At 72.2% G+C, this 228759-nt stretch carries 197 protein-coding genes, 2 tRNA genes, 7 pseudogenes and 1 riboswitch (1 of these 207 cut by a window edge); of the genes and pseudogenes, 118 read left to right on the top strand and 88 right to left on the bottom strand.

The window, feature by feature from the left end; all coding sequences use genetic code 11:
• Positions 1 to 36: 36 nt before the first annotated feature.
• From OIE51_RS03840 to OIE51_RS03825, 4 genes are read right to left on the bottom strand one after another with little or no spacing between them, the layout of a single operon-like run.
• A complete protein-coding gene (locus tag OIE51_RS03840) occupies positions 37 to 840 on the bottom strand; it encodes an SDR family oxidoreductase (protein WP_326595508.1) in 804 nt (267 codons plus the stop codon).
• A gap of 2 nt (positions 841 to 842) precedes the next feature.
• Positions 843 to 1034 carry a DUF2795 domain-containing protein gene (locus OIE51_RS03835; protein ID WP_326595507.1) on the bottom strand — a complete coding sequence of 64 codons (192 nt, stop codon included), beginning with the start codon at positions 1032 to 1034 and terminating at the stop codon, positions 843 to 845.
• A complete protein-coding gene (locus OIE51_RS03830; protein WP_326595506.1) occupies positions 995 to 2140 on the bottom strand; it encodes a hemolysin family protein in 1146 nt (381 codons plus the stop codon). Before OIE51_RS03830 ends, OIE51_RS03835 begins: the two co-directional genes overlap by 40 nt.
• The gene (locus OIE51_RS03825; protein ID WP_326595505.1) at positions 2137 to 3609 is read right to left on the bottom strand and encodes a hemolysin family protein; all 1473 of its coding nucleotides are present in this window, start codon (positions 3607 to 3609) and stop codon (positions 2137 to 2139) included. Before OIE51_RS03825 ends, OIE51_RS03830 begins: the two co-directional genes overlap by 4 nt.
• A gap of 321 nt (positions 3610 to 3930) precedes the next feature.
• Between OIE51_RS03825 and OIE51_RS03820 the strand changes: the two genes are divergently transcribed.
• Positions 3931 to 5955, top strand: coding sequence for a glycoside hydrolase family 31 protein (locus tag OIE51_RS03820; RefSeq protein ID WP_326595504.1), 2025 nt, complete (start codon positions 3931 to 3933; stop codon positions 5953 to 5955).
• Here the strand turns inward: OIE51_RS03820 and OIE51_RS03815 are convergent.
• The gene (locus OIE51_RS03815) at positions 5952 to 6956 is read right to left on the bottom strand and encodes a nucleoside/nucleotide kinase family protein (RefSeq protein WP_326595503.1); all 1005 of its coding nucleotides are present in this window, start codon (positions 6954 to 6956) and stop codon (positions 5952 to 5954) included. The two genes, OIE51_RS03820 and OIE51_RS03815, sit on opposite strands and share 4 nt — an antisense overlap.
• Before the next feature lie 9 nt (positions 6957 to 6965).
• Positions 6966 to 7949 carry a non-homologous end-joining DNA ligase gene (gene ligD / locus OIE51_RS03810; protein WP_326595502.1) on the bottom strand — a complete coding sequence of 328 codons (984 nt, stop codon included), beginning with the start codon at positions 7947 to 7949 and terminating at the stop codon, positions 6966 to 6968.
• Between ligD and OIE51_RS26835 the strand changes: the two genes are divergently transcribed.
• Together OIE51_RS26835 and OIE51_RS03800 are read left to right on the top strand one after the other, a co-directional pair.
• A complete protein-coding gene (locus tag OIE51_RS26835) occupies positions 7948 to 8700 on the top strand; it encodes an ATP-binding protein (RefSeq protein WP_442811855.1) in 753 nt (250 codons plus the stop codon). The two genes, ligD and OIE51_RS26835, sit on opposite strands and share 2 nt — an antisense overlap.
• Positions 8667 to 9173, top strand: coding sequence for a hypothetical protein (locus OIE51_RS03800; protein WP_326595500.1), 507 nt, complete (start codon positions 8667 to 8669; stop codon positions 9171 to 9173). Before OIE51_RS26835 ends, OIE51_RS03800 begins: the two co-directional genes overlap by 34 nt.
• Positions 9174 to 9195: 22 nt before the next feature.
• Here the strand turns inward: OIE51_RS03800 and OIE51_RS03795 are convergent, their stop codons facing one another.
• On the bottom strand, positions 9196 to 10128 hold the full coding sequence (locus OIE51_RS03795; protein WP_326595499.1) for a S1 family peptidase: 933 nt from the start codon (positions 10126 to 10128) through the stop codon (positions 9196 to 9198).
• Between the two features lie 582 nt (positions 10129 to 10710).
• On the opposite strand from OIE51_RS03795, the gene lanKC reads away from it, so the two are divergent.
• The 4 genes and pseudogenes from lanKC to OIE51_RS03775 all read left to right on the top strand — a co-directional run.
• Entirely contained in the window at positions 10711 to 13341 is a 2631-nt protein-coding gene (gene lanKC / locus OIE51_RS03790; protein ID WP_326595498.1) for a class III lanthionine synthetase LanKC, read from the top strand.
• A gap of 65 nt (positions 13342 to 13406) precedes the next feature.
• Positions 13407 to 13541, top strand: a complete 135-nt coding sequence (locus OIE51_RS03785; RefSeq protein WP_326595497.1) for a SapB/AmfS family lanthipeptide — start codon at positions 13407 to 13409, stop codon at positions 13539 to 13541.
• Between the two features lie 151 nt (positions 13542 to 13692).
• Positions 13693 to 15435, top strand: coding sequence for an ABC transporter ATP-binding protein (locus OIE51_RS03780; protein ID WP_326595496.1), 1743 nt, complete (start codon positions 13693 to 13695; stop codon positions 15433 to 15435).
• Positions 15428 to 16954: pseudogene (locus OIE51_RS03775) on the top strand (ATP-binding cassette domain-containing protein); the annotation flags it as partial. The gene OIE51_RS03780 and the pseudogene OIE51_RS03775, both read left to right, overlap by 8 nt.
• Positions 16955 to 17233: 279 nt before the next feature.
• Here OIE51_RS03775 and OIE51_RS03770 read toward each other — a convergent pair.
• The gene (locus OIE51_RS03770) at positions 17234 to 17842 is read right to left on the bottom strand and encodes a response regulator transcription factor (protein ID WP_442811854.1); all 609 of its coding nucleotides are present in this window, start codon (positions 17840 to 17842) and stop codon (positions 17234 to 17236) included.
• Between the two features lie 550 nt (positions 17843 to 18392).
• On the opposite strand from OIE51_RS03770, the gene OIE51_RS03765 reads away from it, so the two are divergent.
• Positions 18393 to 18764 (top strand): immunity 51 family protein, encoded by a 372-nt coding sequence (locus tag OIE51_RS03765; RefSeq protein ID WP_326595494.1) that lies wholly within the window; start codon positions 18393 to 18395, stop codon positions 18762 to 18764.
• A 7-nt stretch (positions 18765 to 18771) separates the two neighbouring features.
• Here OIE51_RS03765 and OIE51_RS03760 read toward each other — a convergent pair whose 3' ends face one another.
• From OIE51_RS03760 to OIE51_RS03745, 4 genes are all read right to left on the bottom strand, one after another.
• On the bottom strand, positions 18772 to 19284 hold the full coding sequence (locus tag OIE51_RS03760; protein ID WP_326595493.1) for a methylated-DNA--[protein]-cysteine S-methyltransferase: 513 nt from the start codon (positions 19282 to 19284) through the stop codon (positions 18772 to 18774).
• 65 nt (positions 19285 to 19349) lie between these two features.
• The gene (locus OIE51_RS03755; RefSeq protein ID WP_326595492.1) at positions 19350 to 19517 is read right to left on the bottom strand and encodes a trypsin-like serine protease; all 168 of its coding nucleotides are present in this window, start codon (positions 19515 to 19517) and stop codon (positions 19350 to 19352) included.
• Positions 19518 to 19926: 409 nt separating this feature from the next.
• Positions 19927 to 20088 carry a hypothetical protein gene (locus OIE51_RS03750; RefSeq protein WP_326595491.1) on the bottom strand — a complete coding sequence of 54 codons (162 nt, stop codon included), beginning with the start codon at positions 20086 to 20088 and terminating at the stop codon, positions 19927 to 19929.
• Positions 20089 to 20186: 98 nt separating this feature from the next.
• Positions 20187 to 20259, bottom strand: a tRNA-Leu gene (locus OIE51_RS03745).
• Here OIE51_RS03745 and OIE51_RS03740 point away from each other — a divergent pair.
• Entirely contained in the window at positions 20245 to 21801 is a 1557-nt protein-coding gene (locus OIE51_RS03740) for a helix-turn-helix domain-containing protein (RefSeq protein ID WP_326595489.1), read from the top strand. The two genes, OIE51_RS03745 and OIE51_RS03740, sit on opposite strands and share 15 nt — an antisense overlap.
• Before the next feature lie 495 nt (positions 21802 to 22296).
• Here OIE51_RS03740 and OIE51_RS03735 read toward each other — a convergent pair whose 3' ends face one another.
• The 3 genes from OIE51_RS03735 to OIE51_RS03725 all read right to left on the bottom strand — a co-directional run bounded on the left by OIE51_RS03735 (position 22297) and on the right by OIE51_RS03725 (position 24551).
• Entirely contained in the window at positions 22297 to 23337 is a 1041-nt protein-coding gene (locus OIE51_RS03735) for a glycerophosphodiester phosphodiesterase (protein ID WP_326595487.1), read from the bottom strand.
• A gap of 186 nt (positions 23338 to 23523) precedes the next feature.
• Complete coding sequence (locus OIE51_RS03730) at positions 23524 to 23703, bottom strand: hypothetical protein (protein ID WP_326595485.1); 180 nt, start codon at positions 23701 to 23703, stop codon at positions 23524 to 23526.
• Complete coding sequence (locus tag OIE51_RS03725) at positions 23700 to 24551, bottom strand: methyltransferase domain-containing protein (protein ID WP_326595483.1); 852 nt, start codon at positions 24549 to 24551, stop codon at positions 23700 to 23702. The genes OIE51_RS03730 and OIE51_RS03725 overlap by 4 nt, the downstream gene beginning before the upstream one ends.
• A 28-nt stretch (positions 24552 to 24579) precedes the next feature.
• Between OIE51_RS03725 and pdxR the strand changes: the two genes are divergently transcribed.
• Entirely contained in the window at positions 24580 to 26112 is a 1533-nt protein-coding gene (gene pdxR / locus OIE51_RS03720; RefSeq protein ID WP_326595481.1) for a MocR-like pyridoxine biosynthesis transcription factor PdxR, read from the top strand.
• Here the strand turns inward: pdxR and OIE51_RS03715 are convergent.
• The 4 genes from OIE51_RS03715 to OIE51_RS03700 all read right to left on the bottom strand — a co-directional run bounded on the left by OIE51_RS03715 (position 26090) and on the right by OIE51_RS03700 (position 27716).
• The gene (locus tag OIE51_RS03715; protein WP_326595479.1) at positions 26090 to 26581 is read right to left on the bottom strand and encodes a hypothetical protein; all 492 of its coding nucleotides are present in this window, start codon (positions 26579 to 26581) and stop codon (positions 26090 to 26092) included. The two genes, pdxR and OIE51_RS03715, sit on opposite strands and share 23 nt — an antisense overlap.
• 55 nt (positions 26582 to 26636) lie before the next feature.
• On the bottom strand, positions 26637 to 26807 hold the full coding sequence (locus OIE51_RS03710) for a hypothetical protein (RefSeq protein WP_326595478.1): 171 nt from the start codon (positions 26805 to 26807) through the stop codon (positions 26637 to 26639).
• A 76-nt stretch (positions 26808 to 26883) separates the two neighbouring features.
• Positions 26884 to 27342 carry an OsmC family protein gene (locus tag OIE51_RS03705; RefSeq protein WP_326595476.1) on the bottom strand — a complete coding sequence of 153 codons (459 nt, stop codon included), beginning with the start codon at positions 27340 to 27342 and terminating at the stop codon, positions 26884 to 26886.
• A 17-nt stretch (positions 27343 to 27359) separates the two neighbouring features.
• Positions 27360 to 27716 (bottom strand): GNAT family N-acetyltransferase, encoded by a 357-nt coding sequence (locus OIE51_RS03700; RefSeq protein ID WP_326595475.1) that lies wholly within the window; start codon positions 27714 to 27716, stop codon positions 27360 to 27362.
• 123 nt (positions 27717 to 27839) lie between these two features.
• Here OIE51_RS03700 and wrbA point away from each other — a divergent pair, with 123 nt between their 5' ends.
• Both wrbA and OIE51_RS03690 read left to right on the top strand, forming a co-directional pair.
• Entirely contained in the window at positions 27840 to 28460 is a 621-nt protein-coding gene (wrbA, locus tag OIE51_RS03695) for an NAD(P)H:quinone oxidoreductase (protein WP_326595474.1), read from the top strand.
• A gap of 35 nt (positions 28461 to 28495) precedes the next feature.
• Positions 28496 to 28930, top strand: a complete 435-nt coding sequence (locus OIE51_RS03690; RefSeq protein WP_326595472.1) for a tetratricopeptide repeat protein — start codon at positions 28496 to 28498, stop codon at positions 28928 to 28930.
• A gap of 33 nt (positions 28931 to 28963) precedes the next feature.
• Here OIE51_RS03690 and OIE51_RS03685 read toward each other — a convergent pair whose 3' ends face one another.
• Positions 28964 to 29779: an SDR family NAD(P)-dependent oxidoreductase gene (locus OIE51_RS03685; protein ID WP_326595471.1), complete on the bottom strand. Its 816-nt coding sequence runs from the start codon at positions 29777 to 29779 to the stop codon at positions 28964 to 28966.
• Between the two features lie 349 nt (positions 29780 to 30128).
• Between OIE51_RS03685 and OIE51_RS03680 the strand changes: the two genes are divergently transcribed.
• From OIE51_RS03680 to OIE51_RS03630, 11 genes are all read left to right on the top strand, one after another.
• Complete coding sequence (locus OIE51_RS03680; protein WP_326595469.1) at positions 30129 to 31601, top strand: ABC transporter substrate-binding protein; 1473 nt, start codon at positions 30129 to 30131, stop codon at positions 31599 to 31601.
• Positions 31602 to 31642: 41 nt separating this feature from the next.
• The gene (locus OIE51_RS03675) at positions 31643 to 32311 is read left to right on the top strand and encodes a haloacid dehalogenase type II (protein ID WP_326595468.1); all 669 of its coding nucleotides are present in this window, start codon (positions 31643 to 31645) and stop codon (positions 32309 to 32311) included.
• 75 nt (positions 32312 to 32386) lie between these two features.
• On the top strand, positions 32387 to 33667 hold the full coding sequence (locus OIE51_RS03670) for an NAD(P)/FAD-dependent oxidoreductase (RefSeq protein WP_326595466.1): 1281 nt from the start codon (positions 32387 to 32389) through the stop codon (positions 33665 to 33667).
• 103 nt (positions 33668 to 33770) lie between these two features.
• Complete coding sequence (locus OIE51_RS03665; RefSeq protein ID WP_326595465.1) at positions 33771 to 34718, top strand: ABC transporter permease; 948 nt, start codon at positions 33771 to 33773, stop codon at positions 34716 to 34718.
• Positions 34705 to 35607, top strand: a complete 903-nt coding sequence (locus OIE51_RS03660) for an ABC transporter permease (protein ID WP_326595464.1) — start codon at positions 34705 to 34707, stop codon at positions 35605 to 35607. Before OIE51_RS03665 ends, OIE51_RS03660 begins: the two co-directional genes overlap by 14 nt.
• Positions 35604 to 36341 (top strand): GntR family transcriptional regulator, encoded by a 738-nt coding sequence (locus tag OIE51_RS03655; protein WP_326595463.1) that lies wholly within the window; start codon positions 35604 to 35606, stop codon positions 36339 to 36341. The genes OIE51_RS03660 and OIE51_RS03655 overlap by 4 nt, the downstream gene beginning before the upstream one ends.
• A 27-nt stretch (positions 36342 to 36368) precedes the next feature.
• Complete coding sequence (locus OIE51_RS03650) at positions 36369 to 37412, top strand: ABC transporter ATP-binding protein (RefSeq protein ID WP_326595461.1); 1044 nt, start codon at positions 36369 to 36371, stop codon at positions 37410 to 37412.
• The gene (locus tag OIE51_RS03645; protein WP_326595459.1) at positions 37409 to 38476 is read left to right on the top strand and encodes an ABC transporter ATP-binding protein; all 1068 of its coding nucleotides are present in this window, start codon (positions 37409 to 37411) and stop codon (positions 38474 to 38476) included. Before OIE51_RS03650 ends, OIE51_RS03645 begins: the two co-directional genes overlap by 4 nt.
• A gap of 11 nt (positions 38477 to 38487) precedes the next feature.
• Positions 38488 to 39780 (top strand): cation diffusion facilitator family transporter, encoded by a 1293-nt coding sequence (locus OIE51_RS03640; protein WP_326595458.1) that lies wholly within the window; start codon positions 38488 to 38490, stop codon positions 39778 to 39780.
• Positions 39780 to 41273, top strand: a complete 1494-nt coding sequence (locus OIE51_RS03635; RefSeq protein WP_326595457.1) for an aldehyde dehydrogenase family protein — start codon at positions 39780 to 39782, stop codon at positions 41271 to 41273. The genes OIE51_RS03640 and OIE51_RS03635 overlap by 1 nt, the downstream gene beginning before the upstream one ends.
• A 135-nt stretch (positions 41274 to 41408) precedes the next feature.
• A complete protein-coding gene (locus OIE51_RS03630) occupies positions 41409 to 42071 on the top strand; it encodes a GntR family transcriptional regulator (protein ID WP_326595456.1) in 663 nt (220 codons plus the stop codon).
• A gap of 334 nt (positions 42072 to 42405) precedes the next feature.
• On the opposite strand, the gene OIE51_RS03625 is transcribed toward OIE51_RS03630, so the two are convergent.
• Positions 42406 to 42759, bottom strand: coding sequence for an ArsR/SmtB family transcription factor (locus tag OIE51_RS03625; RefSeq protein ID WP_326595455.1), 354 nt, complete (start codon positions 42757 to 42759; stop codon positions 42406 to 42408).
• 115 nt (positions 42760 to 42874) lie between these two features.
• Positions 42875 to 44884, bottom strand: a complete 2010-nt coding sequence (locus OIE51_RS03620; protein WP_326600485.1) for a heavy metal translocating P-type ATPase — start codon at positions 44882 to 44884, stop codon at positions 42875 to 42877.
• Positions 44885 to 45145: 261 nt separating this feature from the next.
• Between OIE51_RS03620 and OIE51_RS03615 the strand changes: the two genes are divergently transcribed.
• Positions 45146 to 45940 carry an SAM-dependent methyltransferase gene (locus tag OIE51_RS03615; protein WP_326595453.1) on the top strand — a complete coding sequence of 265 codons (795 nt, stop codon included), beginning with the start codon at positions 45146 to 45148 and terminating at the stop codon, positions 45938 to 45940.
• Between the two features lie 15 nt (positions 45941 to 45955).
• Here OIE51_RS03615 and OIE51_RS03610 read toward each other — a convergent pair whose 3' ends face one another.
• The 8 genes from OIE51_RS03610 to OIE51_RS03575 all read right to left on the bottom strand — a co-directional run bounded on the left by OIE51_RS03610 (position 45956) and on the right by OIE51_RS03575 (position 58609).
• Complete coding sequence (locus OIE51_RS03610) at positions 45956 to 47320, bottom strand: glutamine synthetase family protein (protein ID WP_326595452.1); 1365 nt, start codon at positions 47318 to 47320, stop codon at positions 45956 to 45958.
• Complete coding sequence (locus tag OIE51_RS03605) at positions 47317 to 49146, bottom strand: IucA/IucC family protein (protein WP_326595450.1); 1830 nt, start codon at positions 49144 to 49146, stop codon at positions 47317 to 47319. Before OIE51_RS03605 ends, OIE51_RS03610 begins: the two co-directional genes overlap by 4 nt.
• Positions 49143 to 50882 carry an MFS transporter gene (locus OIE51_RS03600; RefSeq protein ID WP_326595449.1) on the bottom strand — a complete coding sequence of 580 codons (1740 nt, stop codon included), beginning with the start codon at positions 50880 to 50882 and terminating at the stop codon, positions 49143 to 49145. Before OIE51_RS03600 ends, OIE51_RS03605 begins: the two co-directional genes overlap by 4 nt.
• Positions 50879 to 52273: a lysine N(6)-hydroxylase/L-ornithine N(5)-oxygenase family protein gene (locus tag OIE51_RS03595; RefSeq protein WP_326595448.1), complete on the bottom strand. Its 1395-nt coding sequence runs from the start codon at positions 52271 to 52273 to the stop codon at positions 50879 to 50881. Before OIE51_RS03595 ends, OIE51_RS03600 begins: the two co-directional genes overlap by 4 nt.
• The gene (locus tag OIE51_RS03590) at positions 52270 to 54003 is read right to left on the bottom strand and encodes an IucA/IucC family protein (RefSeq protein WP_326595446.1); all 1734 of its coding nucleotides are present in this window, start codon (positions 54001 to 54003) and stop codon (positions 52270 to 52272) included. The genes OIE51_RS03595 and OIE51_RS03590 overlap by 4 nt, the downstream gene beginning before the upstream one ends.
• A gap of 308 nt (positions 54004 to 54311) precedes the next feature.
• Positions 54312 to 55916: a pyridoxal phosphate-dependent decarboxylase family protein gene (locus OIE51_RS03585; protein WP_326595444.1), complete on the bottom strand. Its 1605-nt coding sequence runs from the start codon at positions 55914 to 55916 to the stop codon at positions 54312 to 54314.
• Positions 55913 to 57310 (bottom strand): diaminobutyrate--2-oxoglutarate transaminase, encoded by a 1398-nt coding sequence (locus OIE51_RS03580; RefSeq protein WP_442811853.1) that lies wholly within the window; start codon positions 57308 to 57310, stop codon positions 55913 to 55915. The genes OIE51_RS03585 and OIE51_RS03580 overlap by 4 nt, the downstream gene beginning before the upstream one ends.
• Positions 57311 to 57379: 69 nt before the next feature.
• On the bottom strand, positions 57380 to 58609 hold the full coding sequence (locus tag OIE51_RS03575) for an alanine racemase (protein ID WP_326595443.1): 1230 nt from the start codon (positions 58607 to 58609) through the stop codon (positions 57380 to 57382).
• 485 nt (positions 58610 to 59094) lie between these two features.
• On the opposite strand from OIE51_RS03575, the gene OIE51_RS03570 reads away from it, so the two are divergent.
• The 7 genes and pseudogenes from OIE51_RS03570 (at position 59095) to OIE51_RS03540 (ending at position 69236) form a co-directional block, all read left to right on the top strand.
• On the top strand, positions 59095 to 59610 hold the full coding sequence (locus tag OIE51_RS03570; protein ID WP_326595441.1) for a GtrA family protein: 516 nt from the start codon (positions 59095 to 59097) through the stop codon (positions 59608 to 59610).
• A gap of 74 nt (positions 59611 to 59684) precedes the next feature.
• Positions 59685 to 61781, top strand: a complete 2097-nt coding sequence (locus tag OIE51_RS03565; protein ID WP_326595440.1) for an ArnT family glycosyltransferase — start codon at positions 59685 to 59687, stop codon at positions 61779 to 61781.
• A 60-nt stretch (positions 61782 to 61841) separates the two neighbouring features.
• Positions 61842 to 62522: pseudogene (locus OIE51_RS03560) on the top strand (polyprenol monophosphomannose synthase); the annotation flags it as partial.
• Between the two features lie 425 nt (positions 62523 to 62947).
• Positions 62948 to 63190, top strand: coding sequence for a hypothetical protein (locus OIE51_RS03555; RefSeq protein WP_326595439.1), 243 nt, complete (start codon positions 62948 to 62950; stop codon positions 63188 to 63190).
• Between the two features lie 130 nt (positions 63191 to 63320).
• Positions 63321 to 64127 (top strand): HlyD family efflux transporter periplasmic adaptor subunit, encoded by an 807-nt coding sequence (locus OIE51_RS03550; protein WP_326595438.1) that lies wholly within the window; start codon positions 63321 to 63323, stop codon positions 64125 to 64127.
• A complete protein-coding gene (locus OIE51_RS03545; protein WP_442811852.1) occupies positions 64124 to 66406 on the top strand; it encodes an NHLP family bacteriocin export ABC transporter peptidase/permease/ATPase subunit in 2283 nt (760 codons plus the stop codon). The genes OIE51_RS03550 and OIE51_RS03545 overlap by 4 nt, the downstream gene beginning before the upstream one ends.
• A gap of 19 nt (positions 66407 to 66425) precedes the next feature.
• Complete coding sequence (locus OIE51_RS03540) at positions 66426 to 69236, top strand: NHLP bacteriocin export ABC transporter permease/ATPase subunit (RefSeq protein ID WP_326600479.1); 2811 nt, start codon at positions 66426 to 66428, stop codon at positions 69234 to 69236.
• Positions 69237 to 69261: 25 nt separating this feature from the next.
• Here OIE51_RS03540 and OIE51_RS03535 read toward each other — a convergent pair whose 3' ends face one another.
• Complete coding sequence (locus tag OIE51_RS03535; protein WP_326595437.1) at positions 69262 to 69861, bottom strand: TetR/AcrR family transcriptional regulator; 600 nt, start codon at positions 69859 to 69861, stop codon at positions 69262 to 69264.
• Positions 69862 to 69967: 106 nt separating this feature from the next.
• Between OIE51_RS03535 and OIE51_RS03530 the strand changes: the two genes are divergently transcribed.
• Positions 69968 to 70843: an alpha/beta fold hydrolase gene (locus OIE51_RS03530; protein ID WP_326595436.1), complete on the top strand. Its 876-nt coding sequence runs from the start codon at positions 69968 to 69970 to the stop codon at positions 70841 to 70843.
• A gap of 107 nt (positions 70844 to 70950) precedes the next feature.
• Here the strand turns inward: OIE51_RS03530 and OIE51_RS03525 are convergent, their stop codons facing one another.
• Both OIE51_RS03525 and OIE51_RS03520 read right to left on the bottom strand, forming a co-directional pair.
• Positions 70951 to 72396 carry an amino acid permease gene (locus OIE51_RS03525; RefSeq protein WP_326595435.1) on the bottom strand — a complete coding sequence of 482 codons (1446 nt, stop codon included), beginning with the start codon at positions 72394 to 72396 and terminating at the stop codon, positions 70951 to 70953.
• A 184-nt stretch (positions 72397 to 72580) separates the two neighbouring features.
• Entirely contained in the window at positions 72581 to 73603 is a 1023-nt protein-coding gene (locus OIE51_RS03520) for a TRM11 family SAM-dependent methyltransferase (RefSeq protein ID WP_326595434.1), read from the bottom strand.
• 136 nt (positions 73604 to 73739) lie between these two features.
• On the opposite strand from OIE51_RS03520, the gene OIE51_RS03515 reads away from it, so the two are divergent.
• The 5 genes from OIE51_RS03515 (at position 73740) to OIE51_RS03495 (ending at position 77029) form a co-directional block, all read left to right on the top strand.
• Positions 73740 to 73967 (top strand): hypothetical protein, encoded by a 228-nt coding sequence (locus OIE51_RS03515; protein WP_326595432.1) that lies wholly within the window; start codon positions 73740 to 73742, stop codon positions 73965 to 73967.
• Between the two features lie 183 nt (positions 73968 to 74150).
• Complete coding sequence (locus tag OIE51_RS03510) at positions 74151 to 74540, top strand: hypothetical protein (RefSeq protein ID WP_326595431.1); 390 nt, start codon at positions 74151 to 74153, stop codon at positions 74538 to 74540.
• A 395-nt stretch (positions 74541 to 74935) separates the two neighbouring features.
• Entirely contained in the window at positions 74936 to 75274 is a 339-nt protein-coding gene (locus tag OIE51_RS03505) for a histone-like nucleoid-structuring protein Lsr2 (protein WP_326595430.1), read from the top strand.
• Positions 75275 to 76074: 800 nt separating this feature from the next.
• Entirely contained in the window at positions 76075 to 76335 is a 261-nt protein-coding gene (locus tag OIE51_RS03500; RefSeq protein WP_326595428.1) for a hypothetical protein, read from the top strand.
• A 316-nt stretch (positions 76336 to 76651) separates the two neighbouring features.
• Complete coding sequence (locus OIE51_RS03495) at positions 76652 to 77029, top strand: nuclear transport factor 2 family protein (RefSeq protein WP_326595427.1); 378 nt, start codon at positions 76652 to 76654, stop codon at positions 77027 to 77029.
• A gap of 72 nt (positions 77030 to 77101) precedes the next feature.
• Here OIE51_RS03495 and OIE51_RS03490 read toward each other — a convergent pair whose 3' ends face one another.
• The 4 genes from OIE51_RS03490 to OIE51_RS03480 all read right to left on the bottom strand — a co-directional run bounded on the left by OIE51_RS03490 (position 77102) and on the right by OIE51_RS03480 (position 79511).
• Positions 77102 to 78223 (bottom strand): IS630 family transposase, encoded by a 1122-nt coding sequence (locus OIE51_RS03490; RefSeq protein WP_326595425.1) that lies wholly within the window; start codon positions 78221 to 78223, stop codon positions 77102 to 77104.
• Positions 78224 to 78571: 348 nt separating this feature from the next.
• A complete protein-coding gene (locus tag OIE51_RS03485; RefSeq protein ID WP_326595423.1) occupies positions 78572 to 78775 on the bottom strand; it encodes a transposase in 204 nt (67 codons plus the stop codon).
• Complete coding sequence (locus tag OIE51_RS26830; RefSeq protein WP_442811851.1) at positions 78751 to 79227, bottom strand: DUF7848 domain-containing protein; 477 nt, start codon at positions 79225 to 79227, stop codon at positions 78751 to 78753. The genes OIE51_RS03485 and OIE51_RS26830 overlap by 25 nt, the downstream gene beginning before the upstream one ends.
• Positions 79224 to 79511 (bottom strand): hypothetical protein, encoded by a 288-nt coding sequence (locus OIE51_RS03480; RefSeq protein ID WP_326595422.1) that lies wholly within the window; start codon positions 79509 to 79511, stop codon positions 79224 to 79226. Before OIE51_RS03480 ends, OIE51_RS26830 begins: the two co-directional genes overlap by 4 nt.
• Positions 79512 to 79730: 219 nt before the next feature.
• Between OIE51_RS03480 and OIE51_RS03475 the strand changes: the two genes are divergently transcribed.
• The 5 genes from OIE51_RS03475 (at position 79731) to OIE51_RS03455 (ending at position 87776) form a co-directional block, all read left to right on the top strand.
• Positions 79731 to 80666, top strand: a complete 936-nt coding sequence (locus OIE51_RS03475; protein WP_326595420.1) for a helix-turn-helix domain-containing protein — start codon at positions 79731 to 79733, stop codon at positions 80664 to 80666.
• A 976-nt stretch (positions 80667 to 81642) separates the two neighbouring features.
• A complete protein-coding gene (locus OIE51_RS03470) occupies positions 81643 to 82689 on the top strand; it encodes a chorismate-binding protein (protein ID WP_326595419.1) in 1047 nt (348 codons plus the stop codon).
• Between the two features lie 700 nt (positions 82690 to 83389).
• Positions 83390 to 84247: a dihydropteroate synthase gene (gene folP, locus OIE51_RS03465; protein ID WP_326595418.1), complete on the top strand. Its 858-nt coding sequence runs from the start codon at positions 83390 to 83392 to the stop codon at positions 84245 to 84247.
• Positions 84248 to 84267: 20 nt separating this feature from the next.
• Positions 84268 to 85389 carry an aromatic ring-hydroxylating oxygenase subunit alpha gene (locus OIE51_RS03460; RefSeq protein ID WP_326595416.1) on the top strand — a complete coding sequence of 374 codons (1122 nt, stop codon included), beginning with the start codon at positions 84268 to 84270 and terminating at the stop codon, positions 85387 to 85389.
• Positions 85390 to 85427: 38 nt separating this feature from the next.
• Positions 85428 to 87776 carry an FdhF/YdeP family oxidoreductase gene (locus OIE51_RS03455; protein WP_326595415.1) on the top strand — a complete coding sequence of 783 codons (2349 nt, stop codon included), beginning with the start codon at positions 85428 to 85430 and terminating at the stop codon, positions 87774 to 87776.
• Here OIE51_RS03455 and OIE51_RS03450 read toward each other — a convergent pair.
• Both OIE51_RS03450 and purU read right to left on the bottom strand, forming a co-directional pair.
• Complete coding sequence (locus tag OIE51_RS03450) at positions 87764 to 88561, bottom strand: IclR family transcriptional regulator (protein WP_326595414.1); 798 nt, start codon at positions 88559 to 88561, stop codon at positions 87764 to 87766. The two genes, OIE51_RS03455 and OIE51_RS03450, sit on opposite strands and share 13 nt — an antisense overlap.
• A 147-nt stretch (positions 88562 to 88708) precedes the next feature.
• Positions 88709 to 89581 carry a formyltetrahydrofolate deformylase gene (gene purU / locus OIE51_RS03445; protein WP_326595413.1) on the bottom strand — a complete coding sequence of 291 codons (873 nt, stop codon included), beginning with the start codon at positions 89579 to 89581 and terminating at the stop codon, positions 88709 to 88711.
• A 499-nt stretch (positions 89582 to 90080) separates the two neighbouring features.
• Here purU and OIE51_RS03440 point away from each other — a divergent pair, with 499 nt between their 5' ends.
• The 5 genes and pseudogenes from OIE51_RS03440 to OIE51_RS03420 all read left to right on the top strand — a co-directional run bounded on the left by OIE51_RS03440 (position 90081) and on the right by OIE51_RS03420 (position 98523).
• Positions 90081 to 92519, top strand: a complete 2439-nt coding sequence (locus tag OIE51_RS03440) for a GcvT family protein (protein WP_326595411.1) — start codon at positions 90081 to 90083, stop codon at positions 92517 to 92519.
• A gap of 14 nt (positions 92520 to 92533) precedes the next feature.
• A complete protein-coding gene (locus tag OIE51_RS03435) occupies positions 92534 to 93445 on the top strand; it encodes a bifunctional methylenetetrahydrofolate dehydrogenase/methenyltetrahydrofolate cyclohydrolase (protein WP_326595410.1) in 912 nt (303 codons plus the stop codon).
• A gap of 73 nt (positions 93446 to 93518) precedes the next feature.
• Entirely contained in the window at positions 93519 to 94751 is a 1233-nt protein-coding gene (locus OIE51_RS03430) for a sarcosine oxidase subunit beta family protein (RefSeq protein ID WP_326595408.1), read from the top strand.
• A 10-nt stretch (positions 94752 to 94761) separates the two neighbouring features.
• Positions 94762 to 97862 (top strand): annotated as a pseudogene (locus OIE51_RS03425) (sarcosine oxidase subunit delta family protein).
• Positions 97855 to 98523 carry a sarcosine oxidase subunit gamma gene (locus OIE51_RS03420; protein ID WP_326595406.1) on the top strand — a complete coding sequence of 223 codons (669 nt, stop codon included), beginning with the start codon at positions 97855 to 97857 and terminating at the stop codon, positions 98521 to 98523. Before OIE51_RS03425 ends, OIE51_RS03420 begins: the two are co-directional and overlap by 8 nt.
• A gap of 146 nt (positions 98524 to 98669) precedes the next feature.
• On the opposite strand, the gene OIE51_RS03415 is transcribed toward OIE51_RS03420, so the two are convergent.
• On the bottom strand, positions 98670 to 99431 hold the full coding sequence (locus tag OIE51_RS03415) for an IclR family transcriptional regulator (protein WP_326600477.1): 762 nt from the start codon (positions 99429 to 99431) through the stop codon (positions 98670 to 98672).
• Positions 99432 to 100185: 754 nt separating this feature from the next.
• On the opposite strand from OIE51_RS03415, the gene OIE51_RS03410 reads away from it, so the two are divergent.
• From OIE51_RS03410 to fdhD, 10 genes and pseudogenes are all read left to right on the top strand, one after another.
• On the top strand, positions 100186 to 101271 hold the full coding sequence (locus OIE51_RS03410) for an S-(hydroxymethyl)mycothiol dehydrogenase (RefSeq protein ID WP_326595404.1): 1086 nt from the start codon (positions 100186 to 100188) through the stop codon (positions 101269 to 101271).
• The gene (locus tag OIE51_RS03405; RefSeq protein ID WP_326595402.1) at positions 101268 to 101897 is read left to right on the top strand and encodes an MBL fold metallo-hydrolase; all 630 of its coding nucleotides are present in this window, start codon (positions 101268 to 101270) and stop codon (positions 101895 to 101897) included. Before OIE51_RS03410 ends, OIE51_RS03405 begins: the two co-directional genes overlap by 4 nt.
• Positions 101898 to 101989: 92 nt before the next feature.
• On the top strand, positions 101990 to 103138 hold the full coding sequence (gene solA, locus OIE51_RS03400) for an N-methyl-L-tryptophan oxidase (protein WP_326595400.1): 1149 nt from the start codon (positions 101990 to 101992) through the stop codon (positions 103136 to 103138).
• Between the two features lie 20 nt (positions 103139 to 103158).
• Entirely contained in the window at positions 103159 to 104280 is a 1122-nt protein-coding gene (locus tag OIE51_RS03395) for an aromatic ring-hydroxylating oxygenase subunit alpha (RefSeq protein ID WP_326595398.1), read from the top strand.
• Between the two features lie 143 nt (positions 104281 to 104423).
• Entirely contained in the window at positions 104424 to 106160 is a 1737-nt protein-coding gene (locus OIE51_RS03390) for a BCCT family transporter (protein WP_326595397.1), read from the top strand.
• A 369-nt stretch (positions 106161 to 106529) separates the two neighbouring features.
• Entirely contained in the window at positions 106530 to 106850 is a 321-nt protein-coding gene (locus tag OIE51_RS03385) for a bifunctional 3-phenylpropionate/cinnamic acid dioxygenase ferredoxin subunit (RefSeq protein WP_326595395.1), read from the top strand.
• Entirely contained in the window at positions 106847 to 108049 is a 1203-nt protein-coding gene (locus tag OIE51_RS03380; RefSeq protein WP_326595394.1) for an NAD(P)/FAD-dependent oxidoreductase, read from the top strand. The genes OIE51_RS03385 and OIE51_RS03380 overlap by 4 nt, the downstream gene beginning before the upstream one ends.
• On the top strand, positions 108049 to 109308 hold the full coding sequence (gene glyA, locus OIE51_RS03375; RefSeq protein ID WP_326595393.1) for a serine hydroxymethyltransferase: 1260 nt from the start codon (positions 108049 to 108051) through the stop codon (positions 109306 to 109308). The genes OIE51_RS03380 and glyA overlap by 1 nt, the downstream gene beginning before the upstream one ends.
• A 72-nt stretch (positions 109309 to 109380) precedes the next feature.
• Entirely contained in the window at positions 109381 to 110763 is a 1383-nt protein-coding gene (locus tag OIE51_RS03370; protein ID WP_326595392.1) for an L-serine ammonia-lyase, read from the top strand.
• A gap of 148 nt (positions 110764 to 110911) precedes the next feature.
• A pseudogene (gene fdhD, locus OIE51_RS03365) lies at positions 110912 to 111748 on the top strand (formate dehydrogenase accessory sulfurtransferase FdhD); the annotation flags it as partial.
• A 285-nt stretch (positions 111749 to 112033) separates the two neighbouring features.
• On the opposite strand, the gene OIE51_RS03360 reads toward fdhD, so the two are convergent.
• From OIE51_RS03360 to OIE51_RS03330, 7 genes are all read right to left on the bottom strand, one after another.
• Positions 112034 to 113362, bottom strand: coding sequence for a glycoside hydrolase family 36 protein (locus OIE51_RS03360; RefSeq protein ID WP_326595391.1), 1329 nt, complete (start codon positions 113360 to 113362; stop codon positions 112034 to 112036).
• Between the two features lie 19 nt (positions 113363 to 113381).
• Entirely contained in the window at positions 113382 to 115004 is a 1623-nt protein-coding gene (locus OIE51_RS03355; protein ID WP_326595389.1) for a glycoside hydrolase family 13 protein, read from the bottom strand.
• Positions 115001 to 116194 carry an ABC transporter substrate-binding protein gene (locus OIE51_RS03350; protein ID WP_326595387.1) on the bottom strand — a complete coding sequence of 398 codons (1194 nt, stop codon included), beginning with the start codon at positions 116192 to 116194 and terminating at the stop codon, positions 115001 to 115003. Before OIE51_RS03350 ends, OIE51_RS03355 begins: the two co-directional genes overlap by 4 nt.
• Positions 116195 to 116260: 66 nt before the next feature.
• Positions 116261 to 117106 carry an ABC transporter permease gene (locus tag OIE51_RS03345; protein ID WP_326595385.1) on the bottom strand — a complete coding sequence of 282 codons (846 nt, stop codon included), beginning with the start codon at positions 117104 to 117106 and terminating at the stop codon, positions 116261 to 116263.
• Positions 117099 to 118169: an ABC transporter permease gene (locus OIE51_RS03340; protein WP_326595384.1), complete on the bottom strand. Its 1071-nt coding sequence runs from the start codon at positions 118167 to 118169 to the stop codon at positions 117099 to 117101. Before OIE51_RS03340 ends, OIE51_RS03345 begins: the two co-directional genes overlap by 8 nt.
• Positions 118170 to 118194: 25 nt before the next feature.
• Positions 118195 to 119334 (bottom strand): ABC transporter ATP-binding protein, encoded by a 1140-nt coding sequence (locus tag OIE51_RS03335; RefSeq protein ID WP_326595383.1) that lies wholly within the window; start codon positions 119332 to 119334, stop codon positions 118195 to 118197.
• A 611-nt stretch (positions 119335 to 119945) separates the two neighbouring features.
• On the bottom strand, positions 119946 to 121481 hold the full coding sequence (locus tag OIE51_RS03330; protein WP_326595381.1) for a GMC family oxidoreductase: 1536 nt from the start codon (positions 121479 to 121481) through the stop codon (positions 119946 to 119948).
• A gap of 416 nt (positions 121482 to 121897) precedes the next feature.
• Here OIE51_RS03330 and OIE51_RS03325 point away from each other — a divergent pair, with 416 nt between their 5' ends.
• Positions 121898 to 122143, top strand: coding sequence for a (4Fe-4S)-binding protein (locus tag OIE51_RS03325; protein ID WP_326595380.1), 246 nt, complete (start codon positions 121898 to 121900; stop codon positions 122141 to 122143).
• 257 nt (positions 122144 to 122400) lie between these two features.
• On the opposite strand, the gene glgB is transcribed toward OIE51_RS03325, so the two are convergent.
• The 8 genes from glgB to OIE51_RS03285 all read right to left on the bottom strand — a co-directional run bounded on the left by glgB (position 122401) and on the right by OIE51_RS03285 (position 136124).
• A complete protein-coding gene (glgB, locus tag OIE51_RS03320; protein ID WP_326595379.1) occupies positions 122401 to 124596 on the bottom strand; it encodes a 1,4-alpha-glucan branching protein GlgB in 2196 nt (731 codons plus the stop codon).
• Positions 124593 to 126608 carry an alpha-1,4-glucan--maltose-1-phosphate maltosyltransferase gene (locus OIE51_RS03315; protein WP_326595377.1) on the bottom strand — a complete coding sequence of 672 codons (2016 nt, stop codon included), beginning with the start codon at positions 126606 to 126608 and terminating at the stop codon, positions 124593 to 124595. The genes glgB and OIE51_RS03315 overlap by 4 nt, the downstream gene beginning before the upstream one ends.
• Before the next feature lie 23 nt (positions 126609 to 126631).
• Positions 126632 to 127798, bottom strand: coding sequence for a glycogen synthase (glgA, locus tag OIE51_RS03310; protein ID WP_326595375.1), 1167 nt, complete (start codon positions 127796 to 127798; stop codon positions 126632 to 126634).
• The gene (gene glgP / locus OIE51_RS03305) at positions 127798 to 130260 is read right to left on the bottom strand and encodes an alpha-glucan family phosphorylase (protein ID WP_326595373.1); all 2463 of its coding nucleotides are present in this window, start codon (positions 130258 to 130260) and stop codon (positions 127798 to 127800) included. Before glgP ends, glgA begins: the two co-directional genes overlap by 1 nt.
• A 5-nt stretch (positions 130261 to 130265) precedes the next feature.
• The gene (gene pgm, locus OIE51_RS03300) at positions 130266 to 131909 is read right to left on the bottom strand and encodes a phosphoglucomutase (alpha-D-glucose-1,6-bisphosphate-dependent) (RefSeq protein WP_326595372.1); all 1644 of its coding nucleotides are present in this window, start codon (positions 131907 to 131909) and stop codon (positions 130266 to 130268) included.
• An 18-nt stretch (positions 131910 to 131927) separates the two neighbouring features.
• Positions 131928 to 133166 carry a glucose-1-phosphate adenylyltransferase gene (glgC, locus tag OIE51_RS03295; protein ID WP_326595370.1) on the bottom strand — a complete coding sequence of 413 codons (1239 nt, stop codon included), beginning with the start codon at positions 133164 to 133166 and terminating at the stop codon, positions 131928 to 131930.
• Between the two features lie 306 nt (positions 133167 to 133472).
• Positions 133473 to 134465 carry a LacI family DNA-binding transcriptional regulator gene (locus OIE51_RS03290; RefSeq protein ID WP_326595369.1) on the bottom strand — a complete coding sequence of 331 codons (993 nt, stop codon included), beginning with the start codon at positions 134463 to 134465 and terminating at the stop codon, positions 133473 to 133475.
• A gap of 609 nt (positions 134466 to 135074) precedes the next feature.
• On the bottom strand, positions 135075 to 136124 hold the full coding sequence (locus OIE51_RS03285; protein ID WP_326595367.1) for a LacI family DNA-binding transcriptional regulator: 1050 nt from the start codon (positions 136122 to 136124) through the stop codon (positions 135075 to 135077).
• A 203-nt stretch (positions 136125 to 136327) separates the two neighbouring features.
• Here OIE51_RS03285 and OIE51_RS03280 point away from each other — a divergent pair, with 203 nt between their 5' ends.
• Genes OIE51_RS03280 through hydA form a run of 9 tightly spaced genes read left to right on the top strand, consistent with a single transcriptional unit; the run spans position 136328 to position 144524 of the window.
• Entirely contained in the window at positions 136328 to 137272 is a 945-nt protein-coding gene (locus OIE51_RS03280) for a dihydrodipicolinate synthase family protein (RefSeq protein ID WP_326595365.1), read from the top strand.
• A gap of 54 nt (positions 137273 to 137326) precedes the next feature.
• Positions 137327 to 138193 carry an ABC transporter substrate-binding protein gene (locus tag OIE51_RS03275; protein ID WP_326595364.1) on the top strand — a complete coding sequence of 289 codons (867 nt, stop codon included), beginning with the start codon at positions 137327 to 137329 and terminating at the stop codon, positions 138191 to 138193.
• A 27-nt stretch (positions 138194 to 138220) separates the two neighbouring features.
• A complete protein-coding gene (locus OIE51_RS03270) occupies positions 138221 to 138970 on the top strand; it encodes an amino acid ABC transporter permease (protein ID WP_326595363.1) in 750 nt (249 codons plus the stop codon).
• The gene (locus tag OIE51_RS03265) at positions 138967 to 139749 is read left to right on the top strand and encodes an amino acid ABC transporter ATP-binding protein (protein ID WP_326595362.1); all 783 of its coding nucleotides are present in this window, start codon (positions 138967 to 138969) and stop codon (positions 139747 to 139749) included. The genes OIE51_RS03270 and OIE51_RS03265 overlap by 4 nt, the downstream gene beginning before the upstream one ends.
• An 8-nt stretch (positions 139750 to 139757) precedes the next feature.
• Positions 139758 to 140066, top strand: coding sequence for a (2Fe-2S)-binding protein (locus tag OIE51_RS03260; protein WP_326595361.1), 309 nt, complete (start codon positions 139758 to 139760; stop codon positions 140064 to 140066).
• Positions 140059 to 141504 (top strand): NAD(P)/FAD-dependent oxidoreductase, encoded by a 1446-nt coding sequence (locus OIE51_RS03255; RefSeq protein WP_326595360.1) that lies wholly within the window; start codon positions 140059 to 140061, stop codon positions 141502 to 141504. The genes OIE51_RS03260 and OIE51_RS03255 overlap by 8 nt, the downstream gene beginning before the upstream one ends.
• Positions 141497 to 142690, top strand: a complete 1194-nt coding sequence (locus OIE51_RS03250) for an NAD(P)/FAD-dependent oxidoreductase (RefSeq protein ID WP_326595359.1) — start codon at positions 141497 to 141499, stop codon at positions 142688 to 142690. The genes OIE51_RS03255 and OIE51_RS03250 overlap by 8 nt, the downstream gene beginning before the upstream one ends.
• Positions 142687 to 143073, top strand: coding sequence for an allophanate hydrolase-related protein (locus OIE51_RS03245; protein WP_326595358.1), 387 nt, complete (start codon positions 142687 to 142689; stop codon positions 143071 to 143073). The genes OIE51_RS03250 and OIE51_RS03245 overlap by 4 nt, the downstream gene beginning before the upstream one ends.
• A gap of 32 nt (positions 143074 to 143105) precedes the next feature.
• Complete coding sequence (gene hydA / locus OIE51_RS03240) at positions 143106 to 144524, top strand: dihydropyrimidinase (RefSeq protein WP_326595357.1); 1419 nt, start codon at positions 143106 to 143108, stop codon at positions 144522 to 144524.
• Between the two features lie 8 nt (positions 144525 to 144532).
• Here hydA and OIE51_RS03235 read toward each other — a convergent pair.
• The 4 genes and pseudogenes from OIE51_RS03235 to OIE51_RS03220 form a co-directional block, all read right to left on the bottom strand.
• A pseudogene (locus OIE51_RS03235) lies at positions 144533 to 144655 on the bottom strand (IS5/IS1182 family transposase); the annotation flags it as partial.
• 214 nt (positions 144656 to 144869) lie between these two features.
• Positions 144870 to 144954: transfer RNA gene (locus OIE51_RS03230), tRNA-Leu, on the bottom strand.
• A 112-nt stretch (positions 144955 to 145066) separates the two neighbouring features.
• Positions 145067 to 145530 (bottom strand): annotated as a pseudogene (locus OIE51_RS03225) (carboxymuconolactone decarboxylase family protein).
• A gap of 391 nt (positions 145531 to 145921) precedes the next feature.
• On the bottom strand, positions 145922 to 146560 hold the full coding sequence (locus OIE51_RS03220) for an ATP-binding protein (RefSeq protein WP_326595356.1): 639 nt from the start codon (positions 146558 to 146560) through the stop codon (positions 145922 to 145924).
• Positions 146561 to 146775: 215 nt separating this feature from the next.
• Here OIE51_RS03220 and OIE51_RS03215 point away from each other — a divergent pair, with 215 nt between their 5' ends.
• Positions 146776 to 147018 carry a DUF397 domain-containing protein gene (locus OIE51_RS03215; RefSeq protein WP_326595354.1) on the top strand — a complete coding sequence of 81 codons (243 nt, stop codon included), beginning with the start codon at positions 146776 to 146778 and terminating at the stop codon, positions 147016 to 147018.
• Between the two features lie 92 nt (positions 147019 to 147110).
• Positions 147111 to 148037, top strand: coding sequence for a helix-turn-helix domain-containing protein (locus OIE51_RS03210; RefSeq protein WP_326595353.1), 927 nt, complete (start codon positions 147111 to 147113; stop codon positions 148035 to 148037).
• 150 nt (positions 148038 to 148187) lie between these two features.
• On the opposite strand, the gene OIE51_RS03205 is transcribed toward OIE51_RS03210, so the two are convergent.
• Entirely contained in the window at positions 148188 to 149003 is an 816-nt protein-coding gene (locus tag OIE51_RS03205; RefSeq protein WP_326595352.1) for an SAM-dependent methyltransferase, read from the bottom strand.
• Positions 149004 to 149254: 251 nt separating this feature from the next.
• Between OIE51_RS03205 and OIE51_RS03200 the strand changes: the two are divergent.
• From OIE51_RS03200 to OIE51_RS03155, 10 genes and pseudogenes are all read left to right on the top strand, one after another.
• Positions 149255 to 149461 (top strand): annotated as a pseudogene (locus OIE51_RS03200) (transcriptional regulator); the annotation flags it as partial.
• Between the two features lie 234 nt (positions 149462 to 149695).
• A complete protein-coding gene (locus OIE51_RS03195) occupies positions 149696 to 150733 on the top strand; it encodes a LacI family DNA-binding transcriptional regulator (RefSeq protein ID WP_326595351.1) in 1038 nt (345 codons plus the stop codon).
• A 149-nt stretch (positions 150734 to 150882) separates the two neighbouring features.
• Positions 150883 to 151800 carry a carbohydrate kinase family protein gene (locus tag OIE51_RS03190; RefSeq protein WP_326595350.1) on the top strand — a complete coding sequence of 306 codons (918 nt, stop codon included), beginning with the start codon at positions 150883 to 150885 and terminating at the stop codon, positions 151798 to 151800.
• Positions 151801 to 152186: 386 nt separating this feature from the next.
• Complete coding sequence (locus OIE51_RS03185; RefSeq protein ID WP_326595349.1) at positions 152187 to 153308, top strand: ATP-binding protein; 1122 nt, start codon at positions 152187 to 152189, stop codon at positions 153306 to 153308.
• Positions 153305 to 153706: a roadblock/LC7 domain-containing protein gene (locus tag OIE51_RS03180; RefSeq protein WP_326595348.1), complete on the top strand. Its 402-nt coding sequence runs from the start codon at positions 153305 to 153307 to the stop codon at positions 153704 to 153706. Before OIE51_RS03185 ends, OIE51_RS03180 begins: the two co-directional genes overlap by 4 nt.
• Entirely contained in the window at positions 153703 to 154080 is a 378-nt protein-coding gene (locus tag OIE51_RS03175; protein WP_326595347.1) for a DUF742 domain-containing protein, read from the top strand. The genes OIE51_RS03180 and OIE51_RS03175 overlap by 4 nt, the downstream gene beginning before the upstream one ends.
• A complete protein-coding gene (locus tag OIE51_RS03170) occupies positions 154055 to 154645 on the top strand; it encodes a GTP-binding protein (RefSeq protein WP_326595345.1) in 591 nt (196 codons plus the stop codon). Before OIE51_RS03175 ends, OIE51_RS03170 begins: the two co-directional genes overlap by 26 nt.
• 9 nt (positions 154646 to 154654) lie before the next feature.
• Positions 154655 to 156049, top strand: coding sequence for a cytochrome P450 (locus tag OIE51_RS03165; RefSeq protein ID WP_326595343.1), 1395 nt, complete (start codon positions 154655 to 154657; stop codon positions 156047 to 156049).
• Positions 156050 to 156386: 337 nt separating this feature from the next.
• Positions 156387 to 157466, top strand: a complete 1080-nt coding sequence (locus OIE51_RS03160; RefSeq protein WP_326595342.1) for a cytochrome P450 — start codon at positions 156387 to 156389, stop codon at positions 157464 to 157466.
• Between the two features lie 19 nt (positions 157467 to 157485).
• A complete protein-coding gene (locus OIE51_RS03155) occupies positions 157486 to 158259 on the top strand; it encodes an enoyl-CoA hydratase/isomerase family protein (protein WP_326595340.1) in 774 nt (257 codons plus the stop codon).
• Positions 158260 to 158269: 10 nt separating this feature from the next.
• Here OIE51_RS03155 and OIE51_RS03150 read toward each other — a convergent pair whose 3' ends face one another.
• Positions 158270 to 158491 (bottom strand): dodecin, encoded by a 222-nt coding sequence (locus tag OIE51_RS03150; RefSeq protein ID WP_326595339.1) that lies wholly within the window; start codon positions 158489 to 158491, stop codon positions 158270 to 158272.
• Between the two features lie 114 nt (positions 158492 to 158605).
• Positions 158606 to 158700: riboswitch (ZMP/ZTP riboswitch) on the top strand.
• 23 nt (positions 158701 to 158723) lie between these two features.
• Here OIE51_RS03150 and OIE51_RS03145 point away from each other — a divergent pair.
• Positions 158724 to 160175 carry a glycine hydroxymethyltransferase gene (locus OIE51_RS03145; protein WP_326595338.1) on the top strand — a complete coding sequence of 484 codons (1452 nt, stop codon included), beginning with the start codon at positions 158724 to 158726 and terminating at the stop codon, positions 160173 to 160175.
• Between the two features lie 23 nt (positions 160176 to 160198).
• Here the strand turns inward: OIE51_RS03145 and OIE51_RS03140 are convergent, their stop codons facing one another.
• A complete protein-coding gene (locus tag OIE51_RS03140) occupies positions 160199 to 161320 on the bottom strand; it encodes an aminotransferase class V-fold PLP-dependent enzyme (RefSeq protein ID WP_326595337.1) in 1122 nt (373 codons plus the stop codon).
• Between the two features lie 132 nt (positions 161321 to 161452).
• On the opposite strand from OIE51_RS03140, the gene OIE51_RS03135 reads away from it, so the two are divergent.
• The 7 genes from OIE51_RS03135 (at position 161453) to OIE51_RS03105 (ending at position 170191) form a co-directional block, all read left to right on the top strand.
• Positions 161453 to 163633 carry a bifunctional serine/threonine-protein kinase/ABC transporter substrate-binding protein gene (locus tag OIE51_RS03135; protein ID WP_326595336.1) on the top strand — a complete coding sequence of 727 codons (2181 nt, stop codon included), beginning with the start codon at positions 161453 to 161455 and terminating at the stop codon, positions 163631 to 163633.
• 180 nt (positions 163634 to 163813) lie between these two features.
• Positions 163814 to 164092 carry a hypothetical protein gene (locus OIE51_RS03130; protein WP_326595335.1) on the top strand — a complete coding sequence of 93 codons (279 nt, stop codon included), beginning with the start codon at positions 163814 to 163816 and terminating at the stop codon, positions 164090 to 164092.
• Positions 164089 to 164337, top strand: a complete 249-nt coding sequence (locus OIE51_RS03125; protein WP_326595334.1) for a hypothetical protein — start codon at positions 164089 to 164091, stop codon at positions 164335 to 164337. The genes OIE51_RS03130 and OIE51_RS03125 overlap by 4 nt, the downstream gene beginning before the upstream one ends.
• Positions 164338 to 164456: 119 nt before the next feature.
• The gene (locus OIE51_RS03120) at positions 164457 to 165584 is read left to right on the top strand and encodes a CaiB/BaiF CoA transferase family protein (protein ID WP_326595332.1); all 1128 of its coding nucleotides are present in this window, start codon (positions 164457 to 164459) and stop codon (positions 165582 to 165584) included.
• A 14-nt stretch (positions 165585 to 165598) separates the two neighbouring features.
• A complete protein-coding gene (locus OIE51_RS03115; protein ID WP_326595331.1) occupies positions 165599 to 166741 on the top strand; it encodes an acyl-CoA dehydrogenase family protein in 1143 nt (380 codons plus the stop codon).
• 20 nt (positions 166742 to 166761) lie between these two features.
• Positions 166762 to 167973 (top strand): acetyl-CoA C-acetyltransferase, encoded by a 1212-nt coding sequence (locus tag OIE51_RS03110; RefSeq protein ID WP_326595330.1) that lies wholly within the window; start codon positions 166762 to 166764, stop codon positions 167971 to 167973.
• Between the two features lie 31 nt (positions 167974 to 168004).
• Positions 168005 to 170191 carry a 3-hydroxyacyl-CoA dehydrogenase NAD-binding domain-containing protein gene (locus tag OIE51_RS03105; protein WP_326595329.1) on the top strand — a complete coding sequence of 729 codons (2187 nt, stop codon included), beginning with the start codon at positions 168005 to 168007 and terminating at the stop codon, positions 170189 to 170191.
• Positions 170192 to 170280: 89 nt separating this feature from the next.
• On the opposite strand, the gene OIE51_RS03100 is transcribed toward OIE51_RS03105, so the two are convergent.
• A complete protein-coding gene (locus tag OIE51_RS03100) occupies positions 170281 to 170703 on the bottom strand; it encodes an ATP-binding protein (protein ID WP_326595327.1) in 423 nt (140 codons plus the stop codon).
• 248 nt (positions 170704 to 170951) lie between these two features.
• Positions 170952 to 171593, bottom strand: coding sequence for a TetR/AcrR family transcriptional regulator (locus OIE51_RS03095; protein WP_326595325.1), 642 nt, complete (start codon positions 171591 to 171593; stop codon positions 170952 to 170954).
• A gap of 189 nt (positions 171594 to 171782) precedes the next feature.
• Here OIE51_RS03095 and OIE51_RS03090 point away from each other — a divergent pair, with 189 nt between their 5' ends.
• From OIE51_RS03090 to OIE51_RS03080, 3 genes are all read left to right on the top strand, one after another.
• Positions 171783 to 174233, top strand: coding sequence for a Tex family protein (locus OIE51_RS03090; protein ID WP_326595324.1), 2451 nt, complete (start codon positions 171783 to 171785; stop codon positions 174231 to 174233).
• Between the two features lie 199 nt (positions 174234 to 174432).
• Positions 174433 to 175416, top strand: coding sequence for an acyl-ACP desaturase (locus OIE51_RS03085; RefSeq protein ID WP_326595323.1), 984 nt, complete (start codon positions 174433 to 174435; stop codon positions 175414 to 175416).
• 276 nt (positions 175417 to 175692) lie between these two features.
• Positions 175693 to 177303 (top strand): ABC-F family ATP-binding cassette domain-containing protein, encoded by a 1611-nt coding sequence (locus tag OIE51_RS03080; protein ID WP_326595322.1) that lies wholly within the window; start codon positions 175693 to 175695, stop codon positions 177301 to 177303.
• 62 nt (positions 177304 to 177365) lie between these two features.
• Here OIE51_RS03080 and OIE51_RS03075 read toward each other — a convergent pair whose 3' ends face one another.
• Positions 177366 to 179132: an ABC transporter ATP-binding protein gene (locus OIE51_RS03075; RefSeq protein WP_326595320.1), complete on the bottom strand. Its 1767-nt coding sequence runs from the start codon at positions 179130 to 179132 to the stop codon at positions 177366 to 177368.
• Between the two features lie 546 nt (positions 179133 to 179678).
• On the opposite strand from OIE51_RS03075, the gene OIE51_RS03070 reads away from it, so the two are divergent.
• On the top strand, positions 179679 to 180128 hold the full coding sequence (locus tag OIE51_RS03070) for an ATP-binding protein (protein ID WP_326595319.1): 450 nt from the start codon (positions 179679 to 179681) through the stop codon (positions 180126 to 180128).
• 37 nt (positions 180129 to 180165) lie between these two features.
• On the opposite strand, the gene idi is transcribed toward OIE51_RS03070, so the two are convergent.
• The 3 genes from idi to galE form a co-directional block, all read right to left on the bottom strand.
• On the bottom strand, positions 180166 to 180735 hold the full coding sequence (idi, locus tag OIE51_RS03065; protein WP_326595317.1) for an isopentenyl-diphosphate Delta-isomerase: 570 nt from the start codon (positions 180733 to 180735) through the stop codon (positions 180166 to 180168).
• 51 nt (positions 180736 to 180786) lie between these two features.
• The gene (locus OIE51_RS03060) at positions 180787 to 181785 is read right to left on the bottom strand and encodes a cation diffusion facilitator family transporter (RefSeq protein WP_326595316.1); all 999 of its coding nucleotides are present in this window, start codon (positions 181783 to 181785) and stop codon (positions 180787 to 180789) included.
• A 165-nt stretch (positions 181786 to 181950) separates the two neighbouring features.
• A complete protein-coding gene (gene galE / locus OIE51_RS03055; protein ID WP_326595315.1) occupies positions 181951 to 182943 on the bottom strand; it encodes a UDP-glucose 4-epimerase GalE in 993 nt (330 codons plus the stop codon).
• Positions 182944 to 183167: 224 nt separating this feature from the next.
• Here galE and OIE51_RS03050 point away from each other — a divergent pair, with 224 nt between their 5' ends.
• From OIE51_RS03050 to OIE51_RS03000, 11 genes are all read left to right on the top strand, one after another.
• On the top strand, positions 183168 to 185018 hold the full coding sequence (locus tag OIE51_RS03050) for a DUF5941 domain-containing protein (protein WP_326600475.1): 1851 nt from the start codon (positions 183168 to 183170) through the stop codon (positions 185016 to 185018).
• The gene (locus OIE51_RS03045; RefSeq protein WP_326595314.1) at positions 185015 to 185764 is read left to right on the top strand and encodes a phosphocholine cytidylyltransferase family protein; all 750 of its coding nucleotides are present in this window, start codon (positions 185015 to 185017) and stop codon (positions 185762 to 185764) included. The genes OIE51_RS03050 and OIE51_RS03045 overlap by 4 nt, the downstream gene beginning before the upstream one ends.
• Complete coding sequence (locus OIE51_RS03040; protein WP_326595312.1) at positions 185752 to 186813, top strand: iron-containing alcohol dehydrogenase family protein; 1062 nt, start codon at positions 185752 to 185754, stop codon at positions 186811 to 186813. The genes OIE51_RS03045 and OIE51_RS03040 overlap by 13 nt, the downstream gene beginning before the upstream one ends.
• The gene (locus tag OIE51_RS03035; protein ID WP_326595310.1) at positions 186791 to 187576 is read left to right on the top strand and encodes a CDP-alcohol phosphatidyltransferase family protein; all 786 of its coding nucleotides are present in this window, start codon (positions 186791 to 186793) and stop codon (positions 187574 to 187576) included. Before OIE51_RS03040 ends, OIE51_RS03035 begins: the two co-directional genes overlap by 23 nt.
• A gap of 47 nt (positions 187577 to 187623) precedes the next feature.
• On the top strand, positions 187624 to 188469 hold the full coding sequence (locus OIE51_RS03030; RefSeq protein WP_326600473.1) for a glycosyltransferase family 2 protein: 846 nt from the start codon (positions 187624 to 187626) through the stop codon (positions 188467 to 188469).
• A gap of 80 nt (positions 188470 to 188549) precedes the next feature.
• A complete protein-coding gene (locus tag OIE51_RS03025) occupies positions 188550 to 189464 on the top strand; it encodes an ABC transporter permease (protein ID WP_326595308.1) in 915 nt (304 codons plus the stop codon).
• A complete protein-coding gene (locus tag OIE51_RS03020; protein ID WP_326595306.1) occupies positions 189457 to 190251 on the top strand; it encodes an ABC transporter ATP-binding protein in 795 nt (264 codons plus the stop codon). Before OIE51_RS03025 ends, OIE51_RS03020 begins: the two co-directional genes overlap by 8 nt.
• Before the next feature lie 107 nt (positions 190252 to 190358).
• Positions 190359 to 191273, top strand: coding sequence for a squalene synthase HpnC (hpnC, locus tag OIE51_RS03015; RefSeq protein WP_326595304.1), 915 nt, complete (start codon positions 190359 to 190361; stop codon positions 191271 to 191273).
• Positions 191274 to 191283: 10 nt separating this feature from the next.
• Complete coding sequence (hpnD, locus tag OIE51_RS03010; protein WP_326595302.1) at positions 191284 to 192213, top strand: presqualene diphosphate synthase HpnD; 930 nt, start codon at positions 191284 to 191286, stop codon at positions 192211 to 192213.
• Positions 192210 to 193640 (top strand): hydroxysqualene dehydroxylase HpnE, encoded by a 1431-nt coding sequence (gene hpnE / locus OIE51_RS03005; RefSeq protein WP_326595300.1) that lies wholly within the window; start codon positions 192210 to 192212, stop codon positions 193638 to 193640. Before hpnD ends, hpnE begins: the two co-directional genes overlap by 4 nt.
• On the top strand, positions 193637 to 194698 hold the full coding sequence (locus OIE51_RS03000; protein ID WP_326595299.1) for a polyprenyl synthetase family protein: 1062 nt from the start codon (positions 193637 to 193639) through the stop codon (positions 194696 to 194698). Before hpnE ends, OIE51_RS03000 begins: the two co-directional genes overlap by 4 nt.
• Before the next feature lie 34 nt (positions 194699 to 194732).
• On the opposite strand, the gene OIE51_RS02995 is transcribed toward OIE51_RS03000, so the two are convergent.
• On the bottom strand, positions 194733 to 195542 hold the full coding sequence (locus OIE51_RS02995; RefSeq protein ID WP_326595298.1) for a tyrosine-protein phosphatase: 810 nt from the start codon (positions 195540 to 195542) through the stop codon (positions 194733 to 194735).
• An 85-nt stretch (positions 195543 to 195627) separates the two neighbouring features.
• Positions 195628 to 197043 carry a cytochrome P450 gene (locus tag OIE51_RS02990; RefSeq protein ID WP_326595297.1) on the bottom strand — a complete coding sequence of 472 codons (1416 nt, stop codon included), beginning with the start codon at positions 197041 to 197043 and terminating at the stop codon, positions 195628 to 195630.
• A gap of 89 nt (positions 197044 to 197132) precedes the next feature.
• Here OIE51_RS02990 and OIE51_RS02985 point away from each other — a divergent pair, with 89 nt between their 5' ends.
• The 6 genes from OIE51_RS02985 to OIE51_RS02960 all read left to right on the top strand — a co-directional run bounded on the left by OIE51_RS02985 (position 197133) and on the right by OIE51_RS02960 (position 201207).
• Complete coding sequence (locus OIE51_RS02985; RefSeq protein WP_326595295.1) at positions 197133 to 197741, top strand: TetR/AcrR family transcriptional regulator; 609 nt, start codon at positions 197133 to 197135, stop codon at positions 197739 to 197741.
• Positions 197742 to 197853: 112 nt separating this feature from the next.
• A complete protein-coding gene (locus tag OIE51_RS02980) occupies positions 197854 to 198027 on the top strand; it encodes a hypothetical protein (RefSeq protein ID WP_442811850.1) in 174 nt (57 codons plus the stop codon).
• A 181-nt stretch (positions 198028 to 198208) separates the two neighbouring features.
• Complete coding sequence (locus tag OIE51_RS02975; RefSeq protein WP_326595294.1) at positions 198209 to 199756, top strand: sensor histidine kinase; 1548 nt, start codon at positions 198209 to 198211, stop codon at positions 199754 to 199756.
• Complete coding sequence (locus tag OIE51_RS02970; RefSeq protein WP_326595293.1) at positions 199750 to 200166, top strand: roadblock/LC7 domain-containing protein; 417 nt, start codon at positions 199750 to 199752, stop codon at positions 200164 to 200166. The genes OIE51_RS02975 and OIE51_RS02970 overlap by 7 nt, the downstream gene beginning before the upstream one ends.
• Before the next feature lie 4 nt (positions 200167 to 200170).
• On the top strand, positions 200171 to 200548 hold the full coding sequence (locus OIE51_RS02965; RefSeq protein ID WP_326595292.1) for a DUF742 domain-containing protein: 378 nt from the start codon (positions 200171 to 200173) through the stop codon (positions 200546 to 200548).
• A 101-nt stretch (positions 200549 to 200649) separates the two neighbouring features.
• Positions 200650 to 201207, top strand: a complete 558-nt coding sequence (locus OIE51_RS02960) for a GAF domain-containing protein (protein ID WP_326595291.1) — start codon at positions 200650 to 200652, stop codon at positions 201205 to 201207.
• A gap of 18 nt (positions 201208 to 201225) precedes the next feature.
• Here the strand turns inward: OIE51_RS02960 and metG are convergent, their stop codons facing one another.
• From metG to OIE51_RS02940, 4 genes are all read right to left on the bottom strand, one after another.
• Positions 201226 to 202947: a methionine--tRNA ligase gene (metG, locus tag OIE51_RS02955; RefSeq protein WP_326595289.1), complete on the bottom strand. Its 1722-nt coding sequence runs from the start codon at positions 202945 to 202947 to the stop codon at positions 201226 to 201228.
• Between the two features lie 300 nt (positions 202948 to 203247).
• On the bottom strand, positions 203248 to 205371 hold the full coding sequence (locus tag OIE51_RS02950) for a putative bifunctional diguanylate cyclase/phosphodiesterase (RefSeq protein WP_326595287.1): 2124 nt from the start codon (positions 205369 to 205371) through the stop codon (positions 203248 to 203250).
• Positions 205368 to 206180: an SAM-dependent methyltransferase gene (locus OIE51_RS02945; RefSeq protein WP_326595286.1), complete on the bottom strand. Its 813-nt coding sequence runs from the start codon at positions 206178 to 206180 to the stop codon at positions 205368 to 205370. The genes OIE51_RS02950 and OIE51_RS02945 overlap by 4 nt, the downstream gene beginning before the upstream one ends.
• A 181-nt stretch (positions 206181 to 206361) precedes the next feature.
• Positions 206362 to 207756: a transglycosylase family protein gene (locus OIE51_RS02940; protein ID WP_326595285.1), complete on the bottom strand. Its 1395-nt coding sequence runs from the start codon at positions 207754 to 207756 to the stop codon at positions 206362 to 206364.
• A gap of 196 nt (positions 207757 to 207952) precedes the next feature.
• On the opposite strand from OIE51_RS02940, the gene OIE51_RS02935 reads away from it, so the two are divergent.
• Positions 207953 to 208129: a hypothetical protein gene (locus OIE51_RS02935; RefSeq protein WP_326595284.1), complete on the top strand. Its 177-nt coding sequence runs from the start codon at positions 207953 to 207955 to the stop codon at positions 208127 to 208129.
• 8 nt (positions 208130 to 208137) lie between these two features.
• A complete protein-coding gene (locus OIE51_RS02930; RefSeq protein WP_326595282.1) occupies positions 208138 to 210771 on the top strand; it encodes a class III lanthionine synthetase LanKC N-terminal domain-containing protein in 2634 nt (877 codons plus the stop codon).
• On the opposite strand, the gene OIE51_RS02925 is transcribed toward OIE51_RS02930, so the two are convergent.
• Positions 210656 to 211534 (bottom strand): phosphatase PAP2 family protein, encoded by an 879-nt coding sequence (locus OIE51_RS02925; RefSeq protein ID WP_326595280.1) that lies wholly within the window; start codon positions 211532 to 211534, stop codon positions 210656 to 210658. The genes OIE51_RS02930 and OIE51_RS02925 overlap by 116 nt on opposite strands.
• Positions 211535 to 212099: 565 nt before the next feature.
• Between OIE51_RS02925 and OIE51_RS02920 the strand changes: the two genes are divergently transcribed.
• Positions 212100 to 213284, top strand: a complete 1185-nt coding sequence (locus OIE51_RS02920) for an MBL fold metallo-hydrolase (RefSeq protein ID WP_326595279.1) — start codon at positions 212100 to 212102, stop codon at positions 213282 to 213284.
• 75 nt (positions 213285 to 213359) lie between these two features.
• Here OIE51_RS02920 and OIE51_RS02915 read toward each other — a convergent pair whose 3' ends face one another.
• The 6 genes from OIE51_RS02915 to OIE51_RS02890 form a co-directional block, all read right to left on the bottom strand.
• Entirely contained in the window at positions 213360 to 213716 is a 357-nt protein-coding gene (locus OIE51_RS02915) for a DUF3140 domain-containing protein (protein ID WP_326595277.1), read from the bottom strand.
• A 75-nt stretch (positions 213717 to 213791) separates the two neighbouring features.
• Positions 213792 to 214451: an endonuclease gene (locus tag OIE51_RS02910; protein WP_326595275.1), complete on the bottom strand. Its 660-nt coding sequence runs from the start codon at positions 214449 to 214451 to the stop codon at positions 213792 to 213794.
• A gap of 17 nt (positions 214452 to 214468) precedes the next feature.
• Complete coding sequence (locus OIE51_RS02905) at positions 214469 to 214666, bottom strand: hypothetical protein (RefSeq protein WP_326595273.1); 198 nt, start codon at positions 214664 to 214666, stop codon at positions 214469 to 214471.
• Between the two features lie 73 nt (positions 214667 to 214739).
• Positions 214740 to 215273, bottom strand: a complete 534-nt coding sequence (locus OIE51_RS02900; RefSeq protein ID WP_326595271.1) for an NADase-type glycan-binding domain-containing protein — start codon at positions 215271 to 215273, stop codon at positions 214740 to 214742.
• Between the two features lie 566 nt (positions 215274 to 215839).
• Positions 215840 to 216409, bottom strand: a complete 570-nt coding sequence (locus tag OIE51_RS02895) for a phage tail protein (protein ID WP_326595269.1) — start codon at positions 216407 to 216409, stop codon at positions 215840 to 215842.
• Position 216410: 1 nt separating this feature from the next.
• Positions 216411 to 217475: a putative baseplate assembly protein gene (locus OIE51_RS02890; RefSeq protein WP_326595268.1), complete on the bottom strand. Its 1065-nt coding sequence runs from the start codon at positions 217473 to 217475 to the stop codon at positions 216411 to 216413.
• A 9-nt stretch (positions 217476 to 217484) separates the two neighbouring features.
• Here OIE51_RS02890 and OIE51_RS02885 point away from each other — a divergent pair, with 9 nt between their 5' ends.
• Complete coding sequence (locus OIE51_RS02885; RefSeq protein WP_442811849.1) at positions 217485 to 217850, top strand: hypothetical protein; 366 nt, start codon at positions 217485 to 217487, stop codon at positions 217848 to 217850.
• Between the two features lie 133 nt (positions 217851 to 217983).
• Here the strand turns inward: OIE51_RS02885 and OIE51_RS02880 are convergent, their stop codons facing one another.
• Both OIE51_RS02880 and OIE51_RS02875 read right to left on the bottom strand, forming a co-directional pair.
• Positions 217984 to 218211, bottom strand: a complete 228-nt coding sequence (locus OIE51_RS02880) for a DUF397 domain-containing protein (protein ID WP_326595266.1) — start codon at positions 218209 to 218211, stop codon at positions 217984 to 217986.
• A gap of 1 nt (position 218212) precedes the next feature.
• Complete coding sequence (locus tag OIE51_RS02875) at positions 218213 to 219085, bottom strand: helix-turn-helix domain-containing protein (RefSeq protein ID WP_326595264.1); 873 nt, start codon at positions 219083 to 219085, stop codon at positions 218213 to 218215.
• A gap of 214 nt (positions 219086 to 219299) precedes the next feature.
• Here OIE51_RS02875 and OIE51_RS02870 point away from each other — a divergent pair, with 214 nt between their 5' ends.
• Positions 219300 to 219803, top strand: coding sequence for an ATP-binding protein (locus OIE51_RS02870; protein ID WP_326595262.1), 504 nt, complete (start codon positions 219300 to 219302; stop codon positions 219801 to 219803).
• Positions 219800 to 220042, top strand: a complete 243-nt coding sequence (locus tag OIE51_RS02865; RefSeq protein WP_326595260.1) for a hypothetical protein — start codon at positions 219800 to 219802, stop codon at positions 220040 to 220042. The genes OIE51_RS02870 and OIE51_RS02865 overlap by 4 nt, the downstream gene beginning before the upstream one ends.
• Before the next feature lie 389 nt (positions 220043 to 220431).
• Here the strand turns inward: OIE51_RS02865 and OIE51_RS02860 are convergent, their stop codons facing one another.
• From OIE51_RS02860 to OIE51_RS02840, 5 genes are all read right to left on the bottom strand, one after another.
• The gene (locus tag OIE51_RS02860; RefSeq protein ID WP_326595259.1) at positions 220432 to 220755 is read right to left on the bottom strand and encodes a hypothetical protein; all 324 of its coding nucleotides are present in this window, start codon (positions 220753 to 220755) and stop codon (positions 220432 to 220434) included.
• Positions 220756 to 221183: 428 nt separating this feature from the next.
• Positions 221184 to 221507: a cytotoxic translational repressor of toxin-antitoxin stability system gene (locus tag OIE51_RS02855; protein ID WP_326595257.1), complete on the bottom strand. Its 324-nt coding sequence runs from the start codon at positions 221505 to 221507 to the stop codon at positions 221184 to 221186.
• A 98-nt stretch (positions 221508 to 221605) separates the two neighbouring features.
• Positions 221606 to 222022, bottom strand: a complete 417-nt coding sequence (locus tag OIE51_RS02850) for a prevent-host-death protein (RefSeq protein ID WP_326595255.1) — start codon at positions 222020 to 222022, stop codon at positions 221606 to 221608.
• 107 nt (positions 222023 to 222129) lie between these two features.
• On the bottom strand, positions 222130 to 222519 hold the full coding sequence (locus OIE51_RS02845) for a cupin domain-containing protein (protein ID WP_326595254.1): 390 nt from the start codon (positions 222517 to 222519) through the stop codon (positions 222130 to 222132).
• A gap of 187 nt (positions 222520 to 222706) precedes the next feature.
• The gene (locus OIE51_RS02840) at positions 222707 to 223909 is read right to left on the bottom strand and encodes an IS110 family transposase (protein WP_326594512.1); all 1203 of its coding nucleotides are present in this window, start codon (positions 223907 to 223909) and stop codon (positions 222707 to 222709) included.
• Between the two features lie 442 nt (positions 223910 to 224351).
• Between OIE51_RS02840 and OIE51_RS02835 the strand changes: the two genes are divergently transcribed.
• The 4 genes from OIE51_RS02835 to OIE51_RS02820 all read left to right on the top strand — a co-directional run.
• On the top strand, positions 224352 to 224543 hold the full coding sequence (locus OIE51_RS02835) for a hypothetical protein (RefSeq protein WP_326595252.1): 192 nt from the start codon (positions 224352 to 224354) through the stop codon (positions 224541 to 224543).
• Between the two features lie 284 nt (positions 224544 to 224827).
• The gene (locus OIE51_RS02830; RefSeq protein WP_326595251.1) at positions 224828 to 227086 is read left to right on the top strand and encodes a hypothetical protein; all 2259 of its coding nucleotides are present in this window, start codon (positions 224828 to 224830) and stop codon (positions 227084 to 227086) included.
• Positions 227087 to 227088: 2 nt separating this feature from the next.
• Positions 227089 to 228375, top strand: a complete 1287-nt coding sequence (locus tag OIE51_RS02825; RefSeq protein WP_326595250.1) for a TRAFAC clade GTPase domain-containing protein — start codon at positions 227089 to 227091, stop codon at positions 228373 to 228375.
• Positions 228372 to 228759, top strand: partial view of a GTPase-associated protein 1-related protein gene (locus OIE51_RS02820; protein WP_326595248.1) — the start only. Its footprint extends 2096 nt past the window's final position; only the first 388 of its 2484 coding nucleotides appear in the window; the start codon lies at positions 228372 to 228374; its stop codon lies beyond the right edge, outside the window. The genes OIE51_RS02825 and OIE51_RS02820 overlap by 4 nt, the downstream gene beginning before the upstream one ends.

Raw genomic sequence — 228759 nt, 5'->3', positions numbered from 1 at the left:
CGGCCGGGGCGTTGGCCCAGCGCTCGCGGCGGAGCCCTAGACGCGGCGCCAGGAGTCGTCGCGCAGGCCGGAGCCGGCCATCGGGCCCATGCGGGTCATGCCGCCGTCCACCGTCCAGGACGCGCCGGTGACGTACGAGCCGGTGTCGCCGGCCAGGAAGGCGATCACCTCCGCGACCTCCCGGGCGTCGCCCGGCCGGCCCAGCGGGACGCCGGGGCGGGGTTCGGTCCGCACGTCGGTGTCCTCCTGGCCCGTCATCGGAGTGGCGATCTCGCCGGGGGCCACCGAGTTCACCAGGATGCCGTGCTCCGCCAGCTCCAGGGCCATGACCTGGGTGAGCAGTCCGAGGCCGCCCTTGGCCGCGCAGTACGGCGCGGCGCCCACCTTCGGCTGGTGCTCGTGGACGCTGGTCACGTTGATGATCCGCCCGCCCCGGCCCTGGGCGATCATGCGCCGGGCCGCCCGCTGCCCGCACAGGAACGGGCCGATCAGGTCGACGTCCAGCACGTGCCGGAGCGTGTCCGGGGCGATCTCGGTGAACGGCGTCGCGGTGCCCGTGCCGGCGTTGTTGACCAGCGCGTCGATGCCGCCGAGGCGGTCGGCGAGCCGGTCCACGACATCGGCCGCCGCCGGCGGCCCGGTCAGGTCCAGGTGTTCGGTCTCGGCGCGCCGGCCCTCCTTCGCCACCTCGGCGGCGGTCTCCTCGGCGCCCGCCCGGTCCGTGTGCCAGGTGATGCCGACATCCATGCCCAGCCGGGCCAGCCGCACGGCGGTGGCCCGGCCGATTCCGGAATCCGCTCCCGTCACGACGGCGACGGGCGCGCTGGGTGTCGTCGTCATGGCTAGGACCTGAAGATCGCCTTCTCGACGTCATCGGGCCCGTCGAAGCGGTCCTTCTTCAGGTCGGAGAACTTGTCCACCAGCTCCTTGTCCGCGCCGTTCTTCTTGGCCTGCTTCACCACCGACTTCTTGTCGGTGGGGTAGTTGATGTCCTTCAGGGCCTTCTGCACGTCGATGGGGTTGGGCTTACCCATGGTCGTCCTCCGGTCGTTCGTCGATCCTTCGTATCTTCCGGTCCCGCGTACCCGACGACCGGCGGAGATAATCGGGATGTATGGGATGAATCGGGCGCGGAGCGGCCGACCAGCTCCGCCAGGACGTCCTCCATCGCCACGAACCCGAGCAGCGTCCCCCTGCCGCTCGTCACGGCGGCCAGATGCGTCTGGGCGCCGCGCATGGCGGTCAGCGCGTCATCCAGCAGGGTCTCCGGTCGCACCCGCACCACCGGGTGCAGGGCCTCCCGGGGAAACGGCCGGTCGCGGGCCGCCGCGCCCAGCGCGTCCTTGACGTGCAGGAAGCCCAGCACCGCCGAGCCGGGCGCGGTGACCGGGAAGCGGGAGTACCCGGAGAGCGCCGAGACCCGCTCCAACCGCCGGGGCGTGACCCGGTGGTCCACGGTCACCATCCGGCTCACCGGCACCACGATCTCCGCCACCGTCCGGGTGCCCAGCTCCAGCGCGTCCCGCAGCCGTTCGCTCTCGTCGGCCTCCAGCAGCCCCGCGTCGCTGGAGTCCTGCACCAGCCGCACCAACTCGTCGTCGGTGAAGACCGACGCCACCTCGTCCCTGGGCTCCACGCGCAGCAGCCGCAGCAGACCGTTGGCCAGGGCGTTGATGCCGAAGACGACGGGCCGCAGCGCGCGGGTCACCGCCACCAGCGCCGGGCCCAGCAGCAGCGCCGAGCGCTCGGGGGCCGCCAGCGCGACGTTCTTCGGCACCATCTCGCCGACCAGCATGTGCAGATAGGTGGCCAGCGAGAGGGCGACGGCGAACGCGATCGGATGCACCAGCGCCCCCGGCATCCCGGCGCGGTGCAGCACGGGCTCCAGCAGGTGGGCGATGGCGGGCTCCGCGACCGCGCCCAGCACCAGGGACGAGACGGTGATGCCGAGTTGGGCGGTGGCCATCATGGGCGAGAGGTGGCGCAGGGCCCACAGCACGGTGCGGGCCCGCCGTTCACCGGCCTCGGCGCGCGGTTCGATCTGGTCGCGGCGCACCGAGATGAGGGCGAACTCGCCCCCGACGAAAAGCGCGTTGGTGACCAGGGTCAGCGCCCCCAGCGCGAGCTGCGCGACGGTCATGACACGCCCTCCCGGCCCTTCCCCCCGGCCGAGCCCTCCCGGCCCTTCCCCCCGACCGAGCCGGTCGAGCCGTTCTGACTGGTCGCGCCGGTCGCGCCGGTCGCGCCGGTCGCCCCGTTGGGGCCGTTCGGGCCGTCCCCGGCGTTCTGGCCGTTCTGGCCGGTCGGGCCGTTCCCGGCGGGCGCGGGTGCCGTGATCCGTACCCGCTCCGCCCGGTGCCGGGCGGTCAGCAGCACCGTCAGCCGCCAGCCCGCCACGGTGATCCGGTCCCCGTCGGCCGGGATGCGCGCCAGCTCGGTCGCCATCAGCCCGGCCACCGTCTCGTACGGGCCCTCCGGCACCGGCAGGCCGATCGCGGCGAGCTGGTCGACGCGCAGGCTGCCGTCCGCCTCCCAGGTGCGCGGCCCGGTCCTGGCCAGACCCGGCTGCTCGGCGGGGTCGTGCTCGTCGCGGACCTCTCCGACGACCTCCTCGACGATGTCCTCCAGGGTGACCACCCCGGCGGTGCCGCCGTACTCGTCCACGACCACCGCCAGCGATCCGGTGCCGCGCAGCCGTTCCAGCAACCGGTCCACCGGCAGGCTGTCCGGCACCAGCAGCGGCTCGGACGCCAGCGCCGCCACCCGGGTGTCGGGGCGCGCCGACTCGTCGATGGCGAGGACGGCCTTGATGTGGACGACGCCCACCACGTCGTCCAGGCCGCCGTCATACACCGGGAACCGGGACAGGCCGGTGGCCAGCGTCAGATGGGCCGCGTCGGTGGCCGTGGCGTCCGCCGCCAGCGCGTGCACGTCGACGCGCGGCGTCATCACGTTCTCCGCCGTCAGCTCGCCCAGATGCAGCGTCCGCACGAACAGCTCGGCCGAGTCCGGTGGCAGCACGCCCTCGGCCGCCGAGTGCTGCGCCAGGGCCATCAGCTCCTGCGGGGTGCGGGCGGACGCCAGCTCCTCGGTCGGTTCGAGGTCGAGGAGGCGCACCAGCCGGTTGGCCGTCTCGTTGAGGTGGCGGATGAACGGCGCGAAGGCGGCGGTGAACGTCCGCAGCGGCCCCGCGACCGTCCGCGCCACGATCAGCGGCCGGGAGATCGCCCAGTTCTTCGGGACCAGCTCGCCCACCACCATCAGCACCACCGTGGACACCGCGACACCCAGCGCCACCGCCAGCGTGCCGGCCACCCCTGCCGACAGCCCCGCCGCGCCCAGCGGTCCGCGCAGCAGCTCCGCCAGTGACGGCTCGGCCAGCATGCCGATCACCAGCGAGGTCACGGTGATCCCCAGCTGCGCGCCGGAGAGCTGGAACGTCAGCGCGCGCACGCCTTCCAGCGCTCCCGCGGCGCCCTTGTCGCCGGCCGCGGCGGCCCGTTCCAGCTCGCCGCGCTCCACGGTCGTCAGCGAGAACTCGGCCGCGACGAAGACGGCGCAGGCCAGCGTCAGCAAGATCGCCAGCAGCAGAAGCAGCACTTCGGTCACGATGTCACCCCTATCCCGGCGTTCGATCGGCATGCGTACGGTCGTGCGAGGACGGTCCCGCCAGCCCCGAGTGCTCAGCGCGCGGGCGGCCACACCACGCGGGGGAGTCCGATCACGTCCGCCCCAGTCATCGGCGGCGGGCCCCCGCCCCTTGAGATCGCCCGGCCCGGGCGTGTCGGGCACCCGGCCCGGGCGGGCTCGGCACCCGGGTGTGGGCACCCGGCCCGGCGTGCCCGGCACCGGCTCCGTTTTCGCGCCGGACTCACGGGTACCCGGCCCGGGTTCGGAACGGGGCGACAGGTGGTGGACAGGGAGAATCCGATGGGGTCGGACATCGATCCGTACGTGGCGGCGGAGCCCGAGGGCGACAGCGAACACCTGCGGGTGACGCTCGCCTCCGGCCGGACCATCCGGGTGTCGTGCACCGTGCCGGTGGAGGGCGTGCTGCGACTGCGCCAGGAATCCCCGGCGGGCACGCCGGACGACGGCTCGCCCATGCTGCTCGACCTGGAACACCGGCCCGCCCGGCTCGCCCGGGTGCCCGGCGGGACGGAGATCAGCGGGCCCGGCGTGCGGGCGGTGTGGGACTCGGACGGCGCCAAGGGCAACGGTCAGGGGCTGCGCTTCGGCACGTACCGCCGCTTCGCGGAGCCGGAGGCCGATACCGTCCCGTTCCGCGCGGGCTTCCGGGCGCCCTCGCCCGACCACCCCGGCGGCTGCTGGGTGGAGACGATCCACCTGGCCCCCGACGCGGCCGTCTACGGCGGCGGCGAGAGCTATCAGGGCATCAACCTGCGCGGGCGGCGCCGCAGGCTGCGCAACACCGAGGAGAGCCGGGCCGCCGGGCGTGACTCCGCCTACCTCAACGTGCCGCTGCTGTGGTCGGACGCCGGCTGGGGGATCTTCGCGCACACGGGCGGCACGGTCGTGGCCGACCTGGGCGCCACCCATTCCGAGGCCGCGTGCGTCCAGATCGGCGGCGAGAGCCTGGACCTGTTCCTCATCGCGGGCGACGCCCTGACCATCCAGCACCGCTACCAGGCGCTCACCGGCCGCCCGGGCACCCTGCCCGAGTGGGCCTACGGCGTGTGGATGAGCCGCTCGTCCTACTTCACCGCCGACGAGGTGGTGCGGACCGTGGACGAGCTCCAGGCGGCCGGTTGCCCGGTCGACGTCATCCATGTGGACGAGTGGATGGACGAATCCGTCCTGGACGACGCGGCGTGGACGGCCGGCCCGGACCGGGCCCGGTTCCCCGAGGGATGGACCCGCGCGCTCACCGAGCGCGGGGTGCGGGCCAGCCTGTGGATCAACCCGTACATCACGGCCGGCACCCCGCTCGCCGACGAACTGGCGGCCCGGGGCTACCTGGTGCGCGACCCCGACGGCGGACCCATCGCCACCGCCGACAGCCCCGACACGTACGTCCTGGACTTCACCAACCCCCAGGCCAGGGCGTGGTGGAACCACCGGCTGACCCGCACCCTGCGCGAGGAGGGGAACGCGGCGGTGCTGGCCGACTTCGGCGAGGAGATCCCGGACCACGCCGTCTTCGCGGACGGCAGCCGGGGCATCGAACGCCGCAACAGCTACGGGCTCATCTACCAGGACGCGGTGCGCGAGGCCGGCCTGCGCGCCCGCGAGGGCGACTTCGTCTCCATCTCGCGCTCCGGCACGGCCGGCTCCCAGCGCGACCCGGCCCACTGGGCCGGCGATCTGCCCTCCACCTGGAGCGGCATGGTCTCCACCCTGCGCGGCGTGCTGTCCATGTCGCTCAGTGGCGTCTCCATCGTCACGCACGACGCCGGGGGCTACTGGACGCCGGAGTCCTACGAGCTGGCCACCAAACTCCGCTCGGCCATGACGCCGGACGCCGTGTTCGCGGACGTGGAGCCGGAGTTGTACGCCCGGTGGGCGCAGTGGGCGGCGTTCACCCCGATCATGCGGTTCCACGGCGTCGGCCGCCGCGAACCCACCGCCTACCCCGAGCCCGCGCGTGGCGCCGCGATCGCGGCCTGCCGGCTGCGCGCCCGGATGCGGGGATACATCGCGGAGGCCGCCGCCGGGGGCATGCCGCTGATGCGGCCGATGCCACTGGCCTTCCCCGACGACCGGGCGGCGCGGGACGCCGACCTCCAGTACATGTTCGGCGACGACGTGCTCGTCGCCCCGGTCATCGAGCCGGACGGCCGCCGGTTGCTCTACGTCCCGGCGGGGGAGTGGACCCCGTTGGTCGGCTGCCCCCCACTCAGCGGCCCCGGCTGGCGCGAAGTCCAGTGCGCCCCCGACGAGTTCCCCGCGTTCGTCCGCGCGGAGCGAGGCGTCGGGGCGGTGTCGCGGGATTAGTTCGGCGGGGGTGGGCTTTCGCGCAGGCGTGCTGTCAGGTCGTCCCAGGTCGGGGAGAACCAGACGTGGGTGCCCCGGTCCGCCTCGCGGACGTAGTCGCGCAGGGCCGAACTCTTCGCCGTGTGGCGGGAGATGTCGCCGACGATCGCCAGCCGCAGGTGGTAGTCCGTGAACTTCTGGGCGATCTCCCCGGCGACGCCGGTACGCAGCGAGAAGAACGTGTCCGCCACCCGCTCGGCGGGGACCGCGACCAGGCGGGCGCCGCGGCCGAGGGCGTCCCCGATCAGGCCCAGCGCGCTCGCGTAGCCGTCCAGCGGCGGGCCGTCCGGCGCGCAGGGCAGCACCGGCACGCCGTGCGTCGCGACCACGGGGGTGATCACCCGGTCGCAGCGGTCCCTGGACGCCGCCACCAGGGCGGCGTTGGGCCCGTCGTTCGCGTCGATCCACGACCGGGCCGCCGCACGCGTCCGGCCGAAGCCCGTGTGGCGGCTCATCAGCCGCGCGTCGCGCACCGCCGCCGGGGCGTCGACATACCAGACGGCGTCCATCAGCGCCCTGGCCTCCCGCCAGCCCGGCAGGTCCACGGCCAGGTAGTTCCCCTCGGTGACGATCAGCCGGGTCTCCGGTGGCACTCGGTGGCGGGCGGCGACGGGCTCGTCCAGCGCGCGGTCGAAGTCCGGCACGTACACCTCGCGGGTCGTGTCCGCCACGAGCCGCCGTAGCAGCGCCGCGTACCCCCACACGTCGAAGCCGGGCTCCGAGCCCTTCCGCTCGCGCAGGCCCAGCCGGTCGAGCTGGGCGTTGGAGAGGTGGAAGCCGTCCAGCGGAACGTACGCCGCCGCGCCGCCCAGCGCCGCGGTCATCGCGCGGGCCAGCGTGGACTTCCCGGCCCCCGGCGGCCCGGTGATGCCGAGCACGGCCGGCCGGTCCTCGCGCGTCAACTCCCCCGCGTCGGCGGCCAGCACGGTGAGGTCGGCGTCGAGTGCCACGGCGAAGTCCATGGCCGCACCCTATGACCCGGTAGGCAGCAGGATGTCCGCTGGGTCCTTGTCCGGGCGCAGGCCGCGCCACGACGGCTGCCGCAGGCGGCGGTCCCGGGTCCAGGCGCGGAACGCGATCTCGCCGACCAGGCGCGGCTCCACCCAGCGGGCCGTACGGGCGTGTTCGCGCGGGACGGGTTCGTCGAAGGGGCTGCCGCGCCGGGCCAGCGGCGTCAGCCGGTCGAGGAGGCCAGTGAGCGCGGCCTCGGTGAAGCCGCTGCCGACGTGCCCGATGAAGCGCAGCCGGCCGCGTTCGTCGTGGGCACCGAGCAGCAGCGAGCCGACCGTGCCGGACCGGCGGCCGTCGCCCGGCTGCCAGCCGCCGATGATCGCCTCCTGGGTCCGCACCAGCGGCTTCTTGATCCACATGCGGGATCTGCGGCCCGGCTGGTAGGGGGAGTCCAGCCGTTTGGCGACCAGCCCCTCCAGGCCGTTCCGCTCGGCCACGCCCAGCAGTTCGCCCGGGCCCAGGCCCGCGTCGCCCGTGTAGTGGCGGGGCACGGCGAGCCCGTCCGCCGCTCCGTCGAACTCCGCGAGCGCCGCTCGCCGCCGTTCGTAGGGCTCGGCGATCAGCCAGTCCCCGTCCAGCAGCAGGAGGTCGAACGCGAAAAAGATCACCGGGGTCGCGGCCAGCACCCCGGGGCCGGGGCGGCGGCGCTGGTGGCGGCGCTGGAGGAGCCCGAAGTCGGGTCTGCCGCGCTCGTCGGGCGCGACGATCTCGCCGTCCAGGACGGCCGTCCGGCCGCCCAGCGCCGCGCGGGCGGCGTCGCCCAGCTCGGGGTAGGTGGCGGTGATGTCGATGCCGTTGCGGCTGGTCAGCCGGGTCCCGTGGCCTGGGGCGGACCGCAGACAGCAACGGTAACCGTCCCACTTGAACTCGTACGCCCAGGGGCCGGTGGGCAGTTCGCCCTCCACGGCGAGTATCGGCGAGACCGCGTCCGGGAGCTCCTCCATGGCCCCCAGTAGACGCCCTCCCCGCTGCCCGGCCGGGCAGCGTCACCGGAACGGCCGACGTCAGCGCGTCACCGCCCGCCGCCGCTCCGCATATGGCGCTCTGCGAATTTCAGGTTATCTGTTGCGACATGAACTTGGCAGTGACATAGTGCAGTTGACACCCTGTCCAGCACGCTGGGGCACCGCCGCGGCATCGGCAGACGAAAGGCGGCATGCCATGGCCTTCCCCGTCACCGCGCCTGGCACGACGCGCCCGCCGACGTCGGCGCGCGCTCCGGAGACGGCGCGCGCTCGCGAGAGCCGAGAGGCTGGGGAAACGGAAACGGAGACGGCGCGGGCGACGTGGTCGGGGCATTCCGGCGGCGCCTTCGAACTGCCCGCCCGGCCGTGTTCGGTGCGCGAGGCGCGCGTCCGGGTGCGGCAGACCCTGACCCGCTGGGACGTGCCCGCCGAGGCCGTCGCGGACGCCGTGCTGGTCGTCTCCGAGCTGGTCACCAACGCCATCGTGCACACCGGCACCGAGACAGTCGTCTGCGCGCTGCGGCACGACGCCGGATGGGTGCGCGTCGAGGTGTCCGGCCGGCGATCCGGCCCCACGATCCCCCAGCCGCACGCCGCCTGCCCCGAGGACGAGAACGGCCGTGGCCTGGCCCTGATCCAGGCGCTGTGCACGGCCTGGGGCGTCTTTGACGCCGCCGACGGCCGGAGCCGAGCGGTATGGGCGGCACTGGCGACGGGGCCGAGGTCCTGAACGGAAGCGCCGCCCCGATGGACCCGGTTCACCCCTCCCACCCCGCCTCCGCCGGTGCCGCCGCTCGTCGGCGCCGCAATCCCCTCTACCTGCCGGTGACCGGACCGGACGGCATCGAGTGCGACGCCGTGGGGGTCTCCGAGGAGCACGGCCGCCGGCTCATGACGTCGCTGCCGCGCGCGGGCGCGGTCTTCGCCGTCGGCCGCCGCTGGTGGTGGGTGGTGCCCACGGAGTCACAGGTCGGGCTGGAGTGGCCGGCCACCGCCCACTACTGGGCCGGGGCGAATCGGCCGCGCGCCGTCCGCCGCGACCGCTTCGCCCACCCCGGGCGGCAGGGGGCACCGCCCAGGCCCCCGCGGAGCCCGGGAGAGCCGCGCCTGATCCACTGGCCCAGCGACGCGGCGCCGTACACCCACCCGCTCCTGCTCTACATCGCCGTCTGCCGGCTCTCCGGGGTCCCGCCCGCGCTGTGACGGCGCGGGGGGACGCGCGGCTTCAGGTGAGCGTGGCGCCGTAGGCGGCGAGGATCTCCCCGATCGGCTGGACGAACGTCGTCCCGCCCGTCGAGCAGGTGCCGCTGCCGCCGGAGACGATGCCGACGGCGTACTGGCCGGAGAAGACCGGGCCGCCGCTGTCGCCCGGCTCGGCGCACAGGCTGGTGCGGATCAGGCCGTAGACGATGTCGCCGCTGCCGTAGTTGACGGTGTAGTTGAGACCGGTGACCGTGCCGGAGTGGCAGCCGGTGGTGCTGCCGACCCGCTTGACCGGCATGCCGACGTAGGCGTTGGCGACCCCGATGATGTCGATGATCTCGCCGTCGCAGTTGATCGTGCCGGGCCGCGGCACGCCCGGATTGGTGTACTGGGCAAGGCCGTAGTCGTTGGTCGGGAAGCTGGAGCCGACGGTGGGGCCGATGGAGACGGAGAAGGTCGGGGTCGTGTACCAGTGGGGAAGGCCCTCGGTGCAGTGCCCGGCGGTGATGAAGGCATCGGCGGTGCCCACCCGCACGTTGAAGCCGAGCGAGCAACGCCGGCCCGCGCTCGCGTAGATGGGGTCGCCGCCCTGGAGCCGGGGAGTGAGCCGGCCGGGCGCGCGGTCGATGACCAGGGCGCCGGCCAGGTCGCCCGCGCCGCGCCGCAGGCGGGCGATCTCCCGGGCGGAGACCGTCTCGTCGGCCGTGACGCGGACCGTGCCGGACGCCGGATCGACGGCCCACGCGGTGCCGCGGACGTCCGCCGCGCGCACGGTGCCGCTCACGGAGGCGAGTTGGGAGGCGCTGAACGTCCCGGCCCGCCCGGCCTGTTCGGCGTGCGCGCCGCCGGGGGTGAGGAAGGCGGCGACGGCCAGCAGGCCGGCGGCCGTGGCGATCGCCCTGGCCCACCGGCGCGCAGCGTGCCTGCGGGGGATGGTGGTGCGCTCGGTGCTCACGGTGAGACCCTCCGGGTTTTCTGGCGTGCCCCTGACAATCCGGGCTCCTGGCAATGCCGCTGTCGTCCGGATCATCCCACCCCGACCGGGCCCGGCCAAGGAACGTTTCGGTCTGCTTGAGCCGGTCCGGTGGAAGGGGGCCGCCGCTCAGTTCAGCGTCGGCCACGGCCTGGTCGCGCACCTGCCGCTGGGACCGCTGGACCCGCTGGACCCGCTGGGACCGCTGGACCCGCTGGGACCGCTGGGACCGCTGGGACCGCTGTGCCCACGGGGCCACCGGGGCTGGGCGACCGCGACGCTGTCCGTTCCCGGCCTGTGCGCCGCCGCGGCCACCGGGCTGCGCCGCCCCGTCGAGTACGCCGAACTGCTCCGCCTGGCCGGGGTCAGCGACCCGCCGTCCGCGCCGCTGATCACGGCGGCCGGGGGCGCGCTGGGTCGGCTGATCGCCGCCGTCGCCAACCTCCCTGGCCACCACCGTCGTCTGTCGCGACATGTGAGTTCCGCACGGCCGTCTCATGACACGCGTGACTGTCCGGGCGGCCGTGGACGTGGAAACCTCTTGTCACTTGCCGAAGGAGGGCGATGGACAAGCGGTACGAGGTTTTCTGTCTGGTCGACAAGCATTTCTACGAAACCCCGGACCGGGCGGCCGAAAAAGCCACCGGCCAGGACCCGGCGCGAGGACTGTACGAGACCGCGCGACGCCCGGTTCCCCAGGGCTGGTCCACCCAAAGGGTCGGCGACTGGCTGCACATGCAGCCGATTGCCGGTGAAATGCCTCTCCAGGGCTGGAAAATCCACGTCTCCGCCGCACTCGCGAACGCCGACAAGACGGCCGCGAAAGTCTGGGAATACTGCGTGCCCCGCCGTATTCCCTTCAAATTCGTCCCCGGTCAGCAGCAGCTCTTCCTGCGCAACTCGAAATACGCCGGACGCGACAACAGCGGCAAGTTCGCGACGATCTACCCGGCGGACGAGGAGCGGGCGCACACCGTGCTCACCGAACTGGGCGAGCTGCTGGCCGGCGAGCCGGGCCCGTACATCCTCACCGACCTGCGCTGGCACGAGGGCCCGCTGTACGTCCGCTACGGCGCGTTCGCCCCGCGCTACTGCGACAACGGCTCCGGCGCCCTGGTACCCGCCGTCGAGAACGCCGAGGGCCGGCTTGTCCCGGACCGCAGGACCCCCACCTTCAGCGTCCCCGACTGGGTCACCCTGCCCGCCTTCCTCGCACCGCACCTCGCCGCCCGCGACGGCGTCACCATCCGCGACCTGCCCTACCGCATCGAGGCCGCCCTGCACTTCTCCAACGGCGGCGGCGTCTACCGGGGCACCGATCTGCGCGGTGGCGATCCGGTCGTCCTCAAGGAGGCGCGCCCGTACGCCGGGCTGGCGGCCGACGGCGCGGACGCCGTCACCCGTCTGGAGCGCGAGAAGGCCGCCCTCGAACGGCTGACCGGCCTGTCCGTGGCGCCGGAGGTGCGCGACTGGTTCACCCTCGGCGACCACCGCTTCCTGGTGATGGACTTCCTCCCGGGCCGGACCCTCAACTCCTTCTTCGCGGAACGCCATCCGCTGCTCACCGTGCACCCGGAGCCCGAGGCCCTGGCCGACTACACGCGGTGGGCGCTGACGGTCCTCGCGGGCGTCGAACGGGCGCTGGCGATCCTGCACGGGCGCGGGCTCGTCTTCAACGACCTGCACATGTTCAACGTCATGATCGCGCCGGACGGCGAGTCGGTGTCCCTGCTGGACTTCGAGGCCGCCGCCCCGGCCGCCGACAACGGCCGGCAGATCGTCGCCCACCCCGGCTTCATGGCCCCCCGCGACCGGACCGGCCACGCCGTCGACCGCTACGCGCTGGCCTGCCTGCGGCTGGCCATGTTCATGCCGATGACCTCGCTTTTCGCCGTCGACCGCGGCAAGGCCGCGCACCTGGCGGCGGTCGCCGCCCGCGAATTCCCCGACCTGCCCGCCGGGTTCCTCGACAAGGCCGTCGCCGAGATCGAGGGCCGCCCAACGGCGCCCGCCGTCCGGGCGAAGGCGCCGATCCCCGTGCCGCTGCCGTCCGGCGACTGGGAGCGCTGCCGCGCCTCCATGGTCCGCGCCATCCTCGCCTCGGCCACGCCCGAGCGCGACGACCGCCTCTTCCCGGGCGACATCACCCAGTTCGCCACCGGCGGCGGACTCGGCCTGGCCAACGGCGCGGCCGGGGTGCTCCACGCCCTCGCCGAGACCGGCGCCGAGCCGTACGAGGAGGGCGAACGCTGGCTGCTGCGGCAGGCCGCCGCCCCGCCCGAGGGCAGCCGACTCGGCCTGTACGACGGGCTGTTCGGCGTCGCCCACACCCTGCACCGGCTCGGCCACACGCAGCCCGCGCTGGACCTGGCCGCCCTGGCGCTCGGCGAACGCTGGGAGCGCCTGCCCGCCGATCTCCACGGCGGACTGGCCGGCGTCGGCCTCGTGCTGGACGAGCTGGCCGCCGCGACCGGCGACGACGGCCTGGCCGCCCGCGCGGCCGTCGCCACCGAGCTGGCCGCCGCGTCCCTCACCGCACCGCCCGAGCCGCGCGGGCGCAGGCGCGCCGGGCTGCTGTACGGCGCCTCGGGAGCCGCTCTGCTCTTCCTGCGGCGCTACGAGCGGACCGGTGACCGCGCCCTGCTGGACCTCGCGGCCACGGCGCTGCGGCGCGATCTGGATCACCACTGTGTCCTCGACAGCCGCGGCACGCTTGTGGTCGACGAGGGGGACCGCATCCTGCCGTATCTGGGTGAGGGCAGCGTGGGCATCGCGGCGGTCCTCGACGACTACCTCGCGCACGACGCCGACGAGGCGTTCGAGCGGGCCCGGGCGGAGATCCTGCCGGGCGCGATGCTGCGCTACTACGCCCAGCCGGGCCTGTTCCGGGGCCGGGCGGGCATGGTCTGGCACCTGGGGCGCACCACCACCCCCGGCGCCGACGCCCCGGCCGGGCTCACCGCCCAGCGCGCCGCCATGGACTGGTACGCCATGGACTATCAGGGCGAACTCGCCTTCCCCGGCGAGCAGATGATGCGCCTGTCGATGGACCTGGCGACTGGCACCGCCGGCTGTCTGCTGGCGCTGGGCGTGGCCCGGCACCGCACCACGGGAGGCGGCGGGCCCGGCCCCCGGCTGCCCTTCCTGCCGCCACCCGCGCGGCCCATGGACCGGTCCTCCGACGGGGGACCGTGACGAAAGGCTTCTCCGCCGCGCTCCGCGGTGGAGGAGACACCGGTACCGACGAAAGGAAGTGCCCCATGTCCCTGCTCGACCTGCAGACGATGGAGCCCGAGAACGCGACCACCGGCGGTGGCGGCGGTGGCGACCAGAGCAGCCTCAGCCTCCTCGCCTGCGACAAGCACAGCTCGAACAGCTTCCTGCTCTGTCTCTGAGCTGTCCGGGCACCACACCGGCGGCCCTGCGCGGTACTTCGCGCGGGGCCGCCCGCGTTCCGTCGCCGTTCCGTTCCCCGTCCTCGCCCACCCCCACGCTCAAACCCCCGCGCTCACCACCCCCGCGACCCTCCGAGGAGGCCGGACGCGCATGCAGCGGCCCAGTCAGACGCGGCCTGGTGACCGCGCACGGCCCCTGACCGCCCGACGCGGCGGGGCGCGTGTCGCCGCCCTGACCCTGCTCTCGCTGGCCGACACCGCCGCCGCGCTGCTGCTGCCGGCCGCGCTGGGCCACACCCTGGACCTGCTGCTCGACGGCACGGACGCCGGCTCCGCCGCCGGCCGCCGCTGGAGCCTGCTGTGCGCGGCCCTCGTCGGCGCCCAGATCGTCCTGGACGCCGCCACCACCGTGCTGACCGCCACCACCGACGCCCGCGAGGCGGCCCGGCTGCGCGGCCGACTGCTGCGCCACGTCCTGGCCGTCGGCCCCCGCGCCGCCGACCGTTTCCCGGCGGGGGACCTGGTCACCCGCGGCACCGTCAACGCGGCCCACGCGGGCGCCGAGCCCGCCGCCCTGGCCGCCGCCGTCTCCGGTGTCGCCGCCCCGGCCGGCGGCATCGTCGCGCTCGCCCTCGTGGACTGGCGGCTGGCCGTGGCGTTCGCCGCCGGAGTGCCGCCGCTGGCGGTGCTGCTGCGGACGTTCACCCGCTCGACCGCCGACGTCGTCGCCCGCTACCAGGAGATCCAGGCCGACATCGCCGGCCGGCTGGTCGAGGCGCTGGGCGGCGCCCGCACCATCGCCGCCGCGGGCACCGAGCCGCGCGAACGGGACCGCGTGCTCGCCCCGCTGCCCGAACTGAGCGCCCAGGGCCACCGGATGTGGCACGTCAGCGCCCGGGCCGTCGCCCGGGCCGCCGCGCTCGCCCCGCTGCTCCAGCTCGTCGTCGTCGCGGTCGCGGGGCTCCTGCTGGCGGTCGGCGACCTGACCGTGGGCGGCCTGCTGGCGGCGGCCCGGTACGTGGTGATGGCCACCGGGATCGGCGTGTTCGTCGGTCACCTCAACCGGCTCGTCCGGGCCCGGGGCGCCGCCCGGCGGCTCGGCGAGGTGTTCGCCGAACCGCCCGTCCGGCACGGCGACGCGACGCTGCCGCCCGGCGGGCCCGGCCGCCTGGAGCTCCGCCGGGTGACGGCCCGGCGCGACGGGCGCGACGTGCTGCGCGGCCTCGATCTCGTGCTTCCCGGCGGCGCCACGGTCGCCGTCGTCGGCCGCTCCGGCGCGGGCAAATCGCTGCTGGCCGCGCTCGCCGGACGGCTGGCCGACCCGGACGACGGCGACATCCTGCTCGACGGCGTCCCGCTGGCCGCCCTGCCGCGCGCCACCCTGCGCGCCGAGATCGGCTACGCCTTCGAACGGCCCGCGCTGCTCGGCTCCACCCTGGCCGGCACCATCGGCTTCGGCCCGGCCCCGCCGCCCGCCGACCGGATCGCCGCCGCCGCCCGCTCGGCCAGCGCCGACACGTTCATCCGGAGGTTGCCGGACGGCTACGCGACCCGCTGCGCCGACGCGCCGCTGTCCGGCGGGGAGCTGCAACGGCTCGGCCTGGCACGGGCGTTCACCCACACCGGGCGGCTGCTGATCCTGGACGACGCCACCTCCAGCCTGGACACGGTGACCGAGCTGCGCGTCGGCCGGGCGCTGCTCGCCGACGCGCACGCCCGTACCCGGCTGATCGTCGCGCACCGGGCGGCCTCGGCCGCCCGCGCCGACCTCGTGGCCTGGCTCGACGGCGGCCGGATCCGCGCCCTGGGCCCGCACCGCGACCTGTGGCGGTGGGCGGAGTACCGGGCGGTGTGGGAGGCCGGGGACGACGCCGGGGAGGCGCGCGATGACTGATCCAGGGACCGTGGGTGGCGAGGCCGTGGTGGGTGGCGAGGCCGGGGCGGGCGGGGGCGAACGGGGCCTGGTCCGTCAGGGCGTGCGGTTCCTGCGTGCGCGCCCGCGTGCGCTGAGAGCGCTCTTCTGGTGGTCGATGCTCCAATGCGCACAGACCTTCCTCATCGGATACGGAATCGCTCGCGCCCTTGACGAGGGCTTCCTCGCCGGACACACGACCACCGGACTGTGGTGGCTCTGCGTCACCGGAGTCGGTGTCGCGGCGGGCGCGCTCAGCGCCGGCCGCGTCTACCGGGCGGTCGCGGCCCTGGTCGAGCCGCTGCGCGACACGCTCGTGCGGGGCGTGGTGGCGCGCGGACTGCGCCGGGCCGTGCGGGACGGGCGGGCGGACGGCGCCTCGGCCGTCTCCCGTCTGGGCCACCAGACGGAGATCGCCCGCGACAGCTTCGCCGGCCTGGTGCTGGTGGCCCAGACGTTCGTCTTCACCACCGCCGGGGCGCTGGCCGGACTGCTGCTGCTGGCCCCGGTGCTGCTGCTGGTCGTGCTGCCGCCGCTGCTGGCGGGCCTCGCCGTCTTCGCCTGGTCGCTGCGCCCGCTGGCGCGGCGGCAGCGGGACGTGCTGATCGCCGACGAGGGGCTCGCGGACGCGCTGGGGGAGGCGTTCGGCGGGCTGCGCGACGTCGTGGCCTGCGGCGCCGAGGACCGGACGGCGGCCGAGGCGGGCGCCCGCGTGGAGGACGAGCTGCGGGCGGCGCGTTCGCTGGCCCGGTGGGGGGTGTGCCGGGTGCTGGCGCTCGGGCTCGGCGGCCATCTCCCGGTGCCGCTGCTGCTGTTCCTCGCGCCCTGGCTGCTCGACCGGGGGGTGGGCGCGGGCGCGCTGGTCGGGGCCCTGACCTTCGTCACCCAGGCGCTGATGCCCGCCCTGTCGAGTCTGGTCAACGGCATCGGCGGGGCCGGTGCGCGGCTATCGGTCGTGGTCGGCCGCCTCCGCGAGGACCCCCCGGTCCCGGCCGACCCGCACGCCGCGCCCCGGCTCCGGTCCCGGCCCCTGCTTCTGTCGTCGGCCCGGGGCGCGGATCAACCGGCCGTGCTGCTGCGGGGCGTCACCTTCGCGTACGGCGGCCGGGCCGACCCGGTGCTGACCGGCGTCGACCTGACCGTTCCGGCCGGCGGCCACCTGGCCGTCGTCGGGCCGAGCGGTACCGGCAAGTCCACGCTCGCCGCCCTGGCGGCGGGCCTGCTGGCGCCCGGTGCCGGGGACGTCCTCCTGTGCGGCGAGCCCGTCACCGGCCGCCGCGCCGCCGACCTGGCGCGGCTGCGGGTGCTGATCCCGCAGGAGGCATACGTGTTCTCCGGCACCGTCGCGGCGAACCTCGGCTACCTGCGCCCCGATCCGGTGCCGGAGAAGGAGCTGCTGGCCGCCGCCGACGCCGTGGGCGCGGACGGCCTCGTGGCCCGGCTCGGCGGCCCGGACGGCCGCGTGGCACCCGGGCGGCTGTCCGCCGGGGAACGCCAGCTGCTGGCCCTCGCACGGGCCTATCTGGCGCCCGCGCCCGTGGTGCTGCTGGACGAGGCGACCTGCCACCTGGACCCGGCCGCCGAGGCGCGGGCCGAACACGCCTTCGCCGCCCGTCCCGGCGGCACCCTCGTCGTCATCGCCCACCGCCTCAGCTCGGCCCGGCGCGCGGACCGGGTGCTGGTCCTGGACGGCGACCGCCACTTCAGCGGCGGCCACCGTGACGTGCTGGCGCGCTCCGCTCTCTACCGGGACCTGGCGGGCAGCTGGTCGGACATGGGATCAGACCCAGCCGGCGGTCCGGGAGATGCGGATGGCGTCCACCCGGTTGCGGGCGCCGGTCTTGCGGATGATCGCGGCCAGATAGTTGCGGACGGTGCCCTCGGCGAGCCACAGCTTCTCGGCGATCTCGGGCACCGGGGCGCCGTCGGCGGCGAGTGACAGCACGTTCAGTTCGCGTGGGGTCAGAGGCATCTCAGCCGCGCTGAGGAAGTCGAAGGCGAGGGCGTCATCGACGTAGCGGCTTCCCTTGGCGACCCGGCGTATCGCCTCGATGAGCCGCTCGGGCGGCGCGTCCTTGCTGACGAAGCCGAGCGCTCTGGCCTCGAACGCCCGGTGCAGCAGGCCGGGTCTGCCGGTCGGCGCGAGCACCACGACATCGGTGTTCGCGGCGATGTCGTCCTCGCGGTGGCGGGCATCCGGGCCGGCGAGGTAGGAGAACCCCGGACAGTCGAGGTCCACCAGCATCAGATCCGCCGGACCGAGCACCGCCTGTTGCGGCAGCTCCGCCCAGGAGGCCGGAACCACGTCCATGTCCTCCTCCGCCGCGAGCAGTGAAGTCAGTGCGCAGCGCAGCAGATTGTCGTCGTGCACGAGCAGTAACCGGATCACGTTCGGTGCCTCCTATAATCGTCACGCCGCGCGCACCTGGATCGACCAGGGCCCCCATCATCCTGATCCTCGCCGCCCGTTCATGGGTGCGCGATGCCGCATACCCGTGGAGCACGATGGGCGCAGAAGGGGGCGCACTACGAAGTCAAGTGCTCCCTTTGCGTGAACTTATGTGTGTGAATCGGAACTTGAGCGCCCTCGATCGCCGCGCAATTCCCGGCGGCAATTGCGCGCCCGGGCACGCGACCACATTTCCGGTCTGCCGAGACGCACGCCCACTGACCACTTCACGCCGCCTCCTGCTCAACACATGAGCAAGGGGCGCGGAAGGGTGATTCGGCGGCGTTTTCCGGCGGACCCCGAAAGCCGCCGCGCGGGTGGTGACACGGTGGTGACACGGTGGGTGACGGGAACGCGAAGAGTGACTGATCCGAACGCCCTGGCAGCCGCGCGAGAGCCGCGTGCCTGCCCATGGAGCCCCCGGCGCGACAGCCGCGACCGCCTCGGCCGGACCCGGTCACTGTCGGAACCTGGTTGTACGGTCGCCCACATGACTGATCGTGACACGGGCGACGACACCGGCCTCGCCCCGCTGGTGTTCTTCGAGTACGACCACCGGCCCGGCACGTTCTGCCTGTTGCTGAGCGACGCCGCCATGGTGGCGGTGGAGGACGTCTTCGAGCGGTGCGGGCAGTACGGCAACGGCTACGGCTGGGCGGGCGTGGCCCGGTCCGCGGTGCGGGCGCGGGCACCCGAGCTGGCGGGGCGGTTCGGCTACGACCCGGAGGCGGGGATGTTCGTGGCGTACGGCGAGGACGCCGACGCGCTGCGGCGGCTGGGGATGTTGCTGCGGGAGGCGCTCCACGACCGGGCGGTGCTCAGGGAGTTGATCGAGTCCGGCGACCCGGAGTGGTTCGACTGACGGCCGGTCAGAAGAGTCGGCCGGCCTGGACCGCGGCGGGCTCCTCCAGGTCCAGCAGGAAGCGCTTGCGGTCCAGTCCGCCCGCGTAGCCGGTCAGGCCGCCGTCCGCGCCCACCACGCGGTGGCAGGGGACGATGATGGATACCGGGTTCCGCCCGTTCGCCGCGCCGACCGCCTGGGCCAGCGCCGGGTCGCCCAGTTCGCGGGCCAGGTCACCGTACGAGCGGCGCTCGCCGTGGGGGATGTCGCGCAGCAGCCGCCACACCGCCTGCTGGAAGGCGTTGCCGCGCGGCGCGAGCGGCACGTCGAACCGGGTCCGTTCGCCCGCGAAGTATTCCGCCAGCTGGGCCCGGACATCCGCGAATTCCGCGTCCGCCCGGACCCCGGTGGCCTCGGGCGCGGGACCGCGCAGATGCCCCTCGAAGTACAGCCCGGTCAGCGCGCCGCCCTCGCCGGCGACGACCGTCAGGCCGCCGACCGGCGAGTCGATCACGGTGTGCACCACCCGCGCCGCGCTCATGCCACCCTGCCCCCGCCGACGTCACGTTCCGGAACGGACCCACCCTACGTGCCCCCCGCCCGGGCTCAGCACAGGCTCACGCCGTACGTGCCCAGGGCCTCGGGCGCGGGCTGGTAGAACGTCGTCCCGCCGGTCCGGCAGTCGCCGCCGGAGGTGCTGCCCCGCGCGCGTGTGCCGTCGTGGAGCGGGCCGCCCGAATCGCCGGGCTCGGCGCGGACGGCGGTCTGGGTCACGCCGCGCACGGTGCCGCCGCCGCTGAAGTGGACGGTGACGTCGAGAGAGGGAAGGCGCCGCGCTCGTTCGCCGGGTCCGGGGGCTCGTAGAGGTGCTTGGGGAGGAGCGGGAGCGCGTCCGGCCCGAACGTTGACGGTGGCTTGGGGGCGCTCGGGGGGGCTACGGGGTCGGCGGTCTGGTGAACGGCTCGTTGCTGTCGTCCGCCGCGCTGTTCGCGGTGCTTGCCGCTGGGGCGGTCTATCAGGCAGACCAGCCATGCGGCGAGTCTCGCGATAAGGTCGGTCACTGTCTCAGCTCCTGTGTCAACGGTGTCTGCTGGGGCCACGGCCCCGGGGAGTGCGGCGAACACTCCCGCCGGGGTTCCCGCCCCTGACACGGAGTTGAGGCATCAGGAGCGGGAAGTTCGCGCTAGTCCTTCTTCTTCCTTGCCTCCTTTTCCGCCTTGCGGCGCTCAGCGCGGTTCCCCTCGGGGTCGGCCGTCACACGCTGGACGAACTGCTGTTCCACGGTCTGAGTTCCACCGGAGTTTCGCTTCTTCTTCTTGCTTCCGGTTGCGAGTTTCCTCGGCATGCGTTACCTCGTTGTGGTCGGTCCGGACTTGGGGGCCGGACGCTTTTCTTCGGCCATTGCTCTTGTGCCACTTCGGTTGATGGTATTGGGGGGTGGCGTGCCCGAATCCGGATTCGAACCGGCAGCCCGCGCGATTTAAGCGCGTCCGCTCTCCAGTTGGCGTATTCGGGCCAAGATTTCTACGTACCTCTTCCTGCCGCGCTGCGCGCCCCGGTGGCCTTCAACGCCCGGGTGGCCATGCGCCTGGCCCGGGGCTGGAGTCAGCAGGCCGTGGCCGAACTCTGGAATGAGCGTTTCCCCGGAGCCAATGGGGAGCGGCCATTGACTGCAAAAAAGCTGTCATATTGGGAGACATGGCCGCAGTCGGGCCACGAACCGAGCCTGACCACTCTAGGGCGATTGGCCCAGCTCTACGGGTGCACTACGAAAGATCTCGTAGACAGTGAAGACCCGCCCTCAGCTTGTGGAGCACAAGCGGTAACGAGCGGCGCGAACAGCTCCCTCCCACCAAAATCAATCGCCGCCTCTACAGCGCTGAATTCCGGCAGGGAATCACCACTTGCGCTCTCTGCTGCGGCAACCAGGGACTTGGCACGCCAGGTTGAGACCATAAGTTTCGATGAGCTTGCCCAGATAGTCCTTACGTGGATAAGGCAGGGGTATTTGGATATGAACCGTCGTGACCTGCTCCAGAAAGTAAGCGCTGCGCTCACCGTGGCCGCTGCGTCACCGGTGTTCGACATGGCCGAAGCGGACAGTCGCGAACGTATTGCGGCAGCAGTCCAGAACCCGAGCCGCATCGATGATGCAATGGTCACCGATGCCGAACAGGCATTGTTGCCGTACCGGAAGCAAGGGGATGTGCTTGGCGCTCATGTCGCCTTGCAGTCCGCCTTGGCGCAACGCAAGTTCATCGCCGGGTTTTTGGCCGAGGCGCCAGGCACCCTCAAACCGCGTCTGTTGTCAGTTTATGCTGAACTCAGCCAGACCATCGGATGGCAACTGTTCGACCTTGGTGACTACAGGGCGGCACAGTATTACTACGACGACGCCAGGACAGCCGCCCATGACGCCGAAAACGTCGAACTCGTCTCGTATGTGCTGTGCACCATGAGCCAGATGGCAACCTGGCAGGGGAAACCCCGCGTCGGTATTGACCATGCCGTCGCCGCGCGCTCATGGGCGGAAGGGACCGGCAGTTGGGCGGTGCGGGCTTATGCCGTAGACGTCGCCGCACGCGCCTACGCTGCAGATGGCGACGACGCCAAGACACGTCGCGCCTTGGACGACGAGCGCAATGCCTATGCGGAAATGCGGGCTGCTGACCAACCACTCTCTTCGTGGTGGTACTTCTACGACGAGTCGTTTTATTGGAGTATTCGCGCCGAGTGCGGTTTGCGTCTCGGTACTCCTGAGGACGCGCTGTATGCCATTGAGACGGCTATGCCGCTCGTAGACAAGACCAACCTTGCCGAATACGCGCACGTCTTGGTTGACCAGTCGTCGGCGCATATCCAGCTAGGGGATATCGACCGTGCAAGCGAGATCGCCAGTTCGGTGGCACGGATCACGACCGTCAACCGGTCGCCTCGGATTATTGGGCGGGTACGTGACTTGCGTGCTGCCCTTTCTTCATGGCAGCAGACACGCGCCGTGCGGAATCTCGATGACGCGCTACACGGATACGGAATCCGAACTTCTTCGGGTAAGTGAGTTCTGCGTAGCGCCTGGTTCCGGGCATGGCGCAGCCCCGCTCCCCCAGCAACGGGGGGGCGGGGCTGTTCCGCGCTCAGGCGGCAAGACGAGTGGCGTCCGGTCCTTCGTCGTGGTCGAACCAGCGTTGAGCGGCCCAGCGGAGCCGGAAGTGTGGCGGCATCGTCTCCCACCGGCCAGTCATGTCTTCGCGTCCGTCTACCACCGTCCGTTGGACGGACTCCACCCCGGAAACGCCAAGACCCCGCCCGATCGGAATGATCGGACGGGATCCTCAACGCTCACACCTGGTCTCGTGAACGGCCCTGCGGTGGGGTGCGGATGACCTGTGACTTCTGGAGGGCTTGAAGATCATTTCTCATCTGGTGGGTGATCGTTTCCCGCGCTCCAGCGAAGGCACGGTTTCCGCCCCGGCAGGTGGGCGGAACGAGATCCACCCATCGGGCGGCGGAGTGGGCCGGCCGGCAGCGGCTCCGCGCTCCTGCTCTGACGGGCTCAGCCGCGCCTGAGGATGTCGCGCAACACCTGCGGGTAGTTGGTGATGACGCCGTCGACCTGCCAGTTGATCGCCCGGCGCATGTCTTGACCAGCGTTGACGGTCCACACATGGATCTCCATGCCGCGTGCGTGGACCTGGTCGACCGTGGTCTGGTCGATCACACCGAGCGCGGGGTTGACCTGCTGCGCCCACGTCGCCGCCGCGGCGATGTCCGCCTCGGTCGGCTTGCTGCCGTAGAGCAGCCCAACGGGTACGTCGGGAGCCAGATCCTTGTAGGCGCGCAGCCACACGTGGTCAAAGGACTGGACGACGACGCGATCGGCATCGAGGGCGCGGTTGAAGGCCGGCAGTGAGCGCAGCTCCTCGTCGAGATCGGACGCGATGCCGGGGTAGAGCTCCGGAGACTTCGGCTCCAGCAGCATGCCGGCGCGGTTTCCGACGGCGTTGACCCACTCGGCAAGCGTGGGCACCCGCTCCCCCGCGAATTCCGGAGCGAACCACGAACCCGCGTCGAGCTGTCTGATCTCAGCCAGGGTGAAGTCGCGGACGTTCCAGGGCGCGCGGTCGGGGAAGACCTGCTCGACGTCGGTGGTACGAGTCAGCGTCGTATCGTGCACGATCACCAGCTCACCGTCCCGGGTGCGCTGGATGTCGTTCTCCACGACATCGGACCTCTGCGCGATGGCCAGCTGTACGGACGCGAGGGTGTTCTCCGGTGCGACGCCCGACGAGCCCCGGTGCGCGATGACGTCGACACTCGGCTGGGTGGCGGCGGCGGTGGTCCCCGCGAACCCGACCAGCAGCGACACGACTACGACAAAGACGGCGCCAAGAGCGCGCCTGGTGCGAGACATGACATTCCCTTCCTGACAGTGGTCGACGCTGACAGGTCGACCGAAAACCTCCTGGACCTTGGCGCGCGGAGGAGAACGCTCGATGACGCCCGACCAGACCTCTCGTGATCTGTCGACGGCGGTGGAACGAGGTGTCCCGGCCGCATGACCGTCGGGCGACCTGGCGCCTACCGTGAACTTCACGCCCCAGCCGGCGTCTCGGGCGGTGCCCGCCGAGGAGACGAGGCCCTCGGTCGGCAGGTGTGGTTACCCGGAGACCACACCGAAGCCCGCCCACGGTCGGGCCCTACCTCGGACAAGCCCCGGACCTCGGACAAGCTCTGGAAACGCCAAGATCCCGCCCGATCGGAATGATCGGACGGGATCCCGTCAACACGAGGTCTGTTCCGCGCCGCGCAGGTCCGCGAGGAGGCGTTCGGTGTCCCGGTCCCGGGAGGTGTCCGAGCAGCCTGCCGGGGGCGGCTGGGGGACGGTCGGGCGGCGGTGGTTGCGTTCCAGGCCCCAGAGGAGCGGTGTCAGCAGCACCAGGGCGAACAGGACAGCGGTCACGCGGCATCGGGCGGGTTCACGGCGACGGCCTTGAAGAACGTGTAGTGGAACGTCCCGCCGTCCTCCGCCGTGCGGCGCAGGTCCGCGATGCCCCGGGCCCAGTCGGCGTGGGTGGTCAGCCCGGCGGCCAGCGCCTCGTCGCTGAGGCCTTCGACCATCGCGGTGAACGTGTCGCGGGTGAAGCCCTCGACCAGCGCGGGCCGGGTGCGGTCGGCGTAGACCGTGCGCGGGCGGACCGTGATGTCGGCGTATCCGGCCCCGGCCAGCAGCGGCTGGAGGCGGCGGCCGATCAGCGCGTCGCCGCCGGCCGCCGACTGGAGCGAGACCAGGCAGCCGATCGCCGCGCGGGCGTCGGCGCTGTCGGGGTGGAAGAACGCCGAGCCATGGTCCCCCTCGATCACCGTGACCGTGCCGCCCGGCCGCAGCACGCGCCGCAGCCCGGCCAACGCGCCCTCCGGGTCCTTCAGATGCTCCAGCACGAAGCAGATGAAGACGTGGTCGAACGCGGTGTCGGCGAAGGGCAGATCGAACAGGTCGGCGCGGTACCACTCCACGCCTGGGACCCGGGCGCGGGCCTGCGCGAGCGACTCGTCCGAGACGTCCACGGCGACCACGCGCGCCCCCGGACTGCCCGCCACCAGATGCACTGTCTGCGCGCCGACCCCACAGCCCACCTCCAACACCCGGCTCCCGGCCGGGAACACGGTGTCCGCGTGCAGCAACTCCGCCAGCGTGTCCGCCTGGTCACCGAGCCGGCGGGCCTCGGCCGCCGAGTACCCGTGCACATATCCGGCCGCCGCCGGTCCCGTCGTGCCGTTTGTGTCGTTCATGCCGTTCGTGTCATTCATGCGTTCAGGCTGTCGCTACCGTGGTCCGGTGAACAGGTCCAATTCGAGTGCCTCGGACAGGTCCAATACCTCAGCGGGCTCCGACTTCCTCCAGCTCGACGTCAAGGACGCCCCGGCGGGCGCGCTGGCCGACTGGCTGGCCGGGCAGCTCCGGCGCGCCATCTCGGACGGCCGCCTGCCGGTGGGCGGCCGGCTGCCCGCCACGCGCGTGCTGGCGGCCGACCTGCGGGTCTCCCGGGGCGTCGTCACCGAGGCGTACCAGCGTCTGACCGAGGACGGGCACATCGCCGGGCGCGGGCGGAGCGGGACGGTGGTCGTCGCCGCGCCCCTGCCCGGGGCGCGCGCGAACGGTTCCCGGGCGAACGGTTCCCGCGTGAACGGTTCCCGCGTGAACGGCCCCGTGCCGCGAGCGCCGTTCGCCGGAGCGCCCGGCGCGGACGTCTTCGACGTCATACGGGCCGCCCCGGCCCGTATCGACCTGTCACCGGGCGTCCCGGACCTCGCCGCGTTCCCGCGCGCGGTCTGGCTGCGTGCCGAACGCGCCGTCCTGCGCGATCTGTCGGCCGCCGCCTTCGGTTACGGAGACCCGCGCGGCACGCCCGCGCTGCGGCTGGCCGTCGCCGACTGGCTGGCCCGCAACCGGGGAATCAGGGCGGACCCGGACGAGGTGATCGTCGTGGCCGGCGTGGCCCAGGCCCTCACCCTGCTCGGCGAGGTGCTCGCCGCCGGCGGTACGCGCGCGGTCGCCGTCGAGGACCCCGGAGCGCTCGGCGCCCGGCAGCACCTGGCAGCCCGGGGGCTGGACACCCCGCCGGTCCCGGTCGACGAGGACGGCGTCCGGGTGGACGCGTTGTGGGCGAGCGGCGCGCCGGCCGTCCTGCTGACGCCCGCCCACCAGTTCCCCATGGGCGTCGTCCTCGGCGGCGAGCGGCGCCGGGAGCTGATGCGGTGGGCCGAGGAAGGCGGCCTGATCGTGGAGGACGACTACGACGCCGAGCACCGTTACGACCGGCCGCCCGTTCCCGCGCTGCGGTCGATGCTGGCCGAACGGGTCTGCTACGGCGGGAGCATGTCCAAGCTGCTCGCGCCCGCGCTGCGCGTCGGCTGGCTCCTGCCGCCGCCCGGACTGCGTGATGCCCTGGTCGACGCCAAGCGGTACGCCGACCTGGGAAACGCCGCGCTGCCGCAGCTCGTGCTGGCGCGGCTGATGGAATCGGGAGAGCTGGAGCGGCAGTTGCGCTTCCTGCGCGGGCGGCACCGCCGCCGCCGGGACGCGATGATCGCCGCGATCGGGGAGCGCCTTCCGGGCGCGACGGTGCACGGCGCGGCGGCGGGCCTGCATCTGACGATCACTTTCGACGCCGGCTTCGCGGACACCGACCTGGCGGCGGCGGCCCTGGCGCGCGGCGTGAAGGCGCACCCGCTGTCCTGGCACGCCCAACTCCCGCACCGGCCCGGCCTGGTGCTGGGCTACGCGGCGAGCACCCCGACGGTCCTGACGGAGGCGGTGGCGCTGCTGGCGGATGCCCGGCGCGCGGTCACAGGACGAGGAGCAGCGTGAAGACGGAGGCGGCCAGCAGCGTCATGCCCGCCAGCTCGCAGGCGAAGGCGAGCCGCAGATACCGCACTTTGACGGCGAAGACGCGCGTGTAGTGGTGGAGGACGCCGAGTTGGGCGACGGCGATGGCCTGCGTCGCCAAGTGCTCGTCCTTGAACCAGTGCTCCGCCGACAGATGGGCGCCGAACGAGCGCGCGTCCACCTCCCGCCACACGGACGGCGTGTTGATGAGGATGCCGAACGCCGTCGCCGCCAGGAAGCACAGCAGGGATGTCCCCACCGTGAGCCGCAGGGTGAGCGGCGCCGCCAGCGTCTCCTCGCGGGCGACCGCGAGGAAGGCGAGCTGGAGGGTCACGAGGGCACCGGAGGTGGTGATGACGGTGACGCCGCGGTTCTCGACGCTCGCCCGGCGTTCGCGCATGTACGCCACCTGTGCGTCGAGGAACCGCGCGACGGACTCACCGGCGGTCATCGGTCCGGGGCGGGCACACCGCGCGCGGTGGCCGGCCGTGGCCGTGCGACCGGCCTCATCGTAGGTGTCGGATGTTGTCCAGAGCGATCCTCGGGTGGTCCTTGTCGATCAGGACGATGGTGGCGAGGAGCTCGTCCCGTGGATCGACGTCATCCTCGTCCCTGTCCCGGTCGCGCCCCCCGTCGCGGTCGGCGTCCTCCGGCGGGCGCTGGTCACGCTTTCCCATGGTTCCCCCCACGGTCAACGACGCGCCGACTCCGGCGCGTTCCACCGACCACGGTAGCCGCCGCGAGGCCGGTGGGTCACCCCTTCCGCTGGGCCGGTGGCCGTGAGACGGGGACGATCGGCACGTCGCCGCGGACCGCGCGGGTCACCGGGGTGCGCTCGGCGATGTCCAGCAGCCGGGCCCGCTGGGCCTCGTCCAGGCCGTCGCCCAGCAGGTCGATCCGCCGGGTGATCCGGGCGTCCTTGCCCGTGCCCTTCTCATAAGCCAGGTGGACCCGGACGCCCTCCAGCGGCCATTCCTTGCGCTGCGCGTACATGCGCAGCGTGATGGCCGTGCAGGAGCCGAGCGCGGACAGCAGCAGGGCGACCGGATGGGGCCCGGTGTCGCCGCCCCCCACGGAGACCGGCTCGTCGGCCGTCAGCCGGTGGCGCCCGGCGCGGATGTCCACGCCGTAGTCGGTGCCGGTGCTCGTGGCGATCACCGCCGTGGTCCGCGTGTACCCGGACGCCTCGGCGTCCTTCACCGTGTCGCTCATCCGCTCCAACTCCTCCGTCAGGCGAGGCCGAAGCGCGCGCGGCGCCCCGCCGGGACCAGCTCCGTGTACTCGGGATGCTTGCCGATCCAGCCCCGGATGAACGGGCAGTACGGCAGCACCGCCAGGCCCCGTTCGCGCGCGGCGTCCAGTGCCGCGCGGGCGAGCGCGCCGGCCAGGCCGCGGCCCTCGAAGCGGGAGTCGATCTCGGTGTGGATGAACGCGATCTCGCCCTCGGACAGGTGGTACTCCGCGAATCCGGCGAGCTCACCGCCCGCGTTGCCGTCCTCGGAGGCGTCCTCGGAGACCCCCTCGGAGACCCCCTCGAAGATCTCGAAGCGTGACCGCTCCGGGTTGTCCACCACGCGGTGTCCCATCGTCCTCGTCCCTCCCGATCATCATCCGGCGGCGCCATCATCACACTTCTGTGCCGGGAATGCCGTCATATAGTTTACTGTTCAAGCAACTGCAGGCGTCAGCGCACGAACGGAGACCCCACTATGAGCACCACCGTCAACCTCGCCGTCATCTACTACTCCGCCACCGGCTTCAGCGCCGAGATCGCCAAGGAGATCGCCGAGGCCGGCGCGAAGGCGGGTGCCGAGGTGCGCCTGCTCAAGGCCGCCGAGCTGGCCCCCGAGGCCGCCATAGCGTCCAACGAGGCCTGGGCCGCGCACGCCGCGGCCAGCGCCGGAGTCCCGGTCGCCACCCCCGACGACGTGGAGTGGGCGGACGCGGTGATCTTCGGCACACCCACCCGGTTCGGCAACATCTCCTCGCAGCTCAAGCAGTTCATCGACACCCTCGGTGGCCTCTGGGCGCGGGGGCGGCTGGCCGACAAGGTCTACAGCGGCTTCGTGACCAGCGCCACCACCCACGGCGGCCAGGAGTCGACCCTGCTCGCGCTGTACAACTCCATCCACCACTTCGGCGGCCTGATCGTGTCCCCCGGCTACACCGACCCCGTGAAGTTCGTGGACGGCAACCCTTACGGCACCTCCCACGTCGACGGTCAGGGCAACAACCCGGTCGGCGAGGAGACCCGAAACGCCGCCCGCCACCAGGCCGAGCGCGTCGTCCGCATCGCGGGCGCCCTCAAGAGCGGGCTGGCCACCGTCTGACCCCACCGGAGCGCGCAGTCCGAGAGGAGCCCCCCATGACCCGCGACCTCGACACCTACCTGCCCAACGGCGAGCCCAGCCCCGGGCGTTGGGCCAGTGCCCGGCACCTGTTCGATGACGGACCCGGCGCGGTGCGGGAAGAGACCGTCGCCGAACGTTGGGAGCGCGCCGGGCTGTTCTTCGAGGCGAGGGACTACGCCACCGCGGCCCGGCTGCTGGCCGGGGTGGTGGAGGAGTTCCCCGACCAGGTCGCGCCGCGCCTGCTGCTGGCCCGCGCCCTCTATCACTCGGCTCAACTCGGCCGCGCCGAAGAGCAGTTGCGTGAGGTGATCGCCCGCGACCCGGTCGAGCCCTACGCCCACCTGATGCTCGGCCGCACCCTGCAACGGCGGGGCAGGGACGAGGAGGCGGCCGTCTTCCTCCGGCTGGCCGACGCCCTCTCCGGCCCGCCGGCGCCGGCGGGCCGCTGAGCCTCCGCCGGGACGAGGACCGGGGGCGGGCGGTCAGGCTCCGCTGGCCTCCCGCTCCCGGTCCTGCCGCTCCAGCTCGTCCTTCATCTGCCGCCACCCCTTCGTGATCTGCCGGTCCACGAGCCTGGGCAGCAGCCGCTTGAGCGCCACCACCACCCGCACCTCGCGGTGGGTGTGGACCAGGAACCGGCCCTTGTCAACGGCCTCGGCCACCCGCTCCGCCACCTGCTCGGGCGTGACCGTGCCCTTCGCGAGCATCTTGTGGGCCACGTCGGCCAGAACGGGGTCGGGACTGCGCAGCCGGGAGCCGAGGTTGGTCGGGACGAAGCCGGGGCAGACCACGGTGGTCCGTATGTTCCACGGCTCCAGCTCGTAGCGCAGGGTCTCCGACAGGGAGATCACGGCGGCCTTGGTGACGTTGTAGGAGGCCATGCCCGGCAGGTTCATCAGCCCGGCCAGCGACGAGATGTTGACCAGGTGCCCGCCGCGCTGCTCCTTGAAGACCGGCGCGAACGTGCGGCAGCCGGCGATGACGCCGTTCAGGTTGATGCCGAGGATCCACTCCCAGTCGGCCGGCGCTATGCGCTCCATGCGGCCGGCGGCGGCCACGCCCGCGTTGTTGACCAGCACGTCCAGCCCGCCCCACGCCGACTCGCACCAGGCGCGCACCCGCTGCCAGTCCTCCTCCGAGCGCACGTCGAGGCGTTGGTAGGACACATCGCCCGCCGGTAGCGCCCCGGGCTCGGCCACGTCGGCGATCAGCACCCGCCAACCCGCCGCCGCGTAGTGGCTCACGATCGCCCGGCCGAGGCCGGAGGCGCCCCCCGTCACCAGAATGCGCTTGCTCATGCCCGCTCCGTTCCCGCCGCGGCGACAGTGCCGCGCGTGGTCCCAACACCCGGCCGGTGACCGGTGGGAGCCCAGCCTAAGCAATGCTCAACAAGCCGGGAACCCCCACCCCGCGGCCTCTCATCAGCCCGTGCCCCGACCCCTGGTCGTCCTCCGGCCGGTTCGCTCGTGACGCACTGTGGCAACGTCTTGTTTACGAAAGATTGTAGACAGATGGCAGTTGACGCTCATACGGTCTTCACCAACAGCGCGGCGCTCCGCTCCAGACGTGAATGAGTGAGCAGCTATGAATATTTTTCGTGTGACCTGTGGAATTTCCCTACTGACACTGACCCTCGGGGCCTGCGGAATGAGTGGTGAGGGCGCCGACGCCTCGGGGGGCGGTGAGGGCGGGAACGGGACGATCGTCATTGACGAGCCGTTCGCGCCGGCCGCCGCCTGGGCGCTGGAGACCGACGACTCGTTCGTCCTGAGCAAGCTCGGCTGTCTGGAGATGCTCGTCTCCAGCGCCGGCAACGGCGTCCTGGAGCCGATGCTCGCCACCTCCTGGGACCAGACGGCGCCCACCGTCTGGGAGTTCGGCCTCCGGAGCGGCGTCACGTTCCAGAACGGCGAGCCGATGGACGCCGAGGCCGTCGCCGGGGCGCTGCAGCACGCGCTCGGTGCGACCGCGCCCGCGTCGGTGTTCTCACCCGATGTGGTGGAGAACGTCGAGGCGGTCGGCGACGACACCGTGCGCATCACCACCCCGACGCCCGATTACCTCATGCCGGAGCGGATGTCGACTCCGCACACCGGGATCCTCGCCCCCTCGGCGTTCGAAGGATCCACCCCCGACCCCCAGGGCACTTGCACCGGTCCCTTCGCCATCATCGAGGAGGTGCCCCAGCAGTCCGTGTCGCTGGAGGCCAACTCCTCCTACTGGGGCGGGGGTGTCGGACTCGACGCGGCCGAGGTCCGGTTCATCCCCGACGGGGCGATGCGCGCCACCCAGATCGACACCGGCGAGGCGCAGATCGCCAGAAAGCTGCCGGTCACCAGCATGGAGACGCTCAGCGGCTCCGGAGGCACCCGGCTGGAGACGGTCGAACTGCCCAGAACCACCGAGCTGATCCTCAACAACGGCCGCGCCCCCTTCGACGACGAACTGGTACGCCGGGCCGTTCAGGCTGCCGTCGACACCCGCGCCATCAGCGAAGCCGTCTACCCCGGCGCGGCCCACCCGGCGGTCGGACCGTTCACCCCGACCGAGCCGTTCGCCCCCGAGCAAGCCGAGCCCGTCGAGGCCGACCCGGACGCGGCGGCGGAGCTCCTGGCGGAGGCCGGCGTCGACCCGTCGTCCCTCAACCTGACACTCCTCGCCTACACCGAGGGCACCGGATTCGCCGACCTCGCCGCCGTCCTCCAGGAGCAGCTCGGAGCCGTCGGGATCGACGTGACCATCGAGACCGGCGACTACGCCTCCATGGAACCGGCCCTGCTCGAAGGCGACTTCGACATGGCGCTGCTCTCCCGCAACTACCTCAACGACATGCCCGACCCGCTCGGCTTCCTCACCGCCGACTACACCTGCGACGGCAGCTACAACATCACGCACGTCTGCGACCCGGAGCTGGACGCCCTGGTCGAGGAGGCCAGGGTCGCCGAGAGCCGGGACGAGCGCTACGCCGTCTACGCACAGACGGCCGAACTCCTCCAGAGCCAAGCCGTGAACGTCTTCCTGGTCCACGAGACCGAGACGGCCGCCGTCGCCGGAGTGGTCGGATACGCCGTCCACCCCTACTACACCCTGACCGCCGACCTGGCCCGCGCCACCGGCTGACCGCCCCCCTCACCAGCGAGAGACGACTCGAAGGGACCCCCATGATCGACTTCCGGCCCAAGTACATCACCTTCGACTGCTACGGCACCCTCACCCACTTCCAGATGTCCGCCGTCACCCGCGGCCTGTACGCGGACCGCGTCGATCCGGACCGCATGGAGGACTTCCTCGACGACTTCGAGGCATTCCGGATCGACGAGGTCATGGGCGCCTACCAGCCCTACCCCGACGTGGTGAAGAACGCCCTCAGGCGCGCCAACACCCTGTGGGACCTGGAGTACCGGGACACCGACGGCGACAGCATCGTCGACGCCGTCCCGACCTGGGGCCCCCACCCCGACGTCCCCGAGGGCCTGGCCAAGCTCGCCGAGGAGTTCCCGCTCGTCATCCTCTCCAACGCGGCCGACTCCCAGATCGCCCACAACGTGGGCAAGCTCGGCGCCCCGTTCCACGCCGTGTTCACCGCCGAGCAGGCGCGGGCCTACAAGCCCCGGCTGCAGGCGTTCGAGTACATGCTCGGACGGCTGGAGTGCGGCCCCGGCGACGTCCTGCACGTGTCGTCCAGCCTGCGCTACGACCTCATCCCCGCCCACGACCTGCGGATCACCAACAAGGTCTACCTCAACCGGGGTTACGAGCCCAGCACGCCGTACTACGGCTACACCGAGATCACGGCCCTGACCGAGCTGCCCGGCCTGCTCGGACTCTGACCCCACCGGCGGACGCCCCGCCCGGTTCCGCCCCAGCCGACGACACCCCCGCGCCCCACGAGAGGAAGCAGCACCGTGAAGCCGATTCCCTACTGGTTGGACACCGCACCGGCCGCGCCCGACCGCACTGCCCTCTCTCTCGACGGGCGGACGGACGTGGCGGTCGTGGGAGCCGGGTTGACCGGCCTCTCCGCCGCGCTGCACCTGGCCCGTAAAGGGGCGCGGGTCACGGTCCTGGAGCAGGACACCGTCGGCTGGGGCGCCTCGGGGCGCAACGGCGGGATGTGCACCACCGGACTGGCCATCGGCTTCCTCACCGCCGTGGGCCGTTACGGCGTCCCGACCGCCAAGTCCCTCTACCTCGCCTACAACGACGCCATCGACACCGTCGAGAAGCTGGTCACCGAGGAGGACATCGACTGCGACTTCGCGCGGACCGGCAAGCTCAACCTGGCCTGTAAGCCCGCCCATTACGAGCGCCTGGCGCGCACCCACGAGGCGCTGCACGACCTCATCGGATACCGGACCGAGCTGATCCCGAGGAAGGACCTGCGCGCGGAGATCGGCTCCGACTACTACCACGGCGCCATGGCCGACCCGCAGGGCGCGGGCCTGCACGTCGGCAAGTTCGTCCGGGGCCTGGCCGACGCCGCCGAGCGGCTCGGGGTGCGGATCCTGGAGAAGGCCCCGGTCACCAAGGTCCGCCGGATCAGCGGCCACCGGCACGACGTCACCACACCCGTCGGCACGCTCCGCGCCGACCAGGTCCTCTTCGCGTCCGGCGCCTACACCGGCTCGTCGTTCCGCTGGCTGCGCAACCGCGTCGTGCCGGTCGGCAGCTTCATCGTGGTCACCGAGCCCCTCGACCAGGCCGTCCTGGACGAGCTGATGCCCACCCGCCGCATGGCGTCCGACTCCAGGAACATCCTCTACTACTTCCGCGTCACCCCCGACAACCGGCTGCTCTTCGGCGGACGCGCCCGGTTCGCGATGTCCGGCGCCGCCTCCGACCTCAAGAGCGGGAAGATCCTGCGCAAGGGCATGCTCTCGGTCTTCCCGCAACTCGCGGGCGTGCGCATCGACTACTGCTGGGGCGGGCTGGTCGACCTCAGCCTCGACCAGCTCGTCCACGCCGGGGAGCACGAAGGGCTCTTCTACGCCGCCGGCTTCTCCGGCCACGGCGTTCAGATGGCCACCCACATGGGCCGCCAGATGGCCGACGTGCTGGGCGGCGACGCCTCGGCCAACGTCTGGCGCGGTCTGGAATTCCCGCACGTCCCCGGGCACTACTTCGGCTCCCCGTGGTTCCTGCCCTTCGCCGGCGCCTACTACCGGACGCTGGACGTCCTCACCTGACCTTCGGCCCCCCGGCCCCGGCCGGACCGCCCCGACCACGCCGCACCACCCGCAACCCCGACGAGCCGCAGCCCACGACCCACGACCGGAAGGAGGTGGTGAGGTGATCCGCTTCGTCCTGCGACGCACCGTGGTCATGCTCGCCACATTGCTCGTGGTCTCCATGCTGACCTTCCTCATCCCCTATCTCAGCGGCGACGACCCGGTCCGCACGGTGCTGCGCTCACGGGTCTCGGACCGGGCCATCGACCCGGACGCGGTCGAGGCTCTCAAGGCGGAGCTGGGGCTCGACCAGCCGCTCGTCGTCCAGTACGCGAGCTGGCTCGGCCGCGCGGTGCGCGGAGACTTCGGCCTCTCGTTCACCAGCAGAACGCCCGTCGGCGACCTGCTCGGCGGCGCCCTCACCGTGTCCCTCATGCTCGCCGTCATCGCCCTGTCCGCCGCCCTCCTCATCGCGGTGCCCCTGGGCGTCATCTCCGCCACCCGGCGCGGTTCGAAGCTCGACAGCGGCGTCACCTTCGTCACCCAGGGATTCGTCGCCGTCCCCGAATACTGGCTGGCCCCCGTGCTGGTCCTCGTCTTCTCCCGCTCCCTCGGCTGGCTCCCCTCGGCGGGCTGGCAGTCGCCGGCCGCCATCATCCTGCCCGCCGTCACCCTCGCCCTGCGCCCGCTGGCCTACTTCGCCCGCGTCACGAGGGCGGCGATGATCGACGTCCTCCAGGCGCCCTACATCACCGCCGCCCGCGCCCGGGGCCTCAGCTCCCGCCGCGCCCTGATCCGGCACGCCCTGCGCAACGGTCTGCTGCCCGTGCTGACCCTCTCCTCCCTCTGGTTCGCCGGCCTGCTCGGCGGCTCGGTCGTGGTCGAGGTGCTGTTCGCCATCCCCGGCATGGGACAGCTCGTCTACAAGGCCGTCCTCAACCAGGACGTGCCCGTGATCCAGGCCGGCCTGCTGTCCCTCGTCGCCCTGGCGATCCTGGTCAGCACGGCGGCCGATCTCCTCGGCGAACTCATCAACCCGGCTGCGAGGGTCCGCCATGGCGCTCACTGAACACGCCCCCGACATCCGGCCGCACGGGGCGGCCCACCTCCTCGCGGCGATCGGCAGGGCGGCTCGCTCCGGCTGGCGGGCCTGGCGGCGCCTGCCGTGGACCGTGCGGGCGGGGGCCCTCGTCCTCACCGCGGTGCTGTCGGTCCTGCTGCTCACCCCCTGGATCGCGCCCTACGACCCCGCGACCCAGGACCTCACCCACCGGCTGGCCGCCCCCAGCGCCGGACACTGGCTCGGCACCGACCAGTTGGGCCGGGACGTGCTGAGCAGACTGATGTGGGGCGGACGGTTCTCCGTGACCATCGCGGCGATCACGCTGGTGCTCTGCGCGGTCCTCGGCACGCTCATCGGGGCGTTCAGCGCACGCGTCGGCGGCCTCGTCGATGAGCTGCTGATGCGCACGGTCGATCTGCTCATCTCCATCCCCGACGTGATCGTCGCGCTGTTCCTCATCGCGATCCTCGGCACCGGCCACGGCACCCTGATCGCGGCCCTCACCGTCGTCGGCTGGACCCCGTTCGCCCGGCTCATGCGCGGCCTGGCCCTGGAGATCAACAGCCGGGACTTCATCGAGGCCGCCGAGGCGCTGGGCTGCTCCCGCACCTTCGTCATCGTGCGGCACATCATCCCCAACGCCATCCGCCCGGTCACGGCGCTCGCCTTCCTCCGTTTCGGGCACAAGCTCATCACGGTGGGTGGCCTGTCGTTCATCGGGCTCGGCGTGCAGCCGCCGGACTCCGACTGGGGCGCGATGCTGCTGGACGCGCAGGTCTACATGGAGCAGGTGCCGCTGCTGGTGATCGTGCCCGGTCTGGCGATCTTCCTCACCGCCCTCAGCGTCACCCTCATCGGACAGGGCGTCGAGCCCGGGGAGGAAGCGCGTCGATGACCACCGAGGACATGACGACGGCCCTCGGCCGGCCGTCACCGGTCAACCCGATCCGTCGCAGGACCCTGACCTCCCAGGTCACCGAGCAGCTCAGGGACGGCATCCACCGCGGCGTCTTCCTGCCCGGCACCCAGCTCCACGAGACCGAGCTGGCCGAACGGCTCGGCGTCAGCAGGGGACCGGTCCGCGAGAGCCTGCAACGCCTCATCCAGGAAGGACTGCTGGCCAGTCAGCCCCATCGCGGCGTCTTCGTGCCGGTGCTCAGCGAGGACGACGTCGTGGACGTCTTCTTCGCCCGCGAGGCCGTGGAGGCCGCGGCCTTCCGCCGCGTCATCACCGCCCGCGCGTCCGCTGAACTGCTGGACGCCCTGCGCCGGGTGGTGGACGACATGGCCACGGCGGCCGAGGACGACAACTGGTGGGGCGTCGCCGACCTCGACCTCAGCTTCCACCGCATGGTGGTCGAGGCGGCCGGAAGCCACCGCCTCAACCGCATGTTCGACACCCTCGTCTCCGAGACCCGGCTCTGCCTCAACATGTACGCCGACCTCGAACCCGACCGCATGGACCTGCTGCCCGAACACCGGGGTTTGGTCGATCTCATCGCGGGCGCCGACCTGCCCACCGCCCTCACCACCCTGCGCCAGCACTTCGACGAAGCCGTCGTCACCCTGCGGCGCCGTCTGCGCCAGTCCGCCACGGCGGACGGCGGAACCCAGCAGCGGAAACGCTGACTCCCCCTGACGGGAAGGAGGCCGGACATGTACCGGCGACAGCACGACGAACGGACCCCCGGCCCGGCGAACGGCCCGGACGGTGACATCTCACTCGAAGTCCGGGATCTGCGCGTGGAGTTCACCGGCACCACCCCCACCAAGGCCGTCGAGGGCCTCGATCTCACCGTCCGGCGCGGCGAGATCGTCGCCCTCGTCGGGGAGTCGGGCTCGGGGAAGAGCGTCACGGCGCGCGCCGTGATGGGACTGCTTCCCGCCGGCGCCCGTGTCACCGAGGGCTCCATCGCCCTCGACGGCGAGAACGTGGTGGGCCTGCCCGCCCGCCGCATGGACGCGATCCGCGGGAAGCGGGTGGCCATGCTCTTCCAACAGCCCAAGGCCATGCTCGACCCGACGGCCACCGTGCGCGACCAGGTGGCCGAGCCGCTGTGGCTGCACGGCGGGCTCAGCCGCCGTCAGGCCGGGAAACGGGTGCCCGCACTGCTCGCCGACGTCGGCATCCCCGAGCCCGAACGCCGGGCGGGGGCCTACGCGCACCAGCTCTCCGGCGGCATGGCCCAGCGCGTGATGATCGCCGCCGCCCTGGCCGGCGACCCCGGCCTGCTCATCGCGGACGAGCCCACCACCGCGCTGGACGTCACCGTGCAGGCCCAGATCCTGCGGCTGCTGAAGCTCAAGCAGCGCGAGTCGGGCATGTCGGTCCTGCTGATCACCCACGATCTCGGCATCGTCGCCTCGATCGCGGACCGGGTCGCGGTCATGTACGCCGGCCGCATCGTGGAGGACGGCACCACCGCCGACCTCTTCGCCGATCCCCAACACCCCTACACCCAGGCCCTGATGAAGGCATCCCTGCTCGAACAGGAGCAGAACCGGCTCTACACCATCCCGGGCAGCGCCACCCAGTCCCGCGCCCTGCACCAGGGCTGCCGCTTCCGGCCGCGCTGTACGGTCGCGGAGGGCCTGGGCATCGCCAAGAACTGCGAGAGCCGCGAGCCGACGCTGCACGCCTGCGGCACCGGCCACCGCTCCCGATGCTGGATCCCCACACCCGAGGTGGTGACGGCGTGACGGCCCACCCGTCGGTCTCCGCGCCGCCGTTGCTGAGCGTGGAGCACGTGGTCAAGCACTTTCCGGTCGGCGGCGGCCCGTTGTTCGGCCGGCGGCAGAAGGTGCACTCGGTCGACGACGTCTCCTTCACCGTCCGGGCCGGTGAAGTGCTCGGGCTGGTCGGCGAGTCGGGCTGCGGGAAGAGCACCCTGGCGCGGGTGGTCCTCGGGCTGGCGGGGACCGACGCGGGGCGCGTCATGTTCGACGGCACCGACGTCGCCGGGCGCAGGGGCGCCGCGCGCAAGGCCCTGCGGCGGTCCATGCAACTCGTCTTCCAGGACCCCTACGCCGCTCTCGACCCGCGGATGCGGCTGGGCACCAGCCTCGACGCCCCGCTGGCCCAGCACGGCATCGGCACCGGCGAGGAGCGGCGGGCCCGCATCCTGGAGGTGCTGGGACAGGTCGGCCTGGACGAGTCGTTTCTCGACCGCCGCCCGGCCCAGTGCTCCGGCGGGCAGTTGCAGCGCGTGGTGGTGGCGCGGGCGCTGCTGCTCGGACCGCGCTTCCTCGTGTGCGACGAGCCGACCTCGGCGCTTGACGCGTCGATCCGGGCGCAGATCCTCAACCTTCTGGTCGAGCTGAAGGAACGCCTCGGCCTCACCCTGCTGATCATCTCCCACGACCTGCGCGTCGTACGCCACATCTGCGACCGGGTCGCCGTCATGTACCTGGGCGAGATCATCGAAGTCGCGCCCCGCGACGAGCTGTTCGAGCGGCCCGCCCACCCGTACACCCAGGCACTGCTCGCCGCCTCGCTGCCGGAACAGCCCGGTGCGGAGACGGACTTCGGCACCCTGCGCGGTGAACCGCCCAGCCCCATAGACCCGCCCGCCGGATGCCGCTTCCGCCGCCGCTGCCCGATGGCTCGCGAGCGCTGCGCCACCGAGGCTCCCGCGCCCCGGGAGGCGGGGCCCGGCCACTCCGTCTCCTGTCACTACTGGAACACCACCGAGAACCCGGTCCAGAACCCGGTCCAGAACCCGGTCCAGAATCCGGTCCAGAACCCGACCCCGACCCCGAAATGAGGACGCCGCCGATGTCCGCGGACCAGCACCCCCACCCGCACCCGCACCCTCACGCGGAGGGCCACGACGGCCACGGCCACCCGCACGCCGACCACGAGCACCCGCACGCCGACCAAGGCCACGCGCACGGGGAGCACGAGCACCCGCACGGGGAGCACCCGCACGGGGACCACGAGCACCCGCACGCCGACCAAGGCCACGCGCACGGGGAGCACGAGCACCCGCACGGGGAGCACCCGCACGGGGAGCACGGCCACGGGCACGCGCACGGCGGCCACGGCCACGACCACGGGGAGCACGGGCACGACCACCCGGGCGGGCTGCGCGGCTTCCTGCTGGAGATCTTCCGCCCGCACAGCCACGACGCGGCCGACTCGACCGACGACGCCCTGGAGTCCTCCGCGGAGGGCATCCGCGCCCTGAAGATCAGCCTGGTCGCCCTGATGGTGACCGCGCTCCTCCAGGTCGTCGTGGTCGTGATCTCCGGCTCGGTCGCCCTCCTCGCCGACACGATCCACAACTTCTCGGACGCGCTGACCGCGCTGCCGCTCTGGTTCGCCTTCGCCCTCAGCGCCCGCGCCGCCTCCCGCCGCTACACCTATGGCTACGGCCGCTCCGAGGACCTGGCCGGCATCTTCATCGTGCTGATGATCGCCACCTCCGCCGTCGTGGCCGGGTGGGAGTCCGTCGACCGGCTGCTGGACCCGCGCGATCTGGACAATGTCTGGCTCGTCGCGGCGGCCGGCGCCATCGGCTTCATCGGTAACGAGCTGGTCGCCAAGTACCGCATCAGCGTGGGCCGCAGGATCGGTTCCGCCGCCCTGGTGGCCGACGGCCTGCACGCCCGCACCGACGGATTCACCTCCCTGGCCGTGGTCTTCGGAGCGCTCGGCGTCTGGCTCGGCTTCCCCCTCGCCGACCCCATCGTGGGCCTGCTCGTCACCGTCATGATCCTCATGGTGCTCCGCGGCGCCGCGCGGGACATCTTCCGCAGGCTGATGGACGCCGTCGATCCCGACGCCGTGACCGCCGCCGAGGAGACCATCAGCCGCGTCCCCGGCGTGGTCGAGGTGGAGGCGTTCCGCATGCGCTGGATCGGTCACCGGTTGCACGGGGAGGCCGCGATCGCCGTGGACTGCGGCAGCACCGTTGTCGAGGGGCACGACATCGCCCAGGAGGTCCGGCACCGGCTCCTGCACTCCGTGCCCAAGCTGGAGGACGTGATGGTCCATGTCAGCCCGTGCAGCCACGAGGACCACGACTACCACGCCCGTTCCGCCCACCACTTCCAGCGAGCGTCCTGATGGAACCGGCGAAGGTCGCCGTGGCCGTCCCGCTGTCGTCATCGCCCCTGGCGGTGACGGCCCCCTGGCAGCCGCCGGCCGGCGCGCTGTGGGGCGGCGTGTGGCGCGACGGCGAGACCTCGTTCACCGTCCACGACCCCGAGGACGGCAGCCGGCTCGGCTCGGTGACGGATGCCAGTGCGGCCGAGGTGGGCGCGGCGGTGGAGGCCGTGGCCGCCGCCGTCCACTCCGGTCAGCCGTGGCCGGCGTGGCGCCGCCGCGAGGCGCTCCAGCGGGCCGCCGCCCTGCTCGGGCAGCGCCGGGTGACGCTGGCCGAGCTGATATCCCGGGAGGGCAGCAAGACGGTGCGGGAGGCGGACGCCGAGGTGTCCCGGGCCGCCGAGACGCTGCGGCTCTCCGCCGAACAGGCCGGCCGCCTCACCGGTGAGACGCTGCCCTTCGACGACACGGCGCGGGGCGCCGGCCGCCTCGGCTGGTACACCCGCGAGCCGGTCGGCGTGGTGGCGGCCATCACGCCGTTCAACGACCCGCTCAACCTGGTCGCCCACAAGCTGGGCCCCGCGCTGGTCGCGGGAAACGGCGTGGTGCTGAAGCCCGCCGAGGCGACGCCGCTGACCGCGCTGGCCTTCGCCGCCGTCCTGCTCGACGCCGGGATTCCCGCCGACCGGCTCGCCGTGGTCCCGGGCACCGGCGCCCGGGCGGGCCAGGCCCTGGTCGGCCACCCGCTGGTCGATCTGGTCTCCTTCACCGGCGGCCACCGGACGGGTGACGCCGTGGCGCGGGCGGCCGGGGCGAAGAAGACCCTGATGGAGCTGGGCGGCAACAACTGCGTGCTCGTCCTCCATGACGCCGACCCGGTCCGCGCCGCGCGGGCCGTCGTGGCCGGTGCCTTCGGCGTGGCCGGTCAGAACTGCCTGTCGGTGCAGCGCGTCCTCGTCGCGGCACCGCTCGTGGACCGGTTCACCGACGAGGTGGTGGCCGCGACCGGGCTGCTGCGGGTGGGCAGCAAGCGGGACCCCCGCACCGACGTCGGCCCGCTCATCACCGAGCGCGAGGCCGCGCGGGTGGCGCTGTGGGTCGAGGAGGCGCTGACCGACGGTGCCGTGCTGCGCGCGGGCGGGCGCCGGGAGGGAGCGTTCCACTGGCCGACCGTCCTCACCGGTGTCCCCGCCGCTGCCCGGCTGATGGTGGAGGAGGTCTTCGGACCGGTACTGGCCATCGACGCGTTCGACACCGTGGACGAGGCCGTGGCCCGGGCCAACGGCACCGCGTTCGGGCTCCAGGCGGGGGTGTTCACGGCCGGCCTCGACACCGCTCTGGCCGTCGCGGAACGGCTCCGGGTCGGCGCGGTCATGATCAACGACAGCAGCGACTTCCGGATCGACGCCATGCCGTTCGGCGGCCCGAAGCGGTCCGGTGTCGGCCGGGAGGGGGTGCGTTACGCGGTCGAGGCCATGACGGAGCCGAAGATCGTCGCGGTCCGCCGCGACTGAGCGTCTCCGCCCCGGACACCCCCGCCCGCAACCGCCGTGCCGGGCAGGGGTGTCCGGAAACAGCCGTCCCGGCTCGGCCGCCCGCTATCCGGCAGTAGGATGTTGACAATCGACACTGCTGTTGGCGGAGGAATCGTGACCGAAGGGGTGCCGGGCCTGGTCCCGATCGCGCGGCGCAGCACGTCAAGTCTCATTCTGGACCAGCTCCGTGAGCGCATCGTGGACGGCACTTTCCCCGCGGGCAGCCAGGTGGCGGAGGCGCAGCTCGCGGCGACGTTCGGCATCAGCCGGGGACCGGTGCGGGAAGCTCTCCAGCGGCTGATCCAGGAGGGCTTGCTCGTCAACATCAGGAACCGCGGCGTCTTCGTCGTGGAGCTGGGTCCCATCGACGTCGAGGATCTTTTCTTCTCCCGCCGCCTCATCGAGCGGCAGGCGGCCGGGCTGCTCTGGAAGAGCAAGGACGAGCGTCATCTGGCCCGTCTCCGGGAGTCGGCCGAGGACATGGCCGCCGTCCCGGCCGCGGAGTGGAGCCGGCTCGTGGAGCGGGATCTGGCCTTTCATGAAAGCCTCGTCGCGTCCGCCGACAGCCCCCGCCTCACCCGGATGTTCGCCACGCTCGCCGCGGAGACCCGCATCTGCCTGTCGAACCTGCCGGTCCGTGAGCCGCGTCCGGACCTCCTCGCCGAGGAGCATCGCGGCCTGGTCGCCCTGCTCCGCGACGGTGGTGAGGCGTCACTTCTCGCCGCTCTCGACAGCCACCTCGACTCGTCGCTGCGTCGGCTGACCGCGCGGGATTGATGCCCGCGCGACCTCGTGCGACCTCCGCGCGGGCCGGCGCCGCGACCTCCGCGCGGGCCGGCGCCGCGGGCTACGCGCGGGCCGGTGCCGCGGGCTACGCGCGGGCCGGTGCCGCGGGCTACGCGCGGGCCGGTGCCGCGGGCTACGCGCGGGCCGGTGCCGCGGGCTACGCGCGGGCCGGTGCCGCGGGCTACGCGCGGGCCGGTGCCGCGGGCTACGCGCGGGCCGGTGCCGCGGGCTACGCGCGGGCCGGTGCCGCGGGCTACGCGCGGGCCGGTGCCGCGGGCTACGCGCGGGCCGGTGCCGCGGGCTACGCGCGGGCCGGTGCCGCGGGCTACGCGCGGGCCGGTGCCGGTGCCGGTGCCGGTGCCGCGGGCTCGGGCGCGTCTTCCCCGAGCACGGCCCGCAGCACGCTGTGGATGGCCGGATCGGCCACCGTGTAGTACATGAACGTGCCCTGCCGGCGGGCCTTGACCGCGCCGGACAGCCGCAGCTTGGACAGGTGCTGGCTCACCGCCGCCGGGTTGGCCCCGACGATCTCGGCCAGGCAGGCCACATTGGTCTCGCCCTGGGCGAGCGCGTACAGCAGACGTAGCCGTGTGGGGTCGCTGAGGATGCGCAGCAGCTCGCTCGCCCGGTCCACGACCTCGGACTCCGGGACATGGAAATCCTCGATATCCGCATGCATAGTCAGATTCTATCCCCAGTGGTGCCGGTGGGCGGGTGGACCCGGTGGACGGGAACGTCTCGGGGCGCCCACGCCGTACGGCGGAAGAGCGCCCCGAGACGAGCGGGGGGACTGGTCAGACCCCGGTGCGCCGGGGCTCGGCCCCTTGCCGCCGTTCCCCGGGCCAGGCCGCCGAGCGCAGCAGCCGCAGGCCGTTGAGCCCGACGATCACGGTCGAGCCCTCGTGCCCGGCCACCCCGAGCGGCAGCGGCAGGTGGCCCGCCAGGTCCCACACGACCAGGACCGAGATGAACGTGCCCGCGATGACGAGGTTGGCCATCACCACCCGGCGGGCCCGACGGGAGAGCGCGATCACGGACGGGATCGTGTCGAGTTCGTCCCGGACCACCACCGCGTCGGACGTCTCCAGCGCCAGATCCGACCCGGCCCGGCCCATGGCCACGCCCAGGTGCGCCGCCGCCATGGCCGGCGCGTCGTTGACGCCGTCGCCGACGACCAGGGTCCGGTAGCCGGCGTCCTCCAGCTCGCGGACGGCCGCCACCTTGTCCTCCGGAAGCAGGCCGGCCCGCACGTCCTCGATGCCCACCTCGCGGGCCAGGCGCCGGGCGGCGCGGGCGTTGTCCCCGGTGAGCAGGACCGGCGGAGCGCCGGTCAGCTCCGCGACCGCCCGGACGGTCCCGGCCGCGCCGGGACGCGGCCGGTCGGCGATCCCGAGCACGGCGACGGGCGTGCCGTCCACGCGGACCACCACGGCCGTGCGGCCCGCTTCCTCCAGCTCCGGCACCACGGTGTCGGCCGGGCCGGTGATCTCCCGCAGCAGGTGGGCGGGGCTGCCCACCTCGATCCGGTGGCCGCCGACCAGGGCGCTGACGCCCCGGCCCGGCGCGGAGGAGAAGTCCGTGACGGGGTCGGGGGAGATGCCGCGCTCCGCGGCGGCGGTCACGACGGCACGTGCCAGCGGGTGCTCCGAGCGGTACTCGGCGGCTGCCGCCAGCCGCAGCACCCCCGCCGCGTCCAGCTGGGTGCCCGGCAGGACGCGGACGTCCGCCACGCGCGGGGTGCCCTCGGTGAGGGTGCCGGTCTTGTCGAACGCCACCCGGTCGGTGGCGCCCAGACGCTCCATCACGACCGCCGACTTCACCAGCACGCCGTGCCGGCCGGCGTTGGCGATGGCCGCCAGCAGCGGGGGCATCGTCGCCAGCACGACCGCGCAGGGCGAGGCGACGATCATGAACGTCATCGCCCGCAGCAGCGCGTCGTCCAAGCTCTGGCCCAGGCCGAAGAAGGGCACGGCGAAGATCAGCAGGGTCGCGACCACGATGCCCACGGAGTACCGCTGTTCGATCTTCTCGATGAAGAGCTGGGTGGGGGCCTTGGTATCGCTGGCCTGCCGCACCATCGCCACGATCCGGGCCACCACCGAGTCCTCGGCGGGCCGGGTCACCAGCACCCGCAGGGCGCCGCCGCCGTTGAGCGTGCCGGCGAACACCTCGTCGCCCATGAGCTTGGGCACGGGCAGCGGCTCGCCGGTGATGGTGGCCTGATCCACGTCGCTCGCGCCGTCGATCACCTCGCCGTCGGCGCCGACCCGTTCGCCGGGCCGGACCAGGATCTCGTCGCCGACGACCAGTTCGGCGGTGGCCACCACCTCCTCGCCGCCCGCCGCCGTCAGCCGGGTGGCGTGCTCGGGCGCCAGGTCCAGCAGGCCCCGCACTGAGTCGGCCGTCCGCTGGGTGGCGTACGCCTCCAGGGCGCCCGACGTGGCGAAGATGACGATCAGCAGGCCGCCGTCCAGCACCTGACCGATCGACGCGGCGCCGATCGCGGCCACGATCATCAGCAGATCCACGTCGAGGCTCTTCTCCCGAAGCGCCGTCAGACCCGCCCACAGCGGCTCCCAGCCGCCGGCCACGTAGCAGGAGAGATACAGGGTCCAGGTCGCCCAGCCCGGCGCGCCCGCGACGTCGGCCACGACGCCGAGCACGAACAGGGCGGTCGCCGCCGCCGCCCAGCGCACCTCGGCCAGCGCCCACAGCCGCGTGCGGTGCGCGGTCACCGGCCCGCGCGGGGGTGCCGCCGCGGGCTCGGCGATAGCGGTTCGACCGGTCGTCGCCGCCATGGTCATCAACTCCATCCGTTCCGTCCGTGTCTCCGGGAGCCGGCGTCGATGACGGCCGGAGCACCACGGACTATAGCTCATACTTGCGTATACACGCAGATACTTAGATGCGCGGAAAGGTGGAGCGCGGCAAGTGGACTGAAAGGAAGGAGAGTTGATCGGCGCACGACTGTGCGGGTCGCCGCTCAAAAGCGTTACTCTGACCTCGCACGGAGCGGCGTGTCCTGGGGCGGGCGCGTGCGCGGGGACACAGGAACGGGAGCTGCCGTGGCGGACCAGAACGTCGAGATCGACCTGAGCAGGCCCAGCATCGCGCGCGTCTACGACGCGGTGCTCGGCGGCAAGGACAACTACGAGGTCGACCGCGTCGTCGCCGACCAGGTGCGGGCGACCATGCCGCACATCGGCGACGTGGGCTGGTTCAACCGGGCGGCGCTGGGCCGGGCGGTCCGCCATCTGACGAGCGAGGTCGGCATCCAGCAGTTCGTGGACCTGGGCGCCGGTCTGCCCACCATGGAGAACACCCATCAGGTCGCTCAGCGCCACAACCCCGCCGCCCGCGTGGTGTACGTGGACAACGACCCGATCGTGCTCGCCCACGGCCGGGCCCTGCTGGAGGAGAACGACCGGACGGCCGTCGTCACCGCCGACCTGCGCGACCCCGGGACGGTCCTCGGCCACCCCGTCCTGCGCGAGCTGATCGACTTCGGCCAGCCGGTCGGCGTCCTGCTGGTCGGGATGCTGCACCACCTGCACGACGACGAGAACCCGCAGGGCATCGTGGACAGCTACCTGGCCGCCGTCCCGCCCGGCAGCCACCTGGTCATCACGCACTTCTGCGACACGGGCCCGGAGGCCCGCGCCGTGGAGAAGACGATGCTGGAATTCCTCGGCACCGGCCGGTTCCGGACCATCGAGGAGATCGAGGCGTACTTCCAGGGCCTGGAGCTGCTCGAACCGGGCGTGGTGCCGCTCCCGATGTGGCACCCCGACGGCCCGGTCGAGCAGCCGCTGTCCGTCGCCCAGCGCCTCATGGCCGGGGGCGTCGCCCGCAAGCCCTGACCGTACACCGGCCGGTCACAGGCGCTCGAAGCCGCGCACCCGCTCCCAGTCGGTGACCGCCGTCTCGAACGCGGTCAGTTCGGCGCGCGCGGCCTGGGCGTAGTGGGTGACGACCGCCTCGCCGAAGACCTTCGCGGCGATCTCGCTGCGCTCCCAGCGGCGCAGTGCCTCCGTCAGGGTGGCGGGCAGGCGCGGGACGGCCGGGTCGGCCAGGGCGTTGGCGGTGTGCGGGGGCGGCAGGGGCAGCCGGTTGTCGATGCCGTGCAGCCCGGCGGCGACGGCCGCCGCCACGGCGAGGTACGGGTTGGCGTCCCCGCCGGGCACCCGGTGCTCGATGCGCAGGGACTGTCCCGCGCCCACCACGCGCACCGGGCACGTCCGGTTGTCGCGGCCCCAGGTGATGCCGGTGGGGGCGAACGCGCCGGGCTGGAGGCGCTTGTAGGAGTTGATGTTGGGCGCCATCAGCAGCGCGAAGTCGGGCAGGCAGGCCAACTGGCCCGCCACGAAGTGCCGCATCAGGTCCGACATGCCGTCATCCGCCGCCGCGTCGGCCAGCACCGGGGTGCCGTCGGTGCCACGCAGCGAGAGATGGATGTGGCACGAATTGCCCTCACCCTGGTCGTACTTGGGCATGAACGTGAGCGCCACGCCCTCCTGCGCGGCGATCTGCTTGGCACCGTTCTTGAACACCACGTGGTTGTCGCAGGTGACCATCGCCTCCGCGTACCGGAAGACGATCTCGTACTGCCCGGGGTGGCATTCGCCCCTGGCCGTTTCCAACGCCAGCCCCGCGCCCGCCATTTCGCGGCGGATGCGGCGTACCACCGGCTCGATCGCCGTCAGTCCCTGGAGCGCGTAGTCCACGTTGTAGCTCGTGGCGGGGGACAGACCGTGGTAGCGGCGGTCCCACGCGGCCCGGTAGGAGTCGAGGAAGACCAGGAACTCCAGCTCCGTCCCGGCGAACGCGGTCAGCCCGCGCTCGGCCAGCCGGTCGAGCTGGATGCGCAGCACCTGGCGCGGCGCGACCTCCACCGGGGCGCCGCCGGGCCACACCGCGTCGGCGAGGACCAGCGCGGTGCCCGGGTCCCAGGGCAGCGTGCGCAGGGTCGACGGGTCGGGGCGCAGCTCGAAGTCGCCGAAGCCGCTCTCCCAGGCGTCGATGGCGTAGCCCGGGCCGGTGCCCATCTCCACGTCGGAGGCGAGGAGATAGACGCACGCCCCGAAGCCGCGCTCGGCGGCCTCCGCCAGGAAGTACGGCACGGACAGGCGGCTGCCCTGGAGCCGGCCCTGAAGATCGGGGACGGAGACGATGACCTCCTCGACGCGGCCGGCGTCGGCCTGGGCGCGCAACCGCGCCCACGGGGTCTCGGGCGCGGTCATATCCGCTCCTGGGCAGGGGAGTTGGTGAGCGAGTCGACGAGGGGATGGGCGAGGGGATTGGCGACGGTGCCGTGGACGATGTCGAACCCCTCGTCTTTCTCGGCGCGGTCGTGGAAACCGCCGCCGAGCAGCTGCTCGCGGTTGAGCGCCACCCGGTCGAACTCCGGTGCTAGCAGGCCGAACTCCTCGAATCGGTCGGACAGCTCGGGGAACCGCGCGTGGTAGCGCAGGATCTCGGCGCGGACCATCGCCCAGAACTCCTCCTCGGGCACCCCCAGATGCTCGGCGGCCAGCGGGGCGAAGAACCGGAAGTGGCCCGCGAAGACCGCGCTGAGCAGCGAGTGCGCCAGCTCCCGGGCCGGCCAGCGCAGCAGCAGCGCGTCGGCGCGCTCGGACAGCGCCTCGTACTCGGGGTGGCTGCCGGGCAGCAGGTTCACATCCTCGGCGAAGTCCTTGACGGCGATGCCGATGGGTAGGTCGGCGGCGTCGTAGAGGATCACGGTGTTCTCGCCGTGCGGGCAGTAGGCCACGCCGTACCGGTAGAGGTAGTGCAGCAGGCCGGGCAGCAGGGCCCCGAAGAAGCGAGCCAGCCAGGTGCGCGGCGCGAGGCCGGAGCGTTCGACGAGTTCGGCGACGAGCGCGCGGCCGTCCGAGCCGACCGTCAGCAGCGCGGCCATGGTCCGGGCCTTCTCGCCCTCCCGTAGCAGCGCCGCGACCGGCTCGCGCCAGACCGCGCCCAGCAGCTCGTGGTAGCGGTAGGGGGCGTCCTGCACGGACGCGTACAGCGGATGCCGCACGGCCACCGCCGCGACCTCGCCCAGCGGATGGAAGCGCAGCTCGTCGCGGAGGTACGGGTCGGCGACGCGCACCGCGTGCAGCCAGGCCGTCACATCGGGGGCGGCCCGGGTCGGCTCGGGCGAAAGCCCCCGCCACACCAGGGTGTTGCGGATCAGCAGCGGCACCTTCACGTTGCGCCGGTGCGGGTGGTCGAGGTTGGCGAGGGTGCGGATGGACTGGAGGGGGCGGTAACGGTCGGGGCCCTCGCCGAGCGGCACGATGCGGCCGTCCGCGAGATAGGGCGCGAAGAGCGTCGCGACGGCCTCGTCCCAGTGGAAAGGGTGCACGGGCAGCCAGTGGTAGTCCGCCGGGTCGTGTCCGCCGGCGGCGCGGGCGTCCCGCAGCACCGCCGCGAACCGCTCGCGGGTCTCCGCGTCCAGCTCCTCGGCGAGGAGGGCGTCGGCGTCCAGGCCGTGGACGCCGCCGTAGGAGGCGAGACCGGAGTGCACGGCGGCCCACCGCAGGCGCAACGAGCCGGCCGCCTCGGGCGCGTAGGCGGCGGCGTCGGAGGCCGAGAAGCCCAGCCGGCCCTTGTTGAGCAGCATGCAGGGGTGACCGTCCTGGTGGGCCTCCAGATCGAGGTGGTCCAGGTCGGCCAGCTCGGCGGCGGGCAGCCCGCGCGCGATCACCTCGGCCTCGGCCCGCCGGGTCGCGGTCAGCTCGCGCAGCACCTCGGCGGTGGTCGGCCCGTCCCAGCCGAGGACCGGCCGGGCGTCGAGCAGCAGCCGCTCGGGCCCGGCCTCGCCGCCGTCGTCGGGGGCGGGATGGCGGCGGAGGGTGCCGGGCACGAGCCGCCAGGTGCCGAACGTGCCCCGCGCGGCCCGGAACGACCAGTGCGCGCCGTCCCCGAGCTCCAGCCGCCAGCCGTCGTCCGGACCGCCGGCGTCGGGCACGGGAACGAGTAGTTCCTCGTAGGCGAACTCCTCGACGGCCTTGACGACGAGCCGCTGGCCCGCCTGCGCCCAGGCGTCGCGCGTGGTGGGGTTCATCGCTTGTTCTCCTCGGAGTACAGGGGGAAGACCGGCCGCGCCGCCTCGGCGGCCGGGGGAACGCGAGCGGGACGGGCCGGGAGCACCCGGGCCCCCTCGGCGCCGGTCTCCGCGCCGGGCGGAAGGACGGACCGAGGGCCCGGAAGCGGCCCGCGCGCCCACGGATCGACAGCCGCGCCGGCCCCCGCCAGGGCGGACGCCGGATCACCAACGGCCGCGCCGCCGGCCTCCGTCCGCGCCGCCCCGGCGGCTGAGACCGCGGCGCGGACCGCTTGCTTGTCCGGATCGCCTCCGGCCGTGCCACCGCTCGCCGGTCGTGTCAATGCGGTGGTGGTGGCGACCGGTTGCCCTGCCGGGGCGTCAACGGCCTTGCCACCGGCCTTCGGCCTCGTCGGCTCGGCGGTGGCGAACGGTCGTTTCTCCGGGTGGGCAACGTCCCGGCTCGGCGGTGCCGTTCCCGCCGTCGGCCGTGGCGAGGCGGGGGCCGTCGCCGGGGTGCTGCGTGCGGGGCGGAGGGCCAGGGCCACGGCGCATGCCTGGATGGCCGCCGCGACGACCAGGGGGAAGGCCAGGTCGTGGGAGACGGCGGCGGTCGCGGCGATCGGGGCCGCCAGCAGGCCGACGGAACGGGCCGTCTCCACGGCGGTGTAGGCCGGACCGTCGGTGCCGGTCGCGCGGAACATCCACAGCTCGACGGAGACCTGTCCCAGCCCCAGCCCCACACCGAACAGCAGCCGCCCGCCGACCAGTCCGGGCAGGGAGTCGGCCAGGGCCTGCCAGGCCAGCCCGGCCGCCCCCACGGCCATGGCGACCGGCAACAGCCGGTCGCCGAGCGTCTCGTGGCAGCGGCGCACGGTCGGCAGCACGGCCAGCGCGGCCACGCTCGGCAGGAAGAACAGCACGGCGGACGCGGCCGAACCGCCGCCCAGGCTGTCGGAGAACTCGGTGAAGAACGGGCGCGCCACATTGGTGGAGAAGTCGAACGCGAGCCCGATCAGCGCGGCGTAGGCGAGCACGACGAGCCGTGAACGGCGGCGCGGCGCGGCGGTGGGAGCCACCGGGGCGGTCCCGGCCTCCTCCCGGCCCTCCCGGGATGCCCGGCCCTCCTGGGATGCCCGGCTCTCCTGGGATGCCCGGCCCTCCTGGGATTCCTGGCCCTGCCGGCCCAGGACCCGGTACGTCAGCACGGCCAGCACCGCGTCCACCACCGCGAACGCCGCAATCCCGACGCGCGGTTCGGGCAGCGCCAGCACCCCGGCCCCGACCACCGTCGCGACCACGACCGACAGATGGAAGACCACCACGATCGAGCAGAGCCCCGCCAGCCGCGCCCGTTCGCCGCCGCCCCCCTCCGGGCCGCCGTCCTCGCCGTGCTCCGCGATGAACGCCGGATAGGCCAGCAGCAGCGCGCAGTTGGTCGCCACGATCAGCGTGGACAGCACGGTGTACGCGGCGTAACTGGGCGCCATGCCCAGCAGCAGGTCCAGCACCGCCGACCCGCACAGCCCCGACAGCACCAGCCGGTGCAGCGGCCACCGCCGGGCCGCCAGCCCCCACAGGGGGAGGGCGGCGAGCCCGACGAGGCGGCAGACCCACAGGTACAGACCGGTCGCCTCCGCGTCGTCGATCCCGTACAGCCGCTCGAAGAGCTGCGGCAGAAAGGGCGTCAGCGCCGTCTCGGCGACCAGATGGAGGCCGACGACCGAGATCAGCACCGCCTTGGCGCGGGATCTCATCGTGGTATGCCCACGGCGGCGGGGAGCGCCGAAGCCACCGGCGCGTCCGGAATCGGCGCGCCGAACGTCGTGAACGCCTGCCGCCGCGGCACGTCCAGCACCGTGCGCCCGGCGGCGGCGTTGAGGATCGTCGCCGCCCGCCACGCCCCGAGGGAGAGGTCGGGGGCGCCGACGCCGTGCGTGTGCGTCTCGGCGTTCTGCGCGTACAGCGCGCCGGTGACCCGGGGGTCGAGCGCCACCCGGTAGTCGCCGTCGATCCGGTAGCGACCCTTGTCGTCCCAGTCCACCAGGTCGGTCAGGGTGTCCAGGAAGGCCGGCCGGACGGCCGCGTAGCCGGTGGCCGCCACCACGGCCGAGGTCCGCACCTCGAACGTCTCGCCCTGCTGATCGTGTCGGCAGGTCAGCAGATAGCCGTCGCCGACCGCCTCGGCCGCCGCCACCCGCACCCCCGGCTGCAGCGCGGCACGCGGCTCGCCGCCGCCGATGGTCCGCTCGTACAGCTCGTCGTGGATGTCGCCGAGCGTCTTCTCACTGACGCCCTTGTAGAGCTGCCACTGCTCGCGCACCAGCCGCTCGCGCGTCGCCTCGGGCAGGCTCCGGAAGTACCGGATGTAGTCCGGCGTGAAGTGTTCGAGGCCGATCTTGCTGTACTCCATCGGCGCGAACGCGGGCGTCCGGGCGAGCCAGCGGACGAACGGGCCGCCCGCGCCGTCGCCGTCCTGCCGCCGCAGCAGATCGAGCATCACCTCGGCGCCCGACTGCCCGGCGCCGATCACGGTCACGTCCGGCAGGGCGCCCAGCTCCTCGCGGTGGGCGCGGAAGTCGGCGCTGTGCAGCACGCGCCCGGCGTGCGCCTCGGTGAGGAACGGCCGCAGCGGCTCGGGCACCACCGGCGAGGTGCCCACGCCGAGCACGACCTGCCGCGCCGTCACCCGGCTGACCGCCCCGGACGACGAACGGTACGTCACGGCGAAGGCGTCCGCCGTCTCATCCCACTCCAGCGCGGTGACCTCGGCGTCGAAGCGGCAGGACGGCAGCCGTTCGGCGGCCCAGCGGCAGTAGTGGTCGTACTCGCGGCGCGGGATGTGGAAGCGCTCCGAGAAGAAGAACGTGAACATCCGGTCGTGCGCGCGCAGGTAGTTGAGGAACGACCACGGGCTGGTCGGGTCGGCCATGGTGACCAGATCCGCGAGGAACGGCACCTGGAGAACTGTTCCTTCCATCAGCAGTCCCGGGTGCCAGGAGAAGGCCGGCTTGGCGTCGAGGAAGAGGGCGTCGAACCCGGCGACCCCGTCGGCCAGCGCGGCCAGGGACAGGTTGAACGGGCCGATGCCGACGCCGACGAGGTCGTAGGGGGCGTTCCGGTCGGGGGATGCCGAGGACGCGGTCACCGCTGTGCCTCCGTCAGGGGGTTGGGGAGATCGATGTAGACGGACTGGGTGTGGACGTCGCCGACGAGCTCGTCGAGTCCGTCCACACAGGTCAGATAGTTGGCCTTGCAGCGCAGCGCGGGCGCGTCCAGCAGCAGGTCGAGCAGGCCCTTGGCGGCGGGCTCGGCGGCGCGCAGCCGTTCCAGGGCGGCGCGCAGCGCCCGCAGCAGGACGTCCTCGTCCGCGAGCCCGAGCGCGCCGAACGCGCCGATCAGGCCGAGCAGGTTGTTGACGCCGAGGTAGTACGCGACGCGCTCGTCCACGAACCCGTCGTCGAAGACCAGCTCCACGCCGTCGGTCACGCCGGGCAACTGCCGCTCCAACTCGGCGGCGCGGGAGGCCGCCAGGTAGTAGCCCTGGCTGTCCCGGTACCAGCCCGCGCACGGCAGCCCGTCGCCGTCCAGCGCGACCAGCGTGTTCTGGTGGTGCGGCTCCAGCGCGAGGCCGTACCGCGCGTACAGCCGGATCAACGGCACGGCCAGCACGTCGAGATACCGGCCGAACCAGCGCTCCGCCGCCTCGGCGGCCGGCACGCCCAGGGCCCGCGCCGCGTGCTCCACGGCGGCCGACAGCAGCGCGCGGTGCGGCGGCGGCGAGCCGTCGCCCGGCCCGGTTCGTTCCGCCAACAGGCCCGCCACGCACAGCCCTTCGCGGGCGCCGCCGTGGAACGGGTTGTCGCGGATCGCCGTCTCCAGGCCGGTCTCCGGGCCCTCGGCGCCGGCCGAGATCCAGGCGAAGTCCCGCAGGATGGCGAACTCCGGGTGCTCGGCCCGCAGCCACCCCGCCGGACCCGTGGCCAGCAGCCGGGCGGCCCGCACGCCGAGCCGCATCTCGCCACGCAGGTTGTTGCGGCGGGAGTTGGTGATCCGCATGCCCAGCGACAGCTTCAACATCACGGCGGCGTCCGGCCGGTGCACGGTCCGCACCGACGAGGTCGCGTGCCAGGCCGGCCCGGCCGGCCCGAGCGGGCGCAGCAGCCCGGCGTCCACCAGCGCCGCCACCTCCGGGCGGCCCAGCACCTCGCGCGCCTGCCACGGGTGCGCGGGCACCGGCAGCATTCCGCGCGGCAGCCGGAGGCCCTCGGCGAACGGCCGCAGCAGCTCGGCGACCGGGCCGCCGTCGGCGTTCTCGCCGACCACGGCGTCCGGGTGCGCGGCGAACCAGTGCAGCGCGAACGAGCCGCGCAACTCGGGGGAGTAGGCGTCGAGTTCGGAGCCGGATGCCTCCTCGCGGCTCTTCGGCGCGGGGTGGAACGGATGGCCCAGCAGCAACGCCTGCTCGGCGTCGAGGAACGGCGTCGGCCCCCCGGCGCCCTCGCTCTCGCCCTCGGCACGGCGGCGCGCCAGATGGACGGCGGTCCGTGCCGCCGATCCCAGCACCCGGGCGGCGGCGTCGCCACCCAGATGCGGGGGCGCCCCCCGGCCCAGGGTGCTCTCCCGGATCAGCGCCGCCGCCACCAGCGCGGTGTCGGCGGGCCGGCCACCCGCGACCTCCGGCTCGCCGAAGCGGTGCCAGCCGGTCCGGGACCGGTAGCGCACCGGAACGGCCAGCTCAAGACCGGTCGCGGGCAGCGGCAGCCGCAGCACCTGCCCGGCGGGCGGCACGACCGCGCCCGTCTCCCGGACGTAGGCGCGCAGCAATGTCTCCCCGGCCGCCGCGTGCCCCGCGCGCAGCGGGTCGGAATGATCCAACGGATCGGGCCCGGACATCACGCGCCGGTGTCCGTCGCTGGTTGTGTTTTTTGGTGAGCTTCTCCGGTCGCCGGGCGGCAGTGGCGGGTTGGTGGTCGGCTTTCCCTCGGTGGCCCGGCGTCCGTCGCTGGTTGTGTTTTTTGGTGAGCTTCTCCGGTCGCCGGGCGGCAGTGGCGGGTTGGTGGTCGGCTTTCCCTCGGTGGCCCGGCGTCCGTCGCTGGTTGTGTTTTTTGGTGAGCTTCTCCGGTCGCCGGGCGGCAGTGGCGGGTTGGTGGTCGGCTCTCCCTCGGTGGCCCGGCGTCCGTCGCTCACTGGGCCTCTCCCCGCAGCAGTGCTTCCTCCTCGGCGCGGCCCGCCGTCACGACGGTGGCCAGCAGACCCGCGACGTCGGCCGGCGTGGTGTGCGGGTTGAGCAGGGTCAGCTTCAGCCGCACCCGGCCGGGCCCGTCGCCGGGCAGCTCGGTGCGGCCGACCACGGCCCGGCCCGCGCGCAGCAGCCCGCGCCGCAGCCGGGCGTTGATCGTGTCGATCGCGTCGGCCCGGCCCGCCAGCCGGGGGTCCTCCGGCAGGTAGCGGAAGACGAACGCGGTCAGCACCGGCTCGCAGTGCGGTTCCAGCTGGGGGTGGGCGCGTGCCGTCTCCGCCGCCGAACGGGCGAGGTCGTGGCAGGTGTCGACGAGGCGGCCCAGTCCCGCCCGGCCGAGCGTCCGCAGGGTGACGGCGATCTTGAAGGCGTCGGCACGGCGCGTGGTGCGCAGCGACAGGCCCAGCAGGCTCGGGTAGCCCGCCTCCTCGTCGTCGGCCGGGTTGAGGTAGGCCGCGCGGCGGGCCAGCGAGGCATACGTCTCCGCGCGCCGCACCAGGAACACCCCGGCGGCGGCGGGCTGCCAGCCCAGCTTGTGCCAGTCCAGGGAGACGGAGTCGGCCAGCGCGATGCCGTCGAGCAGCGGCGCCAGCCGGTCGGACAGCAGCGCGCCGCCCCCGTACGCGGCGTCCACGTGCAGCCAGGCGCCGTGCCGGTCCGCCAGCGCGGCGCACTCCCGCAACGGGTCGATCGCGCCGGTGTCGGTGGTGCCGGCCGTGGCCGCCACCGCGACCGGCAGCTCGCCGCGCCGGACGGCGGTGTCGAGCGCGGCGGCCAGGGCCTCGGGGTCCATGCGCAGTGTGCTGTCGACGGGGACGGTCACGACCGCTTCCTCGCCGAGCCCGAGCAGGGCGGCGGCCCGCCGCACCGAGAAGTGCGCGGCCTCGGAGGCGAAGATCCGGGGGCGGGGCGTCCCGTCAAGTTTCCAGCCGGGGACACCGCCCAGCTCGATCCGCCCGCTCGTCGCGCGGCCGAGCACCCGGTCCCGGGCCAGCATCAGGCCCATCAGATTGGACTCGGTGCCGCCCGAGGTGAGCACGCCCGCGGCCTCGGCCGGGTCGTATCCGACGAGCTGGGCCAGCTCCTCCAGCAGCAGCGTCTCCAGGGAGGTGGCGGCGGGCGCCTGGTCCCAGGAGTCCTGCGAGGGGTTGAGCGCGGAGACCGCCAGGTCCGCCGCGACGGCGACGGCCAGCGGCGGGCAGTGCAGGTGGGCGGCGCACGACGGGTCGGCGGGGTCGGCGCTGCCGTGGGCGAGCAGCTCGGTGAGGCGGTGCAGCGCGTCCTCGCCGCCCGGCGCGTCGAACTCGCGGGCGACCAGCCCGGCCAGCTCCGCCGGCCGGCCGGCCGCGATCGGCCCACCGCGCCGCACGGCCCCCTCGGCGAGCGCGCCCAGCACCGTGCGCAGCAGCGGCTCCAGGGCGTCCGCGCCGCGCGGCCCGCCCGACAGGGCGTCGGCCGGGACAGGCGCCGGGGGCGCGACGGCGGACGGCGGGTCGGCCCGGGGCGGGTCGGCCACGGCGGCGTCGCGCAGGTCACTCGTCGGCGTCATGCCGTCCTCCCCACCCGCTGACGGGCCGTCACCTCGGCGATGGCGTCGGACAGCCGGTCGAGCACCGCCTCGGCCTCCTGGTCGGTGATGATCAGTGGCGGGAGCAGCCGCACCGTGGAGTCGAACCGGCCGCCCAGCTCCACGATCAGGCCCCGGTCCAGGCAGGCGGCGCGTACCTGGGCCGCCAGCGCCGGGGCGCAGGGCCGGGCGCCGCAGGAGTCCGACTCACCCTCGGGGTCGACCAGTTCGACGCCGATCATCAGGCCGCGCCCGCGCACGTCACCGATCGTGGGCAGCGCGGCGCGCAGCCCGTCCAGGCGGGCGGTCATCCGGGCCCCGACGGTGGCGGCCCGTTCGGTCAGGCCCTCCCGCGCGACGTGCCGCAGGGTCGCCGCGCCCGCCGCCATGGCCAGGGTGTTGCCGCGGAACGTGCCGGTGTGCGCGCCGGGTAGCCAGCCGTCGTAGTCCTCGTGGTAGACGAGCACCGCCAGCGGCAGGCTGCCGCCGATCGCCTTCGACATCACCATGGCGTCCGGCACGATCCCGCTGTGCTCCACGGCCCAGAAGGCGCCCGTGCGCCCCACCCCGGTCTGCACCTCGTCCACGATCAGCGGGATGTCGCGCTCGGCGGTGATCCGCCGCATCTCGCGCAGCCAGCCGTCCGGCGCCGGGACCGCGCCGCCCTCGCCCTGCACCGCCTCCAGGATCATCGTGGCGGGCGGCACCACACCGCCGTTGGGGTCGTCGAGCAGCCGCTCGGTGTACGCGGCCGACAGCTCCGCGCCGCGCTCGCCCCCGGCGCCGAACGGGCAGCGGTACGAGTACGGGAACGGCAGTCGCGTCACGTCGGCGGCGATCCCGGCCACCGACCGCTTCACCCCGACGCCGCCCGAGGCGGCCAGCGCCCCGGCGGTCATCCCGTGGTACGCCCCGGTGAACGCCAGCACCCCGCGCCGCCCGGTGGCCGTCTGCATCAGCTTCAGCGCCGCCTCCACCGCGTCGGTCCCGGCGGGCCCGCAGAAGTGGACGCGCGCCTTGTCGGCGAACGCCTTGGGCAGGGTGGCGAACAGCGCGTCGGTGAAGTCGTCCTTCTCGGGCGTCGCCAGGTCCAGGACGTGCAGCGGCGCGCCGCTGTCGATTGTGCGGCGGATAGCCTCCAGCACGAGCGGGTGGTTGTGGCCGAGCGCGAGCGTGCCCGCGCCGGACAGGCAGTCCAGGTAACGGCGGCCGTCGGCCCCCTCGATCACCATGCCGTGGGCGCGGGCCGGGACGATCGGGAACGAACGGGCGTAGGTGCGCGCGGAGGACTCCCGGTCGCGCTGCCGCCGCAGGATGGCGCCCGCGTCGTGGGAGGACCGCCCGGTCTGGGGCGGGGCGGTTGGCTGCATGGTCATGGACGACTCCGGGGGAAGGGGAGAAGTGAGGGGTGAAGATGTGGCCGAGGCTCAGGTGGGGGAGAAGGCTCAGATCAGGTGGCGGCCCGCGACGGGGTGGCCGAGGAAGGAGTGCATCGCGAACTCCCAGCCGTAGGACCCGGCGAAGGGGAAGACGACCAGGTCGCCCGCGCGCACCCGATCCACGCGGACATCGCGCAGCAGGGTGTCCTCGGGGGTGCACAGCTCGCCGACGACGGTGACCCGGGTCCGCTCGGCGGCCGGGCGGGGACAGCTCTCGGGCCAGTTCTCGACGGGCAGCACCGCCACGTTGTGCACGATGTCCCACGAGGTGGGCAGCTGGAAGTGGTTGATGCCGCCGCGCAGCACGGCGAACCACTCGCCGTAGGACGCCTTGACGTCCGTCACCTCGGCGGCGTACCAGCCACAGTCCGCGACGAGGTAACGGCCGGGCTCCAGCAGCACCTTGACCCCGGCGGGGGGCCGGATGGCCCGGGCCAACTCGCCGAAGTGGGCCACGTCGAACGGCTTCTCGCCCTCGAAGGCGACGCCGATGCCGCCGCCGATGTCGACGTGGCGCAGGTCGATCCCGTGGGTCGACGCGGTCCGTTCGCTCCACTCCAGACACCAGCGCAGGTAGGCGGCGTGAGTTCCGGCGTCGAGGTTGTTCGAGGCGGCGTGGATGTGGAAGCCCACCAGGTCCAGGCCGGGCAACGAGCGTGCCGCGTCGAGGACGTGGGGAACGTCGGGCTCGGCCACGCCGAACTGCGAGGGGGCGCCGCCCATATGGAGGGAGCCGGTGATCGGGAGGTCCGCCGGGTTGACCCGCAGCGCGACCCGCGCGGTGACGCCCTCGGCGGTGGCGATGCGGCTGATCCGGTGCAGCTCCAGGAGGCTTTCGGCGTTGATGGCCTCGGCCCCGGCGCGCACCAGGGCGGTCAGCACGGGCACCGACTTCGCCGGGCCCGCCGCGACGACCGGGGCCGACTGCCGTGCGGCGGTGGCGAGTTCGAGCTCGGAGACGGAGGCGACCTCGAAGCCGTCCACATGCGGGGCCAGGGCCTTGAGGACGCCGGGGAAGGAATTGGCCTTGACGGCGTAGTACACGGCGGCCCACCCGGGCAGCGCGGCGCGCAACTCCCGCGCCCGCTCGGCGGCGACGGCACCGTCGTACACATAGGCGGCGACCGGCTCCCCGTCCCGCGCCAGCTCCAGCAGACGCCGGCGGACGGGCTCGGGCAGCACATCCACCGGATAGGCGGAACGCGGCGCGGCGGAGGGCGGGAACTGGACGGACACGGCGGCTCTACCTCTGCTCGGAAGCGAACTTAGGTGAGCCTAACCTAATGGCTGGCTCGATGGATGCCAAGTCCGCCCGGCGAAACGAGCCGGGCCCCCGGAAGGGCACGACCCGTCTCCCGAAGGGGTGTTGATCCCGCCCGCACGGCGCGGCGGCGATACGTGGCGGCGGCGCGAGGCGGCGGCTCCACGGGGGATGCCGTAGCGCGGTCATGACAACCGGGACGGCCGCCACCGGAAGTCGAGTCACGTCCTTTCGGCGGCCTGGAGCCGCTCCCGTTCGACTGCGGCACCGAGCTGATCGGCGGTCGCACCCCTGTCTGCTCGGGCGGGACGACCCGCTGCCCACCGCGGCCGAGCCGGGTCGGCGCCACGCCGCCGGCTCGCCCGGCGGGCTCCCGCGCCGGCCCGGGCGCATCACTCCTTATCCCGCTTTCATTGGATCATCATTTCTTTCTCAGATATGCCTTGGAGAGTGACGACCGATGACTCCTCGTACGCTCTCCGTGTTCCCGCGCCGTATCCGGCTCAGGGCGGCCGAGCTGGGCTCCTTCGGCCTGGTGGGGGCCGTGGCCTTCGCCGTTGACACGGTCGGCGGCAACGTCCTGCACTTCGGAGCCGGGCTCGGCCCGCTGACGAGCAAGGCGTGTTCCACCGTGGCCGCGACCCTGGTGGCCTACGCGGGCAACCGCTACTGGACGTTCCGGCACCGCGACATCGGCAGCGCGAGACGGCGCTATCCCGTCTTCCTCCTGCTCAACATGGCGGGTCTGGCCATCGCCCTGCTGTGTCTGGCCGTCTCCCGCTCCGTCCTCGGCCTCACCGGGCCCGTCGCCTACAACGTCTCGGCGAACGTCGTCGGCACCGGGCTGGGCACGGCCTTCCGGTACTGGTCCTACCGCCGCTGGGTCTTCCCCGAAGCGAGATCCGGCGTGGTCGCGACGGGCGGCACCCGCCCCGCCCCCGGCCACCGCGCGGCCCCGGAGCGCTCCCCCCGCTGACCGTCCCCCGGGCGCCTCTCTCGCGCCCGCCCGCGCCATCGCTCCCACCTCCCCCCAGGAAGGTCCGCGCAGCCATGTCCGCTTCCGCTTCCCCTGTCACCTCCGCGCCCGCACCCGGCCTCGCCGACCGCGACCCGGCGGCGGTCGGCCCACCGCCCCGTCGCCGTCGCCAGGTGTGGCGCTCGCCGCCTGGCCAGCCCCACTGGGCCCGGCCGGCGCTGCTGGGCATCGCCGCGCTCGCCGCCACGCTCTACGCCTGGAACATCACCAGCAGCGGCTACGCCGAGTACTACGCCGTCGCCGCCCGCAGCATGACGGAGAGCTGGGAGGCGTTCCTCTTCACCGCCTTCGACCCCTCCGCCACCATCACGCTCGACAAGATCGGCGGCTTCCTGTGGCCGCAGGCGATCTCGGCGCGGATCTTCGGCTACGGCGCGTGGTCCCTGACGCTTCCGCACTGCGTCGCCGGCGTCGTCACCGTTCTCGTCACCTACCGGATGGTCCGCCGCTGGCAGGGACCGGAGGCTGGGCTGCTGGCGGCGGCGCTGACCGCGCTGACGCCGCTGCTGGCCTCGCTGTTCGGGCACCCGCTGCTCGACGGCATGCTGACCATGTGTCTGGTGCTCGCCGCCGACCAGTATCAGCGGGCCGTACGGGACGGACGGCTCCGGCCCCTGCTGTTCGCGGCGGTGTGGATCGGCCTGGGCTTCCAGACCAAGATGATGCAGGCGTGGCTCATCGTCCCCGCCCTCGCCGTCGGATATCTGCTCACCGCCCCGATCGCGGTGCGCGCCCGTCTGAAGCACACGGTCGTCGCGGGCGCGGTCCTGCTGGGCGTGTCCCTGTCCTGGGTGGGACTGATGACGCTGACCCCGGAAGACTCCCGGCCGTACGCCGACGGCTCCACGAACAACAGCGCCGCAGCCATGGTCTTCGGCTACAACGGCCTGGGACGGCTGGGCGTCGACCTCCCCGGCGCCGTGGCGGGCCAGGCCCCGGGCGGGGCGGGCGGGACCGCTCCGGTGGCGGAGGCCCCCGGTGCGCGGGCCCCGGGCGCGCCGCCGGCGGCCGGCTCCCCACCGGCCGGGCGGGGCACGGCACCGACCGGCACCGCCACCGCCCGGTCCGGCGCGGACCGGGGTGACGGCTGGACCAAGCTGGTCGGCGACCGCTTCGCCACCCAGATCGCCTGGCTCTTCCCGATCGCGCTGCTCTCCCTCGCCCACGGGCTCACCCGGCGCCGCCGCCCCGGCGGGTATGTCGACCAGGCCCGGGGCGGCTATCTGGTCTGGGGCGTGTGGCTGCTCACCTCGGCCGTGGTGCTGAGCGCGATCGGCGTTCCGCACACCGGCTACGCGGCCGTCCTCGCCGCGCCGCTCGCCGCCCTGTCCGCCGCGGGGACCGTGGCCATGTGGCGATCGGGACGCCGACTGCCGCCGGCCGTCGCCATCGCCGTCCAGACCGCCTGGTGCTGCTGGCTCGCCGCCGACTACCGCGACTGGACGCCGTGGCTGATCCCGTCGCTGGTCACGGCCGCGCTCGTCGCCGTGGCGGCCCGGTGGCGGAGCGGCCGGACCCCGGGCGGGCGGCGGTTCGCGGTGGCGGGGCTGGTCGCGGGCTGCGTCGCGATGTTCGCCGCCCCGGCGGCGTGGTCGCTGTCCGTGCTGGACGAGGACTACGGCGGCTCGGCGTTCGACGCGGCGGCCGGACCCACCGCCGGAGGCGTCCCGGCTCCCGGTCCGGACGGACTCACGGCGGAACAGGAGCGGTTGCTCGCCCATGTGACGGAGCACAACGGCGACGACGTCACCTACACGTTCTCCACGGACAGTTGGTCCACCGCGTCCTCGTACATCCGGGAGACCGGCGCTCCCGTCCTGCCGCTCGGCGGCTTCGGCGGCCAGGCGGCCTCGGTCACCGTCGAGGAGTACCGCGAGCTGGTCCGCACCGGTGAGCTGCGCTTCGCCCTCCTTACCGAACCGGCCGACGGTCCCGGCGCCACCGCCCCGACCCCCGCCCCCGCCCCCGCCACCGGGACCGGGACCGCGCGGATCAGCGACTGGGTGCGCTCCGCCTGCGCCCGCGTCGACCCCGGGGACTACGGCGGCGGCACCGGGACCGGCCCTGGCACCGAAGCCGTCCTCTACCAGTGCTCCCCCGAAGAGAAGTGAGAGACCGTGACCAGGACCGCCATCCCCCGTGAGTGGGCCGACACCCGGCTGACCGTCGTCATGCCCACCTACAACGAGGCCGAGAGCCTGCCCGGCACCGCCTCGGCCGTGCTCTCGCTGCCGCTGCCCGGCCTGCGGCTGCTGATCGTGGACGACGACAGCCCCGACGGCACCGGCCGCCTCGCGGACCGGCTGGCCGCCGCCGACCCACGGGTCAGCGCCCTGCACCGCACCGCCAAGGACGGGCTCGGCCGTGCCTACGCCGCCGGTATCGAGACGGCGCTGCGGACGGGCGCGGACTTCGTGGCCCAGATGGACGCGGACGGCAGTCACCGCCCGGAGCACCTGCCGCAGCTGCTCGGCGCGGCCATGGCCACCGGCGCGGGACTGGTGGTCGGCAGCCGCTATGTGCCCGGCGGTCAGCTCGCCGCCGACTGGGGCGTGCGCCGCCGGATGCTGTCCGCGTGCGCGAACTTCTACGCGACGGCCGTGCTCGGCGTGCCGATCCGGGACCTGACGGCCGGCTACAACCTCTGGTCGGCGTCCGCCCTGGACGGCATCGCGCTCTCCCGGGTGCGGTCCGCCGGATACAGCTTCCAGGTGGAGACGAAGTTCCTGGCCGTCCAGGCGGGCCAGAAGGTGGTGGAGGTACCGATCCGTTTCGAGGACCGATCCCACGGCACCTCGAAGATGGACTTCGCCACCCAGCGTGAGTCCGCCCTGCTGCCGCTGCGCCTGCGCTGGGACCACCGCGGCCTGTGGCGTCACGGTTCGCGGGCCGTGCGGACGAGCGGACACCGGACCTCCGCTTCAGCGAATCTCCACATCGTGAACATGACGGACCGACCTGTCACCCCGATCGCAGATATGCCCGATATGTCGACCAAGGGGTAAAAAACGGTGAGTTATGGGGGCGTATGAAGGGTGTATTGCGCGCTCCGAACTATTTCTCATGAAGGGGTTGTCACTGTTTGACGAAGGTGAGCCCGCACTGCCCGTTCACGCTTTCGAACTTCCCGCAAAGGGTGCGTCATCGGGATTGGCATGGTCCCGGCGCGCGTGCTTTCATCGTGCGCACCGCTTGGAAGTGGTCCGGATGGTCTTACTTAATTACGACCTTGGCCACGATCCTCTGTAAAAAGCTTGAATTGAAGGGAATGTGCGTCATGCGCAACGACATTGAGACCCGTGAGATCGCCGACTCCGAGCTGGACGCCGTCGCCGGCGGTGTGGTGAGCGTCTCCGGCGGCCTCGCCGGCGCGGTCGTCTCCGACGTGGCCGGTGCCGCCAGCTCGCTCCACACCGTGGGTGCCGTCCAGGGCCTGGCCGCCCAGGGTCTGGCCCAGGTCTCCGCCGTGACCGGCGTGCAGGTCGACACCGGCGCCCTCACCGGTCCGCTGGGTCTCTGATCCCGGGCGTACGCTCCCGTGACACCCGCATGAACCCCGGAGCCTTCCCGGCCCGGGGTTCATGGCTGTCCGGCGGCCCGCGCCCCGGCCCGCACGGCCCGCACGTCCCGCTCAGAAAGGGGGAGGCGAGATGCAGTTCCGTCAGAAGGCGCTCACCAAGCTGCAGTCGCCGGAGGAACTCGACCTGCCCGTCCGGTTCGCCCGCCCGCAGGGCCGCCTCGTGCTGGCGGTCACGGCCGTCGTCCTGGTGGCCGCCGGCTGCTGGGGCCTGACCGGCTCGGTCTCCTCCAAGCTGAGCGCGCCCGGCGTCCTCACCCACGCCGAGGGCGGCTACCTGCTCCAGAGCCCGGTCGCCGGACAGGTCACCGAGGTCCTCGTCGAGGAGGGCGACCTCCTCTCCCCGGGCGAACCGCTGCTCACGGTCCGCACGGACGAGGGCGACGAACCCGTCAGCGCGGTGGCCGGAGGCCGGCTGACCACCCTCCTCGCCGACACCGGCTCGGTCGTCACGACCGGCGCGGACGTGGCGACCCTGGAGCGCGTGACCGGGCCGGACGACCCGCTGGTCGCCGTGCTGTACGTGCCCGGCGGCCACGGCGCGACCATCCCCGTGGGCGCCCGGGTCGACCTGACCGTCCAATCCGTCGACCGGCAGGAGTTCGGCGTGCTGCGCGGCCGGGTCCAGGCGGTCGGCCGGGCGCCCCAGAGCGAGGCGCGGATCGCCGGCTTCCTCGGCGACAGCCGGCTCGCCGCCGCATTCGCCCGTGAGGGCGACCCCGTCGCCGTCCTGGTCGAGCTGGAACGCTCCGACACCACCGACTCCGGCTACGCATGGTCCTCCGACGACGGCCCCCCGTTCGCCGTCGACTCCCCGACCGCCGTCACGGGCGCTGTCCACCTCTCCGCCGAGCGCCCCGTCGACTGGCTGCTGCCGTGACCGCGCCCAGGGAGACCGCCCCGGCCCGGACCGCGACGGCCGACCGGACCCCGCACGCGGCCCACCGGCGCCACCGCTCCGGGCGCGGGCGGCGCGCCCCCGTCCCCCGGGGCCGCACGCCGAAGCCGGTGCGTACGCCCACCGTGCTGCAGATGGAGGCGGTGGAGTGCGGCGCCGCCGCGCTGGCCATGGTGCTGGGTCACTACGGCCGTTTCGTCCCCCTGGAGGAGCTGCGGATCGCCTGCGGTGTCTCCCGCGACGGCTCCCGCGCCAGCAACCTCCTCAAGGCGGCGCGCGGCTACGGCCTCACCGCCAAGGGCATGCAGATGGACTTGGCGGCGCTCGCCGAGCTCCGCCCGCCGGCCGTCCTGTTCTGGGAGTTCAACCACTACGTCGTCTACGACGGCATGGCCCGCCGCCTCGGCCGGCGCGGCTGTCACGTCAACGACCCCGGCAAGGGACGCCGGTTCGTGCCACTGGACGAGTTCGACACCAGCTTCACCGGCGTCGTCCTGACCTTCGAACCCGGCGACGGCTTCCGCCGCACCGGCCGGAAACCCGGCGTGCTGCGCGCCCTGCCCGCCCGCCTGCGGGGCATGTCCGGCACCATGCTCGCCGCCGTGCTCTCCAGCCTCCTGCTGGTGCTCGTCGGCGCCACGGTGCCCGCGCTCAGCCGCACCTACATCGACACGTTCCTCATCGGCGGCCAGACCTCGCTGCTCGGCACGCTCTTCGCCGCGATGGCCACCGCCCTGGTGCTCGCCGCCACCCTCACCGCCATCCAGCAGGCCAACCTGCTGCGCGGGCGCGTCATCGCCTCCACCCTCGGCAGCGCCCGGTTCCTGCGGCACCTGCTGCGCCTGCCCGTCACCTTCTTCTCCCAGCGCAACCCGGCCGACCTCGTCCAGCGCCTCCAGTCCAACGACACCATCGCCGAGACACTCGCCCGCGACCTGGCCGCCGCCGGCGTGGACGCCGTGGTGGTGCTGCTCTACGCCGTGCTGCTGTGGAGCTACGACCCGCAGCTCACCGTCGTCGGCGTGCTGATCGCGCTGCTCAACATCGTGGCCATGCGGATCGTCATCCACCTGCGGGCCACCGGCACCCAGAAGCTGCGCGCCGACAGCGCCCGCCTGGTCAACACCGCCTACAGCGGCCTGACGCTCATCGAGACCATGAAGGCCACCGGCGGCGAGAACGGCTTCTTCCGCCGCTGGGCCGGACAGCACGCAGCCACCCTCGACACCCAGCAGCGGCTCGGCGTGCCCAGCGCGTGGCTGGCGATCGTCGCCCCCACCCTGGCCGCGCTCAACAGCGCGCTGATCCTGCTGATCGGCGGCACCCGCGCGGTCGAGGGACACCTGACCGTGGGTCTCCTGGTCGCCTTCCAGGCCCTGGTGACCAGCTTCACCGCGCCGATCACCCGCCTCAACGGTGTCGCCGGCCGCATCCAGGACTTCGCGGCCGACGTCGCCCGCCTCAAGGACGTCGAGAACTTCCCCGCCGACCCCCGCTACACCCGGCCCGAGCCCGCCTCCGCCGAGGGCGCCACCCGTCGCCTCACCGGCCATGTGGAGCTGGCGGGCGTCACCTTCGGCTACAGCCCGCTGGACCCCCCGCTGCTGAAGGACTTCTCGCTCACCGTCGGCCCCGGCCGGCAGGTGGCGCTCGTCGGCGGCTCCGGCAGCGGCAAGTCCACCGTCTCCCGGCTGGTGGCCGGCCTCCACACACCCTGGGAAGGCACCATCCGCATCGACGGCACCCGGCTGGAGGACATCCCGCGCGGCGCCCTCGCCGCCTCCGTCGCCTTCGTCGACCAGGACGTCTTCCTCTTCGAGGGCACCGTCCGTGACAACGTCACCCTGTGGGACCCCTCCATTCCCGACGAGGCCGTGATCGCCGCCCTGCGGGACGCCGCCGTTCACGATGTGGTCGCCCGCCGCCCCGGCGGCATCCGCAGCCGCGTCGAGCAGGACGGCCGTAACTTCTCCGGCGGCCAGCGCCAGCGCCTGGAGATCGCCCGCGCCCTGGTGCGCCGCCCCAGCGTCATGGTCCTCGACGAGGTGACCAGCGCCCTCGACGCCGCCACCGAGCAGCTCATCATCGACAACCTGCGCCGCCGCGGCTGCGCCTGCGTCGTCATCGCCCACCGGCTGAGCACCGTGCGCGACAGCGACGAGATCCTGGTCCTCGACCGGGGCACGGTCGTCGAGCGCGGTCGTCACGAACACCTGATCGCCGCGCAGGGCCCGTACGCCCGTCTGCTCAGGGAGCACTGAGGTGACGGCACCGCCCCCGATGTCCCCGACGCCACCGTTCCCCGACCCGGTCGTCGCCGCCCTGGGGGCCCTGGGCATGCCGGTCGACTGCGCCGGCCTGCGCAGCCTGTCCCTGGAGGGGCCGCACGTGCTGTGGCTCGTCGTGGACGGCGCCCTGGACCTGTTCGCCGTGGAGGCCGCGCGGCCGGGACCCTGGCACTTCCTCGGCCGGCTGACGGCCGGCACGCTGCTGCTCGGCCCGGTCGAGGGACCCGAACACACACTGATCGCCCGCCCCCTGGAGGGGTGCGCGCTGCGCCGCGTCGAGATCTACGAGCTGTACCCGGCGCCGGGCGCCGCCGACGGGTGGCTGAGCCCGCTGGAGGACGCCTTCGCGCGCGGCGTCGGCCGGGGCCTGCGCGTCCTGTCCCAGGTGTCCCCGGACGGTCCGACGGGCGCCGCCGTCGGCGCCGATGACGACATCCTGTGGATGCCGATCGCCCCCGGCAGCGTCGCCTACGGGGCCGCGTACGGCGCCGGGTACGACGCTCATATGCCCGGCACCCTCCTGCTGGACGCGGCGCTGTGGCACGCCATGGTCGACCAGCAGCACCGGCTGCTGTCCGCCGTGGACCGCTGGATCGACCACCTCGAACGCGCCCACGAGGACCGCACCGCCGCCGGCATCCGGGCCGGCGAGGCCGCCCGCAGCCAGGCCGACGCGGCCCTGGTGGCCTCCATCGGCGGCCCCGGACGGACCGGCCGGGCCGCCCGCCCGCGCGCCGGGGACGCCGACGCCACGTTCGCCGCCTGCCGCCTGGTCGCCGAGGAGGCCCGGATCACCCTGACCGACCCGGCCGAGGCCGCCGCCGCCCCCGGCCAGGAGGATCCGGTCGAGCGCGTCGCCCTCGCCTCCCGGGTCCGCACCCGCGCCGTGCGGCTCACCGGCCGCTGGTGGCAGGAGAACAGCGGCCCCCTGATCGGCCACCGCGAGAAGGACGCCGCCCCGGTCGCGCTGCTGTGGCGGCGCGGCGGCTATGTCGCCGTCGACCCCGTCACCGGCGGACGCGAGCGCGTCGGCGGCGCCAACGAGGCCGCGTTCGAACCGCGCGCCGTGATGCTCTACCGCCCGCTGCCGGACCGGCCGCTGGGGCTGCTCCCGCTGCTGCGCTTCAGCCTGCGCGGCACCCGCGCCGAGCTGCCCGCCATCCTGCTCGCCGGACTGGTCGCGGTCGGCCTGGGCGCGCTGATCCCCGTCGCCACCGGCACGGTCCTCGGCGAGTACGTACCGCGGGGCGAGACCGGCCTCATCGCGCAGGCCGCGGGCGCGATCATCGCCACCAGTGTCGTCTCGGCGGCCTTCATGCTGCTCCAGAACCTCTCCATCCTGCGCATGGAGGGCCGCGTCGAGGCGACCCTCCAGCCCGCCGTGTGGGACCGGCTGCTGCGGCTGCCGACCACGTTCTTCACCGGCCGTTCCACGGGCGAGCTGGCCAGTGCCGCCATGAGCGTCAGCGCCATCCGCCGCGTGCTGTCCGGCATCGGCCCGGTGTGCCTGCAGGCCGGCACCGTGGGCGCGGTCAACATGGTCGTGCTGCTCCTCTACAGCGTGCCGCTGGCGCTGGCGGCCCTCGCCATGCTGCTGCTCATCGCCGCCGTCTTCCTCGGCCTGGGGCTGTGGCAGCTCCGCTACCAGCGGCAGTTGATCAAGCTCGGCAACAAGCTCAACAACCAGGCGTTCCAGACCCTGCGCGGCCTGCCCAAGCTCCGGGTCGCCGCCGCCGAGAGCTTCGCCTACGCCGCCTGGGCCCGCGAGTTCGCCCGCACCCGCGAGCTCCAGCAGCGCGCCGGCCGGATCCAGAACGTCGTCACGGTCCTCAACGCGGTCTATCTGCCGCTGTGCACGCTGGCGATGTTCATGCTGCTGGCCGGACCGGCGCGCGGCAGCATGTCCGCCGGGGCGTTCCTCACCTTCAGCACCGCCGTGACCATGGCCCTGGCCTCGGTCACCCAGCTCACCGGCGCGCTGCTGTCGGCCGCCGCCGTGCTGCCGATGTTCGAGCAGGTCAGGCCGATCCTGGAAGAGACCCCCGAGGTGCGCGCCGAGGGCGTCCGGCCGGGCACGCTCAGCGGCGACATCGAGGTCCGCGAGCTGACCTACCGGTACGGCGACGACGGCCCGCTCGTCCTGGACGGCGTCGGCTTCCGCGTGCGGCCGGGGGAGTTCGTCGCGATCGTCGGCCCCAGCGGCTGCGGCAAGTCCACGCTGCTGCGGCTGCTCATCGGCTTCGACAAGCCGCTCTCCGGCAGCGTCCTGTACGACGGCCAGGACCTGGCGGCCCTCGACCAGGCCGCCGTGCGCCGCCAGTGCGGCGTCGTCCTGCAGAACGCCCAGCCCCTGACCGGCTCCCTCCTCGACTGCGTCCGGGGCACCGGGACGTTCTCCCTGGAGGAAGCGTGGGAGGCCGCCGCGATGGCGGGTCTGGCGGAGGACATCAAAGCCATGCCCATGGGCATGCACACCATGCTCTCCGACGGCGGCGGCACCGTCTCCGGCGGCCAGCGCCAGCGCCTGATGATCGCCCAGGCCCTCATCCGCAAGCCGCGGATCCTGTTCTTCGACGAGGCGACCAGCGCGCTGGACAACGAGACCCAGCGCGTGGTCATCGCCTCCACCCGCGCCCTGCGGGCCACCCGGGTGGTGATCGCCCACCGGCTGTCCACGATCATGGACGCCGACCGCGTGATCGTCATGGCGGACGGCCGGATCGCGCAGCAGGGCGCCCCGGCCGAGCTGCTGGCCGACACCGGCGGCCTCTTCCACGAGCTGGTCCGCCGCCAGCTGCGGTGACGCCCGCCCGGCGCGCCCGCCTCCGTCAGGCCGGGGCGGCGGCGCGGTCGAGGCGGTCGCGCACCGCCCGGCGGGCGCGGTCCAGGGCGTCGGGGCGGCCGAGGAGCTGGCGGGCCTGATTGGCGGCCAGGATCGCGCCGTGCAGCTCGAAGACGAGCTGGTCGGCGTCCGTGTCCGGGGCCAGCTCGCCCAGCCGGACGGCGAGCCGGACGTGAGTGCCCGCGAGGTCGTGGGCGGCGAGCGCGAGGAGCAGGATCGCGTCCCGCACGGGCCCCTCGCGGCCGTCGAACTCCGCGGCGGCGGCGGTGAAGAAGCAGCCGCCCTCGAAGACCTCCAGATAGTCGATCCACGCGCCGAGCAGCGCCCGCAGCCTCGGCAGCCCGTCCGGGGCGCGCTCGGCGGGATCGAGCACCCGCTCCTGGAAGACCTCGACGGCGGCGCCCACGATGGCGAGCTGAAGCTCCTGCTTGGTGCCGAACAGCGCCTGGAGCCCGCCCTTGCTGATCCCCAGCTCGGTGGCGAGCCGGCCGAGGGTGACCCCCTCCAGCCCCTCGACGGACGCGAGGTGAGTGGCACGTCGCAGGATCGCGCGGCGGCGTTCGTCACCACGCCGGGTCGTCGGCATGTCGGCCATTCTAGACCGATACGGTCGCATGTATTTTCCGATACGATCGTATGGTTTCGAGGTCCGGAGCGCGGAGTCCGACGCGAGAAGCCCACGGGAGGGCACGATGACCGTCACCACCACCACCCCACCGCCGATGCCGCACGTCGACGGGGTCTCGCACGGCCACGCGGTCGTCGGGGGAGTGCGGCTGCACTACGTGGAGGCGGGCACCGGCGATCCGCTGGTGCTCCTGCACGGCTGGCCGCAGCACTGGTTCGTCTGGCGCGCCCTCATCGGTCCACTGGCCCGGGAGTTCCGCGTCATCTGCCCCGACCTGAGGGGCTTCGGCTGGTCGGAGGGGACGCCGGACGGGTACGACCTGAAGAGCCTGGGTCAGGACATCGTCGGCCTGCTGGACGCCCTGGACATCCCGCGTGCCCGGCTCGTCGGCCACGACGTGGGCGGCGCCGCCGGATTCCGGGCCTGCCTGGACCACCCGGACCGTTTCGAGCGTTTCGTCGCGCTGGCCACCGTCCCGCCCTGGCTGACCGCGCTCGCCCCGCCGGCGCTGTTCCTGCGACCGTGGCACTTCTACGCCCTGGGCCTCCCGGGCGGGGACCGGCTGGCCGCCCGCCCCGGGCTGGTCGCGGGCCGTCTGCGGGCCTGGCGGTACCACGGCTCGTTCACCGCCGAGGAGACCGACACCTACGTGCGGGCCGCCACGACCCCCCTCTCCGCCCACGCCGCGGCCCGCTTCTACCGGGGCGCCGTGCTCCGGGAGCTGCCCACCTTCCTGCGCGCCCACGGACGACGGCACCTCACCGTCCCGACCCTCCAGCTCAACGGCGCGCACGATCCGCTGGGCCGGCGTCTGCCCGACCTGCACCACGGACACGCCGACGACATGACCGTGGAGACCGTCCCCGGCGCCGGCCACTTCATCCCCGAGGAGCGCCCGGACTGGACCCTGGACCGCGTCGGGGCGTTCCTGCGCCCCTGACCGGTCGGCGCCCGAGGCGGCGCGGCGGCCGGACGTATGGGCTCCGGCCTACGGGCTCCGGCGCGCCGCGGCGCTCGTCGGTGCTCGTCGGCGACGAGGTGGCGGCCTCACTCCGTGACGTACTCGGGCTCCACGGTGGCCGACGCGACGGCCGGCGTCGCGACCGGGGCCGTGGCGCGCACGGCGTTGAACCAGCCCACGATCAGGAAGACCGCCCACAGCGCGCCGACGTACAGCGAGATCCGGGCGTCGTCGTCCAGAGCCATGATCACGGTCACGAGGGCCAGGGACAGCAGGGCGATCCAGCTCGACAGGGCGCCGCCGGGAGCCGGGAAGGAGGAGGCCGGCAGGCGTGCGGCGACGACGGCGCGGCGGTAGCGGAGGTGGCTGACCAGGATCATGGTCCAGGTCCAGATGCCGCAGGCCGTGGCCACGGAGGTGACGTAGCCGAACGCCTTCTCCGGAACGAGATAGTTGAGCACCACGCCGATGCCCATCAGCGCCACCGAGACGGTGACGGCGGTGGCCGGGGCCTGGCGGGCGTTGAGCCTCCCGAAGAGGGACGGCGCCTCGTGGTTGCTGGCGAGGTCCTTGAGCATGCGGCCGGTGGAGTACATGCCGGAGTTGCAGGAGGACAGGGCGGCGGTGAGCACCACGAAGTTGACGATCGCGGCGCCGAAGGGGAGCCCGATCTTGGTGAAGGCCGCCACGAAGGGGCTGGTCCCCGAGTCGAACTCGGTCCACTTCACCACGGTGAGGATGACCGTGAGCGAGCCCACGTAGAAGAGGGCGATGCGCCAGGGCAGCGTGTTGATCGCCTTGGGCAGGGACTCGCGCGGGTTCTCGCTCTCGCCCGCGGTGACGCCGACCAGCTCGACGGCCACATAGGCGAACATCACCCCCTGGAGCGTCATCAGGCTGGAGCCGACCCCGGTGGGGAAGAAGCCGTCGTGCGACCAGAGATTGGACACGGCCGCGGTGTCACCGGCCTGCGAGACGCCGAGGGTGAGGACGCCGAGCCCGATGACGATCATGCCGATGATCGCGGTCACCTTGATCATCGAGAACCAGAACTCGATCTCGCCGAAGACCTTGACCGAAATCAGGTTCACCGCGAAGAGCACCAGCAGGAAGATCAGCGCGCTGACCCACTGCGGTATGTCGGGGAACCAGTAGGTGACGTAGATGGCCGCCGCCGTCAGCTCGGCCATCCCGGTGACCACCCACAGCAGCCAGTACGTCCAGCCCGTGGCGTAGCCGAAGAACGGGCCGAGGAATTCCCTGGCGTATTCGGCGAAGCTGCCCGAGACCGGGCGATAGAGCAGCAGCTCGCCCAGCGCCCGCATGATGAAGAAGACGACGACGCCCGCCAGGGCGTACATCAGGACCAGGCTGGGGCCCGCCTCGACGATGTTCGCGCCGGCGCCCATGAACAGCCCGACCCCGATGGCACCGCCGATGGCGATCATCTGCACCTGGCGGCTGCCGAGCCCGCGGTGGTACCCCTCGTCGGAACCCTCCGCGCCGCCCTGCGGTTCTTTGCGTGTGGTCATGCTTCGCGTCTTTCCTCGGCGGCCGCTCCTCATGCGACAAGCTGCTCAGAGGATAGCGTGACATATTTGGGTGAAAGGAGCCTGTCCGCGTGTATTCGGCCAAGGGCGCGGACCCGCCGCCCGCCCGCCGCCGCCCTTCACCCGTTACGGATGCGACGCCCCCGACGGGATCCGACCGGAGCGCTCAGGGCTTCCGGGCGACGATGATGTCCCGCACGATGGCCTGATCGACGCGGTGGCCGAACCGCAGATACGGTCCGGAGTCCTTCACCTCCAGGCCGTTCTTGGTGAAGATGTCCACCACGTCGTCCCGGCGGGCGACGTTGGTGTTCCACGAGATCCCGACCGCCCCGCCCCGACGGAGCAGCGGCGTCCAGACGGGCAGGGCGTCCTGGAGGAGGTCCAGGGGGTGGCGGCTCAGCCCGCCCTCCTTGCCGCGGCTGCCGTGCTGCACGCCGTAGGGCGCGTCGGCGACGATCACATCGAACGTCGACGCGGAGAAGAAGTCGCCGGCCTTGAGGGTGTCGGCGTTGACGACCGTCAGCCGCCGCTTGTCACCGGCCTTGTAGTCCTCCTTGGCCAGGCCCAGCGAGACATCGAGCCTGCGGCCGATCATCTTCCGGTCCCGCCGGACGGAGGCGACCTCGGCGGTGTGCTTGACGCGCTTCCGCTTGAGCCATGTGCGGAGGAAGGCCGCGTACGCCTCGAAGTCCTTGCGGTCGCGGTCCATGCCGTCCGCGTCGTAGCCGTACATGATCGCCTGGTTGAGGGTGGTGCCCCGGCCGCACAGCGGGTCGAACACCCGGAGCGTCCGGCCGGTCATGTGCTCGGCCGAGTCCGACGACAGGACGGTGACGTTCAGCAGCATCTTGGTGAAATGCTCATTCGTCTTGCCCGCGTACTTCTGAATGGAGATGAGGTCGTCGTCGAACCGGTCCATGCTTGTCAGCGCGACCGGGGTGAGGGTGCCGTTCTCATTGATCCCGAAAAGCGCGTAGATCGACGACAGATTCGCCAGAAATTCCTTCTGGCGGTCCGACAGCTCCGGAACGCTGAACGTCACATAGCGGACACCGCCGATCTCCTCATCGCGGATCTCGCCGATCTGACCTCCCAGAACCGTCTCGCTGAATACCCCCAATTCGGCCTGTGTCAGCTCCACGGAAGCCTCCGCGTAGACCCGGTTGGCGGCAGGCAGAATCAACATTCCGAAACGGTTTGTGGTCATTCGGCAAGTCTACTGGCCCGTTGACGGCCCCCCGACCTCGGCGCCTTTCGCACCGGCCGCCGCCGCCCTGGCGGCGCCGCCGGCGTCCGTGCGCGTGACATCCCGGAAGGTGACGGTGAGTGAGGCCGCCGGTGTCGCCCCGGGTGCGGGCGCCCTCGACACCGCAGACGTTGGTGCGCGAGCGGCCCGTCGTCAGCACCTCCCCGTGGTGGACGGCGGCGACGAGGGCGCCGCCGTGCGTCAGGAGCGGCCGGTCGCGATAGCGGGCGCCGGGCCCAGGTCGCGCGGCGCGACCAGGACCGTCCGGTCCGTCGCCGCGCACAGCTCCATCAGGGCCAACTGACTGATGCTTGACGTCAAGGTGGTTGGTGGGCTCGTCCAGCAGGATGCCCCACGGCCGCCGGACCAGGGCGCGGGCGAGGTGGGCGCGTGGGCGTTCACCGCTGGACAGGCTCTCCCCCGAACGCGCTCCGCCGGGCCGGTGAGACCGTCCTGCCGCGGGGCGGCGGCTACGACGAGCCGGTCGGTGGCAGGTCGGCCCCCGCCGCCGGCCCTGCTCGCCGCCGTCGTGGGCACCGGCGCGCCGCCGCCGCCGGCCCTGCTCGCCGCCGTCGTGGGCACCGGCGCGCCGCCGCCGGGCACCGGCCCGCTCTGGTCGGCCGGCGCCCAGCTCCCGCGCCGGGGCAGCGGCGTCCCCGCACCGGCGGCCGAACGGGGCCCGTTCCCCCCTGGAGTTCGCCGATGGAATCCGCGAGGCCCGGCGGCATCCGTGGTTCCTCGCCTCATCGCCCCGGCCATCGGGGCGTTCGGCACCACGGCGGTCCTCGCCCCCCCTGCGCCCCGCTGGCTTCCTCGCCCCGGCCGCCGCCGCCTCACCCCCACCGCCCGCCACTTCTCCCACGGAAAGCCCGCGTGACAACCACCACATATCCGGCGCGCCCGTCCTCCCGCGCCGGGGCGGCGGCCCGTCGCCGTAAGGCGGAATACCGTCGGCGGCGGTCGGGGCATTCGGCGCGCCGATGATTGCGCGGGTCGGCGAGAAACCGCTTGGCCACCTCTTCCCGGCCGTCGCGTCGCCGGAAATCCCGGCCCGCGCGTTCGGCCGGAGACTCTTGGTAAGCACCCGCTTCCGCCCCCGCCGACCGGTCGGCGCAGCCCGCGCCTCCCGGTGAAACCGGGGGGCCGAGTACGCTGTCACCCGGCCGGGAGCCAAACGAGTGACACGGCCGTGCGAATGCGAGAAGCGGGGAACCCGGACCGGTTTCCGCACGGGGTTGTCTTCTGTAACTCCTTCGGCCCTATACTCCCCGCATGGCTACCAAGATTGTTACGGTCTACACCGACGACCTCACGGGCGAAGAGGCGAGCGAGGTCGGTACTCACACGTTCAGCATTGACGGCGTGAACTATGAGATCGACCTCGCACCCGACTCTTTCGACAAGTTCCTCGCGACCCTGAGCCCCTTCATCGAGGCCGGCCGGAAGACCGGCCGCACCCCCCGGTCCGGCGCGGCGGTCAGGCGCCCGGTGCCGACCCCGTCCCAGGACACCGCGAAGATCCGGGCCTGGGCGAAGGAGAACGGCTTCGAGGTCAACGAGCGCGGCCGGGTGCCGGCGAACGTCCGCGAAGCCTATGAGAAGGCCCACTGACCCGACCCCCAGTTACCCACCCCCCGACGCCGGCCCCCTTCCCCGAGGGAGGGGGCCGAAGCTGTTCCCGAAGCGGACCCGGGGAATGCGGGAATCAATTCCGCGAAGACGGCGAGCCCCTGACTCGGGGATGACGACCCCGGCCCCGGCGCGGTCCGCCTCGGTCTCTCCGGGAAGCCCGACTTCCGCCGGACCCGCCCGATACGGATTCACGGATTCGATCCCGCCGTGGGCAGGTCCCTGTACACGGTGGCTGCCTTCCCCGCGAAATGCCGGTTTCCCCGGTCCACCATGGAGGACGACCGCCCATGGCTCCGCGCGTCAAACCACTGGTCCCTGGGACGCCCCGGCGATGATTCCGAAGCCGCCCCCGGCCAACGCCACACCCCCGGGCCACAGCATGACCGGATATGGCCGCCGAGTGTGGAAGCTTCGAAGCCCGCGTTGGCCACGCGGGGTTTCCGCGAGCTCCGGAGAACAGAGAGACCGCCGGTCGACCGGTGCTCCGTCGGCGGCGGAGATCAGACCCAATCCCTCCGCCGTGCCCTGAGGTGGCGGACACGGGTGACCGCTGCCGAGCGGTGGGCACGGCATGTGTTCGGGTGTGCCGTTGCGCCTGGGGCGCCGGGGAACCGGCGGTGACGACCGGGGAACCTCGCGGGCTGACGAGGCGTCATACGGGGTGCCGGGCCGTCGGGCCTGGTTCCGCTCCGTCGCCTTGCCGTCCTCTCGGTCGGCCGGGAGACACCTTCGTACGGGCGCGTCAGACGACACAGACGAACGCACACCAGGAGCGCGTCATGGCATTTCCCCTGATCGCGGCGGCCGGAATGGCCTTCAAGATCGCCAAGAGCGTCTACGACTGGACGCAGAAGACCCCCCAGGGCAGAGCGACGATGGCCGGTGCGGGCCTGCTGGCCTCCTACCAGCACACCAAGGCCCACCCCAACGACCCGCTGAACGGGCACCACATCGGCGAGGCGAGCAAGAAGTTCGGCCAGGACGTGGTGAACCCGACCGTCAACAGCCTCTACCGGCACGTCCGCAAGGACCTCACGTAACCGGCGCGCGCCGCCCGACGGTCGCCGCGCGGGCCCGTTCGTACGGAGCCCGCGCGGTGCGGTGGTCACATGGGTAGCACGAGCACGCCTTCATCACCGCCCCGCCGGTCCGTCGGCCTGGAGCGGACCAGGTGCCGGTGTCCCGGTACGTGCCCCGCGCTGACTGGCGGTTCACATCTTCGTAGTGGTGGTTCGGTCGGCGGCTGTCGTGACGTGCGGTGTTTTCGGGTGCTAGTGCTGTGACCGGGATGGTTCACCGTGATCGGAAGGCGGCTCGCGGGACGAGCGCACGCGAAACGGCTGGTATTACTGGGGCATGGAGGAAGAGACCGCACGCTCCGCGATCGACACGTTCATCTCCGCGTTCAACGCCTCGGACGACAACTACGTGACTGCCCTGCTCTCCCAGGCTCTGACCTCAGACGTGGTCTTCTGGGGGCCGTTGGGTCGCAGCGAAGGAATCGCTGCGGTCGAGCAGTTCGTGCTGGACATCCGGCACCACCCGGCGGGGACCGGCACGATGGTGCGCTGCTCAGCGGTGGACATGCCTCACGAGTGGGCCCGGTACCAGTGGGTCTTCACCACGCCGGATGGAGGCCCCCGCCTGGCGGGAACGGACGTCGTCCATCTGCGGCGGAGCCTCATCGATCAGGTCATCGTCTTTGCGGGGGAGATCGAGCCGCCCGCCTCATGAGTCATCCTTCTGTCGCTGTCCTTCTCCTGAACTTGCCTCCTTCGGCGCTCGGGGGCTGCGGTTCGCGGTTGGTCAGGCTGCGGTGTTGAGGGGGCGTCCGCCCCAGCGGATGCCTTTCTCGCTGCGGATGCGGGCGCGTTCCTTGCGTTGGGCGGTGAGTATGTCGGGGTGGCGGGCGTTGGTGTTGCGCCAGCGCAGGTAGCGGTGCAGTGCCTGGGTTTGCGCGGGGTGGCTGCGGTGGTGGGAGTTGGCCAGGGTGAACTGCCGCAGTGGGCCGAAGTGGGCCTCGATCGGGTTGGCCCAGGAGGCGTAGGTCGGGGTGAAGCACAGCTCGACCTTGTTCTTGCTTGCCCAGTGGCGGATGTCCGTGCCGGTGTGGGCGGAGAGGTTGTCCAGGATGATGTAGATCGGGGCGCCGTCGAGTCGGGCGGCGCGGATCGACTTGAGCGCGGCCAGGGTGTTGGCGGTGCCCTTGCGTCGTCGGTTGACGCCCCACAGGCGGTCGTCGCCCACGGAGTAGCAGCCGTGGAAGTAGGTGACGCCGTGAGTGCGGCGGTAGGTCGCCGGCAGCCGGTTTGGCTTGCCCTGTTTCGCCCAGCAGGAGCCCGCGGTGGGCCGGATCCCCAGGGGCCCGAACTCGTCGAAGGCGAAGACCCGGTCCGGGAAGCGGCCCAGCACCTGCTCAATCCGGTCGAGCTTGGCGTCGCGATCAGGGTCGGGCGACTCCTTCCAGGTCTTGGTGCGCTGGAAGGAGATCCCGCGGCGCAGGAGCAGGCACCGTAAGGCTTCACGGCCGATACGGATGACGCGTCCGGGCACGCGGCGCAGGTAGGCGGCGAGTTCGCGGATCGACCAGCGGGTGAAGGGTTGGCCGAGCCTGGTGGGGCGAGTGGTGGCCGTCCGGATGACGAAGTCCTCGTCCTCACGACTGAGCAGGCGGGGACGGCCTCCCGCCCACTGAGGGTCCAGACAGGCCAGGCCGACCTCATTGAACCGGTGGATCACATCGCGCACGGTGTCCTCGTCGGCCTGCACCAGCTGGGCGATCACCGGCACCCGGTTCCCGCCCGCCGAGGCGAGCAGCATCATCGCCCGCCGATAGCGCACCGAACTGGTACTGCCCCGGCGCACGATCTGCTGCAGCTTCTGCCCTTCCTGGTCGGTCAGTCTGCGCACCCGCACAGGCTCGGCCACTCACGCCTCCAGCGGTCGGAACGGACGTCACCGCCCATCCAACCGTTCCAACCCTGCGAACCTATGCGGTCACAGCACTAGCTCTGTGTGGTGGGTGGCTGGTGGGTGCGGCACGTTCCGCGCGGGTGGCCGGAGAGACTTTGGGCGGGAGCTGCCGGGGGGCGAGAGAGCCGGGGGGCCGTACGTTTGCCAGCGGATCGGGCAGCCTTGGCCTGCCCGGTGTTGTGCCCGATTGGCCCCCGGTCTTCGAGGCTCGCCCCCCGGTGGCTGCCTAAAGTCTCGGAGGTCACCGGCCCCGTGCCCGTACAGCGGCATGATCGGGCATCGGGTGTGGGGGTCCGGGCCTCGTCACTGGTCGCGTTTACTGGCTTTGCGGAGCTGCGCTGCTTCTTTGCGTCCCCTGAGTGGGATCTTCCAATCCGTGAGGAGTTTGGTGAGGTAGGGGGCGGAGACGCCGTAGTCGCGGGCGAGTGCGTTGACGGAGATCTTGTGGTCCAGGTAGAGCTGGATGGCTTCGTCTCTGGGGATCACGGGCATACGCCGCGTGGGCATGTCGGTTCCTCTGTTTTCTGGGTCGGGCGGGCCCGTTGGTGGCGGGTGCCGGCGTTGAGGCTGGGCAGGCAGAGGGCGGACAGGGCCAGGAAGGCGCGTCCGGCGATCCGTGCGGCTGTGATGCCCGCGTGCCGTGGCCATCGGGTGCGGGGCCGTGCGTGGGTCCGGGGCGGCCGAGGGGCATGGGAGTACGGTGCGCTGGTGGCGGGGGTGGTGCTGGCGGGGTAGGCGCGCCAGTGGCGTTGTGTGGTGGTGAGGAACAGGGAGTGTGCGGGGCCGTGCTGGCGGGTGTGGTCAAGGGCCCACATGCCGATGCGTTTGGGGTCGTTCTCCCAGGGTGAGGCGTCGTGGCAGGTGGTGCAGATGGCTCCGCAGCGGCCGACGGGTGCCTCCTCGTCCGGTTCCCCGGCGACTACCCAGTCGGCGCCCCGGAGAATGACCCCGCGCCTCACTCCGTGTCTCCTTTTCCGAGGCGGGCGCTGCGGCTTTCCGCGACCCTGAGGGCGTCGATCAGGCACTCGGCAAGCCGCGTGGCGGTGAACCGCAGCTCGCGGGCGGATGTGTGCGGTTCACCGATCAGCGGGCGGGCGCAGCGCAGTACCTTGGCCCCGGCGGCGAGTTGGGTGTTCTCCAGTTCTTCGGCCAGGGGGAGCAGATGCCGATTCGTACTGTCCGGGCTGAGGTAGGCCGGGCCGCCGTCCTCGCCGGGCCAGGGCAACAACCGAGCCCCGGCCACGGGGCGAGTGGGCTCGTGCCGCATCCCCCGTGACGGGGACTTCTCATGGCTTGTGGTTGACATAGGCTCGCCCATGGCTGCCTGCCTTTCTCAGGTGGTCCATGGCCCCGGACGCTGAACCCGTCGCGGGGCCACCTCGCTCTCCCGATCCTGCGCCAAACTCGGCCGGTACGGTTGAAGTTGGCGTTGACGACCCATTGACTAACGGAGCGATCGATCATGGACGTCGGGAACGTGCGTGCGGTACTCGCCCGTAAGGGCCTGAGTGCGGCTGAGGTGGCCCGCCGGATTCGCTATGACGCGGCCTACCTCTCGCGTGTCCTCAACGGTCGGCAGGCGCCTTCGGCCGCCCTTCAGCGGTCCCTCACCGAACTGCTCGACCTGGACGAGGACGACGAGCGAACGGAATACGTGATGCTGCACCCGACCCGGCTTGACCGGGCGGCCGTGGATGCTCTGGCGGGTGCCCTGGCGGCTCAGCGGCGTGCGGATGACGTAGTGGGCCCCATGCCGCTGCTGCCTGCCGCCGAGACGCACCGGACGGTGCTCTTGGGGCTTCTGAGCCATGCACGGGGCCCGGAGCGTGACGCGCTGGCCGAAGTGGTCGCCGAGCACTGCGCGTTTCTCGGCTGGCTTCACGTCCAGATGCGGTCTGACCGTGCCGTTTCGGTACTCCGTGAGGGGGAGCAGATTGCCCGCGAGATCGGGTCTGGGCCGCTGATCGCACAGTCCCGGAACTTCCTCGCCTGCCACTGGCGGACGCGCGGCGACCACCGACAAGCGGCGCAGCACTTCGACGCCGTGACCCGCACCGAGGGCGTACATCTGACCCAAAGGGCAGCGAACACGGCGCGGGCCGCCGAGCAGACAGCGAAAGCTGGCGACAAGACGGCCGCCAGGACGCTCCTGCGGGCTGCGGAACGCCTTGGGGAACGTGCCGCGAATCAGACCCCGCCCGAGGCTGCTTACTGGCTTCGGGGGCAGGCGTTCCAGCTTCTCAATCAGGGCATCGCGCACGCCGCCATCGGGGACGAGAAAACCGCCCGCGAACACATTGCTGCCGGTCTCGCTGGAGTCGCCGCCGAACACCTTTCGGCGCCTTGGATCAGCGACTATGTAAGCCCCGGGCAACTGCGTGAGCTATCGCCCTTGTGATGCGCGGCGCCGGTGGCCCGGTCGGTCCATCCGGCAGGGGTACGCCCCCACCGCTCTTGCGAGTTGCTGGGCCTGAGCGGGAGCGTTGCCCGGTTGTGGGTCGGCGTTGGCGGGTGGTCGGGCTGGGGTGTTGTGCGTGTCTGGCCCCGGTCTTGCGGGGTGGGTGTGTTGGTGTGGGGCGGCGCGATGCCGTCGTCGCGCAGAGCGGAGATCAGGTGGCCCCGGCGGCCGTCGTCCTGGCCCGGCCTCCCCACCGGCGGCGCGCCACCGACATCCCCGGCATCGGGAGCCGCTTCGCCCCCCTGACGGCAGGACCGCGGTGCCGCTCGGCGACGGGCGCTCCCTGAACCTGGTCGCGGCGGACTCCGTCGGCCCCGAGGGCTACGACGCCCACCGGGCCGGAACACTCATCGCCGCCGCGTACCTGTGCGCCGACCCCCCACCGCGTCCCGCCCGGCCCGCGCACCCGGAACCGGCTCAGGCGGCAGCAGATGTTGTACATTGAGAGACGTTTCTCCTTATGTGCAACAAAGGGCTTTCCTCTTCGTGTCCCACGCTCAAGACCTCTCGCGCCAGCCGTGGGCTCACGATCAGCCTCGCGACGTCCCGTGCCCGCGGGGCGACTGGCTGCGATCCGTCCCCGGGGCGAAGGACGCCTCAGGGGGTCGACGGCGGTTCGGTCCGCGCCCGGAGCGGATCTGCCAGGCGGTCTTCGAGGCTGTGTTCACCTCGCGCTGGGGCGACGACGTGGCGCTGGGAAGCGGAGCGGAACCTGCCGCCCCAGTCGACCGCCTGTTCGGGGAAGGGGCTGATCCCGTGGCGTGAACGCGGCGCGGAGACCGCGGTCGGTGCCGCGCGTCCTCGACCTTTCGCCTGGCCCCAGGACCACGGACGAGATCTTCGACAAGCCCTGGAGGGCCAAGCCCTGGAGGGCCCGCAGAACCTCTGGCCCAGGTCACGAGAAAGGCTCGCAGCCGTGCACGACCTCGCCCCACTGGCCCGCTTCGACGGCCTTGTCGCCGCTGACCTTCGCGACGTCACCAGCGACCCCGCGGCCTTGGAGTCCTCCGGCTTCTGGGCAGTGGTCGCCGACTTCGAGGGCGATCTGGTGTGTGCCCGCTTCGGGGACGTACGCCGGGCGCCGGTGCCCGATCCGGTGTCCGGCGCCTGGCGCGGCCCGGCGGTCGCCGACTGGTCCTCGTCACTGGACCGGGCCGCGTACACCGCGGGGGTGCGGCGCATACGCGAGCACATCGCGGCGGGCGAGGTGTACCAGGCCAATCTGTGCCGGGTGCTGTCCGCGCCCCTGCCCGACCCCGCGGCGGCCGATGCCGACGCCCTGACCTCTTGGCTGGCCCGCGGCAATCCCGCCCCGTACGCCGGCACGGTCCGGCTGCCGACCCATGGCGTCGAGGTGGCCACCGCATCGCCCGAGCTCTTCCTGCGGCGCACTGGGCGGACCGTGGAGTCCGGGCCGATCAAGGGCACCGGTCGGACCGCCGATGACCTGCTGGAGAAAGACCGCGCCGAGAACGTGATGATCGTGGACCTGGTCCGCAACGACCTGGGGCGCGTCTGCGCCACCGGATCCGTGACGGTTCCGGAGCTGTGCGTGGTCGAGTCGCATCCGGGCTTGGTCCACCTGGTCTCCACCGTGCGGGGCGAACTGGCGGAGGGAGTGGGCTGGCCCGAGCTGCTGGCCGGAACGTTTCCTCCCGGCTCTGTCACGGGCGCGCCCAAGTCCAGCGCACTGCGGATCATCGGGGCGCTGGAGACGGCCCCCCGCGGCCCGTACTGCGGCGGCATCGGCTGGGTCGACGCCGACCGCGGGGCCGGCGAGCTGGCCGTGGGTATCCGCACCTTCTGGATCGACCGCTCCGCCCCCGGGGGCCCGGCGCTGCGGTTCGGTACGGGCGCCGGTATCACCTGGGGTTCCGACCCGGAGCGGGAGTGGGCGGAGACCGAGCTGAAGGCGTCCCGGCTGCTCGCGGTGGCGTCGGGGGTGTGCCGGACAAGCGAATGAGTCCAGCTCGGAGGTCTGGTCCACCTGTGCTCGACCCTGATGTCGGCACTGCTTTCACACGTCGTTCTGATGGCCTTGTCCCGGGACGCGACGCGGGTCGGTGCCGCACAGGCCGTGCGCATCGCGCTCGACGCGCGGGCCCCGCACCGGACCCCGACCGGGGCACAGGTCAGTCCGGGGTGGTTCTCCATGCCGATCCCGGTGGCGGTCGAGCGGCGCTCGCGCCGGTCCACCTCGCGGCTGCCGGGGCTGCGGGCAACCTCGGTGGCCACCCGGGTCGACTCCTTGACAAGGGGTAGGGGTGACTCCAGACTTACGTTGCGCTTTACGCAATTAGTTTCGTGATACGCACCAAGGTGGTCATGATGATTCCCGTGTGCCGTCTCGCCGATCCGCCGCGAGGTGAGGCGCTCCGGTTCGCCGGATCCGCGGCCGGAGCCGACAGCGTGACCATCGAGGAGGAGGGTGCCGTGGATCACCGCGGCTTCCTCGCCGTCCACCGGCGGGCGGACCGCCCGGCCGACGTGCTCGGTGTGAACCGGACCCGCCCGTTCACACGGGGACGTCGGCAGCTTGCCAAGGAGGCCGCGGGCAGAGGCGGTTCCCGATGAACGCCACAGCCCACGCCACCGCCGCACCGTGCCCGGGAGTGCCGGATCTCCACCCCTACGGGCTTCCGCGGCCCGGCCGGACGCTGGTCATGGGCGTGGTGAACGTCACGCCGGACTCGTTCTCCGACGGCGGGCGGTCGTTCGCTCCGGAATCCGCTGTCGCGCACGGACTGGCGCTGCTTGAGCAGGGAGCGGACATCGTGGACGTGGGCGGTGAGTCCACCCGCCCCGGCGCCGCCCGCCCGCCGGTCGAGGAGGAATTGCGGCGTGTCTTGCCCGTCGTCCGGGAACTCGCCACGGCAGGCGGGATCGTCAGCGTTGACACCATGCGGGCCGAAGTCGCCGCCCGCGCTCTCGATGCGGGTGCACGGCTCATCAATGACGTCTCAGGTGGCCTTGCCGACCCCAGGATGCTCCCCCTGATGGCGCGGGCCGCCACGCCGTACGTGGTGATGCACTGGCGCGGACACGCCGCCGACATGCAGGTGAACGCGAACTATGACGACGTCGTCACCGGTGTGGTCGACGAGTTGAGCCTGCGGGTCGAGGCCGCGCTGCGAGCGGGGATCCCGCCCGGCTACCTGATCATCGACCCTGGGCTGGGCTTCGCCAAGACGCCCGAGCACAACTGGGAGCTGCTGGGTCGTCTCGGGGAGGTTGGCGCGCTGGGTCATCCCGTCCTGGTGGGCGCGTCACGCAAGTCGTTCCTGGGCCGTTTGCTGGCGGATCCAACAACGGGGCACCCGCGCCCCGCGCGGTCGCGGGACGCCGCGACCGCCGCCGTTTCCGTGCTCGCCGCCGCGCAGGGCGCCTGGTGCCTGCGTGTGCACGATGTGGCCTCGACGCTCGACGCGGTGCGGGTGACTGCCCGCTGGGGCGTCGAGGCGGCAGCCTCGGCGCAACCGCCTGTGCGCCGCCGACCCGGTTCTCGACGTGTGGGCGTCTGACGTTTCTCCGAAGGTGACATGTGACCATGACGAATCTGTCTTCCAGTCTGATCTCGACGCTGTCGGGGGAGTACTACACCGATCCGGGGATTTTCGCTCTGGAGCAGGAGCGGGTTTTCGAGGCGATGTGGTTCTGTGTGGCCCGCGCTTCGGATCTGTCCAGGCCGGGTCAGTTCCGGACGTGTCAGGTGGGGCGGGAGAGTGTGCTGGTCTCCCGTTCCCGGGACGGGTCGGTCAGGGCGTTCTTGAACGTTTGCCGGCACCGTGGTGCGAAGTTGTGCACGGAGGAGTCGGGTGAGGTCAAGCGGGCGTTCCAGTGTCCGTATCACGCCTGGACCTATGGTCTGGACGGGAAGCTGGTCGCGGCGCCGAATCTGACGTCGATGCCGGATGTCGACCGGGTCGGGTACGGGCTGGTGGGTGTCCATGTGCGGGAGTGGCTGGGGTATGTGTGGGTGTGCCTGGCCGAGGTTCCGCCGTCCTTCGAGGAGGACGTGATCGGTGCGGTGGTCGAGCGGCTGGGTGATGTGGAGTCGATCGGGAATTACGGGATCGATGATCTGCGGGTGGGCCGGCGGATCACGTATGACGTGCAGGCCAACTGGAAGCTGATCATCGAGAATTTCATGGAGTGTTATCACTGCGCGACGATTCATCCGGAGCTGACGGAGGTGTTGCCGGAGTTCGCTGATGGGTATGCGGCGCAGTTCTTCGTGGGTCATGGTGCGGAGTTCGGTGAGGGGGTTGAGGGTTTCACCGTCGATGGTTCTGAGGGGCTGGGCCGTATTCCCGGTGTCGCCGAGGGGCAGGATCGGCGTTATTACGCGATCACGGTCAGGCCACAGGTGTTCATCAATCTGGTGCCGGATCATGTGATCTTCCATCGGATGTTCCCGATGGCGCATGACCGCACTGTGGTGGAGTGCGACTGGCTCTATCTGCCCCATGTCGTCGACGGCGGTGCGGATGTGGAGCGGTCGGTGGAGTTGTTCCACCGGGTGAATCAGCAGGATTTCGACGCCTGTGAGCGTACCCAGCCGGGGATGAGTTCCCGGGTCTATGCCAGCGGCGGTGTCCTGGTGCCCAGCGAGCACCACATCGGCGCATTTCACACCTGGCTCCAGAACAAGCTCGGCGCGTAGCAGCAGTCCCATCGGTACATCGACGAGGAGAGGTAGTCATGGCACGCAAGGCGCCGCGCGAGGACCCCGGCGAGGACGCGCTGGAGGTGACCGCGCCCAAGACCTGGGCTGCGGGGATTCCCGCGGTGACCCATGCGTTGCGCATGGGATACGACCAGATGGGCGTGCGGCGCACCGCGCTGTCGCTGCTCAAGGTCAACCAGAAGGACGGCTTCGACTGCCCCGGCTGCGCCTGGCCGGAGGGTGATCACCGCAGCAAGGCCGAGTTCTGCGAGAACGGCGCCAAAGCCGTCGCCGAGGAGGCCACCGTCCGCCGGGTGACGCCCGAATTCTTCGCCGCGCACCCGGTGAGCGACCTCTTGAGCCGCAGCGACTACTGGTTGGGCCAGCAGGGCCGCCTCACCGAGCCGATGTACAAGCCGGCCGGCTCGGAGACGTACGTGCCGGTCACCTGGGAGACGGCATTCACCATCGTCTCCCGTGAGCTCAAGGCGCTGCGAAGCCCCGACGAGGCCGCCTTCTACACCTCGGGGCGGACCTCCAACGAGGCGGCGTACCTCTACCAGCTCCTCGTACGGCAATTCGGGACCAACAACCTGCCGGACTGCTCGAACATGTGCCACGAGTCGAGCGGTTCGGCGCTCACCGAGACGATCGGGGTGGGCAAGGGCAGCGTTCACCTCGACGACCTGCACCGTGCCGGACTGATCTTCGTCGTCGGGCAGAATCCCGGCACCAACCACCCGCGCATGCTGTCCGCGCTGGAGAAGGCCAAGCGGCGCGGTGCGCGCATCGTCGCGGTGAACCCACTGCCCGAGGCCGGGCTGCTGCGCTTCAAGAACCCGCAGAACGCCCGTGGAGTCGCAGGTGGCGGCACGTCCCTCGCGGACCGGTTCCTGCAGATACGGCTCGGCGGCGACATGGCGCTCTTTCAGGCGCTGTCACGACTGCTGCTCGACGCCGAGGACGCCGCGCCCGGAACGGTCCTCGACCGTGACTTCATCACCGCGCACACCGACGGCTTCGAGGCATACGCCGAACGGCTGCGCGAACTCGACTGGGACGACGTCGCCGAGGCGACCGGACTCGCGCGCGATGCCATCGAGGCGACCGCTCGCGACGTCATGTCCGCCCAGTCGATTGTGGTGTGCTGGGCCATGGGCCTGACCCAGCACAAGCACTCCGTGCCCACCATCCGCGAGGTCGTGAACTTCCTGCTGCTGCGCGGCGACATCGGGCGCCCCGGCGCGGGAGTGTGCCCCGTGCGGGGCCACTCCAACGTCCAGGGCGACCGGACGATGGGCATCTACGAGAAGCCGGCGCCGGAATTCCTCGACGCGCTGCGGAAGGAATTCGGGTTCGACCCGCCCCGCCACCACGGTTTCGACGCGGTGGAGACGATCCGGGCGATGGGCGCCGGGGAGGTGAAGGTGTTCTTCGCCATGGGCGGCAACTTCGTCTCCGCCGCTCCGGACACGGCCGTCACCGAGCGGGCCCTGCGGAGCTGCCGGCTCACCGTCCAGGTCTCCACCAAGCTCAACCGCTCCCACGCGGTATGCGGCCGGGAAGCCCTCATCCTCCCCGTCCTCGGCCGCACCGAGCGGGATCGAGGACCGGACGGGGCGGACCGGTTCGTCACCGTCGAGAACTCGATGGGGGTGGTGCACGCCTCGCGCGGCGGGCTGCCACCCGCCTCGCCGCACCTGCTCTCCGAACCGGAAGTCGTCTGCCGGCTGGCACGCGGCCTCTTCGGTGCCGGTTGCGGCGCCGCCACCGGCAGCGACGTACCGTGGGCGGCTTTTGGAGCCGACTACGACGCCGTCCGCGACAGCATCGCCCGGGTCGTGCCCGGATTCGACGACTTCAACGCCCGGGTACGGCGTCCCGGCGGCTTCACCCTGCCGAACGCCCCCCGAGACGAGCGGCGCTTCCCCACCCGCACGGGTAAGGCCAACTTCACGGTCAACCCGCTGGAGGTGCCGCGCGTCCCGCCCGGCCGCCTGCTGCTGCAGACACTGCGCAGCCACGACCAGTACAACACCACGATCTACGGGCTCGACGACCGCTACCGTGGCATCCGCCGGGGACGCCGGGTGGTCTTCGTCCACCCCGACGACCTCGCGGAGCGCGGGATCACCGACGGCGGGCTGGTGGACCTCGTCAGCGAGTGGCCGGACGGCTTGGAGCGGCGGGCGGATGCCTTCCGCGCCGTCGCCTACGACACGCCCCGCGGCTGCTGCGCGGCGTACTTCCCCGAAGCCAACGTGCTCGTCCCGCTCGACTCGGTGGCCGACACGTCCAACACGCCGACGTCCAAGAGCATCGTGGTACGCCTGGAGCGCCGCGGTTCCCCGTCCGGCGGGCCGGGGGAGGCTCAGCCCAGGTAGCCCATCCGGTGGCTGATCTCGTCCGCGCCCTTGAGCAGCACGGGTGCGAACTGGAGCATGCGCGCCTCCGTGAAGCGATACGCCGGGCCGGAGGCGCTGAGGGCGGCGATGACCTCACCGTCGCGAGACCGGATCGGGGCCGCCATGGCGTGCAGCCCGATCTCCAGTTCCTCCAGCGTCACCGCGTATCCGCGCTCCCGCGCCTCGGTGAGATTCTTCTCCAGCTTCGCCCTGGTGGTCAGGGTGTGTGGCGTCAGCTTCTGCAACGGGGACGCCGCGAGCGCTTCGGCGCGCCCCTTCGCCGACAGGTGGGCGAGCAGGATCTTGCCGCTGGACGTGGCGTGGAGTGGGGTCAGCTGCCCGACCCAGTTGTGCGTGCCCACCGCGCCCGGGCCGCGTACCTGATAGAGGTTGACCGCGTAGTGCTCCTGCTGGACAGCGATGTTCACGGTCTCGCCGATCTCCTCGCTGAGCCGCTCGCACACGGGCCGGCCCTGCTGCGTGATGTCCAGACGGCCCGTCACCGCCCCCGCCAGGCGCACGATCCCGAAGCCGAGTCGGTACTTGCCCCGGTCGGCCGCCTGCTCGACCAGACCGCGCGCCTCCAGCGCCCCGAGCAGGCGGAACGCGGTCGACTTGTGGACGTCGATCTCGGCGGCGACCTCGCTCACGCCCGCCTCGCCCCGCTGGGCGAGAATCTCCAGGACGCTGACGGCACGGTCAACGGACTGCACCCCGTTCACCGTTGGACCTGCTGTTTCGCTCTCTGCCGCGTGGTTGCCCATAACGCAACTATACCCACTGGTAATCCATTGACCGCGCGGGTGTGGCGGCGCCCTCACGGGCCCCCCGGGTGACGCCCGGCCGTGCCGGAAGCCGGGCCGTCCGCCCGCGCCAGGGCGCACGAGACGGACGTCACCCGGCTTCGCGCGTCAGCGGAAGACGACCGTCCGGTTGCCGTTGACCAGCACGCGGCTCTCACTGTGCCACTCCATGGCGCGGGCGAGTACCTGGGCCTCGACATCGCGGCCGATGGTGACCAGCTCGTCCGGGGCGCGCGAGTGGTCCACACGGACGACGTCCTGCTCGATGATCGGGCCTTCGTCGAGGTCGGATGTGACGTAGTGCGCCGTGGCCCCGACGAGCTTGACACCGCGCTCGTGTGCCTGGACGTACGGCCGGGCCCCCTTGAAGCTCGGCAGGAAGGAGTGGTGGATGTTGATGGCCCGGCCGTCGAGCCGCTTGCACAGGTCGTCGGAGAGGATCTGCATGTAGCGGGCGAGTACCACCAGGTCGACGTCGAGCTCGTGGACGAGCTGCAGCAGGCGCGCCTCTGCCTGGGCCTTGGTCTGCGGGGTCACCGGGACGTGGTGGAAGGGGATGCCGTAGTTCTGTGCCAGTGGCTCGAAGTCGCGGTGGTTGGAGACGATCGCCGCGATCTCGATGTTGAGCGCGCCCGTGGACTTGCGGAAGAGCAGGTCGTTCAGGCAGTGGCCGAACTTCGACACCATGATCAGCGTGCGGGTCGGGGTCGAGGCGTCGTGGAGCTGCCAGGTGATCCGGTAGGTCGCGGCCACCGGGGCGAAACCGGTGCGCAGGTCCTCCAGCGAGACGTCCCGATCCGTGACCTCGAAGTGCACCCGCATGAAGAAGCGGTCCTGCAGTCGGTCATCGAACTGATGGCTCTCCAGGATGTTGCCGGAGTGACGCACGAGAAAAGTGGTCACGGCGTGGACGAGACCGGCCTGGTCAGGGCACGAAAGGGTGAGGACGAACTCGCGGCCGGGCTGCGGTCGGGGAGACATGACATCCCTCCATTGGTGCGCAATGCGCAACGTGATGAGTGATACGCAACATCGTCCAGTGTGGGTGACCGACTGGTCAAGGGGTGGCACGCGACCGGCCCACCCGCTGAATCCGTCGCCCGGACCCTCTTCCTGGGAAAATGCCCGCAGGTAGCCGTGTTTCGCTCTACACAATAGACTGTGTTATACGCAACAATCGGCAGTGTGTGGCCGCGGGTGAGGGATCCGCGCCTCGGCGGTACGGGGCGGCGCGATGTCCGGGCGAGTGGGCCATCAGGGGCTGCGGCCTGGTGCCCGAGCGCGCGGAACGGCGCGGCTGATGAATCCGGCGTTGCCGTGGTGTGTCGATTCCCCATCCGGGGCTCGTGAGCCCCGCCGTTCCGGTCCTTCGCGTGGTGGTCGTCGGTGGCGTAGCCCCTTGACAGTGCTCTGGGGCCCCCGGCACTGTGAGTTGCACAATGCGAAGTGCGTTGCGTTCAATGCAACCGGAGGTTATGTGATGGCGGGACCGCGAGTGGTCATCATCGGCGCGGGCGTCGTGGGAGCGTCGCTGGCGGACGAACTGTCCTCCCGGGGCTGGACCGAGGTCACGGTCGTGGACCAGGGTCCGCTGCCCGCCACCGGCGGGTCGACGTCCCACGCCCCCGGCCTGGTGTTCCAGACGAACTCCTCGAAGACCATGACCGAGCTGGCCCGCTACACGGTCGAGAAGTTCCGCTCCCTCGACGTCGACGGTCAGCCCTGTTTCCTGCAGGTCGGCGGCCTGGAGGTCGCCACCACGCCCGAGCGCCTGGCCGAACTCCACCGCCGGCACGGCTGGCTGGCCTCCTGGGGCATCGAGGCCCGGGTGATCGGCCCCGACGAGTGCGTCGAGCTGCACCCGCTGGTGGCCCGCGAGCGCGTGCTCGGCGGACTGCTCGTCCCCACCGACGGCCTGGCCAAGGGAGTCCTCGCGGTCGAGGCGCAGCTCCGGGCGGCCCGGGCCCGTGGCGTACGGACTCTCGGCCGCCACGAGGTGCGCGACATCCGCACGGAGGACGGCCGCGTGACGGCCGTCGTCACCGATCAGGGGGAGGTCCCCGCAGACCTCGTGGTGTGCTGTGCCGGGATCTGGGGTCCCAAGGTGGCCCGCATGGTCGGCATGGATCTTCCGCTGACCCCGCTGGGCCACCAGCTCGCCTGGACCGGGCCGGTGCCCGCCCTCGCCGGGCAGGACCGGGAAGCCGTTCGCCCGATCCTGCGCCACCAGGACGGGGACCTGTACTACCGCGACCGCTTCGACCGGCTCGGCATCGGTTACTACGGGCACCGGCCCATGCCCGTCGACGTGGACGACATCCTGTCCGTGGACGCCGCCGATGAGATGCCTTCCGTGATGCGCTTCACCCCGGACGACTTCGCCGAGGCGTGGACCGAGACCCAGTCGCTGCTGCCCGCCACGAAGGAGACCGAGGTCGAAGAGGGCATCAACGGCCTGTTCTCCTTCACCACCGACGGGCTGCCCCTGCTGGGCGAGTCCCCGGATGTGAAGGGCTTCTGGGTGGCCGAGGCCGTGTGGGTCACCCACTCCGCCGGCGTCGGACGCGCCATGGCCGAATGGCTCGTCGACGGCCACTGCTCGTCCTTCGACCTGCACGAGTGCGACGTCAACCGCTTCGAGCCCCACCAGCTCGCTCCGGAGTACGTGCTGGCCCGCGACTGCCAGAACTTCGTCGAGGTCTACGACATCCTCCACCCCCTCCAGCCGGCTGGTGCGCCCCGGCCGCTGCGCACCAGTCCCTTCCACGCCCGCCAGCAGGAGCTGGGCGCCTTCTTCCTGGAGGCGACCGGCTGGGAGCGGCCCCAGTGGTACGCCGCCAACGAGCCGCTGGTGGAGGGGCGGGACATCCCGGTGCCCAACGACTGGGCGGCGCGCTACTGGTCGCCGGTCGTCGGCGCCGAGGCCCAGGCCACGCGTGAGACCGTCGCGATGTACGACATGACGGCCCTCAAGCGCCTTGAGGTCACCGGTCGCGGGGCCGCCGCCTTCCTCCAGCGCATGACCACGGCCAACGTCGACAAGTCCGTCGGCTCGGTCACCTACACGCTGCTGCTCGACCACGACGGCGGGATCCGCAGCGACGTGACCGTCGCCCGCCTTGGTCGCGACCACTACCAGATCGGCGCCAACGGCAACCTCGACCTCGACTGGTTCACCCGGCACCTGCCCGAGGACGGGTCGGCGCAGGTGCGCGACCTCACGGCCGGCACCTGCTGTATCGGCCTGTGGGGTCCCAAGGCGCGCGAGGTCCTGCAGCCACTGGCCGACAAGGACTTCTCCAACCAGGGCCTGAAGTACTTCCGGGCCCAGCGCGCTCACATCGGCGCCGTCCCCGTCACCGCCATGAGGCTGAGCTACGTGGGCGAGCTGGGCTGGGAGCTGTACACGACGGCCGACATGGGCCTGAAGCTGTGGGACACGCTCTGGGAGGCCGGACAGGGGTCCGGGATCGTCGCCGCCGGCCGAGGCGCGTTCAACAGCCTGCGTCTGGAGAAGGGCTACCGCTCCTTCGGCACCGACATGACCTGCGAGCACGACCCGTACGAGGCCGGGCTCGGTTTCGCCGTGAAGATGGACAAGGGCGACTTCATCGGCCGGGCCGCGCTGGAGCGGCGTGCGGCCGACGTGACGCGCCGCCTCACCTGCCTGACGATCGACGACCCGCGCTCCGTCGTCATGGGCAAGGAGCCCGTGTACGACGGCGATCGCCCGGTCGGCTACGTCACCAGCGCCGCGTACGGCTACACCATCGGCAAGGGCATCGCCTACGCCTGGCTCCCCGCCGAACTCGCCACCACCGGACGCACCCTGCGCCTTGGCTACTTCGACCAGCGGATCCCCGCGGTCGTCGCCGAGGAGCCCCTGTTCGACCCGTCGATGCAGCGCCTGCGCGGCTGAGGAAGAGGAACCACGTGAGTGCACACATCCTGGACGGACGCCGCACCGCCGCGGCGATCCGCACCGAACTCACCGAGCGCGTCGCCGCCCTGGCCGCGCGGGGCATCACCCCCGGCCTCGGCACCGTGCTCGTCGGCGACGACCCCGGCAGCCACGCCTACGTCGCCGGCAAGCACCGGGACTGCGCGCAGGTGGGGATCGCCTCGATCCGGCGCGAACTCCCCGCCGACGCCACCCAGGCACAGGTCGAGGCCGTCGTCGACGAGCTCAACGCCGACCCCGCCTGCACCGGCTATATCGTGCAGCTCCCGCTGCCCCGCGGCCTCGACTCCGGCGCGGTCCTGGAGCGCATGGACCCGGCGAAGGACGCCGACGGCCTGCACCCGGTCAACCTGGGCCGGCTCGTGCTCGGCGTCGACGGCCCGCTGCCCTGCACCCCGCGCGGCATCGTCGAGCTGCTGCGCCGCCACGACGTCCCGATCGCCGGCGCCCGGGTGTGCGTCGTCGGCCGCGGCATCACGGTCGGGCGTCCACTCGGCCTGCTGCTCACCCGCAGGTCCGAGAACGCCACCGTGACGCTGTGCCACACCGGCACCCAGGGCATGGCCTGGCACCTGCGTGAGGCGGACATCGTCGTCGCTGCCGCCGGTTCGCCCGGGCTCGTCACCGCGGACAAGGTCCGGCCCGGTGCCGCGGTCCTCGACGTCGGCATCAGCCGCACCCCGGACGGACTCCTCGGCGACGTCCACCCGGACGTGGCCAAGGTGGCCGGATGGCTCGCCCCCATGCCGGGCGGCGTCGGCCCCATGACCCGGGCCATGCTGCTCGCCAACGTCGTCGAGGCCGCCGAACGCGCCGCCGGCGCCGTGCCCGCCCGGGCTTCCCGGGATTCCCTCCCGTCCCCCCGACCGAGGCAGGCTGTATGAACGCGTCCCCGTACCGTGGCGAGGCCCTGGCCGCCCGGCATTCTCTCTGCCCGTACCTGTCAGGAGGCGCACGATGAGCCCCCGCACCCCGGGCGCCGACTTGCCCGAGCACCCCGACTGGCTCTGGCGCACGTCCGAGCCCCGACCCTCCTACGATGTCGTCATCGTCGGCGGGGGTGGACACGGCCTCGCCACCGCCCACTACCTCGCCAGAAACCACGGCATCACCAAGGTGGCCGTGCTGGAGAAGGGCTGGCTGGCCGGCGGCAACATGGCCCGCAACACCACCATCATCCGGTCCAACTACCTGTGGGACGAGAGCGCCGGGATCTACGAGCACGCGCTCAAGCTGTGGGAGGGGCTGGAGGACGAGCTCGACTATCCGATCCTGTTCTCCCAGCGCGGTGTGCTGAACCTGGCGCACAGCCTCCAGGACGTCCGCGACAGCGTGCGCCGAGTGGAGGCCAACCGGCTCAACGGCGTCGACGCCGAATGGCTCGACCCGCGGCAGGTCAAGGACGTCTGCCCGATCGTCAACATCTCGCCGGACGTGCGCTATCCGGTCATGGGCGCGACGTACCAGCCACGCGCCGGGATCGCCAAGCACGACCACGTCGCCTGGGGCCTGGCCCGCTCCGCCGATGCCGCCGGCATCGACCTCATCCAGAACTGCGAGGTGACCGGCATCGACATCCAGGGTGGCCGGGTGACCGGCGTGCGGACCACTCTGGGCCCCATCTCCGCGGGCAAGGTGGCCCTGTGCGCCGCCGGCCATTCCTCCGTCCTCGCCGCCATGGCTGGATTCGAGCTGCCGATCCAGAGCCACCCGTTGCAGGCCCTGGTGTCCGAGCTGCTGGAGCCCGTGCACCCGACCGTCGTCATGTCCAACGCCGTGCACGTGTACGTCAGCCAGGCCCACAAGGGCGAGCTGGTCATGGGCGCGGGCATCGACGCGTACAACGCGTACACCCAGCGTGGCGCGTTCCACATCATCGAACACCAGATGTCGGCGGCTCTGGAGCTGTTCCCCGTCTTCGCCCGGGCCCACGTCCTGCGCACCTGGGGCGGCATCGTCGATGTCAGCCCCGACGCCTCGCCGATCGTCGGGCTCACCCCCGTGGACAACCTGTACGTCAACTGCGGCTGGGGCACCGGCGGCTTCAAAGCCACTCCCGGAGTCGGCTGGGCGTACGCCCACACCATCGCCCATGACACCCCGCACCCGCTCAACGCCCCCTTCTCGCTCGACCGTTTCACCACTGGCGCGCTCGTCGACGAGCACGGCGCGGCCGCGGTCGCTCACTAGGAGCCTGCCGATGCTGCTCATTCCCTGCCCCTGGTGCGGGCCTCGTGACGAGGCCGAGTTCCACTACGGCGGCCAGGCACACGTGGCCTACCCCGAGAACCCCGCGGCCCTGACCGACGAGGAGTGGGCCCGTTACCTGTTCTTCCGCGACAACCCCAAAGGGCCGTTCCCCGAGCGGTGGAGTCACGCCGATGGCTGCCGCCGCTGGTTCAACGCCGTCCGGGACACGGCGACCAACGAGATCCTCGCCGTGTCCCCGGCCGGTGAGCCGAAGCCGGTGACCTCATGACCGCACAGAACTTCCGACTGACCACCGGCGGGCGGATCGCGCGGGACCAGCCGCTGGCCTTCCGCTTCGACGGGATCGCATACCAGGGCCACCGGGGCGACACCCTCGCCTCCGCGCTGCTGGCCAACGGTGTCCACCAGGTCGCCACCAGCGTCAAGCTCGGCCGCCCGCGCGGCATCTTCTCGGCCGGCGGCGAAGAGCCGAACGCCGTCGTGCAGATCGACGCCCCGTTCCCGGAGCCCATGCTCCCGGCGACCACCGTCGAGCTGTACGACGGGCTCGCGGCCAGCAGCCTGCCCGGCCAGGGGCGGCTCGCCACCGAACCGGACCCGGCCCGCTACGACGCCGTCCACGCCCACTGCGACCTGCTGGTCGTCGGCGCGGGACCGGCCGGGCTCGCCGCGGCGGCCACCGCCGCCCGCAGCGGGGCGCGCGTCATCCTCGCCGACGACCAGCCGGAACTCGGCGGCAGCCTGCTGAGCACGGGAGAGCTGCTCGACTGGGTCGCCGACGTCCGCGACCAACTCGTGGCCGCCCCCGCCGTACGGGTGCTGCGCCGCACCACGGTCTTCGGCCACTACGACGACAACCACGTCCTCGCCGTCGAGCGCCGCACCAACCACCTCGGCGCGCAGGCTCCGACGCACGTGGCACGCGAGCGGGTGTGGCGGATCCGGGCCCGGCGGGTGGTCCTCGCGACCGGTGCCCACGAGCGGTCGCTCGCGTTCGCCGACAACGACCGGCCCGGCATCATGCTCGCCGGCGCGGGCCGCGCGTACGTCAACCGGTACGCCGTCGCCCCGGGCCGCCACGCGGTCGTCTTCACCACCAACGACAGCGCGTACGCCGCCGCCCTCGACCTCGCCGCGGCGGGCGTGCGGGTCGCGGCGATCGTCGACACGCGGCCGGAGGCGGGGGAGGCGGCGCGCCGCGCGGCACAGGCCGGGATCGAGGTGCTGCACGGCCACGCCGTCACCGGCACCGCCGGCGAGCCGCGCCTGACCTCGGTGACCGTCGCCGCCCTCGGCGAGGGGATCCCGGCCAGGGAGATCAGCGCCGATCTGCTCCTCGTCTCCGGTGGCTGGAACCCGGTCGTCCATCTCTTCAGCCAGGCCGGCGGGAAGCTGCACTACGACGAGGCGATCGGCTCGTTCGTCCCCGGTAGCTGCCGCCAGAAGGTGGAGGTCGCCGGTGTCGCCCGCGGCGTGCTCGGTCTGCCGGGCGTCCTGGCCGACGGCGTGGCCGCCGGGTCCCGCGCGGTCCAGGCCGAGGGCTTCGCCGCGGCCGAGCCGCTCCCGCTCCCGCTGGCCGCGGCCGAGTCCTCGTCGCCCCCCGCGCACCTGTGGGTGGTTCCGGGCGCGGACCCGGCTCGCAGCTTCGTCGACCTGCAACGCGATGTCACCGTCGGTGACTTGGCGCGCGCGACGGGCGCCGGCATGCGGTCGGTCGAGCACGTCAAGCGCTATACCACGGCCGGTACGGCGCACGACCAGGGCAAGACCTCCGGCGTGCTCACCAGCGGTGCCGTCGCCGGGCTGCTGGGTGTCGACATCGGCGACCTGGGCACGACGACGTTCCGCGCCCCTTACGCGCCCGTCTCCTTCGCGGCCCTCGCCGGCCGCGACCGTGGCGTCCTGCACGACCCCGTGCGTGTGACCGCCCTCCACGACTGGCACGTCGCCCATGGCGCCCGGTTCGAGAACGTCGGTCAGTGGAAGCGGCCCTGGTACTACCCGCGGGACGGCGAGGACATGGAAGCCGCCGTGCTGCGCGAGTGCCGTGCCGCCCGTGAGGGAGTCGCCCTCATGGACGCCTCCACCCTCGGCAAGATCGAGGTGCAGGGCCCGGACGGGGGCGTCTTCCTGGACCGGCTTTACACCAACATGATGAGCACCCTGAAGGTCGGCAGGATCCGCTACGGCGTGATGTGCCGCCCCGACGGCATGGTCTTCGACGACGGCACCGTCATCCGCCTCGCCGAGCACCGGTTCCTGGTGACCACCACCACCGGCAACGCCGCCGCGGTCCTGGACTGGATGGAGGAGTGGCTCCAGACCGAATGGCCGGAACTGCGCGTGCGCTGCACGTCGGTCACCGAGCAGTGGGCCACCGTCGCGCTCGTCGGGCCCCGCTCCCGCGAGGTGCTCTCCGGCCTCGCCCCGCGGCTGGCCGTGGACAACGAGAGCTTCCCGTTCATGGCGTGGCACGACACCGAGGTCGCCGGCATCCCGGCGCGGGTGTGCCGCATCAGCTTCTCCGGTGAGCTGGCCTTCGAGATCAACGTCTCGCCGTGGGACGCGACCGCGCTGTGGGAAGCGCTGTACGAGGCCGGCCGACGGCACGGCATCACCTCGTACGGCACGGAGACGATGCACGTGCTCCGCGCCGAGAAGGGCTATCCCATCGTCGGTCAGGACACCGACGGCACCGTGACCCCGCAGGACCTCGGCATGAGCTGGGTGGTGTCGAAGAAGAAGGCCGACTTCATCGGCAAGCGCTCGTACGCCCGTGCCGACACCGGCAGGCCCGACCGCAAGCACCTCGTCGGCCTGCTCCCCGAGGAGCCGGGCACGCTGCTGCCCGAAGGCACCCAGCTCGTCGCCACGGACCGGTTGCCGGAGCCTCCGGTGCCGATGCTCGGACATGTCACCTCCAGCTACCGCAGTGCGGCGCTCGGCCGCGCCTTCGCGCTCGCCCTCCTCAAGGGCGGACGGGAGCGCGTCGGCGAGCGGGTGTACGCGCCGGTGGGCGGCGAGCTGATCCCGGTGACCGTCACCAGCCCTGTTCTCTACGACCCCGAGGGGGCACGCCGCGATGGCTGAAATCACCACCCGGCGCAGCCCGTTGGCGCACGCCGCCGACCGGCTGGCGGCCGCGGGCCGGACATCGGGCGGCGCGCTGCGCCTGGCCGAACTCCCGTTCCTGACCCAGGTCAGTGTGCGCGTCGAGCCCAAGAGCCCGGCGGCGGAGGCCGTCGGCCTGGCCCTCGGCGTACCGCTGCCGCTGGAGCCGAACACCGTCAGCCGGGGCGGCGAGCTGTCCGTCCTGTGGCTCGGTCCGGACGAGTGGCTCGTCGTCGGCCCGCCCGGCGGCGCGGGGGAGGTCGAGGAGCGGCTGCGCGAAGCCGTGGGCGAGGAGCCCGCCTCCGTCGTGGACGTCTCGGCACAGCGCACCACCCTGCTCGTCGCCGGGCCACGGGCCGCTGAGCTACTGGCCCACGGCTGCTCCCTCGACCTGCACCCCCGTTCCTTCGGCGCGGGCCGCTGCGCGCAGACGACACTGGCCCGCGCCCAGGTGGTGCTGGTCCCGCGGGACGAGCACAAGCCCGGCTTCTGGGTGCTGGTGCGCTCCTCGTTCGCCGGCTACCTGGCCGACTGGCTGCTCGACGCGGCCTCCGAATACGTCGCGCGTGACCGCCTCCGAGGCGTGTTGCCCTGTGAGGTGTGGGACGTCACCGGTGGGGGGTTCGCCGAGCAGCCGTAAAGCGGAAGGCCGTCACGCCGCCGCGGCCGGCGCGTGTCGCCGGCCTGCTTCGGCCACGTCTCACCCACAGGACGGCCTGGGGCGCCCTGTGGGTGAGACGCCGCTGTGCGCGCACGCGGTCCGAAGCCCGCCGCGGGCGGGGCGCCTCACCCGTGAGTCTCGGACCGGCGGAGGTAGCCGAGCCGGGCTGAGATCTTCCTGGCCGCGGCCCGCACCAGGGGGGAGATCTCCAGCAGTCGCTGCTCGGTCAACCGGAAGGACGGCCCCGAGGCGCTGAGAGCGGCCACCACCTGCCCGTTGACGGTGAGGACCGGCGCGGCCACCGCGTTCAGACCCGTTTCGAACTCCTCCACGCTGTAGGCGCAGCCCTCCGTGCGGATGCTCGCCAGTTGAGCCCGGAGGGTGCCGGGATCGGTGACGGTGCGCGGCGTGTAGCGCTCCAGGGGTGCCGCCAGCGTGCTCTCGCGCTGGGGCTCGGGCAGATGTGCCAGCAGCGCCTTGCCGCTGGAGGTGGCGTGCAGCGGCGACCGCCGTCCCAGCCAGTTGTGCGTGGTGATGGCGGAGGGGCCGAGCACCTGGTCGATGTTGATCGCGGCGTCTCTTTCGGGGATGGCGAGGTTGATGGTCTCCGCGACCTGTGCCGCGAGCCGCTCGCAGACCCGGCGGCTCTGCCGGGACAGGTCCAGTCGGACCGTGGCGGCACCGGCCAGGCGGATCAGGCCGAGACCGAGGCGGTACTTGCCGCGCTCATCCGTCTGCTCGATGAGCCCGCGCACCTCCAGAGCGGTGGCGAGCCGGGATGCCGTCGACTTGTGCACCCCGAGCTCGGCGGCTATCTCCGTGACGCCCGCCTCTTCCCGGCGCCCCAGAAACTCCAGGATGGCCACGGCCCGGTCGACGGATCGCACCGGGGACTCCGGCTGGTGAGAGGAGTCCGCCCCCTCAAGCGGCCAACGACCACGCAAATTGTTGCTCATGGCGCAACTCTATGCGCAGAGCGCTCCTCGTGGGGACCTTTGGGTGGCCTCTTCCGGAAGTTCTGGGGGAGGGGGCTGGGCGGGCCCCGCCGGCGGCCGATGGGGGCGAAGCCGTTGTCCGGGCGGGCCGGGAAGTTACAAGAACTTCAACCGCATGTCTTGACGCCGATACAATATCGATATTTTGTTGCGTATGCAGAAACGTGCATCTGTGGGCGCAACAAGTGTCGTGTCGCGGCGGTGGATCCCGCGGTGGTGCTGGAAGGAGGTCGCGGTGCGCGAGCCACGTGTCCCAGCGGTTCCTCCGGCGGTTCGTCGTGCCGCGCTTCTCGCTCGGGAAGCCGTCCGGGCGGCCCGGCCGAACACCGTCGGGCGATTCGGGTCGACTGCCCCCTTGACAGCCCCCTCCGGAGCGCCAGACTGTTGTGTCAAATAGACAAGGGTGCGCTATGCGCAACAGCGCGGGTCCGGCGACTCCGTCCTGGCCTCAACGAACTTCTGCTGGATCTTCCCGCGAACGGCCGCCGGGGCCGTTGAGCACATCGGACCTCGTTCGTGCGGAGCACCCACCACCGGCGAAGGTCACTTCCTTCCCTCGCCGGTCTCACCGCGCGATCCGGCGTCGTCGCCAGCCACAGAACGTCCGGCCGAAGCTCGCTTTCGGCCCCCAGCGAGGAGCTTGACCATGTCACACGAGGTACGCGCAGTCGTCGCCCGGGAGAAAGGCGCTCCGGTCTCGGTGGAGAACATCCTGGTGCCGGATCCCGGCCCGGGGGAGGCGCTGGTGCGGGTGCAGGCGTGCGGCGTCTGCCACACCGACCTGCACTATCGGGAGGGCGGGATCACCGACGAGTTCCCCTTCCTGCTCGGTCATGAGGCCGCGGGCGTGGTCGAGGCGGTCGGTGAGGACGTCACCGAGGTCGCGCCCGGCGACTTCGTCGTTCTCAACTGGCGCGCGGTCTGCGGTCAGTGCCGGGCCTGCCGCAAGGGCAAGCCGTGGTACTGCTTCACCACCCACAACGCCACCCAGTCGATGACGCTGCTCGACGGCACGCCGCTTAGCTCCGCGCTCGGCATCGGCGCGTTCGCCGAGAAGACCCTGGTCGCCGCCGGACAGTGCACCAAGGTCGATCCGGCTGCCTCGCCCGCCGCGGCGGGGCTGCTCGGCTGCGGCGTGATGGCCGGGTTCGGCGCCGCGGTCAACACCGGCGCCGTGGGCAGGGGCGACTCGATCGCCGTGATCGGCTGCGGAGGTGTGGGCATGGCGGCCATCGCCGGCGCCGCTGTCGCCGGCGCCAGCCGCATCATCGCCGTCGACGTCGACGAGCGGAAGCTGAAGTGGGCCGAGAAGATGGGCGCCACCGCCACCGTCAACTCCTCCGAGACCGACGCTGTCGAGGCCGTCCGCACGCTCACCGGCGGCTTCGGCGCCGATGTCGTCGTGGACGCGGTGGGCCGCCCCGAGACGTACAAGCAGGCGTTCTACGCCCGCGATCTGGCCGGAACGGTGGTGCTGGTGGGCGTGCCCATGCCCGAGGCGAAGCTGGAACTGCCGCTGCTGGACGTCTTTGGCCGCGGCGGGGCCCTGAAGTCTTCCTGGTACGGCGACTGCCTGCCCTCCCGGGACTTCCCCGCCCTGATCGACCTCTATCTGCAGGGACGCCTCGACCTGGACGCCTTCGTCAGCGAGGAGATCGCCCTGGACCAGGTGGAGTCGGCGTTCGAGAAGATGCACCGTGGTGAGGTTCTGCGCTCGGTGGTGGTCCTGTGACCGCGCGGATCGAGCACCTGATCACCTCCGGGACCTTCGAGCTGGACGGCGGCAGCTGGGAGGTGGAGAACAACGTCTGGCTGGTCGGCGATGAGCAGGAGGTCCTGGTCATCGATGCCGCGCACGACGACGCGGCGATCGCCGCGGCGGTCGGCGACCGGCGTCTGGTCGCCATCGTGTGCACGCACGCCCACAACGACCACATCAACGCCGCTCCGGCCCTCGCGGCCCGCACCGGAGCGCCCATCCTGCTCCACCCCGCTGACACGGTGCTGTGGAAGCTCCAGCACCCTCAGCGGGAGCCCGACCGGGAGCTGGTCGACGGCGAGCTGCTGACGGTGGCCGGCACCGGACTGCATGTGGTGCACACCCCCGGGCACGCTCCCGGGGCGGTCTGCCTGTACGCACCGGAGCTGGAGGCACTGTTCTCCGGCGACACCCTCTTCCAGGGCGGCCCCGGCGCCACCGGCCGCTCGTACTCCGACTTCGACACCATCATCGCCTCGATCCGCGACCGGCTGCTCACTCTCCCCGCCGACACCACTGTGCACACCGGGCACGGCGGCAACACCTCGATCGGGGCCGAAGCACCCGCTCTCGGCGAATGGATCGCCCGAGGGCACTGACCCGCCCCGCACAGGGGCGGCGCCGACCGGCTGAGCCCGCCCGGGCACCAGTACCACCAACGCATCGTCAGCAAGATCCAGGAGATGGACACATGCCCTCCTCGTACGACGTGATCGTCGTCGGTCTGGGCGGGATGGGCAGCGCAGCCGCCTACCACCTCGCCGCTCGCGGCCAGCGAGTGCTCGGCCTGGAGCGCTTCGGCCCGGCCCACAACTTCGGCTCCAGCCACGGTGGATCCCGCGTCTACCGGCAGGCGTACTTCGAGGACCCCGCCTACGTTCCCTTGCTGCTCCGTGCCCACGAACTGTGGGAGAAGCTGACGGTCGACTCGGGACGCGAGGTCTTCATCGAAACCGGCGGCCTGATGATCGGCCGTGAGGACAGCACGGCGTTCTCCGGCACCCTGAAGAGCGCCCAGCGGTGGGACCTGGACCACGAGATCCTTACCGCCGCCGACATCCGGCGACGCTTCCCGACTTTCCGTCCGGCCGCCGAGGACGTCGCCTTCTACGAGCGCAAGGCGGGGGTGGCCCGGCCGGAGGCGACCGTCACCGCCCACCTGGAGCTGGCCCGCGCCCGCGGTGCCGAGCTGCGTTTCGGGGAGGTCGTCCGGCGCTGGGAGACCGACGGACCGGGGGGCAGGGCCTGGGTGGCCACCGACCGCGGCGTGTACACCGCCGACCGGCTGGTCATCGCCACCGGCGCGTGGGCCCCCAAGCTCCTCCCCGACCTGGGCGTGACCGTGACGGTGGAGCGGCAGGTCATGTACTGGTTCCAGCCCGAAGGCGGGACCGGCCCGTTTTCCGCCGACGGGCACCCCGTCTACGTCTGGGAGGATCCGGACGGCACCCAGATCTACGGCTTCCCCGCCCTCGACGGACCCGAAGGCGGAGCTAAGGTCGCCTTTTTCCGCAAGGGCGTCCCCAGCGACCCCGACAGTCTTGACCGCCGAATCCACCCGGACGAGATCGCGGCCATGACCGAGTACCTGCGCCCGCGCATCCCCACTCTGCCCGGCAGCTTCCTCAAGGCCGCGGCCTGCATGTACGCCAACACCCCCGACGAGCATTTCGTCATTTCCCGGTACCCCGAGCACCCCCAAGTGACAGTGGCGTGCGGGTTCTCCGGCCATGGGTTCAAGTTCGTTCCGGTGATCGGCGAAATCCTCGCCGACCTGGCCACCGAAGGCACCACCAAGCATTCCATCGCCCTGTTCGACCCTCGACGTGTGCGCGTCTGACGTTTCTCCGAAGGTGACATGTGACCATGACGAATCTGTCTTCCAGTCTGATCTCGACGCTGTCGGGGGAGTACTACACCGATCCGGGGATTTTCGCTCTGGAGCAGGAGCGGGTTTTCGAGGCGATGTGGTTCTGTGTGGCCCGCGCTTCGGATCTGTCCAGGCCGGGTCAGTTCCGGACGTGTCAGGTGGGGCGGGAGAGTGTGCTGGTCTCCCGTGCCCGGGACGGGTCGGTCAGGGCGTTCTTGAACGTTTGCCGGCACCGTGGTGCGAAGTTGTGCACGGAGGAGTCGGGTGAGGTCAAGCGGGCGTTCCAGTGTCCGTATCACGCCTGGACCTATGGTCTGGACGGGAAGCTGGTCGCGGCGCCGAATCTGACGTCGATGCCGGATGTCGACCGGGTCGGGTACGGGCTGGTGGGTGTCCATGTGCGGGAGTGGCTGGGGTATGTGTGGGTGTGCCTGGCCGAGGTTCCGCCGTCCTTCGAGGAGGACGTGATCGGTGCGGTGGTCGAGCGGCTGGGTGATGTGGAGTCGATCGGGAATTACGGGATCGATGATCTGCGGGTGGGCCGGCGGATCACGTATGACGTGCAGGCCAACTGGAAGCTGATCATCGAGAATTTCATGGAGTGTTATCACTGCGCGACGATTCATCCGGAGCTGACGGAGGTGTTGCCGGAGTTCGCTGATGGGTATGCGGCGCAGTTCTTCGTGGGTCATGGTGCGGAGTTCGGTGAGGGGGTTGAGGGTTTCACCGTCGATGGTTCTGAGGGGCTGGGCCGTATTCCCGGTGTCGCCGAGGGGCAGGATCGGCGTTATTACGCGATCACGGTCAGGCCACAGGTGTTCATCAATCTGGTGCCGGATCATGTGATCTTCCATCGGATGTTCCCGATGGCGCATGACCGCACTGTGGTGGAGTGCGACTGGCTCTATCTGCCCCATGTCGTCGACGGCGGTGCGGATGTGGAGCGGTCGGTGGAGTTGTTCCACCGGGTGAATCAGCAGGATTTCGACGCCTGTGAGCGTACCCAGCCGGGGATGAGTTCCCGGGTCTATGCCAGCGGCGGTGTCCTGGTGCCCAGCGAGCACCACATCGGCGCATTCCACACCTGGCTTCAGAGCAAGCTCGGCGCCTGAGATCATCCCGCGCCCCCGGACGAACCCGGGGACTGCTCGCGCGGGCCGTCCGACGGCGTCCCCGACAGGCCACCAGGTCGCCCATGAGCTGCCGACCGACCCCTGAGACAACTTTCACCGCCACCCCTCGGAAAGGACGACCCATGAAAAACAGAAAACACAGCAGAGACGGGAGCCGAGGCCATCCCGTCGGCGCGGACCTGCCGGGAAGCCCGGCGACCACCGTCAGCCCTCGCACCGACCCCGTCGTCTTCGGCGTCAGCGCGGCCCTCACCCTGGCCTTCGTCGTGGTGGGAGCCACGGCCACCGATTCTCTGGAGAGCGTGTCCGGGACGCTGCTGGACGCGCTCATGGTGAACGGCGGCTGGGTATTCGTCCTCGCCGCCTCGGGCTTCGTCGTCTTCGCTCTTTGGCTGGCGATGAGCCGTTACGGGCGGATCACCCTGGGCCAGGACAACGAGCGGCCCGAGTTCCGCACCATCTCCTGGATCGCCATGATGTTCAGCGCGGGCATGGGCATCGGCCTGATGTTCTACGGCGTCAGCGAACCACTGTCACACTTCTCCAGCCCGCCGCCGGGCACCACCCCGGCCGACGCGGCCGAGGCCACGGAGACCGCCATGGCCACCACCCTCTTCCACTGGACGCTCCACCCGTGGGCGATCTACGCGGTCGTGGGCCTGGCCATCGCCTACAGCACCTTCCGCCGCGGGCGCCGGCAGTTGATCAGCGCCGTGTTCACCCCACTGATCGGCGCGAAGCGGGCGAACGGCTGGGGCGGACGGGTCATCGACATCCTCGCCATTTTCGCCACCCTCTTCGGTTCTGCGGCCTCCTTGGGGCTCGGCGCCCTGCAGATCGGCAGCGGCATCACCGAACTGGGGTGGATGGGAACCGTCGGCACCGGCCTGCTGATCGCCGTGATCGTGGTGCTGACCGTGGCGTTCGTCGCCTCCGCGGTGTCCGGGATCGCCAAGGGCATCCAGTGGCTGTCCAACATCAACATGGTGCTGGCGCTGACCCTGGCGGTCTTCGTGTTCGTCGCCGGGCCGACCATCCTCATCCTCGACCTGCTGCCCACCTCCGTCAGCGCCTACCTCGGCGACATGACGCAGATGGCGGGACGTACCGAAGCATCGCATGGCGAGGGAGTCGCCGACTGGCTGTCCGGGTGGACGGTCTTCTACTGGGCCTGGTGGATCTCCTGGACGCCGTTCGTCGGCATGTTCATCGCGCGCATCAGTCGTGGCCGGACCATTCGGCAGTTCGTGGGCGGGGTCATCCTGATCCCCAGCTCGGTCAGTCTGATGTGGTTCGCGATCTTCGGCGGCTCGGCGATACGGCTGCAGGACCAGGGGCACCTCAGCGACGCGACGACAGCCGAGGGCCAACTCTTCGACGTGCTCCAGCAATACCCGATCGCCACGGTGACGAGCCTGCTGGTGATGATCCTCGTCGGGATCTTCTTCGTCTCCGGCGCTGACGCCGCCTCGATCGTGATGGGGTCGCTCTCGCAGCGCGGATCCCTGGAACCGACCCGGGCCGTCGTGGTGTTCTGGGGTGTGCTGACCGGGGCGGTCGCCGCCGTCATGCTGCTCATCGGTGGCGGCACGGGCGACGCGCTCACCGGATTGCAGAACCTCACCATCCTCGCGGCCGCCCCCTTCACCCTGGTGATGGTCGGGTTGTGCATCGCTCTCACCCGCGATCTGCGCCAGGACCCGCTCATCATCCGTGGACAGCAGTGCACGGAAGCCATCGAAACGGCCGTCGTGGCCGGCCATGAGAAGTACGACGGCGACTTCGAACTCCGCATAGGCCCCGCCACATCCACCAACGGCCTGGCGTCCCAGAAGCCCCCAACAGTAGCCGGGCTCTGAGGCACGACGGGGCCGTGCGACGACGTGTGCGTCCACGGCCCCGCCTTCCGTTCGCCGAGCGGTTCGGCTGCGGCGTCGTGCCCCGGATGCGCGCGCGTCCGGGGCCGCCACGAGGCGGAACGCCGTGTCCGGGGCGCCGGTCACCGCACCCATTCTGTTGCTTATCCCGCAACCTCATGCGCTAACGCCGACTGATGCGGTTCCTCCCTTGACAACCCGCTGCGCGACGGAAAGCATGTTGCGTATAGTGGTTTGTGTTGCGCTATTTGAGGCATCTCTCGCTGTTCCCCTCCCGTCGCAAGGCCGGGCGTCATCGGCCGGCCGACGGCTCCCCCTCTCTGTCGGGCACCCGCAACCCGGAGGTTCCCCATGATCACGGTGTGCCGGATCGAAGACCTGCCGCCTGGCGAGTCCATCCGTGTCACCCAAGGCGTCCCCGCCCCCATCGCGTTGTTCAACGCGGACGGCACGGTCTACGCCATCGATGACACCTGTACGCACCAGGACGCCTCGCTGGCCGACGGCTGGCTGGAGGGCTGCTTCGTCGAATGCCCCCTGCACGAGGCATCCTTCGACCTGCGCACCGGTCGCCCGACCTGCCCGCCGGCGAAGGCCCCGGTGCGCACCCACCGGGTCTCGCTGGAGGACGGCTACGTCCTGCTCCACGTCACTGTTGGGGAGCTGGGATGAGAAGCATCACCGTCGTCGGAGCGTCGCTGGCAGGTCTGAGCGCGGTTCGCGCGCTGCGCGCGGAGGGCTACGACGGCGACATCGTCGTCGTGGGGGAGGAGCGTCACGCCCCCTACGATCGCCCGCCCCTGTCCAAGGACTTCCTCAAGGGCGACGTCGACGCCGACGCGCTCGCGCTCGGGGACGCGGACGAGTATGAGGACCTGGAGGCGCGGTGGCTGCTCGGCGAGCGCGCGGTGCGGCTCGACCCCGCGGCCCGGTCCGTCACCCTGGCCGGCGGACGGGAGCTGCGCACCGACGGAGTCGTCATCGCCACCGGAGCCCGTCCCCGGATGCTCCCCGGTACGGACGGGTTGGCCGGCCTCCACACCCTTCGCACCCTGGACGATGCCCAGGCTCTGCGTGCCGAGCTGTTGAACGGCCTGCCCCGGGTCGTCGTCATCGGCGCCGGCTTCATCGGTGCCGAGGTGGCGTCCACCGCCCACCGGCTGGGGCTCCACGTCACCGTCGTCGAGGCGCTCGACGTACCGTTGGAGCGCCAACTGGGACGCGAGATGGGGCTGGCGTGCTCTTCACTCCACAGCGATCACGGGGTTCCGCTGCTGTGCGGAACCGGCGTGGCGGGATTCACCGGCAAGGGCCGGGTCACCGGCGTACGGCTGGCGGACGGGCGCCTGCTGCCCGCCGACATCGTCGTGGTCGGGGTGGGTGTGAGGCCCGCCACTGACTGGCTCTCCGGTTCCGGTGTCCAGGTGGACGACGGCGTGGTGTGCGACGCCGGCTCCGCGACAAGCGTTCCTCATGTGGTGGCTGTTGGTGACGTCGCCCGCTGTCCTCACCCGTTCACCGGGCGGCACGCGCGCATCGAGCACTGGAGCAACGCCATCGAGCAGGCGAAGACCGCCGCCCGCACCTTGCTCTCTGGTGTGTCGGCCCCTGCCCCGCTCACCGCGCCGTACTTCTGGTCCGACCAGTACCAGGTGCGCATCCAGTTCGCCGGACACGTCGCCCCCGGCGACCGACCCGAGTTCCTTGAGGGCGACCTCGACAGCCGTTCCTTCACGGCCGTCTACCAGCGCGAGGGCTCCCCCGTCGCCGTTCTCGCCATGAACCAGCCGAAGCTGTTCAACCGGCTCCGCCGCACCCTCACCCCTGCCGCCGCGGCTGCCGGGCACCGTGACCCACGAGGAGCCCGCTGATGACCCTCTTCAACCGATCCCTTCACGAGCTCGACCCGGACGTCGCCGCCGCCGTCGACGCCGAGCTCCACCGCCAGCAGTCCACCCTGGAAATGATCGCCTCGGAGAACTTCGCTCCGGTCGCGGTCCTCCAGGCCCAGGGCTCGGTGCTCACCAACAAGTACGCCGAGGGCTATCCGGGCCGCCGCTACTACGGCGGCTGCGAGCACGTCGACGTGATCGAGCAGCTGGCCATCGACCGGATCAAGGCGCTCTTCGGCGCCGAGGCCGCGAACGTGCAGCCGCACTCCGGCGCGCAGGCCAACGCCGCCGCGATGTTCGCCGTGCTCTCCCCCGGCGACACCATCCTGGGCCTGGATCTCGCCCATGGCGGGCACCTGACCCACGGCATGAAGATCAACTTCTCGGGCAAGCTCTACACCGTCGCCGCCTACCATGTCGACGCGGAGACCGGCCGGGTCGACATGGCCGAGGTCGAGCGCCTGGCCAAGGAGCAACGGCCGAAGCTGATCGTCGCCGGCTGGTCGGCGTACCCGCGTCAGCTCGACTTCGCCGCGTTCCGCCGGATCGCCGACGAGGTCGGCGCGTACCTGATGGTCGACATGGCGCACTTCGCCGGCCTGGTCGCCGCGGGCCTGCACCCGAACCCGGTGCCGCACGCCCACATCGTGACGACCACCACCCACAAGACCCTCGGCGGCCCGCGCGGCGGCGTGATCCTGTCCACAGCCGAGCTGGCGAAGAAGATCAACTCCGCGGTCTTCCCCGGCCAGCAGGGCGGCCCGCTGGAGCACGTCATCGCGGCGAAGGCCGTGGCCTTCAAGGTGGCGGCGAGCGAGGACTTCAGGGAACGCCAGCAGCGCACGCTCGCGGGCGCCCGGATCCTCGCCGAGCGCCTGGGCCGGGCCGATGTCGCCGAGGTGGGCGTCTCCGTGCTGTCCGGCGGCACGGACGTGCACCTGGTCCTGGTCGACCTGCGCGACTCCGAGCTGGACGGCCGGCAGGCCGAGGACCGCCTCCACGAGGTCGGCATCACGGTCAACCGCAACGCCATCCCCGACGACCCACGGCCGCCGATGGTCACCTCGGGCCTGCGGATCGGCACTCCGGCCCTGGCCACCCGCGGCTTCGGGGCCGAGGACTTCCGCGAGGTCGCGGACATCATCGCCGAGGCGCTGAAGCCGGCGTACGACGCCGACGGACTGAAGGCCCGCGTCACCGCCCTGGCGGAGAAGCACCCGCTCTACCCCGGCCTGTAAGCCGACAACCCCTGCCGCGGGGGCGTGCCCGTGACTGTCCGGCACGGCCCCTCCAACCCCACGGAGTATGGCGTGGCTATTAGTGTCTTCGACCTGTTCTCCATCGGTATCGGCCCGTCCAGCTCGCACACCGTCGGCCCGATGCGGGCCGCCCGGATGTTCGCCGCCCGGCTGAAGAGGGACGGCCTGCTCGCCCAGACCGCCGCCGTGCGGGCGGAGCTGTTCGGCTCCCTCGGCGCCACCGGGCACGGCCACGGCACCCCCAAGGCCGTGCTGCTCGGCCTGGAGGGCAACGAGCCGCACACGGTCGATGTCGCCCAGGCCGAGCTGGACGTCGAGCGGATCCGCACCACCCAGCGCATCCGCCTCCTCGGAGTCGAGATCGGCCGGGGACACGAGATCGGCTTCGACGTCTCGACCCAGCTCGTCCTGCACCGCCGCCGCTCCCTGCCGTACCACGCCAACGGCATGACCCTCTTCGCGTACGACGCCGACGGTCTGCCCCTGCTCGAGAAGACGTACTACTCGGTCGGCGGCGGCTTCGTCGTCGACGAGGACGCCGCCGGCGCGGACCGGATCAAGCTCGACGACACGGTGCTGACCCACCCGTTCCGCACGGGTGACGAGCTGCTGCGGCTGGCTCGCGAGACGGGCCTGTCGATCTCCGCGCTGATGCTGAAGAACGAGATGGCCTGGCGCACGGAGAAGGAGATCCGCGCGGGCCTGCTGGAGATCTGGCGGGTCATGGAGGACTGTGTCTCCCGGGGCATGTCCAGCGAGGGCATCCTCCCCGGCGGCCTGAAGGTCCGCCGCCGGGCCACGTCGGCGGCCCGGACGCTGCGCGGCCAGGGCGACCCGGCGGGCCGCGCCATGGAGTGGGTGACCCTCTACGCGATGGCCGTCAACGAGGAGAACGCCGCGGGCGGCCGGGTCGTCACTGCCCCGACGAACGGCGCGGCCGGCATCATCCCCGCCGTTCTGCGCTACTACCTCACCTTCGTGCCGGGCGCCGACCAGGACGGGATCGTCCGCTTCCTGCTGGCGGCGGGCGCGATCGGCATGCTCTTCAAGGAGAACGCCTCCATCTCCGGCGCCGAGGTCGGCTGCCAGGGCGAGGTCGGCTCCGCTTGCTCCATGGCGGCCGGCGGGCTCGCCGAGGTGCTCGGCGGCAGTCCCGAGCAGGTGGAGAACGCGGCCGAGATCGGCATGGAGCACAACCTCGGGTTGACCTGCGACCCGGTCGGCGGCCTGGTCCAGATCCCCTGCATCGAGCGCAACGGCATGGCCGCGGTCAAGGCGGTGACCGCCGCACGGATGGCGCTGCACGGCGACGGACGCCATCACGTCTCCCTCGACAAGGTCATCAAGACCATGAAGGAGACCGGCGCCGACATGAAGGTCAAGTACAAGGAGACCGCCCGCGGCGGCCTAGCCGTCAACGTCATCGAGTGCTGAGGAGGTGGGCGGAACGGCGTCGCGTCGCTGACAGGATCTGGCCCAGCGAAACGCGACGGCGTGATCATCGCCGGGGACATCCTGGAAATCGTCGAGCGGCAGGAATCAACAGTTCGGCTACCAGGACGACAGAACCGGGAGTAAGGCTATGGGACGGCGCACCGAGCGACGGCGCGTGCTGCGGATCCGGGACGGTGCGGCGAGCACCCGCCCCGACACGCTGGTCGCGGAGGAGCCGCTGGAGATCCGGCTGGGCGGCAAGCCGTTGGCCATCACCATGCGCACGCCCGGTGACGACTTCGCGCTGGCCGCCGGGTTCCTGGTGAGCGAGGGCGTCGTGGGCCGGGCCGGGGATGTGGCGAACATCGTGTACTGCGCGGGTGCCACGGAGGACGGTTCCAACACGTACAACGTCGTCGACGTGCGGCTCGCCCCCGGCGTGCCGGTGCCCGACATCACGCTGGAGCGGAACGTGTACACCACGTCTTCCTGCGGGTTGTGCGGGAAGGCCAGCCTGGAGGCCGTGCGGACCACCGCCCGCTGGCCGATCTCTGACACGCCCCCGGTCCGGGTGACCCCCGAGCTGCTGGCCGCCCTGCCCGACCGGCTGCGGGCCGCGCAGCGGGTGTTCGACCGCACCGGGGGCCTGCACGCCGCCGGGCTGTTCTCGCCCGAGGGCGAACTGCTGGACCTGCGGGAGGACGTCGGCCGGCACAACGCCGTCGACAAGCTGATCGGCCGCGCGCTCCAGTCCGGCGAACTGCCGCTGTCCCGGCGCATTCTGCTGGTATCCGGGCGGGCGTCCTTCGAGCTGGCGCAGAAGGCGGTCATGGCAGGCATCCCGATGCTGGCGGCGGTCTCGGCACCGTCCTCCCTCGCGGTGGACCTGGCGGCGGAGACCGGGCTCACGCTCGTCGGCTTCCTGCGCGGGAACTCCATGAACGTGTACGCGGGCGAGCGGCGCCTCGACCTGCGGGCCGGGGCCACCGCCGAAGCCGCGGGCGTCATGCCCTCGACAGCAACGTCCTCGACACGAGCCGCACCGGGAAACCCCTCCTCGGCCGGACAGCCGACAGCCGGCAGAACAGGGCCGTCGGAAGGAGGACGCGCGAGGTGAGCCCGTACGTGTCCCGGCTCCGAGGTGCCGCAGCCGTACCCACTGCGGCACCCTCGTAGGTGCGCCCCGGTTGCGGCTTTCCCCCGCCGCCCCCGCCCCCCGCCGCCCCCGCCATGGGAGACGGCGGAGGACATCAGGGGCCGGGCCCGGGGATCATCGGCTGGTCAGCAGCTCGCGGGTGGTGGCCAGCCCCCAGGGGTCCAGGTCGTGCAGGCGGTCGCCGCTGCCCGGCAGGCCGCGGAAGCGCTGGAGATGGGCGGCCCATTCCGTGCGGCCGGGCACGGCCGGGCGGGCGAGGAGGCAGTCGTAGTCGTTGATCCAGAAGCGGCCGTCCTGCCAGGCGCGCCAGCGGCCGGTGAGGGTGGCGGCGCGTTGGGCGGGCTGGGACATGTCGCCGTGGTCGGGGTCGGGGTTGGGCCCGGTGTCGGGGCTGACGCGCATGGCGTCGACCAGGCCGACGCTGGGGAGAATCGGTGCGCCGCAGCCGAGCAGGTAGGCGTCGGGGCCGATCGCTTCGCGGATCAGGCGGAGGCCGGAACGGTAGGCGTCGAGGCCGGTGGCCGTGGGGTCGTGGCGGCGGCCGTCCAGGGCGCCGGCGTAGATGAAGTCGATCTTGAAGAAGTCGATGCCCAGGGTGCGGAGGGTGGCGAAGACGGAGAACAGGTACTCGGCTGCCGCCGGGTGGGTCACGTCGACGGCCGCGACCTCGCTGCCCCAGTCCTCGTTGAAGCCGGCGGTCGCGCCGCCGACCAGCCAGTCGGGGTGCTCGCGGGCCAGCCGGGACTGCGGGGCGGCGAGGAAGGGGGCCACCCAGATGCCCGCCCGGCGGCCGGCGTCCCGGATGCGGGCCACCAGGTCGGGCAGCGAGGCGAACCGGCCGGAGGGGATCAGCCAGTCGCCGATCTCCGCCTGGTAGCCGTCGTCGATCTGGACCACGTTCACGGGGAGGCCGAGGGCGTCCATGGCCGCGACGTTCTCGTCGATGTCGGCCTCGGTGACCTGGGTGAAGTAGTGGTACCAGGAGCACCAGATGGACGGCGCCGGGCGCGGCCGGGCGGCGCCGGAGCGGGCCGCGAAGCCGTCGGCCCAGCGGGCGAGGGCGCCGTCCAGGCCGCCCGGCCCGTTGTCACAGGTCGCGGTCACGGGGCCCTGAGTGGCGTCGGCGGAGATGATGAGGCGTGCGCCGCGGACGTCGGCGCGGATCGACGGGATCGGGCCCGTCGCGTCGGGCGCGGCGAAGACCCGGATGGGGCCGCCGTCCCCGGGGTCGGCGGCCAGCAGGCCCTCGCCCCAGAACGCGTCCGGCGGCGGGATCCGGTCCGGGCGGTAGTTCATCACCCGGACCGGATCCGAGACCGGCCGATGCGGGCGGGCACCGAGGCGGTAGGCCGCCGTCGGGCTCCACGACTGCCAGCCGTGCTCGTAGACCAGCGCGCGTCGGGGGTCGACGGGGATCGCGGCGATCTCTCGCATGGTGCCCATCCGGGCTCCCCTCTCGATGTCAGGCGGTGGTGCGGTACCAGACGGTCGTGTCCGGCGGGAGGAGGGTGGGGTCGGTCAACGGCCCGCTGCTGAGCAGGACTTCGCCATAGGCCGGGACCGGAACCGGGCCCGGCGTGGCGAAGGTGGTCACACACACCAGGCCGGGGTCGCGGGCGAACGCCAGGGAGCCGCCGGGGGACGGCAGCCAGCGCAGCGGTCCGGTGCCGCCCAGGGACTTCTCCGTCCGGCGCAGCGACAGCGCCGTCCGGTAGAGCTCCAGGGTGGAGCCGGGGTCCTGCTCCTGCGCTTCGGCCGACAGGCCCGCCCAGGCCGCGGGCTGCGGGAGCCAGCCCGGACCCGAGCCGAAGCCGAGGGACGGGCCGGCCGTGCGCCACGGCATCGGGACCCGGCAGCCGTCCCGGCCCCGATCGGTGTGGCCGGAGCGTTCCCAGGCGGGGTCGCGCAGTACCTCCTCCGGCAGGTCGGTGACCTCGGCCAGGCCCAGCTCCTCGCCCTGGTAGAGGTAGGCGTTGCCAGGCAGCGCCAGCATCAGCAGGGCCGCGGCGCGCGCCCGGCGCAGTCCGGCCGCGCCCCCGCCGTAGCGCGTGGGGTGCCGCACCACGTCGTGGTTGGACAGCACCCAGGTGGCGGGCGCGCCGACCGCGCCGAGGTGGGTCAGCGTGTCACCGATCACCACGCGGAACGCCTCGGCGTCCCAACCGGCCGAGACGAAGTCGAAGTTGAACGCCTGGCTGAGCTCGTCCGGCTGCACGTACCGGGCGAGGCGGTCCAGGCCCGACACCCATGCCTCGGCCACCAGCACCCGGTCCCCGGGGTACGCGGCCAGCACCCGGTGCCAGTCGCGGTAGATCTCGTGGACCTCGTCCCGGTCGCCCTGCGGGTGGTTCGGGAAGCTCGCGGTGCCGGGCACGGGCGGCGCGTCGGCGCCGACATCCGGCAGGTCGGGGTGCTTGAGCAGGCTGTGCGCGCAGTCGATGCGGAAGCCGGCCACGCCCCGGTCCAGCCAGAACCGCAGGATTCGGTGGAACTCCGCCCGTACCTCCGGGTGCCGCCAGTTCAGGTCCGGCTGTGCCCGGTCGTAGAGGTGCAGGTACCACTCGTCGTCCGGCAGCCGGGTCCAGGCCGGCCCGCCGAACACGGACGTCCAGTCGTTCGGGGGGAGTTCACCGTCCGCGCCGCGCCCGGGGCGGAAGAGGTAACGGGCCCGGGCCGCGGAGCCGGGCGGCGCGGCGACCGCCTCCCGGAACCACGGGTGATCGCTGGAGGTGTGGTTGGGCACCAGGTCGATCACCACCCGCAGGCCGGCTCGTTCCGCGTCGGCGACCAACGCGGCGAACTCGTCGAGCGAGCCCAGCTCGGGGTCGATGGCGCAGTAGTCGGACACGTCGTAGCCGCCGTCCGCGCCGGACGACGGGTAGCACGGCGTGAGCCAGATGCCGTCCACCCCGAGCGCGCGCAGGTGGCCGAGGCGCGACCGGATGCCGCGCAGGTCGCCGACGCCGTCGCCGTCCGCGTCGGCGAAGCTGCGGATGTAGATCTGGTAGAGGACGGCGTCCGCCCACCAGGGGGGCTTCGCCGCGGTGGCCGGTCCGGTGGCGGCGGCCGGGAGGGTGGTGGTCATGCGGCGCGGAATTCGTTGAATGCCTCGGTCTGGAGGCTGACGGACTCGGGGGTCGGGATGTTGACCTGCCAGCGGGCGAGCTGCTCGGGGGTGACGCTGACCACGGGGTCAGCGATCAGCGCGGGGTCGGCGAAGCGTTCGGCGCCGGTGACCGGGACCAGGTAGCCGGTGAAGTCCATCTCCCGGCCAGCCGCTTCGGGCTCCAGCATCATGTTGATCCAGCGGTGGGCGGCCACCGGGTGCGGTGCGTTGGTGGGGATGGCCCAGACGTTCATGAAGTACTCGGTGCTGCCGGTCGGGAGCACGAACGTCACCGGGTCCTCGGGCCTGGCCTGGTTGATGAGGTGCGCGTAGCCGTTGTAGCCCAGGCAGATGTCGATCTCGCCGGCGCTGCCCAGGCTGACCTCGTCGGCGCCGAACGAGTCGATGTGCGGCTGGACCGAGATCAGCAGCTCTTTGGCGGCCTGGATGTCGGCCGGATCGGTGGTGGCGATGTCCCGGTCGAGGGCGGCGAGCGCGATGGCGAACACCTCGCGGGCGCCGGCGAAGAAGTTGACCCGGGCGTCGGGGTGGCGGGAGATCATCTCGAAGCAGTCGAGGAGGTTCTGCGGGTTCTCGTCGGGCACCGCCGAGGGCCGGTACCAGAAGCTGGCGAGGCCGACGTTCTTCGGGATGGTGAAGCGGTTCCCCGGGTCGTAGTCGTTCTCCTCGTACGAGGAGGGAAGGTTGGCCAGGTTCGGGATCAGGTCGCGGTTGATCTCGGCCAGCAGGCCGCGTTCGCGCAGCATGACCACCTCGGCGGGGCCGGGCACCACGATGTCGTACTCCGCGCCGCCGGTGTCCATCTTGGAGATCAGCTCGACGCCGGTGACGTAGGTCTCCAGGGTGACCCGGGGGCCCTCCGCCTCGGTGAACAGCCGCAGGTTCTCCTCACTGACGTAGTCGGCGTAGTTGGCCAGCAGCAGGGCGTCCTCGATGGGCTGCCCGGACTCGACGTCGGAGCCGGTGGTCTGCTCCTCGCCCGCGGAGAAACAGCCGGAGAGGGTGGCCGTGGCCGTGCCGGCGCCCGCGGCGAGCAGGAAACGACGCCGGCTCAGCCCGGTGCTGAGGTGGGTGCTGAGTCTTCGGGCGTGGGCTGGGGTACACAGGACGCGGAGGTGGGTGGGGGGGTGCTGGGTGTGGAGCTTCATGGTGGCGTTCTCCGGGATGGGGATGGGGATGGGATGGGATGGGGCGGGGACGGAACGAAGGCGGGACTAGGAGAGGGGGTTGGCGTCGGCGGCGCGTTTTCCGCGGGCCGCCGCGAGGCGCAGCAGGCCGCCGCATCCGGCGAGCAGCAGCACGGTGCCGCCGAATACGAGCGTGGCCGCGGCGTTGACCTCGGGCGACAGGCCGGTGCGCAGTGAGGCGAGGATGTACAGCGGCCAGGTGGTGTTGCCCGAGCCGGCGAGGAACTGGGACAGGATCACGTCGTCGAAGGAGAAGGTGAACGCGAGCAGCCCGCCGGCGAGGATCGCCGGGTAGAGCTGCGGCAGCGTCACCTGCCGGAAGGTCGCCCACCGGGTGGCGCCGAGGTCCGCGCTCGCCAGTTCGAGGCCCATGGGCAGCCGGGACAGCCGGGCGCGCACGGTCATCATCACCAGCGCGATGCCGAACAGGGAGTGCGAGACCATCATCGGGCCCCGGCCGAGGGGCGTGTTCGCCTGGTCGAAGTAGAGCAGGAGGCCGATGGCCAGCATCAGTTCGGGGACGACGAGGCCGAGGATCAGGAACGCCTGGAGCGGCCCGGACCGGCGCCCCCGCCCGGCGAGGCCGAGGGCGGCCGCGGTGCCGAGCACCACGGAGATCGCCGCCGAACCAAGGCCGATGGCCAGCGAGAGTGCGATGGCCTCGCGGATGCCGTCGTTCCCCGCGGCGGCGCGGAACCAGCGCACCGACCAGCCCTCCCACAGCGGGACGATCTCGCCCGCGTTGAAGGCGTAGACCGCGGTGATGACCAGGGGGAAGAAGAGGAAGAGGTAGACGGCGAGGCTGTACGCGGTGAGCAGGCGGCGCACCGCGCGCCGGTCCCGGGCACTGCCGCCGGTGGTGTGGTCAGCCATGGAGGGTCCTTGAGCGTCTGCTCGTGCGGAGCTGGAGCAGGGTCAGCACGGACAGCGCGGCCGTCATCAGCAGGGCGAGGGCCGCGCCGCTCGGGTAGTTCTGCTCCTCCAGGAAGGCGCGGCTGATGAGGTTGCCCATGAGGTCCACGCGCCCGCCGCCGAGGATCTGCGGCACCAGGTAGTCGCCCGCCATCGGGACGAACACCAGCAGCGCGCCGGTCGTCAGGCCCGGCAGGCTGAGCGGGAGCGTGATCTGGAGGAACGCCTTCCAGCGCGGTGAGCCGAGGTCGCTCGCCGCCCGGATCAGGGACCAGTCCATACGTTCCAGAGCGGAGAAGGCGGGCAGCACGAACAGCGGCAGGTAGGTGTAGGTGAGGCCGATCAGCACGGCGGTCGGGCTCCCCAGCAGCGTGGCGTCCTCGCTGAGCAGGCCCAGCCGTCGCAGGCCGCGCAGCACCGGGAACTGGTCGGACAGCACGATGAGGAACGCGTAGGTGCGGACCAGGAACGATGTCAGGAAGGGCAGCATGATGAGTGCCATCCCCCACATCCGCAGCCGCGGCCCGGCGAACCGGGCGAGCCAGTACGCCAGCGGTAGCCCGGCCAGTATGGTCAGCGCCGTGCCGGCGGCGGCCAGCCCGAGGGTCCGCCAGAACGCCCCGAGCGTGATGTCGTTCACGCTCCGGCCGAAGTTCGCGAAGGACAGGCCGAACTCGACGCCGCCGAAGCCGCGTTGGGTGGCGAGCGCGTACGCCACGATGACCAGGGCCGGCAGCATCAGGAAGACGGAGACGAACGCGACCGCCGGTATCAGCAGCGCGACCCCGCCACGGGGGCGCCTGCTGCGCACGGCCGCGGCGGCGAGCAGCACCAGCGGGACCGACACGACGAAGGTGAGCAGCAGCGCGGGGATGCCGAGGTCGAGGGCGAGCGCCGTCTGGTAGACCCAGGCAGTGCCGGCGAGGGCGAGGGCGGCGCCGATGCCGGCGGCCACCCGGCGGGCGCGCGGCGGTTCCTGGGCTGTGCCGCGGGGTGGCGCCGGCGGCGCGGTGAGTTGCGTCATGGGACGGGTCTCCTCGTGGCGGGTGTCAGCGGGGGCTGGCCGGCGGCTGTTGTTCCCCGAGGAGCAGCGGGGCCCCGGGCTCCCAGGCGATCCCGACCTCGCGGCCGGGCGCGAAGTCGGCCAGCCCCAGGGCCAGGGCGGACCGCGGCTGGCGCACCAGAAGGGCCGAGCCGTCCGGCAGCCGCACCTCGGACTCGGCGAGGTGGCCGATGACGGACGAGGTCAGCACCCGGCCGGTGAGCACCCCCTCGGCGGCGGGCACCAGCCGCAGCTGCTCCGGCCGGAGCCCGATCTCCACCCGGCGCCCGGCCGCGGCGTCGGCGACGATCCGGGTGACCGGGATCCGGGGGCCCGCGTCCAGCGCCACCAGGCCCGGCTCGGAGAGCGTGCCGCCGAGCTTCGCCAGGTCCCCGATGAACTCCGCGACGAACGGGGTGGCGGGGGTGTCATAGATCTCGGTCGGCGCGGCCAGCTGCTCGATCCGGCCGGCGTGCAGCACCGCGATCCGGTCGGACATCGCCAGCGCCTCGTGCTGGTCATGGGTGACGAAGATGAAGGTGATGCCGACCTCGGCGTGGATCCGCTTCAGCTCCTGCTGCATGGCGCGGCGCAGCTTGAGATCGAGCGCGGCGAGCGGCTCGTCCAGCAGCAGCACCCGCGGCCGGAGCACCAGCGCGCGGGCCAGGGCGACGCGTTGCTGCTGGCCGCCGGACAGCTCGGCCGGGTACCTGCGGCCTTGCCCGGACAGCGCCACCAGGTCGAGGGCCTCTTCGGCGAGCCGCCGCCGTTCGGCCTTGCCCAGGCCGCGCTGCCGCAGGCCGAAGGCGACGTTGTCCACCACGGTCAGGTGCGGGAACAGCGCGTAGCCCTGGAAGACCGTGTTCACGTCCCGCCGGTGGGCCGGCACCCGGTCGACCGGCGCCCCGCCGAGCAGCACGTCCCCGCTGGTCACCTGCTCGAAGCCGGCGATCACCTTCAGGCAGGTGGTCTTGCCGCACCCGGAGGGGCCGAGGAGGGAGAGGAACTCGCCTCGCCGCACCGTCAGATCGATGCCGTCGAGCGCGCGGTGCCCGTCGTAGTGCTTGACGACGTGGCGCAGCTCGACGTCCGGGCCGGGATGGTCCGCGGGCCCGGCGGGGACGAGATCGGGATGCGTTTGAGTCATGGACATGCGGTGCTCTCTGATCGCTCTGGTCGATGGACATGTCCGGGCCCGAGGGGAGGGGCGACGGGAGTCGGCGACGCGGCGGGTGAGACCGGGAACGCGCCGAGTACTGTTGCTTTTTAAGCAACAATGTTCGTAATACACAACAATATTGCCGGCGTCTGTGGGGCGTCAATGCGTGGTGGGAGGCTTTTACACGGGGGAAACGCACGGAACACGCAGGTCGGACGCCTGGGTCTGCTCCGCAGGGTGGTGAAGACGAATTCCCGGTGTGTGTCGGGCCGCATGTGTGGGTGTGTACCGCGGTGTTGCCAACCGACCGGGCGTATCCGCCGCCTCGATGCGCCTTCTGAGCGCTCGGGGGGACTTCGGAAATCCCGAGCTGGACAGGAGGCCCTGCCCTCCTCCACGCCGCGACAGAAAATCACCCAACCGAGTCCCGGCACTCGAAACCCATGCTCGCCATGACTGATAGAGCGACGGCTTCTGGGCCGCCGGAACGGTAAGCCCGGTGAGCTTCGCCTCCGCGGCTGGCGGAATCGCTTCGGGAAATGGGGCGAACCGATCGGCGAGTCGAAAGCCGACCTGTCTGGCTGTTGTGGTGGGTGTTGTCACGTGAGGGTGTCGGTGATGAGGTCGGAGGCGCGTTCGCCGATCATCAGGACGGCGATCATCGGGTTGACGGTGGGCATGGTGGGGAAGATCGAGGCGTCCGCGATGCGGATGTTGCTGGTGCCGCGCAGGCGTAGGTGGGGGTCGACGACGGTGAGGGGGTCGTTGGGGGAGCCCATCCGGCAGGTGCCGGCGGGGTGGTAGACGGTGTGGTGGGCGGCCCGTCCGTATGCCGAGAGTTCTTCGTCGGTCCGCAGGTGGGGGCCGGGGGCGATCTCGCGTGTGATCCAGTCCTTGAACGGCGCGGTGGCGGCTATCTCGCGGGCCAGGCGGAGTCCGTCGACGATGGTTTGCTCGTCGTAGCCCTCGGGGTCGGTGAAGTACCGGAAGTCCAGTGCCGGCTTGACCGATGGGTCGGAGCTGGTGAGCCACATCCGGCCGGTGCTGCGGGGTCGTGGGATGTTCGGGGTCATGCCGAAGCCGTGCTCGGGGACGTCGTAGCCGAGGCGTTCGGTGTGGAGGGTGAACGGGATCTGGTAGAGGTGGAACATGAGGTCCGGTCGGCCGTCGGTGGGTTCGCGGACGACGAAGAGGCCGGCGTCGGCGTCCATCGCGGAGTTGGGTGGCAGTGGCCGGCTGGCTTCCCACAGGATGAGTGACTCCGGGTGGTCCAGCAGGTTCTCGCCGACTCCGGGCACGTCGGCGACCGTGTCGATGCCCAGGTCCCGCAGGTCCTGGGTGCGGCCGATCCCGGAGAGCATGAGCAGTCGTGGTGTGTCGATGGCTCCGGCGCACAGTACGTATTCGTGTCGCGCCCGGATGGTTCGGGTGGTGCCGTCGGTGTGCCGCACGCGTACGCCGGTCGCCTGTCCTTGCGGGTCGACGTCGATTTTGTAGGCCCAGGTGTCGGTGAGCAGGGTGAGGTTGGGCCGGTCGAGATGGGGGTGGAGGTAGGCGACGGAGGCTGAGGAGCGTGTCCCGGTCTCCGGGTCGTAGCTGAGTGTGAAGAATCCTGTCCCGTTGGTGAAGGGCTGGGCGTTGAAGTCGTCGATCACCGGGACGCCGAGCGCGGTCGAGGCCGAGGCTACGAAGGATTGGCTGAGGTCGTTGCGGTGGTGTGGTGCGACCGGGGTGAGGTTGAGTTCGAGCCGGTGGAAGTAGGGGAGCATGGTCCCGTAGTCCCAGCCGGTGGCGCCGGCCTTCTCCCAGTCCGCGAAGTCGCCGGGGAGTGGCAGGAAGCTGATCAGTGTGTTGTGGGATGAGCAGCCACCGAGGACTTTGGCCCGGGAGTGGCGGATGTGGGAGTTGCCGCGTGGCTGCGGGGTGGTGCCGTAGTCGTAGTCGAGTTCGGATTCCAGCAGGTTGATCCAGTTGCGCAGATTCAGCACCCGCTCGTCACCGACATCGCTGGGGCCGCCCTCGATGACGCAGACCCGCAGGTCGGGGTTCTGGGTCAGCCGCGAGGCGATGACCGAGCCCGCTGTACCGCCGCCGACGACGACCACGTCGTAGGTCTCGTGGGTGTGCTGAGTCAACGTTTTCTCCTGGTTCCCACTGGTGGTGGTGGCGCCTGCCTGGCACCGACCCGGCCGGTCACACGACCGGTCAGCCGGCGCGCGGCGACGACGGCCGCGTCGTACTCCTCCGGCCCCCGCCGCCGGCGCGCACAGCACCGAGGCGTCGTAGCGGTCGACCACCTCGTCGTCCCGCCGCCGGCACCCTCGGTTCAGATCCCATCGATGAACGGGTCTTATGGGCCCTTCCGGTCCCACTTCGGACGGCTCGGCCCCTCACGGTGATGCTCGGCGCAATGGTGCGTACGTTTGTACATGGAAGTGTGTACTTCTGTCCATGCCCGGCGCCCGATAACATGGGATCCGAACCGTCCCCGAGCAGGTCCTGGCCAACCTCCGGGCGGGCTACGTCACCCATCCCCTTGAGGCGGCTGATCATGTCTGATGCCATCCGCGAGTACCCCGCGCCCGGGATCACCGTCACGTGGGAGCCGGGCCGTTGCGAGCACGCCGCCGAATGCGTGCGCGGCGTCCCGGCTGTCTTCGACACCTCGCGCCGCCCGTGGATCACACCGGAAGCGGCCCCGGCCGATGAGCTGGCCGAGGTCATCGACCGCTGCCCCAGCTTCGCCCTCGGCTACCGCACCGCTGACGGCCGCACCCGGACGGCACCGCCCGCCTGACGTCCGCGTCGGCGGCTACACCGTCACCGGGAGCGTGCGCGGGCCCCGGATCACGGACTCGCCCCGTCGTTCCGGCTCGTCGGCGAGCCGGAACCCGGGTAGCCGGGTAGCCGGGTGACCAGGGCTTCGAGGTGCGCGGCGATCTCAACCCGGGCGAGTGGCGCGACGCGCGGGCGACGTCACCAGCCGGTCCCACTGATCGTGGTTGGCGCGGCAGCGCCCGCACCCCGTACCCGGGTCGGCGGCGCGTGACGCCGTCACGCCGACCCGGTCGCCACCGGCTCCAGCCACAGGGCGGCGAGCGCCGGTACCCGGATCACCGCCGAGGCCGGGCGGCCGTGCCAGGGCCGGTCGGTCGCGGTCACCGTGCCGAGGTTCCCCGTGCCGGACCCGCCGTAGTGTTCGGCGTCGGTGTTGAGGACTTCGCGCCAGGCGCCGGCGGCCGGCAGGCCGATCCGGTAGTCGTGGTACGCGGCGCCCGCGAAGTTCGCCACGCAGGCCAGCACCTGCCTACCGGGGTCGGCCGGGGCGAGGCGCAGGAAGCTGAACACGTTTCCGGCGCGGTCGTCGGCGTCGATCCAGGAGAACCCGTCGGGGGTGTGGTCGGCCGCGTGGAGGGCGGGGGTCGCGCGGTAGTGCCGGTTCAGGTCGCCGACCAGGGCCGCGATTCCCGCGTGCGCCGGATCGCCGAGCAGGTCCCAGTCGAGCGACCGGTCGTGCGACCATTCGCCGGGCTGGCCGAACTCGCCGCCCATGAAAAGAAGTTGCTTGCCCGGGTGGGCCCATGTGTAGGCCAGCAGTGTCCGCAGCCCCGCCGCCTTGTGCCATCGGTCGCCCGGCATGCGGTCCCACAGCGAGCCCTTGCCGTGCACCACCTCGTCGTGCGAGAGCGGGAGCATGAAGTTCTCGCTCCAGGCGTAGGTCAGGGCGAAGGTCACCTCGTCGTGGTGGAACGACCGGTGCGCCGGATCGCGTCCGCTGTAGCGGAGCGTGTCGTTCATCCAGCCCATGTTCCACTTGAGGCCGAATCCGAGGCCGCCGTGCTCCGTTGGCCGCGTGACGCCCGGCCACGAGGTGGATTCCTCGGCGATCATCATGACGCCGGGGTGCTCGCGGTGGACGGTCGCGTTGAGCTCCTGGAGGAAGCCGACGGCGTCCAGGTTCTCCCGGCCGCCGTGCGCGTTCGGCAGCCAGGCCCCGTCGGACCGGGAGTAGTCCAGATACAGCATCGACGCGACGGCGTCGACCCGCAGCCCGTCGACGTGGAACTCGGAGAACCAGTACAGCGCGTTGGCGACGAGGAAGTTGCGGACCTCGGGCCTGCCGAAGTCGAAGACGTGGGTGCCCCAGTCGGGGTGTTCTCCCCGGCGCGGGTCCGCGTGCTCGTACAGCGGCGTGCCGTCGAACCGGGCCAGCGCCCAGACGTCCCGCGGGAAGTGCGCGGGGACCCAGTCCAGGATCACGCCGATGCCGTGGCGGTGCAGGGTGTCGATGAGATGACGCAGGTCGTCGGGCGTCCCGAACCGGGACGTCGGCGCGTAGTAGGAGGTCACCTGGTACCCCCAGGAGCCGCCGAAGGGATGCTCGGCCAGCGGCATCAGCTCGACGTGGGTGAATCCCATCCGCGTGACGTAGTCGGCGAGTTCGGCCGCCGCTTCGCGGTAGCCGAGGCCCTGGCGCCAGGAGCCGAGGTGCACCTCGTAGACGCTGACGGGCTCGCGGTGCGATGTGGACGCGGCACGGGCGGCCAGCCAGCCGGCGTCGTTCCAGCGGTATCCGGACGTGAAGACCACGGACGCCGTCGCGGGCGGGGTCTCGGCCCGGAACGCCAGTGGATCGGCCTTCTCGTGCCAGGTCCCGTCCGCGCCGAGGAGGCGGAACTTGTACGTCGTGCCGGCGCCGACGCCCGGCACGAACAGCTCCCAGACGCCCGAGCGACCCAGCGACCGCATCGGGTACGCCTCGCCGGACCAGCTGTCGAAGTCGCCGCACACCCGGACACCCCGGGCGGTCGGCGCCCACACCGCGAACGACGTACCCGTCACCCTGCCCGAGGGGGTGTCGTAGTGGCGCACGTGGGCCCCCAGCACTTCCCACAGCCGCTCGTGCCGGCCTTCGGAGACCAGGTGCAGATCCAGCTCGCCCAGCGTGGGCAGCCACCGGTAGGGGTCGTCGAGCACGACGGTGCCCTCGCGGTAGCGCACCTCAAGCCGGTAGTCGTCCGCCGGAGCGTCCACCAGGGCGGCGAACAGCCCGCCCGTCACCCGGGACATCGGGACCCGGGCACCGGCCATCAGGACCGCGACGGCCTCCGCACCCGGCCGGTACGCGCGCACGACCGTCCCGCCCGACGCGTGCCGGTGCGCGCCGAGTACGGCGTGGGGGTCGCTGTGCGCGCCGCCGAGGAGCCGGTCGACGTCCTCCCGTGCCGGCGCGGTGTCCTGGGCGCTCACGGTTCGCCGCCGGGCCGCAGGGGCGGCGGGTCGAGCCGCACGATGTGGCAGACCGCGTGGGCCGGGTCAAGCCGGACGAAGACACTTTCGCCCCACTGCCAGGTCTGCCCGGTCACCTCGTCGTGCGCGGTGAGCGACGCGTCCCAGGGGTGGCCGAGCGAGGGCAGGTCGAGCCGCAGCGTGCCCTGCCGGGCGTGGTGCGGATCGAGGGTGACCACGACGACCACGGTGTCGCCGGTCACCGGATCCTGCTTCGAGTACGCGATCAGCGCGTCATCGTCGATCCCGTGGAACCGCAGCGTGCGGAGCTGCCGCAGCGCCGGCCGCCGGCCGCGGATGGTGTTGAGCGCCGTGAGCCACGGTTCGAGCGAATCGCCGGCGGCGAGGGCGGCCGCGTAGTCCCGGGGGCGCAGCTCGTACTTCTCCGAGTCGAGGTACTCCTCGCTGCCCTCGCGCGCGGCCCGGTTCTCGAACAGCTCGTAGCCGGAATACACGCCCCACGTCGGGGAGAGCGTCGCGGCCAGGGACGCCCGCAGCGCGAACATGGCCTTCCCGCCGTGCTGCAGCGAGGCGTGCAGGATGTCCGGTGTGTTGACGAACAGGTTCGGGCGTGCCTCGTCCGCGTGCGCGACGAGTTCGGCGCCGAACTCGGTGAGCTCCCGCTTGGAGGTGCGCCAGGTGAAGTAGGTGTACGACTGGCTGAAGCCGAGCCGGGCCAGGCCGTAGAGCCGGGCGGGGCGCGTGAACGCCTCGGCGAGGAAAAGGACGTCGGGGCTCTCCTTCTTGACGGTCTCGATCAGCCACCCCCACAGGTTCGGCGGCTTGGTGTGCGGATTGTCGACCCGGAAGATCCGCACCCCGTGGGCGATCCACAGCCGCACCACCCGCAGAACCTCCTCGAACAGCCCGGTCGGGGCGCTGTCGAAGTCGAGCGGGTAGATGTCCTGGTACTCCTTGGGCGGGTTCTCCGCGTAGGCGATCGAGCCGTCGGGCCGGGTGGTGAACCACTCCGGGTGCTCGGTCACCCAGGGGTGGTCCGGGGCACACTGCAGCGCGAGGTCGAGCGCCACCTCCAGGCCCAGCTCGGCGGCGCGCGCGACGAACGCGTCGAAGTCGCCCAGGGTCCCGAGCTCCGGGTGGACGGTGTCGTGGCCGCCCTCGGCCGCGCCGATCGCCCAGGGAGAACCGACATCGTCCGGTCCGGCGGTCAGCGTGTTGCCGCGGCCCTTGCGGTTGATCCGGCCGATGGGGTGGATCGGCGGCAGATACACCACGTCGAACCCCATGGCCGCGATCCGGTCCAGCTCCGCCGCGGCGGTGCGCAGGGTGCCGTGCACGGGCCTGCCGTCAGCATCGCGGCCCCCGGTCGAACGCGGAAAGAGCTCGTACCAGGCGCCGCTGAGCGCCCGGCGGCGTTCCACCGACACCCGGTGGGTGCGGCCTTTGGTCAGCGGCTCCCGCACCGGGTGGTCGGTGGCGAGCCGGTGCACCGGCTCGGACAGGGCCCGGCTGACGCGTTCCGCCAACGGCCGGTCGACGTCCCGCAGATCCGCCGCGGCCTCGCCCAGCAGTGTCCGCGCGTCGTCGCGGCGGATGCGATGGGCGATCCGCCCCAGCAGCCGCGCTCCGGATTCGAGGTCGTTGGCCAGCTGGTCGGCGTCCTGTCCCGCCTCGTATTTGGCCCGCACCGCGTGCCGCCAGGTGAGCCACGGGTCGCCCCAGGCGTCGACGCGGAACGTCCACATTCCCTCGGCGTCGGGGGCGAGGGGCGCCGACCAGCGGTCCGTGCCGGCGCCGGCCGGCGTCATCCGGGTCGTCCTCGACCTCTTGTCGAGCGGCCCGCGCCACACCATGGTGGCCGCGACCGCTTCGTGTCCCTCGCGCCACACCGTCGCCTCGACCGTGATCCGCTCGCCGACCACCGCCTTCGACGGGAAGTTGCCGCCGCCGACCGCCGGGCGGACGTCGTGGATGGCCAGCCGGGCTCCGGCCGCACCCCGTATCCGGGTCATCCCCGCCTCCTCACTCTTGTCTCTCACCGGCTTGCCAGCACTGAGCGGTACACCCGCACGGTCCGCTCGGCGACCGCACGCCAGCCGAACTCTCGCTCCGCCCGCGCGCGGCCCGCCGCACCCATGGCCCGTGCCCGGTCCGGGGCGGCGAGCAGGGAGTTGACCGCCGTGGCGAGATCCCGCCGGTAGGTCTCCGGGTCCTCCGCGTCGTAGTGCACCAGCAGCCCCGTCGTGTCGTGGGCCACGACCTCCGGGATGCCCCCGACGTCCGAGGCGACTACGGCCGTGCCGCAGGCCATGGCCTCCAGGTTGACGATGCCGAGCGGCTCGTACACCGAGGGGCAGACGAAGACGGCGGCCCGGGAGAGCACCTCAAGCACCTCGGGGCGGGTGAGCATCCGGTCGATCCACACGACGCCGGGCCGGGTGGCGGCGAGCGCGGCCACCGCGGTGGCCGTCTCCTCGGCGAGCGCGGGCGTGTCGGGCGCTCCGGCGCACAGCACGAGCTGCGCGCCGCGGTCGATCTGGTGGGCGGCGGCGATGAGGTGGTCCAGGCCCTTCTGCCGGGTGATCCGCCCGACGAACGCCACGACGGGCCGCGCCGGGTCGACGCCGGCGGCGCGCAGGGCCCCGGTGGTGGTGACCGGGTGGAACCGGACCGTGTCGATGCCGTTGCGGATGACGTGGACCCGTGCCGGGTCGAGCGCCGGATAGCAGTCCAGCACGTCGGCGCGCATGCCGTCGCTGACGGCGATGACCGCGTCGGCCGCCTCGCAGGCGATGCGTTCGGCCCACGACGACAGCCGGTATCCGCCGCCGAGTTGTTCCGCCTTCCACGGTCGGCGCGGCTCCAGCGAGTGCGCCGTCACCACGTGCGGGACGTCATGCAGCAGTTTCGCGGTGTGCCCGGCGAAGTTCGCGTACCAGGTGTGCGAGTGCACGAGGTCCGCTTCGCCCACCGCGGCGGCGATGGACAGATCGGTGGACAGCGTCGACAGGGCGGAGCTCGCGGCACGCAGCCGGGGGTCCGGCTGGTGGGCGTGGGCGTCCGGCCGCGGCTCACCGAAGCAGTGCACGTCGACGTCCACCAGGGCGCGGAGTGCCGGCACGAGCGCCGCGACGTGCACGCCCGCGCCGCCGTACACGTCGGGCGGGTACTCCCGGGTCAGCAGTCCCACGCGTTCGGTCATCACTGGCTCTCCCCGGTGGCCGTGTGTCCGTCGCCCACCTCGCCGGCCGGGGCGGTGTCACGGATCAGGCCGAGCCCGCCGGGCCCGAGCAGTTCGTGCCGGGGCCGGACGCGGGCTGCGCAGCCGAGGACGCCGCTGTGCGGCGGCACGAGAATGGCCTCGTACGCCGTGCCGTCGGCGGTGGGCGTCATCGGCGCGGACACGGGGGCGACGAGTTCGCCGTCATCGTCGACCGGGCCGCAGAACGCCCGCACCTCGACGTCCGCCGGGGACAGCGTTCCCAGCTCCACGTCCGCGCGCAGGCTGACAAGGCGGCCGTCGTGCGGCGGGCGGTGGACCGTACTCGCCCGGAGGCCGTCCACGCCGACCCGGGGCCAGGCGCGGCGCACCCTCTCGTTCCACGCGGCCAGCCGGCGCGCGGGGGCGTAGCTGTCGGCGGTGAGGCCCTCGGCCGCCTCGGCGGCCGGCTGATAGAGCGTTCCGACGTAGTCGGTGACCATGCGGTCGGCCAGCAGCCGCGGCCCCAGGTCGCGCAGGACCGCGCGGACCATGCGCAGCCAGCCGGGCCGGTCGTCGTAGAACAGCGGCACGACCTTCGTCTCCAGCAGGTCGTAGAGCGCGTTCGCCTCGGCCTCGTCCCGGCCGGGGCCGCCGCCGGCCGAGGGGATCGCCCACCCGAAGGCCGGGTCGTAGCACTCCTCCCACCAGCCGTCGCCGATCGACAGGTTGAGTCCGCCGTTGAGTGCCGCCTTCATGCCTGACGTCCCGCACGCCTCCTGCGGCCGGAGCGGATTGTTCAGCCACACGTCGCAGCCGGCGACCAGCTCGGCGCCGACCGACATGTCGTAGTCGGGTAGGAACACGACGCGGCGGCGCAGCGCGGGGTCCCCGGCGAACCAGATCAGCTCCTGGATCAGCTTCTTGCCGTCGTCGTCGGCGGGATGGGCCTTGCCCGCCACGATCAGCTGCACCGGCCGGTCGGGGTCCAGCAGAAGCCGCCGCAGGCGGTCGCGGTCGGTGAGCATCAGGGTCAGCCGCTTGTAGGTGGGGACACGGCGGGCGAATCCGATGGTGAGGACTTCGGGGTCGAGACAGTCGTCCACCCAGGCGGTTTCCGTGCCGGAGCGGGAGCCGGCAGCGGTACGCGCCGCGCGCAGCCGCCGGCGGGCGCGTTCGACCAAACGGGCGCGCAGGTCGCGCCGGGCCGCCCACAGCGCGTCGTCGTCGAGGCCGGGCGCCGGCGCGGCGGGTGCCCAGGTGGCGGCGTGCACGCCGTTGGTGACGTGGCCGATCGGGACCTCGTCCACGGGGAGCCCGGGCCACAGCGGGGCGAACATGGACCGGCTCAGCGCTCCGTGCGGCTCGGAGACGCCGTTGCGCCACCGGGCGAGCCGCAACCCCATGTGCGCCATGTTGAACACGCCGGGGCCGGCTTCCTCGCCGAGTTCGAGGCAAGCCGCCACGGGCACGCCGGGGATCGCGGCGGCGAGGTGGTCGGCGACCGCGCCGCTGTCGAACCGGTCGATGCCCGCGGGCACGGGTGTGTGCGTGGTGAACACCGTTCCGGCGCGGACAACCTCCAGTGCCTCGGGGAATCCGAGTTCCGCCTCGTCCATGAGGGCACGGACGCGTTCGAGACCGAGGAAGCCGGCGTGCCCCTCGTTGGTGTGGTAGACCTCCGGCTCGTCGGTGCCCGTCAGCTCGCAGTAGGCGCGGACGGCCCGCACCCCGCCGATGCCGAGCAGCAGCTCCTGGCGGAGCCGGGTGAGCGTGTCCCCGCCGTACAGCCGATCGGTGAGGGCACGGTCCGCCGGGGCGTTGCGCTCGTCGTCGCTGTCGAGCAGCAGCAGCGGCACCCGGCCGACCCGCGCCACCCAGACGCGGGCGAACAGGTCCCCGTGGCCGGGGAGGGCGAGGTGCACGTCGGCGTCGGACAGCGGGCTGAGGCCGACCTCTTCGGGCTCGAACCGCGGGTACCGCTCCCGCTGCCATCCGTCGTCGAAGGACTGGACGAAGTATCCGGAGCGGTAGAGCAGGCCGACCCCGATCACGGGGACGCCCAGATCGCCGGCGGCCTTGAGATGGTCGCCGGCGAGGATCCCGAGCCCGCCGGAGTACAGCGGCAGCGAGGCGGAGATGCCGAACTCCGGCGAGAAGTACGCCACGGCGGGCGCGGACGAAAGGGGCCGGTCGAGGTAGGCGGTGAGTTCCGCGCCCAGTTCACGCGTCCGTGCCAGGAACTCCTCGTCGCCGACGAGGCGGGCGAGCCGCTCGGGGGACAGGGCCCTCAGCAGTCGCGCCGGGTTCTCCCCGACGCGTGACCACAGCTCGGGTGCCGCGTCGGCGAACAGGTCGCGGGTCGGCGGATGCCACGTCCAGCGCAGGTTCGTCGCCAGCTCCCGCAGCGGGGCCACCCCGGCGGGGAGGTGGAGCGGGACGGTGATCAGTCGATGAGCTCGCACGGGTGTTACCTGTCGTTCAGGGCGGCGGAGACGAACGTCCGCGCCTCGTGTTGGATCTGCTGGAGGTGGTCGCGTCCGCGGAAGGACTCCGCGTAGATCTTGTAGACGTCCTCCGTCCCGGAGGGCCGCGCGGCGAACCATCCCGACGGCGTGGACACCTTCAGGCCGCCGATGGGCGCCATGGCGTCCGGCGCCTCGGTGAGGATCGCGGTGATGGGCTCGCCGGCGAGTTCGGTGGCGGCGAGCCGGGCCGCCGACAGGTTCCCGAGGAGCCTCTTCTCGTCGGCGGTCGCGGGGACGTCGGTCCGTTCGTACAGCGGGAATCCCAGCCGCTCCGCGAGGACGGCATACCGCTCGCTGGTCGTCGCCCCGGTCGTCGCGGTGATTTCGGCGGCGAGCAGGCACAGCGCGATGCCGTCCTTGTCGGTGGTCCACACGGTGCCGTCGCGGCGCAGCATGGCGGCGCCGGCGCTCTCCTCGCCGCCGAACACCAGCGTGGCGTCCAGCAGGCCGGGCACGAACCACTTGAAGCCGACGGGGACCTCGACGAGAGGACGGCCGTGGTGGCGGGCCACCCGGTCGATCAGGGACGACGACACGACGGTCTTGCCGACCGCCGCCGCCGGCGGCCAGCCGGGCCGGTGCCCGATCAGGTAGTCGACGGCGACGGCCAGGTAGTCGTTGGGTTTCATCAGCCCGGCGTCGGGCGTGACAATGCCGTGCCGGTCGGCGTCCGGGTCGTTGCCGACCGCGAGGTCGAAGCCGGCGGACCGTTCCACCAGGGACGCCATGGCCCACGGTGAGGAGCAGTCCATGCGGATCCTGCCGTCGTAGTCCAGGGACATGAACCGCCACGTCGGGTCCACGGCGGGTTGGGTGATCGTGATGTCGAGACCGTGGCGGCTCGCCACCTCGGCCCAGTAGGCGACGCTGGCGCCGCCCATCGGGTCAGCGGCGATGCGCAGGCCGGACTCCTTGACGCTCTTCAGGTCGACCACGGACGGCAGGTCGTCGACGTAGTGGCCCAGGAAGTCGTAACGCCCTGTGGTCTCGGCTGACTTGGCGCGTGCCCAGGGCACACGGCGGACGCCGGTGAGGCCGCCTTCGAGGAGGGCGTTCGCCCGGTCCTGGATCCACTGGGTCACGGCGGTGCCGGCCGGGCCGCCGTGCGGCGGGTTGTACTTGAACCCGCCGTCGGACGGCGGATTGTGCGACGGGGTGATGACGACACCGTCGGCCCGGTGGCGTGTGCCGCCGCGATTGTGGGACAGGATGGCGTGGGACACCGCGGGGGTGGGGGTGTAGCCGTCCCGTTCGTCGATCAGCACGGTGACGTCATTGGCGGCGAACACCTCCAGCGCCGTGACCCCGGCGGGTCCGGACAGGGCGTGCGGATCGAGTCCCAGGAACAGCGGGCCCGTGACGCCCTGCGCCGCCCGGTGGTCGCACAGGGCCTGCGTGATCGCCAGGATGTGTGCCTCGTTGAAGCCGTCCCGCAGGCTGGAACCGCGGTGTCCGGACGTCCCGAAGGCGACGCGCTGCTCAGGCGCCGACGGATCGGGGCTGCGGTGGTAGGCGTCGGTGAGGCTCGCGACGTCGACGAGATCGCCGGCGAGCGCGGGCGTTCCCGCCCGTGGATGGATCGGCATGGGGGGCTCTCCTGCCTGTCAGCTCGGCACGACGGTCTGGTGTTTGGCGACCACCACCACACCGCTCGGGCTTACGGAGTAATGGGCGCTGTCCTTTTCGCGATCAACGCCGATCCTGGCCCCCTCGGGAACGATCACGTTTTTGTCGAGAATCGCGTTGCGGACGATCGCATGAGCACCGATCTGCACATTGTCGAACAGAACCGATCCCTCGATATCGGCCCCGGGAGCGACGCGGACGTCCCGCGAGAGCAGGGAGCGCTGAGCGCGGGCGCCGGCCAGGATGACGCCCGGCGACAGCACCGAGTTCTGGACGTCGGGCGTCAGGCCGTAGGCCGGGACGATCTTGGCCGGAGGCCGCGAAGGCTGGTAACTGAGGATCGGCCAGCGTTGGTTGTAGAGGTTGAACACGGGGTCGTCGGCGATGACATCCATGCTGGCCTCGTAATAGGAATCAATGCTCCCCACATCGCGCCAGTACCCACGGTCCCGGTCGGTGGCGCCGGGCACGGTGCTGTTCGCGAAGTCGAATACGGCGGCGGTGCCCTCCGCGACGAATGACGGAATGATGTCGCCGCCCATGTCGTGCCGCGACGAAGAATGCCGGGCGTCCTCTTTCACCGCATGCACAAGGGCGTCGGTCTGGAACGCATAATTACCCATGGAGGCGAAGACCTCGTCGGGCGAATTCGGGAGACCGGCGGCATCGGCCGGCTTTTCCCGGAACGCCGTGATCCATTGTCCGCCGGGGTCGGTCTCGATGACGCCGAAGCGGTGCGCGTCGGCGCGCGGCACGCGGATGCCGGCGACGGTGGCCGCGGCGCCGGAGTCCGCGTGTGCGGCCAGCAGGTGTCGGGGGTCGATCCGGTAGATGTGGTCGGCGCCGAACACGATGACGGTCTCGGGCCGCTCGTCGTAGATCAGGTTGAGAGACTGATAGATGGCGTCGGCCGAGCCCTCGAACCAGCGGGGGCCGGTCCGCTGCTGGGCCGGGACCGGGGTGACGAAGTCGCCGAGCAGCGCGGGAAGCCGCCAGGTGAGCGACACGTGCCGGTCGAGACTGTGCGACTTGTACTGGGTCAGCACGATGATCCGCCGGATGCCCGCGTTGACGAGGTTGGACAGCGCGAAGTCGATCAGCCGGTAGTTGCCGCCGAACGGGACCGCGGGCTTCGCGCGGTCGGCCGTCAGCGGCATCAGGCGCTTCCCCTCCCCACCGGCGAGGACGATGGCGAGTACACCCGAGACATCCACCATTTACCGTGCTCCTTCCGCTTCCACGACGCTTGAAGACCAGCAGGCGTTCGGTGAATGGAGGGCACGCATCCGGTGCACAGCAACGCATTCCGAGGGCTCACGCCGCATTCCGCATGTCGCCATGGGGGCACCTCCATTGGCACCACAATCCGAAAGGAGTCCGTTCGGTTGCGGCAAGACTATGCGCGCGATGTGATATTCGTCAATCTCCGGTTTGTCACGGAAACGGTTCCAGCGAATGCACGGCAGTTTTCAGTAATGCCGAAACCGGTTTCATCGTGCGGCGCCGCGGCCCAGGCGGGCCGCTCAGGCGACCGCGACCCCCGCCGCGGCCGGGCCGACGCTGGCGCGGACCACCAGTTCGGCGGGCAGCGTGACCGGCGTCCGTTCCCCCGGGTCACCGCCGCGGAGAATGTCGAGCAGCAGGTGCACGGCCGCAATGCCGGCCGCGGACTTCTGCAGCCGCACCGTGGTCAGCTTCGGCGTCACCACCTCCGCGAGGGAGGTGTCCCCGAATCCGACGAGGCTGATGTCCTCGGGCACGCTCCGCCCGCGGTCCGCGAGGCGGCCCAGCACCCCGACCGCGATCTCGTCGTTGAACGCCACGATCGCCGTGGCGGATGTGCCGAGAACAAGGTCGGCGGCCCTCACTCCGGACGCGAGGGTCGGCTCGAACGGGCCGCGTTCGGCGAGCTCGACACCCAGCCGCCGGCAGGTGGCGCGGACCGCGCACAGCCGCATCTCGTTGGAGTAGCCCGCCGGACCGGCGAGGTAGACCACTTCCCGGTGCCCCAGCGCGTGCAGGTGTTCCACGGCGTGCACCGTGGCATCGGTGGGGTCGGTGAGCACCGCGGGAATCCCGTCGACCTCGCGGTTGATCAGCACGACGGGCGTGTGCGTGGCCAGATCGTGCAGCCGCTCGTCGGCCATGCTGGGCCGGGACAGCAAAAGCCCCTCCACCTGTCCGGCCATGGCGACGGCGATCCGCGCCTCGTCCCGGGCCGCCTCGTCGGGGTCCGCGACGAACAGCGCGTAGCCGTCATACCGGGCCTGCCGCTGGACGGCCTTGATCACCTCGGCCTGGAACGGGCTCGCGATGTCCGACACGATCAGGCCGAGGTTGCCCGACCGGCCCCGGGCCAGTGAGCGGGCGACCGGATTGGGCATGTACCGCAGTTCCTCGGCGGCGGCCAGCACCCGCTGCCGGGTGGCGCCCGCGACGGCGTGCGGCTGCGTGAAGACCCGGGAAACGGTGGCGGGCGATACGCCGGCACGGGCCGCTACGTCACGGATGGTCATGTTCTCTCCTGGCGAGTACCGGTGGTGGTGATCCGGACGCCGTCGGCCAGAGTCGTGCGTTCTCGTGGGTGGGACTGGGGTTGGTGCGCGCACCGTCGCGGGACGGGGGCGGTCACGTGGGGGAGGTTTCCGTGCGGCGCCCGGGAGTCGGGACGGCCGGGAGTGAACGGTCGTTCAGGTAACGAGCGCGAGGAGGCGGCGGGGACGGACCTCCTCCCGCGTCGACCGAACGCGAGGAGCGCACGCCTCCACGGGTGACGATTTTCTGGGCTCTCACGCCTTGCACATCACTTCATCATGGATTGATCAGATAGCGATCATTATGTAAGCGGTTTCAGAGACGAACAAGCATGCCGGTTCACATCGAGACCCAGGTCACATGCCGCACCGGGCCTCGGCTGCCCGCCGGGGACCCCGCGCACCGCAACGCCAAGGTGACGTCCTCGCCGATGCGGCGGGAGACCTGCGGACGGGTCATGGAGCTTTCTCCGTGCGCCCGGGAGAGCGGGAGGGGACACCGTGACGTAGCGGTGTTCCTTGTGCCGCGTTATCGCGGGCGAGGTGGCCGACGGCCTCTCCGCCGCACCCGAGGACGCCGGGGGGCACATGTCAGCCGTCGTCGCCGGGCCGCGCGGCGGGTGGCTGCCATGCGGCCGTCGAGCGCCGCACCACCAGTTGGGCGCCGACGCGGAGCGAGCGGGAGGTCCCGCCGCGGCCCGCCTCGCCCTTCTCGATGCGGCGCAGCAACTGCTCGGCCGCCAACTCCCCCAGATCCCGGGGCGCGTTGTCGACCACGGTGATCGGCGGGTGCCAGTAGGCGAAGAACGGGGCCTCCTCGTGGCACACCAGCGACAGATGGTCCGGCACCCGCACCCCGAACCGGACCAGGGCACCGAGCACCCCGAACGTCGCCTCGTGGTTGGCGCTGTAGAGCGCGGTGGGCCGCGCCGCGGGGGACGTCATGAGCCGCGTGACCGCCTCGTCGCCGAACGGCGGCTCGTACGGGCCGCGTAGAACCAGGGCCGGGTCCGGCTCCACACCGTGCTCGGCCATCGCCTGTGCGAAACCCGCGTACCGCTCCCGGCCCGAGTCCACCGAGGCCGGGCCGCCGATGAAGGCGATCCGCCGGTGGCCCAGCCCGAGCAGGTGCCGGGCGGCCAGCACCGCCCCCTCGTGATCGTCGGCCATGACCGCGTCGCCGGGCGTGCCCTCGGGGGACCGGATCAGGTTGACCACCGGTATGCCGGCCGTCTCCACCTCCTTGACGACCGTGGCGTTCTCCCCGGTGCCGACGATGATCAGCCCGTCCACCCGGTGGTCCAGCAGCGCCTCCAGATACCGCCGTTCGCGGGCCGGGTCCGCGTCGGTGATGCAGAGCAGGACCTGGTAGCCCAGCTCGTCCAGGCGTTGGTGCACGATGGAGGTGATGGCGTGGAAGGACGCGTTCACCAGGTTGGTCACGATGAGGCCGACGAGGTTGCTGCGCCGGGTGCGCAGGCCGCTGGCGATCCGGTTGGTGCGGTAGCCGAGGCGCTCGGCCGCGGTCACCACCGCCCGCCGGGCCTGCGGGCTGATCCGCCCGGACCCGCTCAGCACCCGCGACGCCGTGCTCTTCGATACGCCCGCCGCTTCGGCGACGTCGGCCAGTGTGACAGCCAAGGTGAACTCCCCGTGTGTGGAATCGATTTCACTCGATAGCCCGTCGCCGGATCGGCGACCCCCTCATTATGGCAGAGTCGATCAGGTTTCCCGGCCGTAAATTCGCCATTTCCCCAGGAAGCTACCCGGCGGTCGGGGGTTGACTCCACGGTCTGCTGGGGCTCACGGTGTTGTGCAATCGATCCCACGAGAGGAGCGCACAGATGCACCGGGGTGACGTCGACTGGCGCGGCTACTGGCCCGCCGCGCCCACGCCGTTCACCGTCGACGGGGCGGTCGACGAGGCGGCCTGGCGGGGACTGCTGCGCCTCTACGCCGCGCAGGGCGTGCACGGCGTGCTGGTCAACGGCACCACCGGCGAGTGGTTCGCCCAGACCCCGGCGGAGCGCCGCCGCGTCGCCGAGATCGCCGTGGCGGAACTCGGCGGCCGGGTCCCGGTCCTGATCGGCTGCGGTGCCTTCACCGCCGCCGAGTGCGTCGCGTTCGGCGAGCACGCCCGCGCCATCGGAGCCGACGGCATTCTCACCACCCCGCCCCCCTACGCCCACCCCAGCCAGGACGAGATCTACGCCTTCTACCGGACGATCGCCGATACGGTCGACATGCCGCTCATGGTCTACAACTGGCCGCGCGGTACGGCCGTGGACATCAGCGTGGACACCGCCGTACGCCTCGCCGGCCTGGACAACGTCGTGGCGATCAAGGACAGTTCGGGCGACGAGCTGAAGGTGGCGGACACCTGTGCCGCCCTCGTCGGCTCGCTCCGGGTGTTCGGTCGTTTCATCCACCGCCGCGGCATGGCGATCATGGCCGAGTTCGGCGGCGACGGGAACATCGACGGCGGCGGCCTCGGCGCCCCGTTCGCCGTCCCCTTCTACGCGGCCTTCTGGGCCGGCGACCTCGACCGCGCCCGCGCCTGGTCCGCCCGCTACGAGCGGTTGACCGGCCTGCTCGTCAACTCCGACTACAGCTCCAAGTTCGCCTCACCCACCGCGCAGTTGAAGGCAGCGATGCGGCTGCTCGGGCAGCCGGGCGGGCATGTTCGCCCGCCCCTGCTCCCGCTGGACGACCCGGCCCGGCTCGCGCTCCTGTCCACCGCCCTGGACGAGGCCGGTCTGTCGGCCGCCGTCGCGGCGACGTCCCCTTAAGACGCACCATCGCTCCCCCCGGCCCTCACCAGGCCGTCCCGAAAGGCAACGTTCGTGCGAAGACTGCTCCCCCTCACCACCGCCGCCCTCCTCATCCCCCTCGCGGCCTGCGGCAGCGGCGACTCCTCCGGCTCCTCCCCGTCCGCGGCCGACGACTGCACCCCCGGCATCGAGGGCGGCGACCTCGTCGAGGACGGCACCCTGACGATGTCCACCAACGCGACGCTGCCGCCCATGCAGTACGTCGAGTCCGGCGACGAGATCGTCGGTATGCGCGTCGACCTGGGCAAGGAGCTCGCGGCCCGGCTGTGTCTGGAGCCCGAATTCGTCAACGTCCCCTTCGACGCCCAGATACCCGGCGTCCAGAGTGGCCGCTGGGACATGATCAACACCGGCATGTTCTACACCCCCGAGCGGGCCGAGACCGTCACCCTCGTTCCCTACGAGATCCAGGGCGTCTCCGTCTCGGTGCCCGCGGGCAACCCGGACGGGATCACCTCCGAGGACGACCTGTCGGGCAAGACGATCGCCGTCGAGGCCCCCGGCTACGAGTACGACACCCTCGAAGCCCTCAACGCCGGGTTCCAGGAGGCGGGCCGGCCGGAGATCAACCTCCAGACCTTCCACAACAACGCGGACGCCTACCAGGCGCTGTCCGCCGGTCAGGTCGACGGCGTCGCCATCGTGGAGTCGGTCACCACCTACTACCAGGGCAACGGCCGCTTCGAGACCGCGGTTTCCGGCATGAACACCGCCCCGCTCGCCCTGGGCTTCAGCGACACGACGGTCGCCGAGGCCGTCGCCGGCGCCCTGCGGGAGCTGGACGAGGAGGGCTACCTGGCGGAGCTGTTCGAGGAGTACAACGTCATGCCCTACTCCGGCCCCATCGAGGTGACCACCGGGCCGGTCTCCGTCGAGTAGCCGACCCGACGACGGAAAGGTCGAATCATGTGGTCTTGGGAAGCCTTCTTCTCCTTCCTCAGAAGTCCGGCGCTGTTCGAGGGCGCCTGGACCACCGTGTGGCTGACGGTGGTGAGCATGGCCCTCGGGCTGGTGCTGGCCGTGATCGTGGCCTGGGGCAGGGCGTCGGCCCTCGTCCCGGTGCGGACGGTGACGGGTTTCTACGTCTGGCTGATGCGGGGCACCCCGCTGCTGGTTCAGCTCGTCATCATCTACACCGGCCTGCCACAGGTCGGCATCAAGCTGGATGTCGTCACCGCGGCGCTGACCGGACTCGTGCTCAACGAGGCGGCGTACCTCTCGGAGATCGTGCGCTCCGGATTCCTCTCGGTGCCGCGCGGCCAGACCGAGGCGGCACGCGCCCTGGGCATGTCCCCGGCACGGGTGTTCCGCGTCGTTCTCTTCCCGCAGGCGCTGCGGATCATGGTCCCGTCCCTCGGCAACAGCTTCAACGGCCTGCTGAAGACGACGACCCTGGTCTCCGTCATCTCCGTCGAAGAGCTGCTGCGCCGGACCCAGTACGCCGTCCAGACCAACTTCCGGGTCCTGGAGGGCCTGGTCGCGGCGGCGCTGTTCTACCTGGCCATGACCACGCTGTGGGACCTCTTCCAGCGCTGGCTGGAAGCCAGGGTCGGCCGCGGCTACACGACGCCTCCGGCGTCGAGGATTCCCCGAGCGAAGAAAGGCCCCGCTCCCGTGACCGCACCCGTTCCCCTGACAGACATGGACAACCGATGAGCGCCGCGCCGGACAGCCGGCCCGTGCTGGTCGAGGCCAGGGGCGTGCACAAGTCCTTCGGAGCGGTCCGGGTGCTCAACGGCATCGACCTGAGCGTCCACGAGGGGGAAGTCGTCCTGATCCTCGGCCCGTCGGGTGGTGGCAAGAGCACCTTCCTGCGGACCCTCAATCACTTGGAGGATATCGACGCCGGCAGCGTCCGCGTCTGCGGCGAACTCCTCGGCCGCCCCGAGCGCCCCGGCCGCCGCACCCGGCTGCGGGAGAGCCGCATCGCGGTGCAACGACGCGTGACGGGCATGGTGTTCCAGCAGTTCAACCTCTTCCCGAACATGACCGCGCTGGAGAACGTGGCCTGCGGCCCCGTGCACGTCCACCGCACCGCGAAGGCCGAGGCCCAGCGCGACGGCCGGGAACTGCTCGGCCTGGTGGGGCTGGGTGACAAGGCGGACAGCTACCCCGGGCAGCTCTCCGGCGGCCAGCAGCAGCGTGTCGCGATCGCGCGGGCCCTGGCCATGCGGCCCCGGGTGATGCTCTTCGACGAGCCGACCTCGGCCCTGGACCCGGAGATGGTCACCGAGGTGCTGGACGTCATGGTCCGGCTCCGCGAGGAGGGCATGACGATGATCGTCGTCAGCCACGAGATGGGCTTCGCCCGGGCCGCCGCCGACCGCGTGGTGTTCCTCAGCGACGGCGAGGTGCTGGAGGACAAGCCGCCCGCCGACTTCTTCGCCGCCCCCGACCACGAACGCACCCGCCGATTCCTGAGCAAGATCCTGTGAGCGGGCCCATGAACAACGGGAACAGCCGGCCCCGCACCGTGCGGGTCGTCGTCGACGGAACCCCCAGGGAGGCGTGGGAGGGCCAGTCGGTCACCGCGGTCCTCGCCGCCGCCGGGATCTGGGCGCTGCGCCGCAATCCGGTGACCGGTCAGGCCCGCGGGCCCTTCTGCGGTATGGGGGTGTGCCTCGAATGCGAGGTCACCATCGACGGTCGCGCTGACGTCCGCTCCTGCCTCGCCCATGTGGCCGACGGCATGGACATCCGCACCCTCGCGGACGCCGGAGCGCCCCCGCACGAGGAGGCGTCCCATGCCTGAACAGCAGTCTCCGCCCGCCCTCGCCATCGACGCTGACGTCGCCGTCGTGGGCGGCGGGCCCGCCGGGCTGACCGCGGCCGTGCTGCTCGCCGAGGGCGGACTGCGCGTCGCCCTGATCGACGAATCGGACCAGCTCGGGGGCCAGTACTACAAGCGCCGTGCGGCGCCGATGGTGAGCGCCTTCGGTGACTTCCGCCCCGAGGGAACCGCGCTGATCCGGCGGGCCCACGCCGCCGGCGTCAGGTGCCTCACCCACACGCTGGTGTGGGGCGCCGGCGACGGAGCGACGTCCCTCCTCACCAGTGATGTCCGCACCGGCGCGGCCGGCCGGGTCAGTGCCCGGGCCACGGTCGTCGCCACCGGCGCCTTCGAGCGCACCGCGCCCTTCCCCGGCTGGCTGCTGCCCGGGGTGGTCACTCCCGGCTTCGCCATGCACCTGGCCACCATGGACCGGACCCCGGTGGGCCGCCGGGTCGTGCTCGCCGGGACCGGCCCGTTCCTGCTGCCCGTCGCCCACGCCCTGCTCGGTGTCGGGGTCCGCATCGAGGCACTGCTGGAGCTCAACCACCCCTACCGTCCGGGCCTCGCCGCGCTCGGCGCGGCCCGCCACCCCGCGCGGCTGAGGGAGGCGGCGGGCTACCTGCAGTCCCTCGCCGCCCACGGCGTGCGGGTGCGCCAGGGCTGGCGCGTCCTCGCCGCGCACGGCGACGACCGGGTGCGCGCGGTCGACATCGGACCGGCGGACCCCGCGTGGGCCGCCGGGGAGAACCGGCGCGTCGAGGTGGACGCGCTGTGCGTGGGCTTCGGGTTCCGCCCGAGCACCGAGCTGCTCCGCCTGCTGGGCTGCCGCGGCCACGTGGACCCGGCCACGGGCGAGGAGCTGCCCGAGGTCGACCAGGACGGCGCGACCTCGGTGGACGGCGTCTGGGCGACCGGCGAGTGCGTCGGAATCGCCGGGGTGCACGCGGCGACCGTCCGCGGCGAACTGGCCGCCCGCGCCATTCTGCGCCACTTCGGCCGGGGCGCCGCCGCCGACCGGTCCCTGGCGGCGGCCCGGCGGCGGGCCCGTGCCCTGGACCGCTTCGCGGCCCTGACGCGCCGGCTGTACCCGGTGCCGTCCTCGCTTGCGACGTCACTGGCCGACGACACCCCGGTGTGCCGGTGCGAGGGGGTCACCGCGGGTGAGATCCGGCGGGCCGCCGCCACCGGCTGGAATGACCTGCACGCCGCCAAGGGCGCCACTCGCGCCGGCATGGGACCGTGCCAGGGGCGGGAGTGCGGCCATGTAGTGGCGGCACTAGCGGCCGGGTCGCCCGGCGGGGCCGCCGCCTTCTCCGCCCGCGCCCCCCTCAAGCCCATCCCGGTGCGCACCGCCCTCGCGCTCGGCGACGCCGACGCCGCGGACCCGTTCCCGCCAGGGGTCGGGACCCATGAGTGAGCTACACCGCACCCGCCGCACCGACGTCGTCATCATCGGGGCGGGCATCCTCGGGGCCGCCGCGGCCTTCCACCTGGCCGAGGCCGGGCACCGCGTGGCCGTGCTGGAACGCGGCGCCCCGAACCGCGAGGGATCGGGCACCACCGCGGGCAATCTGCACATCCAGGGCATCCACACCCGGCGGCCCGGCCAGGACGTCCCGGTGGACAGCGAACGTTTCCTGCCCCTCCAGCGCGCGGCCTCGGAGCGCTGGTCCACGGTCGAGAAGCGGCTCGACGCCGACGTCGAGCTGCGGCGCGGCGGGGGGTTCATGGTCGCGGAGACCGCCGAGCAGGAGAACGAGCTCCACGAGAAGCGGGAGTGGGAGCGCGCGGCCGGGATCGCCACCGAGCTGCTGACCGGCGATCAGGCCCGCGAGTGGCTGCCCCTGCTCTCCGACCGGGTCCGGGCCGCCACCTGGTGCGCGCTCGACGGCTACGCCAACCCGCTGCTGATCACGCCCGCCTACCTCGCCGCGGCCTTCCGGCACGGTGCCCAGGTGCACGCGTTCACTCCGGTGACGGGCATCGACCGGGTCGTCGGCGGCTATGTGGTCCACTCCGGCGACCGAAGCTGGTCCGCGCCCGTCGTCGTCAACGCCGCCGGTCCGTGGATCGGGGAGGTGGCGGCGCTCGCCGGGATCGCGCTGGAGATGGCCCCGGTCGTCATCCAGATGCACGCCACCGTGCGCGTGCCCCCGGTGATGCGCCATCTCGTCCAGCACATCGGTGAGGGCATGTCGGTCAAGCAGGTCACTGCGGGCAACCTGCTGATCGGCGGCGGCTGGCCGGCCCGCCCGGTCACCACGGCCGGCCGTGGCACGGCCAGCATGGCGAGCCTGACGGGCAACCTCGCGCAGGCGTGCCGCGTCCTGCCGTTCCTGGCCGGGCTGAGGCTGCTGCGCGTCTGGGCCGGACCGCTCGCCGCGACGCCCGACGAGATGCCGGTGATCGGGGAGGTCCCCGGGCACCCGGGCTTCCTCGTCGCCGGCGGGACCTACGCGTTCACTTTCGCGCCGCTGTGGGGGGAGACGCTGCGCGCGCTGGTCGCCGGCGACCGCCCCCCGGAGCCCATCGACGACCTCGGCCCCGGCCGGCTCACCCGGCGGACCGAAACCCCTCTGCGGAAAGGCAGTTGTCCCCGATGACCCCACTGCGCATGTTCGTCAACGGCCAGGCCATGTCCGGCGGCAGCCTCAACAACGCGCTGCGGGACGCCCGTTTCGCCGGCGCCGCGCGCACCGCCCCCGACTACCGCTTCTTCTCCGTGCGCGACGAGTTCCCCGGACTGCACCCGGTGCCCGAGGGCGGCGCCGCCATCGCCGGCGAGGTGTACGAGGTGACGTACGAGGTGCTGCGCGACCTGCTGCTGCCCAGGGAACCGCCCGAGCTCGAACTCGGTGTGATCCGGCTGGAGGACGGCTCGGGCTCCTTCTCCATGCGGATGCGAGCCACGGCACTGGACGCGTCCGGCGTCGTCGACATCACCGAGCACGGCGGCTGGCACGCCTACCTCGCCACCCGCTTCTAGCCCCAGGAAGATTCGTCCCGTTGGAGAGTTCCATGCCTCATTCCGAGCCGATCGACCTCGTCGTGCGCGGTGGCACCGTGGTCAACGCCGACTGGCAGGGCGCCGCGGACGTCCTGGTCGGGAACGGGCGGGTGCGCGCGCTCGTCGCGCCCGGCGCGTTCCCATCGGAGGCGATACGCCGCGCCGGGGCCGGCGAGCTGGACGCCTCGGGCCGGCTGCTGCTGCCCGGCGGGGTGGATCCGCACTGCCATGTCGGCTTCACCTCCGGGGAGTTCACCTCGCTGGACGACTACCGCCAGGCCACCACCGCCGCGGTCTTCGGCGGCACGACCACCATCGTGGACTTCGCGATCCCGCGGCCCGGCGAGAACCCGGCCGATGTCGTCGCCGTCCAACGCGTCAAGGCCGCCGACGGGTTGTGCGACAGCGCGCTGCACGCCTGCGTGGTGGACTGGGACGACACCGTGCCCGAGCAACTCCGCGCGCTGGTGGCCGACGGCGTGGTCACCGTCAAGATGTTCACCACCTACCGCGGCGAGACGATGGCCGAGGAGAAGACCATCCTCAAGGTCATGACGCACCTGCGCGACCTCGGGGGCATGGTGGTCGTCCACTGCGAGGCGGACCACATCATCACCGATGTCCAGGAGCGCCGCGCGGCGGTCGGCGCCATCGACGCCGGCCACCACGCCGCCACCCGGCCCGAGCTCGCCGAGACGGCCTCTGTGGCGGAGATCCTGGCGATCGCGGAATCCGTCGCGGCTCCCGTCTACTTCGTCCACCAGTCCACCCCGGAGGCCGTCGACCTGGTCGCCCGGGCCAGGAGCCGGGGCGTGCGGGCGTTCACCGAAGCGGTCGCGCACCACCTCGTGCTGGACGACTCGGCCTACGCCGGACCGCACCCCGAACGGTTCGTCTGCTGCCCGCCGTTGAGGACCGCCACGACCGTGGCGGGGCTGCGGTCCCGGGTCTTCCTGGGACAGGTGGCCACCATCGGCAGCGACCACTGCTGCTACGACACCGCGCAGAAGGAGTCCGCCCGCCACGACGTGCGGGCGATGCCCAACGGCCTGCCCGGCGTGGAGACCCGCATGCCGGTCCTTTTCAGCGAGCTGGTCGTCAAGCGCGGGCTGCCGCTCGGCCGCTTCGTCGCGGCGCTGTGCGCCAACCCGGCCAGGCTCAACGGCCTTTACCCCCGCAAAGGCGTCATCGCCCCGGGCGCGGACGCGGACTTCGCCCTGTGGGATCCGTCCGTCACCCGTGAGGTGCGCGGCTCCGGCCTCCACATGGCGACGGACTACACGCCGTACGAGGGGCTGCCCGTCACCGGCTGGCCCAGCACGGTGGTCGTCGGCGGACGGGTGGTCGTGGACGACGGGCACCTGACGGACGCCGCCCCGCACGGGCGCCACATCCCCTCCGGCGCCCTCGGCCCGGCCCTGATCTGCTGACGCCCGCACCGTCCCCAGTAGGGCACGCGGACGGTGCCACCGGTACCCCGGTATGCCTTGTCGGCCCAGGACGGGAGGTCCGCGCTGGTCAGCGCGTCGACGGTGCCGTGGGTGCGGGCGGCGCGGATGTCGAAGCCCCCGGGAGCCCCACCCGGCGGATGACCCGCCAGGAGATCCGGGACCTTGTCGACACACTCGGCGGCCTGCCGTCGGCCCTACGCAGGGCCGACCCGGCGGACAAGGCCGATGTCTCCCGCCACCTGGGGCTACGCTTGACGTACGACCATGAAAAGCATGAGGTGCTGGCCGAGAGTCGGCCAGCACCTGGCGTAGGCGTACTGGTTGTGTCCGAGGGGGGACTTGAACCCCCACGCCCTTAAACGGGCACTAGCACCTCAAGCTAGCGCGTCTGCCATTCCGCCACCCGGACGAGGTGATCGTGCGCGGGGCTGTGATGGGCCGTCGCGACATGGGCAACCATATCAAGGTTCGTGGGGTGCTCTCACCCCCGTGCCGGAGGGTGAGTGAGCGGTGGCGAACGGTTATCGGCCGTCGAGTTGGGGGACCATCCGGGTCGACACCGCGATCCGGTTCCAGGAGTTGATCGTCACGATCGCCGCGATCAGGTGGGCCAGTTCCTCCTCCGTGAAGTGCTTCGCCGCCCGCTCGTACACCGCGTCCGGGACGAGGCCGTCCGTCAGGACCGTGATCGCCTCGGTGAGGGCCAGGGCCGCCCGTTCGCGGTCCGTGTAGGCGCGGGCCGCCTCCTTCCACGCGCTCAGCAGGTAGAGGCGCTCCTCCGTCTCGCCGGCCGCGCGGGCGTCCTTGGTGTGCGTGGCGACGCGGAACGCGCAGTGGTTGAGCTGGGAGGCGCGGATCTTCACCAGCTCGGCGAGGGCCGGCTCCCACCCGCGCGGGAGGCGCCGTCGAGGGCGCGCAGCGCCTGGTGGACGGCCGGGGCGGCCTGGGAGAGGTTCATCCTGGGGGAGTGGTCGTGTGCGGTCATGGCACCGACCCTAGGGCGGAGGCGGCCCGGTGATGTGGTCCACTCGCGGGGTGGAATCCTGGGCCACTTCGACCGACGGCACCGGCCTCGACCTGCACCTGGACGTGGGCGGGGCCGGTGGTGTGCGGGACGGGCTGACGCGGGCGCTGCGCGAGGCGATCCGCGGCGCGCGGCTGCCGTCGTCCCGGTCGCCGGCCGCCGAAGGGATGTGCGCAGTGCCGCTGCCCATGGACGAACACGGCGCGGGTCTCGGCGCGTTGACGGGCGGCGGCGCCGGAGGCGTGTTGCTGACTCCGGCCCATCAGTTCGCGAGCGGGGCTACGCTGCGCCCCGCCCGACCACGGGTTCGCCGCCGCCCTCGACGCGCTGTGCGGGATTCTCCCGCCCGACCTCAGTGCCCGTCGGCCGCCTTCGACGCCGCCGAGGCGCCCAACGCCTTCAGCCACGACGGGCCGTTGAGCAGCTCCAGCAGCAGGAGCAGCCGGGTCAGCGGCTCCCAGTCCTGATCGGAGCCCCCCCGGGGAGCGGGCGCCGGGACGCCGGGGGCGACCAGCAGCGCCCAGACCGCCTTGCCGTGGTGGTCGGGAGTGGTCCAGCCCCAACTCTCGGCCAGACACTCCAGGATGTGCAGGCCGCGCCCCGTCTCCTCCAGATAGTTGGGCTCCTTGATCAGGGGAACGTCGTGCCCCGGATCGAACACCGCGCAGAGGACGGCGCCGCCGCAGTGCAACAGGGTGAGCAGGATGGGCTGTTCGGCGGTGGCCGGCGGAAGCGGACGGGGATGCCGGGCGGTGGGCAGCCCGTACCGCAGAGCGTTGGTCACTAATTCGGAGACGACGACACTGGCGTCGTCCACCAGCTCCCCAAGTCCCCAGCTGAGCAGGGTCGAACGGGTCATGCTCCGCGCCGCGCCGGGTGTCTCCGCGGTCCCGGCCAGCGGGAACGTCGCGAAACCCGCCGCGTCAACGGTCCCGCCCCGGTCCCGCGGCGCCTGATACGGCGCCATGGCGGCGAACGGGAGAGCTGTCATCACGACCTCCGCGGCGATCTGGCTGCCTGTCCCTGGGCGGCGGCTCCGTCAGGTCCATCCTTGTCGACAGAGCGTATCGCTGCAAGTACACCTGAAAGAACGAATGCAAGAACAGATGCAAGAACGCTCGGATCTGGGGCAGTATTCGGTCAGAAGCCGTCCAACATCCCCCACGCTGGGTGGTCAGCGCACCAGAAGCAGAAGTAGGAGTGGACATGCCGGAGTTCGTCAACGGTGTACCCGCGGGCCGCATCGCAGGAGCGGTCTGGCGCAAGAGCGGCCGGAGCAACCCCAATGGGAACTGTGTCGAGGTGGCAGGGCTGCCCGACGGCGGCGTCGCCGTCCGCAACTCCCGTGACCCGCACGGCCCCGCACTCATCTACACCCGGGCGGAGATGACCGCCTTCGTCCTGGGAGCCAGAGACGGAGACTTCGACGACCTCATCAGCCGGGACTGACTGATTCACCCTGAGTGTCCCGGGGGCGACTGTACGCCTAGCCCGAACAGTGCAACACTTGGGCGCTAATTCAACACTCAGGGGACACACTCATGACGTCAGCTCAGGCAGGTCGAGCCTCTTCCTCGGTGCGGGACATCCTCTCCCACCCCAGGGGCGGACCCACGGTTCTCCGGATCGTGCTGGGCACTCATCTGCGTCGTCTGCGTGAGGGCTGCGGCATCACCCGGGAGGCCGCGGGCGACGCCATCCGAGGATCACACGCCAAGATCAGCCGACTTGAGCTCGGTCGGGTGAGCGCCAAGGAACGGGACATCGCCGACCTGCTGACGCTGTACGGCGTGGTCGACGAGGACCAGCGCGAGCAGTTCCTGGCGCTCGCCCGGCAGGCGAGCAAGCCCGGCTGGTGGCAGCGGTACAGCGATGTGCTGCCGAGCTGGTTCGAGACGCTGATCGGGCTGGAGGAGGCCGCGTCGGTGATCCGCACCTATGAGGTGCAGTTCATACCCGGGCTCCTCCAGACCCCCGACTACGCCCGCGCCTGCATCAGGCTGGGCAACCCGAGGGCGTCCGACCGTCAGGTCGAGCGCCGCGTCGAGCTGCGGATGGCGCGCCAGCAGCTCCTCGACAAGCCGCACGCGCCCAAGCTGTGGGCCGTCGTGGACGAGGCCGCGCTGCGCCGCCCGCTCGGCGGCGCCGAGGCGATGCGGACCCAGATCAGGCGGCTGCGCGAGCTGGCCGAGCGCCCCAACATAACGCTCCAGATAGCACCGTTCCGCCTCGGCGGCCTCGCGGCGGCGGGCGGTCCGATCACCATCCTGCGCTTCCTGGAGCCCGACCTGCCGGACATCGTCTATCTGGAGCAGCTCAACAGCGCGCTCTACATGGACAAGCGCGACGACGTCGAGGACTACCTGGCGGTCATGGACAGCCTGTGCGCCACGGCGGAACCGCATGGGAAGACCGCCGAGTTCCTCGACGGTCTGCGGTTCCTGGAAGGTCTCAAGCGCACTCTGTGACGCGCCGGGCGCCGACCAGCCGGGCGCCGACGCGCTGATGCGCCGGGCGATGGGCATGGCCGGGCGATGGGCAAGAAGGAGCCGACGGCGAGAGGCCGGCCCGGCCCCGAGCCCGAGAGGCCGACCCGGCCCGAGCCGGCCTCGCACGGCTCACCGCTTGCGGGCCACGCCCCCGAACTCGATCCACTCGTCGGTCAGTTGCTTCGGTCCCAGCTCGGTGTCCGGACGCCAGGTGCTGATCTCCACCAGGCCGGGATCGAGGATCTCGAACCCCTCGAAGTACCGCCGGACTTCGTGCGCCTGGCGCACCCGGCCCCAGTGCCCCCGCGTGCTCTCGGCCATGAACTCCGTGATCTGCCTGCGCAGCTCGGCGTTCTCGCTGACGAGCTGATTGATGACCAGGAAGCTACCGGAGGGCAGCTGTTCCGCCACCCGCCGCACCAGCCCGTCCGGGTCGTCGGAGTCGGGAATGCAGTGCAGCACGGAGACGAACAGCGCTGCCACCGGCTGGTCGAGATCGATCAGCCGCGCCACCTCGGGATGACCGAAAATCAGCTCCGTGTTGCGGAAGTCGGCTTGGATGACGACGGTGTTCTGGTTCTCCTCCAGCAACGCCCGTCCATGAGCGAGAACGATCGGGTCGTTGTCGATGTAGACCACGTGGGCGTCCGGGTCGACGCTTTGCGCGATCTGGTGGACGTTGTCCTGCGTCGGCAGCCCTGATCCGTGGTCGATGAACTGCCGGATGCCGTAGTCCCTGGCCAGGATACGGACCACGCGCTGGAGAAAGCGTCGGTTGTTGATCGCCAGCGGGCGGGTGCTGGGAGCCGTCGCCTCGATCTGGGCCAACGCCTCCCGGTCCACCGCGTAGTTGTCCTTGCCGCCCAGGGCGTAGTCGTAGATCCGCGCCACGCTCGGCACGCTGATGTCGATCTCCTGTGCCACGCCGTCACCGGTCTCGGCCATGCTGCCCTTCTCTCCTGCATCGGGTGCCTCGGGGCTCCTGCGGGGCCGAATCTATCCACGACCGGGGGTGGTTGAACGTCCGTTGGCCGGAAGTGCGCGTTCGTGACGGGTGTCCGGCCCCGACACGGCGGTTCACCGGCCGGAAACGGGGGAGGCGGTGCGGCGGAGGTCGGCCGTCGGCGGTGACCTGGGCGAACGAGCCGCCGGCCGGGGACACCCGGCCCTCGCGGAGGTACGCACGCCGTACGACCACCGCCGCCGTGACCAGCGCCACCGCGACCGCCACCGGAGTCGGCCCGCTGCTGCGGGAATGGCGTCAGCGGGAGGGGGTCAGCCAGCTCGACCCGGCGTTGGGTGCCGACTCCTCGGCGCGGCCCATCAGCTTCGACGAGACGGGCAAGGCCCAGCCGAGCCGCGCGATGGTGCTGCGCCTCGCCGAGCACCTCGACGCGGTCGTGGCCTGGATCGGAACGTTCGGCGCGGACATCGTCATCAGCTCCTCGTCGGGGAGGGGATTTCCCGTGAGCCCGCGATCGCCCGGCGGCCCACCCCCGTCGATGACGTCAGAGGTCCTGCGGCGTGCGACTGACCGGCGCCGTCTCCACCGCCGCCGGTCTTGACAACTCCGGGGCCGGACAGCATCCTCCTCGGGATCCGCTAATTCGATTTAGCACCCGGACCGGAGACCAAGGATGGCCCAACGCCGCGTCACCATGGCCGAGGTCGCGCGCGGTGCGGGCGTCTCGCCGACCACCGCGTCGTTCGTGCTGTCCGGGCGCACCGACATGCGGATCTCCGACGCCGCCCGGGAGCGGGTCCAGGCCGCCGCCCGCGAGCTCGGGTACCGGCCGAACGTCACCGCGCGCAGCCTGCGCACCAAGTCGACCCTGACCATCGGCCTCGTCTCCGACACGATCACCACCACGCCCTACGCGGGCGAGCTCATCCGCGGCGCCCTGGAGGCCGCCCGCGCCCGTGACCACCTGCTCTTCATCACCGAGACCGGCGGCGACCGCGCCACCGAGTCCGGCCTGGTCAACGCTCTGCTCGACCGGCAGGTGGACGCGGTGGTCTACGCGGCCATGTTCACCCGGCACGTCTCGCCGCCGTCCGAGCTGCGCGGCCGGCGGGTCGTGCTGCTCAACTGCCTGGCGCCCGGCTTCGGGGCGCCCTCCGTCATCCCGGACGAGATCGGTGCGGGCCGCGACGCCGCGCGGCTGTTGCTCAGCGCGGGGCACACGCGCGGTATCTGGTCGATCGGCGGCCGGCACGCCCTCCCGGCCACCCCCGACGGGCTGTTCGCCGGCGACGAGCGTGTGCGCGGGCTGACGGAGACGCTGTGCGCGGGCGGTGGTGGTCTGGACGGCGTGGTCGAGTGCGAGTGGGGCGCGGCGGCCGGGTACCGGGAGGTCCGCGCGCTGCTCGCCGACGGGCGGCGGCCCCGGGCGCTGGTCTGCGCGACCGACCGGGTCTCGTTCGGCGCGTATCAGGCGCTGACCGAGGCGGGGCTGCGGGTGCCGGACGACGTCTCCGTGGTGTCGTTCGACGACCAGGACTTCGCCTCCTGGCTGCGTCCCGCGCTCACCACGCTTGCCCTGCCGCACAGCGAACTGGGGCGGATCGCCGTCGAGTTGATTCTCGAAGACGGTCCGCTCAACGCCGTCACCCATCGTGTCCCGATGCCGCCGCGCGTGCGGGACTCGGTGGGCCCGCCGCACGAGAACGGATGACCCATGTGCGACCCCCCCGCCGTCAACGGCCGGACACCGGATTTGGCGTCCCGAGTCCCGGTCACCGAGGATGATCGACATCGCAGCGGTGAACGGCCGCACCGGATCGACGTCCGCCGCGCGGGTGGCGACGTGCACGAGGAGGGGCTGTGAGTTCGCGGAGAGCGCGGGTGACCGTCGTCGGGGAGGCGCTGGTCGACCTGCTGTGGCGAGCGGGTGCCCGGGAGCTGCACGCGGCGCCCGGCGGCAGCCCGGCCAACGTGGCCGTCGGCCTGCACCGGCTGGAGCGGCCCGTCACGCTGCTGACCACGTGGGGCGACGACCCGCCCGGCGCCCTGGTGCGCGACCATCTGGCCGGCATCGGCGTGGACGTGCGGCGGGTGCCCGGCGGGCCCGGCCGCACCATCGTCGCGCTGGCCTACGTGGGGGAGGACGGGGCGGCGACGTACGACTTCCTCGCCTCCTGGGACCCGCGCGAGCTGCCGGTTCCCGCGGACACCGCCGTGCTGCACACCGGGTCGCTGGCCGCCGTGGTGGAGCCGGGCGCGAGCCGGGTGCTGGAGCTGTGCGCCGACCAGCGGCGGGCCGGCCGCGCGGTCGCCGCCGATCTCAACGTGCGCCCCGCCGTGCAGCCCGACAAGGACGCCTACCGCGCGGTGGCCGCGCGGCTCGCCGGGGCGGTCGACGTGCTGAAGGCCAGCGACGAGGACCTGGCCTGGCTCTACCCCGGACAGGAGCCGGCCACCGCGGCCCGCACGCTGCTGGCCGCGGGGCCCGGACTGGTCGTGGTGACCCTGGGGGGGAAGGGCGCGTTCGCCGTCACCCCCGGGGGTGACGAGGTGTGGGTGACCGCGCCCAGCGTCTCGGTGGTCGACACCGTCGGCGCGGGTGACACCTTCCAGTCGGCCCTGTTGGACGCGATAGCCGAGCACGGCGGCCCGCCCGCCGGACGCGACGCGCTCGCCGCGGTGCTGACACGATGCGCGACGGCGGCGGCCATCACCTGTACCCGAGTGGGCGCCGACCCGCCGACCAGGGCCGAACTGACCGCGTTCAGTCAGGCTTAACAGCCCTGAAACGGGGCCCTCGTGAGGAACGATCAGATCCCGTAACAGACTTCGGCGAGAAGGTTGTTGTCTGGCGCTCTGATGATACGATCGCCGGGCTTGCCAAACGGGCTGACAGCGCGTAAGGCGAACAGCCGACTCGTAAATGCAGCCGAGAGGGTTTCACCGAGGAGCACTATGCCGTCAGTAGGGCATATGGAGCCGAAGCGGCGGGCCGGCTGGCGGCAGAAGCCGTCGGCCCGGTGGAAGTCATCCTCCCAGGCTGAGCGGGCCCCGTCATCGTGTCAGGTCGGTTGGTAGGGCGGAACCGCATCGGGGGAGCCGGATCGGCCAACCGCGGCGCCCTCATATTCAAGTACCTGGCGGTCTAGCTTGAAGAGAATCTCATGACCCAATACCTACAGGATCCTGCCCTATGGGGCCTCATCGCCGGAACTCCCCTGGCCGCATCCGTGATTTATCGGGGGCGAAAAACAAGTGCGAAGCTCCGCAGACAGAATATCGATCTCCAAGACCGTCACACGGAGTTGGAGAATACTTTTAACGAGGCGGTAGAGGATGCCCGCCTGCGTGCCGAGGAAGCCACCAAGACGGCGCTGAAGTCCGCGATGCGTACCCTTCAGGGCCTGGCGAACGAGCAGCAGTTGGCCATTTCGAAGCTCCAGGACAAGTACGGAGACCGGGAGGTCCTTGAGGACCTCCTCGAAATCGACCACATGAACTCGCAGTTCGGCCGGCGGGCCCAGTCCGTCGCCGTTCTGTGTGACGGCTGGCTGGGACGCCAGCGGGCCGTCGCCTCCGTATATGACGTCGCGCGCAGCGCGAAGGGCCGCATCCGCCACTACACGCGCGTCGAGATCCACTCGCAGACCAACTTCGCGATCGTCAGCCAGGTCGTGGAGCCGGTCGCGCTCGTCCTGGCCGAGCTGCTGGACAACGCGACCAGTTACTCGGCGCCCGAGACGACGATCGACATCAACATCAGGACCGTGCCCAAGGGCGTCTGCGTGATCATCGACGACGCGGGCGTGGGCATGAACGAGGAGGAGAAGAGCAGGGCCTCCCGGCTCCTGTCGGGTGAGCACCCCGTGGGCGTCACGGAGCTCGGCAACCCGCCGCAGTTCGGCTTCGCCGTCATCGGTGTGCTCGCCGCTCGCTACGGATTCAGCGTCTCTGTGGACTCGGCTTCCCCCTACGGAGGGGTGCGCGCCGTGGTCCTCCTTCCCCAGGAGCTGCTCACCAGCATGCCCGAACCGCAGAACCCGACCGTGACCGAGTCCACCGCCGAGCCGATGGAGGAGGGAGAGGACGCCACCACCCCGGGCGGCCTGCCCAAACGCCGCCGACGAGGCGCCATCGCCATCGTGCCGCAGGCGCGCTCGGGCGCGGAGAACGGCGGTGCGGTGCGGTCGAGCGAGGAGACGGCGTCCATCATGGGTGCCTTCCAGCGAGGCACCCAGTCCGGCCGCAGCGCCGATCCGAGCAGGGAAGGGTACGAGACCCCGTGAACACCGAACTGTCCTGGATGCTGGAGAGCGCTCTCGAAGTCCCGGAGGCGCGCCACGCCATCCTGGTCTCGGCCGATGGTCTGCTCATGGCCCGCTCCAACGACGTCGACAAGGACGAGGCGGACACCGTGGCCGCGGCGATGAGCGGCATGCAGTCGCTGAGCCGGACCCTGGGCGGTTTCGCCGGTGGTGCCTCGATGAAGTGGCGCCAGACCGTGGTCGAGTTCGACGGGGGGTGGGTGTTCCTGATCTCCGCCGGTGAAGGGGCGTACCTGGCGGTCTCGGCCTCACCCCACGTCGACATGGCCGATATCACTTTCCGTATGCAGCAACTCGTCGCACAGCTCGGCAAAGCACTGACCACCCCGCCCCGCGAGAATACTGGTATTCAAGCATGACAGCACCGGATGACGAGCTTGGGACCGAGTCCGTGGAATTAGTACGGCCTTATGTCATCACCAACGGCCGCGGGCTGCCCGACCGCGACCGGTTCGACCTGATCACTCTGGTCACGGCGTCCGCCGCGGACAAGCGGACCGACCGGCTCGACCCGGAGAAACGCAGCCTCGTCGCGCTGTGCCAGGGGGGCTATCTTTCGGTCGCCGAAATAGCGGGTCATCTGCGCCTGCCCATCGGCATCGTCAAGGTCCTGCTCTCCGATCTCGCTGAGGACGGCTACATCCTGACCCGTACCCCGGTACCTCCGGCTCAACTCGCTGATATCAAGGTTCTTCAGGAGGTGCTGGATGGACTCCAGGCGCGTTTTGGGTGACACCGTGCATCTGCCGGACAAAGTGCAGATCGCCGCGAAGATCCTTGTCGTCGGGCATTTCGCTGTCGGTAAGACGACGTTTATCGGGACGTTGTCCGAAATCCCCCCATTGCGCACCGAGGAAACGATGACGCAGGCCGGGGCGAGCGTCGACGATCTGAGGGGGGTCAAGGGCAAGACGACGACCACGGTCGCCATGGACTTCGGTCGGCTCACGCTCAACGAAAGGCTCGTCCTTTATCTCTTCGGAACGCCGGGCCAGCAGCGTTTCGTTCAGGTGTGGGAAGACATGACCCGGGGCGCCCTCGGCGCGCTGATTCTGGTCGACCCCCAACGGCTCAAGGAATCCTTCGCTGTGATGGATCTGGTGGAGAAGTACGGGATTCCCTATGCGATCGCCGTCAACCGGTTCGACGGCACGCCGAGCCGCGCCGACGAGGAGTTGCGAGAGGCACTGGATCTGCTTCCCGACACTCCCATCGTCACCTGCGACGCGCGTGACGAGAGGTCATCGGCGAACGCGCTCATGGCTCTTGTCCGCTATTTGCAGAGCCGCACCCGATAGGAGAACAACATGAACTCTCATCCGGACTTCGTCTCACCGCCACCCGGATGCCCCGCCCACGACGCCCACAACGCCGGCGAGCACGACGCCCAGGACGCCCAGGAGGCTGAGGCGCCCGTCCCGCTCTACGGACCCGAGTTCGCGGCGAGCCCCGCGTCGTACTACGACTACCTGCGGCAGTTCGGCCCGGCCGCCCCGGTAGAGCTGTCCCCGGGCGTGTCGGCCATGCTCGTCACGGACTACACCGCCGCCTTGCACGTCCTGCAGAACCCCGAGCGGTACTCGAAGGACGCCCGGCGCTGGCGTGACTTCGCCGAGGGCCGGGTCGCCGAGGACAGCTCGGTCGTGCCCATGCTGGGTTACCGGCCGAACTGCCTGTTCACCGACGGCGCCGAGCACATGCGGCTGCGGCAGGCGGTCACGGACAGCCTCGCCCGCGTCGACTCCCACCGGCTGAGCCGCCACATCGAGCGTGTCTCCGGCTATCTCGTGGGCCAGTTCGCCCATCGCGGCTCGGTGGACCTGCTCAACGACTACGCCAAGATGCTGCCGCTGCTGGTCTTCAACGAGATCTTCGGCTGCCCGCCGGAGATCGGCGACCGGCTGATCTACGGCACCTCCGGCATCTTCGACGCCGACGTCGACGCGGAGAACGCCAACAAGGAGCTGACCCAGGCCCTGGTGGAGCTGGTCGCGCTCAAGCGCGCCCAGCCCGGCGAGGACATCACCTCCTGGCTGATGCAGCACTCGGCCAAGCTGACGGACGAGGAGATGATCCATCAGCTGGTGATGCTGATCGCCGCGGGCACCGAGCCGCAGCGCAACCTCATCGCCAACGGCCTGCGCCTGGTGCTGTCGGACGAGCGGTTCTCCGGCGGCCGGTACGGTGGCTCCCTGCTGGTCGAGGACGCCCTCGACGAAGTGCTCTGGGACGCCCCGCCGATGGCCAACTACGCGCCGCACTACCCGGTCCAGGACACCGAGTTGTTCGGCGTCCCGCTGGAGGCCGGCGAGCTGGTCCTCATCAGCTTCGCCGCGGCCAACACCGACCCCGCGCTGCCGTCCTCACGGCACACACTCAGCAAGCGCGCCCACCTCGGCTGGAGCGCCGGGCCGCACGCGTGCCCCGCCAAGGACCCCGCCCAGCTCATCGCCGTGGTCGCCATCGAGAAGCTGCTCAACCAGCTCCCCGACATCGAACTGGCCGTCCCCGTCGACAGTCTGGTCTGGCGGCCCGGACCGTTCCACCGGGCCCTGGCCTCGCTGCCCGCCCGGTTCACGCCGGTCCGGCTCCCTCCGAAGCCCGCGCTCCCCTCCTCGTCGTCCGCCTCGCAGGCCGCGCCGCAGGCCGGGCCGGAGAAGGGCACCTGGTGGAGCTCGTTCCTCACCTGGTGGCGGGTGTGACTAAGATAACAACTTGGCATATGTGTAAGGTATATGTATGAATATTTAGGTATACGGGTAGTGGTATATGGATTCACGCCAGTGGCTGGATTATTTCGGTGACTGGCGTGAATTCATACGGGCCGACCTAGTGAGCATGAAGGGGTTATTCGTGGAATCCGCTGCTGCTGACACAGCAATCAATCCACGCTCAGTTGTCTCCCGGATCTCGCGTCTACGCGCGTCGCGAGGACAGTCGAATCCCTACCCGATATACGCGGAACTCCGAGAAATGGGCGATGTCGTCCCGGCGCCCTGGGGAGCGTTTCTCCTCACCACCTACAATGTGTGCGATCAGGTGCTTCGCAGTAAATCCTGGGTGGCCCTGGACGGCGAATGGCGGGCGCGGCAGGGCGAGGGAAATCGCTGGGCGGCGCCCGCTTCGCGTGAGCTCGGCCGGGCCCTCCAGGGACTCAATCCACCGCACCACACGCGGTTCCGCAGGTCCGTCGGGAACATCTTCGACCGGCGGACGCTCGGTCGGCTCCGCGACCCGGTCACCCGGTCCGTCGACGAGATCCTCGACGGTCTGGCCCAGCGACTGCGTGGCGGCGAGGCCGATTTCGCCGCCCTCGTCGCCGAGGAGCTCCCGGTCTCCGCGATGGGCCTGTGGCTCGGCCTGCCGCGCGCGGACTACCCGTTACTGCGCCGACTCACCCATCACCAGGCGTACGCACAGGAGTTGCTTCCCTCCGCGAGCCAGCTGGCGCTGGCCAACACCGCCACCGAGGGCCTGCGCGACTACTTCGGCGCACTGGTCCGCGACCGCCGCGAGAACCCCGGGGACGACGTGGTCTCCGGCTGGCTGCGCACCTGGGACGAGTTGGAGCACGGTGACCAGGAGGCCGCGAACGAGGCCGTCTACCTCCTGACGATGTTCCTGGTCATCGCCGCCCTGGAGACCACGTCCACGCTGCTGTCCGGCATGGTGTGGACGCTCGACCAGCACCCCGACCAGCTCAACTGGCTGCGCGCCAACCCGCAGGAGATCCCCGCCGCTGTGGAGGAGGTCATGCGCTACGACGCCCCGGTGCACATCACCACCCGGGCCGCCGCCGAGGACACGGTCCTGGCCGGGGTGCCCATCGCCAAGGACCAGCTCGTGCACACCGTGATCGCCTCCGCGAACCACGACCCGGCCCGCACCCCGGACGCCGAGACCTTCGACATCAGGCGCCCGGCCGGCCACCTGTCGCACCTCGCCTTCGGCGGCGGCATCCACTACTGCATCGGCGCCGGGCTGGCCCGGCTGCAGGCGCACGTGCTGCTGGAGGCCCTCGTCCGGCGGTTCCCGACCCTCCGCGTCAGCTCGCCACCGCTATGGGAGCCCCGGGTGGCGTTCCGCCGCCTCACCGCCCTGCACGTCATGGACCACTGACGGCTCGGAACGAGGACAGATGTTCGACAACATCAAGCCCCTACTCGACGTGCGCCGCGACGACCACGTGCTGCACGTGCGCCTCAACACCCCGGAGAACGGGAACATCGTCACCGAGCCGCTCCTGGACGAGCTGATCTCCGTGCTCGCCGCCGTGCGCACGGAGCCGGGCATCCGGGTGCTGACGCTCTCCGGCGCCGGTGACGACTTCTGTCTCGGCGCGGACCGGCACGAGTTCGACCGGCTCATCGCCGAGGACCCTTCCGGCGCGCTCATCCAGAACCTGGGCGTCAAGGCGCGCCAGGTCTGCGACGGCCTCGCCATGAGCAGCGTCGTCACCATCGCCCGGGTGCACGGCCGGGTGATCGGGGCGGGAGTCGCGTTCGCCATCTTCTGCGACCTGCGGGTCGGGGCGGACGACTGCCGCTTCCGCATGCCGGAGCTGGCGCTCGGCCTCCCCGTGGCCTGGGGCGGCGCGCTGCCCCGGCTGGTCCACGAGGTGGGCGCCGCGCGGATCAGGGAGCTGATCCTCACCGGGGACAGCTTCGACGCCGAGACGGCGCGGGAGTTGACCGTCCTGCACCGGACAGCGCCGCCGGACGAGGTCGACGCCGTCGTCGCCGGCTGGATCCGGCCGCTGGTCCGCCGGGCCCCGGGCGCGCTGCGCACCACCAAGGCGGCGCTCAACGCCCACGCCGGCGCCTCCCGGTTCGCGGACGCGACGCTGCTGGAGGGCGATCTGCTGGCCTCCGTGCTGGCGGCCCGCCACTACGCGCGGGGCGTGGTGCCGTGACGGCGGCGGCTCAGTCGGCGTCACCGTCCTCCAGGCGGAAGCCGACCTTCAGCCCCACCTGGTAGTGCTCGACCGAGCCGTCGGATATGTGGCCGCGGATCTGGGTCACCTCGAACCAGTCGAGTTGGCGCAGGGTCTGTGACGCCCGGCCGATCGCGTTACGGATCGCGGCGTCGATCCCCTCGTGCGAGGAGCCGACGATCTCGGTCACCCGGTAGATGTGGTCGCTCATGCTGGCCTCCCGATGGGCCTGGGGCACGGTGGATTTCGCACCTTCCACCGTGCCCCAGGCTCCGGGGTTCCGCGAGCGCGCGGCGTCGGCGGCCGGAGCGGCGATGCTAGGCTCGAACCGGGCCGTGACTGGCGCGTCGGGGATGGGACCAACCATCGGGGAGCGGCCCGCCGCCGAGCGATGAGGAGCCGTGCGCCTGGGCTGTCGCGACTCACGTCAAGGAGGCCCCGCAGTGACCGCAGAACCGTCCGCGCGCACCACCGAATCCACCGCCTTCCGCAGCGGCTTGGACGTGGTCCGCGCCGTCGAGCCGCGCATCGCCGACGCCATCGCCGCCGAGGTCGAGGACCAGCGCGCGTCCCTCAAGCTCATCGCCAGTGAGAACTACGCGTCCCCCGCCGTCCTGCTGACCATGGGGAACTGGCTGAGCGACAAGTATGCCGAAGGCACCGTAGGCCGCCGCTTCTACGCCGGCTGCCGCAACGTCGACACCGTCGAATCCATCGCCGCCGAGCACGCCCGCGAGCTGTTCGGCGCCCGGCACGCCTACGTTCAGCCGCACTCCGGCATCGACGCCAACCTCGTCGCGTTCTGGGCCGTCCTGGCGCAGCGCGTGGAGAGCCCGGCCCTGGAGCGGGCCGGTGTCCGCCAGGTCAACGAGCTCAGCGAGGAGGACTGGGCGACGCTCCGCCGCGCCCTGGGCGACCAGCGGATGCTGGGCATGTCCCTGGACGCCGGCGGTCACCTCACCCACGGCTTCCGGCCCAATATCTCCGGCAAGATGTTCGAGCAGCGCAGCTACGGCACCGACCCGGCGACCGGCCTGGTCGACTACGACGCCGTCCGCGCCGCCGCCCGCGAGTTCCGGCCGCTCATCCTCATCGCCGGGTACTCGGCGTACCCGCGGCTGATCAACTTCCGGATCATGCGGGAGATCGCCGACGAGGTCGGCGCCACGCTCATGGTCGACATGGCGCACTTCGCCGGTCTGGTCGCGGGCAAGGTCCTCACCGGCGACTTCGACCCGGTGCCGCACGCCCAGATCGTCACCACCACCACCCACAAGTCCCTGCGCGGCCCGCGCGGCGGCATGGTGCTGTGCGACGACTCGCTGGCCGACCAGGTCGACCGCGGCTGCCCCATGGTGCTGGGCGGCCCGCTGCCGCACGTGATGGCGGCCAAGGCCGTCGCCCTGGCCGAGGCCCGGCAGCCCGCGTTCCGCGACTACGCCCAGCGCATCGTGGACAACTCGCGGGCGCTGGCCGAGGGCCTGATGCGCCGCGGCGCGCGCCTGGTCACCGGCGGCACGGACAACCACCTGGCGCTCATCGACGTCACCGGCTACGGCCTCACCGGCCGCCAGGCCGAGGCCGCCCTGCTGGACGCGGGCATCGTCACCAACCGCAACGCCATCCCGCAGGACCCCAACGGCGCCTGGTACACCTCCGGCATCCGCATCGGCACCCCGGCGCTGACCACCCGGGGCCTGGGCACCGCCGAGATGGACGAGGTCGCCGAGCTCATCGACACCGTGCTGTCCCGCACCCAGCCGGGCACCGCGAAGAGCGGCAAGCCGTCCAAGGCGGCCTATGTCCTGGAGGAGGGCGTGGCCAAGCGGGTCGAGGAGCGCTCCGCCGATCTGCTCGCCGAGCACCCGCTCTACCCGGGCGTCGACCTGAGCTGAGCCCCGGTCCCGCGGCCGGGCCGTCAGGTGCCGAGCGGCGCTTGACGGCCCGCGTCCGCGAGCGCGTTCAGGGCGCGGTCCACGTCGGCCTCGGTGTTGTGGAGGTGGAACGAGGCGCGCAGGTTGCCCCCGCGCGCCGCCACCACGATCCCGGCCTCGTGCAGCGCGGACGCCGCGTCGCCGAGCCCCGGCGCGGAGACGATGGGGGAGTCCGCCGGCACCGCCGCCATCCCCAGCTCCGCCAGCCCGGCCCGGAAACGGCGGGCCAGCCCCAGGTCGTGCGCGGCGATCGCCGCCCGGCCCACCTCCTCGACCAGCGTCAGCGAGCGGGCCGCCGCCACCCACGGCAGATAGCCGGGCGGCTCGTCGAACCGCCGGGCGTCGCGGGCCAGCTCACCGACCGGACCGTAGGTGCTGTTCGACAGGTCCGCGGCGGCGATCCAGCCGGCGTGCAGCGGAACGAGCCCGCCGCCGTCCTCGGGCACCGTCAGGAACGAGGTGCCGCGCGGGCACAGCAGCCACTTGAATCCCGCGCACACCGTGAAGTCGAAGTCACCGGACGACAGCGGGAGCCAGCCGGTCGCCTGCGTGGTGTCCACCAGCGTCCGCGCGCCATGGCGCCGGGCCGCCGCCCGGATCGCCGGCAGATCCGCCACCCGCCCGTCCAGCGACTGCACGGCCGAGACCGCGACCAGCGTCGTGCCGGGACCGACCGCGTCGGCCAGCCCGTCCAGCTCCACCGCCCGCAGCCGCACCCCGGCGCGCTGCGTGAAGGGCGTCACCAGCGAGCTGAACTCATCGTGCGGATACAGCACTTCGGAGCCCGGCGGCAGCGATCCGGCGATCACGGCGGTGTGTACGGCGACCGCCGAGCCGACCGCCACCCGCTCCGGCGCCACGCCCGCCACCCGCGCGAACGCGGCCCGCGCCGCCTCCACCTCACCGAAGTACGCGACGGAGTCGATCCGGCCGTCGCCCATCCGGGTGACGGTCTCCCGCAGCGCCGCCGTCGTTCGGGCCGGCAGCAGACCGTGCGCGGCGGTATTGAGGTACGCCGTCCTCGGCGCGTACTCCCCATGCGGCAGCGATTCCACGGCGACTCCCCAACTGGCGCGCAGCGCCACGGCTTCGCTACAGTCTGACATCGCGCCGCCCGCCGCCGGGAAGCGGGCCCCGCACCCCGCGCCCGCGCCACGGCCGAGGCGCTTCGGTGCGGACGGGGGAGACATCGTGCGGTGTGGCAATGCTGTGGACGGCTCGGCCCGGGGCGGGCCGCGGTGAGAGACCTGGAGCCGACGGACCCGCGGCGGATCGGCGGGTACCGCCTGCTGCGGCGGCTGGCCGAGGGCCGCACCGGGATCGTCTATCTGGCCCGATCCCTCGCGGGCACGCCGATCGCCCTGAAGGTGATCCGGCCGCGGTACGCGCGGGACCCCGACCACCGGGCGCGTTTCGAACGTGATGTGGCCGCCGCCCGGCACGTCTCCGCCCGTTGCCTCGTCACCATCCTGGCCGCCGACACGGCGGGCGGCACCACCTGGGCCGCGTTCCCCTACGTTCCCGGCCCGTCGCTGACCGAGGCGGTCGGCACCCACGGGCCGCTGCCGCCGTGGTCGGCGCGGGCGCTGGGCTCCCTGCTGGCCGGGGCGCTGTGGGCGATCCACGACGCGGGCCTCACCCACCGGGACGTCCGGCCCGGCCATGTGCTGCTCACCCCGGACGGCCCCCGGCTGACCGGCTTCGGCGGCACCGGCGGCGGGGCCGGCACCCCCGGATATCTCTCGCCCGAGCAGGCCAGGGGCACCGAGCCGGGACCGGCCGGCGACGTCTTCTCCCTCGGCTGCCTCCTGGCCCACGCGGTCACCGGCCGCCCGCCGTTCGGCGCGGGCACCGACGCGGAGCTGGTCCTGCGGGCCCGCGACGAGTCGCCGGACCTGGCCGACGTGCCCAGGAGCCTGCTGGAGATCGTCCAGGCGTGCCTGCACAAGGAGCCGGTGCTGCGCCCCACGGTGGCCGAGCTGCGCGCCGAGCTCGGCATCGGGGGCGGCGGCGCCGACTGGCTCCCGTCGGCCGTCGCCCGTGAGGTCGCCGAGCGCTTCGCCGCCCCGCCGCCGCCGCTGGCGCCGGAACCGGAACCGGAACCCAAGACCGATCCGTCCGCCGACTCCGGCCGATCCGACAGCTCCGACCGGCGCAGACCGCGGACCCCCGAGCGCCCCGCTCCGCCGCCCGAGCCCCCGCCCGGCCGCACCCGCCGCCGGGCCGTGCTGCTGCTCGGCGGCGGCGCGGGGCTGACGGCGGCGGTCGGCGGGCTGGCCGCGGCGTGGCTGCGGCCCGGCTCCGGCCCGGCCGCGTCGGCCGGCTCCGGCCCGCGTCACACGATCGGGCTGCACGCCGATCTCACCGGCGAGCGGCGGGCGTTCGGCCTGGGCCAGCGGTGCGGCCTGATCATGGCGGTCGAGGAGCTGAACGGCCTCGGTGACCTGCCGTTCGAGCTGGAGTACCGGGCCGTGGACGACGGCGGCGATCCCGAGCGCGCCGCCGAGGCCGCCCGGGAGCTGGCCGCCGACCGCTCGGTGCTCGCGGTGATCGGCCCGACCGGCGACCCGGTCGCCAGGTCCGCCGCCGAGGCGTACGCGGCGGCGGGCGTTCCGCTGCTGGCGCTGTCCGTGGGCGCGTTCGAGCCGCGCGACGGACTCACGACGCTGCTGCACGCCCGGCCCGACACCGGCTCCGCCTGCCGGGCCATCCCCGCCTATCTGGCGGACGAGCTGGCGGCCCGCCGCGTCGGCCTCGTCCACGACCGGGGCGCCGGCGCCTACAGCAGCCGCACGACCGGGGCCGTCACCGCCGCCGCCGACCGCGACCGGATCGAGCTGGTGCCGCGCGTGCTGGCGGCGGACGGCGGCTCGTTCGCGTCGCTGGCCGCCGAGTTCACGGCGGCGGAGGTCGACGCCGTCGTCTACGGCGGCCGGGCCGAGGGTGCGGGCCGGCTCGCCCGCGCGCTGAGCGAGGCCGGGTACACCGGCGTCGGACTGGCCACCGAGGAGGCGCTCGGCCCCGGCTTCTACGCGGCGGCGGGGGACGCGGCCCAGGGCTGGCGCTTCGTGGCCGGCTACACCGACTCGGGCGCGGACTTCCTCGCCCAGGGCTTCGCCGCCGCCCACCGCAGCCGGTTCGGCGGCAAGGCCGATCCGTACGCGGCCGAGAGCTACGACGCCGCCGTGCTGCTCGCCACCGAGATGCGCCGGGCCGCCCGCGAGGGCACGCCGCTCAGCAGGACCGTGCTGCTGCCCCGGCTGCGGGAGGCCAGACACCGGGGCGTCGCCCGGGAGTTGGCGTTCGACGCGGCGGGCGACTACGCGGGCGCCGGGCCGACGGCGTATCTCTACGAGGCCAAGGCGGGCAGCTTCCAGTTCCGCGGCCCGGTCCCCGCCCCGGCCGGCACCGTCCGCTGAACGGGGCGCCGCCCTCGCGGCCCGGCCGCCGACCGGCGTCCCGTGGCGGCTCGGGGCCGGGTCGGCGGTCGGGCTGGGGCGGCGGTGAGGCTGGTTCCCCGGCGAGACCGGTTCCCAGTGAGACCGGTTCCCAGCGAGACTGGTGTCCAGTGAGACTGGTTCCTCAGTGAGGAGGCCGCCGTGGAGGCGAGACCACTGCGCACCATCGGCGGGGACGGCCGGGAGATCACGCTCCCCTCGACCATCCGCGACATCCGGGCGGCGCTCCCGGCCGACCGGCGCGAGGCGTTCAACGAGTCGATCGAGAACGCCAGCGTGTTCGACATCCACGCCGTGGTCCGCCGCTGGGTGATGGAGCTGCTGGAGCAGTACGACCCGCAGATGCGGCGCGACCTCGACGAGCTCGCCCGGCGGGACCGCGATGGCGCCCGTGAGCCCGACCGGGACGGGGGCGCGTGATCCGTTACCGCGTCGTCTACGACCCCGTGGCGGAGAAGGCCCACGACGCCATGGACCCGGCCGCCCGGTCACGGTTCGACGCCGCGCTCGCGGCCACGGTCGCGGTGGATCCCTACGGCCACGGGTCGAGCCCGGTGAGCGACGAGTGCGACCGCAGGGACGCGACCGTCGAGGGCGTGATCATCCGCTACTACGTCGGCGGTTCGGTGCTGACCGTCACGGTCGTCCGCGTGGTGAGCCTCTGAGCCGGAGCCGGAGCCGGAGCCGGGTCGCGCGAGGGTGCCGATCTCCCTTGTGAAAAGTGAAACACGTTCTTAGTATCTCTCCCAGTGACCGCAATGGTCGCGGCGTGCCTGGGAGTCTCATGACAACAGCGACAACGCAGGGCCCGGGCCCGCTGGACGGCGTGCGCGTCGTGGAGCTGGCCGGGATCGGACCCGGCCCGTTCGCCGCGATGCTGCTGGCGGATCTCGGCGCCGACGTGGTCCGCGTCGACCGGCCGGGCGGCGCCGCCCTCGGCCTCGACCCGGCGCGCGACGTGACCAACCGGAACAAGCGGTCGGTCGTCATCGACCTCAAGTCCGGGGAGGGGGCCGGGCTCGTCCTCGATCTGGCCACCCGCGCGGACGTGCTGATCGAGGGGTACCGGCCGGGCGTGACCGAGCGGCTCGGCGTCGGTCCGGCCGACTGCCTGGCGCGCAACCCGCGCCTGGTCTACGGACGGATGACCGGCTGGGGGCAGGACGGCCCGCTCGCCGACAGTGCCGGACATGACATCGGCTACATCGCCACCGCCGGAGCCCTCGGCATGATCGGGGCGAGCGATGGCCCACCCGCGATCCCGGCCAACCTGCTCGGCGACTACGCGGGTGGCTCCCTCTACCTCGTCGTCGGCGTCCTCGCCGCCCTGCACCATGCCCGCGCCACCGGGCGCGGCCAGGTCGTGGACGCCGCGATCGTGGACGGCACCGCGCACCTGGGCACCATGATCTGGGGCATGCTCGGCGCGGGCGCCTGGCAGGACCGGCGCGGGGCCAACCTGCTGGACGGCGGCGCGCCGTACTACGCGGTGTACGAGACGGCCGACGGCGGCTGGATGGCGGTGGGCGCGCTGGAGGCCCGGTTCTACACCGAGTTCGCCGAGTTGCTCGGATTGGGCCCCGAGGCCCCCGGGCAGAACGACTTCGCCCGCTGGCCCGAGCTGCGGGAGGCGATCGCCGCTCGCTTCACGACGCGCACCCGGGCCGAGTGGACGGAGGTCTTCACCGGCACGGACGCCTGCGTGGCGCCCGTGCTGTCCCTCCGCGAGGCGGCCGGGGATCCGCACCTGACCGCCCGCGGCACCTTCACCGAGCACGGTGGCGCCGTCCAGCCGGCGCCCGCGCCCCGCTTCTCGGACACACCCGCCACCATCCGCCGCGGCCCGGCGATCCCCGGCGCCGACGCGGCGGAGATAGCCCGCGACTGGGACCTGCCCCAGCTCACGAAGTGACGTAAGGACGACTGATGAAGCGTCAGCTATTCGCCGCAGAACACGAGGCGTTCCGGGAGACCGTGCGCACCTTCCTGGCCAAGGAGGTCACCCCGCACCACGAGCGGTGGGAACGCGACGGCATCGTCTCCCGCGACGCCTGGCGGGCCGCCGGGCGGCAGGGACTGCTGGGCCTGGCCGTCCCCGAGGAGTACGGCGGCGGCGGGGTGGACGACTTCCGTTACAGCGCCGTGCTGGGCGAGGAGTTCGCCCACGCCGGGGCCAGCGGCTTCGCCATCCCGCTGCACAACGACATCATCGGTCCCTATCTGACGAACCTGGCCACCCAGGGGCAGAAGCGGCGGTGGCTGCCGGGGTTCTGCTCGGGCGAGCTGATCACGGCGATCGCGATGACCGAGCCGGGCGCGGGCTCCGACCTCCAGGGGATCAGGACCACGGCCACCGACCAGGGCGATCACTGGCTGCTGAACGGGTCGAAGACGTTCATCTCCAACGGCATCCTGGCGGATCTGGTGGTCGTGGTGGCGCGCACCACCCCGGAGGGCGGGGCGAAGGGGCTGAGCCTGCTGGTGGTGGAGCGGGGCATGCCGGGCTTCGAGCGCGGCCGGAACCTCGACAAGATCGGGCAGAAGGCCCAGGACACCGCCGAGCTGTCCTTCACCGACGTCCGCGTCCCCAAGGAGAACCTGCTCGGCGAGCTGCACGGCGGCTTCATCCACCTGGTGACGCACCTCCCGCAGGAGCGGATGACCATCGCCGTCGGCGCCATCGCCATCGCCGAACACCTCCTCGCCATCACCACCGACTACGTCAAGCAGCGCGAGGCGTTCGGCCGGCCCATCTCGAAGTTCCAGCACGTCCGCTTCGAGATCGCGGAGATGGCCACCGAATGCGCCGTCACCCGCACGTTCATCGACCGCTGCCTGACCGAGCACGCGACCGGCGAGCTGGACGCCGTGCACGCCTCCATGGCCAAGTGGTGGGCCACCGAGCTGCAGAAGCGGGTCACCGACCGCTGCCTCCAACTCCACGGCGGCTACGGCTACATGTCCGAATACCCCATCGCCCGCGCCTACACCGACGGGCGGATCCTGACCATCTACGGCGGCACGACCGAGATCATGAAAGAGATCATCGGCCGGTCGCTCCTCGCCTGAGGAACGCAAGGAGACGAAGCGTGACTGAAGCCTATGTGTACGACGCGATCCGCACCCCGCGCGGGCGCGGCAAGCCCGGTGGCGCCCTGCACGGCACCAAGCCCATCGACCTCGTGGTCGGCCTGATCCGGGAGCTGCGGCGCAGGCTGCCGGACCTCGACCCGGCCGTCATCGACGACGTCGTGCTCGGCGTGGTCAGCCCGCACGGCGACCAGGGCTCCGACATCGCCAAGATCGCCGCCATCGCCGCCGGCCTGCCCGAGACCGTGGCCGGCGTCCAGGAGAACCGCTTCTGTGCCTCCGGCCTGGAGGCCGTCAACATGGCGGCGGCCAAGATCCGCGCCGGCTGGGACGACTTCGTGCTGGCCGGCGGGGTGGAGTCGATGTCCCGCGTGCCGATGGGCTCCGACGGCGGCGCCTGGGCCATGGACCCGATGACCAGCTACGAGACGGGTTTCGTCCCGCAGGGCATCGGCGCCGACCTCATCGCCACCCTTGAGGGCTTCAGCCGCCGCGATGTCGACGAGTACGCCGCGCTCTCCCAGGAGCGCGCCGCGGAGGCGTGGAAGGAAGGCCGTTTCGAGCGGTCGGTCGTCCCGGTCACCGACCGCGCCGGCCTGACCGTCCTGGACCACGACGAGCACATGCGGCCGGGCACCACCGCCGACAGCCTGGCCAAGCTGAAGCCGTCCTTCGCCGACATCGGCGAGCTGGGCGGGTTCGACGCGGTCGCGCTCCAGAAGTACCACTGGGTGGAGCGGATCGACCACGTCCACCACGCGGGCAACTCCTCCGGCATCGTGGACGGTTCGGCCCTGGTCGCGCTCGGCAGCAGGGAGGTCGGCGAGCGCTTCGGGCTCACCCCGCGGGCCCGGATCGTCTCCGCCGCCGTCACCGGCTCGGAGCCCACCATCATGCTGACCGGGCCCGCCCCGGCCGCCCGCAAGGCCCTGGCCAAGGCCGGGCTCACCATCGGTGACATCGATCTGGTGGAGATCAACGAGGCGTTCGCCGCCGTCGTCCTGCGCTTCGTCAGGGACATGGACCTGGACCTGGCCAAGGTCAACGTCAACGGCGGCGCCATCGCGCTCGGTCACCCGCTGGGCGCCACCGGCGCGATGATCCTCGGCACGCTGATCGACGAGCTGGAACGGCGCGACCTGCGCTACGGCCTGGCCACCCTCTGCGTCGGCGGCGGCATGGGTATCGCCACCGTGATCGAACGTGTCTGACCGCGCCCGACCCCTGGAGAAGAACGACACCATGCCTGAGTCCACGCCACAGTCCGGGACGATCCGCTGGGACCGGGACGCCGACGACATCGTCACGCTCACCCTGGACGACCCCGACCAGTCCGCCAACACCATGAACGCCGCGTTCCTCTCGTCCCTCACCGCGGTCGTCGACCGCCTGGAGGCCGAGGCCGAGTCCGTGCGCGGCGTCGTCATCACCTCCGCCAAGAAGACGTTCTTCGCCGGCGGTGACCTGCGCGACCTCATCTCGGCTCGCCCCGAGCACGCCGAGACCGTCTTCGACGGCGGCATGCGCGTCAAGCGCGCGCTGCGCAAGCTGGAGACGCTCGGCAAGCCGGTCGTCGCGGCGATCAACGGTGCCGCGCTCGGCGGCGGTTACGAGATCGCGCTCGCCTGCCACCACCGCGTCGCCCTGACCGCGCCCGGCTCGAAGATCGGTCTGCCCGAGGTCACCCTCGGTCTGCTGCCGGGCGGCGGCGGGGTCACCCGCACCGTGCGGCTGATGGGCATCACCGACGCGCTGCTGAAGGTGCTGCTGGAGGGCCGCCAGTACGACCCGGCGCGCGCCCTGGAGGCCGGTCTCGTCCACGAAGTCGCCCAGGACCGCGACGAGATGCTCGCCAAGGCCCGCGCCTTCATCGACGCCAACCCCACCGCTCAGCAGCCGTGGGACGTCAAGGGCTACCGGATTCCCGGCGGCACCCCGAGCAACCCGAAGTTCGCGGCCAACCTCCCGGCGTTTCCGTCGAACCTGCGCAAGCAGCTCAACGGCGCGCCCTACCCGGCACCGCGCAACATCATGGCCGCCGCCGTCGAGGGCTCCCAGGTCGACTTCGAGACCGCGCAGACCATCGAGGGCCGGTACTTCACCGAGCTGGTGATCGGCCAGACGTCGAAGAACATGATCCAGGCGTTCTTCTTCGACCTCCAGGCCGTCAACTCCGGTGCCAGCAGGCCCAAGGGCATCGAGGAGCGCAAGCCCACCCGGATCGCCGTGCTGGGCGCCGGGATGATGGGCGCGGGCATCGCGTACACCTGCGCCCAGGCGGGCTTCGACGTGGTGTTGAAGGACGTCTCGGCGGAGTCGGCCGAGAAGGGCAAGGCGTACTCGACCGGGTTGCTGGACAAGGCCCTCGCCCGGGGCCGGACCACCCAGGAGAAGCGGGACGCGCTGCTGGCCCGCATCACGCCCACCGCCGACCCGGAGGATCTGGCGGGCTGCGACGTGGTGATCGAGGCGGTGTTCGAGGACCCGGCGCTGAAGCACAAGGTGTTCCAGGAGATCGAGGGCGTCGTGGAGCCGGACGCGCTGCTGTGCTCCAACACCTCGACGCTGCCGATCACGCTGCTGGCCGAAGGGGTGCGGCGGCGGACCGACTTCGTCGGCCTGCACTTCTTCTCGCCGGTCGACAAGATGCCGCTGGTGGAGATCATCCGCGGCGAGCACACCGGTGACGAGGCGCTGGCCCGCGCGTTCGACCTGGTCCGCCAGATCCGCAAGACGCCGATCGTGGTCAACGACTCCCGGGGCTTCTTCACCTCCCGCGTCATCGGCCATTTCATCAACGAGGGCGTCGCCATGCTCGCCGAGGGCGTCGACCCGGTGACCATCGAGCAGGCCGCGGGCCAGGCCGGATACCCGGCCAAGGTCCTCTCGCTGATGGACGAGCTGACGCTCACCCTGCCGCGCAAGATCCGCATCGAGACCCGGCGTGCGATCGAGGAGGCCGGCGGTGTGTGGCCGGAGCACCCGGCCGAAGCGGTGATCGACCGCCTGGTCGAGGAGTTCGGCCGCACCGGCCGGGCCGGCGGCGGGGGCTTCTACGACTACGTGGACGGCAAGCGGGCCGGCCTGTGGCCGGGCCTGCGCGAGCACTTCGGCACGCCGGACGCGGCGGAGATCCCCTTCGAGGAGCTCAAGGAGCGGATGCTGTTCGTCGAGGCGATCGACTCCGTGCGCTGCCTGGAGGAAGGGGTGCTCACGACGGTCGCCGACGCCAACATCGGCTCCATCTTCGGCATCGGCTTCCCCGCCTGGACCGGCGGCGTGCTCCAGTACATCAACGGCTACCCCGGCGGCCCCGCCGGCTTCGTGGCCCGGGCCCGGGAGCTCCAGGCCCGCTACGGCGACCGGTTCGCCCCCTCGGCGCTCCTGCTGGCGAAGGCCGAGCGCGGCGAGACGTTCGCCGACGTCTGACCGGCGGCGGCGCCGGGCATCCCCCGCCCGGCGCCGCTCCGCCCACTCTCAGGGCCCCCGCTTTCAGCCCGCCGCTTTCACCCCCGATGTCAGAAGTGGGCGCGCTCCTCGCTGACCCGCACCCAGACCCGCTTGCCGTCGTCCGTGAGCGCGAACCCGAGGTCGTCGGCCATCTCCCGCAGCAGCCACAGCCCGCGGCCCTCCTCGGCGGTCCAGTCGGGCAGCGTGATCACCGGCAGCGCGGTGGAGCGATCGTGCACCGTGACCTGGACGGCGCCGCCGACGAGTGTCAGCTCCAGCGTGCAGCGCGGATCGGGCACATGCCGGGCGACGTTGGACAGCAGCTCCGTGACGCCGTGCAGGACCACTTCCGTCACCCCCGGCGCCTGCCCCCACGCCCGCGTGGCCAGCGAGGCCATGCGGCGGAAGTGCGCCAGATCCTCCCGGCGCGCGGTCAGAAGCCAACTGTAGGAAAGGCGTTGGGTGGCGGCGTCCTGGCCGGCGAGCGTCATGGTCCCTCCGTGGCTGCACGGGATGTCATGGGGCGAGTGCACTGGGTTACTTCTCGCACCCTGCCCTTAACTCCCGGCAGTCCGCAAGGAATTCGCCTGCACATGTGCCGTTCATATCACTCGAAGGGGTGGCCGGGGGTGTCTTATGGGCGATCGCGTCACTCTTTCAGGGCCGCCGCCACGGCGGTGGCGAGCGGGGTGGTCGGCCGGCCGATGAGCCCGGCCAGCTCGCCCGTGGTCGCGGCCCGTCAGCCGGAAAGGGTCCCGTCCGTCCGCCAGCCGTCCATCACGGCCGAGGGCAGCAGCGCGAGATGGGACTCCACGCCGGACATCAGGCCCGCCAGGCTGCCGTCCCGCCGCTCCTCCCAGGCCAGCGCCGCGTGGATCGCCGACATGACGAACGCGCCCGCCAGCAGCTTCGGCCGCCGGTCCCCGGTCCCGATGCCCTCCCGCCCGGCCAGGGCGCTCGCCAGGCGGTGCTGGTCCTCGGCGGCGAACCGCAGCAGCACGACCTGCGTCTCCGGCTCCGAGCACAGCACCCGCATCGCCGCCAGATAGCGTTCGGGGCAGCCGTCGGGCATCAGCTCCGGCAGGCTCGCGAACGAGCGGCGCAGCGCCAGCAGGGGCGCCTCCGGCGCCGGGCGCCGGATCACCTCCGCCAGCAGCAGGTCGCTCGCCTCCCGGACCGGGTGCAGGACCAGCTCCTCCTTGCTCGCGAAGTACCGGAAGAACGTGCGTTCCGACACCGCGGCGTGCTGGACGATCTCGCCGACCGTGGTCTTGCCGTATCCCCGCTGGAGAAAGAGCTCCAGGCCGGCACGGAGTAACTCCTCGTGCGTACGCCGCCTTCTGAGCTCACGCGGCCCCGGAGGCCGCACGTCGCCTGCCATGCACGCATCGTAGGGCGACGGCGCCCCGAGCGACCGTGATTTGCGGACTCTGCCGACTCCCGCCTGACCCGGTCGCCGGCGCCCCGGTGTCCGGCGCGCGGCCCGCGCGCCTGATCGCGCCGCTGTCGGCCCCTGGTGCCAGAATGCACAGCGCGGCGCAGAGGGCGCCGGGAAAGCGGAGCGTTGATCGTGACACAGTCCGTCGCAGGCCAGTCCATCGAAGGCAGGATCGCCGAGGAGCTGGGCGTCAGGGAGGGGCAGGTGCGGGCGGCCGTCGGTCTCCTCGACGGCGGCTCCACGGTCCCGTTCATCGCCCGCTACCGCAAGGAGGCCACCGGCACCCTGGACGACGGGCAGTTGCGCGCCATCGAGGAGCGGCTGCGGTATCTGCGGGAGCTGGAGGAGCGGCGCCAGGCGATCCTGGAGTCCGTCCGGGGCCAGGGCAAGCTGGACGACGCCCTGGAGGCCACCATCCGCGAGGCCGACACCAAGGCCCGGCTGGAGGACATCTACCTGCCGTTCAAGCCCAAGCGGCGCACCAAGGCGCAGATCGCCCGCGAGGCGGGCCTTGAGCCGCTGGCCGACGGCCTGCTCGCGGACCCGTCCGTCGCCCCGACGGCCGCGGCCGTGGCCTTCGTCGACGAGGCCAGGGGCGTCCCGGACGCCGAGGCGGCCCTCCAGGGCGCCCGCGCCATCCTCACCGAGCGGTTCGGGGAGGACGCCGATCTGCTGGGCGAGCTGCGTGCGCGGATGTGGACCCGGGGCCGCCTGGTCTCGAAGGTGCGCGAGGGCAAGGAGACCGAGGGCGCCAAGTTCGCGGACTACTTCGACTTCTCCGAGCCGTTCACCGAGCTGCCCTCGCACCGGGTGCTCGCGATGTTCCGGGGGGAGAAGGAGGATGTCCTCGACCTGACCCTGGAGCCGGAGGAGCCCGCCGACGAGACCGCCCCGGCCGGGCCGTCGTCGTTCGAGCCGATCATCGCCCGCCGCTTCGGCATCGAGCACCGCGGCCGTCCGGCCGACGCCTGGCTCGCCGAGACCGTCCGCTGGGCCTGGCGCACCCGCCTGCTGGTGCACCTCGGCATCGACCTGCGCACCCGGCTGCGGACGACGGCCGAGGACGACGCGGTCGGCGTCTTCGCGGCGAACCTCCGGGATCTGCTCCTCGCCGCCCCGGCCGGCACCCGGCCGACCATGGGCCTGGACCCGGGGCTGCGGACCGGGGTGAAGGTCGCCGTCGTGGACGCCACCGGCAAGGTGGCCGCCACCGCCACCGTCTACCCGCACGTCCCGCAGCGGCGCTGGGACGAGGCCCTGGCCACGCTGGCCGCGCTCGCCCGCGAGCACCGGGTGGAGCTGATCGCCATCGGCAACGGCACGGCCTCCCGGGAGACCGACAAGCTGGCCGGCGAGCTGGTCGCGAAGCTCCCCGAGCTGAATCTCACCAGGATGGTGGTCTCCGAGGCCGGCGCCTCGGTGTACTCGGCGTCGGCCTTCGCCGCCCAGGAGCTGCCCGGCATGGACGTCTCGCTGCGCGGCGCGGTCTCCATCGCGCGCAGGCTGCAGGACCCGCTGGCCGAGCTGGTGAAGATCGACCCCCGGTCCATCGGCGTCGGCCAGTACCAGCACGACCTGTCCGAGGTGAAGCTCTCCCGCTCCCTGGACGCGGTGGTCGAGGACTGCGTCAACGGCGTGGGCGTCGACGTGAACACCGCCTCGGCGCCGCTGCTGGCCCGCGTCTCCGGCATCGGCGGCACCCTGGCGGAGAACATCGTGGCCCACCGCGACGCCAACGGCCCCTTCCGCGGCCGGAGCGCGCTCAAGCAGGTGCCCCGGCTCGGCCCCAAGGCGTTCGAACAGTGCGCCGGCTTCCTGCGCGTCCGCGGCGGCGACGACCCGCTGGACGCCTCCGCCGTGCACCCCGAGGCGTATCCCGTCGTGCGCCGCATCGTCGGCTCCACCGGCGCCGACATCCCCTCGCTCCTCGGCAACGCCACCGCGCTGCGCGCCCTGAAGCCGACCGACTTCGTGGACGACACCTTCGGCCTGCCGACCGTCACCGACATCTTCCGGGAGCTGGAGAAGCCGGGCCGCGACCCGCGCCCGGCGTTCCGGACGGCCCGCTTCATGGACGGCGTGGAGACGATCGGGGACCTGGCGCCCGGGATGGTCCTGGAGGGCGTCGTCTCCAATGTCGCGGCCTTCGGCGCCTTCGTGGACGTCGGCGTCCACCAGGACGGTCTGGTCCATGTCTCGGCCATGTCCAAGAAGTTCGTCGCGGACCCGCGCGAGGTGGTCAAGCCGGGTGACATCGTGAAGGTCAAGGTGATGGACGTCGACGTGCCGCGCAAGCGGATCTCCCTGACACTGCGGCTGGACGAGGAGCCGGGCGCCGGCGGCGGCCGGCCGCGGGACCGGGAGGAGCGCGGCGCCCGGGGTGGTGGCGGTGGCGGTGGCGGTGGTGGTGGCGGCGGTGGCGGCGGTGGCGCCCCCAGGCAGCGTGACCGGCGCGGTGGGCGGCGCGACGAGGGAGCGGGCCGGGCCGGTGCCCGGCGCGGCGACGGCCCGCCCGTCAACAGCGCGATGGCCGATGCCCTCCGCCGTGCGGGGCTGGTCGACAAGGGACGCGGAAAAAAGTGACATTCCACCGCGAAACCCCCTGTCATTACCCCGTTTGGCGCCGTGTTCGGCCCGCGTCGGCGACCGGAGCCGGCCCGGTTCCGGTCGCCGACGCGCGTGATTTCGGCCGGTGATCCTTGCCAGACCGGCGAGTAACAACTTACGGTGCCGTAACCTACGGTCTCGTAGGTAGAACCGTCCGCCGACGCCAGGAGAACTCGTGACCCTCAGCCCCATCCCCGTCGCCAAACAGGAGGAGTGGACCGACGCGCGCCTGATCTACGCCCTGGAAGAGGTCGTCGAGCGCGAGCTCAACCGGCACTTGGCGACCGTGAAGGACTGGATGCCGCACGAGTACGTGCCGTGGAGCGACGGACGGAACTTCGACGGCCCGATGGGTGGCGAGGCGTGGTCCCCCGAGCAGTCCAAGGTCAGCGACATCGGCAGGACCGCCCTGGTCGTCAACCTGCTGACGGAGGACAACCTTCCGAGCTACCACCACGAGATCGCCACCATCTTCGGCCGCGAGGGCGCCTGGGGCACCTGGGTGCACCGCTGGACCGCCGAGGAGGGCCGGCACGGCATCGTCATGCGGGACTACCTGCTGACCACCCGCGCCGTCGACCCGGTCCAGCTGGAGAACTTCCGCATGGCGCACATGTCGGAGGGCTTCGAGTCGGACAACTCCCACTCCATGCTGCACTCTGTGGCCTATGTCGCCTTCCAGGAGCTGGCCACCCGTATATCGCACCGGAACACCGGCCGTGAGTCGGGCGACCCGGTGTGCGACCGCATGCTCGCGCGCATCGCCACCGACGAGAACCTGCATATGGTCTTCTACCGGAACCTGCTGCGGGCCGCCTTCGAGCTGGCTCCCGACCAGACGATGAAGGCCGTCCGCGACGTCGTGATCGGCTTCCGCATGCCGGGCCACGGGATGCCGGGCTTCGAGCGGGCCGCCGCCCGCATGGCGATCGGCGGCATCTACAACCTGCGCATCCACTACGAGGACGTGCTCCAGCCGGTGCTGCGGTTCCTGCGCACCCTGGAGCTCGGCGGCCTCGGTCCCGAGGGCCTCAAGGCCCAGGAGGAGCTGGGGATGTTCATGGAGGGGCTCGACAGCGAGGCCCGCGTCTTCGAGGAGCGTCTCGCGGCCCGCCGCGCCCGCGTCGCCGCCCGCACCACGCGGAACGCCGCCGGCTAGCCCCCGCCGGGGCCCGGGAGGAGGAGAATCCCGGTTGCCCCGGCGGGAGCACCGCCCTACCGTTGCTTCCGGTCCTGTAGCCGTCCGTTGGGAGAGGCCGTTGTTCATCTGAGGTCGCGGACACCGTGAGCCCGCCGGTGGTGCGTTCGAGTCGTTTCCGACTCCGCATCCGGCCGCGGCACACGGACGACCTCGGAGGTGAACGGCTGCCTTCCCGGCCCGGCCCGGTGTCCGCACGTGTCGTCGTCATCCGTCACGCGCAGACCGGAGGCCCGCATGGCCGCTTCTTCCACCCCGTCCGTCACCTGTGACCGTCTGACCTTCTCCTGGCCGGACGGCACGCCCCTCTTCGACGGCCTCGACCTCGCCGTCGGCCCCGGACGCACCGGGCTGATCGGCCTCAACGGCACGGGCAAGTCCGCCCTGCTGAAGCTGATCGCGGGCGAGCTGACTCCCGCCTCCGGCACGGTGCGCGTCGCCGGGGACATCGGCTACCTGCCGCAGAACCTGGCCCTCGACACCACCCGCCGCGTCGACCAGGTGCTGGGCGTCGACCGGATCCGCGCCGCCCTGCACGCCATCGAGGCCGGCGACCCCGACGAGGCGCACTTCGCGGTGGTCGGCGAGGACTGGGACATCGAGGAGCGCACCCGCGCCACCCTCGACCAGCTCGGTCTCGACGGCGTCGGCCTGGACCGCACCGTCGGCGAGGTCTCCGGCGGCGAGACCGTGCTGCTGCGGCTGGCCGCGCTGCTGCTGCGCCGGCCCGGGGTGCTGCTGCTCGACGAGCCGACCAACAACCTCGATCTGCGCGCCCGGCAGCGGCTGTACGCGGCCGTCTCCGCCTGGCAGGGGGTGCTGGTCGTGGTCAGCCACGACCGGGAGCTGCTGGAGCGGGTCGACCACATCGCGGATCTGCGGGCGGGCGAGGTGCGCTGGTTCGGCGGCACGCTCTCGGCCTACGAGGAGGCGCTCGCCGTCGAGCAGGATGCCGCCGAACGGATGGTCCGGGTCGCCGAGGCCGATGTGCGGCGGCAGAAGCGCGAGCTGGTCGAGGCGCACGGCAAGCTCGCCGACCGCCGGCGCGTCGCCAGGAAGGCGTACGACACCAAACGCGTGCCGCGCATCGTGGCCAACTCGCGCCGGAGCATGGCGCAGGAGTCCGCGGGCAAGCACCGTCAGCTGCACGAGGAGCGCCTCGGGCGGGCCAGGGAGCGACTGGCGGAGGCCGAGCGCGCGGTCCGGGAGGACGACGAGATCCGCGTCGACCTGCCGTACACCGAGGTGCCGCCGCGCCGCCGGGTGCTCAGCCTCCGCTCGGCGCGGGTCCGTTACGGGGCCGGGGCGACGCTGGAGGTCCTCGGGCCCGAGCGGATCGCCCTGGTCGGCCGCAACGGCGCGGGCAAGTCCACGCTGCTCAGCACGGTCGCCGGGGAGCTGGCACCGGTCAGTGGGGAGGTGCTCGCCCATGTGCCGTTGCGCTACCTGCCGCAGCGTCTGGACATCCTCGACGAATCGCTGAGCGTCCTGGACAACGTGCGGCGGATGGCGCCCGGCTCCTCCCAGCAGGCGATCCGGGCCCAGCTCGCGCGCTTCCTGTTCCGCAAGGAGCGCCCGGACCAGCCGGTGGCCACGCTTTCCGGCGGCGAGCGGTTCCGCGCGTCGCTGGCCGCGCTGATGCTGGCCGAGCCGGCCCCCCAGCTCCTGCTGCTGGACGAGCCGACGAACAACCTGGATCTGGCCGGCGTCCGCCGGCTCACCTCGGCGCTGGCCGCCTACCGGGGCGCGCTCGTGGTCGCCAGCCACGATGTGCCGTTCCTGCGCGGGCTCGGCATCACCCGGTGGCTGCTGCTGGACGGCGAGCTGACCGAGTCCGAGCCGCTGTGACGCCCGGTCGCGGCGCGGGGCCGCCGCGGCGCCGCCGGAGCGCGGGGCTCCCGCGGCGCCGCTCAGGTCATCTGGGTCGACTGGAGACGGGCATACGCCCCGCCGCGCTCGACCAGCTCCTCGTGGCTGCCGATCTCGGAGATCCGGCCGTGGTCCAGCACCACGATGCGGTCGGCGCCGCGCACCGTGGAGAGCCGGTGGGCGACCACGAAGACGGTGCGCCCGCGCATCAGGCGGTCCATCGCCTCCTGGACCAGCGCCTCGGAGCGGGTGTCCAGCGCCGAGGTCGCCTCGTCGAGCACCAGGATGCGCGGGTCGCGGATCAGCGCGCGGGCGATCGCGATGCGCTGCCGCTGGCCGCCGGAGAGCCGCGCGCCGCGCTCGCCGACCACGGTGTCCAGGCCGTTGGGGAGCCGGTCGACGAACTCCAGGGCGTTGGCGTCCCGCAGGGCTTCCCGCACGGCCTGGATGTCGATGTCGCTCATCCCGTAGCCCACGTTCTCCCGGATGGACCCCTCGAAGAGCACCGACTCCTGCGGCACCACGGACAGGAACCGGCGGTAGCTGCGCAGGTCGAGGGTGCTCATGTCGACGCCGTCCAGCAGGATGCGGCCGGAGGCCGGGCGGATGAAGCCGATGAGCAGGTTGAGGATGGTGGACTTGCCGGCACCCGAGGCGCCCACCAGGGCGACGGTCTCGCCGGGCGGCACGGAGAGGCGGAAGTCGGTGACGGCGGCGGCGCCCTCGCCGTCGTACCGGAAGGTCACCGACTCGAAGTCGACCCGGCCCTGCACAGTGCGGACCTCGGCCTTGCCGGCGTTGACCTCCAGGTCGGGGGCCTGCAGGACCTCACCCGCGGAGCGGACCGATTCGAGCCCCTTGCTGATGATCGGGGTCAGGCCCATCAGCATGGTCATGGAGCCGGTCAGGGTGGTGAAGAAGGTGCTGAGCATCACCACGTCGCCCGGGGTGATCGGCAGCCACGCGTAGTAGGAGACGAGGGCCGCGCCGGCCAGGAAGCCGATGCCGATGGCGTTGAGCAGGATCCAGGCCAGCGCGCCGAAGTGCCCGTTGAGCAGGTCCAGTCGTATGCCCGCGGTGAGCACCTGGCGCAGCGATCCGTCGATCCGGCCCAGGGCGGTGCGCTCCAGGCCGTGGGCCCGGGTGACCGGGATCAGTGTCGTCATCTCACCGACGCGGGTGGACAGTTGCTCCACCTGGCGTCGGAAGTGCTCGTTGTGCCTGCGCAGTCGGCCGCGCAGTCGGCGCACCAGGAACGAGGCGGCGGGCACCACCAGCACGAAGGCCGGCAGCGCCGCCGGGACCCGCACCGCGATGACGGCGAGCCCCCCGAGGAGCGTGATGACGGCGGCCAGCCCGGTGTCCGCACTCTGCTGGGCGGACACCTCGATGTTCTCCACGTCGCGGATCACCTTGGTCTGCAGGGCGCTCGCGCTGATCCGGGCGTGGTAGCCGATCGACAGCTCCTGCATCCGGCGGCACAGCGCCGAGCGGAGCGCGGTGCCGACGCGGCGGACGCTGCCGTGCATGCAGCGCACGTAGAGCAGGTGGGTGGGGTAGTTCAGCATCAGGACGACCAGCAGCATGAGGGTGTTGGCGCCGAGCTCCGAGATGGGGCGCTGCTCGACGACGATGTCGATGATGTTCGCGGTGACCAGGGGGAGCAGCCAGACGGGGCTGTGCTTGACGATGAACGCCAAGACGGAGACCAGGAGTCTCCACCGGTCGTCCCTGAAGAGGTAGGCGAGGGTCCGCACCGGGTGTTCCCCCTGGTAGCGATGCTCCAGGGGACCTTGCGGAAGAGCCATGGCAGGAGCACTCCAACGTCCAGGGGATTCGGTCGGGATGACCTTGCCCCTGAAGCCACTCGAACACTCTCCGAAATGTCGAGAGCAAGCGGGCTCGTCCCTTTTCCTTCTGGTTCGGGGTAATTCATATACATGGTGATAGTAACCATGTATGGCGCCGAGCCGTTGGGAAAGGCCGAGGTGGAGCCCCGCAGCGGTCCGATTTCTCAACTTGCGTATATTCGCGCCACAGAGGCGCGGTGCGATCCGGCGCTTACGCCAGGGCGGCAGTCCGCCGCGCGTTCGCAACGGTGCGCCTCGCCCGGTCGGGTGACGGTGTCGCCGCCGGCCGGGGGGCCGCGTGGGTGGGGCGGGCCGGGGGGCCGGTCGGGGATCGGTCGAAAAGCTACCTGCTATGAAGCTAGGCGATCGGGGTACGCCTTATATGTGCTGAGTTGTGCTCTCTAGGTCGTGTCGCGGTGGCACATGCCAACACTCGGATGAGTGCAAGACCGAGCGAGCGAGGAAGAGTGGTGTCGAACCATGGACGCGCGAGCAAGTGCCTTGATGCAAACCGATGTCGACGGCGGGCCGATTCGTCCGGCGGCCTGGCGACTCACCGCGGGGCCGACGGACGCCGCCGTTCCCCGCATCCGGCACGCGGTGCGTGATCTCGTCGTCAGACACCGGGCCCCGCTGTCCGGCGACTTGCTCCACGGCGCCCTGCTGATCGTCTCCGAGCTGGTCACCAACGCCGTCCGGCACGCCGCCCTGCTCACCCCCGAGATCGGCGTCGACGTCGTCCTGGGCCTCCGTTCCCTGCGGCTGGCGGTCGAGGACGGACACCCCTACCGGCCCAAGGCGCTGGAGCCGGTCCCCGAGCGCGAACAGCTGGGCGGGCGCGGGCTGCTGCTGGTGAGGGCGATCGCCCTGGAGACGGGCGGCGACTGCGGAGTCGAACGCACCGCGTCGGGCGGCAAGGTGGTCTGGGCGACGCTCCCCTTCGACCGGGTCTGAGAACGGGGAACGACGGGCTCCACCCGGCCGCGGGGGCTCACCAGCCGGCCGCGGCCCCCGTCGTCTCCCTGATCGCCGGCCGCGCCGCCTCCAGCACGGTCGGGAACCACGCGGAGAACGTGCCCCGGTCCCGCAGGTCGGCCAGCTCCGCGGGGGAGACGAAGGCGACCTCGGCGACCTCCACCGGGTCCGGCCGCGGCGGTGCGTTCACCAGCCCGGTGAAGAGATGGTTGTACTCCTGCTCGATCAACCCCGAGGCGGGATCCGGGTGGCTGTAGCGGACGGTGCCGGCCTCCCGCAGCAGCGCGGGCGCGACCCCCAGCTCCTCGGCCGTGCGCCGGGCGGCGGCCAGGAACGGCGGCTCACCGGGATACGGGTGGCCGCAGCAGGTGTTCGACCAGACGCCGGGGGAGTGGTACTTGTCGACGGCGCGCCGCTGGAGCAGCAGCCGTCCGCTCGCGTCGAAGAGGAAGACGGAGAAGGCCCGGTGCAGTCTCCCCGGGGCGCGGTGCGCGGACAGCTTCTCGGCGGTGCCGATCGTCCGGCCGCCCTCGTCCACCAGCTCCAGCATGATCGGGTCCGCCGCGACGGCCGCACTGTGGGGCATGTCCACCCTTTCCCTGGCCTCCTCCTGGTCCTTCCCGGGTGCGTACGGCCGTTATCCGGACGTCCGGGACGTGCTCCGACCAGTCTGCCCCACCGGACCGGCCGGAGGGCCGTCGCACAGACCCGGTTCGTGCGCCGCGTGGCCCGACGGCTCCAGCTGGAAGGTGCAGTGCGCCACCGCGAAGTGCGACCCGAGGCACCCCTGGAGGCTGTGGAGCATCCGCTCGTGCCCCACCGCGTCCAGCTCCTCCCGGCTCACCACCACGTGCGCGGACAGCACCGGCATCCCCGAGGTGATGGTCCACACGTGCAGGTCGTGCAGGTCCTCCACCCCGGGCAGACCGAGGATGTGTGCCTTGACCTCGGCTATCCGCACGTTCTTCGGCGCGGCCTCCAGCAGCACGTCGAGCGCCTCGCGGGCCAGCTGGACCGTCCGGGGCACGATCAGCAGCGCGATCAGCAGCGAGGCGGCCGGGTCCGCGCCCTGCCAGCCCGTCGCCATGATGGTCAGGGCCGCCGCCACCACCGCGAGCGAGCCGAGCGCGTCGGCGGCGACCTCCAGGAACGCCGCGCGCACGTTGAGGCTCTCCCGCTGCCCGCGCATCAGCAGCGCGAGGGAGATCCCGTTGAGGATCAGGCCGAACAGACCGAAGAGCACCGTCTGCCCGCCCGGCACCTCGGCCGGGTCGCGCAGCCGCTCGATCGCCTCGAACAGGATGTAGCCGCCGACTCCGAGCAGGAGCAGGCAGTTCGCCAGCGCGGCCAGGATCTCCAGCCGGGCATACCCGAAGGTCCGGCGGTCACCGGCGGCGGCGGGCCGGTTCGCCACATGGATCGCGGCCAGTGCCATGGCGATCCCGACGACGTCCGTCGCGACATGCCCGGCGTCCGCCAGCAGCGCGAGGGAGCCGGTGGCCGCCGCGCCCGCGATCTCGGCGGCCAGCAGCACGCAGGCCAGTATCAGGGCGGTCCGCAGCCGTCCCCGGTGAGCGGCGCCCGCCGTGCCGTGACCGGCTGGTGGCGACCCGTGGTGGTGATGTCCGGTACCCATGATGGCCCCTGTCTTTCTCGTCGACAGTCCACAGTCAACTACGGGTGGGGGGTATAGGGCAACGCGGCACTGAACACCGTTGTCATGTGCTCTGACCTGGGCGTTCGGCGTCCGGAGCGGCGCCGGCGGTGGCGGCCGGTGTGACGTGCGGCGTTGGCCGGACGGCTACCTTCCGGGGTGCCGCAGCCGCCAGCCCTCCCAGGCCGAGGAAACCATCTCGCGCAGGTCCCGGCGGGCCGTGAAGCCCAGCCGCTCCCGGGCCAGCCGAGCCGAGGCGACCACCCGGGCCGGATCGCCTGGGCGGCGCCCGGCGACCTCGGCGGCCGGCTCCCGCACGCCGGTGATCCCGGCGACCATCGCGGCCACCTCCCGGACCGACGCCCCGGTGCCGGTGCCGATGTTGAGCGTGAGGTCGTCGCCCTCGCCGGGCGCGGGCGCCGGGCGCTCCGCCAGGTGCCGGGCCGCCGCGAGATGGGCCTCGGCGAGATCCGCCACGTGCACGTAGTCCCGCACGCAGGTGCCGTCGGGGGTCGGATAGTCGTCGCCGAAGATGACCGGGGCCTCGCCGCCGGAGATCCGCTCGAAGAACATCGGGATGATGTTGGCCGCCCCGGTGTCGGCCAGCTCGGGGGCCGCCGCGCCCGCCACGTTGAAGTACCGCAGGCAGACCGTGGCGATGCCGTGCGCCCGCCCGGCCGCCCGGACCAGCCACTCACCGGCCAGCTTGGTCTCCCCGTAGGGGTTCATGGGGTGGCAGGGCGTCTCCTCGGTCACGGTGTCGGTGTCCGGCATCCCGTAGACGGCGGCGGAGGAGGACAGCACGAAGCGCCGCACCCGGGCGGCGGCCACCGCCTCCAGCAGCACGGTCAGGCCGTGCACGTTCTCCCGGTAGTAGGTCAGCGGCTCGGCCACCGACTCCGCGACCCGCTTCTTCGCCGCCAGGTGCACCACCCCGGTGACGCCGTGCGCGGCCAGGGTCCCGTCCAGCAGCCCCCGGTCCAGCACCGAGGCGGTCACCAGCGGGACGTCCGGGGCCAGCCGCGCGGCGAAGCCGGTGGAGAGGTCGTCCAGCACCACCACCCGCTCGCCCGCGCCCCTCATCGCCCGCACGACGTGCGCCCCTATGTACCCGGCGCCGCCGGTGATCAGCCAGCTCATGGCGGCAGCCTAACCGCTTCCCCGGGAACGGCCGTTGCTTGTCGTAACGGTTCGATCGCATTCGGTCGTATCGGCTAGGGTGGCGCCTTCCCGATATGTCCGCCCCCGGAGATGAACCCCGGGTTTCCTGATGCCAACGCCATTCTTGCCGTGGAGTGGTCATCAGATAATCTCTGCCGACGTGCAGCCGCAGTGACGGGTTCCGCCCCGAGGAGTGAATCACCCTGTCGACCGCCATTCTCACCGGTCCGCCCCCACCCGGGTCGTCGCTTGAGGGCGACCTGCGCGGGCTGGGATTCTCCGTCCGGGTGGCCGATGACAGCGCCGGTCCCTCGGCCGCGCTCGCGGACATCCCGGCCGGGGAGCGGGTCGCTCTCGTCGACCCCCGCTTCGTGGGCCACCGCCACAGCCTGCGGCTCGGCCTGACCGACCCCCGCTTCGGCGCCTCGGCCGTACCCGGTGCCGTCGCCGTGCTTCCGGACGAGCGCGGCGTGTTGGCCGCCGCCCTGGCCCCCGCCGCGAGCGCCGCGAGCGCCGCGCCCGCGTCGGCGTCGGCGTCCACGAGCCGGTCCGTCGCCGCGCCGCCGGCCACCGGCTGCCTGCCCGACCGCGTCGCCGCGCGCCTCGAAGCGGCCGGCACGCCCGTCCACCGCCCGGACCTCGGCCCCCTGGTGGCCACCGTCCCGGCCGACGCGGCCGAACGCGAGCGGGCCGCCGAAGCCGTCGCCGCCGTGGACGACGAGGACTACCGGCTGCGCACCGCCGTCAAGTCCCGCGACGGGTTCTTCACCACCCACTTCGTCAGCCCCTACTCCCGCTATCTGGCACGCTGGTGCGCCCGCCGGGGCCTCACCCCCAACCAGGTCACCACCGCCTCGCTGATCACCGCGCTGATCGCGGCCGGCTGCGCCGCCACCGGCACCCGCGCCGGATTCGTGGCCGCCGCGCTGCTGCTGCTCGGCTCCTTCGTGCTCGACTGCGCCGACGGCCAGCTCGCCCGCTACGCCCTGCGGTACTCGACCCTCGGCGCCTGGCTCGACGCGACGTTCGACCGGGCCAAGGAGTACGCCTTCTACGCCGGGCTCGCCCTCGGCGCGGCGCGCGGCGGCGACGACGTCTGGGCGCTGGCCCTGGGCGCGATGGTCCTCCAGACCACCCGGCACATCGTGGACTTCGCCTTCAACGAGGCCCACCCGCCGGCCCCCGGCGCCGCCTCGCCGGGCGCCACCGCCCTCTCCGGCCGGCTGGACCGGATCGGCTGGACCGTCTGGCTGCGGCGCATGATCGTGCTGCCCATCGGAGAGCGCTGGGCCCTGATCGCCGTCCTCACCGCGGTCACCACGCCCCGCGTCACGTTCACCGTGCTGCTCGCCGCCAGCGGGTTCGCCGCCTGCTACACCACAGCCGGACGCCTGCTGCGCTCCCGGCGGCTGCGCGGCGGCGGGGAGCGGGGCGCCGCCGCGCTCGCCGGGCTGGCCGACAGCGGACCGTTCGCGCACGCCGTGGCCGGCGCGCGCCCGCGCCCGGCCGGCGGCCGTCTCACCGCGCCGCTGTGGGCCCTGGCCGGGACCGCCGCGCTGGTCGGCGTCCTGCTCGCCACCGCCGGCGACACCCGCTGGTACGGCGTCGCCGCGGCGGCGTGCTACGCGGTGTGCGCGGGGCGGGCGATCGCGGCGCCCCTGGAGCGGCCGTTCGACTGGGTGCTGCCGCCGCTGTTCCGCTGCGGCGAGTACCTGACCGTTCTGGTCCTCGCCGCCCACAGCGGAGTGAACGGGGCGTTGCCCGCGGCTTTCTTTCTGGTGGCCGCTTGTGCCTACCATCATTACGACACGGTGTACCGCCTCCGCGGCGGTGCCGGGGCGCCCCCCCGTCGGCTGGTCCTGGCCACCGGCGGTCACGAGGGGCGCGTCCTGGCGGTCACCGCCGCCGCCCTCTGGGCGACCGGGCATGGCTTCACCACCGCGCTCGCGGTCCTTGGCGGGGCCCTGGCGCTCCTGGTGCTGGGGGAGAGCATCCGTTTCTGGATCTCGTCCCAGGCACCGGCCGTACACGACGAAACAGGAGAACCCGCATGATCGGCCTCATCCTGGCCGCGGGCGCCGGACGGCGTCTACGCCCCTACACCGACACCCTGCCCAAAGCCCTGGTGCCGGTCGTCACCTCGGAGGGCGAGGACACCAAAACCGTCCTCGACCTCACGCTGGCGAACTTCGCCGAGGTGGGTCTGGCGGAGGCCGCGATCGTCGTCGGCTACCGCAAGGAAGCGGTGTACGAGCGCAAGGAGGCGCTGGAGCGCCGCTACGGCGTCCGCCTCACCCTCGTCGAGAACGACAAGGCCGAGGAGTGGAACAACGCCTACTCCCTGTGGTGCGCCCGCGACGTCATCGCCGAGGGCGTCATCCTCGCCAATGGCGACACCGTGCACCCGGTCTCCGTCGAGCAGACCCTGCTGGCCGCCCGGGGACAGGGCCCGATCATCCTCGCCCTGGACGCCGTCAAGCGCCTGGCCGATGAGGAGATGAAGGTCGTCGCCGACCCGGAGAAGGGCGTCCAGCGCATCACCAAGCTGATGGACCCGGCCGAGGCCACCGGTGAGTACATCGGCGTCACCCTCATCGAGTCCTCGGCCGCCGCCGAGCTGGCCGACGCGCTGCGCGTCACGTTCGAGCGCGACCCCCAGCTCTACTACGAGGACGGGTACCAGGAGCTCGTCGACCGCGGCTTCCGCGTCGACACCGCGCCCATCGGCGACGTGAGCTGGGTCGAGATCGACAACCACGACGACCTCGCCCGGGGACGGGAGATCGCGTGCCGGTACTGACCCGCCTCATCCCGTCCCCCGTCTCGGTCGACATCACCGCCGGGGCCCTGGACAACCTGGCGGGGCTCCTGGCCGACCAGCGCATCTCGTCCTCGGGGCGGCTGGCCGTCGCCATCAGCAACGGCTCGGGCGCCGCGCTGCGCGAGCGGCTGGCCCCGGCGCTGCCCGGGGCCGACTGGTACGAGGTCGCCGGTGGCAGCCTCGACGCCGCCGTGCAGCTCGCCGACGCGATGCGCTCCGGCCGCTACGACGCCGTGGTCGGCCTGGGCGGCGGCAAGATCATCGACGCCGCCAAGTACGCCGCCGCCCGCGTCGGCCTGCCGATGGTCGCCGTCGCGACCAACCTGGCCCACGACGGCATCTGCTCGCCGGTGTCCACCCTCGACAACGACGCCGGGCGCGGCTCCTACGGCGTGCCCACGCCCATCGCGCTGGTCGTCGACCTCGACGTGATCCGCCGGGCGCCGGTCCGGTACGTCCGCTCCGGCATCGGGGACGCCATCTCCAACATCTCCGCCATCGCGGACTGGGAGCTGTCGCACCGGGAGACCGGCGAGCAGATCGACGGCCTGGCCGCGGCGATGGCCCGGCAGGCCGGCGAGGCCGTGCTGCGCCACCCCGGCGGCTGCGGGGACGACCGCTTCCTGACCGTGCTCGCGGAGGCGCTGGTGCTCTCCGGGATCGCCATGTCGATCGCCGGGCACACCCGGCCGTCCTCCGGCGCCTGTCACGAGATCTCGCACGCGCTGGACCTGCTCCACCCCAAGCGGTCGGCGCCGCACGGCGAACAGGTGGGCCTGGGGGCCGCCTTCGCCATGCACCTGCGCGGGGAGCCCGACCAGTGCGGGCTGTTCGCCGACGTGCTGCGGCGGCACGGGCTGCCCGTGCTGCCCGACGACATCGGCTTCACCGCCGACGAGTTCGTGACGGCCGTCGCCTTCGCACCGCAGACCAGGCCGGGGCGCTACACCATCCTTGAGCACCTCGACCTGACCAACGACCAGATCAGGGACACCTACGCGGACTATGTCAAAACCATCGGTAGCTGAACTCCGGCCGGTCGTGCACCCGCCAGGGGTGAAGGACCGGCGCAGCGGAGAGCACTGGGCCGGGCGCCTGTACATGCGGGAGATCTCGCTGCGCTGGACCAGGCACCTGGTGTCCACCCGCATAACGCCCAACCAGCTCACGTACCTGATGGTCGTCGCCGGCGTCGCGGCCGGCGCGGCCCTGCTGGTTCCCGGGCCGGCCGGGGCACTGCTCGCCGCGCTCCTCATCCAGCTCTACCTGCTCCTGGACTGCGTGGACGGCGAGGTCGCGCGCTGGCGCGGCCAGACCTCCGTCACCGGCGTCTACCTGGACCGCGTCGGCCACTACCTGGCCGAGGCCGCGCTGCTCGTCGGCTTCGGCGTGCGGGCCGCCGACGTCTTCGCCGTCGAGGAGCCCGCGCCGAACTGGCTGTGGGCGTTCCTCGGCACGGTGGCGGCGCTCGGCGCCATCCTGATCAAGGCCGAGACCGACCTGGTCGACGTCGCGCGGACCCGCGGCGGGCTGTCCGCGGTGCGCGACGAGGCGGCCACGCCGCGCTCCCAGGGGCTGGCGCTGGCCCGCCGGGCCGCCGCGGCGCTGAAGTTCCACCGGCTGGTCGGCGGCGTCGAGGCGTCCCTGCTGATCCTGGCGGTGGCCGCGCTGGACGCGGTCGGGGGCGACCTGTTCTTCACGCGGCTCGGGGTGGTGGTGCTGGCGGCCGTCGCCGTGACGCAGACGCTGCTGCACCTGGTCTCCATCCTGGCGTCCAGCAGGCTACGGTGATCGCCGTGGAGACGGCGCGGCTCAAGCTCGGCGCGGTCATCCTGACCATGGGTGACCGCCCCAAGGAACTCACGGCGCTGCTGGACTCGGTCGCCGCGCAGGACGGGGCGCCGATCGAGGTGGTGGTGGTCGGCAACGGCGCCGAGCTGTCCGATCTGCCGGAGGGCGTGCGCAGCCTGGAGCTGCCGGAGAACGTCGGCATCCCGGGTGGCCGGAATGTGGGCATCGAGGCGTTCGGTCCCGGGGGCCGCGACGTCGACGTACTGCTGTTTCTGGACGACGACGGTCTGCTTCCGGACAAAGGTGCGGCCGAATTGATTCGCTCGGCGTTCGACGCGGATCCCCGGCTCGGCATCGTCAGCTTCCGCATCGCGGACCCGGACAGCGGTGTCACCCAGCGGCGTCATGTGCCCAGGCTGCGCGCCTCCGACCCGATGCGCTCGTCCCGGGTCACCACGTTCCTCGGTGGTGCCAACGCCGTGCGCACCCAGGTCTTCCAGCAGGTCGGCGGCCTGCCGGACACCTTCTTCTACGCCCACGAGGAGACGGATCTGGCCTGGCGGGCACTGGACGCGGGCTGGAACATCCACTATCGCGCCGATCTGCTCCTGCTCCACCCGGCCACCGCGCCGTCCCGGCACGCCGTCTACCACCGCATGGTCGCGCGGAACCGGGTGTGGCTGGCCCGCCGCAATCTGCCGCTGCCGCTGGTCCCCGTCTACCTCTCCGTCTGGCTGCTGCTGACCCTTCTGCGGCGACCTCCGCCGCCGGCCCTGAAGGCGTGGTTCGGCGGCTTCGCGGAGGGCTGGCGCACCCCATGCGGTCCGCGGAAGCCGATGCGTTGGCGTACGGTATGGCGCCTGACCCGGCTGGGACGACCTCCGGTCATCTGACAAGCTCGGGTCTGAGACCATCCAGGGGCCGCCCATCGCGGCTTCTTCCAGCCTGTGCCCTGTGAGGACGAATTTCAAAGGTGAGTGAGACCACGCACGACAGTGCGCCCACCCGTGAGGTGTCGCCGGCCGAACTGGCGGCGCTGCACGGACTGTCCGTCAGCGGTGCCCGGCCGTCACTGCTGGACTACGTGCGGCAGTTGTGGGGGCGCCGGTATTTCATAGTCGCCTTTTCCCAGGCGAAACTGACCGCGCAGTACAGCCAGGCGAAACTCGGCCAGCTGTGGCAGGTCTTCACCCCGCTTCTCAACGCCCTGGTCTACTTCCTGATCTTCGGGCTGCTGCTGGGCGGGCGGGGTGGGATGGAGAACGAGGAGTACATCCCCTTCCTGGTGACCGGGGTCTTCGTGTTCACCTTCACCCAGGCGTCGGTGCTCGCCGGGGTGAAATCCATCTCCGGCAACCTCGGCCTGGTCCGGGCGCTGCACTTCCCGCGGGCCTCGCTGCCCATCTCCTTCTCGCTCCAGCAACTCCAGCAGCTCCTCTACTCGATGGTCATCCTGCTGGTCGTGATGCTCGGCTTCCAGCACTGGCCGACGTGGACGTGGTTCCTGGTCGCCCCCGCCCTCGTGCTCCAGTTCGTCTTCAACGCCGGGCTCGCCATGCTCTTCGCCCGGTGGGGCAGCCACACCCCGGACCTCGTGCAGCTCATGCCGTTCGTCCTGCGCACCTGGATGTACGCCTCGGGCGTGATGTTCCCGCTCCGGTACATGGTCGAGCAAAGGGCGGACTGGCCGGACTGGGTGGCGGATATCCTGGAGGCCAATCCGGCCGCGGTGTACATGGACCTGATGCGGTTCTCGCTCATCGACGGCCCGTATCACGACACGATTCCGGCCAGCACCTGGCTGCTCGCCCTCGGCTGGGCGCTGGTCGCCGGGATCGGTGGCTTCGTGTACTTCTGGAAGGCGGAGGAGCGGTACGGCCGTGGCTGACAGGGACATCGCCCCCACAGCGGCGGATGACGGTCGGGTCCCGACCGTCATCGCCGATGATCTGCACATCGTCTACCGCGTCTACGGCGGGGGTGGCCGGGGAAACGCGACGGCCGCGCTGCGCCGCATCGTCCGCCGCGAGCCGTCCGCGCGGGTCCGTGAGGTGCACGCCGTGCGCGGCGTCAGCTTCGTCGCCTACCGCGGTGAGGCCATCGGCCTGATCGGCACCAACGGCTCGGGCAAGTCGACGCTGCTGCGTGCCATCGCCGGACTGCTGCCCGCCGAGCGCGGCCGGGTCTACACGGACGGCCAGCCCTCGCTGCTGGGCGTCAACGCCGCGCTGATGAACGACCTCACCGGCGAGCGCAACGTCATACTCGGCGGGCTCGCGATGGGCATGACCCGCGAGCAGATCCGGGAGCGCTACCAGAGCATCGTGGAGTTCTCCGGGATCAACGAGAAGGACGACTTCATCAGCCTCCCGATGCGGACCTACTCCTCGGGCATGCAGGCCAGGCTGCGGTTCGCCATCGCCGCCGCCAAGGACCACGACGTGCTGATGATCGACGAGGCGCTGGCGACCGGCGACAAGAAGTTCCAGCGGCGGTCGGAGGCCCGTATCCGCGAGATGCGCGGCGAGGCCGGCACGGTCTTCCTGGTCAGCCACAACAACAAGTCGATCAGGGACACCTGCGACCGGGTGCTGTGGCTGGAGAAGGGGGAGCTGGTCATGGACGGCTCCACCGACCAGGTGCTGAAGGCGTACGAGGAGGAGACCGGGAAGTAGGCGGACCGGACCAGTCACACCGCCCCGAACCGCGTGTCCGGGGCGGCGCTTATCTGATTGCAAGGTAGAAATACGAGTATGACGGCAATGGTGAGGGCGGGCCGCCCGTGCTGACCGCGCCCGAGGGGCGCCACGCGGAGGCGGTGCTGGCGAAGGCCGCGCACGAGAACTTCCCGGTCGCCCCCCGCTTCCTGCCCCGCGCCTGGCGCGACGATCTCATGGCCGTCTACGGCTTCGCCCGCCTCGTCGACGACATCGGCGACGGCGACCTCCCGCCCGGCGGCGCCGACGCCGTCCTGCTCGGGCTCGACCCCGCCCTCGCCGACGACCGGCTCGCCATGCTCGACGCGCTGGAGGCCGACCTGCGCCGCGTCTTCGCCGGCGGCACCGGCGGCACCCCGCCCCCGCCGCGCCACCCGCTGCTGCGCGGCCTTCTCCCGGCGGTGCGCCGCGCCGGGCTCACCCCCGCCCCGTTCCTCGCCCTCGTCGAGGCCAACCGTGTCGACCAGCGGATCCGCCGCTACGCCACCTTCGAGGAGCTGCTCGGCTACTGCGAGCTGTCCGCCAACCCGGTCGGCCGGCTCGTCCTCGCCCTCACCGGCACCGCCACCCCGGAGAGCGTCCGCCGCTCCGACGCCGTGTGCACGGCGCTGCAGATCATCGAGCACCTCCAGGATGTCGCCGAGGACCTCGCCCGGGACCGGATCTACCTCCCGGCCGACGCCATGCGCCGCTTCCGTGTCACCGAGTCCGACCTCGCCGCGCCCACCGCCAACGCCTCGGTGCGCACCCTGGTGGCACACCTGACCGACCGGGCACGTAGGCTGCTCGATGAGGGCGCGCCGCTGCTCGGCGCCGCTCCCGGGCGGCTGAGGCTGCTGCTGGCCGGGTTCGTCGGCGGCGGCAGGGCGGCGGCCCAGGCCATCGCCGACGCCGGGTACGACGTGCTGGCAGGGCCGCCCAGGGCGACCAGGGGCGGGCTGCTGTACGCGGCGACGACCACCCTGCTGAGAAGATCGTGAGCGGAAGCCCGTGACCAAGAGCCGACCGCTGCCGCCCCCCGTCGCCGCCGCGTACCGCTACTGCGGGACCGTCGCCGCCCTCAACTCGCGGAACTTCAGCTACGGTGTCCGGCTGCTGCCCGCCGGTAAGGTGCTCGCGCTGACGGCCGTGTACGCCTTCTCCCGGCGCGTGGACGACATCGGTGACGGGGGCCTGGACACCGGCGTCAAGGAGGCACGGCTGGCCGAGGCCCGCGCCCTGCTGGACCGGGTGCGCGCCGGGGCGGTCGACGAGGACGACACGGACCCCGTCGCCGTCGCCCTCGCCCACGCGGCCGGCTCCTTCCCCCTCCCGCTCGACGCCTTGGACGAGCTCATCGACGGCGTGCTGATGGATGTGCGCGGCACGGCCTACGAGACCTGGGAGGAGCTGCGCGTCTACTGCCGCCGCGTCGCCGGATCCATCGGCCGGATATCGCTCGGCGTCTTCGGTGTCGCGCCCGGCGCGCGCGACGCGGAGCGGGCCGCCGCCTACGCGGACACCCTCGGACTCGCCCTCCAGCTCACCAACATCCTCCGGGACATCCGCGAGGACGCCCTCAACGGCCGCACCTATCTGCCCGCCGAGGACCTGCGGAAGTTCGCCTGCGCCGAGGGCCCCGACCTGCTCGCGCCGGGTCCGGAGGCCGACTTCGCCGGGCTGGTGCGGTTCGAGGTCAGACGCGCCCACGAGCTGTTCGAGGAGGGCTTCCGCCTGCTGCCGCTCCTCGACCGCCGCTCGGCCGCCTGCGTCGCGGCCATGGCGGGCATCTACCACGGGCTGCTGGACCGCATCGCCCGGGACCCCGCCGCCGTGGCGCGCGGGCGGGTCACCCTGCCGCCCGCCCGGAAGGCGCTGGTCGCCGCCCGCGGCTTGAGCGGTGTCGACACCCGCCGGGCCGCCCGGCGGGTGAGACCGTGAACGCGGCGGCGGGGCCCGTCCGGACCGCCGTGGTCGTCGGCGGCGGACTCGCCGGGATCACCACCGCCCTCGACCTGGCCGACCGGGGCCACCGCGTCACCCTGGTCGAGACCCGGCCGCGCCTCGGCGGCCTGGCGTTCTCCTTCCGCCGCGATTCGCCCGTCGGCGCGCTCACCGTCGACAACGGCCAGCACGTCTATCTGCGCTGCTGCACCGCCTACCGGCGCTTCCTGGAGCGGATCGGCGGCGCCTCGCTGGCCCCGCTCCAGCCCCGCCTCGATGTCCCGGTGCTCGACCCGGGGACCGGGCGGCTCGGCCGCATCCGCCGCACCGCGCTGCCCGTCCCGCTGCACCTGGCGGCCTGCCTCGCCCGGTACCCGCACCTCTCGCCCGGCGAGCGGGCCGCCGCCGCGCGGGCCACGTTCGCGCTGCGCCGCCTCGACCCGGAGGACCCCGCGCTGGACGGCCAGGACTTCGGGAGCTGGCTGCGGCGGCACGGCCAGACCGACCGCGCCGTCGCCGCGCTGTGGGACCTGATCGGCGTGGCCACGCTCAACGCGCGCGCCGGCGACGTCTCCCTCGCGCTGGCCGCCATGATCTTCCGCACCGGGCTGCTGACCGAGCCGGGCGCGGCCGATATCGGAGTCCCCCGGGTGCCGCTCGGTGAGCTGCACGACACCCTGGCCCGTGCCGCCCTCGACCGCGCCGGGGTGACCACGCTGCTCGCCGCCAGGGCCGGGCGCCCCCGGCGGACCGGTGGCGGCTCCTGGCGGATCGGGGTGACCTCCCGGGGGGACCGGGACCGCCGCGAGCTGACCGCCGACGCCGTCGTCCTGGCGGTGCCGCAGGGACCGGCGCACCGGTTGCTGCCGGAGGGCGCGCTGGACGACTCCGGCCGGCTGCCCCGCATCGGCACCGCGCCGATCCTCAACGTGCACGTCGTGCTCGACCGGCGGGTGCTGCGCCGCCCCTTCTTCGCCGCGGTCGGCAGCCCCGTCCAGTGGGTCTTCGACCGCACCACCTCCTCCGGGCTCTCCGGCCTGCCCGGCGGCGGGCGCGCGCAGTACCTGGCGCTGTCGCAGTCGGCGGCGGGGGAGGAGATCCAGCTCCCGGCCGACGTGCTGCGCAAGCGGTATCTGCCCGAGCTGGCCCGGCTGCTGCCGCCTGTGGCCGGGGCGCGGGTCCTCGACTTCTTCGTCACCCGCGAACGGGCCGCCACGTTCGCCCCCGCGCCCGGCGTCGGCCGGCTGCGGCCGGGGACCGTCACCCGCGCCCCGGGCCTGTACCTGGCCGGCGCGTGGATCGCCACCGGGTGGCCCGCGACGATGGAGGGCGCGGTGCGCAGTGGCCTGGCCGCGGCCCGTGCGGCGGCCGGTGGCGGGCGGAGTCAGGCCCACAGTGACGAGCGACACGAGGAGAGTGTGTGAACACGGCACAGCCACTCAGCGACGGTGCCGTACCGGCACTGCTGGAACGGGCGCGGGCGCTGGCCGCGCCGGCCTTGCGCGCCGCGGTCGGCCGTCTGGCCCCGCCCATGGACACCGTGGCCGCGTACCACTTCGGCTGGATCGACGCCGAGGGCCGCCCGTCCGACAGCGACAGCGGGAAGGCGGTGCGCCCGGCGCTCGCCGTGCTGTCCGCCGAGGCGGCCGGCGCCCCGTCGGAGACCGGCATCCCGGGCGCCGTCGCGGTCGAGCTGGTGCACAACTTCTCACTGCTCCACGACGACCTCATGGACGGCGACGAGCAGCGCCGCCACCGGGACACCGTGTGGAAGGTGCACGGCCCGGCGCAGGCCATCCTCGTCGGGGACGCGCTCTTCGCGCTGGCCAACGAGGTGATCCTGGAGCCCGGCACGGTCGAGGCGGCCCGCGCGGCGCGGCGGCTCGCCGGCGCCAGCCGCAAGCTCGTCGACGGGCAGGCTCAGGACATCGCCTTCGAGCACCGCGAGCGGGTCAGCGTCGCGGAGTGCCTGGAGATGGAAGGCAACAAGACCGGGGCGCTGCTCGCCTGCGCCGCCTCGATCGGGGCCGTGCTCGGCGGGGCGGACGAGCGCCTGGCCGACACCCTGGAGCTCTTCGGCCACCATCTCGGTCTCGCCTTCCAGGCCGTGGACGACCTGCTGGGCATCTGGGGCGACCCGCGCAGCACGGGCAAGCTGACCTGGAGCGACCTGCGGCAGCGCAAGAAGTCGCTGCCGGTCGTCGCCGCGCTGGCCGCCGGGGGACCCGCCGCCGAGCGGCTGACCGCCCTGCTGACGGCCGACGCGAAGAAGAGTCAGCAGGAGTTCGACGACTTCGACGAGGTGGAGTTCGCCGTCCGGGCCGCGCTGATCGAGGAGGCCGGCGGGCGGGAATGGACCGCGGCGGAGGCGCGGCGGCAGTACGACGCGGCCGTCGCGGCGCTGCACGGCGTGGAGATGCCCGGGGCCGTCCGTGACCGGCTGACGGCCCTGGGCGACTTCGTCGTCGTCCGGCAGAAATGACGGCCGGGCACGCGCCCGGCGGTCGGCGGCCGGCTCAGTCGTCGGTCAGCAGCCCCGCGCGCAGCCGTTCCCGGTCGGCGGTGGTGAGGCCGAGTCCTTCGGTGAGGTAGCGCTCGGTGCCGCCCCACACCGCGTCGATCTCGTCGAACGCCGTCCGGAGATATTCGGCGCGGGCGTCGAACAACGGCGCGAGCAGCTCGGACACCTCCGCCGACAGCGCGGTCCCGCCGCCCTCGGTGTCCGCGCCGCGCCGTATCAGATACCGGCGGTGCGGCGCGTTGGACTTCAGGTAGTCGGCGGTGATGGCCTCGCGCTCCGCGCCGAGGGCCAGCAGGGTGACCGCGACGGTCAGTCCGGCCCGGTCCTTCCCGGCCGAGCAGTGCATCAGCACGGGCACGGCGCCGTCGGCCAGCGCGCGCACCACGCGGCCGTGCTCGGCGGTCCTGGTCCGGATGATCCAGCGGTAGGAGGCGATCATCCGGTCGACGGCCTGTCCCGCGTCCAGCGCGGCGCGCAGCTCGGTCAGGCTCCCGTCGCGGACCAGGGCCCAGAACTCGCCGCCGTCGGCCGGGTCGGTCAGCGGCAGGTTGACGTTGCGCACGCCGGGGAGGGCGACGTCCTGGCCCTCCAGGGCCTGGTCCGCCGAGTTGCGGAAGTCGAAGACCGTGTGCAGTCCGAGCGAGCTCAGGAACGCCTGATCGGCCTCCGTGGCGCGGGCCAGGTGGCCGCTGCGGTACAGCCGGCCGTGCGCGACCCGCCGCCCGTCCGCGGTGGGCAGGCCGCCCACGTCGCGGAAATTGCGTACTCCCGTCAACACCGACTCGGCGGACTGCTGCTGCGTCACGGGCTCTCCCTCCGTAGCGGCCACGATTCCAGGCCGACCATACGACAAGCCTCGTTGTAACAGTGCGGTCATCCCGGTCAACAATTCACCGGCGACGGCGGGAAAGCGTCAGCGTGAATCCCTCGGGCATGAGGGTGAGCCGTTCGACGACCTTCAGCCGGTAGTCCGCGTGGTCGTGCAGGTCGTAGCGGCGCAGCAGCATGCCGAGCACCAGCGTCGCCTCGTGCAGCGCGAACTGGCGGCCTATGCATGCCCGCTCGCCGGTGCCGAACGGCTTGAAGACGTGACCGGGCCTGGCCTTGACCCGCTCGGGCAGGAAGCGGTCCGGGTCGAAGCGCTCCGCGTCGTCGCCCCAGACGGACGGGTCCCGGTGCAGCACCGGGATCAGCACCACGGCCCAGGCGCCCGCCCGCATCGGATACCGCCCGCCCAGCACCGTGTCCTGGCGGGCGGCGCGGACGAAGCCCGGCGCGGTCGGCCACAGCCGCAGCGCCTCGTCCAGCACCCGGCGCACATAGCGCGCCTTGCTGACCTGCTCGTACGCCGGGACCTCGGCGTCGCCCCAGACCCGGTCCACCTCTTCCTGGGCGCGGGCCATCAGCTCCGGGTGCTTGGCCAGGTAGTAGAGGGCGAACGACAGGGCGCCCGAGGTCGTCTCGTGGCCGGCGATGAGGAAGGTGATGACCTGGTTGCGGATGTTGGCCACGTCCAGCCGGTCGCCCGTGCCGGGCTGGGCCGTGTTGAGCATCAGGCCGAGCAGGTCGTCGGTGCGGGTGTCCCCGACGGAGACGCGCTCCCGGATGATCTCGTCCACCACGGACGCCATGTACCCGGTATAGGTGGCGTTGCGCCGGTCGGCGCGGCGGGCCTGGAACCGGCCGATCACCGGGGCCGTCAGCACCCGCTGCTGCGCGGTGCGCAGGGCGCCGACCATCGCGGTGACGAACGGGTGCGGCTCGTCGCGCTCGAAGGACCCGAAGTCGTAGCCGAAGCCGGTGTTGCCGATGGTCTCCAGCGTCAGCTTGGTCATGTCGCTCGACACGTCCACGGGCGTGCCGCGGTCCGCCCGGGTGTCCCAGACGGTCATCAGCCGGGCGGCCATCTCCAGCATCGCCGGGTGGTATCGCCGCATCGACTCCCGGGTGAAGGCGGGGGCCAGGATGTCGTGCGCGCGCTGCCAGTTCGGCTCCTCGTCGTGGGCGGTGAACAGGCCGTCCCCGCCGACCGACCGCAGGCTCTCGACCCCCAGGACCACGCGCTTGGCGAACCGCGACTCGTCCACCAGCTCCGCGACCAGGTCGGCGCCGGAGACGATGACGATCTGCTGGCCGAAGATGTTCCGGTGGAAGATCGGACCCAGCTCGGCGGCCAGCCGCATCGAGCCCTGGACGGGCCGCTTCGGCGAGGTGACCAGGATGTCGCCCAGATAGGGGACCCGGAACCGGGGATGGGGGATCTCGGTGATCCCGGGCCAGGACACGGTCGCGGTCGCGCTCGCCATCACAGTGCTTCCCCTCCGGATGGTTCTATTGAATCGGGTTCAACAAAACCTTCGGTGCTCGCCGTATCGGTGTCAAGTAGTCTGTCGGGGTGACCGAGAAGGCCGTGCGGCAAGCTGGTGGCGGACGTGCCCGCACCCGGCTGGACACCGAGCGCCGTCGGGAGCAGTTGCTGAGGGTGGGCGTCCAGTTGTTCGCGGAGCGCCCCTACGAGGAAGTCTGGATCGAGCAGGTCGCCGAGCTCGCCAACGTCTCCCGCGGCCTGCTGTACCACTATTTCCCCACCAAACGGGACTTCTTCCTCGCGGTCGTCCGGCGTGAGGGCCAGCGCATCCTCGACATGACCGACACCGATCCCGGACTCCCCGCGAGCGAGCGGCTGATGGCCGGCCTCGACGTCTATCTGCGCTTCGCCGAGGAGCACTCCCAGGGCTACCGCGCCTTCCACCGCGCCATGGCCACCGGCGACCCCGAGATCCGCGCCATCTACCAGGAGCTGCTGAACGCCCAGGCCGCCCGCATCGTCGCCGCGCTGGAGTCGGCCCAGTCTCTGCGGCCCGACGCGCTGCGACTGGCCGTGCGCGGCTGGCTGTCGTTCGTCACCACGGTCTGCCTGGACTGGCTGGAGACCCGCAGGCTCGCCCGCGACGACGTCCGCGACCTGTGCGCCCGCGCTCTGCTGGGTGCCGTCGGCTCCTGACCGGCGGACGAGCTGGTGAGCCGCTGAACGGCGAACCGTTCCCCCGTCCCGCGCGCGAGATCCGGCTGCCCGGCGCCGCCCACCTGCCCGACCGCCCGCCGGACCGCGCACGGTGATGTCGCCGCGCGGCGGCGAGAACAACTCCGGCGGCGACGCGTTCGTCTTCGGCGGCATATCCCGCCTCGCCCACCACGGTGTCCCCCGCACCCTTGCCGGCGGCGGCCCGGCCGGCTTCGGACTCGACGGCCGGGTGAACGTCACCGTCCGCGCCTCCGGGCTCCGTTGACGCGCTCCCGCAGGTCAAGCCGACGGCCCGCGGTCAAAGTTTCCCGGCGTCCATTCACTCATTGGGAGGTGGCGAAGGGTGGCGAATGCCGGAACTATGCCCGTTCGCCTCGCTGTTGGCCCATAGCGTTGCCTTACGCACACTTGGCCCGCCTGATGGGACCCGCCTGATGAGGACAGCGATGCCAGCACAGCTCCGCCCCCGGGCGCGCCCTTCCCGCGACCATCCGCTGCCCGCCGGGCGGTCCGCGGATGGCGGGTCCGGTGCCCGGCAGCGGCTGCCGCGTCTGGCGGTGCTGCCCGCGGCGCTGGTGGCCGTGATCGCCACCGCCGTCGTCGCGTACCTGCTGGGCGGCGGACGGCGCGCGGACGCGGACCGGACCGGCGACGGCCTCCTGTGGGGCGTGCTGGGCGGGGCCGCCTGCCTCACCGCGGCGGTGCTGGCCGTCGCCGCCGTCGTCGCCGCGGCCCAGGGCAGGGCGCACGCCGCCCGACTCGCGGCGCTGCGCCGGCAGGCCGCGCAGGGGCGCGTCGAGCTCCAGGCGCTGATGGGCCAGGCCGAGCGCGGCGAGCGGCTGCGACCACCGGACGGCCCGCCGCCGCCCGTGCCCGGGGATGATCCGCTGGACCGGCTCCGGTACGAGATCGCGACGGCCCGGCACGCCGCCGGATCGGCCGTCTGCCAGGTCGCCGCGCTGGTGAACACCGCGGGCGGCGGCGACGAGCGGGTCGAGGTCTTCGTCCATCTGGCCCGCCGCACGCAGGCGTTCGTCCACCGGCAGATCGAATACCTGGACGAGCTGGAGGCCGAGGTCGAGGACCCGGAGCTGCTCAAGGGCCTCTTCCACCTCGACCACCTGGCCACCCGCATCAGGCGCCACGCCGAGAACCTCGCCGTCCTGGGCGGCGCGGTCGCCCGCCGCCAGTGGAGCCGCCCGGTCTGTGTCTCCGAGGTGCTGCGCTCCTGTATCGCGGAGGTCGAGCACTATGCGCGGGTCAGGCTCGTGCCGCCCATCGAGGGCACCGTGCGCGGCCACGCCGTCGCCGACGTCGTCCACCTGCTGGCCGAGCTGGTGGAGAACGCCACCGAGTTCTCCGCGCCGCAGACCCAGGTGCTGCTGCGTACGCAGTGGGTGGCCGCCGGGCTGGCGGTCGAGGTCGAGGACCGGGGGCTCGGCATGACCGCCGACGAGCAGCGCCGGATGAACGCCGTGCTCTCCGGCACCGAGCGGCTCGACGTCACCGAGCTGCTGGACGCGGGCCGGGTGGGGCTGTTCGTGGTCTCCACCCTGGCCCGACGGCACGACATCGTCGTCCAGTTGCAGAGCAACATCTACGGCGGCGTCCAGGCCGTGGCCGTGCTGCCGCACGAGCTGCTGGGCGAGGCGAGCGAGGGGCGGTGCGCCCCCGGCGGGGTGGTCGGGGCCGCCGCCGGGCCGTCGGTCCCGAAGGAGGAGCCGCCGCCCCCGCCCCCGCTGCCGCACCGGCGGCGCGAGGAGCGGCTGGTGCCCCGTTCCCGGGAGAGCGCCGCGCCCGCCTCTCCCGCCGCGCCCGCCACTCCCGCCGTGCCCGCCGCGCCCCCGGCGCCGCCGCCACCCGCCGCCACCGCGGCGGCCCTCGACCCCGGCCTGCTGGCCGCCTTCCGGCGAGGCGCGGCCCTCGCCGAGGAATCCGACGACGGTCGGCCCCCACCCCCCTTCGCCCCCGAGGAGACGAGCCGACCATGGTGAGCGATGTGCCGGCCGGGCTGCCGACCGAGGTGTCCTGGCTGCTGACCCGCCTGGTGGAACGGGTGCCGCACGCCCGCGGCGCGTGCCTGCTGTCCATCGACGGCCTGGTGCGGGCCGTCCACGGTCTCGACGCCGACACCGCCGAGCAGCTGGCCGCCCTGGCCTCCGCCCTCTGCGCCCTCGGCGGCGCCGCCGGTCGCCGCCTTCCCGACTGCGGGGAGGCCCGGCAGGTCGTCGTCGAGATGGCGAACGCCCTGCTGTTCGTGTGCACCGCCGGTGACGGCGCCTGCCTGGCGGTGCTGGCCGGCCGGGAGGCGGACGCGGCCGTGCTGGGCCACGAGATGACCGTGCTCGTCAGGAGCGTGCGACCGGCCCTGGCCACCCCGGCCCGGCAGTGCGGGGGGCGGTGACACGATGACCGACTCCCCGCCGGACGACCCCCTGCTCGATGACGACGCGGGCCGCCTGACCCGCCCCTACACCGCGAGCGGCGGGCGCACCCGGCCCGCCGCCCGTCTGGACCTGCTGACCCTGGTCAAGGCCACCGGGCGCGGGATACGCCGCCACGTGGGGCCCGACCACGCCCAGGTGCTCGGGCTGTGCCGGCGGCCGGTCTCGGTGGCCGAGATCGCCGCCCGCGTCCGGCTGCCCGCCACGATCACCAAGGTGTTGCTGTCCGACCTGCTGGACTGCGGCGCCGTGACCGTCGACGCGCCCGCCCCGGCGCGCGGCGACCGCACCGACCGGGCCCTGCTGGAAGCGGTCCTGCACGGCCTGCGCGAACGGCTCTGACGCCCACCCGCACCGGCTCCCCGCCCCGACCCCCGGCCGCCCCCGTTCCGCGTCCCCCGTTCCGCATCCCGCATCCGACCCGAGTCAGTCAAGGAGCGACCATGCTGACGATCACCCATGACGACGCCCCCCGCCCCCTGCTCACCCCCGAGGACCAGCACGTCCCCAGCCGTATCCGGCGTCTGCGCGAACTCGGCATCGGCCTCGGCGCCGAGCCGGTCCCCGCGTTCGACGAGGCGGCCCGCGCCCTCGCCCGGGTCGCAGGGACGCCCTGGGCGGCCGTCACGTTCGTCGACGCGCACCGGCAGTTCTTCGCCGGGCTGCACGATCCGGAGGGGGAGGCGCGGCCCCGGCTCACGGCCAGGGACCACGGCTTCTGCCCCTACGTCGTGGTGCGCGGCAAGGCGCTCGTCCTGGACGACGTCAACGACTACCCGCGGTTCGCGGGCAACCCCGTCGTGCAGGAGGACGGCGTCCGCTCTTACCTCGGCGCGCCGCTCCTCGATCCCTCGGGCCTGGCGCTGGGCACCATCAGCGTGGTCGACCGGATGCCCCGGCCCTGGGGAAGGCGGGGGCTGGAGACCATCAAGGCCGCGGCGGCCGAGCTGACCGAACGCATCCTCGCCGCCGCTCCACCGGGAGCGGCCGACGCGGACTGAGGGCGGAGCCGGGGGAGGTCACTCCTCCTGGCCGCCGAAGCGCTCCCGGTAGGCGGCGAGATCGTCCTCGGTGATCTTGGCGAAGAGCACCGGCGGAACGGTGAACGGGGTCCCGGCCGGCACCGCGTCCAGGGCCCGCGCCTCCTCGGGCGCGACCCAGCGGGCCGCGGCGCCCTCCAGCGCGAAGACCGACCGCAGCGCCTCGGTCGTGAACGGGATGATGGGCTCGGAGACCACCGCGTAGAGGTGGATCAGGTTCATCGCCGTACGCAGCGTCAGGGCCGCGGCGTCCTGGTCGGTCTTGATCTCCTGCCAGGGCGCCTTCTCCTCCAGATAGGCGTTCCCCGCGCTCCACAGCGCGCGCAGCGCGAAGGCCGCCTTGCGGAACTGGAGGGCCTCCAGGTGCTCCTCGTACTCCGCGAGCAGCCGCGCCACCTCCTCGCCCAGCCGTCGTTCGGCCTCGCCCGCCGCGCTCCCGGCGGGGACCGCGTCGCCGAAGCGCTTGCGGGAGAAGGACAGCACGCGGTTCACGAAATTTCCCAGAGTGTCCGCGAGGTCCTTGTTGACCACCGAGGAGAACAGCTCCCAGGAGAAGGAGGCGTCGTCCGACTCGGGGGCGCCGGCCATCAGGAAGTACCGCCAGTAGTCGGCGGGCAGCACCTCCAGGGCGGCGTCCGCGAAGATGCCGCGGTTCTGCGAGGTGGAGAACTTCCCCCCGTAGTACGTCAGCCAGTTGAACGCCTTGACGAAGTCGACCTTCTTCCACGGCTCCCGGGTGCCGAGCTGGGTGGCCGGGAACATCACCGTGTGGAACGGCACGTTGTCCTTGGCCATGAACTCGGTGTACCGCACGGAGCCGTCCGCCTCGTACCACCACGAGCGCCAGTCGCGCTCCTCGCCGTCCCCGGCCGCGTCCGCCCACTCCTTGGTCGCGCCGATGTAGCCGATCGGGGCGTCGAACCAGACGTAGAACACCTTGCCGTCGGCAGCCAGCTCCGGCCACACGTCGGCCGGCACGGGCACGCCCCACTCCAGGTCGCGGGTGATCGCGCGGTCGTGCAGGCCCTCGGTCAGCCACTTGCGGGCGATGGAGGAGGCCAGGGTCGGCCACTCCTTGCCGTTCTCCTCGACGAACGCCTCGACCTCGCTCTCCAGCTTCGACTGGAGCAGGAACAGGTGCTTGGTCTCCCGCACCTCCAGCTCCGTGCTGCCGCTGACCGCCGAACGCGGCTGGAGCAGGTCGGTCGGGTCCAGCACCCGCGTGCAGTTCTCGCACTGGTCGCCGCGGGCCGCCTCGTAGCCGCAGTAGGGGCAGGTGCCCACGATGTAGCGGTCGGGCAGGAACCGGCCGTCCGCCAGCGAGTACACCTGGCGGGTGGCGCGCTCCTCGATGAACCCGTTCTCCTGGAGGCGGCGGGCGAAGTGCTGGGTGATCTCGACGTTCTGCGGCGAGGACGTGCGGCCGAAGTAGTCGAAGCGCAGGCCGAAGGCGTCGTAGACCGCCTTCTGGGCGTCGTGCTGCCGGGCGCAGAACTCGGCCACCGGCAGGCCCGCCGCCTTCGCGGCCAGCTCCGCGGGCGTGCCGTGCTCGTCGGTGGCGCAGATGTACAGCACGTCGTGGCCGCGCCCGCGGAGATACCGCGCGTAGACGTCGGCGGGGAGCATCGAGCCCACCATGTTCCCCAGGTGCTTGATCCCGTTGATATAGGGCAGCGCACTGGTGATGAGGTGTCGGGCCATCCTCGGATGCTCCAATGGTGAGAAGAGATAGCGAGAAGTGAAACGAGTCACGGAGTGTGACGGATCGCCGTAAGGGACTTCACTCATCCTACCGAGCCGCCGACCAGCGGCCCCACGAGGTTTTCCGGTGTCCGGCCGTGGCGGGTGATCGGGATGCTGAGCGGGGCATCGTACGACGCCGTGGACGTGGCCGTCGCCGAACTCGCGTTCAGGGGCGAGGAGATCGTGCTGCGCCCGCGCGGCCGAGGCGGCTGCGATCAAGACCTGGGCCCGGGGGGCGGGGCCGGCCGCGACGCCCGGTCAGACCGCCTCGGGCAGCCGCTCCGGCGGTCCGGGCTTCGCGTAGTACCAGCCCTGCGCCGAGTCGCAGCCCAGCTCGCGGAGCTGCTCGGCCTGGGCGGAGGTCTCCACGCCCTCCACCGTCACCGAGAGCTGGAGCGTGTGGGCGAGCGAGACGATCCCCTCCACGATCTTCAGGTCGACCGGGTCGGCCGGGTCGCGCTGGAGCCCCTGGGTGAAGGAACGGTCCAGCTTGAGGGTGGTCGCGGGCAGCCGCCTGAGGTTCGCCAGATTGGAGTACCCGGTGCCGAAGTCGTCCAGCGCGATCCCCACGCCCAGCTCGGCCAGCTCGCGCAGCGGACGCAACTCGTTCTCGTCGGCGCTGATCATCGCCGTCTCGGTGACCTCCAGGCAGAGCGAGCTCGGCGGCAGCCCGGCCTCCTCCAGCACCGCGACGGTGTCCTCGACCAGCTCGGGGTGGGAGAGCTGACGCGGCGACAGGTTCACGTTCACCTTCAGGGCGCGCGTGCCGCCTATGCCACGCACCTGCCACTGGCACGCCTGGCGCACGGCCTCCTGCAGCACCCAGCGGCCCAGCGGAACGATCAGCCCGGTGTGCTCGGCGAGCGGGATGAAACGGTCCGGTCCGAGCACGCCGTGCCGGGGATGGCTCCAGCGCACCAGTGCCTCGGCGCCCTCCAGGCTGCCGTCCTCCATCTTGACCAGCGGCTGGTACTCGATGAAGAACTCGGCGCCCTTCAGCGCGGCCGGCAGGTGGTGGGTGAGGTGGTGCCGGCTGATGGCGCGGGCGTCGGAGTCCGGGTCGGCCACCGCGTACCGGTTGCCGCCCTCGCCCTTCGCCCGGTACATGGTGATGTCGGCGCTGCGCAGCACCTCGGCGGAGGTCAGGTGCCGGGTGGCGCCCTCGACGATCCCGATGCTGGCCCTGACCATCAGCTCCCGGCCGCCCACGTCCACGGGCGTCGCCAGCGCCTCCAGCGCGTGCCGCGCGACCTCGATGACCGCCTCGGCCGTCGGCGGGTCCACGACCAGGGCGACGAACTCGTCGCCGCCGATCCGGGCCAGCATCTGTCCCGGCCCGGAGACGCAGCTCTGGAGCCGCTCGGCCACGGCGATCAGGAGCTGGTCGCCGACGGCGTGGCCGAGGCTGTCGTTGACCGCCTTGAAACCGTCCAGGTCCAGATAGCACAGCCCGATCCGGGCCGGCCCCGAGCCGGGGGCGAGCGTCTGCTCCAGCCGCTCGAAGAACAGCGAGCGGTTCGGCAGGTCGGTCAGCGCGTCGTGGGTGGCCTGGTAGCGCAGCCGCAGGTTCAGCAGGCGGCGCTCGGAGACGTCCTCCACCATCGCCAGCATGTAGCGCGGCCGGCCCTCGGCGTCGCGCAGCAGCGAGACGGTCAGGTTGGTCCACAGGACGGTGCCGTCCTTGCGGTGGTACGGCTTCTCCACCTGGTAGTGCTCGCGCTCGCCGCGCATCAGCTCACGCTGCATCCGCCAGACCTCGGGGGAGTCCTCGGGATGTGTCCAGCTCAGGACGTTGCGGCCACCCACATGCTGCTCGAAGCCGCCGAACATCCCGGCGAGCGCGTCGTTGATGTCCAGGATCTCGCCGTCCATGTCGGCGATCCCGATGCCCAGCGGGGCGTCCTTGAAAACGGCACGGAAGCGCGTCTCGCTCTCGTGCAGCGCCTTGGCGATCTCGGCCTGCGCGGTGAGCGCGGCGCGGGAGACCGCCTCCTGCTCGGCGCGGGTCCGCTCCTGGAGCGCCTTGGCGAAGCCGGCGGAGACGGCGTGCTGGAGGCGGGCGCAGCGGGTGCGGCCCTCCTCGGGGCTCAGCCGGTCCGGGTCCCCGCAGTGGAGCAGGAGGTAGGCGTCGATGACGCCGAGCACGCTGGGGAGGGCCTCGGGCGCGGTGCAGTGGGCGGCGACGAGGGCCTCGCCGACCGCGCGGGCCGGGTCCGGGTCAAAACGCGGAGCGTGCAGCGCGTCGGAGAGCCGACCGGTCAGGTCCAGCAGCAGTGCCTCGAACTCCGGCCTGGTCATCGAGGTCGCGGTGGCCGGGTAGACGGCGCGGCACCAGAGGGTGGCGAAACGCCGCGGGCCGTCGGAGGATGGCGAGGGTCTCACGCTTTGCGTCCTACTCCCGCGTAGCCGGCGTACACGATGGGATCCTCCTGATCGGGCGGGCCTTCCGGCCGCCAGTCCGGCATCGGGACCAGGCCGGGGTCGACGAGCTCGAAGCCGTCGAAGAAACGCGCGATGTCCTCGCCTGAGCGCATCACGAGCGTGGCGCCGCCGTCGCGATAGATCCGCGTGATCCGGGCACCCTGCTCGGGCGTCATCGAACCGTGGTCGACGGAGGCGTGAGTGAGGATCAGCAGGCTGCCGGCCGCCAGGGAGTCACGCAGCGCGGCGACCTTCTCACCGGGCTTGTCGTCGTCCTCGAAGAAGTGCAGCAGCGCCACGAGCAGCAGGGCCACGGGCCGGTCGAGGTCGAGGAGCCGGCCGACCGGATCGCTGTTCAGGACGCCCTGCGGATCCCTGAAGTCCGCCGAGGCGACATCCGCCCGGTCGTCACCGGCCAGCACCGCCCGGCTGTGGGCGACGGCCACCGGGTCGTTGTCGACATAGACCACCCGGGCCCGGTCGCTCGCCTCCTGGGCCACCTCGTGGACGTTGCCGAAGGTGGGGACGCCGGAGCCTATGTCCAGGAACTGGGTGACGCCTTCCGAAATGGCGTGACGCACCGCGCGGCGCATGAAGGCACGATTCGCCTGGGCGATCTTGGGAATGCCGGGGAAGGCTTCCAACGCCTTGCGGGCCGCCGCGCGATCCACCTCGAAATTGTGGGAACCGCCCAAGTAGTAGTCGTACATGCGCGAAACGCTCGGGACGGACAGATCCATACCCGGCGGCGCCCAGGCGGGCAGTTCCATCGACGCCTCCAATGTCCCCTGCATATGCGCGAATTGGCCCGAGGGTTGAGACTACTGACTCCACGGCGGATGAGGGAAGGAAACGCCGGATCAACGTCCCCGCGCTGGGGGAATACCTGGGTATCTGTCCGGATAGGTCGGCGGGAGTCGCGACCGCATCAGGCCATGGATCTGGCCGGATTCACAGCGAGACGCCGTTCTGCCGCAGATAGGCCAGCGGGTCGATGTCGGTACCGAACGCCTCTCCGGTGCGGATCTCGAAGTGCAGGTGCGGGCCCGTCGAGTTGCCCGTGGAGCCGGAGCGGCCGATCTGCTGCCCGCTGACCACCGGCTGTCCCTCGGAGACGGAGATGGCCGAGAGATGGGCGTACTCGCTGTACTTCCCGTCCGCGTGCTTGACGATGACCTCGTACCCGAAGGACCCGGACCAGCCGGCGGAGACCACCTGACCGTCGGTCACCGACTTCACCGAGGTGCCGGTGGCGACCGGGAAGTCGACGCCCGTGTGGTAGCCCACTGACCATGAGCCGCCCGTGGCGTGGTAGGCCGTGCCGGTGCCCGCGCTGACCGGGGCGCTGTAGGCGGTGCGTTCGGCGGCGGCCCGCTCGGCCTCGGCGCGTTCGGCCTCGGCCGCCGCCGCGGCCTCGGCTTCCTCCCGCTCCCGCTCCCGCTCCTCGGCCTCCGCTTCGGCCGCCGCCTCCGCCGCGGCTTCCTCCCGCTCCCGCTCCCGCTCCTCGGCGTCCGCTTCGGCCGCCGCCTCCGCCGCGGCTTCCGCCTCGGCCGCCTCGGCTTCCGCCGCCGCCTCCGCCTCGGCGCGCTCGCGCTCCTCCCGCTCCCGGTCCTCGCCGGCCTCCTCGGAGGCGGGCTCCTCGGCCGGCGCCGGCTCCTCGGCCGCTTCGGCGCCGGACTGATCCGCGTCGTCCAGGGCGAGCCGCTGGCCGGGGAAGATCAGATCGGGGTCGCCGCCGACCGTGGCGCGGTTCAGCTCGTAGAGGGACTGCCAGCCGCCACCGACGTCGTTGGACTGGGCGATGCCGAACAGGGTGTCGCCGCTCACCACTTCGTACAGATCGCCGGTGTCGGCGGCCGGCGTCCGGGGGCGCGCGCGGGTCTCGGTCGCGGCCGGGGCCGCCTGGGCCGTCGGGGCGGCCGTCCGGGTCGTGCTCTCGGCCACGGGCGTCACCTCGGGGGTGACGCCGTCGCGGACCAGGCCCGCCACGTCGGAGCAGGCGGGCCAGGCGTCGGGGCCCTGGCCCGCGAGGACCTTCTCGGCGACGGCGATCTGCTGGTCGCGCGTCGCCAGATCGGCGCGCGGGGCGTACTCGGTGCCGCCGTACGCCTCCCAGGTGCTCTGGACGAACTGCAGGCCCCCGAAGAACCCGTTACGGGTGTTGATGTCCCACTGGCCGCCGCTCTCGCACTGGGCGACCTCCTCCCAGGTGTCGGCGGAGGCGGCGCCCGCGCCGCTCGCGCCGATCAGCGGGAGCGCCAGCCCCGCACCGCTCGCGGTGACGGTGAGCGAGGCGCGGGACACGGCACTCGGCCGGTAGCGACGGTGTCGTCCACGTGTGGTCATCGGCGGTTCCCTCCCCGAGCCGTCTGCACTCTGCGCCCCGTCAGATGAGATTCCGACCAAGGGAGTTGTACGGCGGAACCACGATATGGGCCGGGAAACCGCTCGGCAAGGGAGCACACACGGGTGCCATTGGCGCCGCCGGGACCCGGTGTTACGGTCGATGGGCTCGCCAGAAAACGGCACCAGGGAGCCATGAATGGAAGCCTTGTCGGATCTCGTCCCGCGCCGGGCCGGAGAGTTCGCCGTCGAGCCCCGGATTCCCTTCGACACCATCGAGCAGGCCGCCCACGCGGCCGACCGCTGCCCCATCAGTTGCGTGTGCACCGGCTCGACGGCCAACTGCCTCGCCACCGGCAACAGCGCGTTCGCCTGAGCGACGCCGTGCCGGGCTGGGACGGCGGAGATCTCGTCCGGCGGGCGCTGGCCGGAGCCCCGGTCGGCGCCCGCGCGGTCTCCCTGCGCACCGGGGCGGCCTGGGTCACCGTCGTGCCGGACGGCGTGCCGCTCGCCGCGCACGGCTGGAAGCTGCACATCTCCTCCCGCGCCGTGACCTTTCCCGCGCTGGCCGCCGTGCTGCTGCCGCGCCTGCTCGCGGAGCGCTGTCACTTCAAACTGGCCCGCTCCGAGGCGGCCCTGGCGCGCCTCAACAGCGGGCGGGACACCCCGGCCGCCGTCGGCAAGGCCGTCACCGTCTACCCCGGGCCCGCGCGGGTACGCGACCTCGGGCTCGCGCTGGCCGCGCTGCTGCGCGGCCACGAGGGACCGCGCGTGCTCAGCGACCGCAGGATCGCCGCCGACGCCCCGGTCTACTACCGCTACGGCCCCTTCATCGCGCGCTGGGTCCCGGGGGAGCGGGGCGGCCTCGGCATCCGGATTCCGGGGCCGGACGGCGAGTGGTTCGACGCGGTCGCCACCCTCGAATACCGGCGGCCGTCGTGGGCGGCCGACCCGTTCGGCGCCGGACCCGAGGACGCCGGAGCGGAGGGTGCGGGGAGCGGCGGTGCGGAGGGTGGCGGTGCGCCGCCGCTGGGCGGGCGCTACCGGCCGGTCCGGGGCATCCACCAGGCCGCGCAGGGCAACGTCTACCGCGCGGAGGACACCGCGACCGGACGGCCGGTCATCGTCAAGCAGGCCCGCGCGTACGTGGGGGAGGGGCGGCGGGGCGACGCGCGGACCCGGCTGCGCAACGAGCGCCGGGTGCTGGCGGCGTGCCGGGACCTCGCGGGTGTCCCCGCGTTCGTCGACCACTTCGCGCACGGTCCCGACGAGTTCCTCGTCACCACGGACGTGGGCGCGTTGAACCTTCTGCACCGGGTCCGCACCGGCGGCGCGCTGCCGGTCGGCGAGCTGCGCCGTGTCGCGCGCCGGATCGCGGGCACCCTGGTGGCGCTGCACGACCGGGGGATCGTCATGCGGGACGTCACACCGCGGAACGTGGTGCTGGGGGCCGGGCGGGCGTTCCTCGTCGACTTCGGGCTCTCCGCCCTCGCCGGCTTCCATCCGCCGGGCGGCACCCCGGGGTTCGCACCGCCGGGGCAGCTTCGTGACGAGCCGCCGGACCGCGCGGACGACTGTTTCGCGTTCGGCATGACGCTCGGCTACGCGGCGACCGGGATGCTTCCCCTCGCCGGGATCGCGGAACGGGCCCTGGCGCGGCGGCGCATGCTCCAGGGCCTCGGCGCCGCCGGAGCCGGGGCCGGCACGGTGGCGGCGATCGGCGGCCTGCTGGCCGACGACCGTGCCACGGCCGAGGCGGCGCTGCGGGACCTGGCCGCCGGCCGGTGGCCCGCCGGGCCCGGGCCGGCGCCGCCGGGCACCGCGCCCCCGCCGGACGAGCCCGTCGCCCGGCTGACGGAACGGGTGCTGGACCTGGTGCTGGCCGGCGTCGGCAGGTATCACCTGGACGGCGACGAGGCCGCCATCGGCTCGGTCGACGGCGGCCTCTACACCGGCAGCGCGGGCATCGGTCTGGAGCTCCTGCACCACCGCGACCGCCCCGGGGTGCCGGCCGTGCTGCGCCTGCTGGTCGCGCACGCCCGCGCGGCGACCGCGCGGATCGGGCCGGCCGAGGGGCTGTACGCGGGGACCACCGGCGTCGCGCTCTTCCTCGCCCACGCCGCCGCCGCCGGGTTCGGTACCGGCGAGGCGCCGCCGCCGGGCGCGCCGCCGGAGCCGAACGACGACGTCTTCAGCGGCGTCGCGGGCGTGGGGCTCGGGCACCTGCTGCTCGCCGACGTCACCGGGGACCCCGGCCACCTGGCGGCGGCCGGAGCACGGGCGGAACAGCTGCTGTCCCGCGACGGGCCGCGGCTGTCGGTGGCCGCTGACTCCGGGCTGCCGCCGGGCGCCGGAGTCGATCCGACCTTCGGCTACGCCCACGGGCTAGCGGGAGTGGTGGACTTCCTGACCGGGCTGGCGGCCCGGACGGCCGACCCGCAGGTGGGGGAGGCCGCCCTCGCCGGGGCCCGGCGGCTCGCCCGGCGGGCGGCCGAGCTGGCCGGCGCGGCGGCGGCGCCCTCGGCCGTTCCGATCGCGGCGTCGTGGTGTCAGGGACTGGCGGGCGCCGCGCGGGCGCTGGGGCACGCGGCCGTCGTGCTGGGCGAGCCCGAGCTCGACCGGGCCGCGCGGACGGCGGGCGCGGCGTGCGCCGCGTGGGTCCCCCGCATGGAGAACCTGTCCCAGTGCTGTGGTGCCTCGGGCGTGGGCAGCGCGCTGCTCGACCTCGCGGACAGCAGCGGCGACGACCGGTTCCGCGCGGGGGCGGAGCGGGTGGCCCGCCATCTGCTGGTGCGCAGCCACGGTCCGGACGCGGCGCCGGAGATGATCGACACCGAGGGCCAGGACGCGCCGCTCTCCTTCGGGATGGGCTACGCCGGAATCCTCGCCTTCCTGCGCGGGCTCAGCTCTCCCGGCGCACCAGATCCACTGCGGGCGGTGCCGGTGCGGGCTCCGCCGGGGACACCGGCTTCCCCCCGGCCCCGGCCCCGGCGGGACGCGGGGCGGCGGACTGCGTGACGGCGGACTGGGTGACGGCGGGCTCCGGGAGGCTCGGCGGCCGGCTCGTGGCCGGCTCCAGGATCTCCACCGGGGGACGAGGGATCCGGGGCGGGCGGAGCACCACCAGGATGATCGCCAGCAGCGCGCAGGCCACGATGCCGTCCATCCAGTAGTGGTGGCCGGTGGCGACCACCGCCAGTACGGTGATCAGCGGGTGGATCAGCCACAGCCAGCGCAGCCGGCTTCGCGTCGCCACGATCAGGGTGAGGGCGATGAGCACCGCCCAGCCGACGTGCATCGAGGGCATGGCGGCGAACTGGTTGGACATGGAGTCCGGGTCCGGCTTGTCATACACTCCGGGGCCGTAGATCGCGCTGGTGTCCACCATGTCGTCGGTCCGGAACAGCCGCGGCGGGGCGAGCGGCATCAGCAGATGCAGCACCAGCGCGGCACCGGTCAGCCAGGTGAGGACCCAGCGGAACCAGACATAGTGTCCGGGACGCCGCCAATACATATAGATGAGGAACAGCGCCATGGCCGGGAAGTGGACGGTCGCGTAGTACACGTTGATGGCGCGGATCAGCGACTCGCTGTGCAGCACCATGTCCTGCACCCATGCCTCGCTGGGCAGGTAAACGGCCCGCTCCAGGCTCCAGATCCGGTCCGCGTTCTCATACGCTTCCGAGAACTGGCCGTTGGCCGCGCGCCTGCCCAACTTGTAGCCCGTGTACAGCACGATGACGAGCAGCAACTCACGTATCAGCGGCGGCCTCGACGACATGGCGGACCGCTTTCGGCGCCGCGTGACGAAAGCTCGCTTGAGCACCTCTGGGCTCGGCATAGGCAGTATTCCCGAATGGCAGACGTGGCGGACCCCGGCCTGGCAGCGTGAACATTTCAAACGGTTCACACTTCGATCTTCTGTTCCCGCACAGAGTTTACGGTGTTCCCTGGACATCGCCACACGAAACCCGTCATGCCCGGGGCCTGACCGGAAGTCGGGCCAGGCCGCCCGCCGTTTCCCACAGCTCTTTCTGCCGCGCCGGGTCGCCGTGGGCGTCCGGACCGCCGCGTCGCCGATGGTGCCGCGCGGCGCGGGGCACCGTCCGGAGTCCACCATGTCGGTCGGTGTCCGCGACGCGGCGGCGCGGACCGCCTCCACGACCGCCGGGGTACGGCGGGCCCCCGGCCGGTGGTCGGCCCCCAGGCCGCTCCCGCGGCCCGCGCGTCCTCTCCGGGCGCGCCCGCGCCGGGGCCCCGGGTGGTCACGGGACGTTCTCGCGCACAGTGACTGGAGGTCACTCCCATGGCTTACAGTGGCGTCAGCCGCATTCTGGGAGGTTCATGTGACCGAGCCGTCCTCGTCCACCGGTAAACCCGCCCGCGTCTCCGCCCTCGCCGGGCTGCGCCCCGCTTCCTTCGGCGCCCGTGCCTCGGGCGACCGCCTGGCCCGTGTCCAGCGCTCCCCGCAGTACCGCGACGGAGCCTTCCGGAACGACCGTCCCGTACACATGGGCGGTCCGCGCGAGATGCTGCCGATGCTCCGGGACATGATGCGGCGGGCGGACCGGCTGCGCAGGTCGCCGGCGGGCAAGCTGCCCCTGGTCCGGCCCGCCGCCGTCGATCCGGACGACACGCCGGAATCGGGACTCCGGCTCACCTGGCTCGGACACGCCACCGTCCTGGCCGAGATCGACGGGCACCGGGTGCTGTTCGACCCGGTGTGGAGCGAGCGCTGCTCCCCGTTCTCCTTCGCCGGGCCCCGGCGGCTGCACCCCGTCCCGGCCGCGCTCGGCGAGCTGGGCCCGCTGGACGCCGTGGTCATCTCGCACGACCACTACGACCACCTCGACATGCCGACGATCCGTCGGCTGATCGCGACCGACGCGGTGTTCGCCGTGCCGCTGGGCGTCGGCGCCCACCTGGAGCGCTGGGGCGTGCCCGCCGCGCGGATCGCCGAGCTGGACTGGTGGGAGTCGGCCGCGGTGGGGGAGCTGACCCTGACCGCCACCCCCGGGCAGCACTTCTGCGGCCGGGGCCTGCGGGACCGCTTCCAGACGCTGTGGGCTTCCTGGGCCGTCGCCGGTCCCGAGCACCGGATCTACCACAGCGGGGACACCGGGTATTTCCCGGGCTTCGCCGAGATAGGTGAGCGGCACGGGCCGTTCGACGCCACGATGATCCAGATCGGCGCCTACAGCAGCGAGTACTGGCCGGATATCCACATGACCCCGGAGGAGGGCGTGCGGGCGCACGTGGACGTGTCCGGGGGCACCGCGCACGGGATCATGCTGCCGATCCACTGGGGCACGTTCAACCTGGCGCTGCACCCGTGGGAGGAGCCGGCCGAGCGGACCGTCAGTCAGGCCAAGAACGAGAACGTGACGGTCGCGGTGCCCAGACCCGGGGAGTCGTTCGAGCCGGCCGTGGGTCTCCCGGTCGACTCGTGGTGGCAGTCCGTCGCCGCCCGTCCGGCGACCGTTGACCCGGCGCCCGGGCCGGCGCCGATCGCCCGGCCGGTCGACGGCTGACGAGCCCCGTGGGACGGCACGTCGCCCCGCCCGCCTGGAGGACGCGGGCAGGGCGACGGGTCGGTGGGCGCGCGCCTACGCCAGATCGTCGGGCTCGGCGCGCAGCGGATCGTGTCCCAGGCTCATCAGCCGGTAGCGCCAGGCCGGCTCGGGCACCTCGCGGCGCGGACCGGTGGTGCGCTCGGTGCGCACCGTGTCCACCACGTCGTGCATCAGGCCGATGTCGGCGTCGGTGAGGTCCATCTGCCGCTTCCGCAGGATCGCCAGCACACCGCGACCCTGCTCGCTGCCCGCCCGCTCGGGCGGCTGTTCGCTCTCCTCGCCCGCGCTGCTGGTCCGCAGCCAGGCGGCGAGCTCCTGGGACGTCATGTTCACCGCGTTGTGGAACTCGGCCCACAGCGCGTCCATCTCGAACGTTTCGGCGTCGGCCATGATGCGCCTCCGGATTGCTCGTCGTGCCCCCGGCGAGTCCCCCCGTTCCGGCGGGGCAAACGTCGGGGTCGCCGCTCAGCGGCCCGCCATCTCCCGCACGTCCCGTGCGAGTCCCTTGTCCAGGGCCACCCGCACCAGCCCCGCCGTGAGCCGGGGCACCTCGTCCCCGGGGACCAGCTCGCCCAGCGTCTTCGGCGAACGCGGCAGCCCGACCCGCTCGGCGCCGTCCTGCGCCTTGTGGTCGATGTAGGGCGCGTACTCGGGCCACACGGCCTGCGCCTCCCGCAGGAAGATGTCCACGCCCATGGCGCCGATCCCGGGGAACTCACGCAGCCGGTCCGGCGCCCCCCCGCCGCGCAGCCGGCGCAGATCGCCGCCGTACTCACGCAGCGCCAGCTCGGCGCCCTGTCCCAGCTGGGTGGCCGTCCGTTCGTCGTAACGGCGATAGTGGCCCACGCCCAGCGCGTCGACGCGCTGCTGCCAGGTGGCCTCGGCCATGCGCTTCGGATCCCGCATCCCGGCGTCGAACAACGCCCGCGCCGCGGCGACCGCGACATCCGCTCTGATCCTGGCGGAGAGCAGGTGCGAGAGGACCAGCACCTGGTAGAGCGGCCCCGGCGTGTTCCGCAGCCGGATGCCCGCCTGCTCGGCGTAGGTCCGGCCGCACCGGTCCAGCAGTGCCCGCGCGGTCTTCTCGCGCTTCTCGCCCGTGCTTGTCGTGCCTGTTCTCGCCATGATTCCAGTCGCCCGCCTCAATCGGTCCCCGGCCGTTCGCTCTTGGGCCCCCGCCCGCGCTCCGTGCGCGGCCCGCGCGAGCGCCACTTCGGATCCCGCTGGAGGTCGGCGTTCGCCTCGTCGTTGGCATGCTGGTCCGGAACGCCCTGGCTCTCGGCGTCCTTGCGGCGGTGGGCACGGTGGATGTCGTACTTCTTGCTGCCCGGTTCAGGCATTCTGATCACCTCGCGCCCCGGGTTCCCCACCACCACCCCGCGAAACAGCCGCCCAGCGTCCCCGGCGCGCCGGTCACCCGCGTCCGAACAGCTCCACCTCGGCGACGGCCGGGCCGCGGTCGGGGCCGTCGCCGTACGCGGCGTCGATCGTGAGCACGACGCGGGTGACATCCGTGCCCCGCACGTCGAACCGCTGCTCCCCGGCCTGGTCCCGGAGGGCGATGGTCCCGGTATCCCTGCCGCCTTCCACATCGACGAGCGTCACGGTGATCCGGGCCGGACGGGCCTGCGACAGGAACTCGTCCTGGTTCGCCGAGATACCGGCAGTGACGATCACCTGCCGGAGCTGCACCGGCTCGGTGAATCGTGCCTCCAGGGACTCACCGGCGCCCGATCCGGCGGCGGGCGCCCAGTACCGGTTCCTGAGGCCGTCGCAGGCGTTGCCGGCCGGATGCCCGGACGCCTCGCTCGAAGCCCGGCAGTCGTCCGGACTGAGCGGCTCCACCTTCTCGGTCCGGTCGCGGACGAAGGAGAAGGCGTCCGAGATTTGCGCCCGCGTGAACCAGGCGACCGCGGCGAGGGCCAGCAGGATCAGCGGCAGTGCCAACCGGGGCCGCCTCCGCCCCGGCCGTGCGGGCCGGGTCCCGGCGGCCGGCGGACGAGCCGCCCGGCGCGGCAGGAGCCGGCGCCACCGGGGGAGCGGGGGGCTCGGATCGGCCCGCGGCGGTGGGGCGTCGAGGGGCTCGCCGCACCGCCCGCACAGGGTCCGGCCGGGCGGATTGCCGGCGGCGCACCGGGGGCAGGGGCGGTCGGCCGGCGCAGGTGGCGCGCCGGGCGGCGGAACCCCCGGCTGTGCGGGCGGGCCGGGCGGCGCCTCCGGACGGTGGTCCGGCCCCGAGCCATCGGCGCCGTCGGAGAGGTCGTCGGGCCGTCTGGGGGCCACCGGGACCGGCTCCGGCACCCCCGGCTCCGGCTGAGGCCCGGGCCTTGTCGGCAGCGGCGCGGGCACCGGCACGTGCGCGGGACCGCCTCCGGGCTCAGCACCGCCCCCGGCCGGGAGAACGGTCGGCCGGTCCGGCCGCGGGCCCGGCCCCTCCTCCCATTCCAGGAACGCCTGGCACGACACGCAGAACTGGGCCCCCGCCGCGTTGCGGTGCCCGCAGTCAGGACAGATCACGGCGCACCACCGCCGCCCGTCGCCTCCGCCGGGGGAAGGATCTCCACCCGGTACGTGACATGGGCGGGCACCTCGGCGGCGATCAGTCCCTCCAGCCGCACCCGGTCGACGGCCTCCGGCTCGGGCACCCGCAGCCGGACCCGCACCCACGGCTGTGCCGATCCGGGCAACTCGGCCGCCGGGGACGCCGACCACGCCGTGCTCCCGCTCTCCTCGATCTCCGGCTCGGTCCCGGTCTCGACCCGCACCGCCGCGGCCAGTCCCAGCCGGGTGCCCCGCCGCCGGTGCCGGACGACGGCACCGGAGACGACCGCCCGGCGCTGGGTGGCCGGGCGGTCGGCGTCCACCTCGACCGAGACCCACTCGGCCAGCCACGCGACGAAGTCCTCCGGCGCGGTGCGCGGATGGAGGTACGCGGGAAGGTTGTCCAGCGTGAGCAGCACCGGCGCCAGCACCTCGTCCAGGGCCTCCAGGAAACGGCGGAGGAAGTCCTGATCCCCGTAGACGGCGGGGAGCCGCTGGATCAGCGGATGGGGCGTCGGCAGCCCGGGAACGAGTGCGCGCATCTCAGTCCTGCCTCACCCGGAGCTGGTGCTCGTAACTGAACACCAGCGCGTGCCGGTCCAGATCGATCCTGGTCGTCGCCTCCGCCCGCTGCCCCGTCACCGGATCCGCCGGGAACAGCCGCACGTCCTCGGCCAGATCCACGCCGGGCACCTGCTGGAGCACCGCGAACACCTCACCCGAGTGCACCGGACGCCCGAACGGCCAGCCCTCCCCGTCCGGGCCGCCGGTCAGCGGGTTGAAGTACCCGTACAGGGCGGCCAGTGCCGCGTCGCGCAGCCGCTCGGCGGTGGCACCGCGCTCCGGGCGGACCGAGGCGACGACGGTCACCCCCTGGTAGTACGGCGGCGCCACCAGCACCCGGGCCCCGATCGGGCGCCGCTCGTCCAGATGCCGCGAGATCCTCTTCAGCGTGGCCTCCGGCGGCATCAGCTCCTCGAACCGGACCCGCCCCTGCTCGTCGCTGCGGCCGGTCGGCACCACCAGCAGCCGCACCCCGCCCGCCTCGGCCGGGTCCCCGGTGACGTCGCCACCCCGCTCCTCACCCGCCGGCACACAGCAGACCCGGGCGGCATCCGGCGCGACCTCCCGGGCGAGCCGCTCGTAATCCCCCGGCACGACGGCCCGGGACAGGGTCCGCAGCGTCATCGGCCCGCGTCGGCGCGCCTCCTCCACGGTCTCGCCGTCGACGCCGCCCAGCGCCGGACGGCGGTTCTCCACCCGCGCCACGAACGGCAGGGAACTGCGCAGCACCCGCAGCGCGCCCCGCGCCACGTTGCCCCGGCGCCCGCCGCCCGTGCGGTAGCTCCGCACCCGGACCGTGGCACCTTTCGGCGGCAGCACGCCGTAGCCCCGCACGGTGCCGTCCCGCTCGCGGACCGCCGGGCCGAAGTCGACCTGGCCGGAGTTGGGGTCGAGGGTGAAGTGCCGGTCGCGCACCGTGGAATGGGCGAAGTGGTCCACCCGCGTCCACTCCACCCAGCCCCTCTCATCGGCCAGTTCCACGACGAACGGCTCCTCGTCCAGCACCACCGGCGGCCGGGCGACGCGGAAGCTCTGTCCCGGCATATCGAGGGCGTGGGCGTCGACCCGCGCCGCCCGCCGCTGAAGTGGGAGGCGTGGGACGGGAACACGTGGGCGGCCTGCGAGGTGGAGAAGGACGACACCGGCGGGTTCAACAAGGCGGGCGAGGTCATCCTGCACATGCTGCGGGAGCACGCCGCCTCGGTGGTGGCCCGGCAGTCCGGCGGCTGGCTGCGCTGCCGACTGCTCCAGGCCGCGCCGGACCAGCCGACCTATGTCGCGTCGCCGACCGTGCGCCGGGCGACCGCGTTCACCATCGGCGGCACGGTGGCGGCCGTGCACGCGGAGACCATCACCGGGGAGATCCTGGGACTTTCGGAGGGCTGCTGTTCGCCAGGCGGCTGCGGAGAGGTCGTGTAGCGTTGGTGCTCGGGTAAGTCGTGCCGCATTGCTATCTTCCGATCGTCTCTAATATCTGACGCTGCTCACATGAAATAAAACCCTGCCGAGGCCACAAAGGCTTCGGCAGGGCGCCAGATACTGGCCCGGTGCGTCAGGCAGGCAGCAGGTCGTTGGCCTTGACGCAGGCGATGAACGTGTTCCAAGCACGAGTGGGAATGACCAGGGTGGGGCCGGTGCGGGTTTTCGTGTCGCGGACGGGGATGATGCCGGGGATGCCGTCTGCGACCTCGACGCAGTTGCCGTTGCCGGCCGTGTAGCTGCTCGTGCGCCACCCGGCATCGGCAAGTGCAACCGTGTTCAGGCCCGTCGGCTCGCTCATCTCAGACCAGCTCTTTCTCGATACGTCGTAGCAGCTCAACGCTATCTTCCGTCGAGAGAGCGGCGGCGGACAAGTTGTTGAACATCCTGTTCAGACGCCGTAGCGCGATGGGCTCGTCGCGGAGACTCGTCGTGTTCTCGGCGGACTCGGTGAAGGCGACGTCGGGGGCGGCATCCGTCGCTGAGGAGAACAGGATGAAGGCTCCCGTGCTGGCACCCTTCTCACCCGCTTTGAACGGGATGACCCGAAGGTTCACGTTGGGTAGCGACATGACCTCCACCAACTTCCTGAGCTGGGCCCGCATCACGGCTGCTCCGCCTACCTCGATGCGGAGCGCTGCTTCGGTCACGATCCCGTCGAAGACCAGCGGATCCTTCTCACGCAGCCTTTCTTGTCGGCGCAGGCGGACCTCCACCAGGCTGTCGACTTGATCGGGCCCCAGGGCAACGTAGCTGCTGCCCGTAACGGCACGGGCGTAGTCCGCGCTTTGGAGCAGCCCGGGGATCAAGAGAGGCTGGTACTCACGTCCTTCGGCGGCCTCGGCCTCGTAGGACAGGAACTCGCTGTAGTTCGCGCTGATCACGTCGTTGTAGATGTGCCACCACGGTGGCACCCGCTGCCTACCTCGCTTGAAGAGTTCAGCGAGGACCTCCCGCTTCGTGTCGTCAACCTCGTACAGCTCCATGAGCGCGTCGAAGTCCTTGCGTGTGCAGGTCCTCTTGCCGAGTTCGACGCGGCTGACCTTGGAGCCATGACAGCCCAGGTGGCCGCCCACCTCCTCCGCAGTCAGCCCTGTGCCATCGCGCAGCAGTCGCAGCTCCGCCCCCAGCTTCCTTCGTGCCGTGAGAGGGCTGCTGCTTGAGACAACTGCCATGTCAGTGTCCTTCCTTGTACGTTCGGGCGTCGGTGAGCGGGCCCATATCGGTCAGTTGGGCGAACGTTCACCTTGGGGAGTGGAGCCGGGTTCGCGATTGGCATCGTGCCAGTCACGGACTTGACGCCGCGACTCGGCGGCCAACATCATAGCCAGCGTCACGGATTGCGCCAATTCGGTGACTGGTCGTTGAGCAAGTTTGTCGGGAGGGTCCATGGCAGTGCCCGTACTTCCCATCGTTGAGGAACCCCATCTCGTCGCCTGGGACTTGACGGCCCGGCCCTGCGAGATAGGGCAGTGGCGTGACACCACCGCCGACGTGCTCAAGCGGTGGGACGCGGCCCCCGACGCCATCGACTTCGCGTGCCTCGGCGTTACCGAGCTGCTGGTCAACGTGGGGCAGCACGCCGGTGATCCACGGTGCCGTCTCGTCATCCGGCGGCGTCAGGGCTCGTTGTACCTCCTCGTCAGGGATCGGTCGGCCGTTCTGCCGGTCCTGAGCGAGCCGGACTGGACCGCCACCAGCGGGCGCGGGCTGTGGCTGTTGCGGGAGATGGCCGGGGCGCTCGGTTGCCTCTTGACCTCCGCGCCCGGCAAGTGGGTGTGGGTCCGCTATGACGCGCCGGGCGCGTTCGTGTCCGAGCAGCTTCGTCCGCGTGTACGCCAAATCAACGCGGCGAGTGTCGCCAACCTCCTGAGCAAGGGCGGTGGCCAGTGAGCAGCCGGAAAGCCTGTGCCTCGGCCGCTCTCCTCCGTGCCGTCGAGCAGGCCCGGGAGGAGCTTGACGGCGTGTACGCGGCCCACGGGATTACCCAGGAGATCGATCCCGTCACCGGGCAGCGTTCCCACCGGCTCGTCGCGCCGGAGCGCTGGACCACGGACGACGCCCGCCGTTTCGCGCAGGCCGTCCAGCGGGCGGTCGAGCACCTCCGCCCGCAGGTGAGTTGTGGCGACTGAGAAGCGCCGCGTCGGCGTCGGCGCCCGGACGTGGGACAAGTCGCAGGTGGAGGGGCACACCAGCGAGGGTGCTATGGGCGATGCTGGGGACACGGCTGCCGAGAAGGTGTCGATCTCGTTCGATCCGGAGACCATCGAGCGGGCGCGTCGTGCCGCCATGAGAGCGGGCATGACGCCGTCGACCTGGATAGACCAGGCGGTTCGGCATCAGGCGGACCTGGATGAGGTCCGTGCGGCGTTGGAGGAGCAGTTCGCCGAGCACGGCGAGCCGTCCGAAGAGGATCGCGAGTGGGCTCGTCGGGTCATGGCCGATTGCCGGTGTTGGCGAACCCAGCCTGCTCGATCACAGCGCCCACCGCTCGGCATGACAGACGGCTTCTCAGCCACGCTTACGCCTGGATCCACCGCCTCAGTGCCTCGACCGTGTTCTCCGGCGCGGTGTTGAAGCACAGCCGGATCCCGGGCGCCGCGTCGCTGAGGACGTTGACCAGCCGCTCGAACAGCAGGGTGTTCTCCGGCAGCATGCGCACGCCACCGCCGATCATCGCCAAGCCGAACGCATGCTCCTGAAGATGCTCCCGGACGGTCGCCTCGGCGCGGTCCGGAGAGGTGTCGATCAGGCACGGGACAGCATCGAACCCCGCCTCACGCAGCGCCGCGTTCCCGGCCTCGATCCGGGCGGTGAGCACCGCCTCGTCGAGACCGTCGGGCATCCGGCTGTAGTCGAGCGCACTCGGATGCAGCCCGATGGACAGTACCTTCGTGTCCCTCGGCAGAGGAGTTGACGTCGTCGGCCGGCCCATGGGCGGTGCCCTCTCTGCTCGCGTCGCGCTGATCTTTCCGGTGTATCACGGAAGCCGGGCAGAGGGCCCTCTCAGCCCGGAATCCCAGATGGTCTCCGCCAGCACCCTGCGCTGACGACCCCCCGCCCCTCAACACCAACGAACAATTGCCCGGATCCCTATCAAGAGGCCCTGAAGCCTTGTTCCGGGCCCGCGCGATCACCTGATCGGGCAGCCCGTTCGATCACGTCGCCCACCGCTCGGTATGAGGATGGCTTCTCGGGCCGTTCAGCGGGCGGTCGATTGCATCCGCCCGCTCCGGGCCCTGGCGGCGGCGAGCCGTAAGGCCCCGGCACAGGTCACGTTCCCTCGGTCCAGAACTGTCCGAGCCGTGCGATGGCCTCTTCTTTGCTCAGCTTCGCGACCTCAGCCTCGGTGAGTCCGACGCGGTGGATGAGGAGGTGAACGAGGTCGGCGGGCAAGGCCGCGTCAGGTGGGATGGGTACCCCTCGGTCGGGCTTGGTCCCATCGCGTACGCAGGCCCAGAACTCCTCCTCTTCGACTCCGAGTTGGTCGCCGAGGATGTGGTTCCAGAGGGCCGGTCCGTAGTCGGTGCGGTCGGCCGGATGGGAGACCCGAGTGCGGAGAAGGCGTCCATCGGGGAGGTCGAGCTCGTAGGTCACATGGTGCGTGCCTGAGCGACCGCGTGCGTCGCGTACTCGGCGCCAGCCCTCGATCCGGCAGAAACGGTCGTGGTCCTCCCGCGTCGGCTGCGGCCATTTCACTGTGTGGTCCCCAGGATCCAGGCGCGCACCTGGTCATCGTCACTGAGCCCGATCAACTGCACCAAGCTCCAGTTGTCGCGGTGATTCGGGGTGTCGGCCAGGTGATCCTGCCAGTCCTCGGCGTACTCGCGCAGGGCATCCACCAGTTCGGTGATCGCCTCGTCGAAGGTGGTGCCATCCGCTGCCACCGGCAACCCGGGGATGAACGCCGACCAGCCGCCGGCCTCCGGCACGACCTGCGCGTGGAGCGTGCAGATCCGTGAGAGCGCTTGGCGCAGACGCTCGACGGCGACCAGCGCCGTGAGCAGGCCGTCACGGCGGACCGTGGCCACCCGGCCACGCTCGGCCGCGTCAAGCAGATCCTTCAGGTGTGCGCGGGCTTCGCTGTAGCTGTCGTAGTGCACGGCCGACACGTCCGTACCTCCCTCTCTCCTCGGGAGTGTCCTCCCGGGGTTTCGGGTACGTCAAGTACGTCACGTACGTGTGCCTGGCTGTAAGGGGGGTGGGTGGTGGATAGGGGTCACCAGCGGCCGATCTCGAACCTGGCCTCGTTCGGGCTGTCCACGGGCCACGGCGGTACAGTCGCCGCGACCACCCGCAGTCCCTCAACTCCCGCTCGGAACTGGAACGTCGTGCCCAGCGGGATGGTCAGGCAGATCCCCGGCTCCAGCGTCGTGATCTCCTCGCGGCCGTCCTGGCTGCGCCACATCTCGCCCGCCCCCGAGACGACGAACCAGATCTCCTCCACGGTGGCGTGGGACACCGCTTTCGCGGTCTGTCCCGGTGCGAGCTCGAACTGGGCGAAGCTCGCCGCCCCGGGAAGCACGCACAGCGGCCGTACCGCCGAACCGTCTGGCGCGGTGATCTCGGGAGCCTGATCGAGACGTATGGTCGTGAAGCGCTCAGTCATGATCCCCACGATAGGGAGTGCGAAAGCACGCCCATAACCTCCCCGCCCTCGCCCGATCCGCTCCTCCGCCCCGCCCGGGCGGGCACTGTCCCGTCTCCTTCGATCTCGCTGAGCCCGACACGATCGACGAGCAGGTGTACGAGGTCGACGGGCGCCGCAGCCGGGGGGGGTGCCTCTATGTTTTTCGTCAAGGGAGGCGTGGGGTTCTGGGTTCGTAGAAGGTGCCGTCGCGGAGCATGGCGAAGAGGACGCTGATGCGGTGGCGGGCGAGGCGGAGGAGGGCTTGGGTGTGGGTCTTCCCCCGGTCCCGGCATTTGTCGTAGTAGGTGCGGGAGGCGGGATCGTGGAGGGCGGCGAACGCGGAGAGGAACATGGCCCGTTTGAGTTGCCGGTTTCCGCTTCTGGGTGCGTGTTCGCCGTGGATCGAGGTCCCGGACGACTTGGTCGTGGGGGCGAGTCCGGCGTAGGAGGCGAGGTGGGCGGCGCTGGGGAAGCTGGTGCCGTCGCCGACGGTGACCAGCAGGACGGCGGCGGTCCTGACCGCGACCCCCGGCATCGAGGTCAGGACCTTGGAAAGAGGGTGCTCCTCCAGCAGGGCTTTGATCTGGGCTTCCAGAGCGCGGCGCTGTTCGTGGACGGCGGCCAGGGAGCGGGCCAGGGACGGGATGACGACGTCGAGAGTGCCGGTCCCGGGAACGACGACGGTCTGTTCGTCGAGCGCGTCGAAGACCTCGTCGATCAGCCGCTGGGCCATGCGCGGGGCCTTGGGCCGGATCACCTCAACGAGCCTGCGCCGACCGGCCTTTCGCAACGCGGACGGGGAACCGTAGCGTTCCAGCAGCCAGGTCACGGCCTGGTGGTCCAGGCGCGGCCCGAGCACGCGTTCCAGCGAGGGGTGGAACTGGGTGAGCAGGCCGCGTATCCGGTTGGAGGTGCGGGTGGCCTCGGCCGCGAGGTCCTGGTCGAAGCCGACCAGCACGGTCAGCTCGGCGGTGATCTCGTCGGTGAGTTCCAGCGAGCGCAGGGTGTGCGGCATGGTGCGGGCGGCGTCCGCGATCACCGCGGCGTCCTTCGCGTCGGTCTTCGCCTCGCCCGGGTACAGGTCGGCGATCCTTCGCATGGCCAGGCCCGGCAGGTAGGCGACCTTGCAGCCCGCGTCGCGGGCGACCGTGAGCGGGAGGGCTCCGATGGAGGCGGGCTGGTCGACGATCACCAGCACGGTTCCGAACTTCGCCGCGAGCTTGTCGAACACGGCCCGCAGCTTCGGCTCGCTGTTGGGCAGCTGCTTGTCGAAGACCTTCTTGCCGGCCGGAGTCAGCCCGTGCCCGTGATGGGTGCTCTTGCCGACGTCCAGGCCGAGGAAGACGCCCACGTCGTCGATGTCGTACAACCCGTCCTCCCGAACAGGGCTCGTGCGGTGCTGGCCAGGGCGATGGCGCCGTACGTGCGCATCCACGTTATGCAGACCTGCCGCCCGCAAGCGGCCGGGCATTGCGCCAGGCCGGGCGGTGGTCGGACCTCTCATCAGCGTCTCCAACGGCACCCCACGGGCCCGGTGACACCACCCCCCAGGTCATGCGTTCGACAGAGGGGAACAGTCATGCCGGGCCCGGAGGCCAGCGGTCCTCTTGCAGGACCGCGAAGAACATAACGGGGGGATGCCATTGGACGCGTGCGGGGACGTGAGTAACGCCCGCGTGGCCGTTCGCGCTCCCGGTGGTTGGGCGAGCGCCGTGGCGGCGTTGAGCAAGCGGACGCAGTAGGCCGTAAGTTGGGCGCGGTCGGCTGGGAGGGTGCCCCGGCGGACGCTTTGCTCGTCGTGGAACGACACCATGGGCATGGGCCATCTTCGCCGTTTGGAACACATCCGCACTCTCCTGCGCGCACGGGAAGGGGTGGAGGCCGCGGACACTCGGTTGTTCTGCTTCAGCGGGGGCGGCTTCACTGATGAGCTGCTGGCCTGCGCCGACGGTGATGCGGCTGTTCAGCTCATCGACCTGGACCGGCTCTACAACGGAGCATGACCCACCGCCGGGATCGATGTCGGCTGGGCCCTCCGGTCGGGCTCCTTCCGGTCCGAGGGACAACGCGCGTCGCTCGGTCCCGCGCGTGATCGGCGGCACTCGCTCCCTGGAGGCGCCGTTATGATCGGGGCAGGGCTGCCTCCCCCCTTCGCGGGGCGGACGGTGGGAGGGGATCCTGGTCCCGACTTCCCTTTGGACAGGCCGGGTTGGTGAAAGCCACCCACTGCGGGTGACGACCTGCTGGAATGGTGGCTCGCACCGGTGGGCAGTGATCGTGAGGGCGGATGGTGGGGCTTGACTTCGGGCATCATCTCGGGTTGCCCGAGGCGCTGCCCGCGTTGCCTTTGGCCCCGCTGGCGGCCCGCTACCAGGAGCTGCTCGCTCGGCAGCACGCCCTGGGAATGCGGCACATCGGCGAACTCCTCATCGCGCGCGGCGGACGGCTGCGCGTGCTCGACGGGGTGTACGTGCCGCGCGCCCCCCGTGGCTGGCGGCGTGTCGATGGTGGCGAGCTGAGTCGGTTGCGGTCGGAGGCGGCCAGTGCCGACGCGTCGGCGCTGCTGCGGCAGTTGGAGGAGATGCACGGCCGGGACCCGACCGCGCTGCGACGCGTGTTGCTCTATCAGCTGGTCGAGCTTCTCCAGAACCATCCGCAGGGCGGGCGGCCGGCCACCGCGGTCTTGCTCGGCGTCGATCGGGGAGAAGCCGCGGCGCTGGTCCACGCGGCGGGCGTACGGCTTCGGCTGAACGCACGACAGCGGGCCGCCGCCGAGGGGTTGCAGGACGAGTGGGAGCGCGGACGGTTACGCGCGGCTGCCCGCCTCGCGGCCGAGCTGCCGGCCGACAGTGGCCAGGACCCGTTTCTCCGGGGGCTGTTGCGACAGGTCACCGCGCTCACACACGAGACGGAGGCCGCCCTCGACACGGCGCGCCGACTTGAGCGCGAAGGTGACACGGCAGCGGCGCGCGACCGCTATCTGCACGCCGCCCGGCTCACGGCCGACTCCGTCCAGGCGCTGCGCGGGCTCGTCCGTACGCATCAGCCCGCTGGGAGCGCCCCAGGACCTCTGGCCGTCGAACTCGCCCCGGACTCTGTCGGGTTGATCTGGGCCCCAGTCGGCGACACCGACGGCGAAGGCGGCACAGGCGGCACAGCCGTCACGGCATGGCGGGTCATCAGGATCGTTCGTGCTCCGGGCCGTCGTCCGGGGTCGTTGACCGTCGTCCACAGACAGGTGCGGACCGGCTCCGCACGGGACACCCAGCCTCCGCTCGGCGGCACGGTCCGTTACGCGGTCTTCCCCCTGCGCGATGAACTCGTCGACGGCCCGCCTCTCGTGTCCGGGAAGCTGCTCGTCGCACCGGAGGTGTCCGGGCTCCGGCTCACCGATGGCAGGGAACGCATCGAAGCCGTCTGGACGCGGCCTCCGGGGGCCGTCGGCGTCCGCGTGGTCCTGACCGGGCCCGACGGCCGTGCCAGGGAAGTCGGCGCCCGGGACGACGGGTTCACCGAGCGGGGGCTGTCACCGGGCAGGCATCAGGTGTGGGTCCGCTGCTGTTACCGCGCCCCGGACGGCCGGGACGTCGAGTCGCCGGGCATCGAGCGGCAGGTCACCGTCGATCCCTGGCCGTCACCGGTTCGCGAACTCACCGTCACGGTCAGGGACGGAGGCGTACGGTTCGCCTGGAGCGGCGCCGAGGACGCTGATGTGCGCCTGGTCGAGTGGCCCGGAAACGCGCCGCTACCGGGGACGGAACTCCCAAGAGAATACGCCGAGTTGCCAGCCCCTCTCGCGTGGCGGCGGGCTGCCGGGGGGCTTGTGCCGCCGCCCGGCGCACTGGTTGCTGTCACCGCGGTATCCCTGCGCGGTGAGCATGCTGTGGTCGGACCGAGTGTCCATATTGAGGCACCGCGCCCGGTCGGTGCGCTGGCCGCAGAGCGTACCGCCGACGGTCTCGCCCGGGTCACCTTCGACTGGCCCCCGGAGGCGGGGCAGGTGACCGTGACAACGGAGCAGGACGGGCGGCGCACCGTGTACCACGTGGCGCGCAGCGTGTTCCTGCGCGAGGGCCTCTACCTTCCGGTCGGCCCGTCCGCGGTGCAATTGAACGCGACCGCCGCGCCCCGTACGACCGAGGCGACCGTCATCCCTCCGGCCGGCGTCGAGATCGTTCTGCCCGCCGACATCGCCGTCGCGTACCAGGTGATTCCCGGGCCGCGCCGCCCGCTGCGCCGGAAGCCGGCCACGGTGCGGGTCTCCCTGTCGTGCCCGGACGGCGAACCGGCGTCGGAGCTCCCGGAGTTCGTCCTCGTGGCGCGCTCCGGCGACGGTGTTGCCCCGGTCCGGCCGCGCCACCCCGCCGACGGCACGACCGTGCTGCGGCTGAGCGGTGCCGAGCTGCACCGGGCCGGCACTGTCGAGCGTGAGATCACCCCCGGCGCCTGTCGGCCTCCGTACGCCCTGCGCGGCTTTCTGGTCGGCGGCAGTGCCGCTTCCGTGCGCCTCGAAGATCCCTCTCCCACAACCCTGGTGGTGCGCTGAACATGACGACCGTCGTGTGCCCCTACTGCTTCGACCGGGCCCCGGCCGCACGGCTGCCGTACCGCTGTCTGATGACGGCCACCGGCGTCCGCGGCGGCAAGCCCTGCGATGCCGAACGCGACGATGTCTGGGCCGAGTTCATGGGTCCGAGCGTGCCGCCCGCGCTACGGATGCGGGGCCCGGTCTTCCCGCCGCCCCGCACGCTCGGCGGGCTGCGCCCCGGGCCGGGCAGCGGTGGTTCGCGTGCGGCCTGCCCGGGCTGCGGGGTGTCCACGCCGGTCCGGGTCTGCCGCCGCTGCCACAGCGACTTCCCCAGCGACTACTGCGAACAGGACAGCCGCATCATCGCGCTGGTCGGCGCGAAGGCGTCGGGCAAGAGCACCTACATTTCGGTGCTCGTCAACGAACTGCGCAACCGGGTAGGTCGCGCCTACGGTGCCTCACTTGCCGCGATGGGCAGCGAAACCCAGCGCCGCGACCGGGAGATGGCCGAGGACCTCTATGACCGGCTGCGGCTGCCCGCGGCCACCCGCCCCGCCGCTCTGGGCTTCAACGACCCGCTGCTGTACCGGCTGAGCCTGCCCCGCAGAAGGCGTCTCGGCGACGGCAGCCGACACACCGCGCTGGTCTTCTTCGACGCCGCGGGAGAAGATCTGGGAAGCGCCGCAGCGATGGACCGCTACACCCACTATCTCGGCGCCGCCGACGGTATCATCCTGCTGGTCGACCCGCTGCAGCTCGGTTCCGTACGAGATCAGCTGCCGCCCGGCGAAGGCGCCGTGCCCATGGTCGAGACGCCCCCGCAGCAGATCGCCGCGGATCTCGCCGCCCAGCTGCGCGCCCACGGCCGCGGCGGTTCGCGTGGCCGGGTCACCACGCCGATCGCCGTGGCGGTGACCAAGACCGACATGCTGCGGCCGATGATCGGCTCGCACTCGCCACTGCTGCGCAACGCCTCCCACCAGGATGGGACGCTCGACGAGGACGACCGGCTGACCGTGCACGAGGAGATGCGTTCACTGATGGAGAGCTGGGACTCCGGCGCGCTCTGCCGACAGCTGGAGCGGGAATTCGCGTCACTCTCGCTCTTCGGGCTGTCGGCGCTCGGCTCCCCTCCGTCCGCCCAAGCCCCGTCCGACGCCCCCAAGTCGGGACCACAGCCGATGCGCATCGAGGACCCGTTGCTGTGGCTGCTCGGGCTGCGCGGTCTCCTCCCCGTACGCAAACCCGGTAGAACCGGCACGACCGGCAAACTCGGCAGGACCGCGAGCGAGAGGGCCGGATCATGAGCCTGACCCAGCTGCACTACACCTCGGCCCCGCCGGGGCCCGACGGTTCGGGATTCCGCTTCACCGCGGTCACCCCCGGCGCACCGCAGTCGCTACTCAGGGAAGCGGAGCAGCTCATCGGGTACGAGCCGCCGCGAGACGCCGCACCGCGCCCCACGGCCGCCGAACTTGACTCGTTCCCCGAGGCGTTCAGCCACAGCCTGCTGTCCGACGGCAGTCGGCTCCTGGCCCGAACGGTCTACACGGGAGCTGACTACAGCGGGCGCTGGGGCAACTTCCACGCGCATGCCGTGCATCTGCCTGCGGGCACGGCACTCCCCGGTGGCGCGCTGCCCATCACCGCCTGGGGCTCACCGCGGTGGGCCGCCAGTACCCCGGACGGAG

The sequence above is a fragment of the Streptomyces sp. NBC_01803 genome (assembly GCF_035917415.1).
Lineage (GTDB): Bacteria > Actinomycetota > Actinomycetes > Streptomycetales > Streptomycetaceae > Streptomyces.
Note: the sequence above shows the minus strand (reverse complement) of the source record. Positions and strands in the feature narration are given on the sequence as shown.

What these genes read in the sequence shown, in the direction of transcription:
- OIE51_RS03780 (WP_326595496.1), top strand. Translation starts at nt 13,693, where the DNA reads ATGCAGCGGCCCAGTCAGACGCGGCCTGGTGACCGCGCACGGCCCCTG.
- OIE51_RS03175 (WP_326595347.1), top strand. Translation starts at nt 153,703, where the DNA reads ATGACAGCACCGGATGACGAGCTTGGGACCGAGTCCGTGGAATTAGTA.
- OIE51_RS03830 (WP_326595506.1), bottom strand. Translation starts at nt 2,140, where the DNA reads ATGACCGTCGCGCAGCTCGCGCTGGGGGCGCTGACCCTGGTCACCAAC.
- OIE51_RS03325 (WP_326595380.1), top strand. Translation starts at nt 121,898, where the DNA reads ATGTCTGATGCCATCCGCGAGTACCCCGCGCCCGGGATCACCGTCACG.
- OIE51_RS02975 (WP_326595294.1), top strand. Translation starts at nt 198,209, where the DNA reads ATGCCAGCACAGCTCCGCCCCCGGGCGCGCCCTTCCCGCGACCATCCG.
- OIE51_RS03155 (WP_326595340.1), top strand. Translation starts at nt 157,486, where the DNA reads ATGTTCGACAACATCAAGCCCCTACTCGACGTGCGCCGCGACGACCAC.
- OIE51_RS03835 (WP_326595507.1), bottom strand. Translation starts at nt 1,034, where the DNA reads ATGGGTAAGCCCAACCCCATCGACGTGCAGAAGGCCCTGAAGGACATC.
- OIE51_RS02960 (WP_326595291.1), top strand. Translation starts at nt 200,650, where the DNA reads ATGCTGACGATCACCCATGACGACGCCCCCCGCCCCCTGCTCACCCCC.
- OIE51_RS02880 (WP_326595266.1), bottom strand. Translation starts at nt 218,211, where the DNA reads ATGAGCGAGCCGACGGGCCTGAACACGGTTGCACTTGCCGATGCCGGG.
- OIE51_RS03675 (WP_326595468.1), top strand. Translation starts at nt 31,643, where the DNA reads ATGATCGACTTCCGGCCCAAGTACATCACCTTCGACTGCTACGGCACC.
- OIE51_RS02965 (WP_326595292.1), top strand. Translation starts at nt 200,171, where the DNA reads ATGACCGACTCCCCGCCGGACGACCCCCTGCTCGATGACGACGCGGGC.
- OIE51_RS03570 (WP_326595441.1), top strand. Translation starts at nt 59,095, where the DNA reads ATGACTCCTCGTACGCTCTCCGTGTTCCCGCGCCGTATCCGGCTCAGG.
- OIE51_RS02915 (WP_326595277.1), bottom strand. Translation starts at nt 213,716, where the DNA reads ATGGCCGACGCCGAAACGTTCGAGATGGACGCGCTGTGGGCCGAGTTC.
- glgA (WP_326595375.1), bottom strand. Translation starts at nt 127,798, where the DNA reads ATGACCGAACGCGTGGGACTGCTGACCCGGGAGTACCCGCCCGACGTG.
- OIE51_RS03800 (WP_326595500.1), top strand. Translation starts at nt 8,667, where the DNA reads ATGGGCGGCACTGGCGACGGGGCCGAGGTCCTGAACGGAAGCGCCGCC.
- OIE51_RS03500 (WP_326595428.1), top strand. Translation starts at nt 76,075, where the DNA reads ATGGCATTTCCCCTGATCGCGGCGGCCGGAATGGCCTTCAAGATCGCC.
- glyA (WP_326595393.1), top strand. Translation starts at nt 108,049, where the DNA reads ATGACCCTCTTCAACCGATCCCTTCACGAGCTCGACCCGGACGTCGCC.
- OIE51_RS26835 (WP_442811855.1), top strand. Translation starts at nt 7,948, where the DNA reads ATGGCCCCCAGTAGACGCCCTCCCCGCTGCCCGGCCGGGCAGCGTCAC.
- OIE51_RS03210 (WP_326595353.1), top strand. Translation starts at nt 147,111, where the DNA reads ATGACGTCAGCTCAGGCAGGTCGAGCCTCTTCCTCGGTGCGGGACATC.
- OIE51_RS03475 (WP_326595420.1), top strand. Translation starts at nt 79,731, where the DNA reads ATGGACGTCGGGAACGTGCGTGCGGTACTCGCCCGTAAGGGCCTGAGT.
- OIE51_RS03410 (WP_326595404.1), top strand. Translation starts at nt 100,186, where the DNA reads ATGTCACACGAGGTACGCGCAGTCGTCGCCCGGGAGAAAGGCGCTCCG.
- OIE51_RS03715 (WP_326595479.1), bottom strand. Translation starts at nt 26,581, where the DNA reads ATGACCGCCGGTGAGTCCGTCGCGCGGTTCCTCGACGCACAGGTGGCG.
- OIE51_RS03165 (WP_326595343.1), top strand. Translation starts at nt 154,655, where the DNA reads ATGAACTCTCATCCGGACTTCGTCTCACCGCCACCCGGATGCCCCGCC.
- OIE51_RS03555 (WP_326595439.1), top strand. Translation starts at nt 62,948, where the DNA reads ATGCGCAACGACATTGAGACCCGTGAGATCGCCGACTCCGAGCTGGAC.
- OIE51_RS02835 (WP_326595252.1), top strand. Translation starts at nt 224,352, where the DNA reads ATGGGCATGGGCCATCTTCGCCGTTTGGAACACATCCGCACTCTCCTG.
- OIE51_RS03150 (WP_326595339.1), bottom strand. Translation starts at nt 158,491, where the DNA reads ATGAGCGACCACATCTACCGGGTGACCGAGATCGTCGGCTCCTCGCAC.
- OIE51_RS03120 (WP_326595332.1), top strand. Translation starts at nt 164,457, where the DNA reads ATGACAACAGCGACAACGCAGGGCCCGGGCCCGCTGGACGGCGTGCGC.
- OIE51_RS03750 (WP_326595491.1), bottom strand. Translation starts at nt 20,088, where the DNA reads ATGCCGAGGAAACTCGCAACCGGAAGCAAGAAGAAGAAGCGAAACTCC.
- OIE51_RS03640 (WP_326595458.1), top strand. Translation starts at nt 38,488, where the DNA reads ATGTCCGCGGACCAGCACCCCCACCCGCACCCGCACCCTCACGCGGAG.
- OIE51_RS03270 (WP_326595363.1), top strand. Translation starts at nt 138,221, where the DNA reads ATGTGGTCTTGGGAAGCCTTCTTCTCCTTCCTCAGAAGTCCGGCGCTG.
- OIE51_RS03650 (WP_326595461.1), top strand. Translation starts at nt 36,369, where the DNA reads ATGTACCGGCGACAGCACGACGAACGGACCCCCGGCCCGGCGAACGGC.
- OIE51_RS03505 (WP_326595430.1), top strand. Translation starts at nt 74,936, where the DNA reads ATGGCTACCAAGATTGTTACGGTCTACACCGACGACCTCACGGGCGAA.
- OIE51_RS02905 (WP_326595273.1), bottom strand. Translation starts at nt 214,666, where the DNA reads ATGCCTGAACCGGGCAGCAAGAAGTACGACATCCACCGTGCCCACCGC.
- OIE51_RS03095 (WP_326595325.1), bottom strand. Translation starts at nt 171,593, where the DNA reads ATGGCAGGCGACGTGCGGCCTCCGGGGCCGCGTGAGCTCAGAAGGCGG.
- OIE51_RS03440 (WP_326595411.1), top strand. Translation starts at nt 90,081, where the DNA reads ATGGCGGGACCGCGAGTGGTCATCATCGGCGCGGGCGTCGTGGGAGCG.
- OIE51_RS03080 (WP_326595322.1), top strand. Translation starts at nt 175,693, where the DNA reads ATGGCCGCTTCTTCCACCCCGTCCGTCACCTGTGACCGTCTGACCTTC.
- OIE51_RS02875 (WP_326595264.1), bottom strand. Translation starts at nt 219,085, where the DNA reads ATGGCAGTTGTCTCAAGCAGCAGCCCTCTCACGGCACGAAGGAAGCTG.
- OIE51_RS03540 (WP_326600479.1), top strand. Translation starts at nt 66,426, where the DNA reads ATGTCCCCGACGCCACCGTTCCCCGACCCGGTCGTCGCCGCCCTGGGG.
- OIE51_RS03585 (WP_326595444.1), bottom strand. Translation starts at nt 55,916, where the DNA reads ATGACGCCGACGAGTGACCTGCGCGACGCCGCCGTGGCCGACCCGCCC.
- pgm (WP_326595372.1), bottom strand. Translation starts at nt 131,909, where the DNA reads ATGCCGATCCATCCACGGGCGGGAACGCCCGCGCTCGCCGGCGATCTC.
- OIE51_RS02990 (WP_326595297.1), bottom strand. Translation starts at nt 197,043, where the DNA reads ATGGCGAGCGCGACCGCGACCGTGTCCTGGCCCGGGATCACCGAGATC.
- galE (WP_326595315.1), bottom strand. Translation starts at nt 182,943, where the DNA reads ATGAGCTGGCTGATCACCGGCGGCGCCGGGTACATAGGGGCGCACGTC.
- OIE51_RS03705 (WP_326595476.1), bottom strand. Translation starts at nt 27,342, where the DNA reads ATGAGCGACACGGTGAAGGACGCCGAGGCGTCCGGGTACACGCGGACC.
- OIE51_RS03685 (WP_326595471.1), bottom strand. Translation starts at nt 29,779, where the DNA reads ATGAGCAAGCGCATTCTGGTGACGGGGGGCGCCTCCGGCCTCGGCCGG.
- OIE51_RS02830 (WP_326595251.1), top strand. Translation starts at nt 224,828, where the DNA reads ATGGTGGGGCTTGACTTCGGGCATCATCTCGGGTTGCCCGAGGCGCTG.
- OIE51_RS03290 (WP_326595369.1), bottom strand. Translation starts at nt 134,465, where the DNA reads ATGACCATCCGTGACGTAGCGGCCCGTGCCGGCGTATCGCCCGCCACC.
- ligD (WP_326595502.1), bottom strand. Translation starts at nt 7,949, where the DNA reads ATGGAGGAGCTCCCGGACGCGGTCTCGCCGATACTCGCCGTGGAGGGC.
- OIE51_RS03600 (WP_326595449.1), bottom strand. Translation starts at nt 50,882, where the DNA reads ATGAGATCCCGCGCCAAGGCGGTGCTGATCTCGGTCGTCGGCCTCCAT.
- OIE51_RS03390 (WP_326595397.1), top strand. Translation starts at nt 104,424, where the DNA reads ATGAAAAACAGAAAACACAGCAGAGACGGGAGCCGAGGCCATCCCGTC.
- OIE51_RS03550 (WP_326595438.1), top strand. Translation starts at nt 63,321, where the DNA reads ATGCAGTTCCGTCAGAAGGCGCTCACCAAGCTGCAGTCGCCGGAGGAA.
- OIE51_RS03195 (WP_326595351.1), top strand. Translation starts at nt 149,696, where the DNA reads ATGGCCCAACGCCGCGTCACCATGGCCGAGGTCGCGCGCGGTGCGGGC.
- OIE51_RS02970 (WP_326595293.1), top strand. Translation starts at nt 199,750, where the DNA reads ATGGTGAGCGATGTGCCGGCCGGGCTGCCGACCGAGGTGTCCTGGCTG.
- OIE51_RS03680 (WP_326595469.1), top strand. Translation starts at nt 30,129, where the DNA reads ATGAGTGGTGAGGGCGCCGACGCCTCGGGGGGCGGTGAGGGCGGGAAC.
- OIE51_RS03690 (WP_326595472.1), top strand. Translation starts at nt 28,496, where the DNA reads ATGACCCGCGACCTCGACACCTACCTGCCCAACGGCGAGCCCAGCCCC.
- OIE51_RS03185 (WP_326595349.1), top strand. Translation starts at nt 152,187, where the DNA reads ATGACCCAATACCTACAGGATCCTGCCCTATGGGGCCTCATCGCCGGA.
- OIE51_RS03060 (WP_326595316.1), bottom strand. Translation starts at nt 181,785, where the DNA reads ATGGGTACCGGACATCACCACCACGGGTCGCCACCAGCCGGTCACGGC.
- OIE51_RS03340 (WP_326595384.1), bottom strand. Translation starts at nt 118,169, where the DNA reads ATGACGCAACTCACCGCGCCGCCGGCGCCACCCCGCGGCACAGCCCAG.
- OIE51_RS02895 (WP_326595269.1), bottom strand. Translation starts at nt 216,409, where the DNA reads ATGCGCGCACTCGTTCCCGGGCTGCCGACGCCCCATCCGCTGATCCAG.
- OIE51_RS03335 (WP_326595383.1), bottom strand. Translation starts at nt 119,334, where the DNA reads ATGACTCAAACGCATCCCGATCTCGTCCCCGCCGGGCCCGCGGACCAT.
- OIE51_RS03495 (WP_326595427.1), top strand. Translation starts at nt 76,652, where the DNA reads ATGGAGGAAGAGACCGCACGCTCCGCGATCGACACGTTCATCTCCGCG.
- glgC (WP_326595370.1), bottom strand. Translation starts at nt 133,166, where the DNA reads ATGGTGGATGTCTCGGGTGTACTCGCCATCGTCCTCGCCGGTGGGGAG.
- OIE51_RS03250 (WP_326595359.1), top strand. Translation starts at nt 141,497, where the DNA reads ATGAGTGAGCTACACCGCACCCGCCGCACCGACGTCGTCATCATCGGG.
- OIE51_RS03035 (WP_326595310.1), top strand. Translation starts at nt 186,791, where the DNA reads ATGTCAAAACCATCGGTAGCTGAACTCCGGCCGGTCGTGCACCCGCCA.
- OIE51_RS02825 (WP_326595250.1), top strand. Translation starts at nt 227,089, where the DNA reads ATGACGACCGTCGTGTGCCCCTACTGCTTCGACCGGGCCCCGGCCGCA.
- hydA (WP_326595357.1), top strand. Translation starts at nt 143,106, where the DNA reads ATGCCTCATTCCGAGCCGATCGACCTCGTCGTGCGCGGTGGCACCGTG.
- OIE51_RS03430 (WP_326595408.1), top strand. Translation starts at nt 93,519, where the DNA reads ATGAGCCCCCGCACCCCGGGCGCCGACTTGCCCGAGCACCCCGACTGG.
- OIE51_RS03030 (WP_326600473.1), top strand. Translation starts at nt 187,624, where the DNA reads ATGGGTGACCGCCCCAAGGAACTCACGGCGCTGCTGGACTCGGTCGCC.
- OIE51_RS03530 (WP_326595436.1), top strand. Translation starts at nt 69,968, where the DNA reads ATGACCGTCACCACCACCACCCCACCGCCGATGCCGCACGTCGACGGG.
- folP (WP_326595418.1), top strand. Translation starts at nt 83,390, where the DNA reads ATGGGCGTGGTGAACGTCACGCCGGACTCGTTCTCCGACGGCGGGCGG.
- OIE51_RS03815 (WP_326595503.1), bottom strand. Translation starts at nt 6,956, where the DNA reads ATGGACTTCGCCGTGGCACTCGACGCCGACCTCACCGTGCTGGCCGCC.
- OIE51_RS03700 (WP_326595475.1), bottom strand. Translation starts at nt 27,716, where the DNA reads ATGGGACACCGCGTGGTGGACAACCCGGAGCGGTCACGCTTCGAGATC.
- OIE51_RS03635 (WP_326595457.1), top strand. Translation starts at nt 39,780, where the DNA reads ATGGAACCGGCGAAGGTCGCCGTGGCCGTCCCGCTGTCGTCATCGCCC.
- OIE51_RS03220 (WP_326595356.1), bottom strand. Translation starts at nt 146,560, where the DNA reads ATGACAGCTCTCCCGTTCGCCGCCATGGCGCCGTATCAGGCGCCGCGG.
- OIE51_RS03205 (WP_326595352.1), bottom strand. Translation starts at nt 149,003, where the DNA reads ATGGCCGAGACCGGTGACGGCGTGGCACAGGAGATCGACATCAGCGTG.
- OIE51_RS03100 (WP_326595327.1), bottom strand. Translation starts at nt 170,703, where the DNA reads ATGACGCTCGCCGGCCAGGACGCCGCCACCCAACGCCTTTCCTACAGT.
- OIE51_RS03170 (WP_326595345.1), top strand. Translation starts at nt 154,055, where the DNA reads ATGGACTCCAGGCGCGTTTTGGGTGACACCGTGCATCTGCCGGACAAA.
- OIE51_RS03345 (WP_326595385.1), bottom strand. Translation starts at nt 117,106, where the DNA reads ATGGCTGACCACACCACCGGCGGCAGTGCCCGGGACCGGCGCGCGGTG.
- OIE51_RS02935 (WP_326595284.1), top strand. Translation starts at nt 207,953, where the DNA reads ATGGAAGCCTTGTCGGATCTCGTCCCGCGCCGGGCCGGAGAGTTCGCC.
- OIE51_RS03260 (WP_326595361.1), top strand. Translation starts at nt 139,758, where the DNA reads ATGAACAACGGGAACAGCCGGCCCCGCACCGTGCGGGTCGTCGTCGAC.
- OIE51_RS03380 (WP_326595394.1), top strand. Translation starts at nt 106,847, where the DNA reads ATGAGAAGCATCACCGTCGTCGGAGCGTCGCTGGCAGGTCTGAGCGCG.
- OIE51_RS03660 (WP_326595464.1), top strand. Translation starts at nt 34,705, where the DNA reads ATGGCGCTCACTGAACACGCCCCCGACATCCGGCCGCACGGGGCGGCC.
- OIE51_RS03140 (WP_326595337.1), bottom strand. Translation starts at nt 161,320, where the DNA reads ATGTCAGACTGTAGCGAAGCCGTGGCGCTGCGCGCCAGTTGGGGAGTC.
- OIE51_RS03820 (WP_326595504.1), top strand. Translation starts at nt 3,931, where the DNA reads ATGGGGTCGGACATCGATCCGTACGTGGCGGCGGAGCCCGAGGGCGAC.
- metG (WP_326595289.1), bottom strand. Translation starts at nt 202,947, where the DNA reads ATGGCCCGACACCTCATCACCAGTGCGCTGCCCTATATCAACGGGATC.
- OIE51_RS02870 (WP_326595262.1), top strand. Translation starts at nt 219,300, where the DNA reads ATGGCAGTGCCCGTACTTCCCATCGTTGAGGAACCCCATCTCGTCGCC.
- OIE51_RS03785 (WP_326595497.1), top strand. Translation starts at nt 13,407, where the DNA reads ATGTCCCTGCTCGACCTGCAGACGATGGAGCCCGAGAACGCGACCACC.
- OIE51_RS03610 (WP_326595452.1), bottom strand. Translation starts at nt 47,320, where the DNA reads ATGACCGCGCCCGAGACCCCGTGGGCGCGGTTGCGCGCCCAGGCCGAC.
- OIE51_RS03655 (WP_326595463.1), top strand. Translation starts at nt 35,604, where the DNA reads ATGACCACCGAGGACATGACGACGGCCCTCGGCCGGCCGTCACCGGTC.
- OIE51_RS03315 (WP_326595377.1), bottom strand. Translation starts at nt 126,608, where the DNA reads ATGACCCGGATACGGGGTGCGGCCGGAGCCCGGCTGGCCATCCACGAC.
- OIE51_RS03075 (WP_326595320.1), bottom strand. Translation starts at nt 179,132, where the DNA reads ATGGCTCTTCCGCAAGGTCCCCTGGAGCATCGCTACCAGGGGGAACAC.
- OIE51_RS03455 (WP_326595415.1), top strand. Translation starts at nt 85,428, where the DNA reads ATGGCACGCAAGGCGCCGCGCGAGGACCCCGGCGAGGACGCGCTGGAG.
- OIE51_RS03360 (WP_326595391.1), bottom strand. Translation starts at nt 113,362, where the DNA reads ATGGGCACCATGCGAGAGATCGCCGCGATCCCCGTCGACCCCCGACGC.
- OIE51_RS02845 (WP_326595254.1), bottom strand. Translation starts at nt 222,519, where the DNA reads ATGACTGAGCGCTTCACGACCATACGTCTCGATCAGGCTCCCGAGATC.
- OIE51_RS03385 (WP_326595395.1), top strand. Translation starts at nt 106,530, where the DNA reads ATGATCACGGTGTGCCGGATCGAAGACCTGCCGCCTGGCGAGTCCATC.
- OIE51_RS03535 (WP_326595437.1), bottom strand. Translation starts at nt 69,861, where the DNA reads ATGCCGACGACCCGGCGTGGTGACGAACGCCGCCGCGCGATCCTGCGA.
- OIE51_RS03255 (WP_326595360.1), top strand. Translation starts at nt 140,059, where the DNA reads ATGCCTGAACAGCAGTCTCCGCCCGCCCTCGCCATCGACGCTGACGTC.
- OIE51_RS03565 (WP_326595440.1), top strand. Translation starts at nt 59,685, where the DNA reads ATGTCCGCTTCCGCTTCCCCTGTCACCTCCGCGCCCGCACCCGGCCTC.
- OIE51_RS03725 (WP_326595483.1), bottom strand. Translation starts at nt 24,551, where the DNA reads ATGAATGACACGAACGGCATGAACGACACAAACGGCACGACGGGACCG.
- OIE51_RS03265 (WP_326595362.1), top strand. Translation starts at nt 138,967, where the DNA reads ATGAGCGCCGCGCCGGACAGCCGGCCCGTGCTGGTCGAGGCCAGGGGC.
- solA (WP_326595400.1), top strand. Translation starts at nt 101,990, where the DNA reads ATGCCCTCCTCGTACGACGTGATCGTCGTCGGTCTGGGCGGGATGGGC.
- OIE51_RS03450 (WP_326595414.1), bottom strand. Translation starts at nt 88,561, where the DNA reads ATGGGCAACCACGCGGCAGAGAGCGAAACAGCAGGTCCAACGGTGAAC.
- OIE51_RS03765 (WP_326595494.1), top strand. Translation starts at nt 18,393, where the DNA reads ATGACTGATCGTGACACGGGCGACGACACCGGCCTCGCCCCGCTGGTG.
- OIE51_RS02940 (WP_326595285.1), bottom strand. Translation starts at nt 207,756, where the DNA reads ATGACCACACGTGGACGACACCGTCGCTACCGGCCGAGTGCCGTGTCC.
- OIE51_RS03620 (WP_326600485.1), bottom strand. Translation starts at nt 44,884, where the DNA reads ATGACCATGGCGGCGACGACCGGTCGAACCGCTATCGCCGAGCCCGCG.
- purU (WP_326595413.1), bottom strand. Translation starts at nt 89,581, where the DNA reads ATGTCTCCCCGACCGCAGCCCGGCCGCGAGTTCGTCCTCACCCTTTCG.
- lanKC (WP_326595498.1), top strand. Translation starts at nt 10,711, where the DNA reads ATGGACAAGCGGTACGAGGTTTTCTGTCTGGTCGACAAGCATTTCTAC.
- OIE51_RS03245 (WP_326595358.1), top strand. Translation starts at nt 142,687, where the DNA reads ATGACCCCACTGCGCATGTTCGTCAACGGCCAGGCCATGTCCGGCGGC.
- OIE51_RS03115 (WP_326595331.1), top strand. Translation starts at nt 165,599, where the DNA reads ATGAAGCGTCAGCTATTCGCCGCAGAACACGAGGCGTTCCGGGAGACC.
- OIE51_RS03710 (WP_326595478.1), bottom strand. Translation starts at nt 26,807, where the DNA reads ATGGGAAAGCGTGACCAGCGCCCGCCGGAGGACGCCGACCGCGACGGG.
- OIE51_RS03625 (WP_326595455.1), bottom strand. Translation starts at nt 42,759, where the DNA reads ATGCATGCGGATATCGAGGATTTCCATGTCCCGGAGTCCGAGGTCGTG.
- OIE51_RS03580 (WP_442811853.1), bottom strand. Translation starts at nt 57,310, where the DNA reads ATGACCATGCAGCCAACCGCCCCGCCCCAGACCGGGCGGTCCTCCCAC.
- OIE51_RS03525 (WP_326595435.1), bottom strand. Translation starts at nt 72,396, where the DNA reads ATGACCACACGCAAAGAACCGCAGGGCGGCGCGGAGGGTTCCGACGAG.
- OIE51_RS03070 (WP_326595319.1), top strand. Translation starts at nt 179,679, where the DNA reads ATGCAAACCGATGTCGACGGCGGGCCGATTCGTCCGGCGGCCTGGCGA.
- OIE51_RS02910 (WP_326595275.1), bottom strand. Translation starts at nt 214,451, where the DNA reads ATGGCGAGAACAGGCACGACAAGCACGGGCGAGAAGCGCGAGAAGACC.
- OIE51_RS03420 (WP_326595406.1), top strand. Translation starts at nt 97,855, where the DNA reads ATGGCTGAAATCACCACCCGGCGCAGCCCGTTGGCGCACGCCGCCGAC.
- idi (WP_326595317.1), bottom strand. Translation starts at nt 180,735, where the DNA reads ATGCCCCACAGTGCGGCCGTCGCGGCGGACCCGATCATGCTGGAGCTG.
- OIE51_RS03350 (WP_326595387.1), bottom strand. Translation starts at nt 116,194, where the DNA reads ATGAAGCTCCACACCCAGCACCCCCCCACCCACCTCCGCGTCCTGTGT.
- OIE51_RS03045 (WP_326595314.1), top strand. Translation starts at nt 185,015, where the DNA reads ATGATCGGCCTCATCCTGGCCGCGGGCGCCGGACGGCGTCTACGCCCC.
- OIE51_RS02860 (WP_326595259.1), bottom strand. Translation starts at nt 220,755, where the DNA reads ATGCCCGACGGTCTCGACGAGGCGGTGCTCACCGCCCGGATCGAGGCC.
- OIE51_RS03760 (WP_326595493.1), bottom strand. Translation starts at nt 19,284, where the DNA reads ATGAGCGCGGCGCGGGTGGTGCACACCGTGATCGACTCGCCGGTCGGC.
- OIE51_RS02925 (WP_326595280.1), bottom strand. Translation starts at nt 211,534, where the DNA reads ATGTCGTCGAGGCCGCCGCTGATACGTGAGTTGCTGCTCGTCATCGTG.
- OIE51_RS03280 (WP_326595365.1), top strand. Translation starts at nt 136,328, where the DNA reads ATGCACCGGGGTGACGTCGACTGGCGCGGCTACTGGCCCGCCGCGCCC.
- OIE51_RS03520 (WP_326595434.1), bottom strand. Translation starts at nt 73,603, where the DNA reads ATGTTGATTCTGCCTGCCGCCAACCGGGTCTACGCGGAGGCTTCCGTG.
- OIE51_RS03485 (WP_326595423.1), bottom strand. Translation starts at nt 78,775, where the DNA reads ATGCCCACGCGGCGTATGCCCGTGATCCCCAGAGACGAAGCCATCCAG.
- OIE51_RS03355 (WP_326595389.1), bottom strand. Translation starts at nt 115,004, where the DNA reads ATGACCACCACCCTCCCGGCCGCCGCCACCGGACCGGCCACCGCGGCG.
- wrbA (WP_326595474.1), top strand. Translation starts at nt 27,840, where the DNA reads ATGAGCACCACCGTCAACCTCGCCGTCATCTACTACTCCGCCACCGGC.
- OIE51_RS03215 (WP_326595354.1), top strand. Translation starts at nt 146,776, where the DNA reads ATGCCGGAGTTCGTCAACGGTGTACCCGCGGGCCGCATCGCAGGAGCG.
- OIE51_RS03605 (WP_326595450.1), bottom strand. Translation starts at nt 49,146, where the DNA reads ATGAACCCCACCACGCGCGACGCCTGGGCGCAGGCGGGCCAGCGGCTC.
- OIE51_RS02890 (WP_326595268.1), bottom strand. Translation starts at nt 217,475, where the DNA reads ATGCCGGGACAGAGCTTCCGCGTCGCCCGGCCGCCGGTGGTGCTGGAC.
- OIE51_RS02945 (WP_326595286.1), bottom strand. Translation starts at nt 206,180, where the DNA reads ATGGAACTGCCCGCCTGGGCGCCGCCGGGTATGGATCTGTCCGTCCCG.
- OIE51_RS03105 (WP_326595329.1), top strand. Translation starts at nt 168,005, where the DNA reads ATGCCTGAGTCCACGCCACAGTCCGGGACGATCCGCTGGGACCGGGAC.
- OIE51_RS03840 (WP_326595508.1), bottom strand. Translation starts at nt 840, where the DNA reads ATGACGACGACACCCAGCGCGCCCGTCGCCGTCGTGACGGGAGCGGAT.